This is a genomic window from Sediminibacter sp. Hel_I_10 (assembly GCF_000688335.1).
Taxonomy (GTDB): Bacteria; Bacteroidota; Bacteroidia; order Flavobacteriales; family Flavobacteriaceae; genus Psychroserpens.
In genome coordinates this window covers 576,717-807,402 of the sequence record NZ_JHZX01000001.1, presented here as the reverse complement: position 1 = coordinate 807,402, position 230,686 = coordinate 576,717, and the positions used below count along the sequence as shown (strand labels likewise).

Annotated in this window: 215 protein-coding genes, 1 tRNA gene and 1 pseudogene (1 of these 217 running past the window's edge); 105 read left to right on the top strand and 112 right to left on the bottom strand. The window is 36.9% G+C overall.

The window, feature by feature from the left end; all coding sequences use genetic code 11:
- Positions 1-220 precede the first annotated feature (220 nt).
- The 4 genes from P176_RS19935 (at position 221) to P176_RS0103620 (ending at position 3,666) form a co-directional block, all read left to right on the top strand.
- On the top strand, positions 221-1,180 hold the full coding sequence (locus P176_RS19935; RefSeq protein WP_197022136.1) for a T9SS type A sorting domain-containing protein: 960 nt from the start codon (positions 221-223) through the stop codon (positions 1,178-1,180).
- A 10-nt stretch (positions 1,181-1,190) separates the two neighbouring features.
- The gene (locus P176_RS0103630) at positions 1,191-1,754 is read left to right on the top strand and encodes a Crp/Fnr family transcriptional regulator (protein WP_026753425.1); all 564 of its coding nucleotides are present in this window, start codon (positions 1,191-1,193) and stop codon (positions 1,752-1,754) included.
- Positions 1,755-1,834: 80 nt separating this feature from the next.
- Positions 1,835-2,773 carry an alpha/beta fold hydrolase gene (locus P176_RS0103625; RefSeq protein WP_026753424.1) on the top strand — a complete coding sequence of 313 codons (939 nt, stop codon included), beginning with the start codon at positions 1,835-1,837 and terminating at the stop codon, positions 2,771-2,773.
- The gene (locus tag P176_RS0103620) at positions 2,770-3,666 is read left to right on the top strand and encodes an NmrA family NAD(P)-binding protein (RefSeq protein ID WP_026753423.1); all 897 of its coding nucleotides are present in this window, start codon (positions 2,770-2,772) and stop codon (positions 3,664-3,666) included. The genes P176_RS0103625 and P176_RS0103620 overlap by 4 nt, the downstream gene beginning before the upstream one ends.
- A gap of 232 nt (positions 3,667-3,898) precedes the next feature.
- On the opposite strand, the gene P176_RS0103615 is transcribed toward P176_RS0103620, so the two are convergent.
- Positions 3,899-5,497, bottom strand: coding sequence for a T9SS type A sorting domain-containing protein (locus P176_RS0103615; protein ID WP_026753422.1), 1,599 nt, complete (start codon positions 5,495-5,497; stop codon positions 3,899-3,901).
- 413 nt (positions 5,498-5,910) lie between these two features.
- On the opposite strand from P176_RS0103615, the gene P176_RS19930 reads away from it, so the two are divergent.
- Both P176_RS19930 and P176_RS19925 read left to right on the top strand, forming a co-directional pair.
- A complete protein-coding gene (locus P176_RS19930) occupies positions 5,911-6,795 on the top strand; it encodes a hypothetical protein (protein ID WP_051605386.1) in 885 nt (294 codons plus the stop codon).
- 166 nt (positions 6,796-6,961) lie between these two features.
- Positions 6,962-7,678, top strand: a complete 717-nt coding sequence (locus P176_RS19925) for a hypothetical protein (protein WP_051605385.1) — start codon at positions 6,962-6,964, stop codon at positions 7,676-7,678.
- A 117-nt stretch (positions 7,679-7,795) separates the two neighbouring features.
- Here P176_RS19925 and P176_RS0103600 read toward each other — a convergent pair whose 3' ends face one another.
- The 4 genes from P176_RS0103600 to P176_RS0103585 all read right to left on the bottom strand — a co-directional run bounded on the left by P176_RS0103600 (position 7,796) and on the right by P176_RS0103585 (position 12,852).
- Positions 7,796-8,203: a response regulator gene (locus P176_RS0103600; RefSeq protein WP_026753421.1), complete on the bottom strand. Its 408-nt coding sequence runs from the start codon at positions 8,201-8,203 to the stop codon at positions 7,796-7,798.
- 10 nt (positions 8,204-8,213) lie between these two features.
- Positions 8,214-11,195 carry a PAS domain-containing sensor histidine kinase gene (locus P176_RS0103595; RefSeq protein ID WP_026753420.1) on the bottom strand — a complete coding sequence of 994 codons (2,982 nt, stop codon included), beginning with the start codon at positions 11,193-11,195 and terminating at the stop codon, positions 8,214-8,216.
- Between the two features lie 481 nt (positions 11,196-11,676).
- Positions 11,677-12,237 (bottom strand): AraC family transcriptional regulator, encoded by a 561-nt coding sequence (locus P176_RS0103590; protein ID WP_026753419.1) that lies wholly within the window; start codon positions 12,235-12,237, stop codon positions 11,677-11,679.
- A 231-nt stretch (positions 12,238-12,468) separates the two neighbouring features.
- Complete coding sequence (locus P176_RS0103585) at positions 12,469-12,852, bottom strand: cupin domain-containing protein (protein ID WP_231481182.1); 384 nt, start codon at positions 12,850-12,852, stop codon at positions 12,469-12,471.
- 840 nt (positions 12,853-13,692) lie between these two features.
- Between P176_RS0103585 and P176_RS0103575 the strand changes: the two genes are divergently transcribed.
- From P176_RS0103575 to P176_RS0103525, 12 genes are all read left to right on the top strand, one after another.
- A complete protein-coding gene (locus tag P176_RS0103575) occupies positions 13,693-14,796 on the top strand; it encodes a zinc-dependent alcohol dehydrogenase family protein (protein ID WP_231481181.1) in 1,104 nt (367 codons plus the stop codon).
- Between the two features lie 30 nt (positions 14,797-14,826).
- Complete coding sequence (locus P176_RS0103570; protein WP_026753416.1) at positions 14,827-15,417, top strand: YceI family protein; 591 nt, start codon at positions 14,827-14,829, stop codon at positions 15,415-15,417.
- Positions 15,418-15,457: 40 nt separating this feature from the next.
- On the top strand, positions 15,458-15,688 hold the full coding sequence (locus P176_RS20655) for a hypothetical protein (protein ID WP_231481179.1): 231 nt from the start codon (positions 15,458-15,460) through the stop codon (positions 15,686-15,688).
- On the top strand, positions 15,679-16,737 hold the full coding sequence (locus P176_RS18910; protein WP_231481177.1) for a hypothetical protein: 1,059 nt from the start codon (positions 15,679-15,681) through the stop codon (positions 16,735-16,737). The genes P176_RS20655 and P176_RS18910 overlap by 10 nt, the downstream gene beginning before the upstream one ends.
- 120 nt (positions 16,738-16,857) lie before the next feature.
- Positions 16,858-17,067: a DUF2892 domain-containing protein gene (locus tag P176_RS0103560; RefSeq protein ID WP_026753415.1), complete on the top strand. Its 210-nt coding sequence runs from the start codon at positions 16,858-16,860 to the stop codon at positions 17,065-17,067.
- Positions 17,057-17,545, top strand: a complete 489-nt coding sequence (locus tag P176_RS0103555; protein WP_231481175.1) for an OsmC family protein — start codon at positions 17,057-17,059, stop codon at positions 17,543-17,545. Before P176_RS0103560 ends, P176_RS0103555 begins: the two co-directional genes overlap by 11 nt.
- A 109-nt stretch (positions 17,546-17,654) precedes the next feature.
- Positions 17,655-18,035: a hypothetical protein gene (locus tag P176_RS0103550; protein ID WP_026753413.1), complete on the top strand. Its 381-nt coding sequence runs from the start codon at positions 17,655-17,657 to the stop codon at positions 18,033-18,035.
- Positions 18,036-18,078: 43 nt separating this feature from the next.
- Positions 18,079-18,534 (top strand): DUF2231 domain-containing protein, encoded by a 456-nt coding sequence (locus P176_RS19920; RefSeq protein WP_081820664.1) that lies wholly within the window; start codon positions 18,079-18,081, stop codon positions 18,532-18,534.
- A gap of 81 nt (positions 18,535-18,615) precedes the next feature.
- The gene (locus P176_RS0103540) at positions 18,616-19,326 is read left to right on the top strand and encodes a rubrerythrin family protein (RefSeq protein WP_051605384.1); all 711 of its coding nucleotides are present in this window, start codon (positions 18,616-18,618) and stop codon (positions 19,324-19,326) included.
- A gap of 51 nt (positions 19,327-19,377) precedes the next feature.
- Positions 19,378-20,277: a bestrophin family ion channel gene (locus P176_RS0103535; protein ID WP_026753410.1), complete on the top strand. Its 900-nt coding sequence runs from the start codon at positions 19,378-19,380 to the stop codon at positions 20,275-20,277.
- Positions 20,278-20,365: 88 nt separating this feature from the next.
- Positions 20,366-21,079, top strand: coding sequence for a ZIP family metal transporter (locus P176_RS0103530; protein ID WP_026753409.1), 714 nt, complete (start codon positions 20,366-20,368; stop codon positions 21,077-21,079).
- Positions 21,080-21,158: 79 nt separating this feature from the next.
- A complete protein-coding gene (locus P176_RS0103525) occupies positions 21,159-21,863 on the top strand; it encodes a VIT family protein (RefSeq protein ID WP_026753408.1) in 705 nt (234 codons plus the stop codon).
- Between the two features lie 36 nt (positions 21,864-21,899).
- Here P176_RS0103525 and P176_RS0103520 read toward each other — a convergent pair whose 3' ends face one another.
- The 4 genes from P176_RS0103520 to P176_RS0103505 form a co-directional block, all read right to left on the bottom strand.
- Positions 21,900-23,687: an APC family permease gene (locus P176_RS0103520; protein ID WP_231481173.1), complete on the bottom strand. Its 1,788-nt coding sequence runs from the start codon at positions 23,685-23,687 to the stop codon at positions 21,900-21,902.
- A gap of 302 nt (positions 23,688-23,989) precedes the next feature.
- On the bottom strand, positions 23,990-24,568 hold the full coding sequence (locus tag P176_RS20650) for a hypothetical protein (protein ID WP_231481171.1): 579 nt from the start codon (positions 24,566-24,568) through the stop codon (positions 23,990-23,992).
- A 36-nt stretch (positions 24,569-24,604) separates the two neighbouring features.
- Positions 24,605-24,856 (bottom strand): hypothetical protein, encoded by a 252-nt coding sequence (locus P176_RS0103510; protein ID WP_026753405.1) that lies wholly within the window; start codon positions 24,854-24,856, stop codon positions 24,605-24,607.
- A 24-nt stretch (positions 24,857-24,880) separates the two neighbouring features.
- Entirely contained in the window at positions 24,881-25,549 is a 669-nt protein-coding gene (locus tag P176_RS0103505) for a BON domain-containing protein (protein ID WP_026753404.1), read from the bottom strand.
- Positions 25,550-25,842: 293 nt separating this feature from the next.
- On the opposite strand from P176_RS0103505, the gene P176_RS0103500 reads away from it, so the two are divergent.
- From P176_RS0103500 to P176_RS0103490, 3 genes are read left to right on the top strand one after another with little or no spacing between them, the layout of a single operon-like run.
- The gene (locus P176_RS0103500; RefSeq protein WP_026753403.1) at positions 25,843-26,841 is read left to right on the top strand and encodes a GntR family transcriptional regulator; all 999 of its coding nucleotides are present in this window, start codon (positions 25,843-25,845) and stop codon (positions 26,839-26,841) included.
- A gap of 29 nt (positions 26,842-26,870) precedes the next feature.
- Positions 26,871-28,019: a galactokinase gene (galK, locus tag P176_RS0103495; RefSeq protein WP_026753402.1), complete on the top strand. Its 1,149-nt coding sequence runs from the start codon at positions 26,871-26,873 to the stop codon at positions 28,017-28,019.
- An 11-nt stretch (positions 28,020-28,030) separates the two neighbouring features.
- The gene (locus tag P176_RS0103490) at positions 28,031-29,056 is read left to right on the top strand and encodes a UDP-glucose--hexose-1-phosphate uridylyltransferase (protein WP_026753401.1); all 1,026 of its coding nucleotides are present in this window, start codon (positions 28,031-28,033) and stop codon (positions 29,054-29,056) included.
- A 67-nt stretch (positions 29,057-29,123) separates the two neighbouring features.
- Here P176_RS0103490 and P176_RS0103485 read toward each other — a convergent pair whose 3' ends face one another.
- From P176_RS0103485 to P176_RS0103375, 23 genes are all read right to left on the bottom strand, one after another.
- Entirely contained in the window at positions 29,124-30,428 is a 1,305-nt protein-coding gene (locus P176_RS0103485; RefSeq protein WP_026753400.1) for a deoxyribodipyrimidine photo-lyase, read from the bottom strand.
- Between the two features lie 71 nt (positions 30,429-30,499).
- A complete protein-coding gene (locus P176_RS0103480) occupies positions 30,500-30,982 on the bottom strand; it encodes an SRPBCC family protein (RefSeq protein ID WP_026753399.1) in 483 nt (160 codons plus the stop codon).
- Between the two features lie 25 nt (positions 30,983-31,007).
- Positions 31,008-31,469: a TspO/MBR family protein gene (locus P176_RS0103475; RefSeq protein WP_026753398.1), complete on the bottom strand. Its 462-nt coding sequence runs from the start codon at positions 31,467-31,469 to the stop codon at positions 31,008-31,010.
- Positions 31,470-31,472: 3 nt separating this feature from the next.
- On the bottom strand, positions 31,473-31,646 hold the full coding sequence (locus P176_RS20335; RefSeq protein WP_037348699.1) for a Lacal_2735 family protein: 174 nt from the start codon (positions 31,644-31,646) through the stop codon (positions 31,473-31,475).
- Between the two features lie 6 nt (positions 31,647-31,652).
- Positions 31,653-32,192, bottom strand: coding sequence for a glutathione peroxidase (locus P176_RS0103465; protein ID WP_026753397.1), 540 nt, complete (start codon positions 32,190-32,192; stop codon positions 31,653-31,655).
- A gap of 50 nt (positions 32,193-32,242) precedes the next feature.
- Positions 32,243-32,926, bottom strand: coding sequence for an SDR family NAD(P)-dependent oxidoreductase (locus tag P176_RS0103460; protein ID WP_026753396.1), 684 nt, complete (start codon positions 32,924-32,926; stop codon positions 32,243-32,245).
- Positions 32,926-33,858, bottom strand: a complete 933-nt coding sequence (locus tag P176_RS18895) for a mechanosensitive ion channel family protein (RefSeq protein ID WP_037348696.1) — start codon at positions 33,856-33,858, stop codon at positions 32,926-32,928. The genes P176_RS0103460 and P176_RS18895 overlap by 1 nt, the downstream gene beginning before the upstream one ends.
- A 78-nt stretch (positions 33,859-33,936) precedes the next feature.
- Positions 33,937-34,164 (bottom strand): hypothetical protein, encoded by a 228-nt coding sequence (locus P176_RS0103450; protein WP_026753395.1) that lies wholly within the window; start codon positions 34,162-34,164, stop codon positions 33,937-33,939.
- A 4-nt stretch (positions 34,165-34,168) separates the two neighbouring features.
- On the bottom strand, positions 34,169-34,867 hold the full coding sequence (gene folE, locus P176_RS0103445) for a GTP cyclohydrolase I FolE (protein WP_026753394.1): 699 nt from the start codon (positions 34,865-34,867) through the stop codon (positions 34,169-34,171).
- Between the two features lie 54 nt (positions 34,868-34,921).
- On the bottom strand, positions 34,922-35,197 hold the full coding sequence (locus P176_RS0103440; protein ID WP_026753393.1) for a TIGR03643 family protein: 276 nt from the start codon (positions 35,195-35,197) through the stop codon (positions 34,922-34,924).
- Positions 35,194-35,622 (bottom strand): hypothetical protein, encoded by a 429-nt coding sequence (locus tag P176_RS0103435; protein WP_026753392.1) that lies wholly within the window; start codon positions 35,620-35,622, stop codon positions 35,194-35,196. Before P176_RS0103435 ends, P176_RS0103440 begins: the two co-directional genes overlap by 4 nt.
- A gap of 136 nt (positions 35,623-35,758) precedes the next feature.
- Positions 35,759-37,228 (bottom strand): cryptochrome/deoxyribodipyrimidine photo-lyase family protein, encoded by a 1,470-nt coding sequence (locus P176_RS0103430; RefSeq protein WP_026753391.1) that lies wholly within the window; start codon positions 37,226-37,228, stop codon positions 35,759-35,761.
- Positions 37,218-38,750: a cryptochrome/photolyase family protein gene (locus P176_RS0103425; protein WP_026753390.1), complete on the bottom strand. Its 1,533-nt coding sequence runs from the start codon at positions 38,748-38,750 to the stop codon at positions 37,218-37,220. The genes P176_RS0103430 and P176_RS0103425 overlap by 11 nt, the downstream gene beginning before the upstream one ends.
- Positions 38,751-38,824: 74 nt before the next feature.
- On the bottom strand, positions 38,825-40,135 hold the full coding sequence (locus tag P176_RS0103420; RefSeq protein ID WP_026753389.1) for a DASH family cryptochrome: 1,311 nt from the start codon (positions 40,133-40,135) through the stop codon (positions 38,825-38,827).
- Complete coding sequence (locus tag P176_RS20225) at positions 40,105-40,254, bottom strand: DUF2256 domain-containing protein (protein WP_081820663.1); 150 nt, start codon at positions 40,252-40,254, stop codon at positions 40,105-40,107. The genes P176_RS0103420 and P176_RS20225 overlap by 31 nt, the downstream gene beginning before the upstream one ends.
- Positions 40,255-40,331: 77 nt before the next feature.
- Positions 40,332-41,756 carry an SDR family oxidoreductase gene (locus P176_RS0103410; protein WP_026753388.1) on the bottom strand — a complete coding sequence of 475 codons (1,425 nt, stop codon included), beginning with the start codon at positions 41,754-41,756 and terminating at the stop codon, positions 40,332-40,334.
- Between the two features lie 68 nt (positions 41,757-41,824).
- Positions 41,825-42,448, bottom strand: a complete 624-nt coding sequence (locus P176_RS0103405; protein ID WP_026753387.1) for a flavin reductase family protein — start codon at positions 42,446-42,448, stop codon at positions 41,825-41,827.
- On the bottom strand, positions 42,448-43,758 hold the full coding sequence (locus tag P176_RS0103400) for an AarF/ABC1/UbiB kinase family protein (protein ID WP_026753386.1): 1,311 nt from the start codon (positions 43,756-43,758) through the stop codon (positions 42,448-42,450). Before P176_RS0103400 ends, P176_RS0103405 begins: the two co-directional genes overlap by 1 nt.
- 8 nt (positions 43,759-43,766) lie before the next feature.
- A complete protein-coding gene (locus P176_RS0103395) occupies positions 43,767-44,423 on the bottom strand; it encodes a TetR family transcriptional regulator C-terminal domain-containing protein (protein WP_026753385.1) in 657 nt (218 codons plus the stop codon).
- Between the two features lie 105 nt (positions 44,424-44,528).
- Positions 44,529-45,179, bottom strand: a complete 651-nt coding sequence (locus P176_RS0103390; RefSeq protein WP_026753384.1) for an MIP/aquaporin family protein — start codon at positions 45,177-45,179, stop codon at positions 44,529-44,531.
- The gene (locus tag P176_RS0103385; protein ID WP_026753383.1) at positions 45,176-45,814 is read right to left on the bottom strand and encodes a low molecular weight phosphatase family protein; all 639 of its coding nucleotides are present in this window, start codon (positions 45,812-45,814) and stop codon (positions 45,176-45,178) included. Before P176_RS0103385 ends, P176_RS0103390 begins: the two co-directional genes overlap by 4 nt.
- Positions 45,815-45,834: 20 nt before the next feature.
- The gene (locus P176_RS0103380; protein ID WP_026753382.1) at positions 45,835-46,299 is read right to left on the bottom strand and encodes a DUF6428 family protein; all 465 of its coding nucleotides are present in this window, start codon (positions 46,297-46,299) and stop codon (positions 45,835-45,837) included.
- Between the two features lie 39 nt (positions 46,300-46,338).
- A complete protein-coding gene (locus tag P176_RS0103375) occupies positions 46,339-46,671 on the bottom strand; it encodes a helix-turn-helix transcriptional regulator (protein WP_026753381.1) in 333 nt (110 codons plus the stop codon).
- Positions 46,672-46,808: 137 nt separating this feature from the next.
- On the opposite strand from P176_RS0103375, the gene P176_RS0103370 reads away from it, so the two are divergent.
- Positions 46,809-47,654, top strand: a complete 846-nt coding sequence (locus P176_RS0103370) for a DUF2911 domain-containing protein (protein WP_026753380.1) — start codon at positions 46,809-46,811, stop codon at positions 47,652-47,654.
- A 108-nt stretch (positions 47,655-47,762) separates the two neighbouring features.
- Here the strand turns inward: P176_RS0103370 and P176_RS0103365 are convergent, their stop codons facing one another.
- The gene (locus P176_RS0103365; RefSeq protein WP_026753379.1) at positions 47,763-48,635 is read right to left on the bottom strand and encodes an S-adenosyl-l-methionine hydroxide adenosyltransferase family protein; all 873 of its coding nucleotides are present in this window, start codon (positions 48,633-48,635) and stop codon (positions 47,763-47,765) included.
- A 207-nt stretch (positions 48,636-48,842) separates the two neighbouring features.
- Between P176_RS0103365 and P176_RS0103360 the strand changes: the two genes are divergently transcribed.
- On the top strand, positions 48,843-49,796 hold the full coding sequence (locus P176_RS0103360) for a PhoH family protein (RefSeq protein WP_026753378.1): 954 nt from the start codon (positions 48,843-48,845) through the stop codon (positions 49,794-49,796).
- 35 nt (positions 49,797-49,831) lie between these two features.
- Positions 49,832-50,785: a phosphoribosylaminoimidazolesuccinocarboxamide synthase gene (locus P176_RS0103355; RefSeq protein ID WP_037349132.1), complete on the top strand. Its 954-nt coding sequence runs from the start codon at positions 49,832-49,834 to the stop codon at positions 50,783-50,785.
- A 9-nt stretch (positions 50,786-50,794) separates the two neighbouring features.
- Here P176_RS0103355 and P176_RS0103350 read toward each other — a convergent pair whose 3' ends face one another.
- From P176_RS0103350 to dnaA, 4 genes are all read right to left on the bottom strand, one after another.
- On the bottom strand, positions 50,795-51,511 hold the full coding sequence (locus tag P176_RS0103350) for an SAM-dependent methyltransferase (protein WP_026753376.1): 717 nt from the start codon (positions 51,509-51,511) through the stop codon (positions 50,795-50,797).
- 14 nt (positions 51,512-51,525) lie between these two features.
- Positions 51,526-52,917, bottom strand: coding sequence for a PQQ-dependent sugar dehydrogenase (locus tag P176_RS18890; protein WP_037348693.1), 1,392 nt, complete (start codon positions 52,915-52,917; stop codon positions 51,526-51,528).
- A 63-nt stretch (positions 52,918-52,980) separates the two neighbouring features.
- Positions 52,981-53,439, bottom strand: a complete 459-nt coding sequence (locus P176_RS0103340) for a low molecular weight protein-tyrosine-phosphatase (protein WP_026753375.1) — start codon at positions 53,437-53,439, stop codon at positions 52,981-52,983.
- An 11-nt stretch (positions 53,440-53,450) separates the two neighbouring features.
- The gene (dnaA, locus tag P176_RS0103335) at positions 53,451-54,878 is read right to left on the bottom strand and encodes a chromosomal replication initiator protein DnaA (protein WP_026753374.1); all 1,428 of its coding nucleotides are present in this window, start codon (positions 54,876-54,878) and stop codon (positions 53,451-53,453) included.
- A 195-nt stretch (positions 54,879-55,073) separates the two neighbouring features.
- Between dnaA and P176_RS0103330 the strand changes: the two genes are divergently transcribed.
- Positions 55,074-55,484, top strand: a complete 411-nt coding sequence (locus P176_RS0103330) for a thioesterase family protein (protein WP_037349131.1) — start codon at positions 55,074-55,076, stop codon at positions 55,482-55,484.
- Here the strand turns inward: P176_RS0103330 and P176_RS0103325 are convergent.
- The 4 genes from P176_RS0103325 to ribD are packed head-to-tail and all read right to left on the bottom strand — an operon-like array spanning position 55,481 to position 58,663.
- The gene (locus P176_RS0103325) at positions 55,481-56,095 is read right to left on the bottom strand and encodes a YigZ family protein (RefSeq protein ID WP_026753372.1); all 615 of its coding nucleotides are present in this window, start codon (positions 56,093-56,095) and stop codon (positions 55,481-55,483) included. The two genes, P176_RS0103330 and P176_RS0103325, sit on opposite strands and share 4 nt — an antisense overlap.
- Positions 56,096-57,001, bottom strand: a complete 906-nt coding sequence (locus tag P176_RS0103320) for a membrane protein (protein ID WP_026753371.1) — start codon at positions 56,999-57,001, stop codon at positions 56,096-56,098. It abuts the gene before it with no gap.
- On the bottom strand, positions 56,998-57,609 hold the full coding sequence (locus P176_RS0103315) for an HAD family phosphatase (protein ID WP_026753370.1): 612 nt from the start codon (positions 57,607-57,609) through the stop codon (positions 56,998-57,000). The genes P176_RS0103320 and P176_RS0103315 overlap by 4 nt, the downstream gene beginning before the upstream one ends.
- On the bottom strand, positions 57,602-58,663 hold the full coding sequence (ribD, locus tag P176_RS0103310) for a bifunctional diaminohydroxyphosphoribosylaminopyrimidine deaminase/5-amino-6-(5-phosphoribosylamino)uracil reductase RibD (protein ID WP_026753369.1): 1,062 nt from the start codon (positions 58,661-58,663) through the stop codon (positions 57,602-57,604). Before ribD ends, P176_RS0103315 begins: the two co-directional genes overlap by 8 nt.
- 35 nt (positions 58,664-58,698) lie before the next feature.
- Here ribD and P176_RS0103305 point away from each other — a divergent pair, with 35 nt between their 5' ends.
- The 4 genes from P176_RS0103305 to P176_RS0103290 all read left to right on the top strand — a co-directional run bounded on the left by P176_RS0103305 (position 58,699) and on the right by P176_RS0103290 (position 62,965).
- On the top strand, positions 58,699-59,190 hold the full coding sequence (locus P176_RS0103305; RefSeq protein ID WP_026753368.1) for a GNAT family N-acetyltransferase: 492 nt from the start codon (positions 58,699-58,701) through the stop codon (positions 59,188-59,190).
- 28 nt (positions 59,191-59,218) lie between these two features.
- Positions 59,219-60,091, top strand: coding sequence for a peptide chain release factor N(5)-glutamine methyltransferase (gene prmC, locus P176_RS0103300; protein WP_026753367.1), 873 nt, complete (start codon positions 59,219-59,221; stop codon positions 60,089-60,091).
- Positions 60,092-60,138: 47 nt separating this feature from the next.
- Positions 60,139-62,133 (top strand): NAD-dependent DNA ligase LigA, encoded by a 1,995-nt coding sequence (ligA, locus tag P176_RS0103295; protein ID WP_026753366.1) that lies wholly within the window; start codon positions 60,139-60,141, stop codon positions 62,131-62,133.
- 97 nt (positions 62,134-62,230) lie between these two features.
- Positions 62,231-62,965: a hypothetical protein gene (locus P176_RS0103290; protein WP_026753365.1), complete on the top strand. Its 735-nt coding sequence runs from the start codon at positions 62,231-62,233 to the stop codon at positions 62,963-62,965.
- Between the two features lie 171 nt (positions 62,966-63,136).
- Here P176_RS0103290 and P176_RS0103285 read toward each other — a convergent pair whose 3' ends face one another.
- Positions 63,137-64,045 carry a bifunctional UDP-sugar hydrolase/5'-nucleotidase gene (locus P176_RS0103285; protein ID WP_026753364.1) on the bottom strand — a complete coding sequence of 303 codons (909 nt, stop codon included), beginning with the start codon at positions 64,043-64,045 and terminating at the stop codon, positions 63,137-63,139.
- Between the two features lie 2 nt (positions 64,046-64,047).
- Complete coding sequence (locus P176_RS0103280; protein WP_026753363.1) at positions 64,048-64,800, bottom strand: 5'-nucleotidase C-terminal domain-containing protein; 753 nt, start codon at positions 64,798-64,800, stop codon at positions 64,048-64,050.
- 70 nt (positions 64,801-64,870) lie between these two features.
- Between P176_RS0103280 and P176_RS0103275 the strand changes: the two genes are divergently transcribed.
- The 15 genes from P176_RS0103275 (at position 64,871) to P176_RS0103205 (ending at position 82,882) form a co-directional block, all read left to right on the top strand.
- Positions 64,871-65,389 carry a hypothetical protein gene (locus tag P176_RS0103275; RefSeq protein ID WP_026753362.1) on the top strand — a complete coding sequence of 173 codons (519 nt, stop codon included), beginning with the start codon at positions 64,871-64,873 and terminating at the stop codon, positions 65,387-65,389.
- A complete protein-coding gene (gene dapA / locus P176_RS0103270; protein ID WP_026753361.1) occupies positions 65,389-66,270 on the top strand; it encodes a 4-hydroxy-tetrahydrodipicolinate synthase in 882 nt (293 codons plus the stop codon). Before P176_RS0103275 ends, dapA begins: the two co-directional genes overlap by 1 nt.
- Positions 66,271-66,389: 119 nt before the next feature.
- Positions 66,390-67,205 carry an outer membrane protein assembly factor BamD gene (locus P176_RS0103265; RefSeq protein ID WP_026753360.1) on the top strand — a complete coding sequence of 272 codons (816 nt, stop codon included), beginning with the start codon at positions 66,390-66,392 and terminating at the stop codon, positions 67,203-67,205.
- Positions 67,206-67,217: 12 nt separating this feature from the next.
- A complete protein-coding gene (locus tag P176_RS0103260; protein ID WP_026753359.1) occupies positions 67,218-67,550 on the top strand; it encodes a DNA-directed RNA polymerase subunit omega in 333 nt (110 codons plus the stop codon).
- Positions 67,551-67,557: 7 nt separating this feature from the next.
- On the top strand, positions 67,558-68,769 hold the full coding sequence (coaBC, locus tag P176_RS0103255) for a bifunctional phosphopantothenoylcysteine decarboxylase/phosphopantothenate--cysteine ligase CoaBC (RefSeq protein ID WP_026753358.1): 1,212 nt from the start codon (positions 67,558-67,560) through the stop codon (positions 68,767-68,769).
- Positions 68,762-69,649 carry a DUF4835 family protein gene (locus P176_RS0103250; protein ID WP_026753357.1) on the top strand — a complete coding sequence of 296 codons (888 nt, stop codon included), beginning with the start codon at positions 68,762-68,764 and terminating at the stop codon, positions 69,647-69,649. The genes coaBC and P176_RS0103250 overlap by 8 nt, the downstream gene beginning before the upstream one ends.
- Positions 69,650-69,730: 81 nt before the next feature.
- The gene (gene recN / locus P176_RS0103245; RefSeq protein ID WP_026753356.1) at positions 69,731-71,383 is read left to right on the top strand and encodes a DNA repair protein RecN; all 1,653 of its coding nucleotides are present in this window, start codon (positions 69,731-69,733) and stop codon (positions 71,381-71,383) included.
- Between the two features lie 120 nt (positions 71,384-71,503).
- Positions 71,504-72,322, top strand: a complete 819-nt coding sequence (locus tag P176_RS0103240) for an enoyl-ACP reductase (RefSeq protein WP_026753355.1) — start codon at positions 71,504-71,506, stop codon at positions 72,320-72,322.
- Positions 72,323-72,527: 205 nt separating this feature from the next.
- Positions 72,528-74,231 carry an FG-GAP-like repeat-containing protein gene (locus tag P176_RS0103235; protein WP_026753354.1) on the top strand — a complete coding sequence of 568 codons (1,704 nt, stop codon included), beginning with the start codon at positions 72,528-72,530 and terminating at the stop codon, positions 74,229-74,231.
- Between the two features lie 130 nt (positions 74,232-74,361).
- Positions 74,362-77,784 (top strand): GEVED domain-containing protein, encoded by a 3,423-nt coding sequence (locus P176_RS0103230; protein WP_037348689.1) that lies wholly within the window; start codon positions 74,362-74,364, stop codon positions 77,782-77,784.
- A 178-nt stretch (positions 77,785-77,962) separates the two neighbouring features.
- Positions 77,963-78,982 carry a glycosyltransferase family 2 protein gene (locus P176_RS0103225; protein ID WP_026753352.1) on the top strand — a complete coding sequence of 340 codons (1,020 nt, stop codon included), beginning with the start codon at positions 77,963-77,965 and terminating at the stop codon, positions 78,980-78,982.
- Positions 78,966-79,934 carry a CdaR family protein gene (locus P176_RS0103220; protein WP_037348688.1) on the top strand — a complete coding sequence of 323 codons (969 nt, stop codon included), beginning with the start codon at positions 78,966-78,968 and terminating at the stop codon, positions 79,932-79,934. Before P176_RS0103225 ends, P176_RS0103220 begins: the two co-directional genes overlap by 17 nt.
- Positions 79,931-80,527: a dephospho-CoA kinase gene (gene coaE / locus P176_RS0103215; protein ID WP_026753350.1), complete on the top strand. Its 597-nt coding sequence runs from the start codon at positions 79,931-79,933 to the stop codon at positions 80,525-80,527. The genes P176_RS0103220 and coaE overlap by 4 nt, the downstream gene beginning before the upstream one ends.
- 63 nt (positions 80,528-80,590) lie before the next feature.
- Positions 80,591-82,162, top strand: coding sequence for a sensor histidine kinase KdpD (locus P176_RS0103210; protein ID WP_026753349.1), 1,572 nt, complete (start codon positions 80,591-80,593; stop codon positions 82,160-82,162).
- A 3-nt stretch (positions 82,163-82,165) separates the two neighbouring features.
- Positions 82,166-82,882 carry a response regulator transcription factor gene (locus P176_RS0103205; protein ID WP_026753348.1) on the top strand — a complete coding sequence of 239 codons (717 nt, stop codon included), beginning with the start codon at positions 82,166-82,168 and terminating at the stop codon, positions 82,880-82,882.
- Positions 82,883-83,006: 124 nt separating this feature from the next.
- Here the strand turns inward: P176_RS0103205 and P176_RS0103200 are convergent, their stop codons facing one another.
- From P176_RS0103200 to P176_RS0103160, 9 genes are all read right to left on the bottom strand, one after another.
- A complete protein-coding gene (locus P176_RS0103200) occupies positions 83,007-83,198 on the bottom strand; it encodes a cold-shock protein (protein ID WP_026753347.1) in 192 nt (63 codons plus the stop codon).
- A 90-nt stretch (positions 83,199-83,288) separates the two neighbouring features.
- Positions 83,289-84,239: a tRNA (adenosine(37)-N6)-dimethylallyltransferase MiaA gene (gene miaA, locus P176_RS0103195; protein ID WP_231481169.1), complete on the bottom strand. Its 951-nt coding sequence runs from the start codon at positions 84,237-84,239 to the stop codon at positions 83,289-83,291.
- Positions 84,190-85,059, bottom strand: a complete 870-nt coding sequence (locus tag P176_RS0103190) for an ion transporter (RefSeq protein ID WP_026753345.1) — start codon at positions 85,057-85,059, stop codon at positions 84,190-84,192. The genes miaA and P176_RS0103190 overlap by 50 nt, the downstream gene beginning before the upstream one ends.
- A gap of 21 nt (positions 85,060-85,080) precedes the next feature.
- Entirely contained in the window at positions 85,081-87,045 is a 1,965-nt protein-coding gene (locus P176_RS0103185; protein WP_026753344.1) for a DUF3857 domain-containing protein, read from the bottom strand.
- Positions 87,042-88,412, bottom strand: a complete 1,371-nt coding sequence (locus tag P176_RS0103180; RefSeq protein WP_026753343.1) for an exonuclease domain-containing protein — start codon at positions 88,410-88,412, stop codon at positions 87,042-87,044. The genes P176_RS0103185 and P176_RS0103180 overlap by 4 nt, the downstream gene beginning before the upstream one ends.
- Positions 88,413-88,498: 86 nt before the next feature.
- Positions 88,499-89,152: a YggS family pyridoxal phosphate-dependent enzyme gene (locus P176_RS0103175; RefSeq protein WP_026753342.1), complete on the bottom strand. Its 654-nt coding sequence runs from the start codon at positions 89,150-89,152 to the stop codon at positions 88,499-88,501.
- Positions 89,153-89,180: 28 nt separating this feature from the next.
- The gene (locus tag P176_RS0103170) at positions 89,181-90,419 is read right to left on the bottom strand and encodes a DUF1015 domain-containing protein (RefSeq protein ID WP_026753341.1); all 1,239 of its coding nucleotides are present in this window, start codon (positions 90,417-90,419) and stop codon (positions 89,181-89,183) included.
- A 52-nt stretch (positions 90,420-90,471) separates the two neighbouring features.
- Positions 90,472-91,362: a 3-hydroxybutyryl-CoA dehydrogenase gene (locus tag P176_RS0103165; RefSeq protein WP_026753340.1), complete on the bottom strand. Its 891-nt coding sequence runs from the start codon at positions 91,360-91,362 to the stop codon at positions 90,472-90,474.
- Positions 91,363-91,454: 92 nt separating this feature from the next.
- On the bottom strand, positions 91,455-92,414 hold the full coding sequence (locus tag P176_RS0103160) for a Gfo/Idh/MocA family protein (protein ID WP_026753339.1): 960 nt from the start codon (positions 92,412-92,414) through the stop codon (positions 91,455-91,457).
- A gap of 216 nt (positions 92,415-92,630) precedes the next feature.
- On the opposite strand from P176_RS0103160, the gene P176_RS0103155 reads away from it, so the two are divergent.
- Positions 92,631-93,272 (top strand): protein-L-isoaspartate(D-aspartate) O-methyltransferase, encoded by a 642-nt coding sequence (locus tag P176_RS0103155; RefSeq protein ID WP_026753338.1) that lies wholly within the window; start codon positions 92,631-92,633, stop codon positions 93,270-93,272.
- Between the two features lie 21 nt (positions 93,273-93,293).
- Here the strand turns inward: P176_RS0103155 and P176_RS0103150 are convergent, their stop codons facing one another.
- Positions 93,294-95,759, bottom strand: a complete 2,466-nt coding sequence (locus P176_RS0103150; protein ID WP_026753337.1) for a DUF5686 and carboxypeptidase regulatory-like domain-containing protein — start codon at positions 95,757-95,759, stop codon at positions 93,294-93,296.
- 140 nt (positions 95,760-95,899) lie between these two features.
- The gene (gene smpB, locus P176_RS0103145) at positions 95,900-96,358 is read right to left on the bottom strand and encodes an SsrA-binding protein SmpB (protein ID WP_026753336.1); all 459 of its coding nucleotides are present in this window, start codon (positions 96,356-96,358) and stop codon (positions 95,900-95,902) included.
- Between the two features lie 104 nt (positions 96,359-96,462).
- On the opposite strand from smpB, the gene P176_RS0103140 reads away from it, so the two are divergent.
- Positions 96,463-97,209 carry a DUF6503 family protein gene (locus tag P176_RS0103140; protein WP_026753335.1) on the top strand — a complete coding sequence of 249 codons (747 nt, stop codon included), beginning with the start codon at positions 96,463-96,465 and terminating at the stop codon, positions 97,207-97,209.
- Here the strand turns inward: P176_RS0103140 and P176_RS0103135 are convergent.
- From P176_RS0103135 to clpB, 6 genes are all read right to left on the bottom strand, one after another.
- Entirely contained in the window at positions 97,196-97,702 is a 507-nt protein-coding gene (locus P176_RS0103135; protein ID WP_026753334.1) for a histidine phosphatase family protein, read from the bottom strand. The two genes, P176_RS0103140 and P176_RS0103135, sit on opposite strands and share 14 nt — an antisense overlap.
- Positions 97,703-97,719: 17 nt before the next feature.
- Positions 97,720-98,019 (bottom strand): hypothetical protein, encoded by a 300-nt coding sequence (locus tag P176_RS0103130; RefSeq protein WP_026753333.1) that lies wholly within the window; start codon positions 98,017-98,019, stop codon positions 97,720-97,722.
- Positions 98,020-98,115: 96 nt separating this feature from the next.
- Positions 98,116-98,772, bottom strand: coding sequence for a deoxyribose-phosphate aldolase (gene deoC / locus P176_RS0103125; protein ID WP_026753332.1), 657 nt, complete (start codon positions 98,770-98,772; stop codon positions 98,116-98,118).
- Between the two features lie 201 nt (positions 98,773-98,973).
- A complete protein-coding gene (locus P176_RS0103120; RefSeq protein ID WP_026753331.1) occupies positions 98,974-99,381 on the bottom strand; it encodes a hypothetical protein in 408 nt (135 codons plus the stop codon).
- Between the two features lie 39 nt (positions 99,382-99,420).
- Positions 99,421-99,825, bottom strand: a complete 405-nt coding sequence (locus P176_RS0103115; protein WP_026753330.1) for a hypothetical protein — start codon at positions 99,823-99,825, stop codon at positions 99,421-99,423.
- Positions 99,826-99,941: 116 nt separating this feature from the next.
- Positions 99,942-102,551 (bottom strand): ATP-dependent chaperone ClpB, encoded by a 2,610-nt coding sequence (clpB, locus tag P176_RS0103110; protein ID WP_026753329.1) that lies wholly within the window; start codon positions 102,549-102,551, stop codon positions 99,942-99,944.
- 246 nt (positions 102,552-102,797) lie between these two features.
- Between clpB and ytxJ the strand changes: the two genes are divergently transcribed.
- Together ytxJ and P176_RS0103100 are read left to right on the top strand one after the other, a co-directional pair.
- Entirely contained in the window at positions 102,798-103,181 is a 384-nt protein-coding gene (gene ytxJ / locus P176_RS0103105) for a bacillithiol system redox-active protein YtxJ (RefSeq protein WP_026753328.1), read from the top strand.
- A gap of 73 nt (positions 103,182-103,254) precedes the next feature.
- Positions 103,255-103,929: a class I SAM-dependent methyltransferase gene (locus P176_RS0103100; protein ID WP_051605578.1), complete on the top strand. Its 675-nt coding sequence runs from the start codon at positions 103,255-103,257 to the stop codon at positions 103,927-103,929.
- A 51-nt stretch (positions 103,930-103,980) separates the two neighbouring features.
- On the opposite strand, the gene P176_RS0103095 is transcribed toward P176_RS0103100, so the two are convergent.
- Both P176_RS0103095 and P176_RS0103090 read right to left on the bottom strand, forming a co-directional pair.
- Positions 103,981-105,165 carry a hypothetical protein gene (locus tag P176_RS0103095; RefSeq protein ID WP_026753326.1) on the bottom strand — a complete coding sequence of 395 codons (1,185 nt, stop codon included), beginning with the start codon at positions 105,163-105,165 and terminating at the stop codon, positions 103,981-103,983.
- Between the two features lie 141 nt (positions 105,166-105,306).
- Positions 105,307-105,852, bottom strand: a complete 546-nt coding sequence (locus tag P176_RS0103090) for a DUF2911 domain-containing protein (RefSeq protein WP_026753325.1) — start codon at positions 105,850-105,852, stop codon at positions 105,307-105,309.
- Positions 105,853-106,111: 259 nt separating this feature from the next.
- Between P176_RS0103090 and asnB the strand changes: the two genes are divergently transcribed.
- The 7 genes and pseudogenes from asnB to P176_RS0103050 all read left to right on the top strand — a co-directional run bounded on the left by asnB (position 106,112) and on the right by P176_RS0103050 (position 116,055).
- The gene (gene asnB / locus P176_RS0103085; protein WP_026753324.1) at positions 106,112-107,773 is read left to right on the top strand and encodes an asparagine synthase B; all 1,662 of its coding nucleotides are present in this window, start codon (positions 106,112-106,114) and stop codon (positions 107,771-107,773) included.
- 408 nt (positions 107,774-108,181) lie between these two features.
- A complete protein-coding gene (gene gyrB / locus P176_RS0103080) occupies positions 108,182-110,131 on the top strand; it encodes a DNA topoisomerase (ATP-hydrolyzing) subunit B (RefSeq protein ID WP_026753323.1) in 1,950 nt (649 codons plus the stop codon).
- A 259-nt stretch (positions 110,132-110,390) separates the two neighbouring features.
- A complete protein-coding gene (locus P176_RS0103070; protein ID WP_026753322.1) occupies positions 110,391-111,317 on the top strand; it encodes a malate dehydrogenase in 927 nt (308 codons plus the stop codon).
- A gap of 74 nt (positions 111,318-111,391) precedes the next feature.
- Positions 111,392-112,000 carry a hypothetical protein gene (locus tag P176_RS0103065; RefSeq protein ID WP_026753321.1) on the top strand — a complete coding sequence of 203 codons (609 nt, stop codon included), beginning with the start codon at positions 111,392-111,394 and terminating at the stop codon, positions 111,998-112,000.
- A gap of 181 nt (positions 112,001-112,181) precedes the next feature.
- Complete coding sequence (gene secDF / locus P176_RS0103060; protein WP_026753320.1) at positions 112,182-115,154, top strand: protein translocase subunit SecDF; 2,973 nt, start codon at positions 112,182-112,184, stop codon at positions 115,152-115,154.
- A gap of 248 nt (positions 115,155-115,402) precedes the next feature.
- A pseudogene (locus P176_RS20220) lies at positions 115,403-115,696 on the top strand (type II toxin-antitoxin system HigB family toxin).
- 2 nt (positions 115,697-115,698) lie between these two features.
- Entirely contained in the window at positions 115,699-116,055 is a 357-nt protein-coding gene (locus tag P176_RS0103050; RefSeq protein WP_026753318.1) for a type II toxin-antitoxin system HigA family antitoxin, read from the top strand.
- A 282-nt stretch (positions 116,056-116,337) separates the two neighbouring features.
- On the opposite strand, the gene P176_RS0103045 is transcribed toward P176_RS0103050, so the two are convergent.
- From P176_RS0103045 to P176_RS0103030, 4 genes are all read right to left on the bottom strand, one after another.
- Complete coding sequence (locus tag P176_RS0103045; RefSeq protein WP_026753317.1) at positions 116,338-116,841, bottom strand: DUF192 domain-containing protein; 504 nt, start codon at positions 116,839-116,841, stop codon at positions 116,338-116,340.
- Positions 116,838-117,665, bottom strand: a complete 828-nt coding sequence (lgt, locus tag P176_RS0103040; RefSeq protein ID WP_026753316.1) for a prolipoprotein diacylglyceryl transferase — start codon at positions 117,663-117,665, stop codon at positions 116,838-116,840. The genes P176_RS0103045 and lgt overlap by 4 nt, the downstream gene beginning before the upstream one ends.
- Before the next feature lie 113 nt (positions 117,666-117,778).
- The gene (yidD, locus tag P176_RS0103035; protein ID WP_026753315.1) at positions 117,779-118,015 is read right to left on the bottom strand and encodes a membrane protein insertion efficiency factor YidD; all 237 of its coding nucleotides are present in this window, start codon (positions 118,013-118,015) and stop codon (positions 117,779-117,781) included.
- A gap of 181 nt (positions 118,016-118,196) precedes the next feature.
- Entirely contained in the window at positions 118,197-118,925 is a 729-nt protein-coding gene (locus P176_RS0103030) for a phosphatase PAP2 family protein (protein ID WP_026753314.1), read from the bottom strand.
- A 153-nt stretch (positions 118,926-119,078) separates the two neighbouring features.
- On the opposite strand from P176_RS0103030, the gene P176_RS0103025 reads away from it, so the two are divergent.
- The 6 genes from P176_RS0103025 (at position 119,079) to P176_RS18885 (ending at position 125,414) form a co-directional block, all read left to right on the top strand.
- The gene (locus P176_RS0103025) at positions 119,079-119,753 is read left to right on the top strand and encodes a response regulator transcription factor (protein ID WP_026753313.1); all 675 of its coding nucleotides are present in this window, start codon (positions 119,079-119,081) and stop codon (positions 119,751-119,753) included.
- 3 nt (positions 119,754-119,756) lie between these two features.
- Entirely contained in the window at positions 119,757-121,016 is a 1,260-nt protein-coding gene (locus tag P176_RS0103020; RefSeq protein WP_037348683.1) for a HAMP domain-containing sensor histidine kinase, read from the top strand.
- A gap of 255 nt (positions 121,017-121,271) precedes the next feature.
- A complete protein-coding gene (locus P176_RS0103015) occupies positions 121,272-123,248 on the top strand; it encodes an LTA synthase family protein (protein ID WP_026753311.1) in 1,977 nt (658 codons plus the stop codon).
- 1 nt (position 123,249) lies between these two features.
- Positions 123,250-124,131: a diacylglycerol kinase family protein gene (locus P176_RS0103010; protein ID WP_026753310.1), complete on the top strand. Its 882-nt coding sequence runs from the start codon at positions 123,250-123,252 to the stop codon at positions 124,129-124,131.
- A gap of 129 nt (positions 124,132-124,260) precedes the next feature.
- Positions 124,261-124,809, top strand: a complete 549-nt coding sequence (locus P176_RS0103005; RefSeq protein WP_051605383.1) for a phosphatase PAP2 family protein — start codon at positions 124,261-124,263, stop codon at positions 124,807-124,809.
- A gap of 5 nt (positions 124,810-124,814) precedes the next feature.
- Positions 124,815-125,414: an HD domain-containing protein gene (locus tag P176_RS18885; RefSeq protein WP_037348668.1), complete on the top strand. Its 600-nt coding sequence runs from the start codon at positions 124,815-124,817 to the stop codon at positions 125,412-125,414.
- Between the two features lie 124 nt (positions 125,415-125,538).
- Here P176_RS18885 and P176_RS0102995 read toward each other — a convergent pair.
- A tRNA-Met gene (locus P176_RS0102995) sits at positions 125,539-125,612 on the bottom strand.
- 131 nt (positions 125,613-125,743) lie between these two features.
- On the opposite strand from P176_RS0102995, the gene P176_RS0102990 reads away from it, so the two are divergent.
- Positions 125,744-126,136, top strand: coding sequence for an START-like domain-containing protein (locus tag P176_RS0102990; RefSeq protein ID WP_026753308.1), 393 nt, complete (start codon positions 125,744-125,746; stop codon positions 126,134-126,136).
- A gap of 54 nt (positions 126,137-126,190) precedes the next feature.
- Positions 126,191-127,036 (top strand): aminotransferase class IV, encoded by an 846-nt coding sequence (locus P176_RS0102985; protein ID WP_026753307.1) that lies wholly within the window; start codon positions 126,191-126,193, stop codon positions 127,034-127,036.
- 3 nt (positions 127,037-127,039) lie between these two features.
- Here P176_RS0102985 and P176_RS0102980 read toward each other — a convergent pair whose 3' ends face one another.
- From P176_RS0102980 to P176_RS0102960, 5 genes are all read right to left on the bottom strand, one after another.
- Positions 127,040-127,600 (bottom strand): YqgE/AlgH family protein, encoded by a 561-nt coding sequence (locus P176_RS0102980; RefSeq protein WP_026753306.1) that lies wholly within the window; start codon positions 127,598-127,600, stop codon positions 127,040-127,042.
- A gap of 171 nt (positions 127,601-127,771) precedes the next feature.
- Positions 127,772-128,044 (bottom strand): HU family DNA-binding protein, encoded by a 273-nt coding sequence (locus tag P176_RS0102975; protein WP_026753305.1) that lies wholly within the window; start codon positions 128,042-128,044, stop codon positions 127,772-127,774.
- 192 nt (positions 128,045-128,236) lie between these two features.
- Positions 128,237-129,190 (bottom strand): methionyl-tRNA formyltransferase, encoded by a 954-nt coding sequence (gene fmt, locus P176_RS0102970; protein WP_037348665.1) that lies wholly within the window; start codon positions 129,188-129,190, stop codon positions 128,237-128,239.
- The gene (locus P176_RS0102965) at positions 129,187-131,088 is read right to left on the bottom strand and encodes an ATP-dependent DNA helicase RecQ (RefSeq protein WP_026753303.1); all 1,902 of its coding nucleotides are present in this window, start codon (positions 131,086-131,088) and stop codon (positions 129,187-129,189) included. The genes fmt and P176_RS0102965 overlap by 4 nt, the downstream gene beginning before the upstream one ends.
- Positions 131,088-131,627, bottom strand: a complete 540-nt coding sequence (locus tag P176_RS0102960; RefSeq protein WP_026753302.1) for an AAA family ATPase — start codon at positions 131,625-131,627, stop codon at positions 131,088-131,090. Before P176_RS0102960 ends, P176_RS0102965 begins: the two co-directional genes overlap by 1 nt.
- A gap of 78 nt (positions 131,628-131,705) precedes the next feature.
- Here P176_RS0102960 and P176_RS0102955 point away from each other — a divergent pair, with 78 nt between their 5' ends.
- From P176_RS0102955 to P176_RS0102940, 4 genes are all read left to right on the top strand, one after another.
- A complete protein-coding gene (locus tag P176_RS0102955) occupies positions 131,706-131,999 on the top strand; it encodes a DUF493 family protein (RefSeq protein WP_026753301.1) in 294 nt (97 codons plus the stop codon).
- A 90-nt stretch (positions 132,000-132,089) separates the two neighbouring features.
- On the top strand, positions 132,090-132,737 hold the full coding sequence (locus tag P176_RS0102950) for a DUF4290 domain-containing protein (RefSeq protein ID WP_026753300.1): 648 nt from the start codon (positions 132,090-132,092) through the stop codon (positions 132,735-132,737).
- Between the two features lie 9 nt (positions 132,738-132,746).
- Positions 132,747-134,057 carry a UDP-N-acetylglucosamine 1-carboxyvinyltransferase gene (gene murA, locus P176_RS0102945; protein ID WP_026753299.1) on the top strand — a complete coding sequence of 437 codons (1,311 nt, stop codon included), beginning with the start codon at positions 132,747-132,749 and terminating at the stop codon, positions 134,055-134,057.
- A 178-nt stretch (positions 134,058-134,235) separates the two neighbouring features.
- Positions 134,236-134,664 (top strand): peptidylprolyl isomerase, encoded by a 429-nt coding sequence (locus P176_RS0102940; protein WP_026753298.1) that lies wholly within the window; start codon positions 134,236-134,238, stop codon positions 134,662-134,664.
- A 75-nt stretch (positions 134,665-134,739) separates the two neighbouring features.
- Here P176_RS0102940 and P176_RS0102935 read toward each other — a convergent pair whose 3' ends face one another.
- Positions 134,740-135,219: a hypothetical protein gene (locus P176_RS0102935; RefSeq protein WP_026753297.1), complete on the bottom strand. Its 480-nt coding sequence runs from the start codon at positions 135,217-135,219 to the stop codon at positions 134,740-134,742.
- A gap of 208 nt (positions 135,220-135,427) precedes the next feature.
- The gene (locus tag P176_RS0102930) at positions 135,428-136,027 is read right to left on the bottom strand and encodes an alpha-ketoglutarate-dependent dioxygenase AlkB (protein ID WP_026753296.1); all 600 of its coding nucleotides are present in this window, start codon (positions 136,025-136,027) and stop codon (positions 135,428-135,430) included.
- Between the two features lie 30 nt (positions 136,028-136,057).
- On the opposite strand from P176_RS0102930, the gene P176_RS0102925 reads away from it, so the two are divergent.
- From P176_RS0102925 to P176_RS0102905, 5 genes are all read left to right on the top strand, one after another.
- Entirely contained in the window at positions 136,058-136,741 is a 684-nt protein-coding gene (locus tag P176_RS0102925; protein WP_026753295.1) for a M15 family metallopeptidase, read from the top strand.
- Positions 136,742-136,900: 159 nt separating this feature from the next.
- Positions 136,901-137,350 (top strand): KTSC domain-containing protein, encoded by a 450-nt coding sequence (locus tag P176_RS0102920; RefSeq protein WP_026753294.1) that lies wholly within the window; start codon positions 136,901-136,903, stop codon positions 137,348-137,350.
- A 134-nt stretch (positions 137,351-137,484) separates the two neighbouring features.
- Complete coding sequence (locus P176_RS0102915; RefSeq protein ID WP_026753293.1) at positions 137,485-138,162, top strand: bifunctional 2-polyprenyl-6-hydroxyphenol methylase/3-demethylubiquinol 3-O-methyltransferase UbiG; 678 nt, start codon at positions 137,485-137,487, stop codon at positions 138,160-138,162.
- Between the two features lie 174 nt (positions 138,163-138,336).
- Positions 138,337-138,606 (top strand): helix-turn-helix transcriptional regulator, encoded by a 270-nt coding sequence (locus P176_RS0102910; RefSeq protein ID WP_026753292.1) that lies wholly within the window; start codon positions 138,337-138,339, stop codon positions 138,604-138,606.
- Positions 138,607-138,659: 53 nt separating this feature from the next.
- Entirely contained in the window at positions 138,660-139,667 is a 1,008-nt protein-coding gene (locus tag P176_RS0102905; RefSeq protein ID WP_026753291.1) for an LLM class flavin-dependent oxidoreductase, read from the top strand.
- 19 nt (positions 139,668-139,686) lie between these two features.
- On the opposite strand, the gene P176_RS0102900 is transcribed toward P176_RS0102905, so the two are convergent.
- Together P176_RS0102900 and P176_RS0102895 are read right to left on the bottom strand one after the other, a co-directional pair.
- Positions 139,687-140,682 (bottom strand): DNA topoisomerase IB, encoded by a 996-nt coding sequence (locus P176_RS0102900; RefSeq protein WP_037348663.1) that lies wholly within the window; start codon positions 140,680-140,682, stop codon positions 139,687-139,689.
- Between the two features lie 180 nt (positions 140,683-140,862).
- Positions 140,863-142,599, bottom strand: a complete 1,737-nt coding sequence (locus P176_RS0102895) for a M14 family metallopeptidase (RefSeq protein ID WP_026753289.1) — start codon at positions 142,597-142,599, stop codon at positions 140,863-140,865.
- 99 nt (positions 142,600-142,698) lie between these two features.
- Between P176_RS0102895 and ctlX the strand changes: the two genes are divergently transcribed.
- Positions 142,699-143,631 carry a citrulline utilization hydrolase CtlX gene (ctlX, locus tag P176_RS0102890; protein WP_026753288.1) on the top strand — a complete coding sequence of 311 codons (933 nt, stop codon included), beginning with the start codon at positions 142,699-142,701 and terminating at the stop codon, positions 143,629-143,631.
- 39 nt (positions 143,632-143,670) lie between these two features.
- On the opposite strand, the gene P176_RS0102885 is transcribed toward ctlX, so the two are convergent.
- Positions 143,671-145,743 carry a tetratricopeptide repeat-containing sensor histidine kinase gene (locus P176_RS0102885; RefSeq protein ID WP_026753287.1) on the bottom strand — a complete coding sequence of 691 codons (2,073 nt, stop codon included), beginning with the start codon at positions 145,741-145,743 and terminating at the stop codon, positions 143,671-143,673.
- A 634-nt stretch (positions 145,744-146,377) separates the two neighbouring features.
- Between P176_RS0102885 and argS the strand changes: the two genes are divergently transcribed.
- The 3 genes from argS (at position 146,378) to P176_RS0102870 (ending at position 154,653) form a co-directional block, all read left to right on the top strand.
- Positions 146,378-148,162, top strand: a complete 1,785-nt coding sequence (gene argS / locus P176_RS0102880; RefSeq protein WP_026753286.1) for an arginine--tRNA ligase — start codon at positions 146,378-146,380, stop codon at positions 148,160-148,162.
- Positions 148,163-148,361: 199 nt separating this feature from the next.
- Entirely contained in the window at positions 148,362-153,563 is a 5,202-nt protein-coding gene (locus P176_RS0102875) for a T9SS type A sorting domain-containing protein (protein ID WP_051605381.1), read from the top strand.
- Positions 153,564-153,690: 127 nt separating this feature from the next.
- Complete coding sequence (locus P176_RS0102870; protein ID WP_026753284.1) at positions 153,691-154,653, top strand: lipid A deacylase LpxR family protein; 963 nt, start codon at positions 153,691-153,693, stop codon at positions 154,651-154,653.
- Here P176_RS0102870 and P176_RS0102865 read toward each other — a convergent pair.
- From P176_RS0102865 to P176_RS0102855, 3 genes are all read right to left on the bottom strand, one after another.
- The gene (locus P176_RS0102865; protein ID WP_197022134.1) at positions 154,650-155,918 is read right to left on the bottom strand and encodes an acyloxyacyl hydrolase; all 1,269 of its coding nucleotides are present in this window, start codon (positions 155,916-155,918) and stop codon (positions 154,650-154,652) included. The genes P176_RS0102870 and P176_RS0102865 overlap by 4 nt on opposite strands.
- Before the next feature lie 117 nt (positions 155,919-156,035).
- The gene (locus tag P176_RS0102860; protein WP_026753282.1) at positions 156,036-157,862 is read right to left on the bottom strand and encodes a cytochrome c peroxidase; all 1,827 of its coding nucleotides are present in this window, start codon (positions 157,860-157,862) and stop codon (positions 156,036-156,038) included.
- A gap of 116 nt (positions 157,863-157,978) precedes the next feature.
- The gene (locus tag P176_RS0102855) at positions 157,979-159,538 is read right to left on the bottom strand and encodes a hypothetical protein (protein ID WP_026753281.1); all 1,560 of its coding nucleotides are present in this window, start codon (positions 159,536-159,538) and stop codon (positions 157,979-157,981) included.
- A gap of 265 nt (positions 159,539-159,803) precedes the next feature.
- Between P176_RS0102855 and bshC the strand changes: the two genes are divergently transcribed.
- The 7 genes from bshC (at position 159,804) to P176_RS0102820 (ending at position 169,885) form a co-directional block, all read left to right on the top strand.
- Positions 159,804-161,405 carry a bacillithiol biosynthesis cysteine-adding enzyme BshC gene (gene bshC / locus P176_RS0102850; RefSeq protein WP_026753280.1) on the top strand — a complete coding sequence of 534 codons (1,602 nt, stop codon included), beginning with the start codon at positions 159,804-159,806 and terminating at the stop codon, positions 161,403-161,405.
- 536 nt (positions 161,406-161,941) lie between these two features.
- Positions 161,942-164,839, top strand: coding sequence for a thrombospondin type 3 repeat-containing protein (locus P176_RS20645; protein ID WP_231481167.1), 2,898 nt, complete (start codon positions 161,942-161,944; stop codon positions 164,837-164,839).
- A gap of 213 nt (positions 164,840-165,052) precedes the next feature.
- Positions 165,053-166,588 carry a glutamine-hydrolyzing GMP synthase gene (guaA, locus tag P176_RS0102840; RefSeq protein WP_026753278.1) on the top strand — a complete coding sequence of 512 codons (1,536 nt, stop codon included), beginning with the start codon at positions 165,053-165,055 and terminating at the stop codon, positions 166,586-166,588.
- 211 nt (positions 166,589-166,799) lie between these two features.
- The gene (locus tag P176_RS0102835; RefSeq protein ID WP_026753277.1) at positions 166,800-168,713 is read left to right on the top strand and encodes a LysM peptidoglycan-binding domain-containing protein; all 1,914 of its coding nucleotides are present in this window, start codon (positions 166,800-166,802) and stop codon (positions 168,711-168,713) included.
- Positions 168,710-169,111: an OsmC family protein gene (locus P176_RS0102830; RefSeq protein WP_026753276.1), complete on the top strand. Its 402-nt coding sequence runs from the start codon at positions 168,710-168,712 to the stop codon at positions 169,109-169,111. Before P176_RS0102835 ends, P176_RS0102830 begins: the two co-directional genes overlap by 4 nt.
- Positions 169,111-169,650 carry a hypothetical protein gene (locus P176_RS0102825; protein ID WP_026753275.1) on the top strand — a complete coding sequence of 180 codons (540 nt, stop codon included), beginning with the start codon at positions 169,111-169,113 and terminating at the stop codon, positions 169,648-169,650. The genes P176_RS0102830 and P176_RS0102825 overlap by 1 nt, the downstream gene beginning before the upstream one ends.
- Position 169,651: 1 nt before the next feature.
- Positions 169,652-169,885, top strand: coding sequence for a DUF3820 family protein (locus tag P176_RS0102820; RefSeq protein ID WP_026753274.1), 234 nt, complete (start codon positions 169,652-169,654; stop codon positions 169,883-169,885).
- Positions 169,886-169,889: 4 nt separating this feature from the next.
- Here P176_RS0102820 and P176_RS0102815 read toward each other — a convergent pair whose 3' ends face one another.
- The 4 genes from P176_RS0102815 to P176_RS0102800 all read right to left on the bottom strand — a co-directional run bounded on the left by P176_RS0102815 (position 169,890) and on the right by P176_RS0102800 (position 173,468).
- On the bottom strand, positions 169,890-170,243 hold the full coding sequence (locus tag P176_RS0102815; protein ID WP_026753273.1) for a MauE/DoxX family redox-associated membrane protein: 354 nt from the start codon (positions 170,241-170,243) through the stop codon (positions 169,890-169,892).
- A complete protein-coding gene (locus tag P176_RS0102810; RefSeq protein ID WP_026753272.1) occupies positions 170,236-171,216 on the bottom strand; it encodes a hypothetical protein in 981 nt (326 codons plus the stop codon). The genes P176_RS0102815 and P176_RS0102810 overlap by 8 nt, the downstream gene beginning before the upstream one ends.
- A 2-nt stretch (positions 171,217-171,218) precedes the next feature.
- Positions 171,219-173,012 carry a DUF885 family protein gene (locus P176_RS0102805; protein WP_026753271.1) on the bottom strand — a complete coding sequence of 598 codons (1,794 nt, stop codon included), beginning with the start codon at positions 173,010-173,012 and terminating at the stop codon, positions 171,219-171,221.
- 111 nt (positions 173,013-173,123) lie between these two features.
- Complete coding sequence (locus tag P176_RS0102800; protein ID WP_037348658.1) at positions 173,124-173,468, bottom strand: DUF6249 domain-containing protein; 345 nt, start codon at positions 173,466-173,468, stop codon at positions 173,124-173,126.
- A gap of 155 nt (positions 173,469-173,623) precedes the next feature.
- Here P176_RS0102800 and P176_RS0102795 point away from each other — a divergent pair, with 155 nt between their 5' ends.
- Together P176_RS0102795 and P176_RS0102790 are read left to right on the top strand one after the other, a co-directional pair.
- Complete coding sequence (locus P176_RS0102795) at positions 173,624-174,214, top strand: RNA polymerase sigma factor (RefSeq protein ID WP_026753269.1); 591 nt, start codon at positions 173,624-173,626, stop codon at positions 174,212-174,214.
- A complete protein-coding gene (locus tag P176_RS0102790) occupies positions 174,195-174,611 on the top strand; it encodes a hypothetical protein (RefSeq protein WP_026753268.1) in 417 nt (138 codons plus the stop codon). Before P176_RS0102795 ends, P176_RS0102790 begins: the two co-directional genes overlap by 20 nt.
- A 14-nt stretch (positions 174,612-174,625) precedes the next feature.
- On the opposite strand, the gene P176_RS18880 is transcribed toward P176_RS0102790, so the two are convergent.
- The 3 genes from P176_RS18880 to rimO all read right to left on the bottom strand — a co-directional run bounded on the left by P176_RS18880 (position 174,626) and on the right by rimO (position 178,495).
- Positions 174,626-175,618, bottom strand: a complete 993-nt coding sequence (locus tag P176_RS18880; protein WP_051605380.1) for a sterol desaturase family protein — start codon at positions 175,616-175,618, stop codon at positions 174,626-174,628.
- 212 nt (positions 175,619-175,830) lie between these two features.
- Positions 175,831-177,066: a DEAD/DEAH box helicase gene (locus tag P176_RS0102780; protein ID WP_026753267.1), complete on the bottom strand. Its 1,236-nt coding sequence runs from the start codon at positions 177,064-177,066 to the stop codon at positions 175,831-175,833.
- 121 nt (positions 177,067-177,187) lie between these two features.
- Entirely contained in the window at positions 177,188-178,495 is a 1,308-nt protein-coding gene (rimO, locus tag P176_RS0102775) for a 30S ribosomal protein S12 methylthiotransferase RimO (protein ID WP_026753266.1), read from the bottom strand.
- A 145-nt stretch (positions 178,496-178,640) separates the two neighbouring features.
- On the opposite strand from rimO, the gene P176_RS0102770 reads away from it, so the two are divergent.
- Positions 178,641-179,723: a serine hydrolase gene (locus P176_RS0102770; protein WP_026753265.1), complete on the top strand. Its 1,083-nt coding sequence runs from the start codon at positions 178,641-178,643 to the stop codon at positions 179,721-179,723.
- On the opposite strand, the gene P176_RS0102765 is transcribed toward P176_RS0102770, so the two are convergent.
- The 9 genes from P176_RS0102765 to P176_RS0102725 form a co-directional block, all read right to left on the bottom strand.
- A complete protein-coding gene (locus P176_RS0102765) occupies positions 179,720-181,360 on the bottom strand; it encodes an amidase family protein (RefSeq protein WP_026753264.1) in 1,641 nt (546 codons plus the stop codon). The genes P176_RS0102770 and P176_RS0102765 overlap by 4 nt on opposite strands.
- Positions 181,361-181,453: 93 nt before the next feature.
- Positions 181,454-182,431, bottom strand: a complete 978-nt coding sequence (ftsY, locus tag P176_RS0102760) for a signal recognition particle-docking protein FtsY (RefSeq protein WP_026753263.1) — start codon at positions 182,429-182,431, stop codon at positions 181,454-181,456.
- Between the two features lie 183 nt (positions 182,432-182,614).
- A complete protein-coding gene (locus P176_RS20195) occupies positions 182,615-182,767 on the bottom strand; it encodes a DUF4295 domain-containing protein (RefSeq protein ID WP_081820662.1) in 153 nt (50 codons plus the stop codon).
- Positions 182,768-182,791: 24 nt separating this feature from the next.
- Entirely contained in the window at positions 182,792-182,974 is a 183-nt protein-coding gene (rpmG, locus tag P176_RS0102750; RefSeq protein WP_026753262.1) for a 50S ribosomal protein L33, read from the bottom strand.
- A 70-nt stretch (positions 182,975-183,044) separates the two neighbouring features.
- Positions 183,045-183,281 carry a 50S ribosomal protein L28 gene (gene rpmB, locus P176_RS0102745; RefSeq protein ID WP_026753261.1) on the bottom strand — a complete coding sequence of 79 codons (237 nt, stop codon included), beginning with the start codon at positions 183,279-183,281 and terminating at the stop codon, positions 183,045-183,047.
- Between the two features lie 168 nt (positions 183,282-183,449).
- Positions 183,450-184,697 (bottom strand): competence/damage-inducible protein A, encoded by a 1,248-nt coding sequence (locus P176_RS0102740; RefSeq protein WP_026753260.1) that lies wholly within the window; start codon positions 184,695-184,697, stop codon positions 183,450-183,452.
- Between the two features lie 3 nt (positions 184,698-184,700).
- Positions 184,701-185,042 carry a hypothetical protein gene (locus tag P176_RS0102735; RefSeq protein ID WP_026753259.1) on the bottom strand — a complete coding sequence of 114 codons (342 nt, stop codon included), beginning with the start codon at positions 185,040-185,042 and terminating at the stop codon, positions 184,701-184,703.
- A complete protein-coding gene (locus P176_RS0102730) occupies positions 185,043-185,654 on the bottom strand; it encodes a fumarylacetoacetate hydrolase family protein (RefSeq protein WP_026753258.1) in 612 nt (203 codons plus the stop codon). It lies immediately after the preceding gene.
- A 69-nt stretch (positions 185,655-185,723) separates the two neighbouring features.
- Positions 185,724-186,500 (bottom strand): 3'-5' exonuclease, encoded by a 777-nt coding sequence (locus P176_RS0102725; RefSeq protein ID WP_026753257.1) that lies wholly within the window; start codon positions 186,498-186,500, stop codon positions 185,724-185,726.
- A gap of 232 nt (positions 186,501-186,732) precedes the next feature.
- Between P176_RS0102725 and P176_RS0102720 the strand changes: the two genes are divergently transcribed.
- The gene (locus tag P176_RS0102720) at positions 186,733-187,422 is read left to right on the top strand and encodes a ZIP family metal transporter (RefSeq protein ID WP_026753256.1); all 690 of its coding nucleotides are present in this window, start codon (positions 186,733-186,735) and stop codon (positions 187,420-187,422) included.
- 158 nt (positions 187,423-187,580) lie between these two features.
- Here P176_RS0102720 and P176_RS0102715 read toward each other — a convergent pair whose 3' ends face one another.
- The 4 genes from P176_RS0102715 to P176_RS0102700 form a co-directional block, all read right to left on the bottom strand.
- On the bottom strand, positions 187,581-188,921 hold the full coding sequence (locus tag P176_RS0102715; protein WP_026753255.1) for a dihydrolipoamide acetyltransferase family protein: 1,341 nt from the start codon (positions 188,919-188,921) through the stop codon (positions 187,581-187,583).
- Between the two features lie 90 nt (positions 188,922-189,011).
- A complete protein-coding gene (locus tag P176_RS0102710) occupies positions 189,012-190,109 on the bottom strand; it encodes a glycosyltransferase family 2 protein (RefSeq protein ID WP_026753254.1) in 1,098 nt (365 codons plus the stop codon).
- A gap of 3 nt (positions 190,110-190,112) precedes the next feature.
- Complete coding sequence (recR, locus tag P176_RS0102705; RefSeq protein WP_026753253.1) at positions 190,113-190,730, bottom strand: recombination mediator RecR; 618 nt, start codon at positions 190,728-190,730, stop codon at positions 190,113-190,115.
- Between the two features lie 122 nt (positions 190,731-190,852).
- Complete coding sequence (locus P176_RS0102700) at positions 190,853-193,831, bottom strand: T9SS type A sorting domain-containing protein (protein WP_026753252.1); 2,979 nt, start codon at positions 193,829-193,831, stop codon at positions 190,853-190,855.
- Between the two features lie 74 nt (positions 193,832-193,905).
- On the opposite strand from P176_RS0102700, the gene P176_RS0102695 reads away from it, so the two are divergent.
- The gene (locus P176_RS0102695; protein WP_026753251.1) at positions 193,906-195,342 is read left to right on the top strand and encodes a sodium:solute symporter; all 1,437 of its coding nucleotides are present in this window, start codon (positions 193,906-193,908) and stop codon (positions 195,340-195,342) included.
- On the opposite strand, the gene P176_RS0102690 is transcribed toward P176_RS0102695, so the two are convergent.
- Positions 195,319-195,681 (bottom strand): CoA-binding protein, encoded by a 363-nt coding sequence (locus P176_RS0102690; RefSeq protein WP_026753250.1) that lies wholly within the window; start codon positions 195,679-195,681, stop codon positions 195,319-195,321. The two genes, P176_RS0102695 and P176_RS0102690, sit on opposite strands and share 24 nt — an antisense overlap.
- Positions 195,682-195,986: 305 nt before the next feature.
- Positions 195,987-196,997 (bottom strand): 3-oxoacyl-ACP synthase III family protein, encoded by a 1,011-nt coding sequence (locus P176_RS0102685; RefSeq protein ID WP_026753249.1) that lies wholly within the window; start codon positions 196,995-196,997, stop codon positions 195,987-195,989.
- Between the two features lie 354 nt (positions 196,998-197,351).
- Between P176_RS0102685 and htpG the strand changes: the two genes are divergently transcribed.
- Positions 197,352-199,265, top strand: a complete 1,914-nt coding sequence (gene htpG, locus P176_RS0102680; protein WP_026753248.1) for a molecular chaperone HtpG — start codon at positions 197,352-197,354, stop codon at positions 199,263-199,265.
- A 171-nt stretch (positions 199,266-199,436) separates the two neighbouring features.
- Here htpG and P176_RS0102675 read toward each other — a convergent pair whose 3' ends face one another.
- Positions 199,437-199,754, bottom strand: a complete 318-nt coding sequence (locus tag P176_RS0102675) for a hypothetical protein (protein ID WP_026753247.1) — start codon at positions 199,752-199,754, stop codon at positions 199,437-199,439.
- A 188-nt stretch (positions 199,755-199,942) separates the two neighbouring features.
- Between P176_RS0102675 and P176_RS0102670 the strand changes: the two genes are divergently transcribed.
- Positions 199,943-201,598 carry a serine hydrolase gene (locus P176_RS0102670; protein WP_026753246.1) on the top strand — a complete coding sequence of 552 codons (1,656 nt, stop codon included), beginning with the start codon at positions 199,943-199,945 and terminating at the stop codon, positions 201,596-201,598.
- A gap of 39 nt (positions 201,599-201,637) precedes the next feature.
- Here P176_RS0102670 and P176_RS0102665 read toward each other — a convergent pair whose 3' ends face one another.
- The 9 genes from P176_RS0102665 to P176_RS0102620 all read right to left on the bottom strand — a co-directional run bounded on the left by P176_RS0102665 (position 201,638) and on the right by P176_RS0102620 (position 214,662).
- Positions 201,638-203,947 (bottom strand): FecR domain-containing protein, encoded by a 2,310-nt coding sequence (locus P176_RS0102665; protein ID WP_026753245.1) that lies wholly within the window; start codon positions 203,945-203,947, stop codon positions 201,638-201,640.
- Positions 203,940-204,836, bottom strand: coding sequence for a FecR family protein (locus tag P176_RS0102660; RefSeq protein WP_026753244.1), 897 nt, complete (start codon positions 204,834-204,836; stop codon positions 203,940-203,942). Before P176_RS0102660 ends, P176_RS0102665 begins: the two co-directional genes overlap by 8 nt.
- 66 nt (positions 204,837-204,902) lie before the next feature.
- A complete protein-coding gene (locus tag P176_RS0102655) occupies positions 204,903-205,865 on the bottom strand; it encodes an SMP-30/gluconolactonase/LRE family protein (RefSeq protein WP_051605379.1) in 963 nt (320 codons plus the stop codon).
- A 344-nt stretch (positions 205,866-206,209) separates the two neighbouring features.
- Positions 206,210-209,566: a preprotein translocase subunit SecA gene (gene secA, locus P176_RS0102650; protein WP_026753242.1), complete on the bottom strand. Its 3,357-nt coding sequence runs from the start codon at positions 209,564-209,566 to the stop codon at positions 206,210-206,212.
- Between the two features lie 356 nt (positions 209,567-209,922).
- The gene (locus tag P176_RS0102645; RefSeq protein ID WP_010177336.1) at positions 209,923-210,144 is read right to left on the bottom strand and encodes a DUF2795 domain-containing protein; all 222 of its coding nucleotides are present in this window, start codon (positions 210,142-210,144) and stop codon (positions 209,923-209,925) included.
- Positions 210,145-210,292: 148 nt separating this feature from the next.
- Complete coding sequence (locus P176_RS0102640) at positions 210,293-210,868, bottom strand: cob(I)yrinic acid a,c-diamide adenosyltransferase (RefSeq protein ID WP_026753241.1); 576 nt, start codon at positions 210,866-210,868, stop codon at positions 210,293-210,295.
- Between the two features lie 329 nt (positions 210,869-211,197).
- Positions 211,198-211,881 (bottom strand): ABC transporter ATP-binding protein, encoded by a 684-nt coding sequence (locus P176_RS0102630; RefSeq protein ID WP_026753240.1) that lies wholly within the window; start codon positions 211,879-211,881, stop codon positions 211,198-211,200.
- Positions 211,882-211,970: 89 nt separating this feature from the next.
- Positions 211,971-212,741: an O-methyltransferase gene (locus P176_RS0102625; protein WP_026753239.1), complete on the bottom strand. Its 771-nt coding sequence runs from the start codon at positions 212,739-212,741 to the stop codon at positions 211,971-211,973.
- Positions 212,742-212,793: 52 nt separating this feature from the next.
- Positions 212,794-214,662 (bottom strand): ABC-F family ATP-binding cassette domain-containing protein, encoded by a 1,869-nt coding sequence (locus P176_RS0102620; protein WP_026753238.1) that lies wholly within the window; start codon positions 214,660-214,662, stop codon positions 212,794-212,796.
- A gap of 466 nt (positions 214,663-215,128) precedes the next feature.
- Here P176_RS0102620 and P176_RS0102615 point away from each other — a divergent pair, with 466 nt between their 5' ends.
- The 15 genes from P176_RS0102615 to P176_RS0102545 all read left to right on the top strand — a co-directional run.
- A complete protein-coding gene (locus P176_RS0102615; RefSeq protein WP_026753237.1) occupies positions 215,129-215,923 on the top strand; it encodes a polysaccharide biosynthesis/export family protein in 795 nt (264 codons plus the stop codon).
- Positions 215,924-215,934: 11 nt separating this feature from the next.
- Positions 215,935-218,424, top strand: coding sequence for a polysaccharide biosynthesis tyrosine autokinase (locus P176_RS0102610; RefSeq protein ID WP_026753236.1), 2,490 nt, complete (start codon positions 215,935-215,937; stop codon positions 218,422-218,424).
- Positions 218,425-218,432: 8 nt separating this feature from the next.
- Positions 218,433-219,023, top strand: coding sequence for a sugar transferase (locus P176_RS0102605; protein ID WP_026753235.1), 591 nt, complete (start codon positions 218,433-218,435; stop codon positions 219,021-219,023).
- A 5-nt stretch (positions 219,024-219,028) separates the two neighbouring features.
- A complete protein-coding gene (locus P176_RS0102600; RefSeq protein ID WP_026753234.1) occupies positions 219,029-220,318 on the top strand; it encodes a nucleotide sugar dehydrogenase in 1,290 nt (429 codons plus the stop codon).
- The gene (locus P176_RS0102595; protein ID WP_026753233.1) at positions 220,318-221,307 is read left to right on the top strand and encodes an SDR family oxidoreductase; all 990 of its coding nucleotides are present in this window, start codon (positions 220,318-220,320) and stop codon (positions 221,305-221,307) included. Before P176_RS0102600 ends, P176_RS0102595 begins: the two co-directional genes overlap by 1 nt.
- Positions 221,308-221,505: 198 nt before the next feature.
- The gene (locus tag P176_RS0102590; RefSeq protein ID WP_026753232.1) at positions 221,506-222,372 is read left to right on the top strand and encodes an ABC transporter permease; all 867 of its coding nucleotides are present in this window, start codon (positions 221,506-221,508) and stop codon (positions 222,370-222,372) included.
- A gap of 81 nt (positions 222,373-222,453) precedes the next feature.
- A complete protein-coding gene (locus tag P176_RS0102585; protein WP_026753231.1) occupies positions 222,454-223,749 on the top strand; it encodes a polysaccharide ABC transporter ATP-binding protein in 1,296 nt (431 codons plus the stop codon).
- The gene (locus P176_RS0102580) at positions 223,736-224,551 is read left to right on the top strand and encodes a sulfotransferase domain-containing protein (RefSeq protein ID WP_026753230.1); all 816 of its coding nucleotides are present in this window, start codon (positions 223,736-223,738) and stop codon (positions 224,549-224,551) included. The genes P176_RS0102585 and P176_RS0102580 overlap by 14 nt, the downstream gene beginning before the upstream one ends.
- 4 nt (positions 224,552-224,555) lie before the next feature.
- A complete protein-coding gene (locus P176_RS0102575; RefSeq protein ID WP_197022133.1) occupies positions 224,556-225,461 on the top strand; it encodes a bifunctional 2-polyprenyl-6-hydroxyphenol methylase/3-demethylubiquinol 3-O-methyltransferase UbiG in 906 nt (301 codons plus the stop codon).
- Entirely contained in the window at positions 225,458-226,732 is a 1,275-nt protein-coding gene (locus tag P176_RS0102570; RefSeq protein ID WP_026753228.1) for a glycosyltransferase, read from the top strand. The genes P176_RS0102575 and P176_RS0102570 overlap by 4 nt, the downstream gene beginning before the upstream one ends.
- A 4-nt stretch (positions 226,733-226,736) precedes the next feature.
- Positions 226,737-227,540, top strand: a complete 804-nt coding sequence (locus P176_RS0102565; protein ID WP_037348652.1) for a glycosyltransferase family 2 protein — start codon at positions 226,737-226,739, stop codon at positions 227,538-227,540.
- Positions 227,512-228,330, top strand: a complete 819-nt coding sequence (locus tag P176_RS18875; protein WP_051605378.1) for a glycosyltransferase — start codon at positions 227,512-227,514, stop codon at positions 228,328-228,330. Before P176_RS0102565 ends, P176_RS18875 begins: the two co-directional genes overlap by 29 nt.
- A gap of 223 nt (positions 228,331-228,553) precedes the next feature.
- Positions 228,554-229,438 carry a glycosyltransferase gene (locus tag P176_RS19915; RefSeq protein ID WP_051605377.1) on the top strand — a complete coding sequence of 295 codons (885 nt, stop codon included), beginning with the start codon at positions 228,554-228,556 and terminating at the stop codon, positions 229,436-229,438.
- Between the two features lie 172 nt (positions 229,439-229,610).
- Entirely contained in the window at positions 229,611-230,555 is a 945-nt protein-coding gene (locus P176_RS0102550) for a glycosyltransferase family 2 protein (RefSeq protein ID WP_037348651.1), read from the top strand.
- Between the two features lie 23 nt (positions 230,556-230,578).
- Positions 230,579-230,686, top strand: partial view of a glycosyltransferase family 2 protein gene (locus P176_RS0102545; RefSeq protein WP_026753225.1) — the 5' end (the start) only. Its footprint extends 894 nt past the window's final position; 108 of the gene's 1,002 nt are visible here — the first part of the coding sequence; it begins with the start codon at positions 230,579-230,581; its stop codon lies beyond the right edge, outside the window.

Here is a 230,686-nt window from a genome sequence, read left to right as displayed (position 1 = left end):
TACAAAGAGCTTATTATGGCCTCACACAGTCTTATGCGTCGATTTGTTAATAAATGAATGGTGTTTCAGATCATAAAATTATGGCCTAAACGTTTATATTTGAGGAAGTATAACAAGTTAGTTAACCAGAAAGAACATGAAACAAATTTACAGTGTTATAATAGTTCTATTTTATTGTTTATTTAATCTCAATGCACAAACAGTAGAAATTGTTACGGGATTGTCAGGTCCAAGAGGAATGGTAATCGTTGGCAATGAATTATACTTTTGTGAGTTGTTTAAAATTTCTAAAATTGACCTTAACGAAACAATACCAACTCCTACGAGTGTTGTTACGGATGTAATTACACCGGAGTCAATAGCGCAATCTGGTAATGAATTCTATTTTACAGAATACGGTGGAAATAAGATTTCTAAAGTAGATATTACGGCCGCTACGCCAACTGCCACGACTGTTTTGTCGGGATTGAATGGTCCTACCGGAATACTTTTTAATGGAAACGACCTCTATTTTGCTCAATCGCTTGCGGGTAAAGTTTCCAAAATTGATATTACGGCAACAACGCCAACTGTTGTAGATGTAGTAACAGGTCTAAATGGGCCTACCGGAATACTACTAATAGGAAACCACCTCTATATTACTGAAGTTTATGGCGGTAAAATTTCTAAAATTGATATTACGGACACTACGCCAACAGCCACAGATGTGGTTACTGGTTTGGTTGCACCACGTGGAATAGCATTTATCGGAAATGATCTATATATCGCTGAGTTTGGTGCAAATCAAATATCTAAGATTGACATTACAGCAACCACACCAATTCCTACAGATGTTGTAACAGATTTGAATGGTCCTCAAGGATTAACAATAAATGGAAGCGATTTGTACATGAGTACTTCAGGAGGAGGTAAAATCCTTAAGCTAGACGTAACAACACTTTCCACCGGCAATCCACAATTAATGAGTTCAATACATTTATATCCAAATCCCTCAAAGAGTGTTATTCAAATTACAGGACTAACTCAAACAGAGAATTACGAGATTTATAATATACTAGGCGAGAGAGTGATGAGCGGCAGTATCTCCAACACTGAAAAGCTATTTATTAATACACTAGAGAATGGTTTATATGTCTTAAAGCTTGAGAAAGGCGATACAATGAAGTTCATAAAAAAATAAAAACTTACTATTGGAAGAGTTTATAGCATTTATAAGAACGTTTGTTGGGATTGATGAAATTGATTTAAACCTAGTGTTGTCAAAGTTCAGAGAGCGGTCTGTTTCAAAAGGAAAAACAGTTCTAAAAAAAGGTCAAATTGCAAATCAATACTATTTCATAATTTCAGGCGGACTGCGCTTTTTTTATGAGACCTCCGATAAAGAAAACACAACTTGGGTTGTTTTCAAAAATGAATTCTTTTCAGAAATATCAAGCCTGAATCCTCAAATACCGTCAAGATTTAACATTGAAGCGATAGAAGATACCAAGCTATTGGTAATTGATAAATCTGACATGGATTTTTTGTATGGACATATCCCTGTATGGCAAGAGTTTGGAAGAAAAATCTGGGAGGGAACATCTGTGAGGATGATTGACCAAATTTTAAATTTTCAAACCTTATCGGCTGAAGAACGCTATATGCAATTGATACGCAATTCTGAATTATCACAAAAAATACCCGTTAAAACCTTGGCAGCAGTTTTGGGCATTACCCCAAATGCCTTGAGTAGAATTAGAAAAAATATCAAGTAACATCATTTACTACCAATTGGTAGATTCACCAATACATATCCGCTTTACTTTTGTGTCATACTAAATTTTAAAAAAATGATATGAGCGTAAATATAGAAACAAACAAGTTTTCAGACGCGGAGCTAATCAAGAATCTACCGGGCTTTAAAAACAAATACATCACGACTAATGGTGTCCAACTTCATTATGTAGAAGGCGGAAGTGGTGCGCCTCTAATTTGTTTACCTGGATGGCCACAAACCTGGTATTCATACCAACCCGTTGCCCAGCAATTGGCAAAAAAATACCGAGTAATCATAATTGACATACGTGGTATGGGGAGTTCTGAAAAACCGCAAGCGGGTTATGATAAAAAAACAATGGCCGAAGACATTTTAGGCCTTATAGTGCAGTTAAATTTGGGGAAGGTTTCCATCATGGGGCATGACATTGGTGGTATGGTGGCCATGAGTTTAGCCTTTAATCATCCTGAAGTCGTGGAGAAACTAGTGATTCTAGATGGTGCACATCCAAGTGAAGGGATGATGCAAATGCCTTTGATGCCAGCTCCTGGAACATTTAAAGAAAAAATGGATGCCAACATGCCCTACGCCTGGTGGATGGGTTTCAATCAAGTGAAGGGACTGCCCGAGCAACTGCTGGAAGGTCGCTTTCATTATCTGCAAGATTGGCTTTTTAACTATGTGATGGTAGACGCCTCTAAAATGACCAAACTGGAAAGAGATGTTTATGCTCAGGCATACAACGACACAGAGAGTATCAGGGCGTCCAACGCTTGGTATCAAACATTCAATCAAGACATTGAAGACACTAAAAACTATCAGCAACTTACCATGCCCGTTTTGGGAATAGGCAGCTATATCAGCTACAACTATATGAATATGGGCTTACCGCATGTCGCAACAGATGTTAAAGTCGTTGGGATATTGGAAAGCGGTCATTATTTGTTTGAAGAGGCACCAGAACAAGTACTTGAGGCAGTAGTGCCCTTTTTAGCTAAAAAAAATAAATCGAAATGAAAAAGACAATTTTAGTTGCTGGAGCAACAGGTAATTTGGGAAAAAGAATTTCCAAGGCATTAATTGAAAAAGGAGCAAATGTGAAGGCGATTGTACGTCATTCTACGGATTCAGAAAAAATAGAAGCCCTTGAAAAAACAGGTGTAACCGTTTTACAAATTGACATGAACGATTGTGATGCGATTGCTAATGCTTGCGAAGGTGTTACATGCGTGATATCTGCAGTGGCAGGCTTGGATAGCGTAATCATTGATTTGCAAAAACAAATTTTAGAGGGCGCACTAAAAGCTGGTGTGCCTAGATTTATTCCCTCTGACTTTTGCACAGATTACAATAATCTAATAACCGGAGAAAATAGAAATTTTGATTTACGTAGAGAGTTCAAAACGCAAATTGATGTCACACCCATTAAAGTAACGTCTATTTTTAATGGCTGCTTTGCCGATATTTTGATGTACAATACGCCCATTTTAAATATGAAGGAAAAAAGTATTGGCTATTGGGGAGACAAAGCTAACTGGAAATTAGATTTCACTACTATGGATGATACTGCTGCATTTACTGCCGAAGCTGCACTAGATGATACCGCACCAAGAAATCTGCAAATTGCTAGTTTTCAAGTGAGTCCAAATATGATTTTTGAACAAGTAAAGCAGGCAAATGGGAAAGACTTTAAAATTCATAAAATTTCTAGTCTCGAGGATTTTGCTGTATACATTAAAAGACAACGAGCAGAGAACCCAGCAGGTGAAAACGAATTGTACGCAAACTTTCAACAAGGTCAATACATGTACTCCATGTTCATGGCACAACATACCGAATTAGCGAACAGCCGCTACAAGGATCTTTCTTGGACTTCGAGTTTGGATTATATTAAGACCTTTGTAAAGTAGGTCATAATGTATAAACTCAAATCGCTATTTGAGTTTTATTCAATAAATTAATTATCAAAAAGTAGGGGCGTTTATTCTTCTTTTACGCTTATACCAACCGTAAGCAATATGATATAGTAATTGACCGGAAATCAATAACTTAAAACCATAAATCAAAACTTGAGATTTTTTGTAAAGGACAAAAAAAGACCGCCCAAGGCGGTCTTTAATAATATGGTAATCAGTAATGTTTTTATTTAAGGATCACTTTTTTTGTTTGATCCTGCTTGTTGTTGGTCAATTTAACAACGTAGATCCCACTGTTCAGATTAGAGGCTTCAATTTGGTTGTTTGCTGAACCTTCTTCTAAATAAGAAGTGAGTACTAATCGTCCTTGAATATCAAAGACAGAAACTTCAGTGTTAGGTAAAATACGTCCGTTTACAAAGATTGTTTTTTCACTTGCAAACAACTCCAAACTATTTGCCTCTTGATTAATTGTAGATAGTGTGCTGTTTCCAATCCTTAAGAAAAAACGTCCTGTTCCAGATATCGCTGTATTAGCGGTAAAGCTGTAATCCCCAGAATTTAATAAGGTAAAGGTGTTTGTCAAGTTATCCTCAAGATATACTTCAACATCTTCTGGTAAGGTAGAATTTTCAATGCTAAAAGTAACTTGTTGTCCTTGTACTGTTTTTAGGCCTAATGGAATGGTAACATCGGTTAATTGAGAGTTGCCAAAACTTTGGATGGCCATGCTTTTTCCAATATTATCTTCAACGAGGTGAGAATAAAGTAAGAAATTTGAAGTAGTACCATTATATAAAGCAGCATCATAGCCAGGATCTAAGCCCAAGGTAGATGTAGAATTAAAATAAAATTCTGTAGCAAAATCAGCGGAGTCGTGTTGCGCTTTTAATCGCAACATTTGACTTTGATTTTCAGTTCTTCCTAAAATAAAATCATCAGTACCTTCAATGGTTCTCATGTTTTGAGTAAAAGTTAGAGTGTTTACAGCATCATCTGGACTGTTTGGAATTAAAAACCCTTGACCAGGAGCAATATTTAAATTAGTATTAACTGAGCTATTGATATACGTAAAGTTTCCAATAGTGCCAAGCCCTGAATTTGTAGTGCTATTGTAGCCATAAAGCGTAACCCCGTATGGGTCTAAGACAGATGCATTTTCCGTCAAAAAAGCTTGAGCATTTAAATAGGTAGGATAAGGATTTCCTATGGTATTCCAATAATTACCATCAACAGTAGTGATTTCTACAGTTTCAGAAGTTGTAGAAACAGTTCCAGAGAATCTAACCGTTTGGCCAGAATAGGATGCTGCTCTATAGCCAAGTCCTCTTTCCAATAAAATTGGTGCATTATCAGTGTCATAATTTGTGTAAGATCCTAAAGCGTTATTGTAAGGGCCAAAAGCATATATGGACACATCTGTTGTACTGCTTACAATGATGTCTGAATTTGGCGTCGTGCCTTCATCTGCACTGTAACCCAAAAAATCAGTAAACGTCACATCTCCCGTTGCCTTAACCGGCATAGAGATTAAATCGTTACCGCCTGGAACTCCTGTTTCTCCAACAACATTAACATAGCGATCATAATTAACTAAAGTTGCTGGTTCCAAAGATGATTGTGACACAGCTAAATCTCCATTCAGCATTAAGCTGGAAAAGCGGTCTGATGTTGATTTTAAATTGACTTGATCTGCGTAAATTGTAGTTCCTGCTTCAACGTAAACTGCGGTCCCTCCGTTAACAGTTATCGTTTTATCTAATTCCTGAGCACTAGAAATACAAGCAGCAGTAACTAATAAACATGTAAAATAAATTTTTCTCATTGTAAAATAGGTTTTAAACACAACTGTGCAATAAACGGCATAATTTTTTTAAAAGCTCAAATATAGGAAAGATAATTTGTTTATTTGAAAAAAAATACACTTTATCGGATTTATTTGTGCTTTGTCTAAATATAATTCATTCGGTTTAAATTTTAGCAAAAAAGCATTTAAAATTCACAGAATTAACTAAAAAGTGAGAGAGTTAGTTGTTTTTTATATCGTCTTCGTATAAGATAAATATGTATATTTCTGATTATTAGTAAGTTGAATTTTTTTGTTTCAGAGGAAACATCTCAAAATCCGACGTTTAGTTGGTCTACATAAGAAAAAACTGATGAATTATTTTAGGAAAGTTTGATTTTTAACCATTTTTACTGTTATTTCGTGGCTTATTAATAAATTTTTTTAAAGCTATGAAATCAATTACAATTTTTTTAGGGCTTATGCTCTTGTTTTCAGTTAGTTCTTACGGCCAAGTAGGGATTGGTACAGATAGTCCTGACGCATCTAGTGTATTGCATTTAAGTGGGAATGGCGGTTTGATACTTCCAAATTTAGATACGGATACGCGTAATCTTATAACTTTACCAGTAAATGGTTTGGTGATTTATAATACAGATACTGAGGTCGCAGAAATAAATACTGGTACACCAGCTAGTCCTGTATGGCGTGCATTGGATACTGTGGATGATACTGCACCTGTGGTTGCACCAAGTGTAGATAACGCTGGTATGGCTGCTCTTGCGCCCGCCACTCTCGGGGCTATAGTTTATAATACAGAGCAAGATTGTCTTTTTCAATATAAATCTGCTGGATGGCAAAGTGTTTGTGAAGCTGAGTCTTCTAAAGTTGTTACATTATACAGAGATCTTGCAGGAGCTAATAATACGATTACATCTTCTGGTAGTTCATCTACTTTTTACAATTTTCCTTTAGGTTTAGCGCAAGTTACAGAGATTGATACTGATTATTTTACAGTTGCATCTGGACCTAGTAATAATGGTAAGGTTACAGTATTGAAAGATGGGAGCTATTCTATTAGTGCTAGTCTCTCTGTGCAAAATTTGAGTCAAGGTACTAGAAAGTATATTTTAGGAGTATTTAGAAATGGAACCCGCATTGGTTATCTCGCAAGAGGTTTTGCAACAGCACCTGGTACTTCGGAATATTTTGGTGCTTCTGGTACTTTTCAATTTAAGTTTAACGCTAATGATGTTGTTGAGATCAAATATCTTATTGATAATGGAGCAAATAATTTACAAGGTGATCTACTTCATATAGGGATAGTCAAACTATAATTTTTTATTTAAAACTCGCGGGAGGGACTCGAGTTTATTATTTCATAGGAATAAAATTTACATTTTAGCCCTATATAATGCCATAAAGCGTAAAGTTTTGATATTTGATTCTTTTTCGCTTTAATTGCCTGATTATTAAATTAAATTAAATTAAATACAAATTATTATGAGATTAATTACATGCCTTGCAGCAATTTTATTGATTACCACAACTAGCAGTTTTGCCCAAGTGGGTATTAACACTGATGCTCCAGATCCATCAAGTGCTCTGGATATTAGCAGTACTACTGGAGGTTTGTTGCCACCTAGAATGACTGCAACAGAACGAGATGCTATAACAGATCCAGCTAATGGGTTAATTGTATTTAACACTGATGTCAATAGCTTAGAAATTAACACAGGAACAACAGCTGTCCCTGTTTGGAGTACCGTATCCATAAATATGCCTTTAAAATCTTTGACCATGTATAGAAATGGAGGAACTAGTTTAACAACAGCTCAGGATAATAACTATTATAATTTACCTTTGGGAATTGGTCAAATTGTACAGAATAATGCTGAAATTTTTAATGTAACGGGTAACGGTACAATAGAAATACTGCAAGAGGGAATTTACATTATCAATGGCAGTTTTTCTACTTCAGGTTTACAAAATGGAACAAGAAAATTTATTTTGGCACTTTGGGTTAACGATGAAGTAAGAGGTTATTTATCTAGAGGTTTTGTGTCTATCCCAGGAACTGGGACTGAGTATTGGGGAACCTCAGGAACCTATCAATATCAATTTCAAGCAGGTGATATAGTAGAAATTAAATATGTGTTGAATACGCCTCAAGGTTCGGTTAGTGCTGGTCCAGCTCATATCGGGATATTAAAATTATAATGTCAACGTTTCTTTAAGTTCTAGTGTTGAGATGATTTATTAAAATCTCATCCAGTATTACAGTAAAACGGCTCCATACTATTTAGATAGTACGGCGCCGTTTTTTATTGGTCATTTTTAAGCAATTTTCGTATCGATGATTGTAGATTTGAGTTCATTCAAATCAATAGGCTTCGTCAAATATGACACGATCTCTTTGTTCTCGATAGCTTTTTTTATATCTACATCATCAACGGAAGAAGAGACCATATAAATTTTCACTTGCTTAGCTAATCGAGATTTTAATTTTGAAAATTCTTCTAGAAATTCAAATCCATTCATAATAGGCATATTGATATCCAAATAGATAATATCTGGAAGATACTTTTTGTTTTCAGTTTGGGTCTTTAAAAAAGTAATGGCTTCTTCGCCATTTCGAAATTTTGTGACATGATTGCTAAGACCTAACATGCTTAGTAATTTCTTCATGGTGAATTGATGTATTTCATCATCATCAATTACATAAATATTACTTGTAAAGTTCATAAGATTTAAGTTAAAAAATTATACAAAATTCTGTTCCGATATTTACATTACTATTCACCGATATCTCTCCTCCCATAGCCTCTATCTGTGTTTTGGTCATAAACAATCCTACGCCTTTTGCATCTGAATGATCATGAAAGGTTTTGTTAAGCCCAAATATTTTTTCACTATGCCGTTCCATATTAATGCCCAACCCATTATCACGAATCTTAAGCAATATCTTATTTTCTTCATCTTTGTAAGTGCTAATATGTACCTCAGGAACTCTATCATTAGACCTATACTTAATGGCATTTTCAATTAAATTCAAAAAAATGCTTTCTAAATAAGCTTCATTGTAATTAACAATTTCAGCTTCATTAAAGTCATAATTTATGATTGCATTTGAAGCAATGATTTCTCCTGCTAAAATATCTTTTGTTTTTTCTAAGATGGATTTGAAGCTTAAATGTTTGGTATTGGTGGCGTGGTCGTTTTTAGTCTTAATAGCTTCTACTAGATTATTTAAGGTTGTAGTTAAGTGGCCAATAACCGACTCGAATTTTTCAAATAGAATCATTTTCTCATCATCTGTATCAGATAATTTATAAATGTAGAGCAGCGAATTGAGGTTACTCACTGGAGCTCTGAGATTGTGAGATGCTATTTGAGCAAAGTCGGCTAATTGTACATTTTGTTTGGTAAGTTTTGTAGCTATAACTTCTAAATTGTTCTTTGCCTGTATTATTTTTTCTTTTGCAGCATTTTGCTCTGTGATATCTTGTAGTGTGCCTATAATTTCTATTAATTCACCTTGATCATTTAGTATCATTTCGCCTAGCAGTAGCACCGTTTTAATTGTATTATTGGTTGATCTGATGCGATGGGTATTTGGTAAATACCTCCTTTGGTCTATCATTTGCTCGAGTAAATTAATTTGATCTTCTCTATCCTCTTCATGAACAAAGTCGAAGTAGGTGGCTTTGGTAACATCGAGTATATCCTTGTCATATCCAAGAATATCATGGAGGTTGTCTGACCATTTCACCTTATCATTTACAGCATCCCATTGCCAGTGTCCCATCTTTGTAATTTTCTCTGCACGCACCAGCAATTTGTTTTTATTGACCAATTCATTTTCAATATTTTTTAATTTAGAAATATCAACGGCCACGCTCAAAAAACCAACGGGCTTTCCATGTTCATTTTTTATGCTGGTAAGTGTAACATATACGGGGATTACTGTCCCGTCCTTTTTAACATAAGTCCATTCTCTTGAGTCAACATCATTTCTATTGGAGATTTCTGTTATTGGGTCGAAATCTAACGTACCTATATTGTATTTTTTAGCAAGATTTTTTTTAAAGTTGTCTAATTCATTTTCTAAAAGATAGATTTCAGGTTTCTCTAAGCCTACAACTTCGTTAGATGTATAACCTAGTAATAGCTGAGCTCCTTTGTTGAAGTGTTGGATAAAACCTTCATTATCTATTGATATAATGGCCATAGGACCAGCATCCAAAATGGTGTTCAATTCATTGTTTACTTTTGAAAGCTCGAAATTGAGCTCATAGAGTTTTCTTTCGTATAGTTTTTTAGGGGTAATATCTTGTAAAATACCAAAGACTTTTTTGCATCTTCCGTTAATAAATTCTGCCTGCGCAATTTCTCTAACCCAAATATTTTTACCGTTGTTAGTTATAAGTTCTAATTCAAGATCAAAGGGAGTTCCGTTTTCAATGCAGGTTTTCATTGATTCTGTTATTTGCGTTCTGCTTTTTCCTTCTTTGTAGAGACTTTTGATTTTTTTACGATTCATTTTAGAATCTATTGGCACATTAAATAGCTCACTAGCGATGTCACTAAGCAAATATTCATCTTTCTCTATATCTAATTCCCAAGTCCCGATTCTAGCTACTTTATTGGTTTTTTCTAATATTTTCTCCGTTCTTAACGTTTCCTTTTCTCTTTGCTTTTGAGATGTGATATCTCCGGTATGCATCAACAGACCTCCAATTTTTCCTTCGGAAACGTACCATGGTCTAACGTCCCAATAAATCCATTGAACAGTGCCGTCACTTCTTTTAAACGGTGCTTCATCACATATATCTATGGCACCATTTAAACAATCCTGATGCTTTTTTTTCCAATCATGTCCAATTTCTGGAAAAACATCATAATGTGACCTACCAATAATTTGATGACCCTCCATTTTGTAGTCCTTTGTCCAACGTTGGGAAACTGCCAAATAACGCATGTTATTATCTAACATTGCTATTGCTGTAGGTGCTTGGTCTATAAATATTTTATTGAGCTTTTGCTGAGTTTCTAAATTTGTTTTCAATCGGTTTACCTCATCCATCTTTAACGAAATATCGGTTCTAGAGGCTAATAATTGGTTATTTATTCGGTACAACTCTCTGTTTTTTGCTAATGATTTTTTATAAATAGGCAACAACACAAATAAAAATTCTAGAATTAAAATTGACGTTGAAATAAGAAGGAGTATATAAAGTAGATATTGTAATTCATTTTGGTGATTTTTTGTAATGCTTTCATTTTGATTAAGAAATAGAGAGATGTCGTCGATATATTTGATCTCAAAATCATTTATAGCTTGCAAATGGTTTTCTGTCTTATTAGGATCCTCTATTATGAGATGTATTTTTTTTAATATGTTTTGAAATGTGTTATCTATAGAATTCAACAAGGCGTTTAAATTGGGATTCTCTTTTTTGGTTAGCGAATTTGTAAACAAAGCGGTGTGTGCTCTTTCCCATTCAAGACTCTGAGATCGTAAATCATCAACTGTAATAGTATCTAAACTATTTAGTGTTCTATTCATTTTTTGAAATGAAACCAATATTTCACCAGTCTTTTTAACGACTTCCACATTAGAATATTGATCATTTATGCCACGTTGTATGGCTACGGTAAAAAGTACAATTATGAAAAAGGCGGTAGTTATGAAAACTAAATATCGGGTCTTTATGGATTTTTGTAATTGTTTCATGATTTTAAATTGTAAGCTTTATCAGAAGATTTTTTGAGATTTTCTACGCTGGTTTTATAATGAAGGTCATTATATGAATGCTCAACAAAAAGGAGACTTTTAGCAACGTGTGAATGTGATAAATAGAAAATGTAGAGAATCGAATTGAACACATGATATTTTAATTTATATCACAAAGTTAAAATCAGATCGCAAAACGTTTTTTGAATATCGGTAGATGTAATATTACTGTAGTTGAATGGAAAATAGATTGAGTTGAAATGACTCTTTTCAATTTTTAAAAAATAAATTTAGGGTGGGAATTCCAAAAATAGCTGAAGACATTATTAAAGAAATTTCACAGCAGATAAGCTGTAATATAAAGCTTAGAAACATATTAAGATTTATAGATTCTAATCTATGATCAAGATTTCTTAATAAGACTACTTTTGAACTCAACAATCATAAGAAACGTGACTTGCAGAATCTATAATTACTGTAACTACAGATTCTCTAAATTTCCTTTTCTTTTTTTGCCTATTTTTTTATAAAAAGAAGGCGTATGTCCAGTGACTTTTTTAAATTGATTAGATAAATGGGCAACACTACTATAGTGCAGCATATACGATATTTGGGTAAGGTTGAGTTCATTATACAGAATTAGCTCTTTGGCGCGTTCTATTTTATGATTGATGATAAAATGCTGAATGGTGATGCCTTTTACTTCAGAGAAGAGATTGGACAAATAGGTGTAATCATAGCCTAGTTTGTCACTTATATAGTCCGAGTAGTTCACCTTTGGGATTTCATCAGAATAGTGGATGACCTCGATGATGACATTTTTTATTTTATCTACTAAAATACTTTTTTCGTCATCTAATAATTCTAATCCCGAGACTGCTAAATTGGCTTTTAGTGCAGCAACTTGTTTTGGGTTCAACGTTTCTTTGGTTTCTACCAGACCCAACTCAATATTAATATAATGAAGGCCTAATTTTTCCAATTCAGATTTTACCATGAGCTTACACCTTAGACTGACCATATACTTGATGTATAACTTCATATATGTTTTATTAATGAAGACGCTAAAATATTTAGGTTCATGATCTAATGTCTAATTGGTAATATGTTATGGGATTTGATTTTTTTCTTGACGCTTTAAATTGGGAATAGAGGATGCGACCTTAAAAAAAAAGGTCTTGATAATCTTTTGAAGTTACGCCATTAATTCAACAAAGCCCTTATGATGGTTTTTATAAGTCTGTTTTTTTGTAGAATTTGATTTGAACGTCATTCAAATAGAGACCTCTTCATAACCGCTTTTGATAACTGTTGAAATGATTTTGAATCTTGTAGTTGCTTTGATGATATTACTGGAATGTGCAGGAATAATTATTGCTGCTCCTGTATCTAATACGTTTGACCTACCATCAATAACAACCTCTGCTTTACCGTCAATTACCTGAATAAATGTATCAAAAGGTGAGGTCCTTTCTGCCAACGCTTCTCCAGAATCAAAAGAGGAAACAGTGACGTTGCCCGTGGTTTTTTTGATAATGGTTTTTATGACTACTGCATTAGGAATGTATTCAATGATTTCCAAAATGATAAAGGTTTTACTTTTTTCTTGTTCTAAATATTCCATCGGTTTAATTTTTGAAGCTAGTCTCGTTTTCATTGATATAAGGTCTTTTGTTCGATCGGCATATTTTTAATTTGATTGTTAACTATATCGATTGTGATCTAAAAGTTATAGATCCTTGTTGTATTACAAATTCTCATCAGGATGTCATAGTTTAAAAGAAAAGCAGACTTGTAAGTCTGCTTTTTTTTACCAAAAACAAAATGTGTCTGGATTTCTCCCAAGAATGAACTGACTAATAGCAAAAGCGAATCTCATGAAATTGTAATAGATAACGTTACATAAGTTCAGTTTGCATTTACATAAATCACAGATTTGAATGATATAGTTATGATCATATGATTAATTATTTCTATGGTTTATGAAAAAAATAAAAAGGACTGAGAGCGTGTTTAATTTTTAGTTTTAAATGAATGTCCCTTTTTGTTCTCTGAATTTTTATTGCTGAAGCCATCTTTCTTCTTGAGATCGTTCCCTCTAGATTCATGACTTTTTTTATGATTGTTTGTTTTTTTCTTCAGGTCCATCGCACATCTATTATTTGCTACTTAATGATAGCATCACAAAGTTGATTTTTATAATACCTATGACCTTACATAACTAGCATATATGTTTACACAACTTACAGATGGCTCATCTATTCTTCAATAGAGATGGTATGCGTTTTATGTTTTCTTCTTTAGAAACCTTAACTACGATTTGATCATCAACGCTCAAAAAAATGCGTCCTAGTTCAATGGGCAATTAGCAAAATCATTGCTGAGAATTTTGAATCTGTGATATATGTAAACCTGCTCCCTCAATGTGTAATGCTTTTACTGCATTACTAAGTCACCTTTACAATAGTAATATTCACAGTCTAAAATATCAAAACAGATGGCAACTACAACCACTCCTATTAAAAAAGAACAGTCAAACGGTATTTCTAAAAAGCATCAAAAAAGCATGAAAGGTCTTGTGTATGATGGTCCAGGTAAAATTGCCTTTAAGGAGGTGCCCATGCCTGAGATTAAAAAGTCAACCGATGCTTTGGTTAAAATAATCAAGACGACCATTTGTGGAACAGACTTAGGTATTCTACACGGCAAAACGCCTAGTGTAAAACCAGGAACTACTCTTGGTCATGAAGGTGTAGGGGTTGTAGAAGAAGTAGGTGAGGGCGTTCATAATTTTAAAAAAGGAGATCGTGTTATCATTTCTTGCATTACTGCTTGTGGCACTTGTGAGTATTGTAAAAAACAAATGTATGGCCATTGTAAAGATGGCGGTTGGATCCTTGGTAATCTTATAAATGGCACACAAGCAGAGTATGTATGTATTCCACATGCAGATAATAGCCTTTACGCTGCTCCAAAAGAAATGGATGATGAAGCTTTAGTAATGTTAAGCGATATTTTGCCAACAGGTCATGAAATCGGGGTTATCAATGGCTGCGTAAAACCAGGAGATACCATAGCAATTGTAGGAGCGGGTCCAATAGGGATGTCTGCTTTGCTAACAGCGCAGTTTTACTCTCCAGCCAAAATCTATATGATAGATCTGGATGAAAATCGGCTAAAATTGGCCAAAAAATGGGGAGCGACAGATACCATAAATTCAGGAACTGAAGATGCCATTCAAAAGATCCTTTCAGAATCGGCAGATGGTGTTGATGTCGCCATAGAAGCGGCAGGAGCCTCTGCTACTTTTGATATCTGTCAACAAATTGTACGCCCTGGAGGTCATGTGGCAAATATTGGTGTCCACGGAAAAAGTGTTGATTTGAAAATTCAGGATCTCTGGATTAAAAACATCACCATCACCATGGGTCTGGTGAATACCAACACCACCCCAATGCTCTTAAAAACGGTGACTTCAGGAAAAATCAATCCAGAAAAATTAATAACCCACCACTTTAAGTTAGATGAAATCATCAAAGCTTATGAAGTGTTTGGTAATGCGGCAAAAGAGAAAGCCTTGAAAATAATCCTTACTAATTAATACCAACACTAAAATTAAAAAATTTCAAAAATGAAAACAACAATCGCAGGTTTTTTGCTTATCAGCATGATTACATACAGCAATATCGGTAATGCACAGAGTTTATACAAAATTCAAAAGAATGAAACTATCGATATGAAACTCAATGGTACATCAACATTTCACGATTGGGAGATGGATGCTGTTACCGCTACAGGAGAGGCACAATTTACATTTAAGTCGGGAGATGAAAGTGAATTAGAGTCTTTGAAATCACTAACCTTCAATTTGATAGTTACAGATTTAAAAAGTGATAATAAGGGGCTTGACAAAAATGCGTACAAGGCCTTAAAAACAGATGAGTTTAAATCGATTCATTACGTAATGTCCAATTCTAACGTTTCTCCAGAAAGTGGAGGTTATCTTCTTGAAACAAATGGCTTGTTGACTGTAGCTGGCGTTACAAAAAACGTAGATATAGATATTCATCTCGTTGTTAATAATAATCATACGGTGACTTGCAAAGGCGCTTATGAATTAAAGATGACAGATTATAATGTGGAGCCACCGTCTTTTATGATGGGGCTTATGAAAACAGGAGACGCGACTACACTGAATTTTGCGGTAACCTACATCAACTAATAGTATAAAAATTTTATCCAAACCAATTAATAAATTCATCATGAAAAAAGTTCTGATTATTACAGTGTGTCTGTTTACTTTAGGGATAACGGCACAACAACAAAAGCTACAGTATTTTAGACCTAATGACCAAAACGGTTTAAATGTATTCGAAACGTCCAAAAACGACACGATTCCATTTGAAGGTGTTAAAGTTAGAGTGGGGGGGATTTTGCCATGCAGTTTCAAGGTATTAATCAAAGTAATGACGCTAAAAACCTTGTGGACTTAGGTTCAGATTTTAACCTTCCGTCGGCTAACCTAAATCTTGATGTACAGCTTATAGATGGTGTGAGAATGCACTTAAGAGCCTATCTCTCATCACAACACCACGAAGAGACTTGGGTAAAAGGAGGTCATATCCAAATGGATAAACTCGATTTTATAAAACCAGGGTTTTTAGAAGGGATCATGCAATACACTACAATTACTATTGGTCTAGACGAATTTAATTATGGGGATTCACATTTCCGAAGAACCGATAATGCTAGAGCTATTTTTAATCCGTTTGTAGGAAACTATATTATGGACGCCTTTTCTACAGAAGCATTTGGTGAAGTCACGCTTCAAAACAATGGATGGTTAGCCGTTGTAGGGCTTACTAATGGTAAACTCAATCAAAAAGTCGTGGTTACCGATCAAACCGATAATAAGCCTTCTTTCTACGGAAAATTGGGGTTTGATAAACAATTAAAAGAAGATCTAAGGGTAAGATTAACAGGATCGGTATACACCAATCAAGGTACAACCTCAGGAACTTGGCTTTATGGAGGTGATCGTGCAGGCTCAAGATACTATAATGTGATGCACACACAACCTGACGTTGATGGAAACACACAAGGCGGGGAGTTTGAGGGCAGATACAACCCTCGTTTCAAAAAATTGACCGCTATCCAAATCAATCCTTTTGTAAAGTTTAAAGGGCTAGAGTTCTTCGGGATTTATGAATTGGCTTCAGGAAATAATGAAACCCAAGCTCCTACAGCAGATACAGAAGGTTCTTTTACGCAATTAGCAGCAGAACTGGTTTATCGTTTTGGCGAAAGTGAACGTTTTTATGTCGTAGGAAGATATAATACAGTCACAGGAAAAACGGTTGAAAGTGCTAGTGATGATCTAGAAATCAATCGATTTAATATTGGAGGAGGCTGGTTCCTCTCTAAAAATATTGTGATGAAGTTAGAATACGTCAATCAAGAATATACAGGAAATGCTTGGGGAGGACGATTTGCAGGAGCACAGTTTGATGGCTTTAATGTAGAAGCAGCAATTAGCTTTTAAATTATAAAATCAGAAAGAGCAATAGGTAAGATGGTATTTCAATTACTAGTTGTTCTTTCTGTTTTAATAGAGTCGGTGGAGAGTAAGCTAAAATTCCTTTAAGAATAAAATCACAAGCACATGAAAAAAAATATGGGATTACCAGACCGAATTATTAGAGTGGTGATAGCCACAATCGCTCCGGTTTTATACGTCACAAATGTAATTACGGGTGTTTTTGCTATCCTATTATTAGCAATTTCGGGAGTACTTCTTTTAACCAGTCTCGTTCGTATTTGCCCACTTTACCTCCCTTTTGGAATCAATACAGACAAAACAAATGAACACTAAAGCTATGGAATCACACAAGTATAATGTAGACATTAATTGGGAAAGCAAGCGTAAAGGCATTTTGTGCTCTCCAGAACTAAATAAAAAGAACGGCATCTGTATTGAAGTGGCCACACCACCAGAATTTCCTCAGGGAATGGAAGGTATTTGGTCTCCAGAGCATTTGTTTGTGGCAGCCGTTAGTGGTTGTTTAATGACGACATTTTTGGCCATTGCAGAAAACTCCAGCCTAGAATTCTCGAGTTTTAGCTGTAAAGCCGTAGGAGTTTTGGAGAAGGTTGACGGTAGATTTATGATGAGTGAGGTGCTTCTCAAACCTACTGTTGTTATCTCTAATATGACTTATACAGATAAGGCCATGCGCATTTTGAAAAAAGCAGAGCATGCCTGTTTAATTACCAATTCAATTAAGGCGAAAATTACGATGGAAATCACAATAGAGGTCGCACCTCTTTTAATTGAAAACAAATCTACTTAATGCTTGGAGTCAAAATTCCACATTAGGATATGGCAGTAAGTGAGGTGGTGGGAGATCATACAGTAATATAATTCTAAAAAAATACGCTTACATAAAAACTAAAAATACAATGGAAACACAAAAACAATTAGGCATTTGGATGGATCATTCTTCAGCCAATTTAATTGACTTGAACTCTAAAAAAAAGAGTCATTCTATAACTTCAAAATTTACGTTTGATACCAAAGAAGAAGCGCTCAATAGAAGTGAAAAAGGCATGCACAATAAAAGACAGCAGCTGCAGGAAGCTTATTATAAAGACATAGCAGACCAAATTTTAAATTATAATCAAGTGCTGTTATTCGGTCCAACAAATGCCAATGTAGAGCTAAACAACTATTTAAATAAAGATTCACATTTTAAGGATATCAATGTTGTTGTTCAATCTGCTGATAAGATGACGGACAACCAGCAGGTTGCCTTTGTAAAAAATCATTTCGGGCAATCATAGGTCACGTAATGCTCTATAATAATATCCATAAAACCATATCATTATGATCACAGCACCACACCTTCATGCCATGCTTATTCACTTTCCGATAGCTTTATTGTTTGTGGGGTTTCTATCAGAACTTATGGCGCTACTCACTAAAAAATCATTTTTCAAGAACGTTGCATTATATCTGCTACTTATTGGTGCGGTTGGTGCTATAGCGGCGTTTATAAGTGGTAGCTATGCTGGTGACGGAATGACCGATGGTATGCTGCAAGCTCCTCTAGAAACACATGAAGAAGCTGCTCTTATAACACTATGGCTTGCAATACTAACAGCGATTTTAAGAGTTGCAATGTATTATTTTAATTATCAAAAAAAATGGCTGCAATGGGCAAGTTTTTTATTGTTTGCAGGCTTGGTCATCTCTGTAGCTAGAACAGGCTACTTGGGAGGAGAATTAGTTTTTAAACATGGTGCTGGGATAGAATTGACTCTGCCAGATTTTGAAGAATAACTTTAGAATGAGATCAATAAAATAATAAGAGAAATCGGGAATCTTAAACATGAATTCCTAAATAATTTTAAAATACATAAAATGAAAAAATCACTATTAGCATTTGTTTTAGGCGTAGCCTCATTGGGGACGCTATTTCAATCCTGTAATGAGAATTCAGAAAAGAAAACTGACATTAATGCATCAAGTCAAACGGAAATGGAGGGGGCAACTTCGGAAACTTCCGAAAATCAAGATCCGCAAAAGTTGACCATTAAAAACATGCATGATGCTTACAAAGGAGAGACCACTGCACATTTTAAATATGCTGCTTACAGTAAAAAAGCGGATGAAGAAGGACACCCAGAAATAGCATTACTATTTAAAGCAGCGTCTGGAGCTGAGCTGATTCATGCTAATAACCACAAAGTCGTCTTGCTTAGGATGGGAGAAGCTATACCTGAAATTGCACCTGAGTTTACTGTCAATTCCACCCTAGAAAACTTAAAGGAAAGTATTAAAGGAGAGAGTTATGAGTTCAATACCATGTATCCCAACTTTATAAAAGATGCTAACGCCGCAGGAAATTACATGGCTCAAATTAGTTTAACCTATGCCTATAAGGTAGAACAAAAACATCGTGATTTTTATATCGAAGCTTTAGCAGAATTAGAAGCAGGAACAGATAATACGCTAGCAAAAATTTATTATCTGTGTCCTACTTGTGGCAATACCTATGCAACTACTGCGCCAGCACGTTGCGAAATTTCTATGACAGACTCTAAACTCTTTATTAAAGTAACGGGTTTGTAATTTGAATATTAATAAAGTTCATGGAAGTGTGATTCAAAATACAATCTCTTTATGATAAGAACAGAGAAACAAGGGTTCAGGGAGCTTCTCATAATCGTATTACCATACTTCGTTTTATGCGCTGCTTATGCAACTATGGTCGTATTTTTAGAGGAGTACTTCGGGGATCATATTTTAAAACTTTCCGCACAAATTGGTTCCGTATTTGGATTGGCCGTAGCGTTCTTTTTAGGATTTAGAATGAATTCGGCCTATGATAGGTGGTGGGAAGCACGAAAAATTTTTGGTGAATTGACCAATACGACCAGGAGCTTCAGTGCAAAAATATACACGTATATTCAAACACCTTCTAATCTAGTTGCAGATGCAGATAACTCTAAATCGGTTGTTGCTTCTGAACTAATGGATTTAACCTGTTGTTTTATTAACCAATTGAAGAATGAGATTCACGAAAAACCACATCCTAGTTATACTGAAGAGGCAAAATTGCTTTTCGAGATCTATAATATAGACCTAAACAATAAGGTTAGCAATGAGATTTTGATGGCCTTATCTTTAAAAATTGAACAGATTTTTAGTGATAAGGCCAATTTTGAAAAAAGTGATTTGATGCAGCACATTAATCAATTTTATAATATTCAAGGTAAAGCAGAACGCATTAATAATACGCCTTTTTTGAAAATCTATAGCGCCTTTACTAGAGTTACCGTTACTATTTATGTTCTTATGATTCCTTTTATCATTGGCGATATTGATATTGGAGGAGAAGAAAGTTATTTAGAGTTATTGGCAATACCTCTTTTTGCAATTGTAAGTACACTTTTTTTGACGATTAATAAACTGGCAAACTTATATGGAGATCCTTTAGAGGAAAATAAGACTTCTGTGCCTATTGAAAAAATTTGTCAAAACATCATTGCAAATTGTCAAGAGGTCAAAAGAAAATGGTGAAGACACCCGCATAACAAAGTTGCTAAAATGTACAGCTTCGGAAACATTAAAAACAGACTAATCGAGATTTAATCAACTGGCTTTTGGTATGACAGAATTAGAACTAATTGTGGTATTCGCTTTGCTCTCTGGATCAACTGTCTTTTTTGGAGGATTGCTTTCGCATTATTTTGGATCACATGTGACATCAGGATTAATTAAAGCAGAGATCATCCATAGTTCAACGGCCTTTGGAGGAGGGATTTTAATGGCGGCAGTCGCTTTGGTCTTAATTCCTGAGGGAATGATCGCCTTGTCAATAGTGCCAATGGCCCTATTTTTTTTAATAGGTGCGATCACGTTCTTTTTTATAGATCGCTATATGCAACGAAAAGGTGGTGCCATGTCACAGTTATTAGGAATGCTCTCCGATTTCGTACCCGAGGCCATCGCCATGGGCGCTGTGTTTTCCCAAAATCCTCAGTTGGGCATGCTACTGGCAATAATAATCGCTATTCAAAATTTCCCTGAGGCGTTTAACGCCTATTTAGAATTGAGTGCACATTATTCGGCAAAAAAATGTTTGATAATTTTATTCGTTTTAAGCTTTTCCGGACTAGGATCGGCGCTTGCAGGATACTATTTTCTATCAGGGATGCCAAGAACGGTTGGGGCACTTATGCTTTTTTCCTCTGGAGGTATTATTTATTTGATTTTTCAGGACATCGCCCCGTTGTCAAAAATAAGTAAGAACTGGATTCCAGCACTTGGAGCTTGTATCGGTTTTTTGGTGGGAATGGTTGGTCTAGAGCTCTTAGGTTGATGGCTAAAATTTCAGCTTAAATAGTAAATTACCATACCTATAAATAAAGTAACTTCATATAACACCAAAACCTTTAAAAATGAACGACATTTCAAATGATTATTTAGACAATCATTACATCCATAAAAGTAATTGGTTAAGAGCAGCAGTACTGGGCGCCAATGATGGTATTTTATCAACTGCTAGTATTGCGATTGGAGTTTCTGCTGCACGTACATTAAGAGAGCCCGTAATCTTGGCTACCTTGGCAGGATTAGTAGCGGGTGCATTATCTATGGCTGCAGGAGAGTATGTGTCTGTGAGTTCACAAACCGATGTAGAAAAAGCAGATATTGAACGTGAGAAAATAGAACTAAAGGAAATGCCTGATATAGAATTGCAGCGTTTGGCAGAAATTTATGAGCAAAGAGGTTTAAAAAAAGAAACAGCCCTAATCGTGGCTCAAGAATTAACTGAACACGATGTTCTGGCGGCCCATGTGAGGGACGAATTGGGAATAAATGATATTAGTCAAGCAAAACCGATACAGGCGGCAGTTGCCTCTGGGGCTTCGTTTACCGTGGGTGGTTTGCTTCCTTTTTTGGTAACACTCTTTCTGCCTCTAAATGGTATGGAGTACGCTCTCTATGGTTTTGCCTTGTTTTTTCTTATTATTTTAGGAGCATTGGCGGCTAAAACAGGAGGTTCTAGTATTGGCAAAGCCGTATTGAGAATCACATTTTGGGGCACGGTAGCCATGGGATTAACTGCTTTAGTAGGTTATGTTTTTGGAGTTAATTTATAGTTGGAATAGAAAAAGGAGATCATTGTAAAAACCTGATCAAATAATTAACCGAACCCCTCCAAGATCTTCAATTTTATAAGGAAAATGGTCTCCAGGAGAACCAATAAACATAAAGTTGATTGGTATGCGCCATTCTTTAGAGAGCTTTGTGATAAGGTCTGGGCCAAAATTTTCATCGAGCTCTATAAATTCAATCTTTATAAGCGGGTATTCTCGATCTACCACATTGATGTCGTTTCTAAATTGATCGGTTATAGCCGTTCCGTTCTTGGTTGCGGTAACAATTTTTAATTTTTTGGTGTGTTCATTTTTTTGAATGTACAAGAGTACTTTATTGATGGTTTCTACGGTATCATTTTCAGTAAAATAGATAAACTCCTGAGAGTTAATATTATTGATTACAGATAATATTTTCTTGTCTGTTTTTAATACTAAACTTCTAAAAGGATCAAAAACAGAGTGTATCACTTTCAGCAGAACTTTTAATAATAACGTTCTGTTGAGCATGATTAATATAAAAATCAATGCAGAAATAAAGTACTCTAGGAAGACCGCTAAATTACTGGGCATGCCTTCTTTTGGTTCTATCATTATATTGCCCGCTAGAGCAATCAAAACAGCTAGAATTGCAAAAATGATTGCAAACCAACTCGCTTTTTCTGGTCTAGGCAATCGGTTTCGTTTCACTTTGAGCAGAATGTTGCCAATCCCGAAAAGAGCCATAACCGATAGAAAGGAGATGGTATAGACGCCTGCTAAAACTTGAACATCGCCTTTGGTGATAAGTAGAACAGATATGGTTAAGCATAAAAAAATAAGAATAATTCTATACGAACTTCCTTTACTGTTTTTCTTTAAAAAAAATTGGGGTAAAATACGGTCTAAAGCCATGCGCTCCAATAGTCCTGCAACACCCACAAAACTGGTGAGTACAGCACCGCTCAATACTAAAAACGCGTCAATACCAATTAAAATAGCTAGCCAATTACCTCCTACATAAGATGCCATTTCAATTAAAAGTGTATTTTGATAGGCATCGGTTTGTAATACTGGTAATGCAAATAATGCAAGTGCAAAAACAGCAGTTAGCGGGTTAATAATGCTCACTACAATCCACATATTTCTCAAGGTTTTTGGGAACACGCCTTTTTGCTGTTCTTCAACAAAGTTGGCAGAACTTTCAAACCCTGAGACGCCTAGCATGGATACAGCAAACCCCAAAAATATGGCTTTAATAACACTGCCGTCTTTTGTTGGGACGTGCCAATTCTCAACGAGTAAACCGATACCGTTATTGAATAGAAAATATAGAATAAAGCCACTGAGCACGACAAAAGAAGCCAAATGAAATATAAAAATGGCAATAGCTACTTTTGCTGATTCTGAAACACCTCCAATAGTCAGTGCGCTAAACAGAACGAGCAAAACAATCGTGGCAATGATAACAGGGAACACAGGAAGCAGATGGTGTAAATAATGAACAGCCTCATTTGCAGAAATAACAGCAGTGGCCATGTAGGATAATAACGTGAGGGTAGCCGCAAATGAGGCAACAGATTTACTTGTGGTGTTTAATAAACCATTATAGGCACCGCCATTAAGCGGTAAGGCCCCCACAACTTCACCGTATATTTTTCTAAAAAGAAAAAGGACTAGAGAGACAATGAGTAAGGTAATCCAAGCGTATTGTCCGGCAAATGCTATGGCCAAAGCCGATACATATAAAACGGAGGAGCTAATATCGTTTCCGCAAATGGCAGTTGAGGCTAAAACCGAAAGTTTTTTATGGTCCTTAATGACATGAGGAGCTTCTGTTGTTTCCAAATCTATTTTGAATATTAAATGGGGTTATAGCATTGATTTTTAAGGTTGAAACAATCTGCTTTTAAATAAAAAAGAGCAGCAACACGTTATTTTGTTTTGCTGCTCTTTAAGTAGTACTTTTCTCTATCTAAGGTACGCTTTTTTAGGGACTGGTTTAATTTTGAATACCTTTTTTTTTATCCCGAAACGCTTCTTTTCGATCTCACTTGAGGCAAAAAATTAGTTAGAGTTTCAAGAGATCTGTTTTTCTGTGAGTTGATTTTTATTCTTTTAAACGCCTATTTACAGTTGGAACCATTTGATCATCCGTTATCTTCATCTAGTTTACGGTTTTCATCACCTCCTAAGCTATAGTAATTGTTTTCTTCGTCTTCACTGCCTATGCGTTCTTGTTGATCATCTAATTCTGAACCAGGTACATCTAAGTCGCTCCCAGACACATCGTCCTCAAAACCTTTTTCATTTTTTGTTCCACTGGTCTCGTTAGGCGATTTTATTTTTGAAAGATCTTCGGGATCCATATCGGTCTCTTCCTTGTCTTGATTGTAAATGTCTTCACTTTCAGGGTATGTTGGATATCCTGGGAACTTAATTTTCAAGATGTCTTCTGTTTCTTTTTTGGAGTCTTGGGTGCTCATGTCTTTTTGTTTCATAGAATTTTGATGAGGTAGATTGGCGTCATGTACTTTGGCGTAGGTTTTTAATAGATCTTTTAAGGACTCTAGATAATCAACCAAACCTTTGTTGCTGATGTCTCCATTGGCTTGGAATAAGGCATGTTCAGGGATTTCATCTAAGTATTTAGTGAGTTCAGGATATTCTTCTTGAATTTTCAAGGTGGTTAAAAAGATGGTGTTGCTGATGTCTTTTTTTGATTTCATTTTAGTGCTTTTAAATGATTCTAGAGCAAACTAATCCTAGTTATTATGCTTTTTTAAATCGGCCTTTTGGGCTTTAATGGCAAGATTGAAATGGTTCTGAGCGGTAGTCGTACTTTTTGCAGCTTTTAGATGGTTTCCTGCTTCATAATGTTCTCTAGCTTCGAGATTGCTCTTTTCCGCAGCATATAAATGGATGACCGCTTTCTTTTTGCTCTTAAATCCCTTCAGATTTTTATAAACAGAACCACGACGTGTCTCTGTTTGATGAGATGTTTTTGAAGTGCGCATTATGGTAGTGTTGTTTCGTTTATATCATTCAACCAACTCGTAATAATAGTCTATGGTTAATTCGTTTTTTACGTGCCAAATGCCGTTTGTTTTCCAAGCAATACGTTCTGCTTCTTCTTTTTGATACCATGAATTCACCGTTCCAAAAAGGGTGATAGTGGTACCAGAAACTCTTACCTTAATATCAGAGTCTTCTAAGGCACTTCTTCTTAGGGCTTTTTCAACATCTTTTTGCTCAATGGCATCTTGCGATACAGATCGGATGCTAATATCGTTGGTCACACCCTTGACTCCCTCAAGAAAGTTAATAGCATACTCGGCATTTTCCCGTTGATAGTTCCAAGGCAGCTCTCCAGATAATGTAATCCAGCCATTTTCTACCTTAATCTTTAATTTATCTTTTGGTACAGAATAGCTTGCATCGAGGGCCTTTAAGACGTCATCCGTGATTTGTGTATCTGTTTTTTTCCATGAATTGGAAAACTTGACTTTGATTTTTTCAATCAAACCTTTAACGCCAATCACGCTTTTTGCTGCGTTTTCGGCTTCTATTTTTTTAGCATAACTATCTACTTCCCCGCTTAAGGAAACCACTCCATCTTTTGTTGTTACTCCTATTTCAGCAGCTTGCAATAACGGTTCCCATTTGATGGCGTTTTGCACGTCTGTCTGTAATTCTACATTAGTTTTCATTATATGTCTTTTTTCAATAGTAATTTCTATTGACATACAAAGGTGACACCTTATTTCTCTAATAAGTTATATAACTACAGATTAAGATTACATATGTTACAGTTATGCAGATAACAGCATATTTTTAGCGTGTTTATGTTATTATAGAAGATGTAAAGCGATGTATAACTGTAATTTAGAAAAACCCAAGCTTTAACGACTTAATGATATGGGGTAATTAATGAAAGCCTACTATTTTAAATTTTCTTCATAAAAACGACTAGTACCTACCGGTTTTAAATTATCTTTGTTTTATGGGAATCATTGTGCTTCAGGAAAAATCAAGTCAGCCAAAATACAAGCAAATTGTGGCTTCTATTGAAGCAGCTGTCACCAATGGAGAGTTGAAAAAAGGAGATAAACTACCGTCACTTAATAGTATCAAGATGCGGTATGCACTCTCTAGAGACACGGTGTTAATGGCTTACAATGAATTGAAAACTCGAGGTATCGTACAATCTGTTGTTGGAAAAGGCTATTACTTAGCCAGTGAAAGCATCACGATTAAACAAAGTGTGTTCTTGTTGTTTGATGAGTTCAATTCCTTTAAAGAAGATTTGTATAATTCCTTCATTGAGAATTTAGGAAATGATATTCAGGTGGATATTTTCTTTCATCATTTTGACGAAGCTATTTTTAGCAAGCTAATTTATGGAAGTATGGGGCGATACAGTCACTACGTTATCATGCCCGCAAATATTGAGAAGGCGCACCTTGTTATTGATAAATTACCTAAGGATAGCGTTTATGTCCTAGACCAAACCTATCCGGAGTTGAGTACATATGCTTCGATTTATCAAAATTTTGAGAGGGATATCGTAAAAGGGCTTTCAGAGCTTTTAAATTACATAAACGCTTACAAAAAGATGGTTTTGGTGTATTCCGAAGATGTTCAGCCAAAAGGTATTCTTTCGGGATTTAAGGCCTTTTGTAAAACTCATAATTTAAGTTATGAAGTCGTGAATTCCATAAAAGACAGAACACCGGTTGACGGTGAGGTTTATGTGCTTTTGGATGATCGTAGTTTGATTAGGATCATTAAGAAAATGAAAGAACAACACTTGGTTTTGGCCAAAAATATTGGGATTGTGTCTTATAACGAGACCATGCTTAAGGAAATCGTAGAAGGAGGGATCACAACCATTTCTACCAACTTTAATCATATGGGTGGTCGTTTGGCAGAAATGATCATCAATAAGGAATATCAACAAATTGAAAACCCAAGTAATGTGATTGTTAGAGCATCAATCTGACCATTTTAAAATTAATTATAATATCAAAAATGAATCAAGGTTTATTAGATAAAGTGAGTGAAAGCTTTACTGAGAAGTATCATACAGACCCGCTGTTGGTGTTTTCACCAGGAAGAATTAATCTCATTGGGGAGCATACCGACTATAATGAAGGGTTTGTGTTTCCTGCCGCCATTGATAAAGGAATTATGCTGGCAATTCAAAAGAGTGATGCCCACACCTGCCAAGTTTTGGCTTTAGATAAAAAGGAACACTATGCATTTGATACAACAGCGATTGTTCCCGTTGCCAACGGGGGGTGGAGAAATTATATATTAGGGGTTGTTGCTGAGATTCACAATTTAGGACTCAAAGTAAAACCTTTTAATAGTGTATTTGCTGGAGATATTCCGGCAGGTGCAGGATTGTCTTCTTCGGCTGCTTTAGAAAATAGCTTTGTTTTTGGTTTAAATATACTTTTTGGTTTAGGGTTGTCTAAAAGGCAGATGATCACCATTTCGCAAAAAGCAGAGCATCACTTTGCGGGCGTAAAATGCGGGATTATGGATCAATATGCCAGTATGTTTGGCGTTGAAGATAGTGCGCTATTATTAGACTGTCGCTCTATAGCATCTAAGACCTTTCAAATTGATTTTAAGGATTACGAATTGTTACTCGTTAACTCCAACGTCAAACATGACTTGGTTGAAAGTGCCTATAATGATAGGAGAGTGGTTTGTGAACAGGTGTCTGCTCAATTAAACGTTCCATTTTTAAGAGATGTTACTAAAACTGCGCTACGAGGTATACGTAAAGATCTTTCTACGGAAGATTATGATAAAGCCCTGTACATTGTAGAAGAAAATGAACGGGTCTTGGCATTTTCAAAAGCCATTTTAGATGAAGATTTACAGACCTTAGGAACGCTATTATATCAATCTCACGAGGGTATGCGCGACAAATTTAAAATCAGTTGTAAAGAGCTGGATTTTTTGGTAGATATTACCGTATCTAATCCTCATATTCTTGGCGCTCGCATGATGGGCGGTGGTTTTGGTGGTTGTACCATAAACTTGATTTTATCAACTGCAGTAGAAGACTTTAAAAAGCAAATATCTGAGCAATACGTACAGCAATTTGGCTGGGAATGTTCAATTTATAGTGTCAAACTTTCAAAAGGAACGCACTTAACAAAATAACATCACGAATTATGGATTCAAACTTACAGGATTATTCACACAAGCGACTTAATATTCTTACTGGAGAATGGGTATTGGTTTCACCACATAGAGCCAAAAGGCCATGGCAGGGGCAAAATGAAAAGGTCTCTAATGAAAATCGACCAACTCATGATCCTAATTGTTATTTATGTGCTGGAAATACTAGGATTAACGGAGAGAAGAATCCAGAGTATAAGGATGTGTTCGTGTTTACCAATGATTTCGCAGCACTACAATCTGATTCTCCAGAATTTTCGGTAGCTAAAGGATTGTTTAAGGCAGAAAGTGAACAAGGCATTTGTAAGGTGATCTGTTTTAGTCCAGACCATTCTAAAAGTTTGGCGGATATGGAGATAGCAGACATCGAAAAGGTTGTTGCCGTTTGGCAGAATGAGTACGTGTCTTTGAGCAAAGATAAGGTGATTAATTACGTTCAGATTTTTGAGAACAAGGGTGCTGTAATGGGCTGTAGCAATCCGCATCCACACGGTCAAATTTGGAGTCAATCTACCTTGCCCAATGAGGTCGAAAAAAAAGACCATCAACAAAAAGTGTACTTTGATAAGGCACACTCCAGTTTGTTAGGAGATTATTTGGCTCAAGAATTGGAAGCTAAAGAACGAGTGATTTATGAAAATGAATCTTTTGTGGTGCTCACCCCTTTTTGGGCAGTTTGGCCATTTGAGACCATGATTATACCAAAACAAAAACAACCCGATATTTCTAAGCTTACAAGTAAAGAACGTTTGTCTTTTGCCGATGCTATTTCAAAAATAACGAAGTCTTATGATTTGTTGTTTCAAACCTCATTTCCATATTCTAGTGGAATCCATCAAGCACCAACCAATACTGCTTTAAATGAACATTGGCATTGGCATATGAGTTTTTATCCGCCATTATTGCGAAGCGCAACCGTTAAAAAATTTATGGTCGGTTATGAAATGTTTGGTTCTCCACAAAGGGATATTACAGCAGAGCAAGCTGCAGAAAGACTTCGGGATTTGGTGGTTTTATAGCTTGTTGTTTTACACTGAAAAGAGACCACTCGTTATTCAGTTTGATTTAATGACTTTTTGTTCAAATTTAGCTTACCGCTTCTTTGTAGACTTTTAGGCAACGTTCACGAGCTTCTTTATGGTCGACCATTTTTTCGGGATATGCATCGGTTTCAAACTCGGGAACGTATGTTTTGATGAACTTTCGGTCTTTATCAAATTTGTCAATTTGGGTGGTAGGATTGAATATTCTAAAATATGGAGTTGCATCTACGCCAGAACCGGCTACCCATTGCCAATTGCCCACGTTGCTAGACATTTCGTAATCGTGTAACTTTTCAGCAAAATAAGCTTCGCCCCAACGCCAATCTATCAGTAAGTGTTTGCATAAGAAACTGCCAACTAGCATGCGTACACGATTGTGCATAAAACCAGTTTCGTTTAGCTGGCGCATCGCTGCGTCTACTAAAGGATAGCCCGTCTTGCCTTCGCACCAAAGTTTAAATTCGTCTTCGTTATTGCGCCATTCAATTCTATCATATTTGGCTTTAAAAGCATCTTTGGGCGTCTCTGGGAAATGCCAAAGAATTTGCATAAAAAATTCTCTCCAGATGAGTTCTTGCCAGAAAATTTCATTCTTCTCGGCAATGGCTTTTTTCATCATTTTACGAATGCTCACGGTACCAAATCTAAGATGAGGACCTAATTTTGACGTCGCATCTTTTGCGGGATAATTTCTTTTATCTTCATATTCCTGAATAAGTGTGGGCGTCACTTCATAATCTTCAACTTGCTGTTGTGATCTTTCAAAGCCAATATCAGATAAACTCAAATTGGGAAGTCTAGAGTTTTGAACTAGATTTTTTAAATAATCATTGGTATAATAAATGGTGAGGTCATAGTCTTTAAAGTGCTCTTTCCATATTTTCATGTATGGTGTATACACCAAATAGGGGTCACCATCTTTTTTGACCACCTCGTCTTTCTCAAAAATCACTTGATCTTTAAAGGTGTGAAACGCAATGTCATTTTCTTCTAAAAAATCACCTAAAGCTTGATCACGAGTTGTTGCATAAGGCTCATAATCGTGATTTGTATAGACCGAACTGACGTCGTAATCTTTAGTTAATTGTTTAAAAACGTCTAGGGGTTTACCATGATACATGGCTATGCTACTACCATAATCCTCTTGAAGTTGCTTTCTCATGTTCTGCAACGTATCATAAATAAAAGACAAACGTGCATCGGTTTTTGGCAGTTTATCTAATATTTCAGAATCGAAAATAAATATTGGTAATACGGGACGGTCAGCCTTTAAGGCATTGTAAAAGCCAACATTGTCGTCAAGTCTTAAATCGCGTCTAAACCAAAATATACTGAGTGGCTGTTTCATGAGGTAAAAGAAAATTTGAAATCAAAAAAAATTAACGCTGGTGAGCGTTTTCTATGTAATTGACTATAAAGTTACGATTTTGATTGTTTTTGAGTATAAACACCAAATAATTCTTCTAGTTTTTTGGTTCGGTAGGTAAAGATTTCTTCCAATTTTGGTTTGACCAGAAATGGGTGTACCAACTGGCCTAAAATTCCTAATGGTACTTTATAGTCGACGATATCTTCCATTTCGACACCACCTTCAATTTCTTTTATAAAATGTTTATGATGCCAAAGCGCATAAGGGCCAAAACGTTGTTCGTCGACAAAATAGTGGAGGTGTTTTGCATGTGTGATTTCTGTAACCCATTTGGTTTTAATACCGAGAATAGGCGTTACAATATATTGAATAAGTTGACCTTCATACATTGGCCGATCTGCTCCAGATAAAATTTCGAAACCCATATAATCTGGAGTAATGTTTTTTAAATTTTTGGGATCTGACAAAAAATCCCAAGCTGTTTCCATAGAAATGGGTAATTTCTGCGTTTTATGTAAGGTGTATATTTTCATAGGGTTTTATTGATAGAGGACGCTCTTAGTTGTAAATAAAGATATATAAGTTGAGGGATGTTGCTATACAAAGCCAAATAAGATAAGGCAGTATTAAGATGGATTTCATTTTGAGATCATTAAGATAAGTAACAAAGAGAGCCGCGACAATTAGGGTTAAAAGGCCAATGACGCCCAAACCTACATCAATGAGGTGTTGATTAAAAAAGACTAAATTCCAACAGATGTTTAGAATCCATTGAACAACAAAAAGCACCATAACTTTTTTGGTGCTTCGCTTTAAAATCAAAAAGCTCATGTAAACGGAAAAACAGCACATTATAAACGTCCAAGCTGCGCCAAATACCAATCCAGCTGGCGTCCAAGGTGCTTTTTGAAGATTTAAATACCATTCAGATAAAGCGCCATCTCCCATAAGCCAAACGCCAATGCCCAAGGCCCCGAAGTTTAACAGTAAAAATAAAATGAGCGCTTTTGCAAATTTCACGTGTTACTGTTTTTTTTGGATAGCGGCAATTCGATCTTGTAAAGCTTGTGCTTCGGCATATTTCTTATCGCTTTCTGAGCGATTGGTTTTTGACAAAGCGTGCCATTCTTTCATCAATTTTTCATATTGATCTTGAAGCTTTTCAACTTCTGATTTTTTCTTGAATAATCCGAACATAGAAACTTATTTTAAGTGCTTGATTAATTTTGAACTTGTTGGCGAGGTGGCCGATAGATAATAGTCTACAAAATGCCCTTCAGCATCAATTAAGTACTTTTGAAAATTCCATTTTACAGAAGTGTCTTTCTCACCATTATTTATTTTTTGAGTCAGCCATTGGTAGAGCGGGTGTTGGTCACTACCTTTTACGTCTATTTTTTCTGTAATTGGAAAAGTGACCCCATAATTTACTTTGCAAAAAGAGGCAATATCATCAGCTTTTCCTGGTTCTTGATTTCCAAATTGATTACAAGGAACACCAATAACTACGAGTTCTTCTTTATAAGCATCTTGTAGTTCTTGTAATTTGGTGTACTGCGATGTAAAACCGCACTTAGAAGCAACGTTTACAAACAATAGCGATTTTCCTTTAAATTGCCTCAAGTCTAATGCCTCTCCATTAAGCTTGTTGATTTTAATATCATATAAGGTATCGACTTCCATTTTTTTTCCTGATTTTGAATTGCTGTGAAGCGTTTGAAAGAATAATTTGATGGGATTCATGGTATAGCTTCTTGGGTAAATAATATATTAAAGAAATCTCAACATAGATTCTAAATCTTGAAACTTACGATGCCGTAGTCCATTTCAAACACTTGACCAGAGATTGACTGTGCTTTCTCAGATAACAAGAACTCCGCCATACCAGCGATATCGGCAGGTTTTAAATAGTTCTTCATAGGATGACGATCCTTAATATTTTCAATCATTTTATCATTACGAAGTAGCTTAGAAGCCAAATCGGTATCTGTTACTGTAGGGGCAATGGCATTAATTCTCAAAGTAGTTGCCATTTCAGCACCAAGAGATTTTACCAGACCTTCAACTCCAGATTTGGCTGCAGCAATACTCGCATGAAAAGGCATACCTAATTTTGCGGCAACAGTACTAAACAAAACAATAGAAGGGTCTTGGCCATTTTTAAGTGTCTTGAGGTATTTTTGGATGGCCTTAACGGCACCAATAACATTGATCTCATAATCTTCACGAAACTCATCTAAACTAAAACGCCCAATTGGTTTTAGGTTGATACTTCCTGGGCAATAGACCAAACCATCAGCAGCATCAATATCTGGCAATTCTTCATTTAGAACGTCACAGTTGTGGTGCGTAAGATTATCATGTTCAATATCGGGTTGAGAACGGCTAAGATTAATCACTTTGTTGTTTTCTAATAGGGTATGAACAATAGCGTTGCCTATGCCTTTACTTCCTCCTATGACGATATATGTTTTCATTATTCTGGTGTTTTAGTGTTTATGTGATCTTGTAATTTGATTCTTGTTTTTGGGAAACTATCTGGATAATTTTTTTGGATAAAGGTGATGAGCTGTTCTCTAACATCAACTCTTAGATCCCAAGCTTTTGGAGAATTTTCAGCACTCATCAAAGCTCTGATTTCCACATAATTTTCCTTTGAGTCTGTTACTTGCAAGACATTCACTTTTTTGTCCCAAAGGTAATGGCCTTCTAAAATGCGAGTTAATTCTTGCCTTAGCGCGTCAAACGGAAGGTTGTAATCTGTGTAAATAAACACAGTTCCTAAAATTTCCGAAGTGCTTCGCGTCCAGTTTTGAAAAGGCTTTTCAATAAAATAAGTCGTAGGGAGCACGAGTCTGCGTTTGTCCCAAATACGAACAACAACAAAGGTTAGGGTAATTTCTTCAACCCATCCCCATTCTCCTTCAACAACCAAGACATCATCCAATCTTATGGGTTGTGAAATGGCAATTTGTAAACCGGCCAAGATCGTTCCTAGTACTTTTTGAGCGGCCAAACCGACGATGATACCTGCAATACCTGCTGATGCAAAGAGGCTTACTCCAAATTTTCTAACTCCGTCAAAGAGCATTAATGATACGCCAATTGCTAATATGATAATCACAAAGGTGACAATGCGCTCAAGCACATTAAATTGGGTATAGAGTTTTCTTGCCTTTAAGTTATCTTCTCTGTTGAGATCATAATTTAAAAGATAGCGCCGTTTAGCAGATTTTAAAGAAATGATCAATAGCCAAGTAAAGCCTACAATAGCTAGGATAGAACTTATTTTTTTTATAATAAAAACAAGTTGTACCGTTTCAGAAGAAAAGAACGTAACAATTTCTCTCAAGAAAATAGCCACAATAAATATGAGTAGTGGCGTGATAAAGCGTTTTAGATATTTCATATTCTGAATTTTAGAATTCTAAAGTTAAAAACGCTGAATCTATTTCTTGACTGATTTAGATAATATTTTTGTGGAAACCTACGCTCTTAGCGGTTTTCCTTTTAGTCTTTTCTCTACTTTTTGCTTAATTTTAGTAAGACGTTTCATCAAATCCATGATTTTTTCGTCTTTTTTCTCTTTATAGATTTTATTAAGCGCGAGAATTAACCTCTTGGCCTCTCGAGATATTTTTACACGATCACTTGTGGATAGTGATTTCATTTTTTGTTCTTCAAACTTTAAAGCTTGGTCTATGATTTTATCCATGACTTTATTGGTTTATATAATTCTGTAATTCAGTTATTTTAGAGTTTGTATTAAATTGTCCTCCATAATATGCTGTTACTGTTGTAGACGTATCGTCTTTTATACCTCTTGATGAGACACAAAGGTGTTTAGCGTCAATGATCACGGCAACATCCTCTGTTTCTAGAATGGCTTTTAACTCATTCGCGATTTGATTGGTCAAACGCTCTTGTACTTGAGGACGTTTTGCAAAATATTGTACAATCCTATTAAGCTTTGAAAGACCAATCACTTTTCCAGAGGAAATATAAGCCACATGTGCTTTTCCTATGATGGGAACAAAATGGTGTTCACAATTGGAATAGAATGTAATATTTTTTTCTACCAACATCTGATTATATTGGTATTTATTTTCAAATAATGCCACTTTTGGCTTATTTTCTGGGTTGAGACCAGAAAAAATCTCATCTATGTACATTTTTGCAACACGTTGAGGGGTTCCTTTTAAAGAATCATCAGTTAAATCTAAACCCATTACGTCCATAATTTCTTCAAAAAGAATGGCAATACGCTCTTTTTTATCTGAATCGGTCATTTTAAAAGCATCTGGTTTCATTGGAGTTTCTAAACCAGTGGATATGTGGTCATCGCCGATATCTTCTGCGGAAAAACCATTTAATTTTTGACCGTTCTTGCTCGTGTTTTTTAAAATTTCAGTTTTCATAATTGTCTTTTTAGTGTGCTGTCCTTAAGTACTCAACTCTTATGGCAAAGCACGTTAGCGTTTTGAAATTGAGTTATGTGTAATTTGTTTTTGTCTTGTGCATTTAAAACGCCCTTTTTCAAAGCTGCGTAGTTTTTCGTGTTTGGTTTTTCGACCTTGAACCCGTTTACGCCACATTCTAAAACTGCTAGGCTTCATTTCGCGCCTCATTAATTCTATAACCTCCTGTTCATTGAGGTTAAACTGAAATTCTATAGCTTCAAAAGTGGTTCTGTCTTCCCAAGCCATTTCTATAATTCGGTCGGTTTGTCTCGTGGTTAATTCTATCATACATTTTGGAACTTATACTGTTGGTCGTGTTTTACCTTCTCATCTAACAGTTTTTCAAAGAACGGTTTGTTTTCTTTGAAGGTTCTATTATTCTTAAAGTGTATAAATTTGCCTTGCGCATGTATGCTTGTTCCATTGGTTTTATAAATGACCAATTGGTAATAGGGAATAATCCACGTGTAATTTTTAAGCCCTTTATTGATGTAAATGAGAATGCCATGTGAACGCATCTCAATATTTGCATAGTTTAAATCATCTACAACATTGAGATATTGCTGCATATTTGGGCTTACGTTCTCAACAATCATGCGTTTCGACCCAACACCTTTTCTCTTAAAAGATTGCAAAAATGAAAATGGCTTACCAACCAAATCTTCAATTATTTGCTTGTGCTCTTTATTAGGATGTGTGGAATCTAAAATCACGGTTTCTTTTTACTTTATATCAAATTTACGAAATGTTTAATGTTTATTAAAATTTGTTAGACAAAATTAACACTATTCAAAACAGCCTTGATATTCGGTTTTAAATATTTGAAAATAAGAATATTAGAGATTATATTTATTTCTTAAGCGTGTGTTTTTTTAGAATTCTAGCGCTTTCCTCTCTTACTTTTTTATTTTTTCTAAGGTTCCAAAGCGTATCACTTGCTTTTTTTCGTGTAAGTTCTATATCAACAATAGGTTGCGGATAATTTTCGCCCAATCTAAAATTGTAAAGTTGTTGTTCCATCTCGGTTATTAAGTAGGGCTCATGAGCAAATGGCGTTTCTAAATCTTTTAACTCTGGCACCCATTTTTTAATAAACTGCGCATCAGGATCGTGTTCTAAGCTATTTTTTACGGGATTGTAAATGCGTAACATGTTAGTCCCTGTTTCACCGGCCTGCATTTGCAATTGCGGAAAATGAATACCGGGTTCAAAATCTAAAAACATTCGAGATAAGTGTCGAGATGCATCTTGCCAAGGTTGCCAAAGGTTATGCGTAAAAAACGATACAACCAATGCCCGCATTCTAAAATTAAGGTATCCCGTTTCATTAAGGCAGCGCATACAAGCATCTACTAAAGGAAATCCTGTTTGTCCAGTTTTCCATGCGATTTGATAGTCTTCTGAGATGTCTTTTTTTAACTTTTGAAACCCTTTATTAACACTCTCTTTTTCCATGGTATGTTCCATTTCAAATTTCTGTACGAAATGTGACTGCCAACGAAGTCGCGACATAAACGCATCCAAAGCTTGTTTGTTTTTTGCGGTTTGCTTTAAATGATACGCTTTATGATAGACTTCTCTTATCGATAAATTTCCCCATGCGATATAAGGTGAAATTCTACTACAGCCTGTTCGGGCTTGTTCTGGTTTTGAAATGTGGGACATGTAATTGACATACCTACTTTCTAAAAAAGAGTTGAGGTATTTTAACCCCATGGTTCTGCCTCCTTTTTGAAAGGGCGCGTCTTCCGGAGTTTCCAAAGATGGAATTACGAATAAAAAGTGGAGGGCCTCAATTTCTAAAATGGATACTAATTGATGTTCTTTTGGTTTAAATGCTAAAGGTTCAATCTCAAAAAAAGCATTGCATTTTTGCATCCATTCTTCTCGATCTTTTAGCCCACGTTGCACCCCATTATTAATGTTTTCATGCCAAGTGATGAGATTGTTTTTACAAAAACGCTTAAAGGCTTTATCTCGGTTGTAGGTTACAAGAATTCCTGTTTCTTGATGACTGTAGATATCGGTAATATGAAATTTGGTTAAGAGCTGGTTGATCACATTGATAATATCTGCTTCAACCGTCAATAGTTTGGAGTTGTAAGGTTTCAGCCTAGAGTTTAAGTCAGTAAGAGATTCTTTGATAAAATTCCAATGTCTTTGACTGTAGTGCTCGTCTTCAAGAAGCATGGTTTCAAATGTATACACAAGTAGCGTACGTCTTTTTGATTTTAGCGCATTAACAATAGCCTCGTTGTCTTCTAAACGAAGATCACGTTTTAGCCATACAATAGTAATGTGCTCTTTATCAGTATTCATCTTGATGTTCTATGATGTGTTGCGCTCTTTTTTTCATCGCTCTTAAATCTTTGGGATCCATTTTGTCCAGTAAACTGTACATCATGCCCATTCTAAAGTTATTTCCAAGCATGTCTCTTTTTTCATCTAGAAAATTCCAATACAAACTATTGAACGGACAAGCATCGTCTCCCACTTTTTTGGTTTTTTTATAATGACAATCTTGGCAGTAATTACTCATTTTATTGATGTACGATCCTGAGGATACGTAAGGTTTTGTAGCAATTTTACCACCATCAGCAAACTGACTCATGCCTCTCGTATTAGTTAATTGTACCCACTCAATGGCATCAACATATATGCCAAGATACCAGGCATCAACCTCGTCAGGGTCAGTCATTGTAAGAAGTGCATAATTACCCGTAATCATTAAACGCTGAATGTGGTGTGCGTATCCATTTTCCAAAGAATTAGTGATGGCGTGCTTTAGGCAATTCATTTTCGTGTCTCCAGTCCAGAAGAAATCGGCTAGAGCATTGTTGTTTTTAAGCTGGTTTTCGGTCTTGTAGTCTGGCATAAAAGCCCAATACATGCCGCGCATATATTCTCTCCAGCCTATAATTTGTCTAATAAAGCCTTCTACTTGAGAGATATCTATAGCGTCACTATGCTGTCTGTAATAATTTAAAACCGTGGTTACAACATCTTTGGGACCTACCAATTTTAGATTCATGGCGAATGAAATTCTAGAGTGAAATAGAAACTCTTCATCGGTATGTAAAGCATCTTGATAATCACCAAAATGGATCAAGAGGTGCTCGCAGAAAAATTTAAGTTGGTCTAAAGCTTGGGCACGTGTAATAGGGTAGGGGAATGTTTTGGTGTTGAGACTTCCCATAGTCTTTATCTCCGCAGTATTGATATCCTCAATCACATCGGCAACATCGTTTTTAAAGTATTTGTAAGTGGGAATTTCTGGTTCACCTTTCCATTTATTACGGTTGCTTTTATCATAATTCCATTTTCCACCTTCGGGCTGTCCAGCATTCATAAGGATGTCATGTTTTTCACGCATGTCTCGATAAAATTTCTCCATCACCCATTGTTTTTTACCTTCATAGAATTTGGCCAGATCATCGCGCTCTGTATAAAAATGTTCTGCGGAAATGTTCTGGGTTTCAATATCTATAGTTTTACAGAAATCGCGCAACTGTTTGTCTAAACGAAACTCTTCTGGGAATAGGTATTCAAAACGTTTAATCTTATGGTCCTCAATAAGTGTTTTTAGATTTTTGGTGAGATCTTGTGTATTGCTCTCGTCATTGATGTTATAATAAATGATGTTGTGACCTTCACTTTTTAAATCTTCGGAAAATTGGCGCATGGCAACAAAAAAACCAATGACCTTTTGAATGTGATGCTTGACATAATCTGTTTCCTGACGCATTTCAAACATACAATAGGTGACATTCTTGTCAACAGTTTTAAACCAAGAATGCTTAATGTTAAGTTGATCTCCTAAAATGAGTCTGAGTGTTTTCATGAGGTCGTTTTTAATTTTTTTGAGTGTATCCTTTTATTGAAAGTTAGGATTCTTCTGCAAGACGTTTACTTATATTAAAATAAGCTCTCTTGAAGCCAGATTCTACGATATTTTCCATTCTCGTCATAACGATCTGCTTGAGAATCAACATTGAATTTACGATCTCTCGGGTCATTGCCAACGCCAGAAACATACATCCAATTTCCGTAGTTACTGTGTACATCATAATCAATGAGCATAGCTTCAAAATAAGCAGCCCCAATACGCCAATCTAATAACAATTCTTTAGCAAAAAAGGAGGCCACATTTTGCCGTCCACGATTACTCATAAATCCGGTTTTCTTTATCTCAATCATGTTTGCATTAACAAAATCTGATCGGGTCTCGCCATTGATCCATTGTTGAATTTGTTTCTTATTGGTTTTCCAATCGTAGTTTTTGTTGAGAATGCCATCAATTTTGAAGATAGCGTCGCCATGCTTAAGTGAGATGAACTTAAAATAATCTCTCCAAATCAATTCAAAAATGAGCCAATAGGTAGATTGATTGCTAAAGTGTTGGTCTTCAAATTTTTTTATAGTCCAGTAAATGGTTCTTGAAGAAATACTTCCGTTGGCTAACCATATGGAGAATTTGGAACTGAAATCTTTACCAATTAAACCGTTTCTTGTCTTTTTATAAACCCCAAGTTTTTTGCTTTTAAAAGTGTAATCTTCTAACCGACTTAAGGCAGCATGTTCTCCACCAGAGAAAGGTACAGCGGTATGTGTATGTTGCTCAAATTGTTCTAAACCCAAATCGCTTAAAGAGGGAATCTTGCTCTTATTTTCAAGTTCTATTGGTTCAGGTTTACTATCTATTGAAACGCAAGGTCTTACCTCACTGTACTTTTCTACTTTCTTTCTGAAATTTGTAAATACCTGAGGAATGTTTTCAATAGGCATATTGATATCATCAGGGTGAAATAGAAATTGATCGTAATGGGATTGCAACTTAATATGTGAAGATAAAGCGTCTTTTAAACGGATTTCAACATCCTTTTCCTCTTTGGTCCATTCTTCTTGAAAGTAAACCGCTTCTATGTTGAATTGGTGTACAAGTTTGGGGATACTTACCTCTGGATGCTCGTGATAAATAAATAGCTCAATATTATAGTTGGAGAGGTTTGCTTTTAAATTTGTTACTGTTTCAATGAGAAATTGAGCCCGGTATTTTTCTGTTTTTTTAAATCCGAAAGGGCCTACTTCATAATGTCGAGGGTCAAAACAATATATGGCGATCACTTTTTTGTGATTCTCAATAGCACTTTTTAAAACAGTATTATCTTGAACTCTTAGGTCGTTTCTAAACCAAACTAATCCGATGCGGTTTTCTGTCTCCTGCATTTTTCGCTACAATATTTTACATGGTCCCAATTCTTTTCCCATTTTTTACGCCAAGTAAATGGCAAACCACAAACGGGACATGTTTTTTGTGGTAAATGTTGTTTTTTGGTATGTTTCATAACTGGTTGTTGAAACCTGTAGATGGGTTTTCGGGTTGAGATGTTTGGATGCTTTTATAGGCATTCAAAATACATGCTTAAACGTCTACTAGCTTATTGATCATCCCGTTGAAAATAAAACCATGAAACGGAAATACGGCATACCAATATAATCTTCCGGCAAGTCCTCTCGGTCTAAACGTGGCAGTTTGTTTAAAGAGTCCATCTTCAATTTTAAATTCTAACCAAGCTTCGCCAGGAAGGCGCATTTCGGCATAAAGCAATAATTTTTTCTGTGTTTTATCTGCAAATATCACGCGCCAAAAATCTAGTGCATCTCCAGCATCCAGTTGAGACACGTGCGTTCTACCGCGTCTTAAACCAATACCGCCAACCAGTTTGTCCATATAACCTCTAATCTTCCAAAGTATGGTACCGTAATACCAGCCTGTAGAACCACCAATTCGCCATAATTTATCTAAAGTTTTATCGGTGTCCTTGACCTCACGTTCTTTATAGTCTTTAAAACAGCCGTATTTGGGCACATTGACATATTTGTGAAAGCTGTTACTCAATCGGCCGCTACTTACCATAGAATCCTTCCAGCTGGACACAATGCTATTCTGCTCAATTTTTTCAAATGCCAGTTTTACTGCGGTTTTATAAGATAGTGGCTCAACATCTAGCATGGTATTGATATCACTCGGTTTACCTATAATTTGTACGCCCATACTATCTACCAAAGAAGAGGCGAGCTTGTAAGACGTTGATGTCACAAAGTAGAGCCAATAGGAGGAGAGTTTAGGCGTCATTACTGGCACCGTCAAAATGTAACGTTTGAGTTCTCTTACTTCTGCAAATTGAAGCAACATTTGCTTATAGGTCAAAATTTCGGGCCCAAAAACATCAAAAGATGTATTATATAAGCGTTCATCTCCAGCGCCTCTACTCAAAAAGAACAAGACATCACGTACCGATAAAGGTTGAGTCTTTGTGTCTAGCCACTTGGGAGCAATCATTATCGGTAGTTTTTCTACCAAGTCTCTAATGATCTCAAAAGACGAACTCCCTGAGCCCACAATAATTCCAGCTTTAAATATGGTTAAACCATAATGTGGGGATTTTAGAATTTTTTCAACATTTTTGCGACTTCTTAAGTGCTTGGATAGTTTTTTTTCATTCGTGATACCACTGAGATAAATGACTTGTTTAACATTTGTCTTCTCTAAATAGGTTTTGAAATGTTTTGCACACTGTTCTTCAAGAGATTCAAAATCTTTTGAAGAATTAGACATAGAATGAATAAGATAGTAAGCAATGTCGATGTCTTCAGGGATACTGGAAAGCGTCTCTGGTTTTAAGAAATCGGCTTCAATAATCTCTATATGCTCTTCTTCTTTATAGGCTTTATCTGCACGAAGTTTATCTCTTATAGCGCAAACCACTTGATGATCATCATTGATGAGCAACGGAATTAACCGTTTACCAATATATCCTGTTGCACCTGTAACGAGTATTTTCATCTATGTGTTTCGATTTCCTTGAAGGAAGTTAAGCCTACTTTCTCTAAAATGAAAGCAATGCTCTAAAATTACGACTCGTTTTTAGGTCTTTGATAACCAAAACGGGCATTAGAAGTTGGCACAGCATATCCGTCTAAACCATTAATGGCTGCGGTTTTGCCTTCTGCTAAATCTATAAAGCCATCAGCTTTTAAAAGATGGTCTTCTAGATAAAGACCTTTAATTTCTCCAATAACCAATATGGTGTCATTTGCCTTGATGTCATATTCTTCAACAAACTCCATAGCTAATTGTAAAGGACAGCCTTTCACAAATGGCGCATGGAAGTCTTTTTTGTATTCTGAAATGAGCTTTGTTTTATCAAATTCTGAAATGGTCTTGTTATATTTAGCTGAAGTGTGGTGTGCGTCAGCTAAAATTTCAGAATGAATGTGATTGATGGTATAAAACTTTGTCGCTTTGATATTATCATAAGTATGTCTCGTGACCGTGGTAGGTCTGCAAAAAAAACCTAAAAGCGGCGGATTAGATCCAATATGTGTTACCGAACTGAAAACCGCGACATTTTCTTGTCCCTCGGCACTTTTTGTGCCAATAAGGTTAGCCGATTTGTAGCCCGAACAGCTATTAATGAGATTAATGCGATAAATATGGTCAAAACTGTCAAAATCATCATAAGAAATAAATGTCATTATAGGTTGTGGAAATTATTGATTTGGATATGATTCGCTTTTAGATCAAACATCAAATTGTAAAGGCCGAAGAATGTGCGGTTCATATAAATAAAATGTTTAGAACCTCGATTCGCGTTCATTTTTCTCAACTCTGTATTATTGGAATATTTTTGTCCTAACTCTGCAATTTTGCCAAAAAACTCAGGATTTGAGAAATCAAAAGTTTCAGCATGCAGTGGTTGTGTGAATAGACTGAGCATTTCATGAAACATTTCAGTAAAGAAAATCACTTCATCTGCTGTATCGTCCGTTCTTAATATTTCCAATTCATATAATTTATTTTGAAAATATTCAGGATCAGCCATGTGTAATGGATTTGCTAGATCAAAATACGGGGTGTAAAATTCATCTGGAATGATTTTCATACATCCAAAATCCAATGCTATCAATTTGGCGTCTTTTGAAATCAAGAAATTACCTGGGTGAGGATCAGCATGTACCTTTTTCAAGTTATGAATTTGATACATATAAAAATCCCAAAGCGCTTGACCCAAAATATTCGCAGTTTCCTCATCGGTGTTATGGGCTACAAATTCTGAAAGGTGCTCGCCTTCCATATAATCCATAGTAATGATACGATCTGAAGATAACTCTTCGTAATATTTTGGAAATTTTAGATTCGGAATGTGTAAACAGGCTTCAGAAATTTGCTTGCTTTGTTCTACCTCTAAAATATAATTGGTTTCTTCTACCAATTTGTCTTCAACTTCTTTAAAATATTTATCCGAACCTTTTCCTTTGATATTGAACATACTCATTGCAATTGGCTTAACCATTGCAAGGTCTGAAGCAATACTTTCAGCAACGCCTGGATATTGGATTTTCACAGCAAGTTTTTTCCCATCCTTTTCTGCAATATGGACTTGGCCAATACTGGCAGCATTTACAGACGTTGCATTAAAAGTATCGTATAGTTCGTTTGGTGTTTTTCCGAAGTATTTTTTAAATGTTTTTATCACTAACGGCGGCGATAAAGGCGGTACCGAAAATTGAGCCAAAGAAAACTTTTCTACATATGCCTGAGGCATAATGCTTTTTTCCATGCTCAACATTTGAGCCACTTTGAGTGCGCTTCCTTTAAGTTGTTTTAAACCATCGTAAATGTCAGAAGCATTGTTTGTGTTTAATCTATCTTTTGCCTCTAACTCTGTTTTGGTTAATTTATCGCCGTAATATTTTAAATAGTTGACACCAACTTTAGCTCCGGTCGAAACCATCTTTGAAGCACGTTGTATCTTTGATACAGGTATTTTATCTATTGTTTTCATTCAAGGCTTTATTTCGTTTGAACTCTTTCCTTGAAAATGAATTTTCCAAAGTCAATCAAGCTCCGTACAGGGGCAACATCTAGCACATCAAAACTAGTATTCACCGATTTTTCTATGTAGATATCTGTTTTTTCAAAACTGGCAGAAGTATCATCCATCCAAAATTTCATGGTCAATAATAGTTGCAACCACGCGGTCTCTTTTAGGCCTCGCATTTGAATTTTATCCAATTGTTCTTGTTTAATATCGATAAGATCGATCCCAAGATGCTCAATATAATGTGTAAAGGCATGCTTTAATTTAGAGAGTACCTTTAAACGTTTCATGTTATCTTTTTGATCATTCAAAGCGTACACCACATAACTTCTATTGGCCGTTAAATTCTCAAAAAATGTAAAGTAGAAACTTAGTAATTTATTTCTAGGATCAAAATTGAGATAATCTTCGTTTTTTTCTAAAGCATTAATGCTGTTCTCAAAGAATGCTTTGAAAACATGCTCTTCAACCGCTTGAAAGGATCCAAAATGCTCGTAAAATTTCGACTCTTCAAAATTATTTGCTTTTGCAAAAGCGTAAACTGTTTTGGGTTGCTTGTTATGTTCGAGAACATAATCCATGTAAAAGGAGATGATGTCGTTAGTCGAGATTGTTTTCTTTTTAGCCATACTTCGTTGAATGAGGAGTAAATATAAGAAATGTTTAAGGATAAATAATTAATGTTAAACAAAAATTAACACCGAAACTTGTGTTTTCATCAATATGAGATGAAATTAGTGATTCGGTCTCATGAGCTTGAAACTTGCCACAGCTAAAAAAGCGCCTATAAAAGGTGCCGTAATATATAGCCATAAATGCTGAAGATTTCCAGAGACCAAGGCCGGAGCTAAGGATCTTATGGGGTTCATAGAGGCCTTGGTCATAGGCCCTGCAAACATGGCTTCTAACAAGATAAGGCCACCCACAGCAATGGCTGCCATGGTTCCAATTTCTTTACTTCCTGTAGATACATTGATAATGGTTACCATCAAGAAAAAGGTTAATATCAGCTCTAGTACGAATGCGCGATACGGGGCAAAACCTTCTGCCGGTATCGTGGCGCCTAAAGTTTCACTCTGTGGAAATAGGAACCATAAGAGCAAACAAGCTAAAATAGCACCAATAGCCTGAGCGACAATGTATTTGGGAACCTCTTTCCATGGAAATTTTTTAGCATAAGCAAAACCAATTGTGACAGCTGGATTAAAATGCGCTCCGGAGATTTCACCGAAAGCATAGATCATGCTCATTACTATCAACCCCCAAGTGATGGCCACGCCAACATGAGTAATAGCGCCATTGGTGACTTCGTTAACCGTCATGGCGCCGCAGCCACAGAAAATCATGGCAAAGGTACCAATGGCTTCTCCTATGTAGCGTTTCATAAGGACTGTTTTACGGTTTTAAAAATGTAATACATTTCATTGGCGATTAACTCTGAGCATTCCATATACTTTTGAGATTGTATAGGCAAGTTATCAAAAGCTTTTGGATCTTGATAGGTTATCGGGATTCTTTTGTTGGCACCAGAAACGATAGGGCAGTTTACATCTGCATGTCCGCAGGTCATGATGGCCGCAAACTGAGATTGTGGATTAAACGGCGCATCGTATCGTTTAGAAAACCCGATAATCGGATGCTGGTTCGCTGCATATTTTATGCTATAAACGGAATTATCACCAGCAGATAAAGGAGATATTGCTAAACCGCACTTTTCTAGTGTCTTTATGACCATAGGAAATACGGCGGTCATTTCAGTACCGCCAGAATAGCAAGTAACGTGATCTATTTCAAAAGCAAATGCCATGACCTGAGCCCAAACTTGAGACAGATGACTGCGTCTAGAATTATGGGTGCAAATAAAATTTAATAAAATAGGATTCTTGCTTTTAGATGTAGTCGAAACATAATCAACTAAAATCTGTAGTTCCGCTTTTCTCGCGTTTGTAATGGCCGCTTCCGTTCTAAGACTTAAAAATGTTTTTAAAGTTTCAGAAATATAGTTTTGATCGGTAATCATATTATAGGCATTGAAACGATTTAACAACAGTTGGAGGCAGGATCACATTTTGCTTTCTGAGATTCACGTTGAGGTAGTTGCTCTGGAGAGATACCGCAAGCATCTGCTGCAAGACAATTTGTTGTTAGCGAAAGTAATTGAAAGCCATTTTTGGTAACTTCTAGTCCATAGGTTTCTATGGTAGATACTCCTTGGTAAGTCACTTCTACGTCAAGATCACCAAGATGTAAGGTTTTTTCGGCCATCTCTATAATTGTAACTAATTTTTCAGGCTGTAATCTATGGTCAAAATCATTGGCGCTCCAAAGTTGAAGGTTTGCTCTTTTTTCTCTACGTAATACGCCGCCACAGTCAATAAAATGTTTCGAAATCTTTCCAATTTCGGTAAGATGAAAATGTGCCGGAACGGTTTCTCCATTGGGTAAAACAAAAGTCATGGGATGATCTAATGTTAAGGCTTGTTTTTTTAGTTCTAAAAGTGTCATGGTTATATGTTTTAAAATGATTTTTATGTAATCTAATTTTCAGCAACAGTTACTTTCCATTAAAGCGTGCTTGTCAAAAAAAGTATGAGCTATGTTTTTGATGTTTTGCCATTGCTCTTGATTGATGCAATAGCAAACACTAGTACCGTTTATGGTCCCTTTTATAATTCCGAGCGTTTTGAGCTCTTTTAAATGTTGAGAAATCGTTGGTTGTGCTAAGCCTATTTCTTCAACGAGATCACCACAGATACAGGTTTTAGATTTAAATAGATGCTCTAAAATAGCAATACGGGCGGGGTGAGCTAGTGCTTTAAACAGACGTGCGATCTCATTTTGTTCTGTTGAAAATATTTCTGTTTTGATCAATCCCATAGCGGTATATTTGTTTATTGCAATATTACGATTAAATGAGCAATCGATGCCTATATTCTATTTATTTAAGGTTTTGTTAACAACCAAGGCGTGGCTAAGTTGTAATTTTACAGGAATCAAAAACTAAATATAAAACAATGAAAAAATTAATACTTGCTTTTGCAGCCATGGCAATGACTTTTGGTATGAGTGCACAAATTGAAACACCGCAACCAAGTCCATTTACAAAAATTGAACAAAAGGTTGGTCTTACTGATGTCACCCTAGAGTATTCTAGACCAAACATGAGAGGACGTGATATTTTTGGTGATTTAGTGCCTTTTGATAAAATGTGGAGACTTGGAGCAAATGCCAATACAAAAATTACCTTTAGTGATGATGTCATGATTGGTGGTGAAACTGTAAAAGCTGGAACCTACGCGGTTTATGCAACACCAGGAAAACAATCTTGGGAAGTGATCTTTTATTCGGATGCTTCAAACTGGGGCTTACCTGAAAATTGGGATGACAGTAAAGTTGCCGCTAAAGTAACATCTGAAGTGTATCCTTTACCAATGAAAATTGAAACGTTATCTCTTGGTTTTGATGATTTAACGAGCAATTCTGCTGTTTTAGGAATTATGTGGGCAGACGCTTACGTTCCTGTGAAATTTGAGGTACCTACAGATGCTAAAGTTTCAACAGCTATAGAAAGAGCAATGGGTGGCCCAACTGCTGGTGACTATTATGCTTCTGCCGTTTACTATTCTCAAGAAGGAAAAGATATTGAAAAGGCTAAAATGTGGATGGAGAAAGCGATGGAAATGACTAAAGAACCACGTTTTTACCAATTACGTCAACAATCTTTGATCTACGCTAAAGCTGGTGATAAGAAGAAGGCTATTGAAACTGCTAAGAAATCTTTAGCGGGTGCAAAAGAAGCAAAGAATGCTGATTATGTAAAGATGAATGAAGATTCTTTAAAAGAGTGGGACGCAATGTAATCCACTTTTAAACACTATAGAAAAGACCTTTTGATACGCTCAAAGGGTCTTTTTTTGTTAATAACGGTTTTATAAAGGTTTGAAAAATCTTTGTTAGGTGGATATTCGCTAACGTTCAAGCAACTCCTTGCCTTGAGGTTTTACTCTTGCGGCAATAAAATTTACGGTTACGGTATCCCTTAATTTTAGACCGAGTAGGCTAGAAGCACTCCCCACAGAACCAAGATCACTTTTATAAACGGCAATCTCCAAGTATCCAGAAGAATTAAATACCACCAAGCGTTTGCCTTCATCGTACCGTTTTTCTGCAGGAATCTCAAAGTTGACCACATCGCTATACTTTTCAAAAACGGTTTTGAACTTGTAATGCCTCGCCGAAATTTCAAATTTTCGTGTTCTTTGTACGGTTTCAAAAAAGTTACGTTTAATATTGGTAATCACATTTCCGTAGTTATCTATATAGATGACGCTACCAATAATTTGAGTTTTATCATCATTTACAAAAGGAATAAGATTTTTAATAGGTTTAATAGTCTCTATGAGTTTACCTATGACTTCTAAAGTGCCTCCTCTAGCGATGTGGCATGCGACGTTAACAAAAACATCCAAAACAGGAAAGCTTGTGGCTACCCGGTCATGAATATTAATTTCTACAATTTTTTCTGGCGCAATTTCAGCACATATCATGCTCATAATGCCATTATTTGCGCAGATAAAATAGTGGTCGTCTAGTTTAACGGCAATGTGTTTGTTTTCTGGATTGAGTTCAGAATCAATACCAATAACATGTATGGTTCCCTTTGGAAAACTGTTATAAGCATTCTGTATGATGTAAGCTGCTTCGGGAACATTAAACGGAGAAACCAGGTGAGAGATATCAACAATATTTACATCGGGTAGCTCACTGTATATCGCCCCTTTTATGGCCGCTACAAAATGGTCTTTCTCACCAAAATCTGTGGTTAATGTAATAATTGCCATGGGCGAAATTCAAGATAAATTAGTGGGCATTTGAGACGAAAATCGTTTTGACCTCTGTTAAAAACTATATGGAATTTTTACCATCTGGAAATAGCCTTAATAGAAAATTTCAACTATTTTTGAGTAAGATGAAGTCAAATTGATTCACTCTTTGCCTCTTCACAAAACTAAGAAATAAAACACATTAATTTATAAATATCATAGCTTTTGAATGAACTAATACTAGAGCTCGAAGAAATTACTCCTAAGGAGTTTTTTGGGGCGCAGAATGCCAACATAGAACTTCTTAAAAAATATTTTCCAAAACTAAAAATTGTAGCCAGGGGCAACAAGATCAAAGCTTATGGTGATGAAGATTTACTTGGGGAATTTGATCTCAGGATGAACATGCTTATGGCGCATTTTGGCAAGTATAACAAACTCGACGAGAATAGTATTGAACGCATCTTGACTAGCGTAAGCAGCGAAGATTATAAGACTACCGATGTTAGTGGTGAAGCTTTAGTTCATGGTGTTGGAGGAAAAATAATCAAAGCGCAAACGGTTAACCAACGCCGATTGGTAGAAAGTATGCGCAACAATGATATGGTCTTTGCCATAGGTCCTGCCGGTACTGGGAAAACCTATACTGGGGTTGCACTTGCTGTAAGAGCACTTAAGAATAAAGAGGTCAAGCGTATCATTTTAACACGTCCTGCAGTAGAGGCTGGAGAGAATCTAGGGTTTTTGCCTGGTGATCTTAAGGAAAAATTAGATCCATACATGCAGCCATTGTATGATGCCTTACGCGATATGATTCCCGCAGAACGATTGGCGAGTTTTATAGAAAATGGAACCATTCAAATTGCGCCTTTAGCATTTATGCGTGGTCGAACCTTAGATAATGCTTTTGTTATTCTTGATGAGGGACAAAATACGACGCACGCCCAAATGAAAATGTTCTTGACGCGTATGGGTAAAAATGCCAAATTCTTACTTACAGGAGATCCTGGACAAGTAGATTTGCCACGCCGTACAATTTCTGGTTTAAAGGAAGCCTTATTGGTACTTCAAAATGTGGAAGGCATCGGGATGATCTATCTAGATGATAAAGATGTTATTCGTCACAAACTTGTTAAAAAGGTGATTGAGGCGTATAAGAGCATTGAGAACAGAGACTAAGAACATCTTATAACTTTTAAATTGAAACATTCGTGATTAAGCATAATAACACCATAACTGATACCAACTTTACATTCCCTAATCAAAAATCTGTTTATAAAGGAAAAGTTAGGGAAGTCTATAATATAAACGACGAACAATTGATCATGATCGCTACAGATCGTTTGAGTGCCTTTGATGTGGTCATGCCTAAAGGCATTCCGTTTAAAGGGCAAATACTCAACCAGATTGCCACTAGCATGATGAAAGCTACTGAAGATTTGGTGCCAAATTGGTTGACTGCTACTCCAGATCCAAATGTTGCTGCGGGTCATTTATGCGAACCTTTTAAAGTGGAAATGGTTATTAGGGGGTATTTGTCAGGTCATGCTGCTAGAGAATATAAAGCAGGTAAACGTGAACTTTGTGGTGTAGAAATGCCTAATGGTTTGAAAGAGAATGATTCGTTTCCAGAGCCCATTATTACACCAGCTACCAAAGCAGAAATGGGGGATCATGATGAGGATATTTCTCGAGAGGATATTATTAAAAGAGGCATTGTTTCCGAAGAAGATTATCTCATTCTAGAAGATTACACGAGAAAACTTTTTCAAAGAGGGAGTGAGATTGCTGATATGCGTGGATTGATTTTAGTGGATACGAAATATGAATTCGGAAAAACGAAAGCTGGTAAAATCGTTCTCATTGATGAAATCCATACACCAGATTCCTCTAGATATTTCTACAAAGATGGATATCAAGATCGTCAAGATTTAGATGAGCCTCAAAAGCAACTTTCTAAAGAGTTTGTGAGACAGTGGCTTATTTCTAATAATTTTCAGGGTTTAGAAGGACAAGCTGTACCCGAAATGAGCGATGACTATATTCAAACAGTAAGCGAACGTTACATTGAGCTTTATGAAAAGATCATGGGTGAAGACTTTGTAAAAGCAGATGTTTCTAATATTCAAGAGCGAATAGAAGCTAATGTTTTAGAGTATCTAAAATAAAGATATTAATCAATCTTTATGGATCACAAAAATAGCGGGTCGCTTATGTAAATCGACTTTGGTGTGTTTCCACTCTTTGACAGTTTGGGTTTTGATATACTCTGTAGGTAACGTAATATCGCAAGCCACGCAAACCCTAGTTTGGTCATGTAATGACTTACAGATATCCTCAAGAATTTTGTCGTTCCTGTAAGGCGTCTCTATGAAAAGTTGCGTTTGATTTTGTTCAAAAGATAGACGCTCGAAACGTTTTAAAGTGGCCTTTCTTTCGGACTTGTCAATAGGGATGTAACCATTAAAGGCAAAACTTTGGCCGTTCATTCCAGAGCTCATGAGGGCTAATAAAATTGATGATGGTCCAACTAAGGGAATGACCCTAACATTATATTCGTGAGCAAGTTTTACGATGTCTGCCCCAGGATCGGCTATGCCAGGGCAGCCAGCCTCCGAAAGTAATCCCATATCTTTTCCTGCTTTACATGCATCAAGAAAATGATTGAGCTCATTTACTTCAGTATACTTATTAAGTACCAATAAGTTTAAAGAGGATTGCGATTTTTGCGGACTTATACGCTTAATAAAACGTCTTGCCGTCTTTTCATTTTCTACAATGTAGTCATTAACCAGTTCGATGGTTTTTTTTACAGATAAGGGTAATACTTCTAATGGAGGATTGTCTCCCAATCGCGTTGGGATTAGGTATAATTTGCCGAATTCTGAATTCATAAATGTAGAAAAGTCTAGTTGATGATGAGTTTTTTAATAAGCCTGTTACCTTCGGTGTCTTCTATCTCAGCGAGGTAAAATCCGCTCTTCAGTTGCGTTGTGGAAATTGTTTTCTTGTCACTTATAACCTCGGAAACTGACATTGCCAATTTTCCTTGAAGGTCATAAATTGAAATAGATGCCAGGCTCAAGTTGCCGTTTTGATTATCAAATGTCACTGTAGCATTTGATGGATTGGGATATATTTTAAGTGTTGAAAAGGATTGATCATTTAAGCTCAAATTGGTTTCAACAATTTTAAAAATGTTACCGTCATTCACCCCTGCGATATACAATTGTCCATTAATGTCTTCTCCAAATGCCGATGGTCCGGAGATAGAAAGGTTGCTGAAAAAAGTAGTTTCAAAAGTATCAGTTATTAGTTCTTGAACAAATCCAATCTCATTGGTGCAGAAATCGGCAAAGAAATAGGAGCCTTGAAGGTTAGGGAATGCTGTACCTCGATACACATAACCACCCGTAATAGAGCATCTACCATTAGAATGGATGTATTCAGCAACTGGCGGTGTTTGCGTAATGATGTCGCATCCATTTTCTGTGGAGAACACTGAAGTCCCTTCAAAGCATTTCCAACCGTAATTTTCTCCGCCAGCGGTAGATGTGACTCTATTGATCTCTTCGATTTGATTTTGGCCTACATCGGCAATCCAAAGGTTTCCGTTGGCACTGTCAAAAGAAAATTTAAATGGGTTTCGAAGTCCGTAGGCCCAGATTTCTTCTAAAGCGTTGCTGTTTCCAACAAAAGGATTATCGGCTGGTATGGCGTAGTTATTACCATTACTGGTATTATCCACATCAATTCTAAGCATTTTGCCCAAATAAGTGGTTAAGGTTTGCGCTCTGTTTCCAGGATCTCCACCAGACCCGCCGTCTCCAAGGGAAATGTAAAGGTAACCATCTGCTCCAAAGTGTAAATCGCCACCATTATGATTTGAAAAAGGCTGTGAAATACTTAAAAGAACGAGTTCAGAATTTACGTCTGCAATATCATCTGTATTTCTTGTGAATCTTGAGATGACCGTGTCTCCAGCATTGTCAATGTAATTTACGTAGAAGAAACCATTGTTGGTATAGTCTGGATGAAAGGCCATGGCCAATAGACCTCGTTCTCCTCCAGCATTGCTAACACTGGCGTCAATATCTAAAAAAGGCGCGGTGTTAATGGTACCATCGGTATTGATTATTTGAATAAGTCCCCCTTGCTCAACAACAAACAGTCGGTCATCTCCAGCATGTTTAATGTTAACGGGACTTGATAGGCCAGTAGCAAATTCCTCTAAACCAATATTTTGGGCATAGCCAAAGCAAGCAGTAACTAATAATAAGAGTGAAGTTATTGTTTTCATTTTGATAACATTTGGATAACAAATTACGAAAAAGCAAGAACTTCTAAGGGTAAAAAATAGGGATTAAGAATTTTGAAGCTGATCAGCTAAGATTTGGCAAGGCTTTTCTAAGAGTTGATAGACCTGTTCAAAATCTGAAATATCGCCATGATACGGATCTGGAACGATGCTGGTTGTAGATGATGTATCTAAATCTAGAATGCGTTTCACCTTTGCTTTATCTTCGGGATTTCTGGCCAGTTTTATAATGTTATCGTAATTGGACTGGTCCATGGCGAAAATATGATCAAACGTATCAAAATCAGAGGTTTTAAATTGTCTAACTACTTGATTTGAAATGTCAATGCCGTGTTTTTTTGCAACCGAAATGGAGCGTTGGTCTGGTGACTCACCTACATGATAATTACCTGTACCAGCGGAATCTACATAAAATGAATTAGGATCTAATTTGGATGCTAAGATGCCATGTGCCAAAGGTGATCGACAAATGTTGCCTAAGCATACCATCAAAATTGAGGTCATGTAAAATGAGTTTAAACAGATAGTTTTTTAGACAAATCTTCCACGTACTTTCTAAATTGCTTATCAGTAGAAGACAAGTTATCTACAGTTTTGCAGGCATGTAATACAGTGGCATGATCACGCTTTCCTATTTGAGAACCAATACTTGCCAAAGAGGCTTTAGTATATTTTTTCGCAAAGAACATGGCCAGTTGTCTCGCCTGAACAATGTGTCTCTTTCTTGTTTTAGATTGTAGTGTGCTTACATCCATTTGGAAATAATCTGAAACCACTTTTTGTATGTAGTCTATAGAAACTTCCCGTTTGGTGTTTTTGACAAATTTCTCAACAATATCCTTAGCCAAGCTAACTGTAATCTCTTTTTTGTTAAAAGAGGATTGTGCAATTAAGCTAATGATGGCGCCTTCTAATTCCCTTACATTCGTTTTAATATGTTTTGCAACATACTCTACAATGTCATCGGCCATTTCTACACCGTCACGGTATAGTTTATTTTTCAATATAGACACTCGTGTTTCAAAATCTGGGCTTTGCAATTCTGCAGAGAGTCCCCATTTAAATCTTGATAGTAAGCGTTGTTCTATATCCTGCATATCAACAGGGGCTTTGTCACTTGTTAAAATGACTTGCTTTCCGTTTTGATGCAAATGGTTGAAAATATGAAAGAATACATCTTGAGTTCCAGACTTACCAGATAAAAACTGAACGTCATCAATGATAAGAACATCAATAATTTGATAGAAATGGATAAAGTCATTTCTATTATTCTTTTTAACAGAATCAATATACTGTTGGGTAAACTTTTCCGCAGAAATATAGAGTACCGTTTTTTCTGGATATTTATCTTTGATATCAACACCTATAGCATGCGCTAAGTGTGTTTTACCTAAGCCAACACCACCAAAAATCAACAAGGGATTAAAAGAGGTGCCTCCAGGTTTGTTAGCGACAGCTAATCCAGCATTTCTGGCCAATCTGTTAGAATCGCCCTCAAGGAAATTCTCGAAACTGTAATTAGGGTTGAGTTGGGATTCAATTTTTACATTGCGAATACCAGGAATCACAAATGGATTCTTGAGCTCAGGATTTTTATTATTTAAAGGAACATCAACATCTTGAGATTTTAATGCACTTCTATTTGAACTAGGGATTTTCTCTGTAAAAGGTTGCTTGTTGCCATAAGTGTTTTCCATCTTGATGACGTACACTAATTTTGCAGTTTCACCTAACTCTTTAGTTAAGGACACCTTTAAAATTTTAACGTAGTGCTCTTCTAGCCATTCGTAGAAAAATTTGCTCGGCACTTGGATGCTAAGAGCATTATCGGTGAGCTTAACTGCAACTATGGGTTCGAACCATGTTTTGTATGCTTGGGGTTGTATGTTATCCTTTATAAATGACAGACAATTATTCCAAACCGATTGCGCAGTTACCTCCATTGTTTAACTTAAATTTTGATGTATTGAATTTGTTAGTTGGCAAAAAAAAGAGAAATCTGAGTTTCTCTTGTGTCACTTTCACATGGCAAATATGTGAACAAATTTCTTAATAAAAAAATTGAAAAATATTGAATTTGCCGAAAATTTTCCCCATGTTTAAAACTTGTTGAATTTACAAAAAAAATGACAAACAAGATGTCAAATCTCACGAAACACGATGAAATACAATTTAGGGTAAGATACGGAGAAACTGACCAAATGGGCATTGTGTATCACGGTAATTACGCGCAATATTTTGAAATGGGCCGAACGGAGTGGCTTCGTAAATCAGGATGCTCTTACAAACAAATGGAAGCTGAAGGAATCATGCTTCCTGTAGTTTCGTTATCTATAAATTACAAAAAATCAGCGCGTTATGACGACTTGATTAAAGTAAAAACCGAGGTGGTCAAAAAACCCACGGCAAAAATTGAATTTCACTACGAAATCACGAATGAAGAAGGTGAAATTTTAACAACTGGAAATTCTATTTTGGTTTTTTTAGACGTCGCTAAGAATCGGCCTACAAGATGTCCGGATTATATTTTAGACAAACTACAGTTTTAATCGTTTAAATTTTTGATGGTCACTTCATAAATACGATCAAAAGCTTCAAAAGCAGAATTTGCTTCTTTTTGTCTTACCGAAAAAATGAGATTGCAACTCAATTCAAATTTTTGTTCAATCACTTTCAGGTTTTTTTCTTTGACCACCCGCATCACATTATTCATGTTTTTATAATCAAAAGAAACCTTATAAATGATATTAATGGTGCGTTTAACAATTTTAGAATTTTCTAAGGCTAATTGAGCCGTCGTTTTATAAGCATTGATCAAACCACTAACGCCTAATTTTGTGCCGCCAAAATAGCGCACAACAACTATAAGTATGTTGGTGACGTCAAAGGACTGCAGTTGCCCATAAATTGGCATGCCGGCACTGTTGTTGGGTTCGCCATCATCATTAGCTCTATATATCAAATCATCCTCAGATTTTCCAATTTGGTAGGCATAGCAAAAATGTCCCGCTTGGTGGTGTTGCTTTTTTAAATCTTCGAGATGTGATTTTGTGCCTTCCTCAGATTTTACAGGAAAGGCATAGCCAAAAAATTTTGAGTTTTTGTCTTTAAATAACACTTCGCTCGACGCTTTTGCGATGGTTCTATAAGTATCCTTCATCTATGCGAAAGTAACCAAAGCTATTGAAACAATAGCTAATGCAATACCTATCCAGTTGGTTTTTGAGATGTATTCCTTAAACACAAAAAGCCCCAAAAGGGTTGTTAGCATTACTATAGCCACATTATTTACGGTAAAAATTGTCGAGCTCTCAAGAGTGTCATGGTCCAACGCTTTAAGAATGTAGTAGATTGATAGATAGTTGACAATACCCAGGAAACTTCCACCAACAATCACTTTTGAAAGTGAAGTAAGGTTATTTTGAGGGTGACTTTCTTTTTCTTCGGAAATGGGAGCTGTCTTTGAGAATCTGTTATAGCAGATAACACTAATGCCAATAATAAGGGCAATGAAAAATATAGTGGCTGAAAAAATCGGGATTCCGTTATCAGGAAGGTAAGTGGTCTCAATGTATTTAATGGAGGTGTCAATGATGCCCGATCCAAAAAACAAAATGATTGGAAGAGCTAGGCCTTTAGCGAGGTTTTCTGCTGTTTTAGAGCGTACTGAGGTCAGGTAAACAGCAACCAGTGCTAAGACGATCCCTAAAATTTTTTGAAGCCCAACACCTTCGTTATAAGCGTAAACCCCAAATATTACAGGGATAATAACACTCATTTTTGAGGCGACTGAGGCCACTGAGAGCCCGTTTTTTTGAGCAGTTAGTGCCATCACATTAAAAATGGCAATAAATAGAAAGCCTAAAACCACGGCGCCCCAAAACCAATTAGAACCTATAATTTCCTTTATGCTGATTGTGCCCTCATAACGAATCAATCCACAAATACAGGCCACCGAGTAGTTGATTACAATAGCATGAAGCGTATTGATACGGTACGTGTCAAAAAGTTTAAAAATGATAAAGATCAGCGTTGATGCTGCAATACTTAAGAGAAGATATATCAAAAGAGTTTGGATTTTAAGTCAAACAATTGCGTAATATCTTGTGTGGTTTCATCTAAATTCCAAACATGGATTCCCAAAGCAGCCGCGGCATCAGTATTTGCTTTAGTGTCATCAATAAAGAGACAGTGTTCTGCTTTAGTCTGATGCTGCTTTAATACATATTGATAAATATCGGCGTTTGGTTTTCTTAATTCTATTTCGTGGGATAGATAAAAGCCGTCAAATTGAGATTTGAACTCTTCGTAAAAAGGAACCTGTTCTTTTATGTGATCAATGTGTAATGCGTTGGTATTGCTTAACAAAATAAGTTCATAGGTTTTGTCTTGAGCCAAGGTTTTCAAAAATTCTAATCGTTCTTTGGGGAATTCTAACAAGATACTGTTCCAGGTATCCCTAATTTCTGTTTGTGATACTTCAGGAAAATTGTCGGTGTAGAACTGTAAAAATTCTTCAGTAGACAGTAAACCCTGTTCGTAAAGTGTGTTTACAGAAATAGCAGCTTCCGGCAATGCGTCGGCACCGATCATGTCAAGCAGTTTTTTCGTAGCACCCGCTTTATCTAGGTTTATAAATATAGCTCCAAAGTCAAATATAAGCGTTTTAATCATTGTTGTAAATACTTAGGTTGTCTGTTAAAATATTGGCTTCGGAAATGAGACGGCCTGAAAATTTAGGAGCTAAAATACCATCATTGAAAGTATTGGAGCCTGTAAAAACTCGGGCTTCGTCCCACAGGTTTTCGTCTATAAAGGTTTGAAGGGTTTTAGAGCCGCCTTCTATGATTACTGAATTGATGTGATGTTGGTAAAGCGTATCGCAAATCTGCTGCGCGATATGGTTGTGGTCTTGCCAATCAATCGACTCCAAAATGGTATTTTCTAAAAATGAATCATTGCTTTTTGTAACGTTTTCTTTCGAGCTTATAACAATGACTTTCTCAATGCCTCTATACACTGCTGCGTCTTTGGGTAATTTTAGGGAGTGGTCTAAAACTATTTTTAAAGGCTGCTTGCCCGTCCAATCCCTAACTGTTAAACTGGGATCATCATCTAAAACAGTATTTGTACCCACTAATATCGCTTGTTCCTCAGCGCGCCATTTATGCACTAATTGTCTAGAATACCTATTGGTGATCCAAACAGGTTCTTGTTTTTCCTTTTGGTCAGGTGCGATATAGCCGTTCTTGGTCTCTGCCCATTTTAAAATAATATAAGGTCTTTTCTTATTATGAAAGGTAAAAAAACGCTTGTGATGGGCTTTACATTCCGCTTCCAAAACACCAACCATAACCTCGCACCCTGCGGCTTCGAGTTTAGCGATGCCTTTTTTGGCTACCAAAGGATTGTCATCTACACAGCCAATAACGACTTTGGGGATTTGCTTCTCAATAATAAGGTTGCTACAAGGTGGGGTTTTTCCGTAATGAGAACAAGGCTCCAAGGTGACGTATAATGTTGCCGATTTTAAGACAGACAGATCCTTTATTTTGGAGATGGCATTTACCTCGGCGTGATTGCCCCCAAAGGCGCTGGTATACCCTTCACTAATAATTTGATTTTTGTATACAATCACACAGCCTACCATTGGGTTTGGTGCCGTTGCGCCCAGCCCGTTTTTGGCAATTTCTATGCAGCGTTTTATGTATTTTTCGTGTATCTTCATGCCCTGAAAAACTAATGCAAAAATAGCATAATTTAGTGAGTGAAAACGAGATAATCATTAGGGAAATTGAAGCGGGTGACAACGCCAAATTAGAGGCCGTTATTAAATCCTGCTTTCCAGAATTTCAAATTCCGTTAAAAGGTACTGCCTATGAAGATTCTGAAACTCCAATCATGTATGAGTCTTACCGAGGCGATCGAGAAGTCTACTTTGTGGTGGCAAAAGGGGATGAGATTTTTGGCGGTGCTGGTATAAAAGCCTTGAAGGATTTTAAAGGCAATGTGTGCGAGTTACAAAAAATGTATTTTGCTCCCGAAGTGAGAGGTCTGGGTCTGGGGAAAAAGTTGATTTCAAAATGTCTTGAAGCAGCCAAAACTTTTGGTTTTGATAGCTGTTACTTAGAAACGGCACCACAATTAAAAGCGGCCATTCATATTTATGAGATGTTTGGTTTTAAACATAGAACAGCACCACTAGGAGACACGGGCCATTATAGCTGTGGTGTTTGGATGACTAAAGAGTTATGATTGACTTAGATTTTAAAACGACCTCCATTTGCAACTAAAACAACTTTTAAATACCTACCATGCGCAACTGGATGCCATTTTTGGGAAGGAAGAGGTAGATTCCTTTTTCAATATTGCAATAGGTCATTATTTGGATATGGCCCGTATAGCATTGGTTTTAGAGCCCGATCTCAGAATTACTGAGGAAGACGCTAAGCCATTATTAAAGGTATTATCTGATTTAAATTCCCAGAAACCCATACAATATAGTATTGGGGTTACTGAGTTTTTCGGACTTCCATTTCAAGTGAATTCCCATACACTTATCCCCAGACCAGAAACCGAAGAATTGGTCGCTCTTGCTCTAGAAGATTTAAAGACAATATCTTCAGTTCTTGATGCGCCCATCCAAATTTTGGATATAGGTACAGGTTCAGGTTGTATTGCGATAGCTATTGCCAAACATTTTGAGAATGCGAAGGTTTCTGCAGTTGATATTTCCGAAGAGGCACTAAAAGTGGCGGGGCAAAATGCTTTAGTCAATGACGTTAATGTTGATTTTAGTAAGCTTGATATTTTGAGTTTTAAAGAAGGAGGAGCGCTTAAATTCGATGGTTTTGACCTGATCATATCCAATCCGCCCTATGTGAGAGAGCAGGAAAAATCACAGATGCAGGCTAATGTGCTTGACAATGAACCGCACTTGGCCTTATTTGTAAAAGATGAAAGTCCGTTAGTGTTTTATCAGACTATTTGTGAATTTGCACAAAACTATCTAAAACCAGGAGGAAGGCTTTATTTTGAAATTAACGAGTATTTGGGTAAGGAGATGGTACAGCTTTTAAATGATCATAATTTTACTGAGATTGAATTGAATACAGATATTTTTGGAAAAGATAGGATGATCAAAGGGGTTCTTTAAAAACTGGTTTGAAGTCGTCATATTTCCGAATAAAAATTTATAATAAGATGAATACCAAGGCAATTATTGAGTCTCTTAGAACAGAATTACGAGAGCACAACTATAATTATTATGTGTTAGATCAGCCAAGTATAGATGATTTTGAGTTTGATATGAAGTTGAAGCAACTGCAGGACTTAGAAGAAAAACATCCTGAGTTTTACGATGCCAACTCGCCAACCTTACGCGTTGGTGGTGAGATTACTAAGAATTTTGACACCATCGCGCACCGCTACCGTATGTATTCATTAGACAATTCTTACTCTAAAGAAGATCTTTTAGATTGGGAAAAACGTATTGAAAAAGTTATTGACGGCGCGGTTGAATTTGTTTGCGAGCTCAAATATGATGGTGCTTCTATTAGCTTAACTTACGAAAATGGCAACTTATTAAGGGCAGTAACACGTGGAGACGGGTCTCAGGGCGATGATGTTACGGCAAACATCAAGACCATTAGATCTGTGCCGTTACAGTTGCAAGGTGATTTTCCCAAGAGTTTTGATATTAGGGGCGAGATTGTTTTACCTTATGAAGGGTTTCGTAAAATGAATGAGGAGCGATTGGCCGCTGGAGAAGAGCTGTATCGTAACCCTAGAAATACGGCGTCTGGAAGTTTGAAACTTCAGGATAGTGCCGAAGTTGCTAAGCGACCTTTAGAATGTTTACTTTATAATATCACCGGCGATAGACTGGGGTTTGAGACGCAGTTTGAAAGCCTTGAGAAAGCAAGACGAATGGGCTTTAAAGTCCCGGAAGCTTCAAAGTTGGCTAAATCTGTTGATGAGGTTTTAGCTTTTGTAGATTATTGGGATGAGCATCGACATGATCTACCATACGAAACGGATGGGGTTGTGATTAAGGTGAACAATTTACAGCAGCAAGAAGAATTGGGGTATACCTCAAAAGCACCACGCTGGGCCATGGCCTATAAGTTTAAGGCAGAGCAGGTGTCTACAAGATTAAACGAAATTACCTATCAAGTTGGGCGAACAGGAGCCATAACACCTGTAGCTAATTTAGAACCTGTTGAGTTGGCAGGAACTACCGTAAAGCGCGCATCACTGCATAATGCCGACCAGATTGAAAAATTGGATATTAGGGAAGGTGATGAGGTGTTTGTTGAAAAAGGAGGAGAGATTATTCCTAAGATCATTTCTGTGGACTTGTCAAAACGCCCAGAAGACTCAGAGCCTACCCAGTACATTACGCATTGTCCCGAATGCGGATCAAAATTGGTGAGACAAGAGGGCGATGCTAAGCATTACTGTATGAATTATAATGGCTGTAAGCCTCAAATCATAGGCCGTATCCAGCATTTTATTTCCCGTAAAGCGATGGATATTGAAGGTTTGGGAGGAGAGACAGTGGCGCTTCTGGTTAATGAAGGATTGATTTCCAATTATTCTGATTTATATGATTTAAAAAAAGAGGATGTGTTGCCTTTGGAACGGATGGCTGAAAAAAGTGCCGAAAACTTGATTAAAGGTATTGAGTCTTCAAAGGAGATTCCGTTTGAACGCGTCCTGTTTGCAATAGGTATTCGTTTTGTCGGGGAGACTGTAGCAAAAAAACTGGCAAAACATTATAAAACTATAGATGCTTTAGCAGCAGCTTCGGTAGAAGAATTGATCTCAGTAGATGAAATTGGAGAACGCATTGCGCAAAGCGTGGTCGACTTTTTTGAATCTACAGAGAATCGAGTTTATATTGAGAAGTTAAAAAAACACGGACTACAATTAGAAATCTCTGCTGAAAAATTAGCCAACCAGACCAATAGGTTAGATGGTGGTACCTTTGTTATTTCTGGGGTATTTGAGACACTTTCAAGAACGGAGCTTAAGAAATTAATTGAGGATAATGGGGGCAAAGTATCAAGTTCTATATCTTCTAAAACAAATTATTTGGTTGCAGGGGCAAACATGGGGCCGAGTAAGAGGGCGAAGGCTGAGACCCTCAATGTGCCTATTATTTCAGAACAGGATGTGTTGGATATTTTAAAGTAGAATCCTACAAAATGGTAGTTTTAAACGATTAAAAGCATAAAAGTTCGATTAATTGCATTTTATATGTATATTTGACTGCTATTAAATTTTACAAGTTATGAAATTGACGAAGATTTTAGGAGCTAGCCTCATTGGGATGAGCGTTATGTTTTTAGCTTTTCAAACTGCAGATCACGAAAAGTGGGCTGCAGGTATAAGGGCTTTGGCTATGGTTTTGCTCACCACATTATATTTGATAGGTAATAGACAAAAAAGTATTTTGTTTTCTTCCTTTTTGGTGGTTTTTACAATAGCGGATATTTTTAATTTTATATCCTTCAATGAGGGAACGTCCTTAAGTGATGCGCAGTATAAAGTGTTTTATTTTTTTATTAATATCCTTTATATTTTTGCTTATAGCCTACTAATTCTTCGAATCTTTTCGACTCTTAATGTAAAGGCGGTATTCAAAAAATTTCCATTACAAATTTTTCTTTTAATTGTTCTCGGTATATTCTGTGTGCATTATGTTTCAGTTACCGTAAAGGGTGCAGACTTGTTGAGCGGAAGTGAATATGCTTTAGAAATGGCGTATAACGCTATTATCGTATTCTTAATGTGTTTGGCTCTAATCAATTATATGTATAGGGACGATCAAAAAGCCATTCACATTCTTATTGGCTCTATTTTTATTGTGTTTTCAGAAGTATTACAATTGGCCTATTTTTATGTGGCTCCTTTTAATATTGTAAACGTGATGTGTTCCGTGTTTTTTGTCTTGGCATTTTTATTCTTGTACATGCAGTCACGTTTAAAACATCAAATTCCAATACAATATACTTACGATCGCTAATTTAGTGTCATTAAAAGCGACTGAGATGATGCTATTGCATTGTTTCAATGCAGTTAAGCGAGCCTTCAGATGAAAAAAACATCACTATTTAGATGTAGACTGTTTAAATTCAATGGACAAAAAGGTATTAGTATTTCACAAGCATTTTGGACGCCAATAACCTCTAAGTAATTATACGGTAATAGATACGCCTTCTGCAGATTTGTTTTTATTAGCGTCAAAGTAGAAATCGATCTTGCCTAAATTAATTCCGTAGCAACCTACTTGATTTACCAACACGTTTTTTCCGTCTTTATTTTTTACAACGGTAGGTTTCTTAAGAAATGTATGTGTATGCCCACCAATTATAAGATCAATATTGGTGCTGTTTTCAGCAATTTTTAGATCACTCGGTTTTTCAGCACGGCTGTATTCGTAGCCTAAATGTGATAAGCATATGATAAGATCACATTTTTCATCTTCCTTAAGGATGCGGGACATCTCTTGAGTGGTTTCTAAAGGATCTAAATATTTAGTTTCCTTATACATGCGCTTATCCACTAAGCCATCAAGCTCAATTCCTAATCCAAAAACACCAATCTTAATCCCGTCTTTGGTAAATGTACGATAAGGTTCAACATGGGTATCCATCACTGTATTTGAGAAATCGTAATTGGCAGAGACAAAATCAAATTTGGCGTGAGGGAGTTGAGCGTAAAGTCCGTCAATACTGTTATCAAAATCATGATTTCCAATAGTTGCGAGATCATATTTAAGCATACTCATAAGCTTAAATTCCAGCTCACCACCATAATAATTAAAATAAGGGGTGCCTTGAAAAATATCCCCAGCATCTAATAAAAGTGTATGTGGATTATCTTTTCTAATGGCATCTAACAATGTAGCGCGTCTGGCAACTCCTCCTTGGTTTGGATTTCTACCGTCATCTGGACCAAAAGGATCAATATGGCTGTGCACGTCGTTGGTATGGAGTATGGTTATCTTTTTTGTTGATGACGCAAAAGATGTGAGTCCTGCACCGCCCAATGCAATTAATGCAGAAGCTGCAGAGGTTCTTTGAATAAATGCTCTTCTCTTCATAATTAGTTAAGCTGAATAAAACGGTTGTCTATCTTCGGTTTAAGCGTGTCTATCTTTGTAAAATAATCGATAAGAACATTCCTTATTTTATAATCTAAAACATAAAGACTGTCATTGGTTTTAAAAAAGTCCATATGGTCGCCACCATTGTATAAATAATCATTGGTCGCCACAAAATAGGTTTTCTCTAAATCAAGTGGAGCACCATTGATACTTGAAGATTTTACATGGTCATCAGCATCTAATGTGATTTGAAGCCCCGAGATTGGGTGTGCTCGCTTCGATTTTGATAAATAATCAATGAGTTCTTTTACTTGCGGACCTTTCAGTTGTACCACCACGACCTCATTATCAAAGGGCATGACTTCATAAGCAGTTCTTGCCGTTATATTTCCTTGAGAAATAATGGAGCGGATTCCACCGTGATTTAAAAGCACGATGTCTATATTTTTTCCTGTTCTACTATTAAAAACGGGGTTGGATTCTTCATAAACAGCATCTGCCATCATGTTACCTATAGCGGTATTATAATCCCCATCAGATTTTGAATAGGTGTCTACAGCATAAGCTAAAACACTGTCAAGATTTTTTTTGACATTTTCCCTATACGGTTTAATAAAATCATCAATATTTTGATCAATGGCAATCGTATCAGAGATATTGATTTGCTTGCCTTCAATTCTATTGAGGTAAGATTTTTGTTGGCACGCCATTAAGGTGAGCATGCCCAAGCCAAGGATCAAGTATTTATTCATGTTTTATTGTGAATCTTAGAGCGTGTCTTGAAATGAGTTTTTACTACATTTGTGCAAACGTCAAAGGTAAATGTTTTTTAAGCGATTTAAGGAAAAATCGAATCAAAAGTATATCAACAAATTGTTAAGCGAGCGCTCTGGCTCAGTAAAACAAGGTGATATTCAAACAGTTGGTGTGCTTCTCAATACAGATGAATATTATGATGTAGAAGCCATTCATACTTTTTTTAAAAGTCTTGATATTCAGCAAGCTAGAACACGTATTGTAGCCTTTGTGGCCGATGAAAAAGCATCACGTGAATTGTGGGGAGCCTACTACAGCCCAAAACATATTGGGTGGAACGGGAAAATAAACCATCCAGAACTGCAGCTGTTTGTAGATACCAATTATGATATGCTGTTATGTTTTTATAGGGAGCCACATTTGGAGTTAGATGTTATTGCAGCCCAATCTAAGGCCGAATTTAAAGTGGGAATTTCACCTAGGGATTTACGGTTTTTTGATTTAACCATTGATGTTGAAACCAATCAATTCAAGCTTTTTACGAGCGAGTTGACTAAATATTTAAACGTACTAAACAAATTATAATGACTAAGTTCAACGGCACCGGTATTGCTATTATTACACCATTTAAAGACGATCAAACAGTTGACCATGAGGCGTTAGCCAATTTGGTGGATTTCAATATTAAAAACGGTACCAATTATATTGTGATCAGTGGGACCACAGGCGAAAGCGTAACCATTACAAAGCAAGAAAAAATAGAAATCACTAAAACAATTGTAAAGGCTACAGATAAGCGTGTCCCTTTGGTATTGGGAATTGGAGGTAATAATACAGCTGCAGTCATCGAGGAGATCAATAGTACCGATTTGTCTGAGATCGATGCTATTCTATCAGTCTCACCTTATTATAGTAAACCCACACAAGAAGGTATTTATCAACATTTCAAGGCAATTTCTGCAGTTTGTCCTGTAGATATTATCTTATACAATGTACCAGGGAGAACGGCTTCAAACATGACGCCAGAAACCACTATAAGATTAGCAAACGATTTTAAAAACATCATTGCCGTAAAAGAAGCAGGAAATAATGTTGCTCAATATTTAAAATTACTTAGAGATAAACCTCAAGATTTTCTAATTATATCAGGAGATGATGATCTGGTTTTGGGGATTGTTTTAGCCGGAGGCGCTGGTGTGATCTCTGTTATCGGTCAGGCTTTACCAAAGCAGTTCTCAAAAATGATTCGATTGGGTCTTGAAGGAAAAGCGAAAGAAGCTTACAACATCCATTTTGATCTTATGGATATGACCTCCTTAATTTTTTCTGAAAACAATCCTGCGGGGATCAAGGCAGTTTTAACGGCATTAGGTTTAGCGAAACCAACTGTGAGATTGCCATTGGTTGAGGCTAGCGCTGAACTTCAGGAAAAAATCAAAACAGCACTTCAAAAATTAGATTCTTAATTTTAGCGTTAAATATAACTTAAATAGGATTTTAGGCTAATCACAACCCTTATTTTCGTCCCTAACTTTTGTTTTTTTAATACGTTATTAATACGTACTTTTGCAACCTGTTTTTTAATATGAAGAATTTTTTTTATGTAATGACGGCTGTTTTGGTATTGTCCTCTTGTAGTGAATACCAAAAAGCATTGAAGTCTGAGGATGTAGCCACCAAGTTTAAGTTCGGTACAGAACTTTATGATGCTGGTAAGTATAATAAAGCCAACCGATTGTTTGAGCAGATTGTGCCTAAATTCCGGGGTAAGCCACAGGCCGAAAAGTTGATGTTTATGCATGCCAATGCATTTTATCAAATGAAAGATTATTATATTTCTGGATATCAATTTGAGAATTTTGAGCGCTCATATCCACAGAGTGAAAAGGTAGAAGAAGCATCGTTTTTATCTGCAAAGAGTTATTATCAGCTCTCTCCAGTATATTCTAAAGAACAAAAAGAAACCATTGAGGCTCTTGAGAAGTTACAATTGTTTGTCAATAAATATCCAAACTCTCAGTATTTGGCAGAAGCTAATATCCTTATTAAGGAGTTGGATTATAAATTAGAGAAAAAGGCATTTGAAATTGCAAAACAGTATAACAAGATTGCCTATTTTGAATCCTCAGATTATGAAGCGGCTATTAAGGCGTTTGATAATTTTTTAATAGAATACCCTGGAACTAGTTTTAGGGAAGATGCTATGTTTTACCGATTAGATTCGGCTTACAGATTGGGCATCAATAGTGTAGATCGAAGAAAAGAGGAGCGATTAAATATTGCAAAGGGATACTATGATTCCTTTAAGAAATTTTATCCAAGCTCTCAATTTATGCCTGAGGCAGATAGAATGAATGCTGAAATGACCAGCGCGTTACAACAATTTGATACAAAAAGCTAATATACGATACCAATGACAGATTTAAAAAAAACCACGGCTCCAGTTAGTTCTGTAACTTATGACAGAAACATTATCGACGCCCCAACCGATAATATCTATGAAGCTATTTCTGTGATTTCAAAACGCGCAGAACAAATCAACACAGATATTAGACGTGAGTTAGTTGACAAGCTTGAAGAATTTGCAACTTATAACGATAGTCTTGAGGAGATTTTTGAAAACAAAGAGCAAATTGAGGTATCTAAATTTTACGAAAAATTACCAAAACCTCACGCATTGGCTGTACAAGAGTGGTTAGATGATAAAATCTACTACAGAAATACAGACGACGATATCCAGGAATAAGATACCTATGTCTATATTAAGCGGGAAAAACATACTCTTGGGCATTACTGCCGGTATCGCCGCTTATAAAACTGCGAGCCTTACACGGCTTTTTATAAAAGCAGGTGCCACCGTGAAAATCGTGATGACACCTGCTTCTAAAGATTTTATTACCCCCTTAACACTTTCTACTTTATCTAAAAACCCCGTGTTTTCCTCTTTTGTGAATGAAGAGGATGACAATGCGGTTTGGAATAATCATGTTGAGCTTGGACTGTGGGCAGATCTATTTATTATTGCCCCTGCCACGGCTAATACCTTGTCTAAAATGGCTAATGGTGCTTGTGATAACCTTTTGTTAGCTACGTATCTATCTGCTAAATGTCCTGTTTACTTTGCGCCTGCGATGGACTTGGATATGTACAAACACCAGTCTACATTAACATCCTTAAAATCACTTCAAGGCTTCGGAAATATTATGATTCCAGCAACTAGCGGAGAATTGGCAAGTGGTCTTGTTGGCGAAGGTCGAATGGCAGAGCCTGAAGACATCGTTCAATTTATAGAAGATGATATTTTAGGAAAATTACCGTTACGTGGTAAAAAGATACTCATTACCGCAGGACCAACTTATGAGTCTATTGACCCAGTTCGGTTTATTGGAAATCACTCAAGTGGGAAAATGGGATTTGAGATCGCAAAATCGGCGGCTAAGATGGGAGCTGAGGTGATATTAGTATCTGGACCTTCGCACGAAAATGTAGATAGTCATTTGATTCAGCTTAAGAAAGTCACCAGCGCAAAAGAGATGTATGATGAAGTTCATTTACATTTTGAAACGGCAGATGTCGCTATTTTATCAGCAGCCGTAGCAGACTATCGTCCAAAAAATGTAGCCACTCAAAAAATAAAAAAGAAGGATACAACGTTAACTTTAGAGCTAGAAAAAACTCAGGATATTCTAAAATCTCTTGGAGAGATCAAGACCAAACAGTTTTTGGTGGGTTTTGCCCTTGAAACCAATAATGAGATGGCCAATGCCATTTCAAAATTGAAGTCTAAAAACCTGAACATGATTGTGCTAAATTCTTTAAACGATAAAGGTGCAGGTTTTGGTAGTTCAACAAATAAAGTTACTTTTATAACAGGTGATCATGAGGCCAAGGAGTTTCCTTTAAAATCGAAATCAGAGGTGGCTAATGATCTCATCCAATTTATTATAAAGACAATAGATGCGTAACATAATTTTATCATTAATAGGAGTGTTGAGTATGGCGTCTTCGGCCCAAGAGCTCAATTGTGAGGTAGTGGTAAATGCTCAAAATACGGGTAATGAAAATGTTCAAGTATTTAAAACCTTGGAGCGCCAATTAACCGAATTTGTAAACAATACCGAGTGGACAGACGGTAATTATAAAACCCAAGAACGCATTACGTGCAGCATGGTGATTACCATAAATGACTACAATTCAGATTCATTTCAAGGCACCATTCAAGTACAATCCTCAAGGCCTGTGTATGGTTCAAGTTATTCTACACCAGTTTATAATTTTAATGATAAGAACTTCAATTTTCAATACTTAGAATTTCAGAATTTAATCTTTAATCCTAATCAATTCGAATCTAATCTCGTGTCTGTGCTTACTTTTCATATCTACATGTTGTTAGGCTTAGATGCAGATACGTTTGCGCTTAAAGGCGGTGATGAGCATTTTAAACAAGCGCAAACCATTTTAAATTATTCACAACAATTAAATACCAAAGGCTGGAAGCTAGAAGACGGACAGCAAACACGGTTTACCTTAATAGACAATCTGCTTTCTCCTACATTTAAAGAATTTAGAAATGTAATGTACGATTATCATAGAAACGGTTTGGATGTTATGAGTGAAGATCCTAAAACGGGGAAAGAGCAAATAGCATCTGGTATCCAAAACTTGAAAACGATGAACAGTCGTAGGCCTAATTCATTTTTACTGCGTGTGTTTTTTGATGCTAAAGCAGATGAAATTCAACAGATTTTTAGCGGCGGACCTACAGTAAATGTCGCCGAATTGAAAGAAGTACTTACTAAGATTGCGCCAACACGTTCATCCCAATGGCGTAGTATTAGCTTTTAGCCAGAATTACCTATTCAAATGAAACATTCATTTGATATCAAAGATCTCATAACCAACAACTATAGAACTCCAACATAGCCTGTGCTCACACAACTTTCCATAAAAAATTACGCGTTAATAGATGATCTATCTGTTAAATTTAATAATGGTTTATCCATTATTACAGGAGAAACGGGAGCGGGAAAATCGATACTATTAGGAGGTTTGTCACTTATTTTAGGAAAACGTGCAGATTTGAGCAGTGTCAAAGACGACTCAAAAAAATGTGTGATTGAAGCCACGTTTGACATTACAAAATACAATCTCAAATCCTTATTTAAATCTGAAGATTTAGATTATGAGCCTTTGACCATTATTAGGCGTGAGATATTGCCATCGGGAAAATCGAGAGCTTTTATCAATGATACGCCTGTAAATTTAGATAGTCTCCAAGTTTTGGGTGTGCGTTTGCTAGACATTCATTCACAACATCAAACGTTGCAGTTGACCAATGATGATTTTCAGTTTCAAGTTATCGATGCTTTGGCTGATAATGCCAAGCTTTTAGAAACTTATTCGGGTCAACTAAAGCAATTTAAGCAACTTAAAAAAGCGCTTAAGGCCTTGCAAGAACAAAAAGCCGAGGCAATTAAAGAGCTGGATTATAATAGCTTTTTGTTAAAAGAATTAGATGATGCTAAACTGATTAAAGGGGAGCTTGAGGTTTTAGAAGCTGAGTACGAAACGCTCAATAACGTAGAGGAAATCAAAGAAAAATTGAATGCATCTCATGAGCTTATGAGTAATGATGATATTGGTGTAACGGCTTCTTTGACCGAAATTAAAAGTCAGCTTTCCAAACTCTCTAATTATTCGTCAAGTTATAAATCCATTTATGAGCGGGTGGCGAGTAGTTTGATAGAACTGGATGATATTTTTTCTGAAATAGAACAGCTACAAGACCAGTTAGAAGCAGACCCAGATCAATTAGACAAGGTCAACGCGAAGCTGCAAATCATTAATAACCTTTTGCAAAAGCACAGTGTTTCAGATATTGATGAATTAATTGCCATACGGGAAGATCTAAGATCAAAAATAGAGGTGACAGAACATCTGGATGACGATATTTTAGAAACCCAAAAGCAATTAGAGACTTGCGAGTTGGAATTACAAAAGTTATCAGATGCTATACACGATAAGCGATCAACCATTCTACCTAAATTAACGCAGCAATTAGAAACCATTTTAGAAACTCTGGGGATGCCAAACGCTAAGTTTGATATCAAGCTCAACCCTTCCGAAGTATTCTTGGATAACGGAAAAGATGATCTTCAATTTCTTTTTTCAGCAAATAAAGGAGGTCAGTTTAACGAGTTGAAAAAGGCCGCTTCAGGAGGGGAGCTGTCTCGTATTATGCTTGCTATTAAATCGGTTCTTACAAAATACACACAATTACCAACCATTATGTTTGATGAGATTGATACCGGAGTTTCTGGTGAAATTTCTAATAAAATGGGAGTAATCATGCAACAAATGAGTAAGAAGATGCAGGTGTTTTCAATAACACACTTACCCCAAATTGCAGCTAAAGGCGATACACATTATAAAGTATTTAAAGAAGATATTGATAATGTCACATTCAGCCAGATTAAACAATTAACTCAAGAAGAACGTATTGTTGAAATTGCACAAATGCTAGGAGGGTCAGACCTATCTTCATCTGCTTTGGCTCATGCTAAAGAACTACTCAATTAATAGTTAGCATTTCAGTTTTAAGTATAAAGTTTTTTTAACTTTGACTTTAAAATATTAACCATTGTAAATAAAACGATTTCTATTTTTGAAAGGTTTTAAAAACTGCTAATTACTCAAACTATGTCATACAATTTACTAAAAGGAAAAAAGGGAATTATTTTTGGGGCACTAGATGAAAATTCTATTGCTTGGAAAACAGCAGAGCGCGTACACGAAGAAGGTGGAACTTTTGTGTTGACCAATGCACCCGTTGCCATGAGAATGGGACAGATTAATGAATTGGCGGAAAAAACTGGCTCTCAAATTATTCCTGCAGATGCAACCTCAGAAGAAGATTTGCAAAATTTAGTAGCACAAGCCATGGAGATTTTGGGTGGTAAAATAGATTTTGTACTCCATTCTATCGGGATGTCTATAAACGTGAGAAAAGGCAAACACTACACCGATCAAAATTATGCTTGGACGCAAAAAGGAACAGATGTTTCTGCAATGTCTTTTCATAAGGTCATGCAAACACTTTATAAGGCAGATGCTATGAATGAGTGGGGCAGCATTGTAGCCTTAACTTATATGGCAGCGCAACGTGTGTTTCCAGATTACAATGATATGGCAGATAATAAGGCCTATTTAGAAAGTATTGCACGTAGTTTTGGTTATTTCTTCGGAAAAGATAAAAAAGTACGAGTCAATACCATCTCACAATCACCAACGCCTACTACAGCAGGAAGCGGTGTAAAAGGATTTGACGGCTTTATTGCTTATGCTGAGAAAATGTCACCTTTAGGAAACGCCACGGCTTTAGATTGTGCTAATTATACAGTGACCTTGTTTAGTGACCTTACTAAGAGAGTGACACTTCAAAACCTTTATAATGATGGCGGTTTTAGTAATATGGGGGTAAGTGATGCTGTAATGGAGACCTTTGTAGAGAATAAATAAAAATTACTCTAAATACATACTAGAAAAACCGATGGCTCAACCATCGGTTTTTCTGTTTTAAAAAAGAAGGTATTAGATGGCATGTAAAAACATGACATCTTCAATCTTATCTTATTCGGTTAATAACGATGCCTCTGTATTTTAAGAAAGTGACTATTTATTTGTTTACTTTTAGATTAAATTATCGTTAAATAATCTGATTATTTTGAAAAACTACTTTTCTTGTTTCTTCGTACTTCTTTTATTTGGTGTTTCAAACGCTCAAATTAGTTTCGTAAATGAAGCTCCAGTATTGGGGCTTGATATTTCTTCAGGAACCACCTTCTTAGGCAACGGAATCACATTTCATGACTATGACGGAGACGGTTGGGATGACATTACTTTAACATCAGGCAGTAATCAAGATGTGCATTATTTTAAGAATAACAATGGTGCTTTTGTAGAAGACGATTTTACGGTTCCTACGTTTCTCTATCAAACCCGACAGGTTAATTGGGTAGATATTGATAACGATGGTGATAAAGATCTTTTTGTGACGAGTGATACTAATGGAAATCGCTTACTGGTAAATAACGGGGATATGGTGATGCAAGATATAACTAATAGTTCGGGAATATCCCCCACTAATTTTGAGACTTATGGTGCATCTTGGGGAGATTATGATAATGATGGTTTTTTAGATGTGTTTTTAAGTAACCGTTCGATTACGTATCCTAATAAGCTCTATAGAAATAATGGAGATCAAACCTTTACCGAAGTAAGTGTTTCTGCGGGAATTGATCAGACTCTAATGTATTCATTTTGTTCTGCATTTTTAGATATCAATAATGATGGATTTCAAGATTTATATGTTTCTAATGATAAGTATGAGTTTCCGAATAAACTCTACAAAAACAATGGAGATGGCACGTTTACTGATATTAGTGAGTCGTCAGGAGCAGGAGTTATTATTGACGCCATGACGGTTACAGTAGGAGATTTTAATAATGACGGCTGGTTTGATATTTACCTCACCAACACCCAAAACGGTAACGTGTTTCTGAAAAATAATGGAGACGAAACCTTTACCGATATTGCCTCATCGTCAAATACTTTAATGAACAGTATAAGTTGGGGCGCTGCTTTTTTTGATGCGGATAATGACACAAATCTTGATTTATATGTTTGCAGCCAATACAATACGGCAACTGGTCCTTATTTACCTGCTGCATTTTACGTAAATGATGGTGATGAAAGCTTTACTTTGAATAACAGTTGTTTTTCAGGGGATCTGGGGTTTAGCCACTCTAACGCTATTGGAGATGTTGACAATGATGGTTTTCCTGATATGGCGGTGAGTAACAATATGAATCAAAATATGTATTTGTGGCACAATAATACCACTACAGCTAATAATTGGCTTAAGATAAAACTACAGGGTGCAGAGAGCAACAGAGATGCTGTAGGAGCAAGATTGGAAATGACGATTAATGGCGAACACCAGTTTCGTTATACGCACTGTGGGGAAGGATACTTGAGTCAAAATTCAAGTTCTATATATTTTGGTTTGGGCGCTACAGAGATTATAGATGAGTTAACTATTACTTGGCCCAATGGTTTAATAGAGAGCTATACAGATATTGAGGGCAATGAGACCGTAGAGTTTATAGAGGGTGCTACTTTAAATCTAGATCCAGTTGATGCGGAGGATATTTTGATTTATCCTAATCCTGTAAAGGAAATTCTTTACGTAAGAGCCAATATCGCTGTTAGTCAATGTGTTGTTTATGATGTCTCAGGAAGAATTGTGAGCGTGCCCTTTGATTCTTTGTTAAAACAGGCAGATGTCTCCAATTTAACTTCTGGAATGTACCTAATCAAAATCAGCAGTGATGATTTTACAAAGAGCTATTCATTTATCAAGAAATAGCCCAAATTTTTTTCAAAAAACAGTTCTTTTAACGAATAAAAAACCGTTTTATCGATTAGATTAATTGGCAGGCTGATAGGTGGTTTAAACTTTATATCTTAACCTTCTATTAACTAAAAATTAACAAACAATGAGAAAAATTACCATTCTGCTAACGGCAGTTTTATCAGTCATGTTTTCGTATGCTCAGGTCGGGATTTTCGAGAATTTCAATTCGGGAACTCCCTCAGGTTGGACTGACAATTACTCCAATACCGGTTCACAATCATGTGAGGGCAATTCTGAAAGAGTTAATTTGTATGGAGGGAATTTTGGAGTTCTTTCGGCAAATTTGACCTCACCAAATTTAGTAGGTGCTTCCAATGCTACAGATCTTACAGTAAGTTTCGAATACAAAGTGGTCAACTGGTCTGCGGCTACCGTTGCAACTCCGGCGGGTTGGGGAACTGCAGAATTACAATATTCCAACGATGATGGAGCAACTTGGACAACTGCGTTTACAATAGATGATAGCAATCACATTGTAGACAACGAATGTGCTGTTGCTAGTACCACAATTGCAGGTACAGATTTGCCAATGGATAGTGATGTGAAATTAAGAATACTTAACACTTGGGCTGGCGGTGACTATTTTTTTTATGTGGATAATTTTATTGCTTCACAGGTAGCAGAAAATCCACCAAACTGTGACGCGGTTCTAGCTGAAGAGACAGATGTGGAGATTGATGGCAACATATCTTGGAGTGCAGCTACAGGAGTACCAACATTTTATGAGTTAACAGTTGGAACGACTAGTGGAGGATCTGAAGTTTTGGCTACAACGAACGTTGGTAATGTCACCTCTTATGACCTTGGCACATTAGCGTTTGAAACAATTTATTATGTTACTATCACGCCATACAATGACAACGGTAGTGCAACTGGATGTACAGAGCAAACGTTTACAACTATTGATACTCCCATTACTGGGTCAGTTTGCAGTGATCCTATTGTTGTAAGTGAGTTACCATATACCACTTCAGACAATACGAATCTTTATGGAGATGATTATGAAAATAATTCAAGTTCATGCAGTGCATTCTATATGAGCGGAGATGATGTTGTATATGCATTTACACCAGCTAGTGATGGTAATTTTGTATTTACGTTATCAAATATTGGTTCCACATACTCTGGATTACATGTTTTAGATGGATGTGTAGATGCAGAGCCGACTTGCGTTGGTTTTGTAGGAAATAGCGGTACAGAAGATAGAGTTGTTGAAGCTGCCTTAACATCAGGGATAACATATTATATCGTGATTTCTACTTGGGCTACTCCACAAAGTACAGCATATACTTTAGATATAGAAGAGGGTTGTAATGCAGCAGCAGGTACCTTAACTGCAGATGAAGCGTCAGTAGTTTTATCTGGAACTACTGTAACTATTAGTGCGACCGAAGATGCAGCGCCAACGGTGCCTGCTGATTACGACGTAACGTATGTGTTAACTTCAGGAGCAGATTTAGTAATCGAGCAAGTGTCTGCAACACCAAGTTTTGATGTAACTGAATTAGGTGATTACACAATCCATACACTCGTAGCTCTTACAGATTCAGCTTTTGAAACAGATCCTAACTTTTTAGATTTAAGCGTGGTTACTTTTGGTACGACGACAGCAGCAGAAGTTTTGGATATTGTGAGTGAGAATGATATTTGTGCAGCATTAGACGCAGTGGGTGCGCCAGTTAATGTCAATGATGGTTCAGTGCTCGATTTTTATAATGTGCAATATGTGCAGGAAACAGGAAGTGACCCGGAAAATGGAAGTTCAGAATCATTAACAGTAGAGGTTGGTACTTCAGTAACTGTTTATGCAAAAGCCTACGAAGATGGACTGACTAACCCCGAAGGACAAGGAGCTGGTATTGAGTGTTGGATTGCAATAAATGATGAAAATACAGACCCTGCAACATGGGATACCACATTATGGCAAGAGGCTACTTATTTAGGAGATAATGGGAATGATGATGAGTACTTTTATGAAACTGCAACAGCACCTATTGGTTCAAATTATGTAGCAGCAAGATGGCGTCTGGATAACTCAGGTTTTACTTATGGCGGATTTAATGGTGCTTGGGACGGTACAGATAACGTTAATATTGAACTCATTGTTGAGCCTTTGGCAAATGATGATTGTTCTGGAGCTATAGCTTTAACTGTTAATCCAGACTATTCTTGTAATGAGGTAACTAACGCTACTATCGCTGGAGCTACTGATTCAGGTGTTGGCAATAGCACCTGTTTTGGTACCGAAGATGATGATATTTGGTTCACTTTTGAAGCAACATCAGAGGAGCATAGACTGTCACTTACCAATTTCACAAGCGGTACCAGTGATATGTATATAACGTTTTACGAAGGTACTTGCGGTGATCTAGGAGAAAGCATAGAATGCAGTGACCCACAAACTGTGAATTTAGAAGGGTTAACACCTGGTAATACGTATTATGTTCAAGTATATACCTGGACTTCTAATCCTGGACAAACATCAACCTTTGATGTTTGCGTAGGTACTCCGCCTACTTGCTATGTTCCAGATGGTCTTGCCGCTAGTTTTGTAGCACCTGATTCAGCAGATTTGTCATGGGAAGCACCAACTGATGGAACTACTCCAATAGAATATAACTGGGAAATTGTGCCTCAAGGTAATGATCAAGGTGTTGGTGTTATAGATAGTGGCTCTACTGCAGATATATTTGCTACGGCTACAGGTTTAACCTTGGATACGCTTTATGATCTACGTGTTCAAAGTAACTGCGACGGTGGTGATCTGAGTGCATGGTCTGCCGTTTTTACATTTAATGCTGGCTATTGTGTGCCACCAAGTACAAGTAGTGCAACATATATTGATAGCTTTTCAACTTTAGGGGAGTACGAAAATATCTCAAACCTATCTTCAGGATTTGCACCTAATGGTTTTCAAAATAACACAGAGTCTTTAGCGGTAAGTGGGGCATCTAATGACGAATTAGATTTTGAAATAGTAATTGTTGGAGGTACCGTAGGAAGTGCAGTTTGGATAGATTGGAATAACGACTATACATTTGATACATCTGAGGTAGCCTTTACCACAACAAGTTATGGTAGCGGACCATTTACAGGAACTATTACAATTCCTGATGGTACTCCAAATGGAGATTATAGAATGCGTGTAATGATAGATTACAATGATTCCAACCCTGGAGATGATGCTCCTTGTTCATATGGGAATGGAAGAGGTGAGACCGAAGATTATATAGTGACGGTAGACTCGACATTATCTACAAGCATAATTGAAAATCAATCTAATTTCACATATTTCCCTAACCCAATCAACAATCAATTGCACCTTAAAGCGCAATCACAAATTGATCATGTTGTAATTTATAACATGTTGGGTCAAGAAGTATTAAATGTATCGCCAAGAGCTTTAGAAGCAGACTTAGAAACTGGATCTTTTGAGCAAGGTGCTTATTTTGCTAAAGTGACTATTGGAAATACGTCTAGAACAATAAAATTGATTAAAGAGTAACTAATAGCTAACTAACCTTAATTAATTTGAAAAGTCCCGCGAGAGCGGGACTTTTTTTGTTTGCCTCTTATAGGATTGATATTTTAGTTTTTGCAATTAGGATATTCATTCTCTAAAAACTTAAATTCGCTGCGCTGTTCTCCAGTTATTTTAAGAACACAATACTTACCTTTACCTCATGGAAAGATTATCTTTTTCTTTTGTAATCCCAGTTTATAATAGACCCGATGAGGTGGATGAGCTCTTAGAAAGTTTCAAAAACTTAGATGGGAATCACGCATTTGAAATTGTGATTGTAGAAGATGGTTCTACCTTAGACTGTAAAGCCGTTGTAGAGCGCTATCAACAGCAGTTAAACCTATCCTACTATTCTAAAGCGAACTCTGGTCCTGGAGACTCCAGAAACTTTGGTATGCTTAAATCAAAAGGTAATTATTTTATCATTTTAGATTCAGACTGTATCTTGCCAAAGACCTATTTAACTTTTGTAAAAAAGTATTTAGAATCCAATTTTGTAGATTGTTTTGGAGGTCCAGATGCAGCACATCCATCATTTACAAATCTTCAAAAAGCCATCAGTTTCGCAATGACTTCAATAATCACCACTGGAGGTATTAGAGGTGGAAATGCTGAAATTAAAGATTTTCAGCCTAGAAGTTTCAATATGGGCATTTCTAAAAAAGCATTTTTAGCTTCAGGGGGATTTGGTACCATACATCCAGGAGAAGATCCAGATCTTTCAATAAGACTTAATAACATGGGATTTAGAACTGTAATTTTTCCGAAGGCATTCGTCTATCACAAACGTCGTATTTCATGGAAAAGTTTCTATAAGCAAGTCTCTAAATTTGGTTTAGTAAGACCCATACTTAATAAATGGCATCCAGAAACCGAGAAAATCACCTATTGGCTTCCAACTTGTTTTAGTGTCGGTTTATTAATGTCTTTAGTTTTACTGATATTGGGATTCTTGTTGCCAATATTAATGTATTTAGTTTATGTGCTCTTGGTTTTTGTCTTATCACTGATAAATTCCAAAAACATAAGCGTGGCATTTCAATCGGTATTGGCTATATTTATTCAGTTTTTTGGTTATGGTATTGGTTTTGCAAAATCTCATATTGCCATACATATTTTAAAACAAGACCCAAAATCAAGATTTCCGAACTTATTCTTTGACAATGATCAAATACATTAAACAAAAACTTGCCAAGTCTGTTAAGAGTAAAAAAATAAATGTTTTCGGACTGTTTTTGTTACTATCATTTTCCATATTGGTCTTTACGAAATTGTCACAGGTTTATACTGAGACGGTAACGTTGCAATTAGACTATACAAATGTTCCAGAAAGTAGAGTCATTACATTTGATACGGTCCCAGAAGTGAAATTAACCATATCAGATTATGGCTTTAAGCTGTTTTATTATAGTCTTATTAGCCATAGTATTGGGGTAGACCTAGAGCAAAATGCTACTATTGAAAATGATACTTACATTTGGTTGGCAGATGATAACCGAGAACAAATAAAAGATCAATTAGGTGGGTCTACCGAAATCATCTCAATTGCTCCAAATCTTGTTGAATTTCCGTTTGATACATTAAGCGTGAAGAAAATTCCCGTAAAGATAAAATCTGAAATATCTTTTGCCTCTGGCTATGACGCTATAGATTCTATAAGGGTCATCCCGGATTCAATTGAAATTATTGGGCCACAAGCCAAGATTTCAGAACTTGAGGAGATTTATACAAAAACTGTTGTTTTAAATGAGGTTAAAAATCCTGTGGACCAATCTATAAATCTAGAGTTACCCGAAAATGCGAGTCAGCTTAAATTTTCTTCGGAAAGCGTTAAGGTCAGCATACCTGTCGCTAAATTTACAGAAGGCACACTTGATGTTCCTGTATTGTTGAATAATTTACCTGCTAACAAACAGATTAATTATTTTCCAAAGACTATAAAGGTCTCCTACTATGTGAGTCTCACAGATTATAAATCCATCAAACCGAATGATTTTAAAATAGAATGTGATTATAATGAGGTCGAACAACAAAACCAATCCTTTTTCACGCCAAAATTAACCATTAACAATCCCCAAGTAAAAACTGCTAAAATGAAACAGGATAAGGTTGAATTTGTAATTACACAATGATGATCGTTGGCCTAACTGGAGGTATAGGTAGTGGCAAAACCACTGTTGCAAATTATTTCAAAAAACTTGGGGTCCCAATCTATGTGGCTGATGTTGAAGCTAAATTGATCATGGGGCGCTCAAAAGTAGTGCGACGGGAACTTGTTGCTCTTTTTGGTGAGAAGGTTTATCACGAGAATATATTAGACCGAAAGTTAATCGCAGAGGCCATTTTTAATAATCGGGATTTACTTGCAAAAATGAATGCCATCGTTCATCCTAAGGTAGCAGCGCATTTTAAAAAATGGTGTAAAAAACAGGACGCTCCATACGCTATAAAGGAAGCCGCCATCATTTTTGAACACGATATGCAGCACCAATATGATCAAATCATTACTGTAGTTGCAGAGAAAGAAGCGCGCATAGAGCGGGTTCTATCTAGAGATGACCGCTCAAGGGCGTCTATAGAAAAGATCATGGAAAATCAATGGTCTGATAAAGACAAGGCAGATAAATCGGATTTTATTATAGAAAATCACGATTTAGATTCTACAGAAAAACAAGTTGAGAACATTCATGCTAAACTTTTAAGGAATGCTCATAAATACATCTGAAATGATGTGTTAATGTAAGGTTAAAGGCAGTTTTTGTAAATGTTAAAATGTTAAATTTGGTCGATGGGCAAAAAGCTTTTCGTTTTATTGGTGGTGTTGATGAGTTTATCCCTCATAGGGATTATTTTTGTTCAGGCGCTCTTTATTAATAATTCTCTTGAAAATGAAGAAAAGCAGTTTACACTAAACGCAAAGCGCTCTCTTAGTTTTGTTTCTAAAGCCATAGAGGATAATGAGTTTAGATTATACTCTAGTAAGATTCAGGATTTAATAAATAATGGCGTAAACCCAGATTCTTCAGCAATGCGGCAAATTATCATTCTAGAACAGGATGATGCTTCCCGAGAAACAAGAGTTTATGGTAATGCCATTTCAGAAGAAAGTTATAAAGTACCATCATTGTTCTTTGAAATTGGATTGGATAGTATCAATTTAAGCCGTTTTAAAAGCAATAGATCAACCTCTATTTTTAAAACAGATGATGTTGACGGTAATGCGAGTTTGAGTCTTCAAAAGTCTATCAAGAGCATCAATGATATGACGTATCTTGACAAGGCACAATTTGAAACCATAACTAGGGATCAATTTCAAAACTTACCGGTGTATAAAAGAGTATCTACCGAAGAAGTAGATAGCTTAATCAATACTCAGCTTAAAAATAACGGTATTAGTACAGATTATGAGTTTGCTATATATGATAATGACTTATCAACTAAGGTACATTCTGAAAATTTTGAATTGAACACGCAGTCTACTATTGGCGTGCCTGTTTTTTTAGATAATAATAATCAGAGTGATTTTAGCCTTTATGTTGATTTTCCAGAAAGAAGGCGTTATTTATTGTCTTCCATTTATGGAATGATTGCCTTATCTATCATCTTTACTTCGGTAATTATACTAGCATACTCTAGTGCCATTTATCAATTGATTAAGCAGCGTCAGATCTCACAGATCAAGTCAGATTTTATTAATAATATGACGCATGAGTTCAAGACGCCTATTGCAACAATAAACTTGGCCTTAGATTCTATTCGAAACCCAAAAATCATTGGAGATCAAGAAAAGGTAATGCGTTACTTAAAAATGATCAAAGATGAAAATAAGCGCATGCATGCACAAGTTGAGAATGTTCTAAGAATTTCAAAACTTGAGAAAAATGAGTTGAATATTAGTAAGGAACGTTTTCTATTACACGATCTTATTGAAGATGCCATTACGCACGTAGAGCTTATTGTTGAAGACAGACAAGGCTATGTTAAAACACATTTAAACGCAGAAGAATCGTCGGTTCTTGCTAATGAAACACATTTTACAAACGTTATTGTAAATGTGTTGGATAATGCGATTAAGTATAGTGACGAACCTCCCAAAATTGATGTCTATACAGAGAATGTTGGAAACAGCATTTTGCTGAAAATTTCAGATCAAGGTAATGGGATGTCAAAACAAGTACAAAAGCGTGTGTTTGAGAAGTTTTATAGAGAACACACTGGTAATGTACACAATGTAAAAGGACACGGCTTAGGTTTAGCCTATGTCAAACGAATTATAGATGACCATCAAGGTCATATTTCAGTAGAAAGCGAAAAAGGAAAAGGTAGTACGTTTATAATTAAGCTACCATTAATATCTTAAATTATGGAAGAACAAAATAAAAAAATACTCTTAGTTGAGGACGATCCAAATTTCGGTACGGTATTAAAGGATTACCTGCAGATGAATGATTATGATGTAGTTCATGCCAAGAACGGAATGGAAGGTTTTGAGAAATTCAAAAAAGATGATTATGATCTATGTATTTTAGATGTCATGATGCCTTACAAGGATGGCTTTACCTTAGCTAAAGAGATTAGAGAGAAGAATGAAGATGTGCCCATTATTTTTTTAACGGCAAAAGCCATGAAAGAAGATGTCTTAAAGGGGTATAAGGTAGGTGCAGATGATTATTTGAACAAACCTTTTGATAGTGAAGTCTTGTTGATGAAAATCAAGGCAATCATGCAAAGAAAAGCAACCGATAGTGTTGCAGATAGCAAGCAGTTTGAATTTAAGATTGGAAGATTTGATCTTAATTCTAAACTTCGTTTCTTGAAATTTGATGGTAAAGATCCTATTAAATTATCTCCAAAGGAAAACGAGCTACTCCGCATGTTGGCACTTCATGAAAATGATTTAATGCCAAGAGAACTGGCTTTAACTAAGATTTGGAGAGATGATAATTACTTTACGTCTAGAAGTATGGACGTATATATTGCTAAGCTGCGTAAATATTTAAAACTAGATGAAGAGGTTGAAATTTTAAATATTCATGGAGAAGGCTTTAGATTAGTGGTTAACAGTAAAGATTCTGAATAAATATTACTTTATAATACTAAAAAAATCCAATCTTAATCGATTGGATTTTTTTATATCATGACTTTTTATGCCATAAAAAAAGCCCATCGTAAGATGGGCTTTTAACTTTAAAAAAATATCGAAATTATATAACTCTTACGTTAATTGCGTTCAATCCTTTTTTTCCTTCTGTTAATTCGAATTCTACTTCATCTCCTTCACGAACTTCGTCGATTAAACCAGAAATGTGTACAAAATGTTCTTTGTTGTTTCCTTCTTCTGTGATAAATCCGAAACCTTTAGTATCGTTGAAGAATTTTACTGTACCTTTACTCATAATATTAATTAAATTATTTAAGCCACAAATGTAAGGTTAAATAATTGAAAGCAAGAGTTTTTATATATTATTTCAAGAATATTTTAAATTTTATGCTTTTATCGCTAATTCAATGGCCTCAATAACTTGATTTATATCCGTTTCTGTGTCAAACCAAAGCGTGTCTTTATTTCGTTTAAACCAGGTTAACTGTCGTTTTGCAAAGCGTCTAGTATTCTTTTTTATTTCAGAAATCGCAAATTCCAAATCCCACTCACCTTCTAGTACATTAAATAGCTCCTTATAGGCAACCGTATTTAGAGCATTCAATTGTTTCTTTGGCAGCAGCGCTTCAACTTCATCTACCAGTCCATCTTTTATCATGACGTCAACTCGATTATTGATTCTGTCATAAATAAGTTCTCGATCTGCTGTAACCCCTATGGTAATGGTCTCAAAGGTTCTCTGCTTTGTTTCAGAAGTCAAAAAAGAAGAATAAGGCTTACCACTAGAAATAGAAACTTCCAAAGCCCTGATCACACGATGTGGATTATCTATGGCGATAGTTTCATAAGCTTTAGTGTCTAATTGCTTAAGCTGAAATTGTAATGCTTCAAGTCCTTCAGATTGAAGTTTTTCATTCAAATCGGGTCTTATTTTTGGATTGACTTCTGGAAACTCATCTAAACCTTTTGTCACGGCATCAACATATAACCCAGATCCCCCGACCATAATGACCACTGGACGTGTTTTAAAAAGTTGATCGAGTTGAGCTATCGCATCGCGCTCAAAGGCTCCAACACTATAGTTGTCTTCAATAGATTTGTGGTGGATAAAATGATGTGGTGCAGATGCTAGCTCTGTTTTGGTTGGAGCGGCGGTTCCTATAGACATCTCTCTATAGAACTGTCTTGAGTCTGCAGAAATGATTTCTGTATTAAAATAGTTGGCCAGTTTGATGCTTAAAGCCGTTTTTCCTATGGCAGTTGGGCCAACAATAGCAATGAGATATTTAGACATCATGGTGCAATCTATAGCCACAATTATAGCAAAACTCAGCATTATCTTTATGCTTGTCTGCGTGACAATTATGGCAGGATTGAGAATTTAAGTGTGTATTTGGATATGGTTTTTTAGGAGCTTTTGGTGCTCCTTTATTGACTTGTGAAGTATATTCCGCAGAAACAATTCCAGTTGGTACGGCAATAATACCGTAACCCATGATCATAATAAATGTAGCGATCAATTGGCCTAAAGGTGTTACCGGGGCAATATCTCCAAATCCTACTGTCGTTAAAGTCACAATACACCAATAGACACTTATGGGGATACTGGTAAATCCGCTTTCGGCACCTTCAATAAGATACATTAATGTTCCAAATATCACCGATAGGATCAACACGGCAAACAGAAATACCGAAATTTTAGCGCGACTCGCCTTCAAGGCAGAAGATAACATGTCTGAAGCACCCAAGTAACGTGCTAATTTTAGAACCCTAAATACTCGTAGCAATCTTAAGGCTCTAAAAGCAACTAGGGCATGACCACCGCCTATAAAAAAAGAAATATACATGGGTATTGTAGAAAGAAAATCAACTATACCGTAAAAACTAAAAATGTATTTAAATGGTTTTCTAACGGTGATGATCCTTGCGATGTATTCTAAACTGAATAAGATCGTAACTACCCATTCGGCAATATTGAGGACCTCACCGTATGCTCTGTCAATGCTTCTGATGCTTTCTAGCATTACAAAAGCAATGCTTAATAAAATAACAATAAGAAGAACGACGTCAAATGCTTTACCTGCACGGGTATCGGCTTCATAAATGATTTCATGAAGTCTACTTCTCCAAGTGCTTTTAGAATTTTGGTTGCTCATACAATCAAAAATACTAAAAGATTATGGTTTCTTTTCTAAAACAATCAGTGCGTTTGTCTGTACATCGACTACAGTAGACATTAGCTCTTTCAGCGCGTCGTAAAATACGGGTTCATAAATAGCGTCATTAAACGCTAGTTTAAAATAAATTTGAATGGTATTTCCACTTTGTTTGAATTGAGAAGTTAAAGTGGCTTTATTATCGGGTAGCCCTATATTAACAGGTTTTGGAAGTTCCAAAATCTTATAGCTTTCGTCTAAAGTGAGGGTAGAGGTAAAAATATAAGTATCCTCATAACCAAAGTCTACTGGATAACTACGCTCTTGAAGTTTAAATGGATTTTTGGAAAAGAATTTTAAGATGTAAGGATTTAAAAATATTTTGTTACCCACGGCACTAATCTCTGAAGAAATTTCAAAGTTGATGCTAAAGTTCTTATCATCAACATTTGTAGTAACGACTTCTAAATTATCAAAATTAATGTCGCTATTTTCTTTTTCAAAAGTTTTAAGATAGGATGATTTATAGTCATTATATGACTTTTTTGCATTTAAACCGTGGTATCCTGAACTAACGCTTCTTACTTTACCTGTTAGATTAAGTTGGTCATCAAGATTCATTCCTGATATGTATTGGATCTTACTGCTCTTTTCAGGTTTAATATCAACCCAAGTACTTTCTTTGTCAAAATCAATCAAGCGACCGTTTTGATTAAGACATCTAAATGGTATCTGACCGAATGTTAGAAATTTGTCAGTAGCATCTAAAAGATAGTTGGTCCCATCTATTTTAACCTGAATTAATAAATAATTAAAGTCTGATAGCACAGGATATATTTGTGTCGCAAACCCGTTTTGCCTAGTAGATAATAATACCGGTTTTGCTTCTATATGTTCTTCAAGTAGAAGATTATGCAAAAGTGCATTTATTTCTCCAATGCTTCCAGAATTTTCTTTTGTCAAATCTTTTATCGATATATTATACAATACTTTAAACTCTTCATTCCAATTATAATTACGCTGAACAAACTTAAATATCGCTTTCGATTTCTCAAGAGTGTTTTTAACGCTCGCTATTGAATCTGGTAACAGATTTTTAACTACAGCAGATTTTCTCAACTCTCTACCCAAATCTGTTTCTTTTTTGATTTCTTTATCGGTATCCTCCCAACTTGCTGTGATATGGTCTATTCGCCCATCAAATGCCCTAAATGTTTTTAATTCATATTCAATTCTCGCCAGATAATTATTTTTGGTAGTCATATAATCCTCTTCTATAAAAGCAGGGATATCTTTCATGGCATATTTATACTCTGCACAATTTGCACTAGAACCATTAGACGTGTTTAAACAGTGTTTTTTTAATTTTGAAGACTTGGTTGTTAATCTTTTTCCTCCAACTAATTTAATATTGTATTCCCAGTTTCCGGGAATACTTGCATTGTATTCGCTGTAAATTTTTGGAATATTACCCTGAAAATTCCAACCTTTATATTTAAACATAAAGGGCGATTCTGTTTTATAGCTATAATCTATTACTGAGCCTTCTTTTAAATTTGGAAAAGTGAATTTAACTATAGTATAATTTTCGTCATAAGCCTCTTCAAATATATCAGCTTCATTAAGCTTGGTTGAAGTAATCTCATCATTTTCAATATTATAAATAGTGGCTTTGATATCCTCAATTTTTTCCTTCTTCCCCTTTCCGTTGTCATATAAAACAACACCAATAGTGCCTTCATTAAATCCATCCCTGTTGAGTATCTTAAGCTTTCGGCGTACTATTGTGTTTAACTCAAAGTCGTTCCTGTCAACCCAACTTTTACCTACCTCATATAGTATAAGTGCATTTGCAGTTGAGTCTTTTGGATAAACTTTTTGCTCAAGATCGGATTTGGTTACAATGAAATTTTCAGAATCTTCGATGTCCTGGCAAAAAACAGAATTAGTGAAGGCTAGAAAAATTAGGAGTAGGTAGGTTCTCATGTAGTTTGAATTGGGACGATTTTTACACGTCTGTTTTTACGTAAATAACTTTGTATGATGTGCTGAGTATCTCTATTATTTTCCATGGGGGTTATAATAGACTCAAGTATTGAGGTTTTATTGATTTGATAATTAAGATCAGCAAATCCCAAACCTTTAAAAACGCCATCTTTTACATAAATAACACTACGTTCATCAATATCACGACCTTTATCTATTATGGCCATATCCTGATTACTATATGAATTTTTCTGAATTAATTCTGAAACACGATGGTTGTAAACATCTACAGGTTCTTTTTGGATACAGGCGCCATTACATTTGTTAATGCTTTGGTTAAAACAGGCCGTTTTAGAGAGTTCTAACCCCGTTAATTTGAGACAAAGCTCATGAACTTCAACCATTTTGAACAAAAATGATTTAGCGCTTTGTAAATTACCAAATGTCGTTATTGGATTCGAATTTTTACTGATTTGTTCAACCTTTAAATTGAGGTAGCCATCTTGATCTATAAAGCTATAGAGTCCGTGAGAAAACCGCTTTTGACGCAGAGCTCTATTTAATTTGGGTGATTTTCGTTTAATCTCTTCGCTCTCTTTTAGTAGGGCGACCAACTCGCTGCCTGTTGCTTCGTAAGTGACTGATTTTACCAGTAATTGTATTTTTTTCGACTTACGATCTGTCTTGGTTAAGTGTTGGTTGACGCGATGCTTAATGTTTTTACTCTTACCGATATAAATGATCTGTCCGCTTTCATCATGAATATAATAGACCCCTGTAATTGATGGAAGACTCTCAACAATTTCAATATGGTTGTCTTTCATACGTTTAGACACATCCTCTTTTACGCTATCGATAATGATGGTTTTATCTGAATCTTTAGACAAAAGCATCTTAAATAATTTTACAGTAGCAAGGGCATCCCCATTGGCTCTATGTCTATCACTTACCGGGATACCAAGAGCACGTGTCAGTTTTCCTAAACTATAAGACTCTTGATCTGGCATAAGCTGTTGAGACAATTGTACCGTACACAGGGTTTTTCTTTTAAATGGAAACCCTAAGCGTTTGAACTCTGTCCGTAATATCCGATAATCAAATTCTGCATTATGGGCTACAATAATGCAATCTTCAGTGATTTCAACAATACGTTTAGCTACCTCATAAAACTTGGGGGCTGTTCTTAGCATCTTGCTATTGATGCCTGTGAGATTCACCACGAAGGGTTGTATTTCTCGTTCTGGATTTACCAAGCTTACGAAGGTGTCAACAACCTTATGGCCGTCAAATTTATGGATGGCAATTTCTGTAATGCCTTCTTCGTTGTATTTACCGCCCGTAGTTTCTATGTCTAATATTGCGTAGATAATGATCTTGCCTTTATGTCGTTAAGACTGAGGAGTCTCTTACGATGAGTTTTGAATTTATGTTTTTTAATCGACTTTAAGATAGCTTAGTCTCTTGCTCCAAATATACTACTTCCAACTCTAATCATGGTGCTGCCAGACTCAATCGCAATTTTGTAATCACCACTCATTCCCATACTAATGGTCTTTAGGTCTGGATTTAATGTTGCTAAATGCTCAAATATGGACTGTAACCTATCAAATTCTTTTTTAATCTGGGTGTCATCATCTGTAAAGGTGGCCATTCCCATAACGCCTGCAACTTTAACATTCTTGAGTTTAGAAAAAGCATCTGAGGTTAAGATGTTTTCGGCATCTTTAGCATCCATCCCAAACTTGCTATCTTCTTCAGCTATTTTTATTTGAAGTAGGCAGGATATCGTTCGATCGTAATTTTCTGCTTGTTTGTTAATTTCTTTCAATAGCTTCAAACTGTCTACTCCATGAATGAGACTCACAAACTCTGCCATGTACTTGACTTTATTACGCTGTACATGTCCAATAGCATGCCATTGAATGTCTTTAGGCATCTCTTCATATTTCTCCGCCATTTCTTGAATTCTGTTCTCTCCAAAAATACGCTGGCCTGCATCGTAAGCTTCCATAAGGTCGCTCACGGGTTTGGTTTTAGAAACGGCTACCAAGGTAACCTGTTCAGGTAGTTGCGATTGAATATGTTTTAAGTTCTCTTTTATAGACATAACTGTTTTTTTTGAGCGGTCGTGATTTTTAAAATTCATAAATAGTCACGCCACTTCGTAATTTTGGTTCAATAAATGTGCTTTTTGGTGGCATTTTTAAACCATCATCGGCAATATGTTTCATTTCGTTGATATCTACAGGAAGCATGCCAAAGCCTACGGCATAAGCACCGGAGTCGATACTACTTTTAAGGTTTACGACATCTTTTTTGCCGTTGATGTATGCAATTCGGGTGTCATCCCTCAAATCATCAATTCCTAAAATTGGTTTTAGGATGGTTTGATATAATATTTGTGCATCCAAAGCATCTAGTGAGTTGTGAATCTTATAACCTGTTTTCCGAAGAAATAAAGAATAGAACTCACCATCTAAATACATGCTAAAATGATGTTTTTCAGAAGGCTTAAAAGGCATAATGCCTCTATTCTCAATTCGGAAAATAGTATCTAATTTAATTAAAAATTCTTCTTTCGAAAGTCCGTTAAGATCTTTGACCACACGATGAAATTCATGAATTCTCAAATCAGATTCTGGAATGAGATAAGACATAAAAAAGTTATAGTTCTCCGCTCCATCATGCGAAGTATTCTGCTCTTTTTCTTCTTTATATAATAAATAAGAGGAGGCCGAACGGTGATGCCCATCTGCAATATAGATGGTTTTCATGGCAGCAAATTCAGCCTTTATTTTTGCTATGGTGCTTTCATCGGTAACATTCCAAAGATAATGGGTGTCTCTATAGGTAGTGGTAAACTCAAACTCAGCACGTTCCTTTTGCGTTTCAGAAATGATAGCTGCAATAATAGCATTGTCTGGATAGGTCAATAATACGGGCTCTGCATTAAAACCAACGGTTTTGAGATAGTCCTTGAATACTATTTCCCTGTGTTCAATGGTGTCTTCATGGCGTCTTATATAATCGTTTTCATAATCTTCACAGCTTGCTGCCGCCACGATACCATTAAACTCCTGATGTTCTCTATCTACAATTTTGTAGATATAATAACTTGGTGTTTGATCTTGAATAAAGATATCATCCTCCCTAAACTCCAAATACCGGTTTCTCACGAGCTGATAACGTTCTTTACCAGATATTTCCTTGTCATAGCGATAACCAGGATTTACAATATGTAAAAAAGAAAACGGATTGTCACGAAGCCTAGCTTCACGTTGTTCGAGCGTATAACTTTGATAAGAACGCGCTGCCACAAGGCTTACTTTGTCTCGGGTAGGTCTTACAGCTTTAAATGGAATGATTTTAGACAACGGAGATTGATTTTGTAACTTTTTATTTTCAGATTTAAAACGTTATGAGATCTTATTTAGCGAACTGTTTCGCCACTTTTTCGGCTTTTCTACTTTCAGAATAATCATAAAAACCTTCACCAGATTTTACACCTAATTTTTGAGCTCTCACCATATTTACCAACAGAGGGCAAGGTGCATATTTCGGATTTTTAAAACCATCATGCATGACCTGAAGAATAGAATGACAAACATCTAAACCAATAAAATCGGCCAGTTGCAAAGGTCCCATAGGATGTGCCATGCCCAATTTCATTACGGTATCAATCTCTTCAACTCCTGCAACACCGTTGTAAAGTGTTTCAATAGATTCATTGATCATTGGCATTAAAATACGATTGGCCACAAAACCTGGATAATCATTAACCTCTGTAGGTGTTTTTCCTAATGTTTTTGATAATTCCATTATGGTATTGGTCACAGCATCACTAGTATTATAACCGCGAATAATCTCAACCAATTTCATGATGGGTACGGGATTCATAAAATGCATTCCGATAACTTGGCTAGGCCTAGACGTTACAGATGCAATGTGCGTTATGGAGATAGAGGAGGTGTTGCTCGCTAAAATTGTTTCTGGGCTACACGCTTCATCCAGCTGCTTAAAGATTTTTAGTTTTAGGTCAATATTTTCTGTGGCTGCCTCTACTACTAGATCTGCGTTTTTCACACCCTCTTCAATGCTGGTAAAGGTAGAAATATGATCTAATGTTGTTTTTTTATCTGCTTCGGAAATTTTCTCTTTGCTGACCATTCTGTCCAAATTATTAGAGATTGTGGCCAAGCCTTTTTTTAAGGATGCGTCACTGATATCTATCAATTGAACTTTGAATCCGCTTTGTGCAAAAGTATGGGCAATACCATTACCCATGGTTCCTGCACCTATTACTGCAATATGTTTCATGACATTATTTTTTATTTCGAGAAGACTGATGGTCTCGCGAAACGGTTTTTTAATTAAAATTTATTATGATGCTTTTTTGTGTCAAATTGTTACTAAAACTGATCGATGATCATGGTGGCCACACGCAATGCCTCAGTACCGTCATGTAATGTTACAATCGGGGTAGAGTTGGTGTTAATGGCGTGAGCAAAGGTTTCTAATTCATCAAGGATGGCATTATTGTTTGAGATCTCTGGATTGTCAAAGTAGATTTGCTTTTTGATGCCTTCCGCATTTTGTAAAATCATATCAAAATCACCAGGTTCTTTGGGAGCATCTTTCATTTTTACTACTTCACATTTCTTCTCAAGAAAATCAACTGAGATGTAGGCGTCTTTCTGAAAAAACCGTGTTTTACGCATATTTTTAAGTGAAATACGACTTGCGGTTAAGTTTGCAACGCAGCCATTTTCAAACTCTATACGAGCATTGGCAATATCTGGTGTGTCACTGATTACTGATACGCCACTTGCCGATACATTTTTGACTTTTGATTTCACCACACTAAGAATAATATCAATGTCATGAATCATTAAATCTAAAACTACAGGAACATCTGTACCTCTAGGGTTAAATTCAGCCAAACGGTGGGTTTCTATAAACATAGGGTTTATGATATGGTCCTTGATGGCGATAAATGCGGGATTAAATCGTTCCACATGCCCAACTTGGCCACGAATGTTGTGCTCTGCCAAAAGTGCTCTAATGTGCTCTGCTTCTGCAACCGTATTTGTTATTGGTTTTTCAATAAAGATGTGTTTGCCTTTGGCAATGGCTTTTTTTGCACAATCGTAATGTGAAAGTGTTGGTGTGACAATATCTACCATATCCACCGCATCAATAAGTCCTTCGATGGTGGGAAAGAATTTATAGCCTAGCTCGGCTTCTACCTTTTTACCGTTTTCTGCATCTGCATCGTGAAAACCGATGAGTTCATATGTATTTGATTGATTGAGCAGCCTCAAATGGATTTTACCCAAATGTCCGGCCCCAAGTACCCCAGCTTTTAGCATTGTTTGTGGTTTTTAACAAAAATAAGATTTCAAGTAGGAAAGTTACGAATAAGTAAACGAATATTTTGGATGAGTGTCCTTGAAATCATTAACGGTAGTAGTTAGTTGATTAAAGCTCATGAACGAGTTCTTAAGGCTTTTAAAATTTCTCTGAGATGGCATTACATTTTGAACTTAAAAGCGATTCAATTAACTTGCGCTTAAAATAGATTTCCATTGAAAGACACGTTCAAACACCAGGGTATGCGGCAACAATTGGTTGCTACAGTTAAGAAAAAAGGGATTACTGAGGTTAAGGTGCTGGATGCCATTGGTAAAATACCACGGCACTTGTTTATGGATTCTGGGTTTTTAGATCATGCATATCAAGACAAGGCATTCCCTATTGCTGCAGATCAAACCATTTCGCAACCTTATACGGTAGCATTTCAAACTGAATTATTAAAATTACAGCCCTGTCATAAAATACTTGAAATAGGTACGGGTAGTGGCTACCAAACAGCAGTGTTGTGCTTATTAGGTGCTCAAGTTTACTCTATAGAGCGTCAACATGAGCTTTATAAAAAAACCAGTAAATTTTTGCCTAAGTTAGGCTATCGCGCTAAAAAGTTCATCTTTGGTGATGGCTATATCGGTTTAAAAGATGAAGCGCCTTTTGACGGCATTATCGTCACTGCTGGAGCGCCATTTGTGCCAAAGCCGTTATTGGGTCAATTAAAAATAGGCGGACGTCTCGTAATTCCTGTGGGTGATGATGTACAAATAATGACCCTAATCATAAGAAAAGGGCCAAAAGAATTTGAACAGCACGAGTTTGGAGAATTTAGGTTTGTTCCGCTGTTAGAAGATAAGAATTAGTTCTTATCGTTACATTTCAGATTAGAAAAACTTTAGACCAAATACAATAGCATCGCTTTGAAAACCGCCTTGGTACGAACGTAAATAATCCAATCTCAAAAATCTAAATTTACCCCAGCCAATATTATCTAAACCAATGGTGTACTCTTGATAAGGTTTGTTATCTGGTGTTGCCAAAGCATGAGCGCCAATTATAAGATTGAAATTTAGCTTTCTCAACAAGGGGAGTTTACCCAATAAAAATCCATTAAAATCATGCTCGGCGTGCATCTCTAAATACGAATCGTTGGTACTGGCTGCATAATAGGGTAAATTATTAAATACATTGAGATAACTTCCAGCACCAATGTTGGTTTGGTTGCCATTAAAATGCTGAAAATCTACAAACGAAATGTCATCTGCTCCAAAGAATTTTCCTGCTTTTAGATTGTACTGAAATTTTCCTTTATCAGCAATATCAACGCCTTGGCTCACTCTCATTCTAACTTGGTCAAAATTATATCCGTCTATAGAGGCCGCAAGACCTTTTTCATAACCCACAAATAGTGTAGGGTACTTCTCATTACCAATATTGAATTTGCCATCAGGATAGCTTAAGTAATTTTGAGCGAAGTTGATTCTTGCATCTATGCTTAGCTTAAGGATGTTATGGGTAGCAAAAGGAGCAATGCCATAAGCGGTAGGATCTATAGGGTTATTACTTGTATAATCACGATCATCCTGTGGATACCAAACCTGATCTGTAGTGTTGAAAAGTGCTTTTCTTCTTTCGTAACTCAAATTGGCATAAAGCCTAAAGCCATTAAATAGCTCATTACTATATCCTATTTGAGCGAAGCTCTTATCATAGAGTTTCATGTAATTCTTTTCGGCTAATAAAGAATAGCCTGTGTTTAAAAGTTTCGATATGGGTTCTGAAGCATTAAACTGCTGCGTAGTCACTCCACCAGAAACGGTGAGGTAAGGTCTACTTGTATTGTTGAATTTATAAGTGGCAGATAAGGTACCGCGAAGGCGGTCATCGCTAAACCCATAATTAGCGTTACCGTTAATGGATAAGTAGCGGTTGTAATCATCATAACTTTTACGGTAAAAGGCACCCACGTTGGCATTCCAACCTTGAACGGTATTAAAAGTAATGGTTTGTATTGGAGAGGTGATTCCTGCGCTCCACTCTTTATAAGTATTTTGATAGGTATAGCCTCCCAAGATATCGCCCAATTTAAATGTATTGTTCGCGGTGTCTACAGAGTCTTTGTAGACCTTGGAGTCTTTTACAATCTGGATGCTGTCTTTTTTAATATAATCTGTAATTTCCTCATCAGTAAGTGGTACAGGTCTTACACGTTGCCAAAACAAGCTGTCTTTTTTATTAGCTTCATCTGCAAAGGAGACGATTTCTCTACTAAAATCTCTTTTGGTCAAACCTGGATTAAACTCATAGTTACTGTAAACCGCTGTAAACCTACCATCTCCTTTGATACCGAAGAGACCATATTTAAAATCGATATTCTGCGAAATTTTTGCCCAAATGTTGTCGTTTTTAGAATAAGAGAAGTTTTGTGTGATTTTTATAGAGTCGGCCACTGGGATTCTTGCTTGTGTCCCTGAAATACTGAGTTCGGTGGCATAAATGGTCCATTGATCTTCCACAATGTAAATGTAACCTTCAAACACGGGGTCATTTTGTCGTTTTGGGGTGACTTTGATTTTGTTGATTAAATTACCACGGTCATCATAAAATATACCTTCTAATTTAAAACGGTAGTATCCGAAGGCATTATTGGCTATAGGGGAGATGATATTATTGCCCAGTTCAATGGTTTTGTTGTAAAAATCGTAATCCACATCAATGGCATTGTTAAAACTAAAGCCATTATCATCACCGCTTACTTTAGAAGCTAATATTTTTTCTTTAAGCTTATCGGGTCTAAGATATTCTAATTTTGAGATGGTTTCAGAAAGGTAAATCACGCCACTACGGGTAGAATCCAATCCGCCACCCAAATCACCAACCTCTTGGCCTAAGATTTTTTCTGGGGCATCTTTGATTCGTATCAATCCGCGAGAATAGAAATCGGCCTTATAAGAGTTGATCTTTTCTAAATTTTCTTCGCGTTTGTCAATGGCCTGTCTCATGATGGCGTTGGCAGGATTATCTTCAGAATTGATAACGACTTCATTTAAACTAATTTGCTCATCCAGTAAAGTAGCATTAAGCTCAAACGGAAAGCTTTTAATCTCAACCGTTTTCTTTACGGTTTTATAACCCAAAAATTGAAAGACGACAGTATAGGTGTCCGGTTTCGAGATATTTAACTCATAAATGCCTTGTTCATTACTGGTGGTCCCTTTATAGGTGTTTTCAATAAAAATATTGACAAAAGGCAGTGGATCTTTATTTTGATCGGAGATAACGCCCTTAATTTGAGATTGCGCGCAGGTAAAACTGAAAACAGTAAAAAGCAGAAGTAGTTTTAATTTCATAGTATCTGGTTGTTGGTTATATTCTATAGACGCACCAAATGATCAAATGGTTGCCTAAGAAAACCAAACATAACTATAAAATTTTCTCGTGGTTGTTAAAGATTTATGAATTGTTATTTTCTTTAGAAAAAAATAACGGCCTAATTATAGATTTTTTTAATGCGGTCTAGATTGCGTTTATTATCACGATCTTTGATGGTATCACGCTTATCATATAGCTTTTTACCTTTTCCAAGAGCAATTTGAAGCTTAGCTAAACCTCTATCATTTATAAATAATCGCAAAGGGATTATGGAGTTTCCTTTAATGTTAACTTCCTTTTCGAGCTTTTTAAGCTCACGACGGTTTAATAATAATTTTCGTTCGGCCTTAGGTTTGTGGTTGTAATGATTTCCGAAGGCATATTCTTGTATGGTCATATTGATTGCAAATAGCTCGCTACGATCATTAAATTCGCAAAAACCTTCAGCAATGGACGCCTTGCCCTCTCTAATGCTTTTGATTTCTGTTCCCGTCAAAACAATACCAGCCACGTATTTATCGAGAATCTCGTATTCAAATTTTGCTTTTTTGTTTTTTATGTTGACCTTGTTCTCCATAGTATACAAAGTTAAGGTTTTTAAGTAATTTATAAAGACCACACATCATTTAAGCCAAAAGGATTTCCTTTTGTTGCCATCTTTAATTCTGAAATGATCCAAATATGAAATATATTCCCTTTTTATTGTTAGTGTTTTTGTTTTGTAATTGTAAAGAAGAGTCAAAACAAAAGCGCACTGCAAGTAATATTATAGAGCAATCGATTTCTGTTTGTGGCGGCGATCTTGTTGGCGACGCTGAGATTGCGTTCGCATTTAGAGATAAACACTATACGGCAAAACGCTCTAATGGCATTTTTGAATTAACTCGTAACTTTCAAGATACCACAGGAACCGTCACAGATGTTTTAACCAATGACGGATTCTCGAGACAATTAAATGACAAGCGGGTGGCCGTTTCAGATTCTATGGCGTCTCTTTATTCGGCTTCGGTCAATTCGGTACACTATTTTTCGGTGCTTCCCTATGGGCTCAACGCAGATGCCGTTCAAAAGAAACTACTTAATGAAACCATCATAAATGGGAAAAACTACCATGTTGTAGAAATCACCTTTAAACAAGATGGAGGAGGAGAAGATTTTGAAGACGTCTTTATGTACTGGATCAATACCAAAACCTTTACACCAGACTATTTAGCATACTCGTACGAAGAGCAAGATGGTAAAGGATTTCGGTTTCGTGAAGCTTATAATGAACGTTATATTAAAGGCATTCGTTTTGTTGACTATAATAATTACAAAACGACATCAACATTAAAATCTCTTCAAAATTTCCCAGATGTATTTGAAAAAAAACAATTGGAGCTGCTCTCAAAAATCGAGTTAACGAACGTAACCGTTAGTTTACAGTAATAAGATCATGGGTAACTGTTTCTTCGGAAATTTTAACCACATAGAGATTGCTGTTTGTTTTATCGTCTATGGCTTCATATTGTTCTTCACCAATAATAGCATTTACAAAGGACGGCGTTGTGTTGCTATGACCAACAATTAAAACCGTTTTGCCTTTTGTGTCTTGTTGAAACTCCTTAGAATATAATGAATTAGGATTGTAATATTGCAATTGTAAGTTGTTGGCTTTTGCTGTAGGAAGCGCCGTTTGTTTGGTACGATTATAATCTGTAGAATACACCGCATCAAATTTAATATCCTTGAGATAATCTCGCCATTGTTCAGCACGTTGTTGACCAATTTCTAAAAGATCGGGATCAGCATTAGTTTGATCACTACGATCTTTTTCTGCATGTCTTATAAGATAATAGCAAGTGGTTTCTGAGCGGCTTTCTTGCGAAAATGATAAAATGCTAAATAAACAAATAACAATAATTGATACGAGGGTTCTCATAGACATATCAATTTAGACTATTTCTTTTTGGGCTTAAGATCATCACTTAAAACGTAAAGTGCTATGGCACGATCGGCTCTCGTTTTAGAATCTGTTGCAAGCGTATTTATTGTTTTTAGTTCTGCCTTTTTATTGACAGCATGATTTAAAGTTATTTTATTTTCAGGCTTCAATACACTAGAAAACAAGGTCTCTTTGATCAATAAATTTTTAGAGGAAGGTGGTGTCGTTATATTACTTTTTTGTTGCGTATCATCTTGGGAATAACCGTAAAAAGGTAGCGTCAATAAGCAAATGGAAAGTAATGATAGTTTCATATTATTGTATTTGAAGTTCTATCAAATATAACATCTCAATCCCATAGATTTCGAAAAAGTGTGTTAAATCAATCTATTAAGATCAATTTCTTTTAATTATGCTTCAGTAAACTCTCCTTCTGCAATATGAACGCCCATAGAGGTACCAATACGCTCTACACCAATATCTACATATTTTCTAGCGGTTTCGTAGTCGTGTATCCCACCAGAAGCTTTAATCTTACAGTGATCTTTAACTGTTTTTCTAATGATTTTGGCTGCAGTAAGTGTCGCACCGTTCTTTGTATATCCAGTTGAGGTTTTAACGAAATCAACTTTGGCATCTACGCAAATTTCAGAGGCTTTTACCACTCCGTTTTTAGATAATTCGCTAATCTCTATGATGACTTTTAAGGGCGTTTCACCAATAGCTAATTTCACATCGCTAATATCCTTTAACACCTCAACGTAGTTTTTACTTTTGAAAAAACCAAGGTTCATGACCATGTCAATCTCATCGGCACCTTCAGACAAGGCATGTTTTGCTTCAAAAACTTTGGTTTCAGTAGAAACAGCCCCCAGAGGAAAGCCTACTACGGTACAAATTTTTACATCAGTATCTTTGAGAAGTTGTTTTGCCAAAGGCACGTAACAACTGTTGATGCAAACAGAATAAAATTTATGTTTTTTAGCTTCGTTACAATGCTCGATAATATCACGTTCAGTTGCACAAGCATCTAGAAGTGTGTGGTCAATATGTGAATTAATATTCATTTAAATAAGTCTATTAAGCGTTATCAACCGAGATCTATTGGAATATAGATCTGATCTCTAAATGTAAATTTGGGGATTAATAGCACTGCAAAGTTAAAAACTTATACGGAAGTATAATAACGTATTTCTTAAAGTTTTGTTGTATTTATCGAAAAGTCGCGTGTCGCATTTTAATGTTTAAGCTCTCTTGCATGGACGACACTAATTGCTTTTCGTTAATTTGATCTTTTCATTCTCATTGGTAATCAACTTGTGAACCCAAGCGATGGCCTCGCTAAGATTGTCAAATATTTCGTAAGGTTTGCCAAAAAACTGTCGCTCATATTCTGCATTTTTACGCATGGCCTCTGTTTTTGGAATAATGGCCATAGCCACGAGATTTGGGATTTTCTCGGTCTCTTTATATACTAATGGATCTACAGCGTAAGACATGACGCGGTTAGAGATATAGGCAATAGGTCTATTTTTAAAATGTTCTGATAGAACCACCTTTAGGTCTTCATTGTGATGAGACTGGATTTTTACTCCTTCCTTGATTTGGTTGATGAGGAAATCGTCAAAGACAAAGACTTCAGAATCTTCAAGGTCATAATGATAAAACATACCCATAGTTATTGCCTTTTTTTACTAAGCTCAAATGCTAAGCTTCTATTTCTGTTCTAAATATTCTTTTGACTTTTGTTGATCAATCATGTTGCCTACCCAGTGAATCGCATCTGTGAGACGGTCGAAAATTTCATAGGGTTTATTGAAAAATTCTTTTTCAAACTCAGCGTTCTTTCGCATCAACTCTGTTTTTGGAATCATAGCAATGGCTAATAAGTTAGGGATTTTTTCGGTTTCAGGATAGATTAAGGGGTTTACGGCATAAGATTTTGCGCGGTTAGACACATAAACCATATTTTTTCCGCTGAAATGTTCTTTAATAATTTCATTCAGAATATCATTGTGTTCTGGTTGAATCACCACGCCTTGATTGACTTGGTTGATGATGAAATCGTCAAAGATAAATACTTCGGAATCTTCGAAACTATAATATTTAATGATGCCCATACTGCGTAATTTACACTGTAAGTTAGGGAAATTTTAATAAAAATGACGCCACTGTATAAGAGTGACGTCGCTTTTATTAATAGATGCTTTTTTAATTTAAATATTGTACAACTGAATTAGATGTTTTCTGAAACGCTATGTTCTTCGTTTCGAAACACCAATTGATTGTCGAAAGCATCCAGCAATATGATACTATCGGTAGTTACTTTTCCAGAAAGAATCTCTTTACTTAACTCATTAAGCACTTCTTTTTGGATCACTCGTTTTACCGGTCTGGCGCCATATTCTGGATGATACCCTTTGTCTGATAAATAGGTGATGGCTTCAGGAGTAGCATCAAAAGTAATGCCTTGTTTAGCAATCATTTTTTTGACGCCTTTAAGCTGTAAACCTACAATCTGTTTGATGTCTTTTTTAGTTAAAGGTGTAAACATAATGGTGTCATCAATTCGGTTTAAAAACTCTGGACGCACGCTTTGCTTCAACAATCCAAGAACATCAACCTTCGCTAATTCCATAGCCGATTCTACATCTTTAGTGGCTTCAAATCGCTCTTGAATAATATTAGCACCCATGTTGGAGGTCATAATAATGATGGTGTTTTTAAAATCTGCGATACGACCTTTATTGTCCGTTAATCGGCCTTCATCCAAAACCTGTAATAAAATATTAAAGGTATCTGGATGTGCTTTTTCAATTTCGTCGAGTAACACTACAGAATAGGGTCTGCGTCTTACGGCCTCAGTTAATTGACCACCTTCATCATAACCAACGTAACCAGGAGGCGCTCCTACCAAACGGCTTACACTATGACGTTCTTGGTATTCACTCATATCTATTCTGGTCATGGCATTTTCATCGTCAAAGAGATACTCAGCCAAAGCTTTAGCTAACTCCGTTTTACCAACGCCGGTTGTTCCTAAAAATAAGAAGGTGCCAACGGGTTTTTGCGGGTTTTGCAACCCTGCTCTTGAACGTCTCACGGCATCACTTACCGCTTCAATTGCTTCTTCTTGGCCAACAACGCGCTTATGAAGTTCGTCTTCTAGTCTCAATAGTTTATCTCGATCACTTTGTAGCATTTTGGTAACAGGAATTCCTGTCCATTTTGCAACTACTTCAGCAATATCTTCATAAGTAACTTCTTCTTTTATGAGTGAACTGCCGCTTTGGTTCTTTTGTAATTCCTTTTGGAGCACTTCAAGTTTTTCTTGAGATTCTTTTATTTTTCCGTAGCGAATTTCAGCAACCTTACCGTAATCTCCCTCGCGTTCTGCGCGTTCTGCTTCTAGCTTAAATTCTTCAATATTAGATTTTGTACTCTGAATGTAGTCAACAACATCTTTCTCGCTTTTCCACTTCGCATAGATTTCATTACGCTCTTCCTTAAAGTTTGCCAAATCTGAACGTAGTGATTTTAACTTCGTTTCATCCTTCTCGCGTTTTATGGCTTCTAGCTCAATTTCTAATTGCATGATCTTTCTGTCTAAAACATCAAGTTCTTCTGGTTTGGAATTAATTTCCATTCTTAATTTTGAAGCCGCTTCATCCATAAGGTCAATGGCCTTGTCTGGAAGAAAACGATTGGTGATGTAACGCTCAGAAAGTTCTACAGCGCCGATAATCGCTTCATCTTTAATGCGAACCTTATGATGTGCTTCGTATTTTTCTTTAATTCCTCGCAATATGGAAATGGCGCTTTCGGTATCTGGTTCATCTACCATTACTTTTTGAAAACGGCGTTCAAGCGCTTTATCTTTCTCAAAATACTTTTGATACTCATCAAGAGTAGTGGCGCCAATGGCTCTTAGCTCGCCACGAGCAAGCGCTGGTTTTAAAATATTGGCCGCATCCATGGCACCTTGTCCGCCACCAGCGCCTACTAACGTATGGATTTCGTCTATAAATAATACGATGTCACCCTCACTTGTAGTCACTTCGTTGATGACGGCTTTAAGACGTTCTTCAAACTCTCCCTTAAATTTGGCGCCAGCAATCAAAGCGCCCATATCTAAAGCATAAATTTGCTTGTCGACTAAATTTTCTGGAACATCTCCATCTACAATTCTATGAGCCAAACCTTCTGCTATCGCTGTTTTACCTGTACCAGGCTCTCCAACAAGAATCGGATTGTTTTTGGTTCTTCTCGATAGAATTTGTAAAATTCGTCTTATTTCTTCGTCTCGACCTATTACAGGATCTAATTTTCCGTCTTTTGCTAATTGGTTGAGGTTTTTAGCGTATTTATTTAGAGAGTTGTACGTGTCTTCTTGACTTTGTGAAGTCACACGATCACCCTTTCTCAACTCGTCAATAGCAGATTGTAAGCCCTTTTCAGTGACGCCTTGGTCTTTTAGCATTTGAGCAATCTTACTGTTCGATTTAAAAATGGCTAAGATTAAATGTTCTATAGACACATAATCATCATTCATTTTTTTGGCGATGATCGATGCTTCATTTAAAGATTTGCTAGCTTCTCTAGAAATGGATAAATCTCCACCAGTAACCTTAGGGAAGCTCTCTAATTGTTTGTCTAACGTCAGTTTAAGTACGTTAAGATTAACGTTTAATTTTTTAAGTAAAAAAGGCAAGACATTCTCATCAACCTCAAAAATGGATTTGAAAATGTGCTCATTTTCAATTTGCTGATGAGCCAAACTTTGCGCCAGCTGCTGAGCCTGCTGAATCGCCTCTTGGGATTTTATGGTATAATTATTAAAATTCATGTTAAATATTGTTTATAGGTTCCTTTGAAATAGGAATCTCTTTTTTATTTGTTATATTACAATCTAGCCATTTCAATAATCTTACCGTTATTAAAAACAGGAGAGCTTAAGACAAAATGTCTCTATTTCTTAGTGATAGCGTGACTTTTAGTCAGTTAAGGGTGCTTTTGAAAGGTACAATTAAACCATGAGACTATAGGTTATTAAAAAAGTAATTGGCTACAGTAATAAACTTAAAATGAAATTATGGGATTTTTAAAAAATATATTTGGCAGTTCAGAATCCAAAGAGGAAAAAGTATTGCCTTGGCAAGAATTAAGTTCAACTTCTCAGCTTAGCGAGATTGTAGAAAAGTCTAAAACGAAGGCTCAAGTGATATTCAAGCATTCTACAAGATGCGGTATTAGTAGAATGGCCATGAATCAGTTTGTTTCAAGTTATAATGAGGATGCTCATCTTGATTTATATTATTTGGATTTACTTAATCATCGCGATATCTCAAATGAGATTGCAAGTCAATTTCAAGTGATGCATGAGTCTCCGCAGCTCTTGGTTGTTCAAAATGGAGTAGTGGTTGCTAACGGGAGTCATGGTGCCGTTAATGATATTGATTTAGCTAGGTTTGAATAAATCTTTTTATAATTTTAAATTTTACAGAAAATCAGTTATAGGAACACTATACAGTTTCACATTCGCTGTTTTGATGTTCAACATTAGTTGTGCGCAAAAGCAAAACGCTTCTGTGGTCTACACGTTTAAAAAGGGCGATGCAAATGGTATTGGTAAATGGTATATGGGCAGAGAAATTGCTCATGTGATGGGGTTTCAAGGCATTAATTGGCTAGAACGAACCGACCGCGAGGAGGAGGAAAACACCTCTAAGCTTATTGCGAATATGAACATTCAAAAGGACGATGTTATTGCAGATATTGGCGCAGGTTCTGGATATCACGTTTTTAAAATGGCGCCGTTGGCTATCAATGGTCTAGTGTATGCCGTTGATATTCAAGACGAAATGTTAAACGCTATGAAAAGGCGAAAAGACACGTCTGCGACGCAGAATATTAAGATTACAAAAGGCAGTGAAAAAAGCGTTAATCTTCCTGAAAAAGCGATCGATAAAGTTTTAATGGTAGATGTTTATCATGAGTTTAATTTTCCGAAGGAAATATTAGCTTCTATGAAAACAAGCCTTAAGGAGGATGGGGAAATTTATCTTATAGAATATCGCGGTGAAGATCCTGACGTGCCTATAAAAAGACTTCATAAAATGACCGAAGCTCAAGCTGTAAAGGAAATGGCTGCCGCTGGTTTCGTTCTAAAAAAGAATATTGAAAACTTGCCGTGGCAGCACTGTATGGTGTTTGTCAAAAAGTAAAAACTCCCCAAGAAAATGTCTTAGGGAGTCATTATTTGAACTTACAAGATATTATGCGCGTCGTATTCTATAAGAGCTAATGATCGCTTTTAATTTCAGTTTTAAATCTTCTCCAGTATCAAAAACCATCTGAGCATCTGTAGGAAAATTAAGCCTTCTGTTTTTGGTCAAATCATATTCACTACGGCTTAAGGCTCTCTGGTCTCCTCTTAGGGTTGCATAAAAATTCTCAAAAACAAAAGCGCTATTAATAGGAAATGCATCTAATGTTTGCTGGGTTCTTAAATCGGTGTAAACAACATCTGCAACCAGTTGAGTCGATTTAAATTGACTCACTTCAAAATAGCGGGCTCTCACGTTTACAATCTTATCTACTTTAATTTTATTACCTAGGCTATCTGTTAAAATGGCTCCGTCAGCATCGGTTTGATATTCCCAACCATCAACAATACGCTTTTGCTTTAATTCTTGTTTTTGGTTGACCTGTTCTGGTGAGATTTGAATGTCCTTCAATTGAAGTTGCATCGCATAGTCGTAATTAAGATCTAAAGAGGCATTGGCATGATAAACCGTCCAAAATTGATCGAGACCATAAGTGTCAAAATTCAACAAGTCTGCTTCCAATTGCTTCGGAAGGATGTGTTGGGTCTGATTTTCTATAGAGACCATGACATAATCGGTACCTTTTTCATGAGCTTCTGTTAATAACCCTCTAGTGTTCTCAAAATTAGGGTTTATGCTTTCAATATATTCGAATATATTATAAGCAGCTCTTGCGCTATATTTGTCTTCAGAATCCAATAGTGCAATACCTTCATCTATAAGATAGTCTGAGGTTTTAAAACGATATGTAACGATTTCCGAAGTGTAATCGTTAAACTTAAGCTTGAGGGGTTTTCCATTAATGCTAAGGGGTAATACCCGTTTGATGGCATTTTGTCTCGCTTCTAAGTCCAGATAGGTCTCAAAAATTAATTTGTACTGCTCAGGATTGCCATCTTTTTTTAAGTGGTTGATCGAATTTAAATCTTCGGCTAAAACCTTGTCATAAGCATCTTTAAGCATGACGATGAAATCTTGCTTTCTGGCTTTGTCTTTATTGGTCTCTAGTTTATCCAAGGCATCATTAATAGCTTGGTCATAGTTGCCATGACTGATCGCTCTTTCAATTTGTTTTCTTCCGCTACAAGAGCTCAGTATCAAAAGAAGTGCTGTAGAAAGTAAAAATTGTTTCATGATCTTGGATTTTAAATTAAACGTTTCGTTCTATTTTATTTAAATCCAAAACTTATGCCAAAACGAATAAAGCTCAAAACCAAATGTTTAAACAATTGATTTTGAGCTTTATAAAATATAGCTTATTTAGTAAGCCGCGAGTTAAGATTTTGTAAACGGTACCGCTACTCGTGTTTTATCCCAACCAAGGTGCATGTGTACGCCATTGTCAGCTTCTTTAAAAGCAATAGAAAAAGCCTCTAGGGGTGCGTTGTCTTCTGAGACAGGAACTGCTAATCGAGCAACATCATTTTCCTCTTTATAAAAGTAGCTTCCCCAAACATTTATATCTTTATTAATGATAACTGTCCATTCCTTTTCTCCTGGAATCATGTAAAGTGTGTAAGTTCCTGTAGGAACTTTAGTGTTGCCTAACATCATAGGGGTGTATAATGTTAGTTCTGCCGCTTCATTGGCACCTGTGCGCCAAACTTCGCCATTAGGTGCTAATTTTGATAATTCTCTTCCGTTAAGTTGAGGTCTGCTGTAAGTAACTTTGATTAATTTGTTTGAATCTTTGTAATCTGAAGGGTAAGCAGCTACGTCCATAGGACTTTTGTCTAAGTCCTTGAAATCTTGCGCGTTGCTGTTTACTGAAAATAGCACGATACATGCTAAAGCAAAAATTGATGTCATTGTAGTTTTCATGTGTATTGGTTTTTTTAAATAAGGTTATAATTTAAGATTCTTATGCGTTATGTTTAGACTCTAAAGTCGTAAACTCCTGTTAAAGTTTACAACTGTCATAGTTTGTAAACCAAAACTGTCTTTTGGTTGTGATTTAAACTTAATGAATAATAAAAAGTATTAAATTGAAATCATTTATTGGTTTTAGGTTTTATAATTGTAAGGTTATTTACATATTTGCCTATAGATAATAAAATTAACGATATTAAAATATAAAGTTATGTGTGGAATTGTATGTGCTTTTGATCTAAAGCAATCTTCAGAGCAATTAAGACCTAAAGTTTTAGAAATGGCCAAAACAGTAAGGCACCGAGGTCCAGATTGGAGTGGTATTTATAGTGATGAAAAAGCTATTATGGCCCATGAACGTTTAGCTATTGTAGATCCGGCATCGGGTAAGCAGCCGTTGGTAAGTGCGGATAAAAGGCTGATTTTAGCAGCAAATGGCGAAATATACAACCATCGTGAACTACGGAAGCAGTTTCCAGATTACGACTTTCAAACCGAAAGTGATTGTGAGGTAATTTTAGCATTATACGAAAAAAAGGGAGTTGACTTTATAGATGAGATGAACGGTATTTTTGGTTTTGCTATCTATGATGCCGAAAAAGACGAGTACTTCGTAGCTCGAGATCACATGGGTATTATTCCCTTATACATCGGTTGGGATCAAAATGGGACATTCTATGTGGCATCAGAGTTAAAAGCCTTGGAAGGCGTATGTTCTAAAATAGAACTGTTTCCTCCTGGTCATTACCTCTCCAGTAAGGATGGCAAATTTGTGCAATGGTATAAACGCGATTGGACAGACTATGATGCCGTTAAAGACAATGAAACCAGTATCTCAAAAATCAAAGAGGCCTTAGAAGCGGCCGTACATAGACAGTTAATGAGTGACGTGCCATATGGCGTTTTATTATCGGGTGGTTTAGATTCTTCGGTAACTTCTGCTATTGCCAAGAAATATGCCCAAAAGCGAATAGAAAGTGATGATACTTCTGACGCTTGGTGGCCTCAATTACATAGTTTTTCAGTAGGTTTAGAAGGCTCTCCAGATTTAGCAGCAGCTAAAAAAGTAGCCGCTCACATTGGTACCGTACACCATGAAATTAAGTTTACCATTCAAGAAGGTTTAGATGCCATTCGTGACGTTATTTATAACCTCGAAACTTATGATATTACGACCATTCGTGCAAGTACGCCTATGTACCTTATGGCACGTGTTATAAAATCTATGGGTATAAAAATGGTGCTGTCTGGTGAGGGTGCAGATGAATTGTTTGGAGGATACCTCTATTTTCACAAGGCTCCGAATGCTAAGGAATTTCATGAAGAAACCGTTAGGAAATTAAGCAAATTACATCAATATGATTGTTTAAGAGCCAATAAGAGTCTCGCGGCTTGGGGTATTGAAGGTCGTGTGCCATTTTTAGACAAAGAATTTATGGATGTGGCCATGAGCATCAATCCGCAAGATAAGATGATCAATGGCGAGCGTATGGAGAAATGGGTAGTGAGAAAGGCTTTTGAAGACATGTTGCCAGAAAGTGTGGCTTGGAGACAAAAAGAACAGTTTAGTGATGGGGTGGGTTACAGTTGGATAGATACCTTAAAAGAGATGGTAAACACCTCTGTCACCGATGAGCAAATGGCAAACGCTCATTTTAGATTTCCATTACAAACGCCTCAAAATAAGGAAGAGTTTTATTACCGCTCTATTTTTGAAGAGCATTTTCCGAGTGATGCGGCAGCATTGTGCGTACCGCAAGAGCCTAGTGTGGCTTGTAGTACCAAAATAGCATTAGAATGGGATGAAGCATTTAAAAACATGAACGATCCTTCTGGTAGGGCTGTTTCAAAAGTGCATTCTGATGCTTATTAATACCATACGAACGTTTTGAGCATTATGACAGATTGTTCTAAGTTTTATGATTATTAAACAAAAAAAATCCTCTGTTGAGGATTTTTTTTGTTGATATCAGAGAAAATCACTTCTGAAATCTTCTAAATTTCAGATTTTTAATTTTCAAATTATAACCTGTAATGGATTTTTGCTTTTTAGCGCCTTTACTAAGATGTTAAAAAAGGTCAAAATCCATTTTAAGACCATTTTAAGCTCATTTAAGATGGTTTTAAATAATTAACAAATGTTGATAATTATTGAATTCAATCGATGATATGCTTTCAGAATGGGTCATAATTTCTTATATTTGTTTGTACCGAAAGAAAGGCGCATTAGCGTCTTTTTTCATGTTGTGGAAAATCAATCGAGATTACAAATACTATAAATATGAGCGAAAAAAGAGAAGAGTTTAATAAGGATAATTATTCCGCAGATAGTATTCAGGCCCTAGAAGGCATGGAGCACGTGCGTATGCGTCCTTCCATGTATATTGGGGATGTTGGTACACGCGGTTTGCACCACTTGGTTTATGAGGTGGTAGATAACTCCATTGATGAGGCACTCGCAGGACATTGCGATAATATAAGCGTTACCATTAACGAAGATAATTCTATTACCACTGAAGATGACGGACGTGGAATTCCAGTAGATCTTCATAAAAAAGAAGGTGTTTCTGCGCTTGAGGTTGTAATGACTAAAATTGGTGCCGGTGGTAAATTTGATAAGGATTCTTATAAAGTTTCTGGAGGGTTACACGGAGTTGGTGTGAGCTGCGTAAACGCTTTATCTGAGCATTTAAAAGCTACGGTTTACAGAAAAGGTGAAATTTGGGAGCAAGAATATGAGCGCGGAAAAGCCATGTATCCCGTAAAAAAGGTAGGCGAAACCGATAAACGTGGAACGATTGTTACGTTTAAACCCGACCCAACAATTTTTACCCAAACCTTAGAATATAGCTACGATACACTTGCGAGTCGTTTACGTGAATTGGCTTACCTAAATAAAGGAATTACCATTCATTTAATTGATAAGCGATTCAAAAAAGAGGATGGCGAATATGAAGGTGAAACATTTCATTCTGAAGAAGGTCTTAAGGAATTTATCAAGTTTTTAGATGGAAACCGTGAGCCTTTAATGAAAGATGTGATCGCTTTTGAAGGTGAAAAGAATGGCGTGCCTGTTGAGGTTGCCATGATTTACAATACCTCTTATGCTGAAAATTTACACTCCTACGTTAATAATATCAACACCCATGAAGGTGGTACCCACCTTTCTGGATTTAGAAGAGGGTTAACGCATACCCTTAAAAAGTATGCCGATACTTCCGGAATGTTGGATAAGCTGAAATTTGATATACAGGGCGACGATTTCCGTGAGGGATTAACCGCTATTATTTCAGTAAAAGTTCAAGAGCCACAATTTGAAGGTCAAACCAAGACCAAACTTGGTAATAGAGAGGTTTCTGCCTCTGTAAGCCAAGCGGTTTCAGAAATGTTGACCGACTATTTAGAAGAACATCCAGACGACGCTAAAATCATTGTACAAAAAGTGATTCTTGCCGCGCAAGCCCGTCATGCAGCTCAAAAGGCGCGTGATATGGTACAGCGAAAAACGGTAATGAGTATTGGTGGTCTTCCTGGGAAACTAAGTGACTGCTCAGAACAAGATCCAGCCCAATGCGAAGTATTCTTGGTAGAGGGTGACTCGGCAGGTGGAACGGCCAAACAAGGTCGTGACCGTAAATTTCAGGCGATTTTGCCATTAAGAGGTAAAATTCTTAATGTTGAAAAAGCCATGACACACAAGGTTTTTGAAAACGAAGAAATCAAGAATATTTATACAGCACTAGGAGTTACTATTGGAACCGAAGAGGATAGTAAAGCTTTAAACCTTTCAAAACTGCGTTATCATAAAGTTGTGATTATGTGTGATGCTGATATTGATGGTAGCCACATTGCCACCTTAATTTTGACATTCTTTTTTAGATATATGAAAGAGCTTATTGAAGCCGGACATATTTACATTGCAACACCGCCTTTATACTTGATTAAGAAAGGTGCTAAGAAAACCTATGCTTGGAGTGAGAAAGAGCGTGATGCCGTACTAAAGGATTTTGGTGAAAATGCTAAAATACAACGATACAAAGGTCTTGGTGAGATGAATGCAGAACAGTTATGGGACACGACCATGAATCCAGAATTTAGAACCATGCGTTTGGTTCAAATAGACAATGGAGGTGAAGCAGATCGCATCTTTTCTATGTTGATGGGCGATGAAGTACCACCACGTAGAGAGTTTATTGAGAAAAATGCGATTTATGCTAATATCGATGCTTAATAGCATATCTTTTTTTAAAGATTTAAAAGCGGCCAATGTGGTCGCTTTTTTTTATACGGAAATTTTAGTTCATAATATCTTTTGGAATACAATAGGACTTTATTAGAAATGATTTGTTCTATACAGTCTATTCGTGCATATTTTAAGCATTTTTCAAAAAAGTGATCAATTAAATGGGGTGCATTTTTTCGTTATAATTCTTAAAAGTCGTAATTTTAGAGTCTTAAAATTATCAACATAAAACATTAAAAATAAACAGATGAAAGTAACAGTAGTTGGAGCAGGAGCCGTAGGTGCCAGTTGTGCAGAATACATTGCCATTAAAAATTTTGCAAGTGAAGTCGTATTGTTGGATATCAAAGAAGGTTTTGCTGAAGGTAAGGCGATGGATTTGATGCAAACAGCATCCTTAAACGCATTTGATACCAAAATCACGGGAGTTACCAATGATTATTCAAAAACGGCAGAGAGCGATATTTGTGTCATTACTTCAGGAATTCCTCGTAAACCAGGGATGACTCGTGAAGAATTGATAGGCATCAACGCGGGTATTGTAAAAACAGTATCTTCTAACCTTATTGAGCATTCTCCAAATACCATTATTATTGTGGTGAGTAATCCTATGGATACCATGACCTATTTGGTACACAAAACTACTGATCTTCCAAAAAATAGAATTATTGGGATGGGCGGCGCTTTAGATTCTGCACGTTTCAAATACAGATTAGCAGAAGCATTAAATGCTCCTATTAGCGATGTTGACGGCATGGTGATTGGAGGTCATAGCGATACAGGTATGGTGCCTCTAACGGCTCACGCCACTAGAAACAGTGTTAAGGTTTCTGAGTTTTTATCAGAAGAGCGTTTAGAGCAAGTTAAAGAAGATACTAAAGTAGGTGGAGCAACTTTAACCAAATTGTTAGGGACTTCTGCTTGGTATGCCCCAGGTGCAGCGGTAAGTGGTTTGGTACAAGCTATTGCTTGTGATCAAAAGAAACTATTCCCATGTTCTGCACTAGTAGAAGGAGAGTATGGTTTAAATGATCTTTGTATTGGTGTTCCGGTTATTTTAGGCCGTAACGGAATCGAGGAAATCGTTACCATAAAATTGAGTGATGCTGAACAAGCTCATATGGAAGAAAGCGCTGCAGGTGTTCAAAAAACAAACGGACTGTTAGAATTATAATAAGACCTATTTTTTAAAAAATACAGATAAAGACCGCAGCATTGCGGTCTTTATTTTTTTGCTATATTTGGCGCATGAATTTTAAAAAGTGCATCGGTACTTTAGTAGTGATTTTAAGCTTATTGGGTATTTCCAGTCAGCAAAACGCTATCGATCCCAATCAGGAGATTGTCCTTCAGTTTTCTAATGATGCTACTAAGTCTGCTAAATCTTTAGATGTAATTTCCGCAGTAAAACAGCAATTGTTATCTGTTGGGATAGAACAAGTTCATATTCAAGAGTCACAGGACGGTCAAATCAAAATCACATATTATAGCGATGCTGATGTTGCAGATATCAAACGCTTATTTTCCGAAGATCAAACTGTTGTTATTGATTTTTCAGGATCAAACAAAACTCACGAACCTTCCGAAGATCAAAAAAACGCTTACGATCTTAAAGTTTTTGAAATTCAAAATGCTCCAGACAGCCATCTTGGCTTAGCAGGGGAGTGGGCTTTGATTCAAAAATCAGATTTTGACCGGTTTGTAAATCCTTCAGATGGTTATGCTACAGCACCAGAAACAAAGTATCCGCATCTTTTAGTCATATGTGAAATTTCTAAATTTCCCAAGTATTTTGGATGCGTAAGAACACATCTTTCCTATAAAATTCCTGAGGTTAGGGCAGGACCCATCGCCTAAATTGTATGGACTGGCTAGAAACTGAGACATTGAAAGCTGGCCAAATTCTAACCACTATCATCTTAAAATATTGATTTCTAGGGTGGTGTTTCAAAATAGATCTATTCACATAAATAAATTGTCAATTCTTAAACGAAGGCCTATATTTGCGCGTTTTTAAACTGACACAAAACCAATTATAATGCAAAACAAAGGATTAGTTATACTGTTTGCTCTACTGTTTGGTTTGGTAAGTATTTACCAACTATCATTCACATTTAAGAGTAACCAGTTAGAAAATGAGGCGGAAACTTACGCCACAAGCAATTATGATAACGCAGAAGCGATAAACGAAGCTGAAGTGCGTTACATTGACTCTATTTCTAATAAGGAGGTTTACGATATCGGAATCGCTTCTTTTACAGGAAATGAAGTTAAGGAAAAAGCCATGAACCTTGGTTTGGACCTTAAAGGGGGATTAAATGTTATATTACAGATTTCTGTACGTGACATTCTTTATGGACTTTCTAATAACAGTAAAGACCCTGCATTCAACAAAGCGCTAACAGATGCTGAAGAATTGCAAAAGGATTCACAAGACACTTACATTCAATCGTTTTTTCAAGCTTGGGAAAACGTAAAAGGAGATCAGAAATTAGCCTCTCCAGATATTTTTGCAAACAGAAATTTAGATGATGTTATCGATATTTCTATGAGCGATGCTGATGTGAGAAGCAAATTAGAAGAAAAGGTAGATGAGTCTATTATCTCTGCTTTTGAAGTATTAAGAAAGCGTATTGACCAATTTGGTGTGACTTCACCAAACATTCAACGTTTAGGTAATTCTGGTCGTGTATTGGTAGAGTTGCCAGGTGTTAAAGACATCAAGCGTGCTACAGAGTTAATTACAACTACGGCACAATTGCAGTTTTGGGATGTAGAAACTCCCCAAAATTTAGGAGATTTCTTCGCTAATACCAATGAAACTTTAAAATCAGTTTTAGGAACTAAGCAAGAAACGGCAGTTGTTGAGCAAGATTCAACAGAAACAAACGACAGTACTATTGATGATTTGTTGGGAGAGACGTCAACAGATAGTACCGATGTTACTACGGGTGTCAATCCATTATTTGAAATGGTAAGTGGTCCAAGAACTGGAGGCATACTTGCTATAAAATTAGAGGATAGAGATAAATTTAAGTCGTATCTAGAAATGGATGAGGTTAAAGCTAACCTTCCAGCAGATGCGCGTTACACTAAATTTGCTTTTGGTTTACCATCTATTGATACTGAAACAGGAGAGGAGTACGTTGATTTATATGCCCTAAAGGGAAATAGAGACAACGAGCCAGAATTAAGTGGAGGTGTTGTTACAGAAGCACGCCAATCTTATAGCCAAACCAACAAGCCAACAGTATCTATGCAAATGAATGCTAAAGGGGCTAAGATTTGGGAAGAAATGACCGGTAGAGCTGCCGCTCAAGGGAGCCAAATTGCGATTGTATTAGATGATATTGTGTATTCTGCTCCAACAGCATCAAATGGTGCTATTTCAGGTGGTAATACAGAAATCTCTGGAAACTTTACGGTTTTAGAAGCAACAGATTTAGCGAATGTTTTAAGAGCAGGTAAGTTACCGGCTAGAGCAGAAATTATTCAGGCAGATCAAGTTGGTCCATCTTTAGGGCAAGAAGCTATTGATAGTGGTACATTATCATTTTTGATTGCTTTATCCTTAGTATTACTTTGGATGGTTTTATACTACGGCAAGGCAGGTATATTTGCTGATATTGCTTTAATATTGAACATTTTATTGATTTTCGGTGTTCTTTCAGGATTAGGTGCAGTATTGACGCTTCCTGGATTAGCTGGTATTGTATTGACCATTGGTATGTCTGTAGATGCGAACGTTCTTATTTTTGAACGTATTCGAGAAGAGTTAGGTAATGGTAAATCACAAAAAGAAGCTGTTAAAGATGGTTTCTCAAATGCTTTGTCTTCTATCTTAGATGCTAACATTACTACAGGTTTAACTGCAATTATCTTGTTTGTATTTGGTACAGGACCAATTAAAGGTTTTGCTACAACCTTATTGATTGGTATTGTAACTTCATTATTTACAGCCATCTTTATTACACGTCTGTTTGTAGACTGGTATGTAAATCGTAATAAGTCTTTAGATTTCTCTACAGGAATCACTAAAAACTTATTTAAGAATAATAACGTTAATTTTATTGGTAAACGTAAGATCGCTTACATCATTTCTGGTGTTATGATCTTAATTAGTTTAGCATCTTTATTTACTAATAAATTAGATCAAGGTATTGATTTTGTTGGAGGTCGTACGTATCAAGTCCGTTTTCCAGAAGCAGTAAGTTCTGCTACTGTAGCAGCAGATTTGGAAGATGTGTTTAATAGCGTTGAGGTTAAAACTATTGGTGCAGACAATCAACTAAAAATATCTACTAAGTATAAGGTTGACGAAAACTCAGTAGAAGTTGATGAAGAGGTGCAAACCATGCTTTATAACGGACTTAAAAAATACTTGCCAGGTATTACTTATGAAGATTTTTCTCAAGGTAAAAACGGTGTTGGTAAAGTACTGTCAAGTAAAGTGAGCCCAACTATCGCAGATGATATTAAAACAGAATCATTCTGGGCTGTTTTAGGCTCGTTGATCGTTGTATTCTTGTACATCCTTATACGTTTCAAGAGATGGCAATTCTCATTGGGTGCGGTCGCGGCTGTTTTCCATGATGTTATTATCGTTTTAGGTATTTTCTCATTGTTGTATAAGTTCATGCCATTTTCTATGGAAATTGACCAAGCCTTTATCGCTGCAATTTTGACGGTAATTGGTTATTCATTGAATGATACCGTGGTTGTATTTGATAGAATTAGAGAAGTATTGGCAGAGCGCGCTGGGTTTAAAGGTGGCTACAATATCAACGCTGCAATCAATAGCACACTAAGTAGAACATTGAATACGTCTTTAACCACTTTAGTGGTATTGATAGCTATGTTTGCTTTTGGAGCAGAATCGTTAAGAGGCTTATTGTTTGCCCTTATCGTCGGTGTGGTTGTTGGTACCTATTCTTCGGTATTTATTGCAACTCCGTTAATGTATGATACGCTTAAGAATAAAGGCGTTAATCCAGATGGAGAGATTGAATAACTCAAATAGTTGTTATCATTAAAATCAAAGGCCATTTCTTCGGAAATGGCCTTTTTTTATAACATTTTGAAAGAAATAAATAAAATAATGAGCATCTCTATCTTGCTTTTCTTCGAAAATGAGATCCATTAATATTGGCTTTCCAAGTGAAAGACTGTTTTGAATATAACGAGTTGTCAACAAGCTAAAAAACGAAGAAATTACCAAATTGGTAACTTTTTAGTATATTTGCCTTAAAGAATCACGACGTGAGAGTAATCGCAAAGGGAACTTTACGAGATTTTTGGGAAAAACACGCTGATTGTGAAGAACAATTAAAGGCGTGATATAGAGAAACTGAAAAATCCGAATGGAACAATATTAACGAATTGAAAAGTGAATATCCTAGTGCAAGTATTTTAAAACACAATCGAATAGTTTACAACATCAAAGGCAATAATTATCATTTGATTGTAAAATTTAATTTTGATTATGGAATATGCTGGATAAGGTTTATTGGAACTCACGCAGAATATGATAAAATTGATGCAAATAACATCTAATTATGAAAATATCACCAATTAGAAATGAAAAAGACTATCAAAAAGCTCTCAACAGACTTGAGGACATTTTTGATGCAAAAAAAGAAACGGAAGAAGGAGACGAATTGGAAATTATTTCAATTTTGATTGATCGATATGAAAACGAGCAATTCCCAATCGGATTGCCTGACCCAATCGAGGCAATTAAGTTTCGAATGGAACAAATGGGGATGAAACAAAAGGACTTAGCAGAAATTGTCGGATTTAAAAGCAGAGTTAGTGAGATTTTGAATAAAAAACGAAAGCTGACTTTAGATATGATTAGAAAACTAAATACCACTCTTCATATTCCAACTGAAGTTTTAATTCAAGATTATTAATTGTAAAAAAAAAAGCCAGTTGGCAACATCTTTTATAATTAATTTTTTGGAGAGTGCTTAATGACTGTCATGGAAAGTCTGCCGAATTTCCTCTGTGCGGTCCCTTTTTGCTGTCTCAGTGCTCAAGCAACTAACCAAGCACAATTAGTTTAAAGATCTCTTATAGATCTATGTTTCTCGAGATGAGTTGATGGCACTCAATTTACAAATGCAATAATTAGAGATAGAGAATAGAAAGGACTTGTAATGGTTTACTATTTTATTTGAATCTAAATTTAGAGCTTAGTTGGTGTCAAAAGACATCACATCTCCTGCCTCTAAGCCCCAAGTATCAGTTAAGCCCGCATTTACCTCAAGCACATATTTTGCAGGTCCTCTAGAAGGTAAAGACGTCTCATTCATAGGCTGGGCGTTCTTTTGAATGTTGACGATGCTCTTGTCTTCCGCTATGTAGATGATGTCTAAGGGAAACTTAGTGTTCTTCATATAAAAAGATCTATAATCTTCATCTGGAAAAACAAACAGCATGCCTTGATCTGTTTTCATGCCATCGCGATACATCAATCCTGTTTGGGTTTGATAATCATCATCTGCTATTTCTATAGCAAGTGTCATTAATATAGAATCGGTGTCTGCTTTTTTTAACTGAAGTTCGCCCTCTTTCTCAAATCGTATGGCTTCAGTCTTAACTGAAGTTGGCTTTTTGTCTTCTTTACAAGCGGTAAGGTTTAAGAGCCCTATTCCGAAGCATAACATTAGAAAAGAACGTTGATAATTTAAATTCATTTCAACTGTGTTTTTGGCTTATAGAGAAACATAAAATAAAGACCTATGAGTATAAACGGGATACTTAGCATTTGACCAGTATTTAAACCAGCTAGTGTAAAGTATTCATCGCCTTGAGGTTCTTTTACAAATTCTACAAAGAAACGAACCGTCCATAGTAGCACTAAAAAGAGTCCGAATAAAAAGCCCTGTTGTTCGCTTTTTTTCGTTTTCCAATAGAAATAAAACAAAATTAGAAACACAAACACATAACTTCCTGCTTCATAGAGTTGCGCAGGATGCCTTGGGAAATCTTCACCTAATTTTTTAAACACAACCCCATAATCACTGTGAGTTGGTTTTCCGATAATTTCAGAATTGATAAAATTACCCAAACGAACAAACACAGCCCCAGAAGCTACAGGAATTACAACGCGATCCAGGATCCATAATACAGACTTGTGTAATATTTTTTTATTGTATAAATACATGGAAGCGATCATGGCAATGGCTGCGCCGTGACTTGCTAAGCCTTGAAAGCCGGTAAATTCAAAACCACCTTTAAATTTAAAGGGTAAAAAGATGCTGAAGAAATCTTCGGTAATCAATTCTGGTTGATAAAAGATCACATGTCCCAAACGCGCTCCAAGCATAATTCCTAATACGGAGTAGATAAAAAGAGAATCTAGGGATTCTTCTGTTTGGTTTTCATTTTTGTAAATGCGTTTCATGATCTGAAAACCCAATAAGAAGGCAATAATCCACATCACACTATAAAAGTGAAGTGTAAAAAAACCAAGATCGAGTCCTTTTGTAGGATCCCAGACAATTTCTAAAGCAAGCATACCATTAATTTTGATTGGGTAAAGATAGTATTTATGCCGAAAAAGGGGTAACCGTTATATAAGTTTTAGGAAGTCTATGCTCTAATTGCTGCTTATTCTTAAAAGCTAATATTTTATGGGTTTTCTTTTTTTGGCACAGGATCGTAGCCAGAGCCGCCCCAAGGATGACAACTAAAAATCCGTTTAATGGCCAGTCCGCCACCTTTAATAAGCCCATGCACCTCGAGTGCTTCTTTGGCATAACTAGAGCAGGTGGGAACAAACCTGCAGCTGGCAGGAGTCCACGAAGAAATCAATACTTGATAGAGTTTTATTAAAAGAACAAAAGGATATGTTAGGATTTTTTGCATGATTTTATATGAAGCACAAAATTAAGAAAAAGAGTGGCGGCTTTCTATATGGCCTTTAATTATAAGGCGGCGGTCAAGTGGATTTGTACTTTAGTGTAGAGCTTATCATCAATCTTTCTTTAGATATAACTTTATAAAAGCATATTGTTATTAAGTAAAAAGTCGCTTTAAAGACCTAGATTTAGGTACTGGGATCTCGTCTAAAGGCTCTAATAATATTAAAAATGAGCGCACAAAACACAACCCAAATAAAACCGGCAATAAAACCTCCAACAATATCTGAAGGGAAGTGTACGCCAAGATAAATACGGCTAAGGCCAATACTAAAGATGAGAATGGTTAACAGTACAATACCAATACATTTAGAGAATAAATTGATCCTAAAACGGTAGAAGAGATATATTAAAAACCCGTAAAAGGCCATGGCGGTCATGGCGTGCCCACTAGGATAGCTCAAGGTCTCTACAGTTACCAAATGTTCTAGCTCTGGTCTAGATCGGTTAATGACGTCTTTTAGAAGAATGTTAGAACTTAAGGCCAATACCATTACTAAACTTAATTGTAAAACGTAATTCCAGCTTTTGAAAATAAGGTAAAAGGCGAGTGAGCATAACGGAAAAACAATAAGATAGCCGTACACATCGCCTACATTAGTTACAAAAACTAAATATTGCGTTAGCGCTGGTGATCTGTGAGAGATGATATAGTCTGTAATATTGGTATCGTATTGAGCCAGGACGTCGGTCTTTAAATTTTCGGTAAGCTTTATAAAGAGTTTGATACCACCAACTACAATTAACAGTGCTATGGCTGAGGTGATAATGTAGGGCCATTGTTTATCGTACCTAACAAAAATACGGGATAGTAATTCTCTGCATTTATTAATTATAATTTTAAGTTCTTTTTGCATACTCTAAAGCTAGGGTCAATGATCAAGATTGTTTTGCTTTTCAAAAATAGGGTAGAATTCTTAATTAAATATAAATCTGTGATGAAACCACAAAGTTCACTTTAATATTACTTTAGAATCGAATACTATTTTTATTGCTTTAAATTTATAGGTATGAAAATGCTAATAGCCGAAGATGAATTAGATTTACAACAATCTATCGTAACCTACTTAAAGCGTGATGACCATGTTTGCGAGGTTGCCTCAGATTATCTCGAGGCTTCAGAGAAAGTAGCGCTTTATGATTATGATATCATTATTTTAGATATCAATTTGGTATCGGGTAGTGGTTTAGATGTTCTGAAGACTTTAAAGAAAGACAAGAAAAAGGCAGGGGTGATCATAATTTCGGCAAACAATTCGCTTACCGATAGGTTGGAGGGTTTAGATTTAGGTGCAGATGATTACATCACAAAACCTTTTCATTTGGCAGAACTGAGTTCTCGTATTAATGCCGTATTGCGACGCGGAAAGTACGGGGGAGATGAAATCATCGTGTTTAATGAAATACGAATTGACACAAAAGCGAGAACCGCTTATATTGAAGGGAACACCATGGCCCTAACCCGAAAAGAATATGATTTGTTGCTGTTTTTTATTTCAAATAAGGGGCGCGTGCTTTCTAAAGAGATTATTGCAGAGCACTTGTGGGGAGATGATAGTGATTTGCTGGATAATTTTGATTTTATTTATGTGCACATCAATAATCTTAGAAAAAAAATGACATCACAAGGCGCAAAGTATATTAAGACCGCTTACGGGAGCGGCTATAAATTTATAGAAGATTGACCATTGACAAAAAAAATAAATCTCGTAAAAAAAGCCTCTAAGACCTTTTTATTAACAGGAGTATTCTTGGTGATATTGAGTTCAATTGTGTTATATGTTTTTACAAGAGATCTCTTAGAAAATGAAATTGAAGAGGTCTTACGATCAACGGAATATAGGGTTGCGGGTGCTTTGAAAAAAAACAATACGGTGTATTCTTTGCCACCCGTTACAGAGGTTCATGAAGTAGAAGTTCTGGGAGAAGAAATCATTAAAGATACCATCATCTATGATCCTTCTGAAGATGAGATGGAATTGTTTAGAGAACTTTCTACCTATAAAACCATTAATGGTAAGATCTATAGAATCACCATTAGGGATATGGTCGTGGAGACAGAAAATTTTCTCTATGCCATCGTTATTTCTAACATTGCGATATTTATTCTAGCTTTTTTGCTGTTGTTCTATTTCAATACGACAAGAAACCTGAAATTGTGGAGACCGTTTTTTCAAAATTTGGATCAAATGAAGCGGTTTTCGTTAACCTCTAAAGCACCTTTGGCGCTAATGGATAGCGATGTGTTAGAATTTTCAGAATTAAAAAATGAAATTACGGTACTTACCAATAAAGTGAGGTCAGATTACGAAAGCTTAAAGCAATTTACTGAAGATGTATCCCATGAGATGCAAACCCCATTGGCAATCATTCAAGCTAAAATAGATAATATCATCAACGAGCATGATATCAATGAGAGGCAGTTTGAGCAAATCACTTCAATTCAAAAAGACATACAACGTCTTAAGCAACTCAATAAACGTATCACGACCCTTACCAAAATTGACAATAATCAGTTTGTAAATATTGAAGAGGTAAGTCTTACAGATTTAATTAACGAGAAAATTGAAAGCTTTAAAGAATTGCAATTTGCCAATCTCGTTTACGCTTCAAAACAGGAAGTTACTGTTTCTATGGATTCTTATCTTGCCGATATCCTGATAAATAATCTTGTTTCCAACGCTATTAGATACAGTAAGAAAATGGAAGAAATCCTGATTATCACTAAAGGTAATTTATTGATCATTTCTAATTTTGGCGAAAAAGCGCTTGAGCATCCAGAACATTTGTTTTTACGATTTTACCGAGAATCCAAAGACAAGCATTCAACTGGTCTTGGCTTAGCTATTGTAAAGAAAATATGTGATTTATATGGTTTTCAAATTTCTTATCAATTTGAAGTAGATCACCACATATTCTCAATAGATTTTACTAAAGAGCTTAAATAATAACGTCCCGCTTTAAACCATCTTTAGAATTGAGATTTACATTAGCGGTATCATCTTTTTAAAAATTGATATAAAACTTTTTTGAGAGAATTGGTTTTTTTAAATTGATTGATTAGTGTTATGTGATGAAAATGTCCAGATCTTCCTTAGGTCTAGACATTTTCTTTTTAAAGTCACCCGTACTTTCTAGACTTTAAGATGTCTTTAGAATCATAGTGTACTTTAGACATCAATTAACATTGAATTGATTAGTAAATGTCTAAAATTTTCCCTTCACGTTTTGCAGTATTAAAGGCTTACGTCTGCTTATTTTTAATACTATCTTTTCTAGTAAGATTGTGTTTTCTTATCTGGAATTTTTCCGAAGTAGATAAAGGCGGTTTTATATTAGGCAACACCTTCGTTATCGGGTTTTTATTTGATGTGGCAACCATTTCATTTTTTACGATACCGTATATCATCTATTTGCTGCTTTTTCCTAAGCGTTTTAATGGTTCAATTGTCGATAGATTTGTCACTTACTTAGGATTGTCTATAGGTGTATTGATCATGTTCTTTTCCTTTTTTGGAGAAATTACATTTTGGGATGAGTTTCAAAGACGGTTTAATTTTATTTCTGTAGATTATTTAATCTACACTTATGAAGTTGTAAAGAACATCAATGAGTCTTATCCACTTCCTATCCTTGTTGGAAGTATGCTATTGCTGGTTTTGGCTAGTATTGCTATGATTTACAGATTGGGATATTTTTCAGATACCTTTAAGAGTAAGACGGCATTTAAATCTAAATCTATAGCAGCCTTGCCTTGGTTTGCGATTGTGGTTATAAGTGCTTTGTTTGTTACAAACCAACAGGCCGATTTTTCTAAAAACAGGTATAATAATGAGCTCGCTAAATCGGGGATCTACTCCTTCTTTTCAGCTTTTAGAAATAATGAATTACCTTATATTGAATTTTATAAAACCATTCCTAAAGAAGAGGCTTTTGCCCGGGTCAAAGAGCGTTTTTCAGAATCAAAATCTACGTTTTTACATCCTAACGAAAATGCTATTTATAGAACCATCATAAATTCTGATAGTATTGAAAAGCCCATAACCCCCAATGTTATTTTTATTTGTGTAGAAAGTTTAAGCGCCGATTTTTTAGGAGTTTTAGGCGGTACACATAAGATAACACCAACCTTAGACTCTCTAGCCAATAACAGTCTGTTTTTTGAAAACCTTTATGCCACTGGGACAAGAACGGTAAGAGGTATGGAAGCTGTAACATTATCGATTCCTCCAACACCTGGACGAAGTATTGTGAAACGTAAAGACAATCAAGGCTTATTTACTATTGGAGAGGTTTTTAAACAACAAGGGTATGAGCGTAACTTTTTCTACGGAGGAGACGGTTATTTTGATAATATGAATACGTATTTTGGAGGTAATGGATTTAACATAATCGATAGAGGTCGTGGGTTCTTGTTAGATCAAAGCATTACTACTACTAGAACTAACATAGAGGATGAGGAGGTCACATTTGAGAATGCTTGGGGCGTTTGCGATATGGACATTTACAATAAATTGCTTAAGGAAGCTGATAAAGCCCACGCTACGGGACAACCGTTTTTTGACTTCGTTATGACCACTTCTAACCATAAGCCCTATACTTATCCTGAAGGTCAAATTGATGTGCCTTCGGGTACTGGACGCTATGGCGCGGTTAAATATACCGATCATGCCATCGGCGAATTCATAAAAAAAGCACAGCGTAAGCCTTGGTTTGACAACACCGTTTTTGTTATCATGAGTGATCATTGTGCAAAAAGTGCAGGACGTTGGGAACTAGACATTAATAATTATCATATTCCCGCAATAATTTTTAATTTACCTAATCACAAATCAGAAAAAATTAGTAAACTAGCGTCTCAAATAGACGTGTTTCCAACTTTGTTTTCAGCGTTACATTGGGACTATAAATCGAATCTTTTTGGAGAGGATATTTTAACAATGAAGCATCAAGACGAAAGAGCATTTATAGGAAATTATAGAAAATTAGGGTATTTAAAAGCGGGTAAGGTGATGATATTAGATGAACAGAAAAATGCCAATTTTTATTCTTGGAACCCTTCGGATAATAGCTTGAGCGCTATTCCTTCTGAAGATGATTTTGAGAAAAGAAGCATCTCTTTCTACGAGGTCGCAGATAATTTGTACCATAATGGCGGTTTAAAAATTAAGAGCGAATAAAGTGATAGACATACACTTTATCGTAAACCCGATTGCTGGATCTGGTAAAAACAGTTTCTCAGAGCTTTTTCTTCAAGATTATTTTGAAGCAGATCGGTACAACATTACCATTAAATCTTCAGGCTATAAAGGGCATGCCATTGATCTCACAAATGAGTCTATTCTTCAAAAGGCCGATGTTATTGTGGCTTGTGGAGGGGACGGTACCATTAATGAAGTGGCATCTACCATGGTGGGTAGTACCATTCCCTTGGGTATCATTCCTATTGGATCTGGTAATGGTTTAGCTGCCAACCTAAGTATTCCCAAGCCTATAAAAAAAGCACTGTACATCATCAAAAATCATCACATCACAACCATAGATGTGGGTTGTGTGAATCAGCGGTATTTTTTCAGTAATGCTGGGTTTGGTTTTACAGCAAACGTTATTGGAAATTATGAAGCGTTCCAGAAAAGAACCTTGATGTGCTATATTAAGGCATCTTTAAAATCGTTTCAGCAATTCTCAAAAAAAGATTCAATTTTAATAGCTATTGATGGTAAAACAGAAGTCTTAAATCCGTTTTTAATTTTTGTCTCCAACTCAAACGTCATGGGCTACCATATGAGTCTAACTCCAAAAGCATCTCTGCAAGATGGATTGTTGGATGTGGTAATAGTTCCTAAAATAAATAAACTGAAAATGCTCATTTTTGGAGGTCTCATGCTTTTTAAAAAGCCTGAACTTCTCAAAGAAGTCAAGTGCTACCAAACTAAATCGCTAACGTTAGTTAGACAGCAAGGAGAGGTCTTTGAGTCGCAAATGGATGGTGAATTATCAAATATTAAAGATGTTACGCTTTCCATATCCATCAAGAAGAATGCTTTAAATGTTTTGGTGTGATTGTTTTATATTCGAAATAGTCGCTTTAAATTTGCTTTAGATTTAGATATTATATTTACGCACTTTAAAATTAGTACGTATAGGAGCATAAATTACTTTAGATAAATAGAATCATTAAACGTTAGGTCTATGCGTAATCATTTGCTTTTGGTACCACTTCCGGTATTATTTTTAATTTTCAATGTTCAAAAAACTCAAGCTCAAAAATCTGGGATAGAAACTGCAGGCGATATTGGCCTTATTACAGTTCCAGCAGCAGCACTTACCATAACTTTATTTAAAGGAGATGGTGAGGGAACTTGGCAATTTACTAAGGGGTTTTTACTAAATCAAGCCGTAACATATGGTGTAAAGGTTGGTGTTAATAAACCAAGACCTTTTAATAATGGCGATAATGCTTTTCCTTCGGGTCATACGTCAACCTCTTTTCAAGGCGCTTCATTCATTCACAAGCGTTACGGTTTTAAATATAGTATTCCCGCTTATGCTATTGCTGGTTTTACTGCGTTTAGCCGTATTGACGCACAAAAGCATGATGGTTGGGATTTATTAGCAGGAGCCGTAGTAGGTATTGGTAGTACCTTGCTTTTTACTACGGAATACCAGCAAGAGCATATGGAGCTCACATTCAATACTACTCAAGGTAATTATTTGCTAGGGTTTAACTATAAGTTTTAATAATTATGGGTGCGATAATAAATGAAGTAAAAGAACATTGTCAGAAGTTATTGACACAGAGCAGGTGTAGTGTTTTACCATTTCATAGTGTGCAACATACCTTAGAGGTGTTTGAAAATGTGCAAACTATTGCTCATTATGAAAAACTAAGTGCAGAAGAAACAGAAGTCTTGGAAATAGCAGCACTGTTTCATGATACAGGAATTTCATCTACTTATAGCGGTCACGAAGAGATCAGTGCGAATAACGCGCATCTTTTTTTGAGTGAGTTGGGTTATGCTCCTAAATTAATTGCTGAGGTTATGAATTGTATCAAAGCCACTCAAATGCCACAAAGACCCAAAACCCAATTAGAACGTATCATCTGTGATGCAGATCTATTTCACTTATCAAGTAAAGAGTACATTCTTAAAAATGAGTTACTACGCTTAGAATGGAAAACACACATGAACTGCATATTTGCCGATCACGATTGGTACCGATTAAACTTTGACTTTTTATTAAATCACCATTACCATACGGAATATGGTCGATTAATGCTAGAGGAGGAAAAGCAGAAAAACATTGCGCTCATGCAAAAATTAAAAGACGAGAGCTGTGATTAGCTAGTTCTTGGAACATAACTGGCAATATTCCCAAAAGGCATCATTTTAAAAATTTTCAAAAAAAAGGCATAAAAAAACGGCTTAGTATTAACTAAACCGTTGATTTGTAATGAGTTCAATCTTGTAGCGAGACCGAGATTTGAACTCGGGACCTCTGGGTTATGAATCCAACGCTCTAACCAACTGAGCTACCTCGCCATTTTAGAGGGTGCAAATATAAAAACAATTATGTTGCAAGCAAACATAAAACATTCAAATTATTTTTTTGATTTTTTAGTTTAAAACTCAACAATTAATACATATATTGAGCATCACAATAACATTAATTTATGGAAGACAAGGTTAAGTTTGAGATGGAGTTTGTGGTGCATGCCTCTCCCCAGCTCTTATACCAATATATATCAACGCCATCTGGCTTATCAGAATGGTTTGCAGATAACGTAAACTCCAGAGGAGAATTTTTTACTTTTATTTGGGATGGCAGTGAAGAAAAAGCAAAATTACTCAGCAAAAAAAGTGGAGAACGCATCAAATTTAGATGGATGGTCGATGAGGAGGATGATTTATCCTGCTATTTTGAGATTAGAATACAAGTAGATGAAATCACAAAGGATGTCTCTATCATTATTACAGATTATGCAGAAGAGGACGAAATTGACGAAGCTAAGATGCTTTGGGAAAATCAAATTTCAGATCTGAAGCAAGTTCTTGGTTCTGCCTAGACAAAACAATCTATAAGTTTTATATTTGTCCCAATTTAATATTGGGACTTTTTTATGGTAAATTTTAACGGAAATCTTATCGACACGCCTAACTTTTTAACCGCGGAAAATAGAGGCTATAAGTATGGTGACGCTGTTTTTGAAACCATGAAAGTGGTTCATGGTAAAATTCTATTCTGGGAAGATCATTATTTCAGATTAATGGCATCTATGCGTATCATGCGCATGGAAATCCCAATGAATTTTACTATGGAATTTCTAGAATCTGAAATTTTAAAAACCATCAATGTTAACGGCTTAGCAACATCATCTGCAAGAGTACGTTTATCTGTAGATCGAGGAGAGGGCGGCAAGTATGCGCCCATCTCAAAGGATATTTCCTATAACATCGTCACAGAAAAAGCGGCCTCTGATTTTTATACCTTGCCTAAAAATGACACCTATGCTGTAGATTTATACAAAGACTTTTTTGTGGCTCCGGGCCTCTTGTCTACATTAAAAACCAATAACAAGGCCATCAATGTGATTGGGAGTATTTTTGCTCAAGAAAATCACTTGCAAAATTGTCTATTGCTCAATACGAACAAAATGGTGGTTGAAGCTTTAAACGGAAACCTGTTTTTAGTGTCGGGGGAATCTATTAAAACACCACCTTTAGATGATGGTTGTCTAAAAGGTGTGATGCGAAAACAAATTATTGAAGTGATTGTCAATTCTGGAGATTATGTGGTTGAAGAAGCTTCAATCTCTCCGTTTGAGCTCCAAAAGGCCGATGAATTATTTATCACAAACGTTATGGTGGGGATTCAGCCTATTTTAAAATACCGTAAGAAGGAATTTGCGACTAAAATTTCCGAAGATATTTTAAGACGCTTAACTGTAAAAATGAGATTGGGCTAATTATTAATTATAACTCGGATTTTCTGGAGCGTTAGACCAAAGGGAGTAATTGCCGCCGAGCTCTACCATTTTGTCTTTCCAAAATGATTCACAGCACTTGTCTATCAATTCACTTTTGTAAATGTTTTCAGAAACAATCCAAGCGTTAGATTCGAGTTCGTTATCAAGTTGTTTAGAATCCCATCCGGAATAGCCTAAGAAAAATCGAATATCGCCTTTTTTGAGTTTGTCTGCTTCCAATAATTTTAACACTGCTTCAAAATTTCCACCCCAAAAAACACCGTTCGAAATCTCAATGCTATCAGGAATTAACTCTGGAACTTGGTGTATAAAATAAAGATTATCCTGTTCCACAGGTCCACCGTTGTGTACTTTAAAATCTGAATTAGATTCAGGAATAAGATCTTTGAGTTTAAAACTCAAGGGCTTATTAAGAATAAATCCTATGGATCCTTCGGTATTATAGTCGGCTAAAAGAATAACCGCTCTATTAAAAGACATGTCACCTATAATAGATGGTTCTGCAATAAGAAGCGTGCCTTTTTTTGGTTGAGATATAATCATAAGCTATGATTTGCAAATTAAATCTAAAACATATTTTGTTAATTACCAATATTTTGAACTGTTAATCACTGTTTTTAGAGTTTTGTCTTTGTTTTAGAGCCGGTTTACTTAGTATTAAGCACAAAAAAAGCTCGCTAAAAGCGAGCTTTAATTATTTATTTTAAGGGAATACTAGTTTACAGCATTGCTTAAATCTGATCCTGCTTTAAACTTAACAACGTTTTTAGCTTTGATTTGGATAGTTTTTCCTGTTTGAGGGTTTCTTCCTTCTCTTGCAGATCTTTTAGAAACTGACCAAGAACCAAAACCAACTAAAGAAACTCTATTACCTTTTTGTAAAGCTCCTTCGATATCTACTAATAAAGAATCTAACGCTTTTTTAGCTGCTGCTTTTGTAATACCAGCATTTTCAGCCATTCCATTGATTAAATCTGTTTTGTTCATAAAATTTGTATTTAATAGTTAAAAAATAGTCGGGTTAACTTGTTTGTTAATACCTCTTACAAATTTATACGTAAAATCCACCTATACAAGTAATAGCGTGGGAAATGCAGTTTATTGTTAATAACTTCGAACATTTGTTAATAAAGATGTGTATTTCGTCGGATTTTTCAAAATATCAGTATTTATAAGGGTTTAGAGCATTTTTGCATCTGTTTTAAAATCATATCCATTCAAAAGAGATTTTGTATCCATTTTTCTTTTTCCTGGAAGTTGCATTTCATTTATTTGAATACTGCCATTTTTTGTAGCAACGAATAACTCATTATTTAGTACGGTGATATGTCCAGCATCCTTTTTTGGTGTGTCCATGTTTAGGTCTATATCGTATAGTTTTACCCTAATAGGCTCATCTCCGTTATCTAAATAGCACCACGCTGAAGGAAAGGGGTTGAGTCCACGTATTTTATTGTATATAGTTTGAACATCCTCGTTCCAATCTATTTTGCAATTGTCATTATCTAATTTATAGGCTGTTTTGAGATTATCATGCTTAGGCTGTATGGTAGTATTGACGTCTCCGTTTTCTATATGCTTTACAGTGTTTAGTACCAGCTTGCTCCCTAACTCCATGAGTCGGTCATGAAGGCTGCCAACAGTTTCGTTAGGAGCTATAGCTATTTGTTCTTGAAGGATCACAGCACCCGTGTCTATTTTTTCATCTATAAAAAAAGTGGTTACACCAGTTGTTGTTTCGCCATTGATAATTGCCCAATGAATAGGCGCTGCACCTCTATAATCTGGAAGTAAGGACGCGTGAAGGTTAAAAGTGCCATGTTTTGGCATTGACCAAACGGCCTCGGGTAACATTCTAAACGCAACCACAATTTGTAGATTGGCATTTAGCGATTTTAAGTCGGCTAAAAAATCTTCATTTTTAAGATTTGTAGGCTGTAATACGTTTAGATTTTGAGATTTGGCATAAACTTTCACAGCAGATTCATTGAGCTTTCTGCCTCTGCCAGCAGGTCTGTCTGGAGCTGTGATGACACCTACAATATGGTGTTGAGCCTCCACTAGTGTTTTTAAGGTGGCCACTGCAAAATCGGGCGTGCCCATAAATATAATCCGTAAATCTTCTTTTTTCATTTTTTTAGGGTATAGGTGTTTGCTGCTGTAAGCATGATTTTATGCTGTTCTAATAAGGACTTTAGTGTATTTAGAACGCTTGTTTTATCATAAGATAAGGTTTGGGTAAGCTGTCTAGAATTGAGCGGACCATAATCTAATAGGGTTAGTATTCTTTCCTGAAGTACTTTTTGATCGCCCATTACTTTTGGGGATTTTTGCGCCCGACAAAGAGAACAAATACCACAGGGTTTTGGGTAATCTTCGCCAAAATAGCTGAGTAACTGCATACTTTTGCATAGCGAATCATTTTTGATGTAGGCCATTACGGCTTGAACTTGCTCTCGCTTCTGCTCTTGTTGTTGCAATACAATGGTTGCAATTCTATTGATGGTTTTGTCATCCTCTCTTGGTTGAAGAAAAATGACTTCAGAATCAGTATTAGAATGCTGAAATGTTACCAAGCTATCTCGCTCTAGTTGCTGGAGTACTGAGATAACTTGCTTTTCAGAAGTAGCGGCTTTGTCTGCAATAAGATTGAGGTTAACAGAGAGTTCATGCTCAAAAACACCGCCATAGGTTCGTAAAATTGTTTTTACTATGGTCGATACATGTGCGTGACGTTCTAGGTAATTAAACAATACGTGATTACCTGCTACAAATTGCAATTTGGTTTTATATTGAAATTGCTGTAATAACTTAATGATACTATTACGATCTAATAACTGTAAAACAGCATAGGTGCTTACCGCTTTGAAATCATAGGTTTTACAAAAGGAATTAAAATTAAATTGATGGGCGCTCAGCTCACCTTCTCCATATGAAATCTGAAAATAATTACATAGTTTTCGATAGACCAGTTTAATGGTCTCTATTGAAGGCAGATTATTGATAAATTGGTTTTTAAGCAATAACTCATCAGAATTATTGCTTAATATAACCGCTATAGAGGCATTACCATCCCGACCTGCGCGTCCTGCTTCTTGATAATAGCTTTCTAGGCTTTCTGGTAAATTGAGATGAACAACAGATGATACGTCGGGTTTGTCTATCCCCATTCCAAAGGCGGTTGTGGCGACCATGATTTCTTTTCGATTCGACATCCAATGGTCCAAACGCTCTTGTTTTTCTTTATTGGGAATTCCGCCATGAAAAAATTGAGCGCTAAAGCCCAGTTTTTCCAATTGTTCTTTTAGTTCAACACACAAGCGTCTGCTTCTTACATAAATGATTGAAGCGCCTTTATGAGTTTTTAAAAGTTGCTCAAGATCATAAAGTTTGTCTTCACTATAGGTCACATTGTAGGAAATGCTTGGTCTTGCAAAGGAGGCTTTAAAGACTTTAGGAGCTATAAAATCTAACTCACTCATGGTCTCTTCAATCACGTTGGGTTTTGCTGTTGCGGTAAGGGCTATGACATTTACCGTAGGATGCAAACGCCTTAAAATCGTGATGTTTTTATAAGCAGGCCTAAAATCATTACCCCATTGACTGATGCAATGGGCTTCATCAACAGCAATAAGGTTGACGTTCATCTGCTCTATGCGTTGCTGTACAATATCTTGTTGTAAACGCTCTGGGGACAGGTACAGGAATTTAAAATTTCCGTAGATGCAATTATCCAGTAAGGTGTCCAATTCTTGATAGCTAATGCCACTGGTGAGGGCAATGGCCTTTATGCCTTTGTCTTTTAGGGTCTTTACTTGGTCTTTCATTAAGGCAATAAGTGGAGATACCACAATGCAAATGCCATCTTTAATAAGCGCAGGAATTTGAAAACAAACCGATTTGCCTCCTCCAGTTGGAAGCAGTGCAAAGGTGTCTTCGTTGTTTAAAACAGCATTAATGATCTCTTCTTGTAATGGTCTAAAAGAAGTATGTTGCCAATAACGCTCGAGTATGTTAATGGGATGCGCCATTATAGCTTGGTGTGATTCAAGATGAAATCTGTACGTTCTGAAACTGTTCCAAAGGGAATATCCAAGAGTTCGTACCCAAATCGCTTATAGGTTTTGATGAGTTGTTGGTGTATTTGTTCTGCTTGTTCAAAGTTTTCGTAACGCTCATTATCGCTAACAAAAATATCTTTCCATGGCGCAAGGATAAAAATGTGATCATACACATGCTGCTCACAAACGCTGGTGAAATTTTCGGGATATGCACTATTTACAAAATCCATATAAGCCAAAACGTCAGGTAAGCCTCTATCATAAAATATCTGGTTGACGGTTTCGGTCTTTGCATCTAAAAACTGGTCTGTTCTAGCTTTCAACAAGAGATTGCTAAATAAAAGCGGATCTGTTAAGAACAACTGTTCTACGCCACTTTTTCTGGCTTCTAGGGTTACTTGTCTAGAGACTTCTTCGTAACAGGTCTTGCCCCGTTGTAAAAGCGCGTTGATGATAGATGATTTTCCCGTACCGGGGCCGCCGGTAATAACAATGCGTTGGGTGTTCAATTTGGCAGGGTTTTGGTTGTAAAATTAATGATAATTAATACAAAGTAAAATGTATCTTTACAAATCAAGAAATTGCATATGAGTGACGACAAAAAAACAGAAGCTTTTTACAACAAATTAAGAACGCAGTTATACGAAACGGCAACTTGGCCATCAGAATACCTTTATAAGTTTATAGTGCCATCAGACCCTTCTAAAATCAGTCAAATTGAAAATCTTTTCAATAATATGGGTGCGGTAATAACCACTAAAGAATCCAAAAAAGGAACCTACACAAGCGTGTCTATAAACCTTACTATGGAAACACCAGAAGCAGTTATTGAAAAGTATAAAGAGGTTGCTGATGGGGTTGAGGGGGTGATTTCTTTATAGGGAATCCTTCATGCTTATTATTTTTTTGTATTTTGCAAGCGTGCAGAAATACTTCATGCATCATTTACTTATACTTTACCAAATTACATGTTGATAGACGATTTAGAATACAATACAGAGCGTGAGCATTTGATCATTCCCGAATATGGGAGACATCTTCAAAAAATGATCAACTACGCTAAAGAGCAGCCAACAAAAGAAGAGCGCAATAAAGTTTCAAAAGCAATCATATCTGTAATGGGCAACTTACAGCCGCATTTACGTGATGTGCCAGATTTTCAGCATAAGCTATGGGATCAATTGTTCATTATGGCCGATTTTAAATTGGATGTGGACTCACCTTACCCAGAACCTTCCGAAGAAGAATTGACTGAGCGCCCAGAACCTTTGGCTTACCCACAAAATTATCCTAAGTATCGTTTCTACGGAAACAATATCAAAACCATGATCGATGTGGCAAGAACTTGGGAAGATGGCGATTTGAAGGAAGCTTTGATTTTTACCATCGCTAATCACATGAAAAAGTGCTTTTTAAACTGGAATAAAGATACAGTTGAAGATGACGTGATTTTTCACCATTTATTTGAATTGTCTGACGGAGAAATCAACTTGAAGAAGAAGGATGAAGATTTGACCGATGCTACCAGTTTGTTGCGTAACAAGAAAAAATACGCCACAACCAATAAAAAGACATATCAAAAAAAGAGCAACACCAACCGAAATAGAAAACGCTACTAATTACGTTTCATGGCAACATTTATTATTGAAGGAGGTCACCAACTTAAAGGGAAAATCCAACCTCAAGGCGCAAAAAACGAAGCACTTCAAATATTGTGCGCAGTACTTCTCACTCCAGAAGAAGTAAAAATAGATAACATTCCAGACATTATAGATGTCAACAAATTGATGGCGTTGCTCAAGAAATTGGGCGTCAAGATCAATGAAGTCTCAAAAGGATGTTGCACGTTTAAGGCAGATGAACTGAATCTAGATTATCTCAAGTCAGCCGAATTTAAAGAAGACGGTAAAGGCTTGCGAGGTTCCATAATGATTGTTGGCCCGTTATTAGCGAGATTTGGTATTGGGTACATCCCAAAACCAGGAGGCGATAAAATTGGACGACGTCGTTTAGACACCCATTTCGAAGGTTTTATTAAACTAGGTGCCAAATTTAGATACAACAAAGAAGAGTATTTCTACGGTGTAGAGGCAGACCAGCTCAAAGGAACTTATATGTTGCTCGATGAAGCATCGGTTACGGGAACCGCCAACATTGTGATGGCAGCGGTTTTAGCAGAAGGGACTACCACAATTTATAACGCTGCTTGTGAACCGTATTTACAGCAACTCTGCAAAATGCTTAATCGCATGGGTGCAAAAATTAGCGGTGTTGGGTCTAACTTACTCTCTATAGAAGGTGTTAAAGAATTGGGAGGCACAGAGCACCGTATGCTTCCGGATATGATTGAAATAGGAAGCTGGATAGGTCTTGCGGCAATGACCAAGAGTGAATTGACCATCACCAATGTAAGTTGGGATGATTTAGGACAAATTCCTAGTGTTTTTAAAAAAATCGGGATAACAGTAGAGCGTCAAGGCGATGATATCCATATCCCAGCACATACCAATGGTTACGAGGTGCAAAATTATATTGATGGTTCCATTCTAACGGTTGCAGATGCACCGTGGCCAGGATTTACGCCAGATTTATTGAGTATTGTCTTAACGGTTTTAACCCAAGCTAGAGGAAGTGCGCTTGTACATCAAAAAATGTTTGAAAGCCGTTTGTTCTTTGTGGATAAATTGATTGATATGGGAGCAAAGATCATTCTTTGTGATCCGCACCGTGCTACAGTGATTGGTCACGATTTCAAGTCCACATTAAAAGCAACAACTATGACGTCGCCAGATATTAGAGCGGGAGTATCATTGTTAATTGCAGCACTTTCGGCTAAAGGAACATCTACCATTCATAATATCGAGCAAATTGATCGTGGCTATGAAAATATAGACACACGCTTAAGAGCAATTGGTGCTAAGATTACTCGTGTAGATTAATTTCGTTTGTTCTGAAAGCAGACCCTCAAGTGGTTGCGGGAAGAGATTTCTTAAATTCTTTTAGATTAAGCTTTTGGCTTGTTAAGATTGTCTTAAATCAACAAGATAAGTGGCTTATGCTATGGGTATTCCTCTCATTAGTCCTAGTTTTGTGACTCACAAAAAGATTTTTAAAATTATGAGTCAGGTAAAAGAAAACGATACCGTAAAAGTACATTACACAGGAAAATTAAAAAACGGGCAAGTCTTTGACAGTTCTAAAGATCGTGAGCCATTAGAGTTCACCTTAGGTCAAGGCATGTTGATTCCAGGTTTTGAAACTGCGGTTATTGATATGAAAGTAAATGATAAGAAAACTGTAGATGTTCCTGTAGAACAAGCTTACGGAGAAGTCAATAAAGAAATGTTCCATAAAGTAGAAAGAGAGCATTTGCCAGAAGATGTAAAACCAGAAATTGGTTTAGGTTTAGTATCTAAAGATGCTCAAGGTAATGAGCACCAATTTAGAATTGCAGAAGTAAAAGAAGATCATATTATAGTAGATGGAAATCATCCACTAGCTGGTCAAGAATTGGTTTTTGACCTAGAATTGGTTGAGATCAAATAAAAGACCATTTCTTATATATAGAAATTAGTTTGCAAAAAAAAGACCGTCTATTTCAGACGGTCTTTTTTTGATTTATCACTCAATACGTCTATAATTTTCTGCATACACCTTATTGCCGTCCTCGTCCATCTCAATTTGGCTAAAGGTGTCATCCTTCACCTGGAGTTCATAATTAAACGCTTTTTTATCGTCAATAATCTTGCTCATCATTTCAGAGCCGTAATCTAGAACTTCAATCAGTTCATCACCTTCTACTTTATAGTTTCCGTAGCCAAACCATTCCGAAGAATCCGAAGGAAATTTTTTGCTCCACATCACTTTAGTTGGAGTGTACATTTTTACTTGACGGTATCCTTCTTTCCTATAAAAAGAATCGGTAACTACGTTATCCACATAATTATAATAGCCCACCAACTCCCAGGCTCCTTCTAAATTAATTTTTGCAACCTCGGGCTCTGTATTTGCATTGGCGTTGTTTTGGGTTGGGTTTCTATCATCAGTTTTACAAGAAAGCGCCAAAAGACACATAAGGGATAACACTATAGAAGTTTTCATGATGATGAGGATTTAAGATGAAACTGCAATATAATTTACGAAAATTATAAAGATGATCTTGTTTTTTTGAATAAAGATTAGCTTGGATTTAGCGGTTGTCAACAGTTGACACTCTGCATTTCTTTTCTATCAAACTAAAAGATGTTGAGGTGAGTTATAGGTAAGTACTATTATTGAAGTAGTTAGCACATTTAGAATGAGCAGTAATTTACAAAAGTGTTCTAAAGGTGAGATTAATTCTACTCCCAATCTCTTTTTTGGTTTTTGCGATTTGATGAAGCCAATGGTGTTGCATTTCTCCTTTCATAATCAATAAACTTCCGTGTTCTAAGTTGAGCTTATAGCGCTCTTCTTTTAACGTTCTATGTTTAAAATGAAATGGTCTAACGGCTCCTAAACTTACCGATGCAATTACTGGATTCTTACCCAATTCCTTTTCGTTATCGGCATGCCAACCGTTACTATCACTTCCGTCTCTATAAAGATTGAGCAATACCGAGGTGAACCGATGGTCAATTTCTTGTTCTATGTTTTTTTTAATGTTTAGTAATTCTGGAGTAAGAGGCTGTGGATGCATGGTAATATTAGAGTATGTGTAAGGTGTGTTGTTCTCGGCAAATAGCGCCGTTAATCTTGGCTGCTTATAGGTTTTACCAAATATTGTAATATTGTCTTCTTGCCAATTGGTGATTTCTTTTAAATCTTCAAAATACTGCGTTGCACGGAAGGTGGATAAAAAATTTGGGATGTAAATTAATTCTGCATTTGGCAGTTTAAGAGTGGTTTTTTCTTCGGAAAATAAATCCATCGCTAAATTTTTATCTAAATTAGCGATATCATGAAGCGCATCAAAATTATCATACTTTTATTTATAATAACCAGCTTGGCATTTACGGTACAAGACCGAAAGCCACTTCCAGATGGTTTTGTTCATGTAAAGTCGCTCATTCCAGATCTCGATGTAGAGCTACGTTACTATACATCCCATAATTTTGTGGGAGATACTATAGACGGTTACCAAGCAAATGCGTTGATACTTAGTAAACCAGCTGCGGAAGCTTTGAAAAAAGTACAAGATGATCTTCAAGAACACAATCTTTGCCTTTTAGTGTACGATGGATACCGCCCTCAAACGGCGGTTAATCATTTTGTGCGTTGGGCCAAACAGATCAATGATACCATTAATAAACAGGAGTTTTATCCAAATGTCAATAAACGCAATTTATTTAGAGATGGTTATATCGCTTCAAAATCTGGACATAGCCGCGGTAGTACGGTAGATTTAACCATTATAGATGGCAACACCAATAAGCCTTTAGATATGGGGAGCCCTTATGATTTCTTCGGAAAATCCTCTTGGGTGGCACATGATGCGCTTACACCCGAACAAAAAGCGAACAGACAACGCTTACAAGACGTGATGAAAGCCCATAATTTTAGAAATTATCCTAAAGAGTGGTGGCATTTTACCTTGCGGTGGGAACCCTATCCAAAAACCTATTTTGACTTTATGGTCGAGTAGTGTACCATTAATGCCCCTTCTTCAAACAATATAGGGCATTTATATCTGCATAAAAATGAACTGGAGCCCTACTAAAACTTACATTTTCATCTAATTACAAGATCATGGTAATTCATGTCATATTAACACGTACTTTTGCGCGTTCAAATAAATTTTGATATGAAGCGCATAAACGAGTATAAAAAACTCTTTGGAGTTGAAAAAGGTCTTGAATTAAAGACGTTGAAAAAAACTTACAGAGATTTGGTGAAAGAGTGGCACCCTGATAAGTTTCAAGATGGAGACGTTTTGAAGGAAGAGGCCGAGCTACAGAGTCGTAAAATTATTGATGGCTACCACTTTTTAGTGAGTATTGCACCAGAGACCATAGCTGCAAATTTACCAGCCTACACAGAGACCATTAACAATTCTGGGATTGCAGATTATGTTCATAAAGGGCTGTTGTTGGAAATTACATTTCAAGATGGATCTACTTACGAATATTTTGGTGTTAGTAAACAAGTGTACATCAAAATGATCAATACAGACAAGCTAAATCGATTTGCGAAGCGTAACATTTTTCCAAAGTACACCTATAGAAAGACCAAAAGAACTTTAGAGCAGGCGTAACACCAAAGTGTATTTTCTTTTTTGAATACAGCTAGTGATTTCAATTTAAGGCTTCCTTTTTGCGGAGCTCTGGGGCTGGAAATGTAAGCGGGCTTCGGTTTTTATCATAATTTTGTAAACCAAAGGTCCTGTTTATGAATAAAAACGATCAGGAAAACAATATATCAAAAAAGCCCTGGCCAACCAAAGCCGCCATGCAACAAGTGTATGATATGCATCTTTGGGGTGGCCATGATAGCGATTTTTACTCGGGGGAAGGTTCTCACCGCCCAGAAATTATAAAGCCCTATATAGATGTCGTTAGCACATTTTTAAAATCCTTTGCAAATCCCATTACGGTTTGCGATTTGGGCTGTGGAGATTTTAATGTGGGGAAAGAGCTAGTGCCACATACCAAGCGTTATGTGGCAGTAGACATTGTAGAAAATCTTATTGCTCGCAATAAAAGAGCGTTTAAAGGGGTTCAGCTAGAATTTCAATGTTTGGATCTTGCAATTGATGATCTACCCCCTGCAGACTGTGCCTTGCTAAGGCAAGTATTACAGCATCTTTCTAATGCCGAAATACAACACATCGCCAATAAGTTATCCAATTACAAATATGTCATCATTACTGAGCACCTTCCTAAAGGTGATTTTGAACCCAATAGGGATATAATTTCAGGTCAAGGCACGCGACTCAAAAAGCAAAGCGGTGTAGATGTATTGGCTGCACCTTTTCATTTTAAAATGTCAGAGGCAACAGAGTTGCTATCCCTCAGTTCAGACATCTTTAAAGGACGTATTGTCACGATGCTTTACAAGATGTTTTAAAACAATAAGGTATTGAGCCACAGAAAATCCTCTCATTAATTACCATTCATTAATATGTCCTTCGGAATCATAATGATCCTTCCAAGCACTCTTTTGTCAATACATTAACAGTGCATTAGATTACAGCTTAAATATAATCGATACATTTGCATTTATCAATGTATTTATAAGCTTATGGAGTTAAAACAAGTTGAGAAAATATCAAAGGCTTTAAGTGATGTAAATCGCTTAAAGATTTTACAATACATGCAAAACAATCAAGGAAAAATGGAGTGTACGCATGCTTGTAGTTTATTGTCTTTAGCCCAACCTTCCATTAGTCACCACATAAAAAAATTAGTGGAGGCTCAACTCATACATCAGCATAAAATTGGCCGTAATTATCACTACTCACTCAATCATGAGGTGTGGGATCATTATACGCTCGCGCTGAGAAATCTCTAATGTTTATTTTATAATACATTGAAAATTTTAAATATATAAATACATAATTCATATTGAATACACAAACAGCATATTCTATATTAGACCTTGCAATCGTATCACAAGGACAGTCTTTACCCGAAACTTTTGACCATTCTTTGGCGCTTGCACAAGCAGCAGATAGTGAAGGGTATAAGCGTTATTGGCTAGCAGAGCATCATAACTCTGATGCTATTGCCAGCAGTGCCACATCCATTTTAATTGGCAAAATTGCCGAGGGAACGAAACGGATTAAAGTAGGCTCAGGAGGTATCATGCTACCCAATCATTCTCCTTTAATAGTTGCAGAGCAGTTTGGAACTTTAGGAATCTTATATCCAGATAGAATAGACTTGGGACTAGGTCGTGCACCAGGTACAGACCGGGAAACAGCAAATGCCATTCGTTCTGATTTTTATCAGGCAGCAATGTCATTTCCAGACGAGGTTCAAAAGATCCAAAATTATTTCTCAAGTGATAATGCTACAGAAAAGGTGCGAGCAACAGTGGCTGAAGGTGTTTCTGTACCGCTTTATATTTTAGGGTCAAGTACAGACAGCGCTCATTTAGCTGCTAAAAAAGGATTGCCTTATGCCTTTGCAAGTCATTTTGCAACAGCACAATTGATGGAAGCCCTAGCAATTTATCGTAATGAGTTTAAAGCTTCTGAGGTTTTAGATCAGCCATATACCATGGCCGGTGTCAATATTATTATAGCAGATACCGATGAGGAGGCTGAACGTATTTCAACCTCACTCTACAGAATGATTATTGGTTTGTTGACCGGTAAAAGAGGATTTATGCAGGCCCCAACTGAAATGACAGAGGACTTGAGCGAACTGCGCCAACATCCTTCTGTACTTCAAATGCTGAAATATTCTTTTATAGGCAGCAAACAAACCGTGAAGCAAGAAATCGAAGCGTTTCTTGAAAAGACTCAAGTAGATGAGCTCATCGCGGTGACCAATATTTATGACGGTGAAGATCGTATTAAATCTTATCGTCTCTTCGCCGAAATTATGCGCGAACTAAATCAGGACTGATCCTAACCTAACATTGAACTTAGGACATGCTCTTGAGTTTTTTTCTTAGCATGCACAAAACCCCTAACTCTTGACGGGATAGATTGGCATTCTTTTTTAAAAGTCGATCCACTTCTTTCTGAAAATAATTAATGGTTTTGCCATTAGTGTACTCATCAATAACGCGAGGATCAATATAAGAACTGCGAGCTACGGACGGCGTATTGCCTAGGTGCTCGCTTACTTTTACCACGGCATCACGAATGTTTTTATCGAGTAGCTTTTGGTCTTGTTCGTCAGGTGCTCCAATTTCATCCAAAGTAATCGCTGCAATTACAGTGCCTGCCCAAGTTCTGAAGTCTTTAGCAGAAAATTCTTCGCCCATGATGTCTCTAATGTAGTCATTAAGATGATCGCTTTTGACATCTTGCTTCTGGCCATCTTCATCTATAAATTTGAAAATTTCATACCCTGGTAAATCGTCAATTTCTTTTACAATTTTAGCTAGCTTTTGATCAACAATATGTCGTTCTTGCTCTTTGCCAGATTTACCGATGTAATGAAATACCAGCTCATCACCATCTATTTGTAAATGTTTGCTGCGCATGGTGGTAAGTCCGTAGCTATGGTTTTCTTTAGAGTAACGATCACTTCCTGGTCTAAAATATGCGGCTTCTAAAAGCCGCACCATACAAGCCAAAACCTTTTCTTTTCCTAAGGTTCGTTTACGAAGATGCTGGCCAGTGACTCTGCGCATGTGCTCTAATTGATCTGCAAATTGTAGAATACGATCAAATTTTGCTTGATCTTGTTGTTTGCGGTATTTTGGGTTATAGATGTACTGTTTTCTATCCTTATCATCTCTACCGGTAACTAAGATTTTAGCTCCCCTTTTTCTGTCAATTTCAACATCGGTCCAAGCAGGAGGAATCACAAGAGATTTAAACCATTCTTTTAATTCTTTATCTTTTACGGTGGTGTCAGATTCATCAACATAGCGAAAGCCTTTGCCATGTTTTTTACGATAATACATCATTCAATTTTTTTGAATTAAATTTAAAAAAAAATTAAAATACTATCACTAAGATTATTGACTCATACGCACAGAAATCATCTTCTGAAAATTTGATCTCACTTGTTTCGAAGAGAAAAAAACGAATACCTTGAAAGATTACATACAAATTAAACGCTTATGCGGATCCCAAGTAAGTTCATGCTATTTCAAAATGCGATACACGGGATAGCGCAAATGTGCCTTCTCATAATTGCTACTTTGTTTATGCAGCCAATCTAACTGTGCGTACCAATTGTTTGCAAAATCAGGATCATAAGTTTTCTTCAAATTAAAATCAATCTTTAATTGCGGATTTTTTTCTAATAAATCAGCGGCCTTATCCTCCCAAACGTAGGGCGAAAACCCTTCTTTTTGTTGTAAAATCGTATCAAAGAAATTCCAACTAAAAAAAGAATCTGTTGCTTGTGGTTCTAAAGTTTCCAAAAGGTATCGAAAGGCTGGCTGATTGGTGCTTATATAATAATCACCTTTATAAAATTGTTGTTGGTTTTGAGAAGTTGTCACTTGGATATCGTAATGCGGGTAATGCCCCTCATAAGCTGCAGTTCGAGTTTTGTAATCCTTGATATGGTAGGTGCTCACGTTTAGGAGCGTATCCTTTTTAAAGACCGTCATTTCAACTTGATTCAGTTGCAACAGTCCTATAATTGACCACCAGCCTTGGGGGATTACATAGGCTTCTGGAACCGCTACTTCTAAACTGGGTTTAAAATAGTCTTGATAACTAATGTCTTTGGTAAATGGTTGATTGCGGTCATACTTTAACCTATTGGTACCTGTAATTTTACTTGGGATGCGTTCTCCCTCATAACCTTTAAACTGAAGCGTAGCGCTTTTAGTGGTATCGACTTCCCATTGTATGGGATAGCTCGTTTGAGCTTTATTTTGGGTTTGAACGTTATGTCTCAATTCTGAAATGTGAGCGCCTTCAAGCTCAACAATTGCAATCATACTTTTCATGAGTGCATAAGTGCCTTCTACCCGCTGCTTATAGGGTTTGAGCATATGGGTTTCTACCATCATCCCTAAGGTGTTCCAGAGTGTGGTGTAGCCTGTAGAATAGCGAGGTGAATCCATAAACTGTGAAAATCCTTTTTCTGGAACGCTATTAAATACATTGACGTAAGGTGTGATATCCCATGATTTTTCGGCAAGTTGTTGCTCTAATTGAGGCATCATCTCATTATGGAGATAGTTGCCTAGTTCTCCTCCTAATTTATTGTGCTGCGTAAACAAGTGGGTGAGCGTATATTGATAATCGGCGCCGTTGCTCACATGATTGTCAATAAAAACATCTGGCTGTACCAAATGGAAGATTTTAGCAAAGCTTTTGGCATTTTTAGTGTCATTTTTTATAAAATCACGGTTGAGGTCGTAGTTTCTAGCGTTTCCTCTAAATCCGTAAGCTTCGGGTCCATTCTGGTTGGTTCTGCTGGTCGAGTTTCGGTTAAGGGAGCCTCCAATATTATAAACGGGAATTGTGGCCAATACGGTAGATTTTGGCATCTCTAATTTGCCTTGTACCAAGTCACGAAATAAGAGCATCGTCGCATCTATGCCATCTGGCTCACCAGGATGAATCCCGTTATTGATGAGTAAGATGCGTTTGTTGTTTCTCAAATTTTCAAAATCGAAATTGGCATCGGCATTTAAGGTCACCAAATGAAGTGGTTTACCAGAATCTGTAGCGCCAATACTTTGGATATTGACTTCGGCATAGGCATCAGCCAAATGCTCATAAAAGGAAATGATCTCATCATAGGTTGCTGTTTCTTTTCCGTTAGAACGTTCAAAACGGGTTTCAAAATTGAATGGTTCTTGTTTGTTTTCCGAAGAACAAGAGCAAAGCAGCAGGATTAAAAGGCCAAGTTTTTTCATGCCTAAACTTAAGCAATTTGATTTAATAATTTAGTTGGATTTCTTTCATCTAACATTTCAAAAATATTAATTTCGCATTACTTAAAACTCGCATAATTTATGTCTCAAGTCACTAATTCTATTCTCATGATTCGTCCTGTCCACTTCAGAATGAATGAGCAAACTGCAATAAATAATTACTTTCAAGAAGATTTAGCTTTAAAGAATACCGAAATCAACCAAAAAGCACAAGCAGAGTTTGATGCTTTTGTTGAAGAATTACGTGCAGTAGGAGTACATGTGATTGTAGAGCATGATGATAAAAATTCAGACACTCCAGATTCTATTTTTCCTAACAATTGGGTGAGTTTTCACAATAACGGTGATCTCGCTATATACCCTATGTTTGCTGAAAACAGACGAAAAGAGCGCCGTGAGGAAGTCTTTGTAAGATTGGAGGAAGAGGGTTTTGTCATTAACAATATTATAGATTACACTAGTGCCGAAGAAGAAGGAGTGTATTTAGAAGGCACTGGAAGTTTGATTTTAGACCGTGTAAATAAAAAAGCCTATTGTGCGCTATCTCCTCGTGCAGATGAGGATTTGTTTATCGAATTTTGTGAAGATTTTGAGTACACGCCAATCATTTTTACGGCCAATCAAGACGTGAATGGAAAACGGATGCCGATTTACCATACGAATGTTATGATGTGCATTGCCGAACATTTTGCAGTGATTTGTTTAGATACCATCGATGATAAAAAGGAAAAGAAAGCCGTGGTCAGTAGTTTGAAGCAAGATGGTAAATCGGTGATTGCTATTACCGAAGCACAAATGCATCAATTTGCGGGTAATATGCTGCAGGTTCTTGGGAGTGAATCGCAGCGGTATTTAGTGATGAGCAAAACAGCACATGACAGCTTAACTAAGCAGCAAATAGAAGCGATTGAAAAGCATTGCCCTATTTTATCGAGCGATTTAAAAACCATTGAGACCTGTGGCGGAGGTAGTGCCAGATGTATGATGGCCGAGGTTTTTCTGCCAAAAGACTAAGGCTTTTAAAAACTGTTTTGGAGATGCTTAGGGGTAAATTTACTTAGGATCCATTTTAGGAAGCTCAACGTAAAATTTGGTGCCAATGCCTATTTTACTTTCAACCCAGATTCTCCCTTTGTTCAGTTCAACCAATTCTTTACAGATGGTTAAACCTAATCCGGTTCCTTTTTCATTGTTGGTACCGTTCGTGGTGAAATTTTCTTTTTGAAACAGTTTATTGATGTTCTCTTTTGAAATTCCCACACCAGTATCTTCAACACAAATTAAGGATTTACCGTTATGATCGTTGTTTGACACCGTGATCACGTCGCCGCGTTTTGTAAATTTAACAGCGTTGGTAATGAGGTTTTGAATCACAATTTCGGTCATGTTTTTATCGGCATAGATAAAATCACGGTGGCTTTCATCCACCAACCGAATGCCTTTCTGTTCCACTTTCTGTTCCACTAAGCTCATTTTATTGTGAAACACTTCTTGAATATTAAATATTTCGGGCTTAGGCTCAATGTTTTGCATTTGAGATTTAGACCAGTTCAATAGATTGAAAAGAAGTTCCATCGCGTTATCAGCATTCTCACTTAATTCTGGAATGAGATTTTGAAATTCTTCTGGAGAAATATTACCCTCCTTAATCAAATCGATAAACGCTTTTATAGAAGAAATCGAATCTTTAAGATCATGAGAGACGATAGAAAAAAGACGGTCCTTGACTTTATTGACTTCTTCAAGATTTTCGATACGTTCGGCATAAGCCTTATTTTTTAAACGCAATTGATCACGCTCAATGGTGGTGTTTTGATCTGTTACTTCTGCAGTAAGAGGTGTTCTCTTTTTATCATTTTTGAACAAAAGAAATACAATTGCAGCAACGGCGATAATCAAAAGAGCGGCAAGAACATAAGAAACAAGATTGTCCTGATTGGTTTTATCTTGATTTCTTTTGACGATGACGTCATCTGGAGTGGCAGGTGGGTTAGTGTTGATCACCACTTGTGGCTCAGATTTTATTTGCTCTGTATTCTCAGGAAGCTTCGCAATGGTCTCATGCTCTAATTCTGTTTTAAGGTCAAAATATTTCCCTTGCCAAAAGAAAGCATTCTGGTAGCTGCCTTTTGTAGAATCAATTTCCTTTTGCAGCCTGTAATTGGTAAGCAATTGATTTTTATCATCTATTTTAATAGCAATATTGTAAGCTTCGTTAACTTGAGTTCGCGCTAACTGCACATTACCTTGTACCAAATTAAGTTCTCCAATAGCATTTAAAGCTCGTATTAGCCCCTCATCATTATTTGCTCTTCTATTATATTTTAGGGCTTCAACCAAATAGTCTGCGGCTTTTTCGTAATTTTTATATTGAAGGTATTCATATCCAATTCTTGGAAGCACATCACTTTTTAAGGTATCTGCTTTTGAACTAGACATAAGCTGCATGAGTTTTTCATAATATTCAATTGCCTTACGGTGCTCTCTACGTTGAGAATACAGTTGTGCAATATTTTTATATGAAGATATAATAGCAGCATTATCTCGTAAACCTTCCCGTACGTTAAGCGCCTTAAGATTGTATTCTAAAGATTTATCAAATTGATTGGTGTTGAAATATGCTTCAGCAAGACTATTATAAGCCGTTGAAAGTTCTTGCCTTAAATTGTTGTCTTCAAATACAGCTATAGCAGATAAGGAGTGTTCTAAGCCTTTAGTATAGTTGCCACGCTTAATTTCTATTAGACCAACGCTATTGTTTACTTTGGCAACCCCTAGAGTATCTCCTAATTCTATGTAATAATTTTTAGATTTACTAAAACCATCTAGCGCATTGTAATAATCATTTTTAGTGGCATAGATGAGTGCCTTGTAGTAATGGACGTCGGCAATTCCCTTTTTGTAATTGAGTTGTTTGGCAAGGCTTTCGGTTTGATCGATGTAGAGCAATGCTGTTTTATAGCTTTCAGCATAGTACAATGCCTTCACCAATAGCACAGAGGTATCTACTTTCGCAGAGTCTTGCTTCTGGTAAGCTAAAGTCACGGTAAGGCTGTCTATTCTATTTGTTTGCGAAAAACAAAAGAATACAGTACACAAAGCAGCCAATGTGAATAACTGCTTCATACGTGAGTATGCAGATTTAAAATTGCAAAATTATTTCGGCAAAAATACCTTAAGAGGGATGGGTAAAAGTGACTCGAAAATAATAATGACAATCTCGTAAAAGATTGGTTATTATATATCATCAAGTTTGGGACTTAGATTAATAGCAATCCAAAAATGAGTAAATCAATCCTAATACCCTAATTTTTGGGTTTTAATACCGAAAAATTAGTTAAAAAGCCATCCGCGATTATTGAAAACATCGACGAATAGATAAAAGGCAAAAAAAACGGAGAAACGGCGCTTTCATCGATGAAATGCACATTTGCCTAAAATTTGTTCTAAAATTGCTAGATTTTAGAGCCAGTAAAATTTATAAAAACACAAGGATATATCGGGATTTAGTAACTTAAATCTATAGTACAATAACTAGACTTTTATGGATATATAAATAGTAAGTGTGAGCATTTTTTTATTTTAAGGTTAATATTGATTTCGAGGTTTTGGTGTTTGTGATAAGCCCAACAATTTAATGAACTGCATTTTTTAGCTGCAATTGAGCATAACTGCGGTTGAAGACTATTATTTTCAAGAGGACTAAACCATGAAAAAATAATAAAAAACCTATCTTTGGCATCTCAAAAATAAGACATTCATGAATCTCCAAAATACATTAGAACAACAGGTAAAGGCTGCAGTAAAAGACAGTTTTAGTGCTGACTTAGAAACGGTAGAATTTCAGGCAACCCGAAAAGAGTTTGCCGGAGATATTACGGTTGTGGTATTTCCTATGCTACGTGTTATAAAAGGCAACCCTGTTCAAATTGGAGAATCTATTGGCACTTATCTGTTAAAAAATGTCAAGGAAGTTAAGGGCTATAATGTGGTCAAAGGATTTTTAAATATAGAAATCAGTGATGCCTATTATCTCCATTTTTTTAAGACCATTAAAAGTGATGATCAATTTGGAAGCGCTAAGGTGCAGCCAAATGATAAAGCCATTATGGTAGAGTATAGTTCTCCAAATACGAACAAACCATTGCACTTAGGGCACATTCGTAATAATCTTTTGGGATATAGTGTTGCCGAAATTTTAAAGGCTTCAGGTAAGAAGGTCTATAAAACCCAGATTATCAATGACCGTGGGATTCATATCTGTAAAAGTATGTTGGCGTGGAAACGCTTCGGAAATGAAGAAACTCCAGAATCATCAGGTTTAAAGGGAGATAAGCTTGTAGGGAATTATTACGTCAAGTTTGATCAAGAATATAAGAAGGAAATTCAACAGCTCATTTCCGAAGGTAAAACCGAAGAGGAAGCCAAAAAAGAAGCGCCTTTACTTTTAGAAGCACAGCAAATGCTCCAAAAGTGGGAGTCTGGAGATTTAGAGACTGTGGCACTTTGGGAAAAGATGAATACCTGGGTTTATAAAGGGTTTGATATTACTTACAAAAATTTGGGAGTAGACTTTGATCAACTCTATTATGAAAGCCAAACCTATTTGTTAGGTAAAGAGTTTGTGGCAGAGGGTCTTAAGAAAGGGGTTTTCTTTAAAAAAGAGGACGGTTCTGTATGGTGTGATTTAACCGAAGATGGATTAGACGAAAAAATTGTTCTAAGAAGTGATGGTACCGCCGTTTACATGACGCAAGATATTGGTACAGCCATACAACGGGTTAAGGATTTTCCCGACGTTGGTGGGATGGTGTATACTGTAGGTAATGAGCAAGAGTATCATTTTCAGGTCTTATTTTTGATCATTAAAAAATTAGGTTTTGATTGGGCTGAAAACTTATATCATTTAAGTTATGGTATGGTGGACTTGCCTTCAGGAAAAATGAAAAGTCGAGAAGGAACCGTGGTAGATGCCGATGATCTTATTGATGATATGGCTCAAACCGCAGAGACCATTTCCGAAGAACTAGGAAAACTAGATGGCTATTCGCCCGAAGAGAAAAAAGAGCTTTACAAAACCATTGGTTTAGGGGCTCTAAAATATTACATTCTCAAAGTGGATCCTGCTAAGCGCATCTTGTTCAATCCAGAAGATTCTATCGATTTTCAAGGTAATACTGGTCCGTTTATACAATACACCTATGCCAGAATTCAATCCATTTTACGTAAAGCCAATCTCGATACTCATGCGATGTTGGACGAAACTGAATTGTCTTTGCATGACAAAGAAAAGGAACTGCTTAAACATTTAGAGTTATTTCCAGAGGTCATTCAAAATGCAGCGGCTAACCACAGTCCGGCATTAATAGCAAATTACACCTATGATTTGGTAAAAGGGTTTAACTCCTTTTATCAAAATGTTTCCATATTGGGGGCCGAGGGTCAATTAGAAAAACAGTTTAGAGTACAACTTTCGCACGTCGTAGCAAGAACTATCAAAGCTGCATTTAATCTATTGGGGATCGAAGTTCCTGAGCGCATGTAAATAGCTCTAATCATAGTGTGAATTGTAAAATACCAACATAATGTCTTCAGAAACAGGATAACAAGTCTTTGATTTTTAATTGTTAAAGACTTGTTAAAGTCAAAAAATATAAAACCGCTCCTTCTACTTTCTCGTAGGTATTAGTGTCTTCGCCCCAAGAGACGTTCAATCAAACGTTTAACACTAACACTCTTACCAAATGAAAAAAAGAATTACGCTGGTTATTGCATTTGCAGTAACACTTTTAACGTCAACAACCTCATTTGCACAGCTCGTGACGAGCGGTGCTGATGATGGATCGGACGGCACACTTCGAAATGAAATCGCAGATACACCATCAGGTGGAACCATTACGTTCGACGCTTCGGTGACCGTAGTTACCTTAACAGGTGAACTTGTAATAGATAAGGAATTAACTATTTCAGGAACGCCTGCAATTAATGTGTCTATTGATGCCAATACCAATGGAAGGGCATTTAATATCACTGCGGGACCTGTAGTATTTAATAATCTTACCATAGAAAACGGTACTGCTCCCGATGGTGGAGGTATCTACATGACCAATGCTATGGTGACCATAAACAATAGTGTCATCACAAACAACAGTGCCAATGCCACGGGTTCTCCTGCTGGTTCTGGTGGAGGCGTTTTTAATGATGTTGGTGGTGTTTTAACTATTAATGATTCTGAAATAACAGCAAACCTAGCAAATAGAGCAGGTGGAGGGATTGAAGACAATTCTGGTGCAGGACTCGGTGTTATTTTAAATAACGTCGATTTTGATGGTAATGATGCGGGCGCAGCCTCAGGAAATGCACTTCCTGGAAATGGAGGGGCCTTGCACGTTACCGGAGCAGGAGATGTCACAATGACTAATGGATCTGTTACCAATAATGTTGCTGCCAAAGAAGGTGGTGGTTTATGGAATGGCAGTGGTACAATGACCTTGTCTAATGTTACTCTAGAAGATAATATGGCCATTGGTGATGCCACTGGTGGTGGTGCGCTATTTAATAATGGTGGTACTTTAATGGTTGACGCCTTAACTACGCTTACGGGAAATATCGCCATGGGTGCGACTCCTGGAGGGCGAGGTGGTGCCATTTTTAATAATACAGGAGGTGTCTTAAGTTTAGCCTCTGGCTTAACCATTTCTGGTAACTACGCCAGTAGAGCAGGTGGTGCTATTGAAGATGCTTCGGAAGGCACACTTACTTTAGATGGTATTACTTTAACAGGAAATGCCGCTGGAGTTGATCTTGGTTTGGGCAATACAATTGTTGCAAATCCAGGTAATGGCGGTGCAATGCACCTTTCTGGTAACACAAATGCTGTTATCAACAATAGTACAATCAATTCAAATCTCGCAGCTTCTGAAGGTGGAGGCCTTTGGAATAATCAAGGTAGCATGACTATCGATAATACGCTTGTAGATGCAAATGATGCTCAAGGCGCAGATGCCGATACTGGTGGTGGTGGAGTTTACAATAATGGTGGGACGTTAATGGTTCAAAATGCCACCATCATTAGTAATAATATAGCATCTGGAGCATCAGGCTCTGGAGGAGGACTATTTAGCACAGCTGGTGCTGTCACCATCCAAGATGAAGATACCCAAATCATTAACAATCAAGCTAACCGAGCTGGGGGTGGAATCGAAATCATAGATGGCGCGTTAACAACAACAGATCTAGATTTAAATGGAAATAATGCTGGTGTCTCACCTGCGGTTGCCGCTCCTGGAAACGGAGGTGGTCTTCACGTATCTGGTGTTGCAATCATTGAGATGAATGGCGGAACGGTTAACAGTAACATCGCAGCATCTGAAGGTGGAGGCGTTTGGAACCAAACAGGAAGTACAATGACCTTGAGTTCTTTAGATATGAACTTGAACACAGCAAGCGGAAACGCTGCCGATAATGGTGGTGGTGCGATTTTCAACAATGGTGGAGACGTCATTGTAAGCGCTGCAATTATAGGAGAAAATATAGCCGATGGAACCTCGGGTTCTGGTGGTGGTGCCTTAAGCATTGGTGGTGAGATCACCTTTAACGGATCTTCAATTATTAACAACCAGGCCAATAGAGCTGGTGGAGGTATTGAATTATCTGGAGGTGTTTTAAATTTAACGAATACCATTTTGAATTTGAATAATGCTGGTGTTTCACCTGCAGTTGCCGCTCCAGGAAGTGGTGGAGGATTACATGTTACGGGATCTGCTACAACCAATATTAATGGAGGTAGTTCAAGTTTAAATGTTGCTGCTAATGAAGGTGGTGCACTTTGGAATGGATCAGGTATTATGACGATAATGAATCACACCATTGACGGAAACACGGCTTCAGGAAATGATGATATGGTAGCCGGCGCAGCTGGTGGCGGTGGTATTTATAATGAAGGCGGAACAGTCAATGTTTCTGATGGTACAACCATATCTAATAATAGTGCAGATGGCGCACAATCTACAGGAGGTGGCGTTCTAAATGCAGCAGGAACCCTTATGGCCAATGGTATTTCAATAGTAAACAATACGTCTAACCGAGCAGGTGGCGGTATCGAAACCAATGGAAGTGGTGCAATAATGCTTACTAATGTTACTTTAAACTCTAATACAACTGGAGTGGTTACTGGAGCAGGAGCACCTGGTAATGGTGGCGGACTTCATGTAAGTGGAGATAGCACTGTTGATATCACAGGCGGAACAACTAATAGTAATATTGCTGCTAATGAAGGTGGCGGATTATGGAACGGATCTGGAGTAATGACCTTAATAGACCATACGGTAAATAGTAATACAGCGTCAGGTAATGATGAAATGGTTGCTGGTGCTGCAGGTGGTGGAGGTATCTACAATGAAGGTGGTACGCTAGATCTGTCCGGAACAACTACAATTGCATCAAATAGTGCAGATGGTGCTCAATCTACCGGTGGTGGTATCTTAAATGCTGCGGGTACATTAATGGCTAATGGTATTACCATTGCTGATAACCAATCTAACCGAGCAGGTGGCGGTATCGAAACTAATGGAGGTGGCGCAGTGATGCTTACCAATGTGAGTTTGAATTCTAATGATACTGGTGTTGTGACGGGAACTGGTGCACCTGGTAATGGTGGCGGACTTCACGTAAGTGGAAACAGTACAGTAGATATTACTGGCGGAACCGTAAATGTAAACACTGCGGCTACAGAAGGTGGAGGTCTTTGGAACGGAATGGGAACACTCACTGTGAGTGGCACTACCATAGATGGAAACATTGCCAGTGGTAATGATGCTACCAATGGAGGTGGCGGTATCTATGCGTTAAATGGCGGTACGGTTGTTCTTTTGGATAACACAACAGTTTCAAACAATATAGCCGATGGAACTGCTGGTTCTGGTGGAGGTATTTTAGTGGACGTTGATGCTAGTTTAGCTGCAACTGACACATCCATACTATCTAACCAAGCCAATCGTGCAGGTGGTGGTATAGAGGTTGTTGCCGGAACAGGAACAATCACGATGACTAATGTTACTTTAAACTTAAATAATGCTGGTGTAGCACCTGCAATTGCTGCCCCAGGAAATGGTGGTGGATTACATATTACAGGAATGCAGGACATCCTAATTACAGGAGGAACCACAAATGGAAATAGTGCTGCTAATGAAGGTGGTGGTTTATGGAATGGTTCTGGTGTAATGACGGTTGTTGATCATCTTATAGATGCTAACACAGCTTCGGGAAATGATGCAATGACAGCTGGTGCAGCCGGTGGAGGTGGTATTTATAATGAAGGTGGAACACTAGATTTATCAGGTAGTACAGCAATTACAAACAATAGTGCAGATGGTGCACAATCTACTGGTGGTGGTATTTTAAATGCTGCTGGAACCTTAATGGCTAATGGAATTTCAATTACCAACAATCAAGCGAATAGAGCTGGTGGAGGTATTGAGACCAATGGCAGTGGGCCTGTGATGTTAACTAATGTGAATTTAGATGCTAATGAAGCAGGCGTGGTTACAGGAACTGGAGCACCTGGAAATGGTGGTGGACTTCACGTAAGTGGAGATAGTGACGTTAGCATTACAGCGGGAACCGTTAATAACAATACGGCCGCTAGTGAAGGTGGTGGTTTATGGAATGGAGCAGGAGTAATGACTGTTGATGCGGTCTTAATTGATGCAAATATGGCGAGTGGTGCCGATGCCAGCAATGGTGGCGGTGGAATTTACAACCTCGCAGGTACACTTAATATTCAAAATGATACCGTTATTAGTAACAATATGGCCAACGGAGCATCTGGTTCTGGTGGTGGATTGTTAAGTGAAGCTGGTGACGTTATGGTCACGGATTCTGCTTTTGATGCCAATGCAGCTAATAGAGCAGGTGGTGCTATTGAATTGATTGATGGCACATTGAATTTTTCAAATTCTATAATGTCAAATAATGATGTAGACGGCACTGCAGGTACAGCTGCTCCAGGTAATGGTGGCGGATTGCATATCACAGGCATGTCAAGCACCGTAACGATTGCCATGAGTACAATTACTTCAAATGCTGCGGCTAATGAAGGTGGCGGATTGTGGAATCAAGGTGGAACCACTATGAACGTTTCCATGTCTACAATTGATAATAACACCGCTGCAGAAGGTGGTGGTATCTACGGAAATGTGAATGCTATTACAACCGTTATGACCAGTACTATCACGGCGAATTCAGCTTCGGTTTCTGGTGGTGGAATTGCAAATAATGGGGCTAGTTTTGATATCAATGCAGCTACAATTGCAACAAACACCTCTGCTGGAAATGGTGGTGGAATTGATGCCGTAACTAACGTCTCTTTAAAAAATGCAATTGTTGCCTTAAACATGGCAAATTCGGGGACTGATGTTTCTGGAATATTCACATCCAACGATTATAATTTGATAGGTACAGATGACTTAAATGTTTTCACAGCTCAAACCAATGATATAGAAGAAGTGGATCCTCTTGTTGGACCATTGCAAGATAACGGCGGGGTTACCTTGACCCATATGTTATTCGATGGTTCTCCTGCATTTGATGCTGGTGCTGCTGATGATACGTTTGTAGATCAAATTGGTCAAAGTGTATTTGGTGCTTCCCGTGATATTGGGGCTTATGAATCTCAGGTGACTTTATCGATTGATAATTTCAATCAGACTCATATTGCCAGTCTTTATCCAAACCCTTCGAGTGGCTCTTTTAATATTGAAATAGGAAACACGGTTTCTGATGATATGCAATTAAAAGTAGTCTCTGTCAACGGTCGTGTGGTGAAGGAAGCTCATTTGTCTAACGGTTTAAATACGGTTGATATTTCTGGAATGGCTTCTGGAATGTATATTTTAAATATAACTTCTGGTAGCACAACAGTAACGCACAAATTAATTTTAGAATAGTGAATTTACCTACTAGATTATGTTTTGAAAAGGCCACCGAAAGGTGGTCTTTTTTTTATCATCAAGTTGAGGGTGAGCCATAGGGCTTTTATAAAACTAAAAGGGTTCTAATTACGTAACTATCTATATGAGCTATAGATTCTATTTTTGGATGATGATGCTGTTTTTTGTCGGAAAAATGTCTGCACAAAAAATCGATCATTTTTCATCTTTTCGAACTATTGGGAGTGAGCAGTATTTCAGGTTCCATTACGATAATGATTTTTTTGCAGCAACGGATGAAAATTATACGCAAGGCTATAATTTTGAAGTCGTGTCCCCAGTTTTTAAAAACAATCCCTTAAATCTTTTTTTAATTCAGCCAAAGCAATTTGAAACCAAATATGGTTTGGCGATTGAGCACGTTGGCTATACTCCAAATCATTATGAGCTGCCCGAAATTCAATATGGTGATCGTCCTTTTGCTGCGGCCATTATGCTCAAAAGTTTTACAATATCAAAACAGGCAGAAAAAAAGTTACGGGTGTATTCATCCTTGAGTTTAGGATGGATTGGTCCTGGTGCTTTTGGTGAGGAAATGCAAGTTTGTATTCATGAACTTACGGGGAATAAAGAACCTTTAGGGTGGCGGCATCAAATTAAGAATGATGTGGTGCTCAACTATAAGGTCGGCATAGAAAAACAACTCTTTCGCATTACGGATTATGCGTCTGTACAAGCCCAATCTCACCTTCAAATAGGGTCTTTATTCACAAATGTATCGGCAGGAGCAAATCTTATCATAGGTCAATTTACACCTCTTTTTGCTTCCGAAGCAACCAAAAAAAGCGTTCAGATTTATGCCTACACTCAGCCCGTATTTAGTATAATTGGTTATGACGCAACGCTTCAGGGCGGCGTATTCAATAGAGAGAGTCCATACACCATATCTTCAAATGCAGTGGAACGATTTACCGCACAATTCAATTTTGGTCTGGTCATTCAAACACAATCTCTCTATTTTGAATATACGCGTTCTAGTATTTCAAAAGAATTTGAAACAGGAGAAACCGCAAAATGGGGCGGATTTAGAGTAGGAATTACGTTTTAATTCTTTTTGTTTTTAAGCTGTAATCTAAAGTTGTAGCCTAGGCTCAGTTCAGAAAAGTCGGCCTGGCCTAAATTAGCATTGATATGTGCACCAATGTAAACATTATGTTGAGGTGCTTTGTCATTAGAGATGAGGTAATATTTAAGGCCCAATCTTGCTGGCACCGATTTTTTGAGTTTGTAATAATCGTCTAAAACACCAAGTACCACAACCGTCTCTCCATTTCCGTTTTGGTAATCGTATCCTTGGTTGAGCTGCCAATCAATTTTATAAAAGGGTTTATAGAAATTGTAACCAATATCAAATTCAAATCCTACGTGTCCCAAAAGTAATTCCGAAGATAGAAATACCCCATAATTTGTAGCATAACGATAAGGTTGGTCTATCCATCCAGGTTCTTGATCTGCCACAAGTGCTTCTCCATTTTTTACATAATCATAATAATGCTCGTAAAAACGGTAATGAAACCCAAGTCCAAATTTAAAGGTCTTGTTAATAATTTTTCCCGCGGAAATGGCTACAGAATAGACCTCTTTTTTAGAATTGAATGTTTCTGAAAGCACGTTTTGACCGAGGCCTGTCCGGAAACCGAAGTACGTTTGATGAGACGATTCAAATTCACGATGCTCAAGCGCTTTTTGGGATTTTTTCGGACTATTAAATTTAGCAGACACACTTGCCAAAAGAGAGTTGAGCCCTTGGTTAGGCAATTGGGTATGGCCGTTTGAGTGATGAAAGTAACCTAGACCAACTCTAAAATCCACATGGTTTAATCGATAGACATCATAATAAAAAAACGATCTGAATGACCAATTCAGTTGTGTTGTAATTGCGTTGTTAAAAGGGTTTGAGGTGCTATCATACTGCGTATCCATATAAGAGCCTCCCAGCCCTATGTGCAGATTTAGCCTATTGGTCTTTTTCTTAAGCACGCCAAACTCAATAAAAGGCATCAGCGTGTAGGCTTTTCCAATCTTTTCAGAATTGCCAAAATCAATCACCCCAAGTGTTAATCCCGTTCTTGGATGGTTCAATCTGTAGAGCCATTCACTCCTGTTGGTAAGATTATGCTTGCCGATACTGAATAAAAAGTCGGTCTGTAAATTGGTCTCTGGAAAATTGGAATTGGCCTCTAGTGTTTTTCCAATTAACAGCTCTGGAGCCATATAGGTTGAGGTCTCTTCAAGATCTTGCCCTTGAACGGTACAACATATACCTATAAAAGCGACACAAAATGCCACCTTGATTTTAACGTAATAACTCATCTTTAAGGTTGAGGTATTATAACATAATACCATTTTGGTTTTGGTTGGTGGCCCTAAAGATAGAATTTTATGCCTAAAAGCAAGGCGCATAGCGCTTTTGAACTGTTTTGGTTCTATTTAATAGGTGTCGTCACCTTCTATTTGATCATCGGTCAAGGTTTTTAAATAGGCAATAATGGCTTTTTGCTCTGGGGCTGTAAGATTAAGTTCATCAAAAGGAAGAGTTTGGTGCTCTAGGTCAAAGCCCATGCCGCCACCGCCGCCAAGGTTATAAAACTCCATGACTTGTTCTAGGGTTTCATAAACACCATTATGCATGTATGGGCCTGTAACGGCAACATTTCTAACGCTCGGGGTTTTGAACATGCCATAATGGAGAGGTTCATTATATTTCCAATAAAAACCAAGATCATCATCAAGTGCCTTGTTTTTATTGGTCTCTGGTACACCAATCACTTCCTTTTCATGCTCAGTAAAAAATGGCGGTACGGTACCGCTGGTTAATGGTACAAAATGGCAGGTGGCACAAAGGGCTTTACCCATAAAGAGGTTATAGCCTAATTTTTCTTCGGAAGTAAAACTGTCTTCTTCAGCTCTCATATTTCTATCAAACTTAGAGCTAAAGCCGTTAAGTGTAGAAATGTATGATGAGATGGCCTTAATGACCTCGATATTGTTAGTAGATACCTTTCCGTAAGCATTTTTAAAGGCCTTGATGTAGGTGGAATCTTTTAATATTTCCGAAGAAAACTCGTGCACATTGGTGTTAAACTCTTTACTATTTGTAAATACTGCAGAGATTTGTTCTAAAATATTTTCAGAACGACCATCCCAAAAGAAACTTTGCTGAAATGCGGTATTTATGAGCGTAGGGGTGTTGCGTTGTAAATTTTCACCTGTATTGTCTTTGTTTGTAACGAGCCCATCGCTGTATGCTTTTTCTGGAATATGACAAGTGGCACAGGCCATGCTGCCACTAGCAGAAAGATTTTGATCGAAAAAAAGTTGTTTACCCAAAGCTACCTGTGCTTTTGTAGGGTGTCTATTGACCGTAGGGGTAAAGAAATTAAGGTTAAAGCTATTGTCTTCAAAAAAGGTGGGTGCATCATAATTAAAGGGCTGGTTTTTTACCGGCTCCCAAAGCGCACTTGTTTTTCTAATGTCTACCCAGTTTCTCATAATGGGGTTCATGTAGTCTCGAGTAAAGGTGTACCGATCAAAGGTGTCAAAATTCATATTGCTCTTAATAAAGGCAATGGCTTGATCTATATTGTTCTGAAATTCTGCATCTAATTTTGCGTTTTTTTCTTTGATAATATGTTGAATGCTATTGTTGTAAACGGTTTGTAAACCTTCAATAGAAACGACGGTTTCAGCAATACCTAAATGGCTCACTGGTGTGTCAAAACCAGCAATCGCTAGACTCACAATTCGAAATAATTGTTGGTGAGTGGCAATAAAGAAACGCTGTGCGTTGATTTCTCTTTTTTCTATATTTTCTTTAAGATTGGTCAATAACCCCTTGGTAATAAAAAGTTCATTTTTAAAATCGGTAGGTGATGTTTCGCCTTCATAAATACTCTCTTCGATTTTTTGAAAACCCACAGGGCGTAATACTTTACCGTTGTCTTCTTTATAAACAGGTAAGGCTGGTCCATTGGCACGATGTCCAACTTCGGGATTAAGGTAGGAGGCATAAGGCTCTGCCATTTTAAAATGCTGCCTTGCTTTGGTAAAATAATGTTTTGAGTTTTTGCCATCAAAACCCTCGGTATCTAAGCTATCCAAATAGTTTATGGATTGGTTGATATTGCCGAGGTAATAGTTTTGGGCAAATTCCCAATGAGAGGAGGGAAGACTTATGGTTTTGGTTTCTTTGTCTTTGCAGGAAAAGAGCGTCAAAAGAATAGAAATGTAAACGAGGGTTATGGGTCTGTAGAACATTAGTATGTAAAAATTGGTTAATGTAGCAAATCAAAAAACTGTCCAAATAAGCAAAGCCAAAATCCTTTAGATTTTGACTTCGCTTAGGGACAGTTAAATAGAATGTATTATAGGGACTATCTAGGTAAGCCTTTTAAGATCACAATCTGAGAGGCTTGGTTATCTTCATAAGTACTATTGTTATGTCCATCAAGTTCTTGAAAACTTGAATCTCTCCAATAGTGAGGTTGTAAAGCTAAGATGAATGTACCAGGAATTCCAACTTTATCAGAAACATCAATTAGAGAACCAAATTCACCACTAAAACCAGTGCTATTTCCTTCGGCTAAATCTTGTCTAATAACCAATTCTAAAACTTTTGATGGATTATTTCCGTTGATATCGGTTTGGTAAATTTGTGCTGCATGACCTCTGCTAAATGAATTAGGATCTTCTTGAATGTAAACAAAGTTTTCGGTTACACATAAGTTATCAGGACTTTGTAGTTCACTTAAATTACCATCCATATTGTTCGTGTCTGTATTTCCACTTACAATTTGAGTTAAAACACCCTCTAAAGGATTACTCGCATCTAATTCTAATTTATACACAGTACCCCAATCGTTATAGGTGCCTTGACCAGGACCTCTACCGGTTACTGCAAAAAATACGTTTCTACCATTGGCGTCACTTCCTTTTTGATAATCTACGTCTTCAACTCTCATAAACTGGCTAGCAAATACATCGGTACAAGCAGTTTCCATTTCATTTTTAGATAAAGAACTTCCGTTTGGAATTTCAACAAACTCAACCTCGTAAGAGTTTCCGAAGTCTAAGCTACTTTCATTATATACTGTATTTGGAGCTACAGCAATAGCACCATCGGCACCATCTGAAACTTGCTTAAAGCGCAATACATAAATACTACCCCCTGTTAAATCAGCATCGCCATTTTGAGAGTAGTACATGGCTACCTGACCTTCAGAACCAGAAGAATCATCGTCACCACCAACGATTACTGTTTTGCCAGCATAGGCACCCTGAGGTAGAGGTACGGCATTTTCCCAAGAAAATTCTCCTAAAGCATCTAAGCCAAAATCAGCAGTTGGAGTAGGCGTTTCAATTCTAGGATTTATCCCTTTAACATCATAACTAATACTTTCTGAAGCAGATAAAAAGATGTCTTCAGACCCACCGTGGATGGCAGCTTCAAACATAGTTCCAGAGCATTGTCTTGCAAAATCAGCAACACCAGAATTTAATAAATAGTCGCCAGAAACGGGGATTAAATTTTCGTCTAAGCGAATACGGGCTACAGAATAACTGTCTTCACAATTTACCACATAGATGTAGCCATCGCCATCATTTAGAAAGCCAGCGCCATCGGCAGAACCTGCCAATTGAAAATCACCGTCGATCAAGTCGGGTGTACTAATTAAGGAGTAAGCAGAAACATAATTAAATTGAGGAGCAATTGCCACTAAGGGCGCGTATGAAGATTTGTTTGAGAATATGGTTGGTTCCGGTATAAAATCTTGACCGTCTGTGCCATCAATACCATTGGCGCCGTCAAGACCATTTTCACCATCAACACCGTTAATGCCATCACGGCCGTCTTCGCCTTCACAGGCAATAAGGCTTAAGCCTAATGCGGCTAAAACCATAAATTGAAATACTAATTTTGTAGTCGTTTTCATGTTTGATTTTGTTTGATTTATCAGTTTGCTACAAAATTAGATGAGCGAAGCGCTAATGGTGTTACCTAAATAAAGCGGTTGCATTAAATAAACTTTATGCTAAGGTTAAGGTGTTAAGAAAACGTGAATACTTAGAATGATTACAAATACTTATTTTTGCATTTGTGGTAAACTTTTTTGAATAGTGCCACAGAACTTTGAATTAACTAAAATTTAGGACTTCAAAAAAACAAGCACCTTATCTTTACCTTTCAATCGAATTGTTATGCCAACTGACTGTATCGCCTTTAAAGACACCAATTATTTTTCTTCATTAATTTGTGATTACCTAGATGAAAAGAGCGAATTAAAACCATTTTACCACCGCTTTCCGCATTTAGAAAATTTTAAGGCTCAAATAGAAGAAAAGTCTGCTGCTTTTCAAACAGAGTCAAGAACCGTTTTGGTTGATGCTTTAAAACGACAGTATCAAAATCTGGAGAGTTCTCATCTCACCAATGAGCATATCGAAGCATTGGGAGATGCCAAAACCTTTACCATTACTTCGGGACACCAACTTAATTTATTTACAGGGCCACTGTACTTTTTCTATAAAATTGTATCTACCATCAATCTTTGCAAACAACTGAAGGCCGAATATGCCGACTATGATTTTGTTCCTGTTTATTGGATGGCGAGTGAAGACCATGATTTTGAAGAGATTAACTTCTTTAATTTCGACGGAAAGAAAGTACAATGGAATCGAGAGTCTTCTGGTGCCGTAGGAGCATTGGATCTGAAGGGATTGGACGATGTTTTTGAAGTTTTTGGAAATCAACTCAATACTACCGATAACGCTGAAGCTCTAAAGACGCTGTTCCGAAAAGCCTATTTAGAGCAAGACAATTTAACCCAAGCGATGCAGTATTTGGTAAATGCGCTTTTTAAGGATTATGGTTTGGTTATTGTAGATGGGAATGATGGCGAATTAAAGCGCTTGTTTTTACCGCAAACAAAGGCAGAGCTATTAAAGCAGGTTTCTTTTAACAATGTTTCCGAAGCCAACGAACAACTCAATACCTTAGAAGGCAATTATAAGATACAAGTCAACCCAAGGGAAATCAACCTTTTTTATATTAAGGATGGCTTGCGGGAGCGCATTGTAAAAGTTGAAGATAGTTATCAAGTACTCAATTCAGCGATCTCTTGGAGCGAGAGTGAGTTGACGGCACATCTTAATGACAAACCAGAACGATTTTCGCCTAATGTCATCATGCGCCCGCTTTATCAAGAAGTGATTTTACCCAACCTCTGTTATATTGGAGGTGGTGGTGAGTTGGCTTACTGGATGCAACTCAAATCAAACTTTGAGTTTAATGACGTGGTATTCCCCATGCTTTTATTGCGTAATAGCGCTTTGCTCATTACCGCCAAGCAACAAGAAAAATTAGAGAAGCTAGACGTCTCTATTGGAGATTTGTTTTTAAAAACTTCAGCGTTAAGAACAAAAGTGACCAAACAGGTCTCAGAAGTGGATATTGATTTTTCGAAGCAAAAAGCGCATCTAGAACAACAGTTCAAAGACTTATATGCCTTAGCAGAAGAAACCGACAAATCGTTTAAAGGCGCCGTTGCCGCCCAAGAGACCAAACAAATCAAAGGTTTGGAACATTTGGAACAACGCCTGTTAAAAGCACAAAAACGTAAACTTGAAGATTACTTGGCTCGAGTTACAGAACTTCAAAACGCACTGTTTCCCAATGAAAGTTTGCAAGAGCGGCAAATGAACTTCTCCGAATTCTATTTGGAACATGGTGAACATTTGCTTCCGAAACTCATGGAAAAATTAGATCCATTGGCAGGTTGTTTTTCTATTATTGAAGTATAAAAATTCAATCTTTTGTTTTTAAATTATTACAGAAAAGCGCATAAATAGGGAGTTAGTGGTACGAGTAGCTAACTGTTAAATGTTTTCTTAAAATCTTCTTAAAGTATCGTATCAACTCCTTTGTAATTAGTGTTTTATAAAGAATGCCTTTTATCGATTTTTTTAACAGCTTATCTTTTTTTAGCTAGAAATATATACGCTTCGTCGAATATCATACCTGCCTTTTTAAAATTGTTTAGTTATTTGAACAGAGTTACCTCCCTAAAGCATATTTGCAACTGATTAATAGCATAATGCGTTGCTGTTTTGTAACAAATAAAGACCGCAGTTAGCGTGATCAACGGCTTGTGGTTAGATATTAGTTATGGAGCGCTTTAATGTATAACCTTTGCTATTGCAGTGTATTGCGTTAATAACTATCGATGAATAGGTGGTGCCTGTATCTGCTTTTTTAATTTCTTATTATGATTACAAAATTCACAATAAATTTATGTTGTTGTTTTATCAGCAACATTTCAAAATTCAAAAGACCATTATTGATTGGAATATTGAGTTTTAGTTGCTTCATGACCTCTGCTCAATCCCTAGAACAATGCGTAGCTGATATCATTTTATCAGACCCATTAGAACTAGATTCACAAATAAATACAACGGCTTACGGTATATTAGATGGAGTACCATTTACAGTGACATCCTCAACAAGTCTAAATTTTACAGAACTGAGCCCTGGCGATAAAAATAATATAATTAATGAGGGCGATGAAATAGTTGACAATAATGGTAATTCTGTATTTACAAATGATGAGATTAATTACTTATTTGGTACTAACTATGTGAGTAATACTTCACAAGCTACTCGAACAATTACTTTTGATGAACCAGTTATTGATCCTGCATTCTTTCTTTATTCAGTTGGTAAATATCAGCAACCAAGAACGGTGACATTCTTTAGTGATGAAGGAGACGCTACAGGCGGTTTAATATCATCCTTAGAGGTTGTAGCCAAAGATTCTGATATAAATAACGGAACACCAGTTACTTATGTGGTTGGCGAGAATTCAATCACTGCAAACGAAGGAAGGGTAATCGTAAAACTTCCCGGTAGTTATACCTCAATTAGCTTTGATTATGGTGAGTTAAATGGAGGTGTTGCATTCTTTTACTTTGGAAAAGTTATTGATAACTGTATTAGTGACTCAGACGGTGACGGCATCGCAGACGAAGATGACAATTGCCCCGAAACTGCCAACGCCGATCAAGCGGATACCGACGGTGATTTAATTGGAGATGTTTGCGACGACACGCCAAACGGTGATGACGATAACGATGGTGTAGATAATGCAGTAGACAACTGCCCGAACACCCCTAACCCAGATCAGGCAGATGCTGATAGTAATGGAGTAGGCGATGTTTGTGGCGACCAAGATGAATGTCTAAGTTTTAGCGGGGAAAATGATTTCGTTGATTTGGGTAATATTGAAGAAACGAATTTTGGAATAGGGGATTTTACAATTGAGTTTTCAGTAAAAACAGATCAAATGCCAATAGGTTTTCCAGCCGCATTAATTTCTAAGAGAGATGACTGTAATAGCGATAATTTCTGGAATATTAGATTAGCTTCTAATGGAACTTTTTATTATGAGGCTATAGAAGATACCAATTTTACAAATTTTTGCAGTATAAATTCTGTTGCGGCAATTAATGATAATCAATGGCATCATATCGCAGTCGTAAGGGAAGGTAGTAACATTACGCTCATCGTCGACGGAGGTGTCGATGCGGCCGCAAACTGCCAAATTACAAATCTCAATAACGATTATACAGTAAAACTGGGTAAGGACGCCTGCTCAGACACTCCGTTTGGTTACTATTTTGATGGTGAAATTGACAATATTCGGTTTTGGAATATTCCTAGAACTGTTGAAGAAATTTCATCAACACCAAATTTAATGATTGATTATAGCGAGGAAGGACTCATTACCGCTATTAATCAAGGAGATTCCGACAATGATGGAATAGGTAATGCTTGTGATGATGACGACGATAATGACGGAGTTGATGATAATTTAGATAATTGTCCAAATACAATTAACCCAGATCAAATAGATTCAAATAATAATGGAATTGGCGACGTCTGTGATGAGGTAGTATCTCCAGATGGCTGTTATGCTGCCGAGGTGATTGCCTTTGAGCAAGGCCAGAATTCTAACGGTAATGCAGTTGCAGCAAATAGAGGAGATGCTACAACGGCTTTAGGAGAGCCAGACAGATCAAATGCTGCTGGAGGTTTTGTATCCTTAGGGATTAACGGTTATTTGACCTTGCAATTTGCTGGAGCAGTTTACAATGCTGATGGCGATGACATCATGATCTACGAGACTTCATTTTCTGGAGATAATTGCTCAGGAGCTAATGATGAGCGTGCCATGGTAGAAGTGTCCCAAGATGGAACGACCTGGTTCAATGCCGGCGAGATTTGTCGTGATGGTGCTATTGATCTTCAAGGAATTCCTGTGGTATACGTGACTCAAGTTCGAATAACCGATATCACTACAGGTAGTGGAGATGGTTTTGACGTGGATGGTGTTGAGGCATTAAATGGTTGTGAAAACATGCCAAATGACGAGAACGATCTTTGTTATGGTGCTTTTGTTGTGGAAAATAGCTATACGCCAGGTCCTAAAAAGAATGGACAAGCCATTACTGATCCAACGCGTATAGACCCTTCTAAAGCTTTGGGTGAACCAGAGGGTGATGATTCGTTTAACTTTGTATCTCTAGGATACGGTGGTGAGATTACAATCGGGTTTGACGGTGCTGTTCTTAACCAGAGTGGAGCAGATCTAGAAGTGGTAGAGACCACATTCGGATCCCAGGATTTCGATTCTTATGCAGAATCTGCCGATGTGTATGTGTCACAGGATGGAATTAATTTTTTCATGATAGGCTCGGTGATGACAGATGAATCTTCTAGTCTTGACATTTCAAATGCGTCAGTATACCTATCTTACATAACACATGTGAAATTGTTAGATACTACGCCGGGGAACTCAGTCTCAACTGATGGTTTTGATCTTGATGGGATTGTGGCATTGCCAGGTTGTACACTATTGGAAATCACAGAGGGCTCAGCAACAAACCTTAATGAGTTTGCTGCGCTTAGCACAACCGACCAAACATTTGCTAATGTTGAGGTGAAGATGTATCCTGTACCAGCAAGAGATATATTGAACGTGAAACTTCAGAATTATGCTGGAGGTGCTGCATCTTATGAGGTTGTATCTCTAATGGGGCAGACTTTCATTAAAGGATCACTTAAAGCAGCATCTGAATTTAATGTAGATGTCTCTAACCTTTCTAATGGCGCTTACTTCTTGTTGATCCATGCTAATGGTAAGACCATTAATAATAAATTCATAAAGGCTACCAAATAATATTGTAGCAAGTCCATAAGCTTTTGAAAAGACCAACTCATTTGAGTTGGTCTTTTTTTTCAGAACCATCATTTGAAAAAAGTTAATCTCGACATAATAGACTAAAACGAATAATCACTAAGCTTTTAAAGCGGAAGGGATAACTGTTAATAATTCTGACAAAAAATTAAAGCCTTAAAAACGCCGTTCTAAAATCTATCCTTATTTTTGTGCATGCAACACAACAAAGTCCTTATTTTAGATTTTGGCTCGCAATACACCCAGCTTATTGCACGCCGAGTAAGAGAATTGAACATCTATTGTGAGATTCATCCATTCAATAAAATTCCAAAAGATTCAGATAGTTTCAAAGCCGTTATTCTTTCAGGAAGTCCAATTTCCGTAAGGGGAGAAGCGGTACTGCATCCAGATTTAGAAAACATAAGAGGCAAGAAACCTTTATTGGCAGTATGCTATGGTGCCCAGTATTTGGCGCACTTTTCGGGCGGATTGGTAGCAGAATCCAGCACAAGAGAATATGGTCGCGCAAATTTGGCCTATGTGATGGTTGAAGAACCGCTTTTTAAACATATCGATGCCGGCAGCCAAGTTTGGATGAGCCACAGCGATACCATTAAGAAACTTCCTGAAAATTGTAAGCTTATCGCTAGTACAAAAGATGTCGAAAATGCAGCTTATAGTATCGAAGGAGAGCAAACTTACGGTATACAATTTCATCCAGAAGTCTATCACTCTACAGATGGGAAGCAACTTTTGGAGAACTTTTTGGTGCATATTGCTAAAGTAGAACAAGACTGGACCCCACAATCTTTCGTAGAGGAGACGGTTGAAGAGCTACAACAAAAAATTGGTGATGATAAAGTTGTTCTCGGTCTTTCGGGAGGTGTAGACTCTTCAGTATCAGCCATGTTGTTGCATAAAGCAATAGGGAAAAACCTGTATTGTATTTTTGTAAATAATGGTTTACTTCGGAAAAATGAATACCAAGAGGTCTTAAAACAATATGAAGGTATGGGACTCAATGTAAAAGGTGTTGATGCTTCGGCACGCTTTTTGGATGCCTTAAAAGACTTAAGTGATCCTGAACTTAAACGTAAAGCCATTGGGAAAACCTTTATTGAGGTTTTTGATGATGAAGCGCATGATATTGATAATGTCATTTGGTTAGCACAAGGTACCATATATCCTGATGTTATAGAAAGTGTATCGGCAACAGGTGGTCCAAGTGCAACTATAAAGAGTCATCATAATGTTGGGGGATTGCCCGATTTTATGAAGCTGAAAATCGTTGAGCCATTAAAATCCCTATTTAAGGATGAGGTTCGTAGGGTGGGTGCATCTATGGATATGTATCCAGAAATTTTAGGACGCCATCCATTCCCTGGTCCAGGTTTGGCAATCCGGATTTTAGGAGACATTACCGCCGAGAAAGTACGCATCTTACAAGAAGTAGATGCAGTTTTTATTGATAATTTGAAATCTTGGAACCTCTACGATAAAGTCTGGCAGGCAGGAGCCATCCTATTACCAGTGAATAGTGTTGGTGTTATGGGAGATGAGCGTACCTACGAAAAATGCGTGGCTTTGAGAGCTGTTGAAAGTACAGATGGAATGACGGCAGATTGGGTGAATTTACCTTATGAGTTTTTGCAAAAAACATCTAACGAGATAATAAATAGAGTAAAAGGCGTTAATAGAGTAGTATATGACATTAGCTCAAAACCGCCAGCAACCATTGAGTGGGAGTAATTTTATAAAATGAGCAACCGCGGTGGTGCATTAGGCTTAAAGAAAATGATTTTGTTATAGATAAAAAAGTCTTCTCAATACTTGAGAAGTCTTTTTTATCTAAAATAAGTATCAATACCAACGTTTTATTGGAGTCAATTTTCATTAAGTTGATAAAATGAATACATTATAGAGTTTCCGAAAAAAAAGGAAACATCAAAATATATTTTGAATGAAAAAAATTATAGCGATCATCGTACTTTTATTTTTTGGCTTTGTGGCCTTTGCTCAAGAGTATAGAACTCATAAAGTCAAAAAAGAGGAAACTATTGAAAGTATTGCCAAGAAATATAAAGTCACTCCTTTTGATCTATACGCACTAAATCCAGATGCAAAAAAAGGATTAAAGCCAGATACGGTTTTGATCATTCCAAAAATAGGTAAGATTGATGTTGATGTTGAGCCCGAGGAAACTAAGGAATTGATTGGTTTTAAGAAGCACAGGGTAAGTCGTAAAGAGACTTTGTACAGTCTATCTAAAGAATATAATGTCACTATTGATGAAATTAAAAAACACAATAAACGCTTGTATTCTGAAAATCTTCGGAAAGGCGACAAAATTGAAATTCCTAGGTACAAGACCGTAGAAAGCGTTGTTTCTCTAGAAAATACTATCAAAAAATACAAAGTTCAACCTAAGGAAGGCAAGTGGCGCGTTGCTTATAAGTTTGGAATTACGGTACCAGAATTAGAAGCGCTTAATCCAAATATGGATGCTGTTTTGCAACCAGGTCAGCAACTTAACGTACCTAATATTGAACCCAGTAAAGAGAAATTGGTAGAAGAAAGCTTTAACTATTATACCGTTTTAAAGAGTGAAGGTTATATGGCACTCAATAGAAAATTAGGGGTTACTCAAGAGCAGCTTGAAGCCTTAAATCCAGAGCTTAAAGTAGACGGCTTAAAACTGGGAATGGTTATTAAAATACCTGGTGATGCGAGAACGACCTTGTTGGTCAATAATGTGCCAAGTACCGATTTAACCAAGAATCTTAAAAATTTAAAGCCTAAAAACATCGCCTTGATGTTGCCTTTTAAAACCAATAAGATTGATGTAGACTCTATAGAGGCTACAAAAAAAGCAATAAGAACCGATGGATTTCTTTCAGTCTCACTAGACTTTCATGCTGGTGTTCTTATGGCATTGGATTCTGCAAAACAGCTTGGTATTTCTACCAATCTTAAAGTGTTTGACACTAAGAACCAGTCTTCGGAAATTTCAAAGATATTACGTGAAAATGATTTTACGAGATACGATGCTGTCATCGGACCTTTATTAACCGAAAATTTCGATGCTGTGGCCTCGGCCTTAAAAACGGATAGCATCCCGGTGTTGTCCCCGTTGACCATGCCTAAAAACCTCTATGGCAATGTGTTTCAAACCATTCCTTCTAATGAGCTATTAGAGCAGACCATTATCAATTACGTAAAGTCTGATTCATTATCTCGACGTATGATTATTGTTTCAGATTCAAAAAACAAAGCCATTAGTGATCGTTTGAAAACCGAATTTCCAGAGGCGAAACAGGTCTTTTCTAGAAAAAACAAGGAGGGTCAAGAGGCTTATTTTATTTATCAAACAGATTTATTAAATGCGATTGGGAAAGGTCGAAACATTGTGTTTTTAGAAACCAAAAATGAAGGTTTTGCTTCAAACGTTATTAGTATGATCAATGGTATGACTACTGATAATAATGAGATTATTTTAATGACCACCAATAAAAACAAAGCATTTGAAGGAAAGGAAATTTCTAATTATCATTTGTCTAATTTAAAATTTCATTATCCATCTCCAAATAGAACTACAGATGTGTCGACGGCGAGCAATGCTTTTGTAAGGGCTTATAGAAGGATTTATAATGTGAGTCCTAATAAATATGGCGTAAGAGGTTTTGACTTAACGTTTGACCTGTTATTGCGTTTATCTTATGGAGAGAACCTTTACAAATCATCGCCCAACACCTTAGAGACCGAATATGTAGAGAATAAATTTCGATATAGTAAAAAACCATTTGGTGGCTATTATAATGAAGCGGTTTATATCGTGAAATATGATAATATGACCATTATTGAAGCAAAATTATGACCTCAAAAGTAACTTATCTCGGCAATCTAAGAACCGAAAGCACGCATTTGAAATCGGGTAACAGTTTTTTGACTGATGCACCAACAGACAATAACGGCAAAGGGGAAGCATTCTCACCCACAGATACGGTAGCTACAGGTTTAGCGAGTTGTATGTTGACCGTAATGGGGATCAAAGCTCAAGATTTGGGTCTTGACATGACGGGCACCAACGCAGAGGTGACCAAAACTATGGCTAGTAATCCAAGGCGGATCTCTAAGATAGAAGTTGTAGTGACATTTCCTTTTGAGGCCGATGCTAAGAGTAAAACAATTTTAGAAAGAACGGCAAATACCTGTCCTGTACATTACAGCCTTCATCCAGAAATTGAAAAAGTCATTGTATTTAACTGGAATTAATGTTCAGACATGTAGTAATTATTCTTTTAATGCTCATTGGCTTTCCAGAACAGGAAGTTACCATGTCTTGGAATCGCGATAAAAAACTAGCTTGGGATGATTTTCAAGGCGAAGTACCATCAGAAACAGATGAGGCGGCGCTTACGGCTTCAGGAATTACGTTTTCATTTGCTCTGCAACAATCTAACGATCGGTTTGTAAGCTTCGAGAGCACCGTAGACGCTCATTTTTATCCTAAAAAATCTTGGTACATTACCGGTAGGGCAGATGCCCATATTTTATCTCATGAGCAGTTACACTTTGATATTACAGAGTTACATGTAAGACGCTTACGTCATAAAATTTCTAAACTAAACGTATCTCAGAATATACGAGAGGAGTTGAGGAGTTTACATGAGGTGGCTAATAAGGAATTAGCTGAAATGCAACAACTTTACGATTCGCAAAGCGATCATTCTATAAACCACGACCAACAAAGCTTTTGGAACAAAAAGGTGGAAAACGACCTTAAAACCTATGAGGCTTTTGCTTCAAAATAAAATGCTACAACCCGATAAGAATTTCCTAATCAAATTGGCCCATACCAAAATGCCCTATGGTAAATTTGAGGGTCGTTATATCATAGATTTACCAGAGCACTATGTGGTTTGGTACCACAGCAAAGGTTTTCCAAAAGGGCAATTGGGAGATATGCTCAATCAGGTTTATGAGCTTAAATTAAATGGGCTTGAAAGTTTAATCTGGGATATCAAAAAGCGATACCCTAAACCTTAGGTTCTTATAAATACCACAACGCCCAATACATCAATCCAAATTGAAGGGGGAGGCGTAAGAGTAAAATCCATTTCGGGATTCCCGCAGCAGCTTTTTCACTAGAGAGCATGTAAACGTGTACCAACAAAAATACTGCAAGCATCGCTATAATGGCGTAAATTGAAAATGCTTTTAAAACCGGAATGCACAAAGCGATACCCAAAATAATTTCTGCAATACCACTTAATATCACTAAAAGTTTAGGGTTTGGTAAATACCTGGGCATGATGCGCAGGTACATTTTTGGTTTTATAAAATGCATGGCGCCAGCAAATATATACATTGCTGCCATGAGGTAAAGGTGCCAGGGATTATTCATCTTTGTATGCGTTATAGTTAATACCAACACCGTAATTATTAAGTCCTGATCTTAAAAGGCTAGACTCAATGCCATTGCCCTCTTTAAATTGCACCCAATTATTGCCGTTGATAAAGACACGTTTTATAAAGGTACGGTGCCCATTCATTTCATCTGTAAATGGGAGCAGAGGTCTAAAGTTAGTGGGTATTTTAATGATGCCTCCAGTTTTCGATTTAATTTCTTTATACTTTTTGTTGGGAAGCAGTTTTCCTTGATCATCAGTATAACCTAAAACTTGCAGCGATACAAAGAAACCGTCATCGGGTATAAAAAGGTCATGCTCATTGACATCCAGTTCAAACTCATCTCCGTTTTTTTCAGTAGCTACAAAAACAATGTTGCTATAGGTCAACACCTCTCCTGGATGGCCACTATCATTTTTATAAAACTTTACCTTAAATAATGTTGAAAATGGTCTTTTATCGGCATTAGATCTTTTACGCTTTTCCCAATCACGAGACTCCAGTGTAATAGGAAATAGAACGGATGTAATTTTCTTTAACTGTTCATTTCCGTTAGGAAAAAATACGGCAATTTCGCTTTCAATTGTGGGTAACCAACAGCTGTAATAATCATCATCTAAGTAGGGCTCTAAGGTTTCTTTTTTGAACTTTCTATCCATTTTGGCACTTACCACGATTTCATCTAACTTATCTGCCTCGGCACGTAATACAATGGTTTTCGGTAAATTTTCTGTTGAAATATTTAAATCCTTAAAGCCTAGGGCAGAAATATATAAAGAGTCAACATCCTTGTATAGTTTTTTCGTGAAATAAAATTTCCCATCATCATCTGCAAAAATACCTTGCCCATCACCAAAGGAAATGGTAGCGTAGCTTACTGGATATTTTGTTTCGCCATCAATAATTTGCGTTTGTGCAAATGAGATGCTGATGAATAGGTAAATGAATAAGGGGCATAATAATTTCATAACTAGGCTTTGTTTTTAGAAATCCAAGCGTTGATATTGTCTTCTAATACGGCTAATGGGAGGCAACCATTTTTTAATATTTCATTGTGAAATTGTGCGATGTTAAAGTTGTCTCCTAACGCTTTTTCGGCTTTGGCACGTAGCGCTATTATTTTTAATTGCCCTATTTTATAGGATAATGCTTGCCCGCCATTGGCCATGTAACGTTCAATTTCCGACGTAATACTTGCTACACTTTCGGCCTCATTTTTCATGGAGTATTTGATCGCTTCTTCTCTAGTCCAGCCTTTGCTATGCAAACCTGTATCTACAACCAATCGGATAGCTCGGTGCATCTCGGCACTCAACATACCAAAATATTGATATGGATCTGTATAAAGGCCAAGTTCTTTTCCAAGAGATTCACTATAAAGTGCCCAACCTTCACCATAGGCGCTATACCATAAGGTTTTTCTGAATTTTGGTAAAGATTTGTTTTCTTGCTGAAGGGATATTTGGTAATGATGTCCAGGGATGGCCTCATGTAAAAATAGGGATTCATCAGAAAAAATATTGTAAGATGATGGGTCTGGAACAGGAACATAAAAAATACCAGGACGCTTACCATCTACAGAACCTGGGTTGTACTCTGCACTTGCAGAGTTTTCTCTAAAAGCTTCCGTTTGGCGCACCTCAAAAGGCGTGTTCGGTTTTAAATCAAAAAGCCTATTGATTTGAGGCTTCATGATCTCATGGATTTTATTGAAATGATCAATAACTTCAGCAGCTGATTTAAAAGGCATTAATTTTTCGTTGTTACGAACATAGTCAAAAAAGGCGGTGATATCGCCTTCAAAGCCAACTTCGGTCTTTACCTTTTCCATTTCAGATAAAATACGTTTCACTTCTTTGAGTCCTAATTGATGAATCTCATCGGCACTCATATTGGTAGTGGTGTAAAGTTTAATTTGATGTTCATAAAAAGCTTTACCGTTTGGTGTGTCTGCAATACCGCTAGTGCTTCGGCCAGCGTCTAAATACTCGGTACTCATAAAATCGAGAAGTTTAGTATAGGCAGGAATAATGGCTTCTTTAATTTTCCTCTCGTAAGCTTCCTTTAATCGCTTTTGATCTTCTTGACTAAAGTCCTCAGGAAAATTTCGAACCGGGGCATAAAACAAATGCTCGTCTAAATTTGTGGTGGTCATGGCCTCCAATTGAGGGAGCACTTTAATAATTAGAGATTTAGGCAAGACATTTTGGGTAGCCATGCCTTCTTTCATTTTAGCTTCGGCAGAATCCATCCAATCCAAATAGCCATCTAATCTTTTAAGCCAGTTTTCATAGTCTGTAACTGTTTCAAACGGTTGGGAGCTTGCACCACTAGCCAATTGGCCAATATTGAGCTGCAAGGTCCACATTTGATTGATAGGGGTAAGATCTTGATCAAACTGAAGCCCCTCTAAGTTAATATCACATTCCCAATTTAAAATGGTCTTACTCATTTTTTGAGTGTTAGAAAGATTCTCGTCATCAAAAGCATTCACTTTCTCTTTGTAGTTTTTATAATAAGATTCTAAATCACTTTTGTACGCATTAGATAAAAAATTGGGCATATAATCATTATAGCGATTGTCTCCCTCCGCTGTTGCCATTAATGGATTGAGCTTTAAGCCTGCCTCGTAATAATTATTTAGTAACTCGTCAAATTCTGCATTGTTTTCGATATCTGCAGTTTCTGGAGTCTTTTCAGTTTTGTCATTTTTGCATGAAGTAATAGTGAGAAGGACTAAGGCAAGGATTAAGAATTGTTTCATGAGAAGATATGTTTTATTTCAAGTCCTTAAAGATACATATTCTATAAAATTTAGAACAAAAAAAGCTGCCAATGATGAGTTGGCAGCTTAGAGCATTATTTTTAAAAGAGACTATGCTTTATCCAAATTTTTGGTCATATGAAAGCCTACAAAAAGCCCCAAACCAGCCATAAAGAATATGGTTGCAGGATATACCGCCTCATTGTCTAAAGTGGTATAGGTATCTAATAAGCTTGCTAAAAAGACACCAATACCAATGCCCATTAATAATAGAGCGAGGTTAAGAATAATAACCTTCCAAATGGGAGCGGTGTGTTGCCTTCCTTTCATAAAGATACTGGCATCTGCACCTTTTTCAATTAGTGCTAGGCGTTCTTTGTTCCTTGTAGATAAATACAGGTAAAAGATACCGAAGATGGCTAAAAATAAGCTGATGGGTATTAAGATTCCTTCCATAATAGTGTGTTTTAAGTGTTCGCTTTTTAATTGATTACATTTATGTGTTCAAAGCTTATGACGCTGTGTTTCTGATTTAGGTTACAACTTTCGGTAAAAAAAAATAAATCTTATTTTCTGTAACCTTATGAAAGCAATGTTCGTCTTACTTTGAAATGACCATCAACCAAGATCAAATACGCATCCAAAAAATACAGCAAGGCGAGACACAAGTTTTTGCTGAACTTGTTGATGACTATAAAGATTTGGTCTTTACATTGGCCATTAGAATGTTGAAAAATAGGGAAGAGGCTGAGGAAGTTGCACAAGATACATTTATGAAAGCTTATAGCTCTTTAGACCGATTTAAAGGAGATTCAAAATTTTCAACTTGGCTCTATCGTATTGCCTATAATACGAGTTTAGATAGAATAAAGAAAAACAAGAAGTTTTTAAAAGAAGTTGCAATCAACGAATTCACAGAGCATGAAGTTAAAACAGTAGGCACTGTTTTAGATGACATGATAACGGAAGAAAAGAATGAGGTGATACAACAGAGTATCGCAAAATTACCTAGTGATGATAGCGCACTGATGACCTTATATTATTTTGATGATTTATCTTTGAATGAATTATCTGAAGTGTTAGATCTATCGACCAATACCATAAAAGTAAGATTATTTAGATGCCGAAAGAAGTTGGCTACTATTTTAAAAACAGCATTAGAACCAGAACTCATCACATATTATGAAAGAGAACGCAGATAAAAGCTTAGATGATTTGGCACGAAAAGTCATGGGAACCTCAAACTTAGAGCGGACTTCTTTTGATTTTACACAACAGGTCATGTCACACATTCAGTCTTTAAATACCTCAAAGGCCTTTGTGTACCAGCCGCTAATTTCAAAACGGGTTTGGGCAATCTTAGGGGTGCTATTGGTATTTGTTTTTGGTTACGTTTGGAAATCTTCTTCGGAAGGTATGATGGAGCCTAGCCATAATCTTACAGTAGATTATAACATCATAGAACGTGTAAGTGCATTGTTTACCCAGTTTCAAGTATCGTACATTACTATTTACGCCGTGCTCTTATTTTGCGGAATGCTCTATATCCAAATTCCGCTTTTAAAAGCCTATAGACATAAACAGGATACAAAATCCTAAACCATTAACCGAGTTTAGGCGGTTTTTTGTTCTAAAATGACATTTTCATCAGTTTGAGGGTCTTGATGCATTTGTTTAAGAGTTTTCTCCTCTTGCATTTTTTTACGCATTTGCTTTATGGTAAGCGTACTGCCGTCATGACTCCAACCTGGAGGGCCAAAAGCATACATGAACTTATGTCTCCAATCTGGAGATTTTTTCATGTCTTGCCATATATCCTTATACTCATGTGTCAATATCACTAAAGGGTTATAAGAGTTTGGCGGTTTAGTTACACCGTATTCGATATCGATGGATTCGTCTAAAGGTTTCCATGTTCCGAAAATCTTATCAAAGATGTTAAGAAATCCGCCATGATTTTTATCCATGTACTCAATGTTTTTGGCGTGATGTACTTGGTGCATGGTATGCGTATTGAACACTTTTTCTACGATGCCCAATTTAGGCACGTAAACCGAGTGCAATTGAAATTGCCATAAAGCCTCAATACCGAGACAGACCACAACCATTTCTGGTGGGAAACCAATAATTGGCAACCAAACATAAAAAAAAGGCTTGTAAAATATGGTAAACCATCCATTTCGAACAGCGGTACCGAGATTAAAATTATCAGAAGAGTGGTGAACGATATGTGCCGCCCATAAAAAACGCACCATGTGGTTTTGTCTATGGAACCAATAATACGTAAAATCATCTAAAAACTGGCAAGCTAGCCATACATACCAAGCATATCCAAAAGACTTCCAACCCATAATATTTGTTCTTATTCCGTCAACCTCTGGGTTAAAAACATCGTATAAGAAATTAAAAATGACAATAGCTGAAACGGTTTTTATAAGTGCCGCAATAATTGAAGAGCCTACGCCCATGGTAAGGCTAGATCCTAAATCTTTCCAATCGTATAGATTTTTCTTTTCGTGATCGTGCGCCTTGCTATAAGTAAGCTCTAATAAAATGAGTCCCAAAAAACAAGGAACACCATAAACCAGAGGGTTAGTGAAATCCATAAATTGATGTACTTGAAATCAGTTAAGTTCGTCAACTTTTGACGTGAAGTCTGGAAAGATAACTTTTTTGACCCAAATTATAGAATCTGTAGTGTTATTTGTGAGTTAACTAAAAGTTCTGGCTAATGATTTAGAACCGAAGTTTTGACGTAAATGAAAGAAGGATGCATGATTTTAGAGCTAAGATGCTCTTCAATCTATAGATCTTATAATCAATACCAACGCTTCTTTTTCTTTTTAGAAGCTTCGCTTTTTCGACCCTTTTTATATTTACTGCCCTGTCTTTTATGAACTATTGGTTTCTCTTTAGGATCAAGAGGGTAAGGATGCTCCTGTTCCACAGGAATTTGAACATTGATTAAATGCTCAATTTTTTTGATATACGACTTTTCATCTGCAGAGCAAAAAGAATAAGCCATTCCAAAAAAACCAGCTCGTCCAGTTCTACCAATACGGTGTACGTAAGTTTCGGGAACGCTAGGAAGATCAAAGTTAACCACTGCATCCAGTTGATCAATATCGATACCTCTTGCAGCAACGTCTGTAGCAATCAAAATCTTGACCATTCCGTTTTTAAATTTACCAAGTGCAGTTTGACGTTCGGCCTGTGTACGGTCACCATGGAGACGCTCTACGAGATATCCATTTTTGGTTAAGGTTTGTTCTAATTTATCAACACCAAATTTGGTACGTCTAAAAATCAGGATATTGCCCTTAATTGTATTACGGAGTAAGTGGAGGCAAAGTTCTATTTTATTTCTTTTAGGAACATAAAATAATAATTGCTCTACGTTTACCGCGGCTGATGACGTTGGGGTCACTTCAATACGTTCGGGAGCCTTTAAAATATCTTTTGCCAATTCTTCTACCTTGTAGGGCATTGTAGCAGAGAATAACAAGTTTTGTTTGGTTTCAGGGCACAGACGTTCAATTTTTTTAACATCATCTATAAATCCCATATCCAACATAAGATCTGCCTCGTCTAGTACTAAAATCTCAACGTGATCTAAGTTAATAGCGTCTTGTTTGTGTAAATCTAAAAGACGTCCTGGAGTAGCTACGACAATATCAACACCTTTAGTTAATATTTCAATTTGAGGTTCTATGCCTACACCTCCAAAAATCACGGTAGATCTTAGATTGGTATAAGCACCGTACGTTTTGAAGTTTTTACCAATTTGTAGAGCAAGTTCTCGAGTAGGGCTTATAACCAACGCCTTTACTGTCTTACCTTTTTTAGGGGCATCTTGCTTGTCATACAGTAACTGTAAAATGGGCAGAGCAAATGCAGCCGTCTTTCCTGTACCTGTTTGAGCAGAGGTGATCACATCCTTTCTATCTAAAACCATGGGGATGGTTAATTCTTGAACTAATGTAGGGTTATCATACCCAGCATCGGCTACAGCCTTTAATAAGGGTTTGTTGAGTTTTAGATCTTTGAATGACATGTAATACTAAGGCTTTCTAAATTAATGTTGTTCTCGTCAAGATAGCAATTATAAACATAAGGACGACTCATGTTAAGAAATGCCTATTATTTTTATGCAAAAAAAGCAATGTTATTCATCCTTATGAAGGGACCACATCTCCGTAGAGATCAAAATCCTCTGCTTCTGTAACTTTTATAGTCGTGAATTCTCCTGTTTTCAAATAGGTGTTTGAGGCATCAATCAACACTTCATTGTCTACATCTGGAGAGTCAAACTCGGTACGGCCCACAAAATAATTGCCTTCTTTTCTATCGATAACTACTTTAAACTCATGACCAATTTTGGCTTGATTGAGCTCCCAAGAGATTTGAGACTGTATTTCCATGATCTGGTTGGCGCGATCCATTTTAACAGCTTCAGGAACATCATCTTCTAAATTATAAGCATGGGTGTTTTCTTCATGAGAATAAGTGAAACAGCCCAAGCGCTCAAAACGCATATCTTTAACCCATTGTTTTAGGGTTTGAAAATCTTCCTCAGTTTCTCCAGGATATCCAACAATCAAGGTGGTTCTAATGGTCATTTCAGGAACTTTCGCTCTAAATTGCTCCAAAAGCTTTGTTGTTTTTTCCTTTGTGGTACCACGACGCATACTCTTTAAAATAGAGTCGGAAATATGCTGAAGTGGGATATCAATATAATTACAGACTTTTGGTTCGCGTTTCATAACATCTAACACATCCATAGGAAAGCCCGTTGGAAAGGCATAATGCAAACGAATCCATTCAATCCCGTCAACCTTAACCAAATGCTCTAATAATTCGGCTAGGTTTCTTTTTTTGTAGATATCTAACCCGTAATAGGTTAAATCCTGAGCAATTAAGATAAGTTCCTTGACGCCATTGGCCGCCAATTTTTCTGCTTCGGTCACTAAATCTTCAATTGGCGTACTCTTGTGTTTACCGCGCATTAAAGGAATAGCACAAAAACTGCAAGGTCGATCACAACCTTCCGCAATTTTCAAATACGCATAATTTTTTGGAGTGGTCGTTAAACGTTCTCCAATAAGCTCGTGTTTGTAATCTGCACCCAGTGCTTTTAGAAGTTGCGGTAATTCTGTAGTACCAAAATATTGATCTACGTTAGGGATTTCCTTTTGTAAGTCGGGTTTATAGCGCTCACTTAAACAGCCTGTAACAAACACCTTATCTACTTCGCCAGCTTCCTTCTTCTGCATGAATTCTAAAATAGTGTTCACACTTTCTTCCTTGGCATTGTTGATAAAACCACAAGTGTTTATCACAACAACATTACCATCCTGCTCATGCACAACGTCCTTGCCACTAGCTTTTAATTGGCCCATCAAGACTTCGCTATCATAGACGTTTTTGCTGCAACCAAGTGTGACAACGTTGATTCTATTCTTTTTAAGTGACTTTGTTCTCATATGCTCTCCTTTGTGAACCAGAATTTATAAGGTTGACACGCTTAATATTTAAAGCTTGCAAAGATACAGAATGCAATGTGATATATTTGTTTTCAAAGCGTTAAACCTTTTATAGCTGAAATGGTCTAATTCAAAACCACGTTTTATGAGAAATCTAACGTCTATCATTTGTTTGCTCAGTACGTTCTGCCTGTTAAATTGTTCTCCTGATGAGCCTAGTATCGCTCAGGAAACGCCACTTGAATTATATTATCCGCCACTTGATCCTAATTTGGAATGGGACACAAAACCCATAGCAGATCTGGATTGGAACCAAAACGAACTGCAGCCCCTACTAAATTTCTTAGAGGGAAAAAACACCAAAGGATTTTTAATGCTGCACCGTGGTAAAATCGTTGAAGGGACTGAAGTTTATATGAATGGACATACAGCAAATGCATTGTGGTATTGGGCAAGTGCAGGTAAAACATTGACCACAGCAGTTTCAGGAATTGCACAAGATGAAGGGTTTTTGGATATTAACTCTAAAGTGTCTGATTATTTAGGAACGGGATGGACAAGTGCGCCATTAGAAAAGGAAAATCTCATTACTTGCAAAAATTTATTGTCCATGAATTCTGGATTAGATGATGGGTTAGGAGACAATGTGTCTGCTCAAAACCTTCATTATCTTGCCGATCCCGGCTCGCGTTGGGCTTATCATAATGTTTATGTCAAATTACAGGATGTTATTGCAGAGGCTACTAACCAGTCTTTTGAAACTTATTTTACTGATAAATTAAAAAATAGAATTGGTATGAATGGCGCATGGATTCCAAGCAATGATTTTAGCGTCTATTTTAGTAATACTCGCAGTATGGCACGTTTCGGATTGCTTGTTTCTGCCAAGGGTGTTTGGGAAAATGATCAGATCATTTCCGAAGCATTTATGACCGATGCTACAAATACCTCCCAACAAATCAATAAGGCTTATGGCTATCTCTGGTGGCTTAATGGCAAAGCAACGTATCATTTACCTCAGAGTCAATTTGAGTTTCAAGGGGAGCTTATCCCTAATGCTCCTAGTGACATGTACTGTGCTTTAGGCAGAGATGATCAAAAACTATACATCGTGCCTAGTAAAAATCTTGTGATTGTTAGAATGGGGGAAGCAGCCGATGGTGCAAACTTTGCATTATCTAACTTTGATAATGAACTTTGGTCTTACATTAATGCCTTGACCAATTAATTGTAATTTTTAGGTAACTCTCTCATATTTGAAGCCTCTTCATAAGCATAACCCCACTGTAAGAGTGATTTTTCACTTTCTGGTGTTGTTATAAAAGTAAGTCCCTCGGGTACACCTTGGGAGTTATAGCCCATAGGCACGGTTAAGGCTGGATACTCCGCCACGGCAGCTTCAGCAGCATGATAGTTGTTAATAGAAATAATACCGTCAAGATTTTGAGCCTTGAACGGAACATCAAAAAAGCGTTTTCCGTTAGATTTTAAAACGTTCTTTATGGCATCAAATTCTTCTTTTGTGGCAGAATCCTCAGCAACACCTATAAAAAGATTTTGACCGTAGGGCATAATATTTAAACTATCTGTTTCATTATAGAGCATGATGTCTTCTAGCGAGTTGAACTTGAGTTCATCATCAGCATATTCTGAAAAGTAATTGGCCAGATCCACTTTCATGTCGAGATTCAATAATCTCAAAAAATCAGGCAAATCTACTTTTTCTTCGGAAATCACTATCACTTCGGCGCCTTGGGCTTTAAGCACATTCAGTGCATTAGCGTAAAGGGTATCTGTCATTAATTCTTTAAAGGCACCAAAACGTTTTCCTTTGAGGTCTCCTTTAGAGAGATCTTCATAATAGTTTTTAACGGTCAAATTCTGTTCAATAGACTTAAAATCTGCTGCATCGTAACCCTTCATTGCATCAAGCACGATGGCGTTATCAATGACTGTTCTTGTAATTGGGCCAGGGGTATCTAAGGTTGAAGAGATGGGAACAATGCCAGTTCGGCTTAAAAGCCCGATTGTTGGTTTGAGTCCCACTACAGAATTTTGACTAGCAGGAGAAAGTATAGAGCCCGCAGTTTCACTACCTACAGCTGCAGCACAAAAATTGGCTGCTACGGCCACACCGCTTCCTGAGCTAGAACCACCAGTATCTATTGTTTTTCGACCGTAAGGATTTAGGGTTTGTCCGCCAACAGCACTATAACCGCTAGGACAATCGCCACAGAAAAAATAGGCCCATTCACTCAAATTCGCTTTTCCTAGAATAAGAGCTCCGTTATTAACCAGCTGTTTAGTAATAAAAGCGTCATTTGTATTATTTTTTTGAAGTGCGACAGCACCAGCTGAAGTTGGCATTGCAGCAGTGTTGATATTATCTTTAAGCAAAATGGGCATTCCAAAAATAGGATGTTTGTCTTGTTTGTTTGGGGCCTCTTTGTCTTTTTGAATGGCCTCATTAATCACGTTAGGATTGACAGAAATCACAGAATTTAAGGACAATTCGTTGTTTCTATCGAAGGTTTTAATGCGATACAAATAAAATTTGGTCAAGACCTCATAGCTTAATTTCCCTTCGGAAATATGCTTTTGAAGAGTAGGGATGTCTTGCTCGAGGATTAGCGGTTTTAAGGATTCATATTTTTCTACAGAAAAATCACTCATCTCATCGTTAAGCGCTTCCCAAAGCTCATTGGGATTTATGTATTTTGAATCTAATATCTTGAATTCGCGAAAATCCTTAGTAGATACCGCACTAGTATCTGCGGTACTTTGATTTTTTGAAGTCTTGGTATTTTCTTCGGAATTCTTACAGCCAAGCAGCGTTAATACGGCCAAGAAAAATAACGTTCTCATAGTTTCATATTTCAATAAAAATAAGAAAAAGTAAGAGGACTGAAACCTTAGTAAGAAAGAAAAGCTATATTAAATTGAAGAGGATAGCATCTGCTATTTGAAAAAAGAATCTACAAACTCATATTTATTAAATACTTGTAAATCTTCAATGCCTTCGCCAACGCCAATGTATTTAACAGGAATTTTAAATTGATCACTAATTCCTATAACAACGCCACCTTTAGCGGTACCATCTAATTTTGTAACGGCCAAGGAGGTGACTTCGGTTGCGGCTGTAAATTGTTTGGCTTGTTCAAAAGCATTTTGACCTGTAGAACCGTCTAATACCAGGAGCACATCGTGTGGCGCATCGCCAACTACTTTTTGCATCACTCGTTTTACTTTGCTCAACTCGTTCATTAAATTGACCTTGTTGTGTAAACGTCCTGCCGTATCAATAATGATCACATCGGCTTCTAGTTTTACTCCAGATTTTAGAGCATCAAAGGCAACACTGGCTGGATCACTTCCCATATCTTGGCGAATCATTGGCACATCAACGCGGTCTGCCCAAACCTGTAATTGGTCAATTGCAGCAGCTCTAAAGGTGTCTGCAGCGCCTAGAACCACTTTAAGGCCTTTCTTTTTAAATTGATAGGCGAGTTTACCTATAGTCGTTGTTTTGCCAACACCATTAACGCCAACAACCATTAAAACGTAGGGCGTTTTAGTGCCATCGGCAGCATTATTTGCTAAGGTGGGTATAGAGAATTGAGTTTCTTCTCCAGAATTTGTCTCAGAAAGCAGACCGGCAATCTCCTCTCTTAAAATTTTATTAAGTTCTGACGTACCTAAGTATTTGTCCTTGGCAACACGATCTTCAATACGTGTGATAACTTTTAAAGTCGTGTTTACGCCAACGTCACTCGTGACTAAAATTTCTTCAAGATTATCCAGAACGTCATCATCAACTTTAGTTTTTCCGGCAACCGCTTTATTAAATTTAGTAAAGAAGGACGTTTTGGACTTTTCAAGTCCTTTGTCTAAGGTCTCTTTTTTTTCCGAAGAAAATATTTTTTTAAAAAAACTCATGGTGTTGTCTCAAGTTAATGCCGATTTTGCCAAGGCTAAAGGGCTTGATAGTATGTAAAGTCCATAGCAAGTATCAAACCGAAACCGAGGGTCTGCTACTTTGGCAGTAGCTTTATCAAATATAGACATAAAAAAACTGCTTTCAAATAATGAAAGCAGTCTGTAAATAGATTAAAAACCTATTTATTTTCTTTTTAAAAAATCATCGACAAACTCTGGTGCCATTACCGACTCAACAAACATGTAAGCACCAGTTTTAGGTGATTTTACCATTTTGATAGCTTTAGTAAGTCTTTTTGATCCTGTTTGTAATGATGCTACTGATTTCTTTGCCATGACGCTTTATTTTGTAATTGGGTATTATTTAATCTCTTTGTGAACAGTCATACGCTTTAAGATAGGATTAAATTTCTTAATCTCCATTCTTTCTGGCGTGTTCTTCTTGTTCTTTGTAGTAATGTAACGTGAAGTTCCTGGTTGTCCAGACTCTTTATGTTCGGTACACTCCAAAATTACCTGTATTCTATTTCCTCTTTTTGCCATTGTAAACTTATTTTATATTGTGTTTAACTCCTATAAGATTAGGAGAAAACCGCATCTTAATTAAAGCTAATTACTTAAAAAATCCTTTAGCTCTTGCTTCTTTTAGAGCGGCAGAGATGCCAATTTTGTTGATGGTTTTCAACGCAGAGGTTGATACCTTTAGCGTAATCCATTTATCTTCTTCAGGAATATAAAAACGTTTTTTGATTAAATTGGCATCAAATTTACGCTTTGTTTTATTCATTGCATGCGATACGTTGTTTCCAACCATCGCTTTCTTCCCTGTAAGTTCACAAACTCTTGACATGTCTCTATGACTTTATTATTGTTATTATTCTGTTCCTTTATGCTGTTTCCAAAGCCTCAACCGAATATTAAAATACAATTCAGTTCTGTAATTTAAAAAAACGACATGGATATTTTAAAACAGGCTGCAAATTTAGTAAAACTTTACTTTATCAACAAACTAAAAGACTCACTTTTTTAAAATTTCTTTATGGAGCATTTCAAAGGCCTTTGTCGCTGCTTTATTAATGACCTTAACTCTATGATTACCAAAGCTAAATCGTTCTGAAAAGACACCGTTGGGAGTGGCAATGGCAATAAAGACAATTCCTAAATCTTCTTCGGTCTCGTCTAATGTGGGTCCTGCATTGCCTGTGGTGGCGATGGCATAATCGGTATTGAATAGTTTAGCAGCATTAATGGCCATGGCTTCTGCAACCTCCTTGCTCACTACCGAATGGTCTTTTATAATTACTTCGGAAACTTGAAGGACGTTGACCTTGCTCTCTCTTGTGTACGCTACAACGCTACCCTTAAAATAGTTTGAGGCGCCTGGATTTGCTGTAAAACGCTCGGCAATCATGCCTCCTGTACAGCTTTCGGCAGTTGCTACAGTGTTGTTTAACTCGGTAAGCATCTTGCCTATAACGGCCTCAATGGATATATCTTCTTCAAATCCTGCAAAAATATCTTGTATTTGTGGCAGTAGGAGTTGTGTTTGATGTTGCATTTCGGCCTCAATTGCCTTTCGGTCCATACCTTTGGCAGATAGTCTTAAACGTACACGGCCTAAACTTGGTAAATATGCCAATTTGATAAACGCAGGAAGTTCGTTTTCAAAGTCTTCTATACGCTCAGCTAAGCTGCTTTCTCCCATACCGTAGGTCAAAAACGTTTTATGCTGAATAAAAGGAAACTGAAAGCGCTCTATTAATCTGGGGATCACTTCATCTGTAATCAGGGCCTTCATTTCGTAGGGGACTCCTGGTAACGAAATAAAGACATTTTTATCCTTTTCAAGCCACATCCCGGGAGCACTTCCAAACTTGTTCATCAAAACTTCGCACTTAGAAGGCACCAATGCTTGATCTATATTGACCTGCATCAATGGTTTTTTGACATGATGCTCCCAAAGATGTTCAATGTTTTGTCTTACAGAAACATTTTCTTCTAAGGTATCGTCAAAATAATGGGCAATGGTTTTTTTGGTGATATCGTCCTTCGTGGGTCCTAATCCACCTGTGATAATGATGATATTGGCATTGCTTTCGGCTTCTTTAAAAGCTTTAAGAATGTGATCTCTATCATCTTGTACCGAAGTAATTTGATATACGGAAACCCCAATTTTGCTGAGTTCCTTGGCTATAAAAGCCGAATTGGAATCTACAATCTGACCAATGAGAATTTCATCACCAATGGTAATAATTTCTGCAAGCATGGATTATAAATTGAAATCTTCCTTAAGTTCTGCGGAAGCATTTTGAACAGCATTGAGTACCAATTGTAATTCGTTACTACAATCTTCTTCTGTTTTTTTTAATTTACCCCAATCTTGAACGACAATGAGATGATCTAATACACCGAGTTCAAAAAGATCGATGGTAGGTTTCATTTTATGCGCCGCCTGATATGTGGTTTCATAGTCTTTATTTGCTACAGCATTTTTAAGTCGATCTGCATCTTCAGGAACTTCTTCTAGAAATGCCTCAGCAAGAGCCTTCACGAAATCTTCATCGTTATCTGCCAACTCGCGTACTCTAAATAATTTATAATTATTTTCCATTTATTTAACTCTAATTGAAAACATCTGTTTGTTTTCTATAAACCCCGTCAGGCTATCATTTATATTCACTTTGCCAACACCAGACGGCGTGCCCGTAAAGATAATGTCTCCAATCTTTAAAGTAAAATATTTTGAAACATATTCGATAATTTCATCAATCTTCCACAGCATTAGGCTAGTATTGCCTTGTTGAACAATAGTTCCGTTTCGTTCTAAACTAAAATCAATCTTGTTCATGTCAGTAAATTCAGACTTTGGAAGCCAATCGCCAATCACCGCAGCGCCATCAAAACCTTTAGCTTTTTCCCAAGGCAATCCTTTTGCTTTTAATTGCGCCTGTAAATCGCGTGCCGTAAAATCAATACCCAAACCAATTTCATCGTAATAGTTTTTTGCAAATTTTTTATCAATGTGCTTTCCTACTTTTTTGATCTTAACCAAAATTTCAACCTCATGGTGTACATCATCTGAAAAATCTGGAATAAAAAAAGGCTGCTTTTTAAGAAGTATGGCCGTATCTGGTTTGAGAAAAACCACCGGATCTGTTGGTCTTTCATTCTCGAGCTCTTTAATGTGATCTGTATAATTACGACCGATGCAAATGAGTTTCATAGATTTGATCAATCCTGCGGAAACAGGACTCTTTATTTAAATGTTATCTTTAATACGCTGTGTGAGTTATCAACTCAACTTATTGTTAAATGCTCTGAGTTTAATTGCCGTGAGTACTTTTTTGGTGTACAAAGGGAAATCTGCATTAAGCAACCAGCCAAAATAACCCGGTTCTTTATCCAGAATTTCTGTAACGAGCTTGCCTTTGTGTTTTCCGAAGGCAAAGCACTCTTCGTCTTTTTTATTGTATGCAATAAAGCCAGCAAAATCTGCAAACCGCTTTCTTGAACTAAACTCGGCCAAAAAGGAGGCGTCATTCTCAAGATCGTCATAGCGATCTAACTGTGACTTTAAGACCTCGTAAGTCGCTTTTGTATCTGCTTCGGCACTATGGGCATCATCCAGATTTTTATCGCAATAGAACTTATAGGCGGCGCTTAGGGTTCGTTGTTCCATTTTATGAAATATGGTTTGCACGTCAATGGATTTTGTGTTTTTCATATCAAAATCAATCTCAGCACGCAGCATTTCTTCGGCAAGCACTGGGATGTCAAACCGATTGGAGTTGAAGCCAGCGAGATCAGAATCCTTTACAATATGATATACTTCTTTTGAAATGTCCTTAAACGTCGGAGCGTCTGCAACATCTTCATCAGAAATACCATGCACCAAAGTGACTTCCGCAGGGATTTTCATTTCTGGATTCACCCGTTTTGTATAGGTCTCTTCTTTACCATTAGGGTGTACTTTTAAGATGGAAATTTCAACAATTCTATCTTTTGAAATATTAATGCCAGTAGTTTCTAAATCAAAAAAACAGATGGGCTTACTAAGGTTGAGTTGCATTTGTATTGGAGTTTTAGGCAAAGATAAAATAATATGGAGAATGGGATTTGTTTTTAAAAGGAACTCACTAAGAATATAAAAAACTTGTGCTTTAGAGTTTAAAATCTTTTAAAAGATGGGTTCGACTCGTTTTAGCGATACAATTGATTTTAAAAGAACACTGTCATAGTTTCAACATGAAGTAAATTGACAGTCTTTAGAAAAATTTTAATAACGTTATCATTTTAATTTTATGACACTAATTGTGATTTTGGCGGTTTCTTTTGCTCTTCTTTTGGGTGCATTATGGGGTATTTACGGTAATCTATCTAAAAAGACCGAAGGTTTTCTTGTGGCAGTCGCAGGAGGTGCCCTTATGGTTTCTGCAATATTAGAGCTTATAGAGCCTTCTATTGAAAAATCGTCAATAGTTTGGTCATTGGTATTTGTATTGCTGGGTGCCGCTATCTTTTGTGTGTTGGATTATTTTATAAAGAAAAAATGGGGCAGTGATAGTGGAGGAGGCCTCTTAGCAGCGATAACACTAGATGGAATACCAGAAAATCTCGCCTTAGGTGTGGCTCTTATTGGAGCAAATCCAATGGCAGCAGCAGCCCTATCAGGTTCTATTTTTTTGTCTAATCTTCCAGAAGCGGCCGGAGGTGCTAAGGAAATGGCAGAACAGGATATTTCGAAAAAAACTATTTTGCTATTATGGGGTGGCACTGCGGTATTGCTTTCAGCTTGTGCCTTCATTGGCAATCAACTGTTGTCTCATGTTTCAGAAGGTGTGTTGGCAGATATCCGATGCTTTGCCGCTGGTGCCGTGATTGCCTCGCTTGCTATTGAAGTATTTCCCAAAGCCTTTAAAAAAGATAGTTATTATTCTGGTATTGCTACAGCTCTTGGCGTAGTGCTTGCCATGTATTTAAACAGCTTATAACATCACAATCTCTTGATGATTTTATTGGATATATATTAAGGAGTGATCTATAGGTTTTGAAAAGCTCAATTTGAGCAATACATGATTCCCTAAAAAAAGTATTGCTCCTTATGATGATAAGAAGCAATACGTTTATGTTTAATAAGCTGAAGAGTTATTTATATCTCGCGATTAGCATCCCAAGCTTCTAAATAATCTTTGACCGCCTTTACAAATTGTCCTCCAAGAGCACCATTAACTACGCGGTGATCATAAGAATGCGAAAGGAACATGCGGTAACGTATGCCTATAAAATCGCCATCAGGAGTTTCTACAACCGCAGGGACTTTTCTAATAGCACCAAGTGCAAGAATACCCACTTGTGGTTGATTTATAATTGGTGTGCCCATGATGCTGCCAAAAGTGCCTACGTTGGTCACAGTATAGGTGCCTCCTTGGATATCGTCTGGTTTTAATTTGTTTTCTCTGGCACGTAAAGCAAGGTCATTTACTTTTTTGGTCATGCCCACAAGATTAAGCTGATCAGCATCCTTAATAACGGGAACAATTAGGTTACCGTCTGGTAATGCTGCTGCCATCCCTAAGTTGATGTGTTTTTTCTTAACAATGGTCTCTCCTTGTAGAGAGATGTTCATCATCGGGAAATCACGCAATGCTTTTGCTACAGCTTCCATAAAAATAGGAGTGAAGGTCAAATTCTCACCTTCTCGTTTGGCGAAATCTGATTTTACTTTTTTACGCCAGTTCCAAATATTGGTAACATCGGCTTCTATAAAGCTTTGTACGTGTGCAGAAGTTTGAACAGATTGTACCATGTGATGCGCTACAAGTTTGCCCATTCTGGTCATTTCAATAATCTCATCATCTCCAGAAGCAACTACAGGTGATGCTTGTTGTTTAGCTGGTGAACTTGTTTTTTGGGTAGCTAATTTAGGTGCAGATGTTGTGTCTTGAGCTTTAGAGGCTGGTTTTGAATTTCTACCTTCTACGTAATCTAAAATATCATTTTTGGTAACACGGTTGTCTTTACCGGTGCCTTCAATTGCATCAAGCTCGTCTTGAGAAATATTTTCTTTTTGAGCAATATTCTTAACTAATGGAGAATAAAAACGCTCATCAGAACTTGTTACTGGCGCGGTGCTTTCTTTTGCTTTTTCTACAGATTTTGAAACTTCTGCAACAGCTGCTGGCTCGTGTTCTTCCTCTTGATTCTCAGAAGCAGATCCAGTTTCACTTGAACCCTGATTAGAGCCTTCGCCTTCAATCTCAATAATGGCAATGGTTTCTCCTACTTTAACGACGTCGTCTACATTATAAAGTTTTTCGATAAGTACACCATCTACTTCACTTGGTACCTCGCTATCCACCTTGTCTGTAGCAATTTCAAAAACGGCTTCATCAGCTTCAATGGTATCGCCAACTTCTTTAAGCCATGAGGTTATCGTTGCTTCCGCAACACTTTCGCCCATTTTTGGGAGTTTGAGTTCAAATTTTGCCATATCTGTAATCTAAAGCCTTGTTTTTTATTAGTGGTTGCAAAATTACTTAAAAACCGACTATTTTATTGTGTTTTATTTAATTTTTTACATTTAGAAGCTTAGGACTTCGCCTTGATGCTTAGCGCTATTGCTTCCGAGGATAAAGTTAGAGCTTTTTGGTAGAATTTTAAATGTCACGTCGCTATTTTTGGGCGCATGCTCCAGTGTGGCGATCATCTGTTTAAAACTGAGGTGATTATTATCAAGAATATAGGTGGTGTGCTTTTGATAGTTTTCTAAGTTGGCACTTACTTTCAAATTAGTACCAAAAACCTTTTCTAGGGCGCTATGTTTGTCTTTTGAAATAAATACAGCATGCTTTTGCCTCTTATTGCTCGTCTTTTCTGGTTTTTGCATTAAGGTTGCCGCGCGAACGCCCAGCCAAACAAGCATATTGAATCCTAAATTGGACTTGAAATGCTTTTTATAAAATATTTGCATGGCGCCATAAAAACGTTGTGCATAGACTTTATCTTTTAAGGTACTTTCTCCCTTGTAATGAATGACCGTAGTTTGGCCATTATACATGTTTTGATATCCTAATTTTAGAATCTTATAAGAGAGGTCTATGTCATCACCGTACATAAAATAATCTTCATCAAAACCGCCAACACGATCATAAACTTCTTTTTTCAATACCATAAAAGCACCTACTAAAATATCTACGGTGCCTATAGCGTCATTAGCAAGTTCTGGCACGTAATAGCCATCTGTACGGCCTAACATTTTTTCTACGGAAACTTTAGGTGTTGGGATATGACGTTTGCTCTCCGGTAAAAATTGACCTTGACCATCAATCAATTTGCAACCTAAAATCCCCATATTAGGCTGATCTTCGGCAAAGTTCAAAAGAATTTTAAAGCTGTCTTCAGCAACTACAGTATCGGGATTAAGAATACAAATATATTCTCCTTTAGCTACAGCAACACCTTGATTGTTTCCTTTAGAAAAACCAAGATTCTCAGTGTTTTGTATCAACTTGACCTTAGGAAATTTACTTTCAACCATATCGCAGCTTTCATCTTTTGAAGCATTATCCACCACGATGATTTCAGCGGAAATACCAACCAATGCAGCTTCTACACTCTTAAGACAGAGTTCTAAAAAGTAGCGTACATTATAGTTGAGGATGACGACTGAAAGTTTCAAAATTTAAGATTTTAGGGAGCCTTCAAAAGGAATGCGATTGATAATGCTTCGGCCTAAAGTCACTTCGTCTGTGTATTCTAATTCATTACCTACAGAAATACCACGAGCAATAGTCGAGGTTTTTACTCCAAAGTCTTGAATTTGTCTGTAAATATAGAAGTTGGTAGTATCGCCTTCCATAGTAGATCCCAAGGCAAAAATGAGCTCTTTTACCGTCCCAGATTTCACTTTGTCTACTAAAGGTTGAATGTTCAAATCATTTGGGCCAATACCATCCATAGGAGAAATTTTTCCGCCAAGCACATGGTAAAGACCTCTAAAAGAACTGGTGTTCTCTATGGCCATCACGTCTCTAATGTCTTCCACAACGCAAACAATATCATCCAGCCGGTTGGGGTTTGCGCAAATATCACAAAGGTCATGGTCACTAATATTATAGCACTTTTTACAAAGTTTGATCTCTGTACGCATGGTACTCAAGGCACTTGTAAAACTGAGTGTTTGTTCTTTTGGTTGCCGCAATAGGTGAAGCACTAGTCTTAAAGCGGTACGCTTACCAATACCTGGTAATTGTGACATTTCGTTGACCGCATTTCCTAAAAGTTTTGAAGAAAATTCCATGCTGCGAATTTAGTGAAAAATATCACTTTTAAGCATGCATTAAACGATAGGATAAAAAAACTGCCAGCTCATAAACAAGCGTGGCAGTGCATTCTGGATTATGGTAATTTGAAGATCTGTTGTTATTCCACAATTATTTTTTTGGTCATTGAACCTTTGGTGGTGTTGACTTTTACAAAATAGAGTCCTGCAGCATAATTGGAAATATCTATTTTTAGTTCGTTCTGGATGTTTTGATCTTTTTCATAATACATCACTTTACCCAAAGCATTAAAGATGTTAATGGTGACCTTGTTGTTTTGATCCCATTTAAGATTCAGTGCATTGGTTGCTGGATTGGGGTACACGGTAAGTGAGTTCAATTGAAAAGTAGAGGCGCTTAGAGTCTCGTCATAGAGGTCGGAAGCCCATAAGCCACGACCATAGGTAGCAGCATAAATTTTATTGTTGACGTGATTGATTTCGAGTTCACTAATAGTGACGTTGGGCAGATTGTTGCTAAAGGGCTGCCATTCGGTTAAGGTATTATCAATATAGAATACACCGTAATTCATGCCTAAATAAAAGCCGTCTGTGTCATTGTTGTCCCAAATTAAAGCCTGAGCGCTAAAATCGGGTAAGTTAAGGGCATAAGATACCCAAGTGTTTCCAGCGTCTGAGGACACATATACTTTTTCAGAACCAGATGTAGCGATCGCGACCTTACTCGGATTTGTTGGATGTACTGCTATGGAGGTGATGTATCCGTCGAAACCGCTTAAGGTGGTCCAGTTTGTAGTAGTGCCAACATTGCTGTTTCTATATAAATTAATACCGCTAGCAGCGTATTGAAAATTACCATTTGACGGGGCAATTTTTAAATGATCAAGATTCGCTCCAAAATTTTGTGATACTGAAGTCCAACTAAACCCGCCATCTACAGACTTGTAAACTTCGTCGTAGCCTGTATAAACTGTATTCGCTGCAATAGGATCTTGTTCAAATGGTGTCAACCAATTTCCAGATTTTCCTTCAGGGGATGGAAGCCCAAAGGAGGTGTTTCCGCCGTCAAGAGATTTGTATAACAAGCCGTTGTAGATCTCTCCATAAATGATGTTGTTATTATTTTTATCGACAAAGCATTCAAATCCATCTGCACCTAGCCATTCTCTCCAGATGCCGTCTGTGCCTAAAATAGAGCTTCCATTATCTTGAGAACCTCCCGTAACGATAACGGGATCTGTTTGACTAATGCCAAGCTTATAAAATTGACGAATACCTAATCCAGTGGTCAAATCTGTGTAATATGAGGAGCTCACGTTGGTAGGAGCTTCGGCCACAAAAATACCGCCATCACTACAAACATATAATTCATTGCCAATAAACTCCAATAAATCAATGTCTGCATGACAATAACCAATGTTTCCATTGAGGGCACCGGAGGGCGTCCATTGAGACGTAATGGTGAAAGATAGACCGCCATCGGTGCTACGCCAAGAGTTGACACCAGCGATGTGCACATCATCAATATTGCTCTGGCTTATGGCAATATCCATATCTCGAGGTGCTTGGCCAGAAGTGGCATCACCAGGATCTTGAGCGTCTGAGCTGTAACCAAAATAGTTTTTGCCTGTATGATCTAATTTTGAGAAGCTTTCACCGCCGTCTGAGGACTTGTGCAAGCCTCCAAAGTAATTTCCTAAGGCTTCTAAAACAAAAACGGCTTCAGGATCGGCTGGGGAGACCGCAATCATTTTTGGTCCACCTCCAAAGGTGTTGGTGGCAGATTCAAATCCGTCCTCAAAAATAATTCCAGCAGTAGCATCTTCCACAGAAATGTCATCAAGAGTAATCCCCCTTCCGTAATTAGCAGTACCTTCAAAAGCAATATAGTAAGTTGCCGATGGGTTTGGGAGTGGGAGTGTAATGTCATTCCAAGCAGTTGATTCTTCAGTATAATTAGCCAATTCTATCCAAGCACCGTTCACCGAGGTTTTATAAAGAATTCGTAAACTATCGATATCTCCCTCCCAATTGACGTTGGTGAACGAAAAATGGAGTTGAGGTGTTGCCATGCCAGCAAGATTAAGCTCTGGGCTAATGAGTTGGGTAATTGGTATTGAAAAATCACCTACGTATAAAAACCCCATGGCATTACCCGTTCTTGGTGTTACCGAATTATTTTGATTAGTGCTAGCAGTAGACCAATTGTTTGAACCTGAGAGGTATGCTTGTGACCATTGGTTTAAGCCGTTTGGGGATACAAAGGTATTGCCACCATCTGTAGATTTATAAAACGTATTGCCAGAAGCGTATATGGTATTGTAGTCACCAGGTTTAAATTCTACATCATAGCCATTGGAAGGGTTGCCGTCAATTAAATCCCAAGTTGCACCACTATCTGTAGATTTAAAGATCCCGCCGTATTGTGCTGTACAGTACATTTTATTCGGGCTACTAGGGTCAATTATGATTTTATTAATGTTGCCATCGCCTAAATCTGATAAGAGATTCCACGTCGCACCAGCATCTTCAGATTTAAACAAGGTGCCTTCCGAAGATCCCCAGAAATAATTGGAGGGATTGGTAGGGTCAATGGCCAATGCAAATACGGTTAAGTTCGACATATTGTCAGTGAGAACCGTCCAAGAATTACCACCATCTAGAGTTTTCCAGACACCGCCTGTATTAGCCCCTATGATAAGGTGTTCGGAGTTTCCACTTTCCGAAGAAAGCGCAGTAATACGTCCAACACCAGGATTCCATCCGCTAGTTTGATTCCAATCTAAGGGACCTAACTGTTCCCAGCTGCCTACTGTTGTTCTTGCTGCGGAAAAATTAGTATTAAGATAGCTGTTATAATTTTCTAATACATTAAAGTAAAACTCTGGAGACTTGAGCATGCCATTCTCATCCATTCGTCTTAAGGCTTGATATTCCCACCGTTTGTAAGGCTTATAACCTTTGCCTCGTTCTCGTCCTACTTGATCAAAATACGCTTCAGCCACCACTTGAATGTCCTGAACACTGTAATCTCCTGAAGAAATCATACGCAGGTATTCCTGTGCAAATCCGGAAAAAGTGAAGGTAAAAACAATTAAGGTTGTGTAGAACTTTTTCATAATAATGGCTGTAAATGGTTGGGATTTTTGCTAAAAATACTACTTTTCGGGATATATTATTTAATTAATACTGTATGTCTTCAACGCTTATCATTTTATTAATAGCATCTTATTTTGGGGTATTGATTTTAATATCTTATCTCACCGGAAGACGATCTGGAAATGATGCCTTTTTTAAGGGAAATAAACAGTCCCCATGGTTTGTTGTGGCTTTTGGAATGATTGGCGCTTCACTTTCTGGGGTGACTTTTATTTCTGTTCCTGGCTGGATTGAGGCCTCTTCGTTTAGCTATATGCAAGTGGTTTTGGGCTATATCGTAGGCTATTTTGTTATTGGTGCAGTGCTTTTGCCCTTGTATTACAAGTTAAACCTGACTTCGATATACACCTATTTAGAAAATCGTTTTGGAGATTATTCATATAAAACAGGAGCCTCTTTCTTTTTACTATCTCGAGTAGTAGGGGCGAGTTTTAGACTGTACCTCGTTGCGAATGTCTTACAAATTATATTATTTGATGATCTTGGAATTTCATTTTGGCAAACCGTTACTATTACGGTGCTATTAATATGGCTGTATACATTTAAATCGGGAATTAAAACGATTGTTTGGACAGATACATTGCAAACGCTCTTTATGTTGATTTCTGTTGGCGTGGCTATCTATTTTGTGAGTGATGAGTTGGGATTGGCAGGTAATGAGATTTTAAGTTTTGTATTGGATAATGACATGTCGAAGACCTTTTTCTTTGATGACTATAAATCGGCAGATTGGTTTTGGAAACAGTTTATTTCTGGTGCATTTATCGCCATTGTAATGACAGGTTTAGACCAAGATATGATGCAAAAGAATTTGACCTGTAGAACCTTAAAGGATGCTCAAAAAAACATGTTTTGGTTTACGATTGTATTGACCATTGTCAATTTTTTCTTTTTGTGTCTCGGCTTGCTTCTTACGGTTTATGCTCAAGAAAATGGAATTGATGCCCATAAAGATGATTTGTTTCCGCTCTTGGCAAAAAACCATTTGGGGATAGGGGTGTTTGTGTTTTTTCTCTTGGGACTTATCGCTGCCGCCTATAGCAGTGCAGATAGCGCGTTGACATCACTTACCACATCGTTTAGTATTGATATTCTCGATATTGAAAAAAAATATTCAGAAGAAAAACAAGTACGAACAAGAAAGCAAATTCACATTGGCATCTCGTTGGTATTGATCTTGGTTATTGTGGCCTTTAAATATGTGATCAAAGATGACAGTGTGATCGCTAAACTCTTTGTGTTTGCAGGATATACTTACGGACCATTGTTGGGCCTTTACGCCTTTGGGCTTTTTACAAAATGGAAGGTCAAAGATCGCATCGTGCCAATTATTGCAGTCGCATCTCCAATAGTATCTTACATCATTAGCGTAAACAGTTTAAAATGGTTTGGCTTTGAGTTTGGTTTTTTTATTTTAATACTCAACGGACTTTTGACTTTCTTGGGGTTAGTATTGATTCGTAGAAAGTAAAACCAAGGTACAGGATTCTTCAAAAGCGATACCTTCTGTTTTTAGCATATTTTGAAATTCAGGGTTTTCTGTACCTGGATTAAAAATCACGCGCTTTGGATGTAGCGAAATGATATAATCGTAATACGATTTTTGGCGTTGTGGGTTTAAGTACAGGGTTACCGTATCAATATCTTTATAAGGCATGAGATTGGTGTCAATCTCTACACCTGCTACGGTTCCTTCCCGAAGTCCAAAAGCAACGGTTTCTTGATCATATTGTTTTAGTCTGTTTATGGCGATGTTAGAATATCTATTGGTATTGTTAGATGCTCCTATAACTAATGTTTTTTTCTGCATAAGATGTTGTTGAAATGATAAATAGATTTGCGCTTTTACTATAGACGTAAAAGCCACATCAAATTACAAATATTTGTGCAATCGCCGCTGTTAAAAGCCTGTTAAGACTTTAAAAGAGTGTAACAGATGTAAGGCATCATCGTCTTTACTTTGATTAGTAGCTTTTATAAACTCAAAATAAACACCATTTAATGACCTTCATAATAGTTGATGGTTAGTGTTACTGTAGCGTCATTAAATGAAAAAAGAGGCTGTTTTTAAAACAGCCTCTTTTGATTTTTTAAGATTATATACATAGTGGGTATTTACCACCTTATCACCACACTTCCCCAAGTAAATCCACTACCAAAGGCAGCAAGAACTACAACATCACCTTCCTTGATTTTGCCTTCTTCCCAAGCTTCGGTTAACGCGATTGGTATGGATGCGGCAGTGGTATTGCCATACTTTTGAATGTTATTAAAGACTTGATCGTCGTTTAAATTGAATTTCTTCTGAATAAATTGTGAAATACGCAAATTCGCTTGATGCGGAATCAACATATCAATAGCACTCACGTCCAAATTGTTTTTGGTCAACCCTTCCATAATAACCTCACTAAAACGAACCACGGCATTTTTAAATACAAATTGTCCGTTCATGTATGGAAAATAGCTTTCATCGTTGGGATCATTCTCTTCTAAAATATCCGTTACCCAACGCGTTCCCATTCCTGGCGCTTTTACCACTAATTCTTCTGCGTGTTCGCCTTGACTGTGTAAATGTGTAGATAAAATTCCTTTATTATGATCTTCTTCTCGGGTTAAAATTGCGGCACCTGCACCGTCTCCAAAAATAACAGACACGCTACGGCCTCTGGTTGTTTTGTCTAAGCCACGAGAATGCAATTCACTCCCAATAACCAGCACGTTTTTATACATTCCAGATTTGATAAAATTATCTGCTACGGAAATTGCATACACAAACCCAGAACATTGATTTCTTACGTCAAGCGCACCCACCGTCTTAATGTCTAATGCGTGTTGTACTTGAACTCCTGGTCCGGGAAAATACATGTCTGGACTCAAGGTGGCAAAGACAATAAAATCAATATCATCTTTATCAATGCCAGCACGTTCAATAGCAACTTTGGCGGCTTTTACACCCATAGTGGCCGTAGTATCATCGTCACCATCCTTTACCCAGCGTCTTTCTTTAATTCCAGTACGCTCCTGGATCCATTCGTCGTTGGTGTCCATCATCTTAGATAAATCTGAATTGGTCACCACATTATCAGGAACATAATGTCCCAGGCCTATTATTTTGGAATTATACATCTTATTTTTTTTATGTTGCTTCTCCTAAAAACCGGAAATAAATTGCGTTAAACTGTCTTGCAATTTAACCATTTCGAAGCTATCTGGTTTTAAACCCAAACCCAATCGTTATGCGCGCATAATAAACAAACGCGATGTCTTTGTCGCTTAAATTTAGATACATGCGTCATATTTTTGGATTACAGTTGTGCTGCTCGTCTCATTTCCGAAGAGAAATTTTTATGTCAGTTTGTCACTTTCGTTCTCTTGGTACTTTTTTTGAACTTTCAGAGTAGATTATAAATTCAATTTAAAATTGTTTTCGCTTAGGCTAATTGTTTTTAGTTCTGCGGAAAAACCAAATACAGAAATATTATGAGTAAAGGAAACATTAACGTATCGGTAGAGAATATTTTTCCGCTGATTAAGAAGTTTTTGTACAGCGATCACGAAATCTTTTTACGTGAGCTAATTAGTAATGCAACAGATGCTACTTTAAAATTAAAGCACCTTACCAGTATTGGTGAGGTTGATGTTGCGTATGGCAATCCCAAAATTGAGATTAAAATCGATAAGGAAGGGAAAAAATTGCATATTACAGATCAAGGCGTTGGTATGACTGCTGAAGAAGTAGAAAAGTATATCAACCAAATTGCGTTTTCTGGTGCTGAGGAGTTTTTAGACAAGTACAAAGAAGCAGGTAAGGACTCTGGAATTATAGGTCATTTTGGTCTTGGTTTCTATTCTGCTTTTATGGTCGCTAGTAAAGTGGAGATCATTACTAAATCTTATAAAGATGAGCCAGCAGCCCATTGGATATGTGACGGGTCACCTGAGTTTTCTTTAGAGAAAGCCGATAAAACCGAAAGAGGAACCGAAATCATTTTACACATTGCTGAAGATTCTACAGAGTTTTTAGAAGAGGGTAAAATACGTGAACTGTTGACCAAGTATAACAAGTTCATGCCTATCCCAATTAAATTTGGAACGAAGGAAATTAATGATCCTGAGTTTACTCCAAAGAAAATAAAGGATAAAGATGGTAAGGAAACTACTGAGCCACACAAAAAAATCAAGGTTGATGATATTATTAACAACCCTAATCCTGCCTGGACGAAGCAGCCTACAGATTTAAAGGAAGCCGATTATAATAGCTTCTACAGAGAGCTCTACCCAATGCAGTTTGAGGAGCCTTTATTCCACATTCATTTAAATGTGGATTACCCATTCAACTTGACGGGAATCTTGTATTTTCCAAAAATGAATAACGACTTGAACATCCAAAAGGATAAAATTCAGTTGTATCAAAACCAAGTATTTGTAACCGATAACGTTGAAGGTATTGTGCCAGAATTCTTGACCATGCTTCGTGGTGTAATTGATTCTCCAGACATCCCATTGAACGTTTCTCGTTCTTACTTGCAAGCAGATGGTGCCGTGAAGAAAATTTCGTCTTACATCACCCGTAAGGTGGCAGATAAGTTGAAATCGCTATTCAATAATAGTCGTGAGGATTTTGAGAAAAAATGGAATGATATTAAAATCGTGATCGAGTATGGTATGCTTTCCGAAGATAAATTCTTTGAAAAGGCAGATGCATTTGCATTATATCCAACGGTTGATGGTAGTTTTTATACCTACCAAGAATTGCATGATAAAATCAAGGCAAAACAGACTGATAAGGATGATAAGTTGGTGATTCTTTATGCTTCTAATATGGATGAGCAGTATTCTTACATTGAAGCTGCCAAAGACAAAGGTTATGAAGTTTTATTGCTAGATTCTCCAATTGTATCGCACTTGATCCAAAAGCTAGAGAGCAGTAAAGAACATATTTCTTTTGCAAGAGTCGATGGAGATCATATTGACAATTTGATCAAGAAAGAAGATACGGCTATTTCTAAACTTACCGAAGATGAGAAAAAATCTTTAGAAGACATTTTAAAGGAAGTGGTGCCTTCAGAAAAATTTATGGTACAGTTAGAAGCCATGGATAGCAGTGCGTCTCCATTTATCATCACGCAACCTGAGTTTATGCGTCGTATGAAAGAGATGCAGCAAACCGGCGGCGGTGGCGGTATGTTTGGTATGGGTAATATGCCAGAGATGTATAACTTGATCGTGAACACCAACTCAGAGTTGGTCAATGAAATTTTAACGACCAAGACCAAGAAAAAGCAAGAGCGCTTAATTACTCAAAGTTTAGATTTAGCACGTTTATCTCAAGGGTTGCTCAAAGGTAAAGAGCTTACCGAATTTGTGAAACGCAGTTACGAAATGATTAAGTAAGTACTGCAAACGCTCTTTTAACGAGGAGTGACATATAAATTCAATACAAAAAACCACTTTGCAAATGCAAGGTGGTTTTTTTATGTTCTTATTATTTAAATGCGAAATACTAAGAGCTCGATACGTTTTAAATAGTAACTAACTCTTTTTGATATTATACAGATAGTAATATTAAACTTTGGCCGTTCCAGATCTTAAGGTTTCAGTTTGTGTTTCTTCCATATAAACTATAGGCACGGCATATATTATTGGGATTTTATCTCCATATTTTTCCTTGAGTAATTCTACAATGGTTTTAAATAATAGGGCTTTAGTCGTTCCTACAATAAGTACTTCGTCCACGTTAGAAAGTTCTCCAGCATCGTTAGGTAGACGTCCTACCACTTCTTTTAAAATGTACTCATTTAAAACAAGCTTTTCTTGGTATAGCAAAGATGTAATTTCTTGAGCTTGCAATACATTTTTCGTAATGATGTTGATCTGTATCATCGTTATGATTTTACAGTTCAAGATAATTATTTCTGAAGTTTTAAAAGTTGATATTCTCAAATCTTTAACAGTTTATGGCATTTGTGATTAAACTGAAATATTATAAATTATATACAGTTTGTAACCAAATTGTAGTTTTTAAGTCTTACAAATAAACCATTGCTTAATAGGCATTAAAACCATTTTATATGAAAACCAAACCATTGTATGTATCCCTCGTCGTTTTTTTGACGTTCTGCTTTTTGAAGGTAAATGCACAATCACAAGATCTAAGCCAAGAGATTGACAACTATCTCAACGCCAACTTCAATTCTGAAATGCCAGGCATGAGTATTTTGGTTGCTAAAGATGGTAAGGCTATTTATAATAAAGGCTTTGGTATGGCTAACCTTGAATTGGAGGTTAAAGCAGAGCCTAAGCATGTTTTTGAAATTGGCTCTATCACCAAACAGTTTACAGCGGTGTGTATTTTGATGTTAGAAGAACAAGGAAAACTGAAAACATCTGATGAGATCACAACATACATTCCAGATTATCCTACAAAAGGTAAGGTCATTACCATTCATCACTTATTAAATCATACTTCGGGCATCAAGAGTTATACAAATATGCCTAGTTTCATTTCAAATGCACGAAAAGACATGACCCCAACAGAGCTTATCGATGTGTTTAAAAATGAGCCCATGGATTTTGATCCAGGCACTGCCTTTAATTATAATAACTCCGGTTATATTTTATTGGGTCATATTATAGAGGTCGTTTCTGGTAAAACCTATGCTGAATTTATAAAATCCAATATTTTTGACAGGTTGGGAATGAGCAATTCCTATTACGGCAGTATGTCTGCTATTATTTCCAATCGTGCCAGCGGATATTCTGAAACCGAAAACGGCTATGCTAATGCCGCTTACCTCAGTTTAACGCTGCCTTATGCTGCTGGCTCTATCATGTCTACCACAGAAGATCTTTTAAAATGGCAAAACGCAATTTCTGCAAATACGCTTATCAAAAGAAGCAGTTTAGAAAAGGCAATTAATGGCTCTCAACTTTCCAATGGGGACACCATAGACTATGGTTATGGCTGGACTACTGGTAGTATTAATGGCTCTAAAACGGTAGAACACTCTGGTGGTATTTTTGGATATAGCTCAAACGGTATATTTCTGCCAGATGAACAGGTGTATGTGATTGGACTTACCAATTGCGACTGTGGAAATGTTGGTGGTTTCACAACCAATATTGCCGCTATGGCTATCGGGAAACCCTTTCCAAAAATTGAGGATGCTATTGCGTTAGAGCCAGCAGAATTAGAAAAATGGGTGGGCGCCTATGCGTTTGATGAAGGGGTTATTCGCCACATCACTTTAAAAGATCAACAACTGTATAGTCAACGAGAAGGCAGTACTAATATGAAAATTTATCCTATGACCGAGACACATTTCATCTTTGAAGAAGGTACTATCGCTTATGATTTCTACATGGAAAACGGGAAGCGTATGGCAAAATTCACGGCCAACGGTAATACCATTACAGGGCAAGGTATTGAAAAAGCGGCTCCTGCTGAGCAGGTTTCAATTGATTTATCAGAAGATGTTTTAGAGGATTATGTAGGTACTTACGAGTTGATGCCCACCTTTCATATAAAAATTGAGGTGAGGGATGCTAAGGTCTATACCACCGCTACCGGACAATCAGAAATTGAGATTTATGCATCAGAACAAGATAAATTCTTTTTAAAGGTAGTTCCTGCGGAAATCGTCTTCAACAGAAATGAAGCAAACGAAATTGAAAGTTTGACCCTTTTTCAAGGAGGACAAGAACTGACGGGGAAGAAAATAAACTAGAGGAAACTAATGTCAGCCTAATGCCAATTGAAATACCTGTCAAAAGCTAAGTCTAAAACTTACGTTAGGCGTAATGCCAAGTGACAGGTTTTCTATGGCAATAAGCAAATTGTTCTCGTCTTCTACAAAATACCTATTGATTACATTTCGTCTGTCAAACACATTCCATATAGACGCGGCTACAGAAGCCTTGGTCTTAGTGCTTACTTTTAGTTGGTAAGATACCGAGAGGTCTGCTCTAATATAATCGTTAAGCCGGCTGCTATTTGGGGCCTCATACTCAATAGTATTGTTAGTGGTATTTTGGTTGGTCGTTGGGTTTGTAGCCGGTTTGCCGCTTCTCCAATTGAGACCGAATGCAAAATCGATAGCTTCCATAGAATAGGTTGTGGCAAAGGTCAGGGCATGTCTAATGTCAAGATTGTTAGGGAAGGTTTGTCCCTCATTTAAATCGGCAAACCGATAGTCGTTATTTGAAAAAGAATAACTTAACCAGGTGCTCAATTGTTGAAACTGTTTGTTAATTAAGAAATCAATCCCTTTGGTTTCATAAGCGCCTATGGCATTCTCAAATTGAAACTGGTTTTGAAAGCCTTGACTCTGTGCGGTAATGTTCTCAACAGATTTTACAAAAGCCTCTAAGCTAATCAAGAGCTTGTTTTTATTGTAATGAATGCCTACAGCACCTTGTTTGCTTTTAATGATGGGAATATCCTCATCATTAGACAGCATCCAACGTCGCTTTTCAATGCCTAAAAAATCATTTTGGAAATCGATCACTTGAGATGTGGTTTGACTTTTAAATTCCGCTAGAAATTCTAATCTAAAATCATTGCTCAGTTTATGACTTACTGAAATTCGAGGCTCGGTAAAGATTTCAGAAAATTTTTCAATATAGTTGGTTCGTAAACCAATGCGGGCATAGGTGTCTCTATTTAATGAGGTAAATTCTGCTTCACCATAAAAGGCATGAGATCTATTGATTTCTTTGGTGAAGCTTGTAAAATTGAGTTGGTCAACAATTTCAGCATTTTCAATGCTAATCTCGCTAAACTGGTAGCCGCCGTGCAATTTTAAGTTATTGTCAATATGATTGGTTGCATTAATTTTAATGCCAACATCGTTAACGGCATTGTCTTGTTGTAGTTGCTGTTCGTTGATGAGGTTGAAGTTACTCGCCTTTAAATCATAATTGCTCAAATAGAGTTGGGCGGTCGTAGTTAATTTATTGTTCCAATATTTAAGATAGGTAATGCCAGTTGCCAAGTTATTCTGGTTAAGCGTATTTTTAAGTGGCATAGCAGCGTCGCTGTTTAGCTTTTGATCATAATCTAAGCTGTTGTTAATGGTTGAGAAGTTAATCCGTAGTTGGTCTTTGTCTGAAATATCATATAAAAACTTAAGGGCGATGTCATAAAAATAAAAGCGCTCATTATTGGAGACCACGGCATTGTTTTGAGTGTTAGAAAAGTCGGAATCTTGAAATACACGTTGCAGATATTGGTCATATGTAGGCGTTAGCACCAAATCTGTAATAGACCGTCTTGCCGAAACCTGAAGTTCACTTTCTTTATTAAGCGGTAATTTAGCGAAACCATCGGCATGAATCAGATTGAACCCTGCCCCAGCTTTAAAATCTTGATCTAGGGTATTGGATTGTCTAATGTCAATAACGCTAGAAACGCCATCGCCATATTTGACACTTGTTCCGTTTTTGGAAACGTTAATATCTTTAGTTAAGTAGGGGTTGAACGCAGATACCAAACCAAAGAAATGTCCAGATTGATACATCTTGATGCCTTCCCACAGAATTAAATTTTGATCGTGGGTACCACCGCGAACATTGATGTTAGAAATACGTTCATCAACGCTTAAGATCCCAGGGAGCGCTTGAATGGTTTGTAAGATGTCAGGTTCAATGAGCCCTGGCAGAAGTTTAGAATCTTCGGTATTGATAACGATTTTTCCGTCACTCTTCTTAGAAATACCTTGGGTCAAATAATTGGTAATGACCACTTCTTCCAGTTTTTGGGTAATGAAATCACTAAGTGGATTGCGTCTTTTTGAGATGACAATATTGGTGTTGTCAACAACAATGAAATCTAAATTTGTGGAGGTACTCAAGAGTGAAATCACTTCCGCTAGCGACAAGTTTTCATCTGGAAAACTCATGGTCTTGTTAGCTATAGTAAGATCAACGTAAGAAAATGTAATCTCGTAGCGTTTTTCTAACACGTCCAATACGTCCGAAAGCGGCGCATTAGTGTTGGCAGTATTTTGGGCGTTTAAGCCCCAAAAAAAGCCTCCAATGATACTGATAAAAAGTAAAGTGATTATTTGTTTACACACCCGTTAATATAATGGTCTTGTCTTTTTTTACATACTTTAATTGTAATGGTAAAGTAATGGATTTTAAAGCAATTCCAATATCATTATGTGTGAAACTTCCAGTAAAAAGCTGGTTGGTATTAATTTGGTTTAATTGAATCTTAACGTCATACTGTCTTTCAAACTCTTCAATGACTTCTTTGTAAGGCACACTCTTAAAGGTGCTGGCGTGATTTAACCAAGACGGTTGTTTAAAACGTTCTTTGTCGGTGCTCACATAATTACCGTCACGAATCAAGAAGGTATCACCTGGTAGTAAAATTTGTTCTTTCTTTTCAGAAACCACAGCAACCTTACCTTCAAAACAAACCACTTCAAAAAGATCGCCGCGTTGTTTTACGTTAAACTGTGTTCCTAAAACCGTAACCGTTCCCAGTTGGGTTTGTACTTCAAATTTAGAACCTTTAGCGACTTTAAAATAAGCTTCGCCGTTGAGTTTAAGTACTCGGTGATTGTCCCAATCTTGTTCTTGGAACGTCAAGCTAGACATGGCGTTTAATTGAACAGAAGAGGCGTCGGGCAAAATAACGGTTTCTTGTTGAGCCACTAGTGTTTCATTGGTGCTGAGACTTAGGTCTTGCATAAAATAGTAAAGACCAAAACACATAAGGAGGACGGCAGCTATTTTTGATAGTACCGATACCCATGTTGTTTTCTTAGGTTTAGATGCGATACGCTGGGAGATGGTTTTATAGGCCAAATCATGATCGAACGCTCCTGCTTTAAAGCCTTGAAGGGCTTCATTCATTTGCAGCAACGCGTCATAATCTTCAAGCTGTTTGAAAGCTTCAAGCTCATGTGCGTTGAGGTCGTAATCCAACCATTTTTCTATAAGTTGTTCTCTTGTCATAACTTTAATTCATGCATAGAACAGCTTATAACTACTTATTCCTACCTAAGGCTAATTATTTTTAGATTATTTGGCTTTGTAGAAGTTGCTTTTAAGCCCACTAACGTCAAGATCCACCTTGAAAACTGAGCCTGCTTTTGGATATGTGTTTTGTTCTTCTTCAGTCATGTCAAGACTGGAGGTGGTGATATAAAGCGTTTTTAAATGTGCTCCGCCAAAAGCGCAAGAGGTCACATTATGCGCAGGAACGTTTACCTTAGAAAGTACCTTCCCGGTTTTAGGATCAAATTGAATTACGGCGTTACCATTCCACATCCCAACCCAAAGGTTATCGTTGCTGTCAATCGTCATGCCATCAGGATAGCCTAAAGCACTGTCAACTTTTACTACAACACGTTCATTAGATATGGCACCATTTGCATCGTTATAATCGTAAGCTTTAATTTCGGCGGTTGGCGTATCAATATAATACATTGTTTTTTTATCCTTGGTCCAAACAATACCATTTGAAATGGTGACACTATCTTTCTTAAGTGCGGCATGTCCTTTTTCATCTATCATATAAAGATTGGCTTCATGCATGTTTTGACTAAATGCCATAGAACCTACCCAAAAACGACCTGAAGGATCGCATTTGCCATCGTTAAAACGATTTGCAGGAATGTCTCGCTCTACGTCAGACAAGAGTTCAAGCCCTCCAGTGTTGGTATCCATCGTGTAGATCCCGTCTTGAAGTGCGACGACCGCTTTATTTTTTTCTTCGGAAGGCACAACCGTTCCAATGGTAGATGGCGTCGGGAGGCTACGATTCGATTTGGTCTCTGGATCGTAGAGGTTTAAGGATTTACCTTCGATGTCTACCCAATACAAGACTTCGGTTTCATAATTCCAAATGGCACCTTCGCCTAGTAAGGCGTTTGCCTCCAGTTCTAGTGTGGCGTCATAGTGTTTGGTGTCTATCTGTGATTGTCCTGTCATGCTATGGGTCATACTTAAGATAGTGATTATAGAGTAGAGTAGTGGTTTCATAATGTAGATCTGACTTATTAAAAAAAAGTATATATGGTCTTTAAGATGCAATCGCCTGATATCAAAATGCGCTGCCAGGATCTTACGGACCATTGTGAAGTACAAATTTACTATTCTTAGAAATGTATTCCTCTAAAAAAGAACTAAAGTATGTATTCAGATTAAGCTGAAAAATCTAGAGCTATTAGGACAGTTTAAATTTGATAATCTCTAAGTTATGAGAAGCCATTAAAATTAGTACGCGTTACTTTAACAGCAACAAAAAGTCCCGATAGAAAAACTATCGGGACTTTTTAATATCGGGATTTATGTCCCAAAGATGATATTCAACTCGCGTATGTCATTTAATCTTCAACCAACACCCATTCGCCTTTGGCTAATAAGGGTTCTGCTTGTTTAAATTTAACGCTCTTATTTTCGCCGCTCATGACGTGCTTAATCGTGACACGGTCATTACGCCCTATTTTTGGCTTATCTCTAACGATGGTTTCCACTGTTTCTGGACGACGTTGTGCGCTTTCACCAGCAGATCTGCTTTGAGCGGCACGCTCATCCATATTTGGGATTTCCTCTTTTTGAGTTTCTAGTTTTTCTTGTGTTCTAGCTTTAGCTTCTTGAATGGTATCTTGTGTTTCCGAAGGTAATTCGCCTTTAAACAAGAAAGAAATCACGTCCTTATTCACCTCGTCAATCATTTGCTTGAATAACTCAAAAGCCTCAAACTTATAGATTAATAACGGGTCTTTTTGCTCATGCACAGCCAATTGTACCGACTGCTTTAATTCGTCCATTTTACGTAAATGGGTTTTCCAGGCATCATCTACAATGGCTAAAGTGATGTTCTTTTCAAAGTCATTGATTAATTGTGTTCCCTTAGATTCATAAGCTTTTTCAAGGTCTGTAACCACTTGAAGGTTTTTAACGCCATCGGTAAATGGTACTACAATACGCTTAAATTTATCGCGCTGGTTCAAATAGACATTCTCAATCACAGGAAATGCCAAATCTGCATTGCGTTGCATTTTCTCACGATAGTGCGTAAAGGCAGCTTTGTAAACCTTACCAGCAATATCTTGAACAGAACCTTTATTAAATTCTGCTTCGGAAATAGGAGAACTCATAGAGAAGTAACGAATCAATTCAAATTCGAAGTTCTTATAATCTCCTGCACCTTTGTTGGTTTCTGTGATGCCTTCTGAAGTGTCATAAATCATATTGGCCAAATCTACACGGAGACGTTCGCCTTGTAATGCGTGACGGCGACGTTTGTAAACCACCTCACGTTGCGCATTCATCACATCATCATATTCTAGCAAACGCTTACGAACACCAAATTGATTTTCTTCTACTTTTTTCTGAGCGCGTTCAATAGATTTAGAAATCATGGAATGCTGAATCACTTCACCTTCCTTCAATCCCATTTTATCCATCATCTTGGCAATACGCTCGCTACCAAATAAACGCATCAAATTATCTTCTAATGATACGTAAAACTGAGAGCTACCAACATCTCCTTGACGACCAGCACGACCACGCAACTGTCTGTCTACACGACGGGAATCATGACGCTCTGTACCAACAATGGCCAAACCACCAACATCCTTAACTTCTTTTGGTAATTTAATATCTGTACCACGACCAGCCATATTGGTTGCAATGGTAACTTGTCCTGGCTTACCGGCTTGATCAACAATTTCAGCCTCTTTTTTATGTTGTTTTGCATTTAATACGTTGTGGGGTACTTTTCTAATGGAAAGCATTTTCCCTAACAGCTCTGAGATTTCTACAGATGTGGTACCAATTAATACCGGTCTACCCGATTGTGAAAGTTTGGTGACTTCATCAATCACGGCATTGTATTTTTCACGTTTGGTTTTATATACCAAATCTTCCTTATCATCTCTAGAGATAGGTTTGTTGGTAGGAATTTCAACCACATCCAACTTATAGATTTCCCAAAACTCACCTGCTTCTGTTACAGCAGTACCCGTCATACCAGACAACTTACGGTACATTCTAAAGTAATTTTGAAGTGTAACGGTTGCAAAAGTTTGGGTGGCATCTTCAATTTTTACATTTTCTTTGGCTTCAATAGCTTGGTGAAGTCCGTCACTGTAACGACGACCATCCATAATACGACCAGTTTGCTCATCAACAATCATCACCTTGTTTTCCATGACCACATATTGAATGTCTTTTTCAAACAAAGCATAAGCCTTCAATAATTGATTCAAAGTATGGATACGCTCAGATTTGATCCCGAATTCTCTAAACAGATCTTCTTTTTCGGCAGCTTCCTCTTCTTTTGAAAGGTTTTTACTTTCAATTTTTGAGATTTCCATGCCAATTTCTGGCATTACAAAAAAGTCAGGGTTATCACTTCCAGATAGGTAATCTACACCTTTATCTGTTAACTCTACTTGGTTGTTTTTTTCTTCAATAACATAGTACAATTCCGCATCTACCTTAGGCATTTCGCGGTTGTTATCTTGCATGTAAAAATTCTCGGTCTTTTGAAGCAGTTGTTTAACCCCTTCCTCACTTAAGAATTTAATTAAGGCCTTATTCTTAGGGATTCCGCGATACGCTCTCAACAATAGAAATCCACCTTCTTTGGTATCACCTTCTGTGATTAATTTTTTGGCTTCGGCTAAAACGCCAGTTAAATATTTACGTTGTACCGTAACAATATCATCTACTTTAGGTTTGAGTTCTGTAAACTCATGACGATCACCTTGTGGAATAGGACCAGAGATGATCAATGGTGTTCTGGCATCATCTACCAAAACAGAATCCACCTCATCTACGATGGCATAGTTGTGTGGGCGTTGTACCAAATCATCTGGCGAGTGCGCCATATTATCTCTTAGATAATCAAAACCAAATTCATTATTGGTTCCATAAGTAATATCGGCACGATATGCTTTACGACGCGCTTCACTATTGGGTCTATGGTAATCGATACAATCGACACTCATCCCGTGAAACTCAAAGATAGGAGCCATCCAAGCGCTATCTCGTTTCGCCAAATAATCATTTACGGTTACCAAATGCACACCTTTACCAGCAAGTGCATTAAGATATACAGGAAGTGTTGCTACCAGGGTTTTACCTTCACCTGTGTGCATCTCTGCAATTTTACCTTGGTGCATGGCCACACCACCTATCAATTGCACATCATAGTGAATCATATCCCAAGTGATGGGCTTACCAGCAGCATCCCAAGAGTTGGACCACACGGCCTGTTCATCATTTAAAGTAACATATGTTTTTTCACCGGAAATAAGTCGATCAAACTCATTGGCCTGAACACTGATTTCGGTATTGTTAACAAAACGCTTAGCGGTTTCCTTAACTACAGCAAAGGCTTCTGGTAGAATGTCGTTGAGCACTTCTTCGGTGGTGGTGTAGATCTCGTCTTGGATTTTGTCAATTTCCATGTAGTACTCTTCACGCTCATCGATATCTTCAGTAGCTTCAGCATCAACCATTAACTTTTCAATGCGCTCTTGAAGAGGCTGTTGTGCTTGTGCTATTTTAGATTTGAATTCGTTCGTCTTGGCTCTTAATCCATCATGGGATAATTGCTCTAAAGCTTTTTCAAAAGACTTAACCTGTTCTACGATAGGAGAGATGGACTTGACGTCCTGTTTTGATTTGTCTCCCACAAATACTTTTAATACGGAATCTAAAAAGCTCATTACTATGTTGTTTATGACGCCAATGGCGTGTTTTTATATCTATTTCTAAGGTATACTTGTATACCAATATGATTTGGCGGTATCTATCAATACCTTTTTTTATATACGGTGTAACCGTTGTTATGAGGTTACTTTGGCTATTGTGATGGCATCTTCAGTGCTATACGCAATTAGGGATCAAATATAATAGTTGTTGTCTTTTTACGATAGTTTCTCCTTAATAATTATTAGTCCAATACCCTTTTCTAACGGGGCTGATGTTGTGTTCCATTTCCGTAGAAAAAGGCACAAAAAAAGTCTCTAGAAGAGACTTTTTGATTGTACGTATGCTTAAAATAACTTGATCGTCAAGTTGTTTAATATTCATCTTCATTCCACAGATAGTCTTCATCTGTTGGATAATCGGACCAAATTTCCTCAATGGAATCGTAAGAATCGCCTTCATCTTCTATCGCCTGCAAGTTTTCAACCACCTCTAAAGGGGCACCTGTTCTAATAGCGTAGTCAATTAATTCGTCTTTAGTAGCCGGCCAAGGTGCATCGCTTAAATAAGATGCCAGTTCTAATGTCCAATACATGTGTTGTGTGTTTAATTTTTTGCAAAAATAAAATTATACTTGAAACTGTCAAGGAAAAAACGAATTAATTCACAATAATTTAAAAGAACTTATGATTTTTGCTGTTTTTGAGTCTCATTTCAAGTCATTCTATAAAAGAATGCCAATTTTAATCCTGCTTCTCAGGGATCCATTTTACCTCTTCAGCGTTTAACTCTTGGGTCAACATTCGTGCCAACACAAAGAGGTAGTCAGAAAGTCGGTTGAGATAGGTTAAACTTTCGGGTTGAAATGGCTCAAGATCATTAAGAGCACTTGCTAAACGTTCAGCACGTCTGCAGACACAGCGGGCGATGTGACAGAATGACACGGTTTGATGTCCGCCAGGCAATACAAAATGTGTCATCTGTGGAAGTTTGGCATCCATGGCATCCATTTCAGTTTCCAATTGGGTAATATCTTCTTCGGAAATTTTAGGGATGTTCAACCGTTCTTTACCGTTTTTAAGGGTTGACTTTTCAGGATCTGTCGCAAGAATGGCGCCCACAGTAAATAATTTGTTTTGAATATTCATCAAAACCTGTTTGTGGTGGTCGTTGATCTCTTGGTCTCTAATCAAACCCAGATGAGAGTTGAGCTCATCTACGGTGCCGTAACTTTCAATTCTTATATGGTGCTTAGGCACACGGGTTCCACCAAATAAAGCGGTGGTGCCTTTATCTCCTGTTCTTGTATAAATTTTCATGACTGCAATTTAAGGGTTTTCCGAAGATTTTAGAATAGGAATCTCTGATTTTGTATTTGAAATCATTACAGATTTAAGCCAAAAATAGAAGATGAGATTCTAGCAATAGTGCTTTTGAAGCTGAATGATTGTAAGCGAGGAATTGTAAGAGATCATGGCAAAGATGTTCTAAACCAGCCTATTTAAAACGGCGTCTGTTCTTTTTTTACGGTAAGCTTCTTTAAACAGATCCCGGTCTTTAGGGTTTCTGGTGCTACCAATAACAAAAGTAATGATCACAAAAGCAATGATAAAAATGACGAGCATGCTGTAAGGAAGGATCGTTTGGATTAGTTGTAGGTATCACTTTCAATAATGCCATCTCGCAATCTAATGACCCGCTTGGCATGTGCGGCAATGTCTTCTTCGTGTGTCACCATAATGACGGTGTTGCCTGCTTTATGAATCTCATCAAAGAGGTTCATGATTTCAAAGCCCGTTTTAGAATCGAGATTTCCTGTGGGCTCATCGGCCAAAATAATAGACGGTTTGTTAACTAAGGCTCTACCTACGGCAACACGCTGGCGTTGGCCACCAGAAAGTTGGTTGGGCTTATGGTCCATACGGTCTGCAAGACCCACATCGGTAAGCACTTCTTGGGCGCGTTTGACCCGTTCTGCTTTAGATTTTCCGGCATAGACCATCGGTAGGGCCACGTTGTCTAAAGCGGTAGTTCTTGGTAAGAGGTTAAAGGTTTGAAATACAAAACCAATATCGGTATTTCTAATATCGGCCAAATCATCATCGCCCATTTGGCTCACATCCTTACCGTTTAAAATATAAGAGCCAGAAGTTGGGGTGTCTAAGCAGCCCAGTAAGTTCATCAAGGTAGATTTTCCAGAGCCTGAAGGTCCCATAATGGCCACATATTCGCCGGTCTTGATATCGAGGTCTATCCCTTTTAAAACGTGCACGGTCTCTTGCCCGAGTTGAAAATTACGGATGATGTTTCTAATTTCTATGACGTTGCCCATATTGCCTTGCTTAAGTCTAAACTGCTACTGATTTATGGAAAGTAAAGTTACCCTTTTCCAATGAATATGACGCTTTAAGACGCCATCTGTTACACTCTAATTTTAAAATGTTCTTTGGCTTGCTCTTTTCTGAAGAAAACAAAACCCCAAAAAAACGTATCTAAGGTGACGCTAACCTTTGGATGGTTTTTGATGCGTTCCCAAGCATTGGTCATGTCTTTAGACCAATAAATATCGTCAAAAATAAAAAGGCTGTCATTATGAGCGGTTGTGAGGAGCTCTTCAAAATAGTGCAAGGTTGCTGCACCGTTGTGATGTCCGTCTATAAACATAAGATCAAAGCGCTTTTCTTTTAACTTCGGAAGGCTGGTTTCAAAAGTATCATTGATAAGCGTCACATTTTTAATTTGGAAGTTGTCAAGCTGTTGTTTGGCAACGGCATGTGTTTGTGGGCAGCCTTCAACAGAGGTGACCTTACTGGTATCATGACCTAAAGCTAGGGCATGAGTTGCAATCCCTAAGGAGGTGCCCAGCTCTAAAGTTTCCGAAGGCTTAAAATAACCAGCTAGTCTATAGGCTAATTTGGCACGTTTTAAGGACGTTCCCGCCGTTTTTGCCATTTTGGAAATGGACCTTTTAGAAGACTTGAAGACTTTGGAACCAGAACCAAAGTCTGTAATGTCTATGCTGGTCTTTGTTTGTAACAATGCCGCTCTATAAGCCTTGAGTTGTGGATAAGCCTTGTGTCTTTTACGGTCATAAAAGCACTTGGTGACCAAATTATACACAAAAGGGGAGTGCACCCCATGTTGATTGGTGGCAGCGCGCAAGAATTTTATGTATTGAATGATCTGGTACACGTTTTGGTTTTACATGCCTTAAAGAACGGTAATAGCGACATTCTATATGGGTTTATAAGCCCAACTTTTCTGCGAGTTCAAACCAGCGTGCTTCCTTCTCTGCAATGTCGTCAATAATAACTTGCAGTTTTTGGGAAAGCGCATTGATTTGGTCTTGAGACAATGAAGCATCTGTAAACTTGGCCTCCATGGCTTTTTTATCCAGTTCTAAAGACCTGATTTTGCTTTCAAGATTTTTGTATTCCTTTTGTTCGTTATAAGATAATTTTTCGGCTTGGTTTTTTTGTTCTTGGCTTTCGGTTGAAGACGTCTCGGTCTGGTTTGTTTCAGTTTCCGAAGGTAAATCTGCCGCATAATCCCTATAGTCGGAGTAATTTCCGGGGAAATCCTGTACTTCACCATCTCCTTTGAAAACGAATAGGTGATCTACAATTTTATCCATGAAATAACGATCGTGTGATACCACTAATAAACAACCTGGGAAGTCTAAAAGAAAATCCTCCAGAATGTTTAAGGTAATGATGTCTAAATCGTTTGTAGGCTCATCTAAAATCAAAAAGTTAGGGTTTTGAATCAAGACGGTACAGAGGTACAAACGCTTTTGTTCACCTCCACTCAATTTTTCTACAAAGTCATGCTGCTTTTTTCCGTCAAATAAAAAACGTTCCAAAAGTTGCTTGGCACTAATTTGTCGGCCTTTGGCCAATGGAATGAATTCACCATAAGCTTTGATCACATCAATCACCTTTTGTTGTGGCTTCACCTTGATGCCCCCTTGGGTATAATAACCAAACTTTACTGTTTCTCCGAGTACGATCTTGCCGCCATCAGGTTCCATGCTATTGGTTAACATATTGAGGAAGGTGGATTTTCCGGTGCCGTTTTTTCCAATGATACCGATCCGTTCGCCACGCTTAAAGTTGTAATTAAAGCCATCTAAGATCACTTTATCTTTAAAGGATTTAGAGACATTATGAAACTCCACAGTTTTACTGCCCAAACGTTCCATATTGATTTCTAGCTGAATGGTATGATCCTTTCGGCGTTGGTGTGCCCGTTTTTTAATGTCTGTAAAGTCATCAATACGAGACTTTGACTTGGTGGTACGCGCCTTTGGTTGGCGACGCATCCAGTCCAGCTCTTTTTTAAAGAGTTGTTTGGCTTTACCCGTCTCTACCTGTTCTTGGGAAATTCGGCTCTCTTTTTGTTCCAGATAGTAAGAGTAATTGCCTTTATAGGTATAAAGTTGGCCTTGGTCTAATTCTATAATTTCGTTGCACACGCGCTCTAAAAAATAACGGTCGTGTGTTACCATAAATAATGTGAATTGCGACTTGGCGAAGTATTGCTCTAGCCACTCAATCATTTCGAGATCTAAGTGGTTGGTAGGTTCATCAAGTACCAAGAGGTCGGGATTGCTAATGAGTGCTTGGGCCAGAGCGAGGCGTTTTATTTGTCCGCCAGACATGGTCTTGATCTTTTGATCGAGGTGTTCCAATTGCAACTGAAAGAGAATTTGCTTGAAGCGCACTTCAAATTCCCAAGCATTGTGCAGGTCCATAAGTTCAAAGGCCTTTTGGTAATTTTCGGTATCCTCAGGATTAAGGAGTGCTTTTTCATAGCTCTCAATGATCTTAAGAATGGGCATATCACCATCAAAAATGGCTTGCTCAATAGTTAACTCGGGGTTGAACTCTGGTGATTGTGACAAAAAGGAGACGCGAAGGCCGTTACGCATAACGATCTGTCCCGTATCTGGGGTGTCATCTCCAGAGAGTATGTTTAGGATTGAGGTTTTTCCGCTGCCATTTTTTGCAACAAAAGCAATCTTATCATCTTTGTGGATGCTAAAGGAAAGATCTTGAAAGAGTTCTAGCTCTCCATAAGATTTTGAGATGTTTTCGACGTTGACGTAGTTCAAAGCAATTTTTTTGCAAAGAAAACGATATTATTTGGTTGATGGGTATTTTTTTCCATAGAAGAGCGAATGGGTTTAAAAGTATTTGGAACAAAGAACAAAGAAACTAGTACTTAGAATCAAGAACTGAGTATTAAGTATTCAGTATCAAGACCTGTTCCATGAGAGGCGTGTTTTCTGGGTATTAGAGATTAGATAATATGGACGCGGTGCGTTTTAAGTTCATCTAAATGCATGGATTTGAATGGCGAGACTTGGCCTTGTCAATTGTGAGTAGAGCAATAGCTAAAGTTGAATGCTAACTATGGGATACTGGCAAGGCGGAGGTTGTATTCAAAACTGAAGACGGATCTTTAATAAGGATGGTAATGCATCAAATCTATTTATGGTTATGATTTCAAAAAAATGCCCTTTAGTTTTAATATTAAGGGCGAACACCTATATTTGTGACGCAACAAGCGACTTTGGCATGAATAGAATTTTACTGATTATAGGATTGATATTGTGTATGATATCAACCTCCTGTATTCCCCACAAAGACATTGTCTATCTTCAAGAAAAAAACACGACAACAGATTCTTTACAAGTTATGGTAGAGCAGCCAAAGCCCTACCGTGTACAAATTAATGATATTCTCAATATTAGAATCAAAGTCTTGGATCAAGATGATGTGACTATTTTTAATCCTATAGGTGAGGGTAATTTGAGCGCAAGTGCTGCTGAAAGGGCTTATTTTGACGGTTTTACGGTTGATTTGCATGGTATGATAAGAATCCCTGAACTTGGGGAGTTGAATGTGTTGGGATTTACTACTGAGGCTATAGAAAAAAGGATTAAAGCCAAGCTTTTAGAAGAGCAGTTTAAGGAAACGGCCAATATCTTTATCACCGTTAAATTGGCGGGTTTACGTTACACGGCTATGGGTGAAGTGGGCAGTCCTGGGAGTCAGGTTTTATTTCAAGACCGGGTGAATATCTTTCAAGCCATCGCCAATGTAGGAGAGATCCCCGTTACGGGAGATCGGAAGCAGGTCAAGATTATTAGGCAGTATCCCCAAGGACAACAAATTCATATGTTGGATTTAACCGATATTAACGTCATGCAATCCCCCTATTATTACATCCAGCCCAATGATATGATTTATGTAATGCCTTTAAAAGAAAAAACCTATGGTACAGGGATTACTGGTATCGATACGTTTAGAACTGCAGTTACTATTCTAAGTTTCTTGGGAACTACCATTTTGCTAATCGACCGTTTATAGTTAAAAGAGTTATGTCAGAATTTGAACATCAAGATCATGATCAGGCCGAACCAGGAGGAACGAGCTTCGATTTTAGAGGCTATCTCTTCAAAGTCTTAAATCTTTGGAAGTTTGTCTTGGTATGCATTGGTGTGGCCCTCATTGTTGCATATTTGATAAATGTGAGAAAACAGAGCGTTTACAGATTAAGCTCCCTGATTAATGTAGAAAGTGATCAAAATCCATTTTTTACCGCAAATACCAGTATTTCCTTTAATTGGGGTGGGGTATCTGGTAAAACGGGCAAGGTGATGACGACGGTAAAAACCCGTACCCATAATGAATTGGTGATGGACTCCTTAAAGTATTATATGGAATACTTAAGAGAAGGCAAATACCGCCTAGAGGACATCTATAAAAATGCCCCCTTTGAGCTGCAATTAGACAATAGCAAAGGTCAAATGCTGGGCACACCAATAGGTATTGAGTTCTTGAGTAATGATCGTTTCGAATTGTTTGTAGAGTTTGAGTCTGAGGGAATTCAAACTCAACGTTATGGTGACAAGTTAAAAGCTGCAGCAAAAGTGCCTCTTGGTTTGTTTAGGCAAGCGTTTTCCATCGGGGAGCCCATCAATCTGCCTTTTTTTAATGGGATGATTATACCACGTATTGGTAAATCTCCAAAAAAGGGAGATATCTACTTTTTTAGATTTCTTAATTTTGATTCGGTGGTTAATCAATATCAAAACGGGATGATTATCAATCCCTTTTCCGGTAATGCATCCTCAGTACTGCAGTTAAGTTTGTCTGGAAATAATAAATCCAAAATTGTAGATTATCTAAATGCTACCACGGCGATTTTAAGTAGTACAGAGTTAGAGCGTAAAAACTTGTACGCTACAAATACCATTAAATTTATTGACAGTAGCTTAAATGCTGTTAACGATGACTTAAAGGATGTTACGGACGAAATGAACAGTTTTAGAAAGGAAAACCAGCTGTTTGACGTCACTGCTGAAATGACCATGATCACCGAAAAGCTGAGAGGGTTTGATGTACGAAAGGAAGAAGAGGAGATGAAACTCAATTATCTTAATTTCCTAGAAAATTATCTTCGAACCAAAACCGACTACACCAAAATTGCAGCACCTACATCTGTAGGGATAGATGAAAATAATATCATCTCGAGCGTTGCTAAAATACAGGCTTTGGCTACTGAACGACAGGCAAAGGAATATACGGTACAAGAAGGAAATTTGATTTTTAAGGATATTGATCGCCAAATTGATGCTGAAAAAAATGTGCTGTTAGAAACCATCAATACCACTAAGCAAACTATTGGTCTTAATTTAAACTCGCTTAATAAAACCATTGCCCGATTAGAGGCTGATCTCAATGACCTTCCTGAAGATCAACAACAATATTTAAAGATTCAACGGAAGTTGAATATGAGTCAAGAAGCTTACAATGTCTATCTTACCAAACGTGGTGAGGCGGCTATTGTAAAGGCGGCAAACGTTTCGGATATTACCTCTATTGATGAGGCTAAGGATATTGGGGGTGGTCGCATAGGACCAAATCATAGTTTGAACTATATGATGGCTTTGATGATTGGTTTTTTTAGTCCCATGTTCTTAATTTTTGTGGTGTTTTTGTTAGATAATACCATTCATGGTTCTGACGAGGTGGAACGTTTGTCTAACATTCCCATCCTAGGTTTGATTGGAAAGTACAATTACAAAAACAACCTAGTGGTTTTTGAAAAGCCAAAGTCTGCCGTGGCGGAGTCTTTTAGGGCCATCCGATCTAGTTTACAGTTTTTGTATAAAAAACAGGGGGAAGGTAATCTCGGTAAAACTTTGATGATTACCTCTTCGGTGAGTGGGGAAGGGAAGACCTTTACCTCTATTAATATTGCTACAGTATATGCCCTAAGCGGTAAAAAAACCATTTTATTGGGTCTGGATTTAAGAAAACCAAAAATCTTTGGTGATTTTGAGATCACTAATGATTTGGGAATGGTCAATTATTTGATCGGGGAAAGCAGCTTGGAGGAGATTAGAACCAATACTCAAATAGCCAATCTCGATGTAATTCCATCAGGTCCTGTACCGCCAAATCCTTCAGAATTATTAATGTCTGATCAATTAAAAGAACTCATCACTCAATTACGTCAAACCTATGACATGATTGTTTTGGATACCCCACCTTTGGGCTTGGTGACCGATGCACTGGAATTAACCCAGTACGCAGACGCTACCATTTTTATGGTACGTTTGGATTATACCAAGAAGGGGATGCTCTCTTTAATTAACGCAAAACACCGTGTTGGTGAGGTCAAAAACATCAGTTTTGTTCTAAACTTTTACAAACACAAGACCAACCATAATTATGGCTATGGCTATGGCTACGGCTATGGTTACGGTTATGGTTATGGGGTCTATGGGAACGCCTATCATGAGGGTGACGGAAAACGATCCATCTTTAGGCGTTTGAAACGCTTCTTTAGAGAGCAGATTTAACTTTTTAAATGATCACTTCAAAACAGTTAGTTTTCAAGCGTGCCTTTGATCTCGTACTTAGCGTATTCTTGCTGCCCGTTTTGATAGTTCCTATAGTACTGCTTATCATTTTATCTATAGTAGAGACTAAAGCCTTTGGGATTTTTGTACAACAACGTGTGGGTCAATTTGGACGTCCCTTTCAAATTTATAAAATCAGAACGCTTAATAATGACGTGCATCAGCTCGGGCATCTTGAGAAAGCGGCGACGCCGTTGGGGCGGTTGATACGGCGGTATAAGCTGGATGAATTACCGCAATTGTTTAACGTTATCTTAGGGCAGATGAGTTTTGTGGGACCGAGACCCGATCTGTTTGGGTTTGCCGATCTGCTTGAAGGAGAAGATCGTATCATTCTAAAGGTCAAACCTGGGATTACGGGACCGGCCACACTTAAATACAGGCATGAGGAAAAGTTGTTATCTCAGCAAAAAGACCCAGAGCTATATAACCGTTTGGTAATTTGGAAAGATAAGGTGGAAATCAATAAACACTACGTGCAGAATTGGAGTTTTTCCTTAGATTTGAAACTTATTATAAAATCCATAAAAGCATCATGAGCCATATGCAACACAAGAAAATCACCATTATTGGTTTAGGCTATGTGGGGCTGCCCTTAGCCGTAGAATTTGCCAAGAAATACCAGGTGGTGGGGTTTGATATCAATAGCCAACGCGTTACCGAATTGAATGCGGGGCGCGATAAAACCTTGGAAGTTACTTCGGAAGACCTAAAATCGGTTCTAGTGACGGCACATGAAGCGGCACATGGTTTATTAGTTTCTGATGAGGTTGCGGCTATTGCCGATTCTGATATATACATTGTGACGGTGCCAACACCTACAGATGCCCTAAAGAAACCGGTGTTTACGCCGCTTATCAAATCTAGTGAAACCGTAGGGCGGGTATTGTCTCAAGGCAATATCGTTATTTATGAATCTACAGTATACCCAGGTGTTACCGAAGAACTTTGTGTGCCCATTTTAGAAGAACAGTCAGGCTTAAGCTTTAATACCGATTTCTTTGCAGGCTATTCGCCAGAACGCATCAACCCAGGCGATAAATTTCATACGGTCACTAAAATCCTTAAAGTGACCTCAGGCTCCACGCCAGAGATTGCCGAAGAGGTGGATCAATTGTATCAATCCATTATCACCGCAGGTACGTTTAAGGCGGCGTCTATAAAGGTAGCCGAAGCAGCCAAAGTGATTGAGAATTCCCAACGCGACATCAATATTGCTTTTGTAAATGAGCTGTCTAAAATCTTTAGATTGTTAGATATTGATACCAAAGCAGTATTGGAAGCTGCGGGCACTAAGTGGAACTTTATTAAGTTCTCACCAGGTTTGGTTGGCGGGCATTGTATTGGGGTAGATCCCTATTATTTAGCCCAAAAGGCCATTGAGTCTGGCTATGACCCTGAGATCATATTGGCAGGCCGTAAATTAAACGATAGTATGGGGCCTTACGTGGCTACCGAAACCATCAAGCTGATGATTAAGAAAGGCGCGCGTATTAAAGATGCGCGTGTATTGGTATTAGGGATTACTTTTAAAGAGAACTGTCCAGATATCAGAAACTCTCGAGTGATTGATATTATTGAAGAATTTAAAACCTACGATGTCGATGTGGACGTTTATGATCCTTGGGCATCTGCTGAAGAGGTACAGCACGAATATAAGCTAGATCTTATTACAGAAGCCAAACAGTTACGATCTGATTATGATGCCATTGTTCTAGCGGTTGCTCACAATGAATTTTTAAGTATGGACCTTCAAGCGTTGAAGTCGGACATTGGGGTTATCTTTGACGTCAAGTCCTTATTGCCTTATCACCTATCAGATGCCAGATTATAATGTATAACACTAATTATCACAACTGCGACCTTTCAAAACTTCAAATTTTAGTCACCGGTGGCGCAGGCTTTATCGGTTCTAACTTGGTGCGTTATTTATTAAAGCATGGCGTTAAAAAAGTACGTGTGCTTGATGATTTTTCTAACGGACATCGGCACAATCTGACTGATTTTAGCGATCTGCCTAATTTTGAATTGGTGGAAGGCGATATTCGCGATTTAGAAACCTGTAAAAGCGCGATGGAAGGGATGGATTATGTGTCTCACCAAGCGGCTTTGGGTTCGGTGCCACGTTCTATTCATGATCCTGCAACGACTAATGCGGTTAATATCAGTGGCTTTTTAAATATGCTGATTGCCTTAAAGGATAGCGATAGCGTGAAGCGTATGGTGTATGCTGCCTCTAGTTCTACTTATGGCGATAGCAAAAATTTACCTAAAGTTGAAGAGACCATTGGTAGCCCCTTATCACCTTATGCTGTTACCAAATACGTCAATGAACTCTATGCTGAGGTCTTCGGTAGCACCTATGATACCGATGTGATTGGGTTGCGGTATTTTAATGTGTTTGGCCCAAACCAAAGCTCAGAAGGGGCTTATGCGGCAGTGATTCCCTTGTTTATGCAAGCTTTAAAAGACGACACCTCTCCTCAAATCAATGGCGATGGTGAGCAAACTCGTGATTTTACATTCGTTGCCAATGCGGTTCAAGCCAATGTCAAAGCATTTTTTGCATCTAAGGATGCCAAAAATGAGGTGTTTAACGTGGCTTGCGGAGAACGCATTAGTGTTAATGGCCTATGGGCCTCTCTAAACACTGCCGCCAACAAGAAGATTTCTGCCCAATATGGTCCCGAACGTCAAGGCGATGTTCGCGATTCTTTGGCCAATATTTCTAAAGCCCAACGTTTATTGGGGTATGATCCCGAATATTCGGTAGGAGAAGGACTGAAAATCACTTGGGATTGGTGGATTGAGCATATGCGCTAAATTGCTAAGTTCATCTACTTTTAAGTGTCATAAAATATCATTAGAGTGCAATTGATCAAATCGAGTATGTCGATGAGTTTTTTATTACTTAATTCATTTTGTTATTTTCTTGATTTAGATCTACTTCAATAATTTTAAGACTCAAATTTCTATTTCTTTGGGTTATTGTTATCTTAGCCCTATCATAAACCTGCTATTTTGAACACTGCCCAAAACGACGATTGGCTTTATACAATATCCTCAAAACGAAAGTTAATAGACCTTAACTTTAAAGAAATCTGGCGGTATAGGGATCTGCTTTTACTCTTTGTAAAACGGGATATTGTTACCGTCTATAAGCAGACCATTTTGGGGCCGCTGTGGTATTTGATACAGCCCTTGTTTACCTCGGTGATCTTTACCTTGGTATTTAACAACCTTGGCAGTATCAGCACTGACGGAGTTCCGCCATTTTTGTTTAACCTTGCAGGAATTACAGCTTGGAATTACTTTAACAGCTGTTTATCTGGAACTAGTGATACTTTTAAACAGAACGCTGGGATTTTCGGGAAGGTTTATTTCCCAAGGGTCATCATGCCTATGTCGGTGACCATCTCCAACTTGTTAAAATTCTTTATACAGTTATTTATATTTACGGGTTTTTATATTTATTACTATAGCAATGGGGCCGAGGTGTCCCTTAGCAGTAATCTCTTGCTCTTTCCCGTGTATGTCATCATGATGGCCTTATTGGGTCTGGGTGCCGGGATGATCTTATCTTCCATGACCACAAAATATCGGGATATGAGCGTGGTCATTGGGTTTGCAGTATCCTTGTTAATGTACATGTCGGCAGTACCTTACCCTTTGTCAGAAGCGCGTAAAAAATTCCCAGAACTTGTCGCTAATTTTGTAGAATACAATCCCGTAAGTCAAATTATTGAGGGGTTTCGGTATATGCTATTGAGTACAGGCACATTTAGTTGGGCTGGTTTTTTATACACCCTGTTATGTAGTGTGGTCTTATTTTTAATAGGGATTGTGGTGTTCAATAAAACGGAGAAGACGTTTATTGATACTGTGTAATACCCTAAATCCCCGAAGGGGACTTTAAAAGAAGGCATTTGGATAGGCTTTATGTAAAGTTTTTGAATTTAGAAGAGGACAATGAAAGAAGATAGTAACGATATCATTTTAAAAGCAGAAAACATCAGCAAGCAGTACCGCTTGGGTTTGGTGGGCACTGGGACGCTCAGTCATGACCTGAACCGCTGGTGGCATCGGGTGCGTGGTAAGGAAGATCCTTTTTTAAAGGTGGGTTCTGTTAATGACCGTAGCGCCAAGGCCGATAGTGACTATGCTTGGGCGTTGCGAGATATTAATTTTGAAGTACAACGTGGTGAGATACTGGGTATTATCGGTAAAAATGGTGCTGGAAAATCAACCCTTTTAAAAATATTATCACGGGTTACTAGCCCAACCACAGGAGAAATTAAGACCAAAGGACGTATTGCGTCCTTATTGGAAGTAGGTACCGGTTTTCACCCAGAATTGACGGGACGTGAAAATATCTACCTGAATGGTGCCATTCTAGGCATGAGCAAAAGCGAAATTAAAGCCAAAGAAGAAGAAATTATTGAGTTCTCTGGTTGCCAACGTTATGTAGATACGCCTGTAAAACGCTATTCCTCTGGGATGCGGGTACGTTTGGCCTTTGCGGTAGCGGCCCATTTAGAGCCTGATATTTTGGTGATTGATGAGGTCTTGGCCGTAGGTGATGCCGAGTTTCAAAAAAAGGCCATCGGGAAGATGCAGGATATTAGTAAAGGCGATGGGAGAACGGTGTTGTTTGTGAGTCATAACATGGCAGCGGTAAAGAGTTTGTGTACTAGAGCAATTGTTTTAGAAAATGGGATTAGTGTTTTTGAAGGAGGAACGGATGAGGCTGTAGATTTTTATTTGAATAATGAGAATCAAAATACAAATTCAGGGAAAGTTAGTTTTACAGAGATCTATTCCAAAAACAAAATTTTAAAATTAGTTACTTGTGCAACAACAGACACAAAATTAAAAATACGGTCTACTTTTATGCAGTCTGAAGCAATACGGATTGAGTTGATTTTTGAATTATCTGATGTTTTAAAAGGTTTTCGATTTAATATTGCAGTAAAAAATCCAGCAGGAGTAGTTGCTTTTGCGACCAGTTCACACGAGTTAACTCAAAATGGACTCGGAAAAGGAAGACATTATTTAGAATTGATAATTCCTGGTTACTTGCTAAATAAGACAAGGTATACTTTGGCTCTCAATGCAGGTGTACCAGGACAAGAGGTTTTAATTGATCCTTTTGATGTTTTGTATGTAGATATTGAAGGTGAACATGCTAGTGGCTCTACCTTCGTAGAAAAATGGCCGGGTATAGTGTCGCCTAAATTAAATTGGATGCTAAATGAAGACCATTAGAAAAAAGATAAAAAGCATTATAAAGCTTGATAAGTACGTACAGCAAAACCTGAATAGGGTAATGGCTGCTAATCAGTTTATTCCAATCGAAAAAACAGAGCCTCAAGATATTTATATCGCTGGCTTTCCAAAATCTGGAAATACGTGGATGCAAAACCTTATAGCGGGTGTTGTTTTTGGAATAGACACAGCCCTGTTACCAGATAGTTTGACTCAAGAACTCGTTCCAGATGTTCATGGAAAATCTTTTTACAAGCGATTTCACAACATAACGTTCTTTAAAAGCCATGATTTGCCTAGGCCTCATATGAAAAGAGTCATTCATTTGGTGCGTGATGGTCGTGATGTTATGGTTTCCTATTATGCTATGCAAAGAGCCATGAAAAAGAGTGTAACCTTGGAGGAAATGGTAATTAATGGAAAAGAAGTCATCCCTTCAAAATGGTATGAACATACTAGGCAGTGGATCAGTAACCCGTATAATGCTGATATTTTAGCTTTAAAATATGAAGATTTAATTAATGATCCTTTAAGTGAGATGAAGCGTGTCATGTCGTTTTTAAAAATTGACCGAAGTGAAGAAACCCTTTTACGTTCCATAAATGGAAATTCATTTAATGAGATGAAACGAAAGGAACGTGAGCTTGGTTGGAACAATCAAGATTGGGATAAAAAGGAGGAGTTTATAAGAAAAGGTAAGGTTGGATCTTATAAGGAAGAAATGGCAATAGAACTAATCGCCTTTTTTGAAAATGAAGCTCAAGCTGAATTAAATTATTTTAATTATTTATATGTTAAATAATACTTTGAAATCTACCCTAGTTCCCGAAGCGAATGCTCAATTGATAAAAAAAATCAATATATCACACCTTATTTGGGAGTATGAGAAGTATTTGAAAATTGATGTTTCAGAATATTTTGAAGGGTTAGATGAAATTGGAATTTACCAATGTAATGAAACTCAATATCAATTTTTTTTCCCTTTTGACATTGACGGTAATAGTGAATTTTATGAGAGTTTACAAAATTTTGATTGGTATTATATGCCTTGGAAATGGGAACATGAAATTTCTAAAAATTTGTTCAGGCTTGATGAACATATTTTAGAAATTGGCAGTGGAGGCATGGGCTTTCTTGAAAAATTACAAAATGAAGATTATATGGTTACAGGTCTAGAACTGAATCAAAAGAGCATTAGTCAAGCTAGGAAAAAAAATCTTAATGTTATTGGAGAAACTATTCAACAACATGCCGAATTAAATCAAGAAACATACGATATTGTATGTTCGTATCAAGTTTTAGAACATATTAGTGATGTCAACTCTTTTCTAAAATCTTCTATTGATTGTTTGAAAACAGGTGGTAAAATGATTATTGCAGTCCCAAACAATGATTCTTTTATAAAACACACCGAAGGAGGTGTGCTCAATAAACCGCCGCATCACATGGGATTGTGGAATCCAAAGTCAATATCTCTTTTAGAAAAACATTTCAATGTTAAATTAAATAAAATATATTTTGAACCGCTTCAAGATTATCATGTTAAATGGTATTTTGACACTTTCTATGGAAAATGGATACAGAAAAATAGATTTTTTAAAGGACTACTTAAAAAACAAAAGATCAAAAATGCACTAAAAAAAATTATCGCAACAAATAGAAAGTATATTAAAGGTCATACTATGCTGGCGGTATTTACTAAAACAAAATGAAAATACTCATTGTAAATACATTTGATACCGGAGGAGCAGCTAATGCTTGCCTTCGTTTGCATGAAGGGCTTTTAGAGCAGAATGTCAATGTTAGTTTATTATTAAAGCACCGCATTAAATCATTACCTAGCACTTATAGCTTTAAGCCAATTTCTAAATCCAAAAATAAATGGCAAATTATAAGCTCTAAATTTATAAGTGCTTTAAGATTACTTGGGATATTTGAAAAAAAAGCCGTAATAGAGCAACATACATTTAGAAAAACTAGAAATCAGGGTTTAGAGTTCTTTAGTTTTCCAAACAGTTCTTTTGACATCACACAATCTGAGTTTTATCAAGAGGCTGACATTATCAATCTACATTGGGTTGCCAATTTTTTAGACTATAAAAGTTTTTTTGAGAAAAACACTAAGCCTGTAGTTTGGACTTTGCACGATATGAATCCTTTTACAGGAGGTGAACATTACAATGAAACTATTTTAGGTATGAAAGATGATGGATTTCCGATTACTCGAAAACTGACTACAAGTGAACGCAATGTTTTTCAAAAGAATTTAGATATCAAGGAAAAAGCCCTAGCTATGGTGAGTAATTTGACCATTGTGACGCCATCACGATGGTTAGCTAAAGAAGCTAGAAAAAGTGCGCTTTTTAAAAACAGACCAATCCATTGTATACCCTATGGTATCAATCCCGATATTTTTCAGCCGAGGGATAGCGTTTTTTCTAGGTTAATGTTCCAAATACCGAGCGATAAAAAGGTTATTCTTTTTGTGGCAGACTCCATTAGTAACCATCGTAAAGGATACGTATTTTTGAAAAGAGCTTTTAATATGCTTAATCGAAGTGATGTGGTTTTATGTGCTATTGGATCCAAAAAGAATGATTTGGAAACTACGAGTAACGTGATTGAATTAGGTGCTATTGTTGATGAACGGTTGATGAGTTTAGCTTTTTCTGCAGCCGATGTTTTTGTGATCCCCTCATTGATGGATAACTTACCGAATACAGTATTAGAATCTTTAATGTGTGGCACACCGGTGATTGGTTTTCCAATAGGAGGTATGCCAGATATGATTGAGCATGGAGTAAATGGATTGTTAACCAAAACTGTTGACGCTCCATCCCTTTCTGAAACTTTAAATGAATTTTTGGAATCAATTGAAGCTTTTGATAAGACTGATATAAGATCTAGAGCGTTATTAAAATATAGTTTGAATATTCAGGCTACAAATTATATGAACTTATTTCATGACATTATAAACAACTAATTTGATGCTTATTTCAATAGTTACCATCAATTATAATAATCTAGAGGGTTTAAAAAAAACAATGACAAGTGTTTTGGAGCAGTCCTACCAAGATTTGGAGTATATCGTCATTGATGGTGGCAGTGATGATGGTAGTGCGGCATATATTGAAAAGCATCAAGAAAAGTTAAGCTTCTGGATAAGTGAAGCTGATGCCGGTATATATAATGCAATGAATAAAGGCATAGCAAAAACTTCAGGTGATTACATATTTTTCCTAAATAGTGGTGATTTACTATACGATGGATCAGTAATACAAACTTTTGTGAGTAGTAACCCTGTAGAAGATATCGTTTATGGCCATTTAGAAATTCAAAAAGAACATCGTAGTTGGATCAAAACTTATCCTAAAGTATTGATGTTCTCATATTTTATTAAAGATAGTTTACCACATTCAGGAGCAGGATTTTTTAAAAAAAGTTGTTTTGTTGAAGAATTGTCTTTTTATGATATTAATTTAAAGATTATGGCCGATTGGAAATGGAGTGTTATAGCTCTATTCAAGAAAGGTTATAGTTATAGACTTATTGATTATGTTATAGGGATATTTGAATATGGCCATGGTATAAGCAGTTTACCCGAAAATAGAAAATTACTTAAAAACGAAAGGATGCTTACACTAAATAGTGAATTTAAATACATTTATCCTGAAATAGCATCTCTGCTTGATTTTAAAAAAAATCAAACAAGACTAATGAATTCTAGGTTTTTTAAAATTGCGGCTATCATGAAAAACATATTTGAAAAATATCGAAAATTTGAAAGATGAAATTTTAATATCGGTAATCATCCCCTGTTACAACTCTGAACACACTCTTGAGGACACCTTGAGTTCTTTAAAAGTCCAAGATTTTGACTCTTGGGAAGCTATTATTGTAAATGATGGCTCAACGGATAACTCAGAAGCCATAGCTCTAAAATTTGTAAAACATGATGCCCACTTTAAATATTTTAAAAAGCCGAATGGCGGTTTAGGCTCTGCAAGAAATTTTGGTATTGCAAAGGCTTTAGGTCAATATATTCTACCATTAGATGCAGACAACACGATTAGGCCTCAATTTGCCAAACAGGCATTACTTGTTTTTCAAAAGGATAGTGGACTAGGTGTTGTGTATGGTGATGCAATGTATTTTGGCGAGAAACAGGGGATATGGAAGGTTGGTGGTTTCGATAAATTTAGATTGTTGAGAAAAAATTATATTGACGCTTGTGCCATAATTAAAAAGGAAGTGTTTGATAATTTAGGAGGATATGACGTAAACATGCCTCACCAAGGCAATGAGGATTGGGATTTATGGCTTAGGGTACTGAATTCTAAATATAAATTTCATTATTTGGATGAAATAACTTTTGATTATCGAGTGGTCAAAAATTCAATGATTCGATCATTTGACAAAAAGATGTTTGAGGATAATAGGTTTTACATAAAAAATAAAAATAAAGAACTTTACTTCGAAACGTATAATGATCTTTATAATGAGTTTAATAAACTTCGAATTCGTAAAAATGCTTCTATTTTTCGAAAATTTTTAAGACAAATAAAATTTTTAACTAAATAAATGTTTCTGGAATGATTCATATTTATGAACACTAAACCTTTATTTCATAATTGTCAGACTTTGCTAATAATTAGGATGATTAATAATGCTAATTGGTTTAATTAAAATCAATTACGATTCATTTATATTTTGAATTTTTTTTCAAGAAATTAACCATTAAAAAAATCTAATTTAATTTGTTCAATTTATAATGATTAATACCCCACCAGTAGTAAGCGTCTGTATGATTACCTATAATCATGAAGATTATATTTATGAATCAGTTATAAGTATTTTAAATCAGCAAGTGTCGTTTTCTTATAATTTGATTATTGCAAACGATTGTTCTCCAGATAATACAGATAAAATTATTGATGATATCAAAGCATCTCATGATAAAGGATATTTAATTAATTATTATTCTCACGCTAAAAATATTGGAGTCCATGCAAACTTTGAATTTGCATTAAACAAATGTAAGGGACAGTATGTAGCTGTTTGTGAGGGTGATGATTATTGGATAGATAACCTTAAATTACAAAAACAAGTTGATTTTCTTAACAAAAACCCCAATTATAATTTAATCACAGGTTACGCACGCCAATATTTTCAAAATGATAATTTGTTTAAAGACCCTCTTGTTTACGAAAAGTTATCTTTTGATTTTCGTGATATGATTTATCAAAATCATTGTTCTACATGTTCTACAATGTTTAGAAATATTTTTAATGACACTGAGCCGTTTAAATTATTAAAGAATTTAGGAGCAGATAGACAGTTGTGGATAAGGGTTTTGGGTAAAAATGCTAAAGGAATGAAAATGGATGAAATTAATGTGGTATATAGACGACATGATAGCAGTTTAACTGGTAAAAGACGTGCTTTGAATCCAAATTTCCTCGAAAAGATAGGTTATATAAAATCAAAAATAAGAAAAGCAAACTATTGGAATGATTACTTTGACGGAGAAGCAACAGCTTCTGTTATAAGTTTAAAGAGTAAATTATATAAAAAAATAGTGAGATTATCTAAAGATGAAAAGCAATGGAGCTATTTTATACTATACGTATTTAAATTTTATATATCCAAAGTACTCATTCAATATAATAATATAATTCATTCCAAATAATAGTTGAAAATTTTCTAGTTTTAATAATTTATGTTTTGCATTAGACACATTAAAAAATCATAAGAGACTAATTGATTTAAGTGAAAAGCATTGTGATTAATTTATAAAATAGGTCTAATGTCGATCTGTACGAGGTGTAAAAACAATTAGTACTGTTAAAGATCTTATCAAAATGGATTCAAAAAAAAGAAATGAAAATCTTTTTATCATCATTGTATCTTATAACGGCACGTTATGGATAGAACGCTGTTTAAGCAGTTGTGCTCATCATAACATCATTGTTGTTGATAATGGCTCTACAGATGCTACCGTGGCAACAATAAAACGAAAGTTTCCAGAAGTGATCATGTTCGAGATGGAGGAGAATCTCGGTTTTGGTCAAGCCAATAACGTCGGTATGGCACACGCTCTAAAAAATGGTGCTGAACATGTATTTCTGCTTAATCAAGATGCCTATCTGGTAGATGATGTGATAGAACGATTGAAAGCTTTCCAAAAAAATAACCAAGAATATGGTATTTTGAGTCCCATTCATATTAATGGCGAACAAAACAAATTAGATCGAGGTTTTTTTAAATATGCCCTAAAAGCTGAAAAAGATAACTTTATATCAGACAGCGTGATGGATAAGTTGCTGAAACCGGTTTATGATGTGCCATTTATTAACGCGGCTGCCTGGCTTATTTCTAAAAGATGTCTTGAAACTGTGGGAGGGTTTGACCCCATCTTCTTTCATTATGGAGAAGACGTCAACTATTGCCAACGCGTGTTATTTCATAAATTCAAAATAGGGATTATACCAAACACATATGTCATACATGATAGAGAAGCGCGGACCAAGGAAATACCAAAACCTTTTTCAAGAGCGTACTACACAAAGTATGAGCGCCACCAAAAATTAGTTCTGGCAAATATAAATCGTAATGACATCTCTAAGCAATTGAAATTTAGATTCCGATTTTTAAACGGTCTTTTATTAAAGGGGATTTTAAAATGTAACAGACATGAAGTTTCAGAATCAGTTTTAAAACGACGTATTTTAAAAACAATAGAGCGCGAAATCTTACAAAGTCGAAATTTAAATACCCAAGAAAAAGCCAATTATTTAAAGCTATAATTTATATACCTTAAACTTGCAATATGAAAGTGGGCCTAGTGATTACAATAAAGAATGAAGAACGTATTTTACGTGATAATTTGTTGTATCATAGCGCTATTGGTGTGTCAAATATCTTCATTTATTTTGAC

Excerpts from the sequence above, each read along its gene's own strand:
- P176_RS0102795 (WP_026753269.1), top strand. The coding sequence starts at position 173,624 with ATGACCATCAACCAAGATCAAATACGCATCCAAAAAATACAGCAAGGC.
- P176_RS0103540 (WP_051605384.1), top strand. The coding sequence starts at position 18,616 with ATGAAAAAATCACTATTAGCATTTGTTTTAGGCGTAGCCTCATTGGGG.
- P176_RS0102865 (WP_197022134.1), bottom strand. The coding sequence starts at position 155,918 with ATGAGTTATTACGTTAAAATCAAGGTGGCATTTTGTGTCGCTTTTATA.
- P176_RS0103590 (WP_026753419.1), bottom strand. The coding sequence starts at position 12,237 with ATGAAGTTATACATCAAGTATATGGTCAGTCTAAGGTGTAAGCTCATG.
- P176_RS0103430 (WP_026753391.1), bottom strand. The coding sequence starts at position 37,228 with ATGAATACTGATAAAGAGCACATTACTATTGTATGGCTAAAACGTGAT.
- P176_RS0102645 (WP_010177336.1), bottom strand. The coding sequence starts at position 210,144 with ATGTATTGGACATTAGAACTGGCATCTTATTTAAGCGATGCACCTTGG.
- P176_RS0102860 (WP_026753282.1), bottom strand. The coding sequence starts at position 157,862 with ATGTTCTACAGACCCATAACCCTCGTTTACATTTCTATTCTTTTGACG.
- P176_RS0103585 (WP_231481182.1), bottom strand. The coding sequence starts at position 12,852 with ATGAAAACGAGACTAGCTTCAAAAATTAAACCGATGGAATATTTAGAA.
- P176_RS0103450 (WP_026753395.1), bottom strand. The coding sequence starts at position 34,164 with ATGGATAAAATCATAGACCAAGCTTTAAAGTTTGAAGAACAAAAAATG.
- P176_RS0102595 (WP_026753233.1), top strand. The coding sequence starts at position 220,318 with ATGTATAACACTAATTATCACAACTGCGACCTTTCAAAACTTCAAATT.
- P176_RS0103115 (WP_026753330.1), bottom strand. The coding sequence starts at position 99,825 with ATGGGCATCATTAAATATTATAGTTTCGAAGATTCCGAAGTATTTATC.
- P176_RS19920 (WP_081820664.1), top strand. The coding sequence starts at position 18,079 with ATGATCACAGCACCACACCTTCATGCCATGCTTATTCACTTTCCGATA.
- P176_RS0103440 (WP_026753393.1), bottom strand. The coding sequence starts at position 35,197 with ATGATAGAATTAACCACGAGACAAACCGACCGAATTATAGAAATGGCT.
- P176_RS0102630 (WP_026753240.1), bottom strand. The coding sequence starts at position 211,881 with ATGGGCAACGTCATAGAAATTAGAAACATCATCCGTAATTTTCAACTC.
- ligA (WP_026753366.1), top strand. The coding sequence starts at position 60,139 with ATGAATACCAAGGCAATTATTGAGTCTCTTAGAACAGAATTACGAGAG.
- rpmB (WP_026753261.1), bottom strand. The coding sequence starts at position 183,281 with ATGTCAAGAGTTTGTGAACTTACAGGGAAGAAAGCGATGGTTGGAAAC.
- P176_RS0103505 (WP_026753404.1), bottom strand. The coding sequence starts at position 25,549 with ATGAAAACTAATGTAGAATTACAGACAGACGTGCAAAACGCCATCAAA.
- guaA (WP_026753278.1), top strand. The coding sequence starts at position 165,053 with ATGCAACACAACAAAGTCCTTATTTTAGATTTTGGCTCGCAATACACC.
- P176_RS0102875 (WP_051605381.1), top strand. The coding sequence starts at position 148,362 with ATGAAAAAAAGAATTACGCTGGTTATTGCATTTGCAGTAACACTTTTA.
- P176_RS0102990 (WP_026753308.1), top strand. The coding sequence starts at position 125,744 with ATGGAAGACAAGGTTAAGTTTGAGATGGAGTTTGTGGTGCATGCCTCT.
- htpG (WP_026753248.1), top strand. The coding sequence starts at position 197,352 with ATGAGTAAAGGAAACATTAACGTATCGGTAGAGAATATTTTTCCGCTG.
- P176_RS0103250 (WP_026753357.1), top strand. The coding sequence starts at position 68,762 with ATGCGTAACATAATTTTATCATTAATAGGAGTGTTGAGTATGGCGTCT.
- P176_RS0102940 (WP_026753298.1), top strand. The coding sequence starts at position 134,236 with ATGAGTCAGGTAAAAGAAAACGATACCGTAAAAGTACATTACACAGGA.
- P176_RS0103190 (WP_026753345.1), bottom strand. The coding sequence starts at position 85,059 with ATGAGCAACCAAAATTCTAAAAGCACTTGGAGAAGTAGACTTCATGAA.
- P176_RS0103510 (WP_026753405.1), bottom strand. The coding sequence starts at position 24,856 with ATGCGCACTTCAAAAACATCTCATCAAACAGAGACACGTCGTGGTTCT.
- P176_RS0103045 (WP_026753317.1), bottom strand. The coding sequence starts at position 116,841 with ATGAATTTAAATTATCAACGTTCTTTTCTAATGTTATGCTTCGGAATA.
- P176_RS0102700 (WP_026753252.1), bottom strand. The coding sequence starts at position 193,831 with ATGAAAAAGTTCTACACAACCTTAATTGTTTTTACCTTCACTTTTTCC.
- P176_RS0103175 (WP_026753342.1), bottom strand. The coding sequence starts at position 89,152 with ATGTCTATAAAAGAGAACTTAAAACATATTCAATCGCAACTACCTGAA.
- P176_RS0103330 (WP_037349131.1), top strand. The coding sequence starts at position 55,074 with ATGTCAAATCTCACGAAACACGATGAAATACAATTTAGGGTAAGATAC.
- P176_RS0102965 (WP_026753303.1), bottom strand. The coding sequence starts at position 131,088 with ATGGCGCATCCCATTAACATACTCGAGCGTTATTGGCAACATACTTCT.
- P176_RS0103395 (WP_026753385.1), bottom strand. The coding sequence starts at position 44,423 with ATGGCTAAAAAGAAAACAATCTCGACTAACGACATCATCTCCTTTTAC.
- P176_RS0102835 (WP_026753277.1), top strand. The coding sequence starts at position 166,800 with ATGAAAAAAATTATAGCGATCATCGTACTTTTATTTTTTGGCTTTGTG.
- P176_RS0102825 (WP_026753275.1), top strand. The coding sequence starts at position 169,111 with ATGTTCAGACATGTAGTAATTATTCTTTTAATGCTCATTGGCTTTCCA.
- P176_RS0102935 (WP_026753297.1), bottom strand. The coding sequence starts at position 135,219 with ATGAAAACTTCTATAGTGTTATCCCTTATGTGTCTTTTGGCGCTTTCT.
- P176_RS0103405 (WP_026753387.1), bottom strand. The coding sequence starts at position 42,448 with ATGACATTTATTTCTTATGATGATTTTGACAGTTTTGACCATATTTAT.
- ribD (WP_026753369.1), bottom strand. The coding sequence starts at position 58,663 with ATGAAGATACACGAAAAATACATAAAACGCTGCATAGAAATTGCCAAA.
- P176_RS18880 (WP_051605380.1), bottom strand. The coding sequence starts at position 175,618 with ATGGATTTCACTAACCCTCTGGTTTATGGTGTTCCTTGTTTTTTGGGA.
- P176_RS0102955 (WP_026753301.1), top strand. The coding sequence starts at position 131,706 with ATGAGTGACGACAAAAAAACAGAAGCTTTTTACAACAAATTAAGAACG.
- deoC (WP_026753332.1), bottom strand. The coding sequence starts at position 98,772 with ATGAATATTAATTCACATATTGACCACACACTTCTAGATGCTTGTGCA.
- argS (WP_026753286.1), top strand. The coding sequence starts at position 146,378 with ATGAATCTCCAAAATACATTAGAACAACAGGTAAAGGCTGCAGTAAAA.
- P176_RS19925 (WP_051605385.1), top strand. The coding sequence starts at position 6,962 with ATGAGATTAATTACATGCCTTGCAGCAATTTTATTGATTACCACAACT.
- P176_RS0103315 (WP_026753370.1), bottom strand. The coding sequence starts at position 57,609 with ATGATTAAAACGCTTATATTTGACTTTGGAGCTATATTTATAAACCTA.
- P176_RS0103120 (WP_026753331.1), bottom strand. The coding sequence starts at position 99,381 with ATGGGTATGTTTTATCATTATGACCTTGAAGATTCTGAAGTCTTTGTC.
- P176_RS0102980 (WP_026753306.1), bottom strand. The coding sequence starts at position 127,600 with ATGATTATATCTCAACCAAAAAAAGGCACGCTTCTTATTGCAGAACCA.
- P176_RS0102925 (WP_026753295.1), top strand. The coding sequence starts at position 136,058 with ATGAAGCGCATCAAAATTATCATACTTTTATTTATAATAACCAGCTTG.
- P176_RS0103165 (WP_026753340.1), bottom strand. The coding sequence starts at position 91,362 with ATGAAACATATTGCAGTAATAGGTGCAGGAACCATGGGTAATGGTATT.
- P176_RS0103325 (WP_026753372.1), bottom strand. The coding sequence starts at position 56,095 with ATGAAGGATACTTATAGAACCATCGCAAAAGCGTCGAGCGAAGTGTTA.
- P176_RS0102800 (WP_037348658.1), bottom strand. The coding sequence starts at position 173,468 with ATGGAAGGAATCTTAATACCCATCAGCTTATTTTTAGCCATCTTCGGT.
- P176_RS0102900 (WP_037348663.1), bottom strand. The coding sequence starts at position 140,682 with ATGATGTATTATCGTAAAAAACATGGCAAAGGCTTTCGCTATGTTGAT.
- P176_RS19930 (WP_051605386.1), top strand. The coding sequence starts at position 5,911 with ATGAAATCAATTACAATTTTTTTAGGGCTTATGCTCTTGTTTTCAGTT.
- P176_RS0103240 (WP_026753355.1), top strand. The coding sequence starts at position 71,504 with ATGTCATACAATTTACTAAAAGGAAAAAAGGGAATTATTTTTGGGGCA.
- recR (WP_026753253.1), bottom strand. The coding sequence starts at position 190,730 with ATGGAATTTTCTTCAAAACTTTTAGGAAATGCGGTCAACGAAATGTCA.
- P176_RS0103560 (WP_026753415.1), top strand. The coding sequence starts at position 16,858 with ATGAAAAAAAATATGGGATTACCAGACCGAATTATTAGAGTGGTGATA.
- P176_RS0102640 (WP_026753241.1), bottom strand. The coding sequence starts at position 210,868 with ATGAAAATTTATACAAGAACAGGAGATAAAGGCACCACCGCTTTATTT.
- fmt (WP_037348665.1), bottom strand. The coding sequence starts at position 129,190 with ATGAAAAAAGAAGATTTACGGATTATATTTATGGGCACGCCCGATTTT.
- P176_RS0103025 (WP_026753313.1), top strand. The coding sequence starts at position 119,079 with ATGAAAATGCTAATAGCCGAAGATGAATTAGATTTACAACAATCTATC.
- murA (WP_026753299.1), top strand. The coding sequence starts at position 132,747 with ATGGCAACATTTATTATTGAAGGAGGTCACCAACTTAAAGGGAAAATC.
- P176_RS0103555 (WP_231481175.1), top strand. The coding sequence starts at position 17,057 with ATGAACACTAAAGCTATGGAATCACACAAGTATAATGTAGACATTAAT.
- P176_RS0102580 (WP_026753230.1), top strand. The coding sequence starts at position 223,736 with ATGAAGACCATTAGAAAAAAGATAAAAAGCATTATAAAGCTTGATAAG.
- smpB (WP_026753336.1), bottom strand. The coding sequence starts at position 96,358 with ATGGAGAACAAGGTCAACATAAAAAACAAAAAAGCAAAATTTGAATAC.
- P176_RS18895 (WP_037348696.1), bottom strand. The coding sequence starts at position 33,858 with ATGAAATATCTAAAACGCTTTATCACGCCACTACTCATATTTATTGTG.
- P176_RS0103550 (WP_026753413.1), top strand. The coding sequence starts at position 17,655 with ATGGAAACACAAAAACAATTAGGCATTTGGATGGATCATTCTTCAGCC.
- P176_RS0103065 (WP_026753321.1), top strand. The coding sequence starts at position 111,392 with ATGAATTTTAAAAAGTGCATCGGTACTTTAGTAGTGATTTTAAGCTTA.
- P176_RS0102790 (WP_026753268.1), top strand. The coding sequence starts at position 174,195 with ATGAAAGAGAACGCAGATAAAAGCTTAGATGATTTGGCACGAAAAGTC.
- ytxJ (WP_026753328.1), top strand. The coding sequence starts at position 102,798 with ATGGGATTTTTAAAAAATATATTTGGCAGTTCAGAATCCAAAGAGGAA.
- P176_RS0103380 (WP_026753382.1), bottom strand. The coding sequence starts at position 46,299 with ATGACACTTTTAGAACTAAAAAAACAAGCCTTAACATTAGATCATCCC.
- P176_RS0102725 (WP_026753257.1), bottom strand. The coding sequence starts at position 186,500 with ATGCAACTCAACCTTAGTAAGCCCATCTGTTTTTTTGATTTAGAAACT.
- P176_RS0102570 (WP_026753228.1), top strand. The coding sequence starts at position 225,458 with ATGAAAATACTCATTGTAAATACATTTGATACCGGAGGAGCAGCTAAT.
- P176_RS20650 (WP_231481171.1), bottom strand. The coding sequence starts at position 24,568 with ATGAAATCAAAAAAAGACATCAGCAACACCATCTTTTTAACCACCTTG.
- P176_RS0103070 (WP_026753322.1), top strand. The coding sequence starts at position 110,391 with ATGAAAGTAACAGTAGTTGGAGCAGGAGCCGTAGGTGCCAGTTGTGCA.
- P176_RS0102600 (WP_026753234.1), top strand. The coding sequence starts at position 219,029 with ATGCAACACAAGAAAATCACCATTATTGGTTTAGGCTATGTGGGGCTG.
- P176_RS0102910 (WP_026753292.1), top strand. The coding sequence starts at position 138,337 with ATGGAGTTAAAACAAGTTGAGAAAATATCAAAGGCTTTAAGTGATGTA.
- P176_RS0102805 (WP_026753271.1), bottom strand. The coding sequence starts at position 173,012 with ATGAAACAATTCTTAATCCTTGCCTTAGTCCTTCTCACTATTACTTCA.
- P176_RS0102655 (WP_051605379.1), bottom strand. The coding sequence starts at position 205,865 with ATGAAACCACTACTCTACTCTATAATCACTATCTTAAGTATGACCCAT.
- dnaA (WP_026753374.1), bottom strand. The coding sequence starts at position 54,878 with ATGGAGGTAACTGCGCAATCGGTTTGGAATAATTGTCTGTCATTTATA.
- P176_RS0103620 (WP_026753423.1), top strand. The coding sequence starts at position 2,770 with ATGAAAAAGACAATTTTAGTTGCTGGAGCAACAGGTAATTTGGGAAAA.
- P176_RS0102735 (WP_026753259.1), bottom strand. The coding sequence starts at position 185,042 with ATGGAAAATAATTATAAATTATTTAGAGTACGCGAGTTGGCAGATAAC.
- P176_RS0103490 (WP_026753401.1), top strand. The coding sequence starts at position 28,031 with ATGGATTCAAACTTACAGGATTATTCACACAAGCGACTTAATATTCTT.
- P176_RS0103135 (WP_026753334.1), bottom strand. The coding sequence starts at position 97,702 with ATGAGAACCCTCGTATCAATTATTGTTATTTGTTTATTTAGCATTTTA.
- P176_RS0102605 (WP_026753235.1), top strand. The coding sequence starts at position 218,433 with ATGATCACTTCAAAACAGTTAGTTTTCAAGCGTGCCTTTGATCTCGTA.
- P176_RS0102695 (WP_026753251.1), top strand. The coding sequence starts at position 193,906 with ATGTCTTCAACGCTTATCATTTTATTAATAGCATCTTATTTTGGGGTA.
- P176_RS0103595 (WP_026753420.1), bottom strand. The coding sequence starts at position 11,195 with ATGAAACAATTACAAAAATCCATAAAGACCCGATATTTAGTTTTCATA.
- P176_RS0102565 (WP_037348652.1), top strand. The coding sequence starts at position 226,737 with ATGCTTATTTCAATAGTTACCATCAATTATAATAATCTAGAGGGTTTA.
- P176_RS0103205 (WP_026753348.1), top strand. The coding sequence starts at position 82,166 with ATGGAAGAACAAAATAAAAAAATACTCTTAGTTGAGGACGATCCAAAT.
- P176_RS0103460 (WP_026753396.1), bottom strand. The coding sequence starts at position 32,926 with ATGAAAACATATATCGTCATAGGAGGAAGTAAAGGCATAGGCAACGCT.
- P176_RS0103535 (WP_026753410.1), top strand. The coding sequence starts at position 19,378 with ATGATAAGAACAGAGAAACAAGGGTTCAGGGAGCTTCTCATAATCGTA.
- P176_RS0103340 (WP_026753375.1), bottom strand. The coding sequence starts at position 53,439 with ATGACCTCAATTTTGATGGTATGCTTAGGCAACATTTGTCGATCACCT.
- P176_RS0102780 (WP_026753267.1), bottom strand. The coding sequence starts at position 177,066 with ATGTCATTCAAAGATCTAAAACTCAACAAACCCTTATTAAAGGCTGTA.
- P176_RS0103375 (WP_026753381.1), bottom strand. The coding sequence starts at position 46,671 with ATGGGATTGATCAAAACAGAAATATTTTCAACAGAACAAAATGAGATC.
- P176_RS0103500 (WP_026753403.1), top strand. The coding sequence starts at position 25,843 with ATGGGAATCATTGTGCTTCAGGAAAAATCAAGTCAGCCAAAATACAAG.
- P176_RS0102720 (WP_026753256.1), top strand. The coding sequence starts at position 186,733 with ATGACACTAATTGTGATTTTGGCGGTTTCTTTTGCTCTTCTTTTGGGT.
- bshC (WP_026753280.1), top strand. The coding sequence starts at position 159,804 with ATGCCAACTGACTGTATCGCCTTTAAAGACACCAATTATTTTTCTTCA.
- P176_RS0103130 (WP_026753333.1), bottom strand. The coding sequence starts at position 98,019 with ATGAAACTATCATTACTTTCCATTTGCTTATTGACGCTACCTTTTTAC.
- P176_RS0102885 (WP_026753287.1), bottom strand. The coding sequence starts at position 145,743 with ATGAAGCAGTTATTCACATTGGCTGCTTTGTGTACTGTATTCTTTTGT.
- P176_RS0103005 (WP_051605383.1), top strand. The coding sequence starts at position 124,261 with ATGCGTAATCATTTGCTTTTGGTACCACTTCCGGTATTATTTTTAATT.
- P176_RS0102770 (WP_026753265.1), top strand. The coding sequence starts at position 178,641 with ATGAGAAATCTAACGTCTATCATTTGTTTGCTCAGTACGTTCTGCCTG.
- secDF (WP_026753320.1), top strand. The coding sequence starts at position 112,182 with ATGCAAAACAAAGGATTAGTTATACTGTTTGCTCTACTGTTTGGTTTG.
- galK (WP_026753402.1), top strand. The coding sequence starts at position 26,871 with ATGAATCAAGGTTTATTAGATAAAGTGAGTGAAAGCTTTACTGAGAAG.
- P176_RS0102715 (WP_026753255.1), bottom strand. The coding sequence starts at position 188,921 with ATGGCAAAATTTGAACTCAAACTCCCAAAAATGGGCGAAAGTGTTGCG.
- P176_RS0102740 (WP_026753260.1), bottom strand. The coding sequence starts at position 184,697 with ATGCTTGCAGAAATTATTACCATTGGTGATGAAATTCTCATTGGTCAG.
- P176_RS20225 (WP_081820663.1), bottom strand. The coding sequence starts at position 40,254 with ATGAAACATACCAAAAAACAACATTTACCACAAAAAACATGTCCCGTT.
- coaE (WP_026753350.1), top strand. The coding sequence starts at position 79,931 with ATGATGATCGTTGGCCTAACTGGAGGTATAGGTAGTGGCAAAACCACT.
- P176_RS0103420 (WP_026753389.1), bottom strand. The coding sequence starts at position 40,135 with ATGCAGGAGACAGAAAACCGCATCGGATTAGTTTGGTTTAGAAACGAC.
- P176_RS0102915 (WP_026753293.1), top strand. The coding sequence starts at position 137,485 with ATGAATAAAAACGATCAGGAAAACAATATATCAAAAAAGCCCTGGCCA.
- P176_RS0103265 (WP_026753360.1), top strand. The coding sequence starts at position 66,390 with ATGAAGAATTTTTTTTATGTAATGACGGCTGTTTTGGTATTGTCCTCT.
- ftsY (WP_026753263.1), bottom strand. The coding sequence starts at position 182,431 with ATGAGTTTTTTTAAAAAAATATTTTCTTCGGAAAAAAAAGAGACCTTA.
- P176_RS0102830 (WP_026753276.1), top strand. The coding sequence starts at position 168,710 with ATGACCTCAAAAGTAACTTATCTCGGCAATCTAAGAACCGAAAGCACG.
- P176_RS0103100 (WP_051605578.1), top strand. The coding sequence starts at position 103,255 with ATGTTCAACATTAGTTGTGCGCAAAAGCAAAACGCTTCTGTGGTCTAC.
- miaA (WP_231481169.1), bottom strand. The coding sequence starts at position 84,239 with ATGCTGAGTTTTGCTATAATTGTGGCTATAGATTGCACCATGATGTCT.
- P176_RS0102810 (WP_026753272.1), bottom strand. The coding sequence starts at position 171,216 with ATGAAATTATTATGCCCCTTATTCATTTACCTATTCATCAGCATCTCA.
- ctlX (WP_026753288.1), top strand. The coding sequence starts at position 142,699 with ATGTCTCAAGTCACTAATTCTATTCTCATGATTCGTCCTGTCCACTTC.
- P176_RS0102550 (WP_037348651.1), top strand. The coding sequence starts at position 229,611 with ATGGATTCAAAAAAAAGAAATGAAAATCTTTTTATCATCATTGTATCT.
- P176_RS0103625 (WP_026753424.1), top strand. The coding sequence starts at position 1,835 with ATGAGCGTAAATATAGAAACAAACAAGTTTTCAGACGCGGAGCTAATC.
- coaBC (WP_026753358.1), top strand. The coding sequence starts at position 67,558 with ATGTCTATATTAAGCGGGAAAAACATACTCTTGGGCATTACTGCCGGT.
- P176_RS0103485 (WP_026753400.1), bottom strand. The coding sequence starts at position 30,428 with ATGAAACAGCCACTCAGTATATTTTGGTTTAGACGCGATTTAAGACTT.
- P176_RS18890 (WP_037348693.1), bottom strand. The coding sequence starts at position 52,917 with ATGAAAACAATAACTTCACTCTTATTATTAGTTACTGCTTGCTTTGGC.
- P176_RS19915 (WP_051605377.1), top strand. The coding sequence starts at position 228,554 with ATGATTACCTATAATCATGAAGATTATATTTATGAATCAGTTATAAGT.
- P176_RS0102685 (WP_026753249.1), bottom strand. The coding sequence starts at position 196,997 with ATGTATAATTCCAAAATAATAGGCCTGGGACATTATGTTCCTGATAAT.
- P176_RS0103140 (WP_026753335.1), top strand. The coding sequence starts at position 96,463 with ATGAAATATATTCCCTTTTTATTGTTAGTGTTTTTGTTTTGTAATTGT.
- P176_RS0103275 (WP_026753362.1), top strand. The coding sequence starts at position 64,871 with ATGTTTTTTAAGCGATTTAAGGAAAAATCGAATCAAAAGTATATCAAC.
- P176_RS0103425 (WP_026753390.1), bottom strand. The coding sequence starts at position 38,750 with ATGAAAACACTCAGACTCATTTTAGGAGATCAACTTAACATTAAGCAT.
- yidD (WP_026753315.1), bottom strand. The coding sequence starts at position 118,015 with ATGCAAAAAATCCTAACATATCCTTTTGTTCTTTTAATAAAACTCTAT.
- P176_RS0103050 (WP_026753318.1), top strand. The coding sequence starts at position 115,699 with ATGAAAATATCACCAATTAGAAATGAAAAAGACTATCAAAAAGCTCTC.
- P176_RS0102895 (WP_026753289.1), bottom strand. The coding sequence starts at position 142,599 with ATGAAAAAACTTGGCCTTTTAATCCTGCTGCTTTGCTCTTGTTCTTCG.
- P176_RS0102930 (WP_026753296.1), bottom strand. The coding sequence starts at position 136,027 with ATGGATTTATTTTCCGAAGAAAAAACCACTCTTAAACTGCCAAATGCA.
- P176_RS0103090 (WP_026753325.1), bottom strand. The coding sequence starts at position 105,852 with ATGAAAACTACAATGACATCAATTTTTGCTTTAGCATGTATCGTGCTA.
- P176_RS0103385 (WP_026753383.1), bottom strand. The coding sequence starts at position 45,814 with ATGATTACCGATCAAAACTATATTTCTGAAACTTTAAAAACATTTTTA.
- P176_RS0102765 (WP_026753264.1), bottom strand. The coding sequence starts at position 181,360 with ATGAGAACGTTATTTTTCTTGGCCGTATTAACGCTGCTTGGCTGTAAG.
- secA (WP_026753242.1), bottom strand. The coding sequence starts at position 209,566 with ATGAGCTTTTTAGATTCCGTATTAAAAGTATTTGTGGGAGACAAATCA.
- P176_RS0102585 (WP_026753231.1), top strand. The coding sequence starts at position 222,454 with ATGAAAGAAGATAGTAACGATATCATTTTAAAAGCAGAAAACATCAGC.
- P176_RS0102675 (WP_026753247.1), bottom strand. The coding sequence starts at position 199,754 with ATGATACAGATCAACATCATTACGAAAAATGTATTGCAAGCTCAAGAA.
- P176_RS0103280 (WP_026753363.1), bottom strand. The coding sequence starts at position 64,800 with ATGAATAAATACTTGATCCTTGGCTTGGGCATGCTCACCTTAATGGCG.
- P176_RS0103185 (WP_026753344.1), bottom strand. The coding sequence starts at position 87,045 with ATGAGAACCTACCTACTCCTAATTTTTCTAGCCTTCACTAATTCTGTT.
- dapA (WP_026753361.1), top strand. The coding sequence starts at position 65,389 with ATGACTAAGTTCAACGGCACCGGTATTGCTATTATTACACCATTTAAA.
- P176_RS0103095 (WP_026753326.1), bottom strand. The coding sequence starts at position 105,165 with ATGAAACAATTTTTACTTTCTACAGCACTTCTTTTGATACTGAGCTCT.
- P176_RS0103465 (WP_026753397.1), bottom strand. The coding sequence starts at position 32,192 with ATGAATCCCATCAAATTATTCTTTCAAACGCTTCACAGCAATTCAAAA.
- P176_RS0103150 (WP_026753337.1), bottom strand. The coding sequence starts at position 95,759 with ATGAAATTAAAACTACTTCTGCTTTTTACTGTTTTCAGTTTTACCTGC.
- P176_RS0103525 (WP_026753408.1), top strand. The coding sequence starts at position 21,159 with ATGAACGACATTTCAAATGATTATTTAGACAATCATTACATCCATAAA.
- gyrB (WP_026753323.1), top strand. The coding sequence starts at position 108,182 with ATGAGCGAAAAAAGAGAAGAGTTTAATAAGGATAATTATTCCGCAGAT.
- P176_RS0102610 (WP_026753236.1), top strand. The coding sequence starts at position 215,935 with ATGTCAGAATTTGAACATCAAGATCATGATCAGGCCGAACCAGGAGGA.
- P176_RS0103200 (WP_026753347.1), bottom strand. The coding sequence starts at position 83,198 with ATGAGTAAAGGTACAGTAAAATTCTTCAACGATACTAAAGGTTTCGGA.
- P176_RS0103225 (WP_026753352.1), top strand. The coding sequence starts at position 77,963 with ATGGAAAGATTATCTTTTTCTTTTGTAATCCCAGTTTATAATAGACCC.
- P176_RS0103400 (WP_026753386.1), bottom strand. The coding sequence starts at position 43,758 with ATGAAAACAATAGATAAAATACCTGTATCAAAGATACAACGTGCTTCA.
- P176_RS0103390 (WP_026753384.1), bottom strand. The coding sequence starts at position 45,179 with ATGAAACGCTACATAGGAGAAGCCATTGGTACCTTTGCCATGATTTTC.
- P176_RS20335 (WP_037348699.1), bottom strand. The coding sequence starts at position 31,646 with ATGTTCGGATTATTCAAGAAAAAATCAGAAGTTGAAAAGCTTCAAGAT.
- P176_RS0103570 (WP_026753416.1), top strand. The coding sequence starts at position 14,827 with ATGAAAACAACAATCGCAGGTTTTTTGCTTATCAGCATGATTACATAC.
- P176_RS0103480 (WP_026753399.1), bottom strand. The coding sequence starts at position 30,982 with ATGAAAATATACACCTTACATAAAACGCAGAAATTACCCATTTCTATG.
- P176_RS0102690 (WP_026753250.1), bottom strand. The coding sequence starts at position 195,681 with ATGCAGAAAAAAACATTAGTTATAGGAGCATCTAACAATACCAATAGA.
- P176_RS0102615 (WP_026753237.1), top strand. The coding sequence starts at position 215,129 with ATGAATAGAATTTTACTGATTATAGGATTGATATTGTGTATGATATCA.
- P176_RS0102985 (WP_026753307.1), top strand. The coding sequence starts at position 126,191 with ATGGTAAATTTTAACGGAAATCTTATCGACACGCCTAACTTTTTAACC.
- clpB (WP_026753329.1), bottom strand. The coding sequence starts at position 102,551 with ATGAATTTTAATAATTATACCATAAAATCCCAAGAGGCGATTCAGCAG.
- lgt (WP_026753316.1), bottom strand. The coding sequence starts at position 117,665 with ATGCTTGCTTTAGAAATTGTCTGGGATCCTACAAAAGGACTCGATCTT.
- P176_RS0102815 (WP_026753273.1), bottom strand. The coding sequence starts at position 170,243 with ATGAATAATCCCTGGCACCTTTACCTCATGGCAGCAATGTATATATTT.
- P176_RS0103615 (WP_026753422.1), bottom strand. The coding sequence starts at position 5,497 with ATGAGAAAAATTTATTTTACATGTTTATTAGTTACTGCTGCTTGTATT.
- P176_RS0103350 (WP_026753376.1), bottom strand. The coding sequence starts at position 51,511 with ATGAATTCAGAATTCGGCAAATTATACCTAATCCCAACGCGATTGGGA.
- rimO (WP_026753266.1), bottom strand. The coding sequence starts at position 178,495 with ATGAGAACAAAGTCACTTAAAAAGAATAGAATCAACGTTGTCACACTT.
- asnB (WP_026753324.1), top strand. The coding sequence starts at position 106,112 with ATGTGTGGAATTGTATGTGCTTTTGATCTAAAGCAATCTTCAGAGCAA.
- P176_RS0103260 (WP_026753359.1), top strand. The coding sequence starts at position 67,218 with ATGACAGATTTAAAAAAAACCACGGCTCCAGTTAGTTCTGTAACTTAT.
- P176_RS0102820 (WP_026753274.1), top strand. The coding sequence starts at position 169,652 with ATGCTACAACCCGATAAGAATTTCCTAATCAAATTGGCCCATACCAAA.
- P176_RS0103370 (WP_026753380.1), top strand. The coding sequence starts at position 46,809 with ATGAAAAAATTAATACTTGCTTTTGCAGCCATGGCAATGACTTTTGGT.
- P176_RS0102660 (WP_026753244.1), bottom strand. The coding sequence starts at position 204,836 with ATGACAAGAGAACAACTTATAGAAAAATGGTTGGATTACGACCTCAAC.
- P176_RS0103575 (WP_231481181.1), top strand. The coding sequence starts at position 13,693 with ATGGCAACTACAACCACTCCTATTAAAAAAGAACAGTCAAACGGTATT.
- P176_RS0103220 (WP_037348688.1), top strand. The coding sequence starts at position 78,966 with ATGATCAAATACATTAAACAAAAACTTGCCAAGTCTGTTAAGAGTAAA.
- P176_RS18885 (WP_037348668.1), top strand. The coding sequence starts at position 124,815 with ATGGGTGCGATAATAAATGAAGTAAAAGAACATTGTCAGAAGTTATTG.
- P176_RS0103290 (WP_026753365.1), top strand. The coding sequence starts at position 62,231 with ATGAAATTGACGAAGATTTTAGGAGCTAGCCTCATTGGGATGAGCGTT.
- P176_RS0103365 (WP_026753379.1), bottom strand. The coding sequence starts at position 48,635 with ATGGCAATTATTACATTAACCACAGATTTTGGTGAGAAAGACCATTTT.
- P176_RS0102855 (WP_026753281.1), bottom strand. The coding sequence starts at position 159,538 with ATGAAAACGACTACAAAATTAGTATTTCAATTTATGGTTTTAGCCGCA.
- folE (WP_026753394.1), bottom strand. The coding sequence starts at position 34,867 with ATGAAAACTGAAATTTTAAAAAACACGAGCAAGAACGGTCAAAAATTA.
- P176_RS0103285 (WP_026753364.1), bottom strand. The coding sequence starts at position 64,045 with ATGAAGAGAAGAGCATTTATTCAAAGAACCTCTGCAGCTTCTGCATTA.
- P176_RS0102870 (WP_026753284.1), top strand. The coding sequence starts at position 153,691 with ATGAGCTATAGATTCTATTTTTGGATGATGATGCTGTTTTTTGTCGGA.
- P176_RS0103030 (WP_026753314.1), bottom strand. The coding sequence starts at position 118,925 with ATGCAAAAAGAACTTAAAATTATAATTAATAAATGCAGAGAATTACTA.
- P176_RS20655 (WP_231481179.1), top strand. The coding sequence starts at position 15,458 with ATGAAAAAAGTTCTGATTATTACAGTGTGTCTGTTTACTTTAGGGATA.
- P176_RS0103160 (WP_026753339.1), bottom strand. The coding sequence starts at position 92,414 with ATGCTAAAAGCTGGGGTACTTGGGGCCGGACATTTGGGTAAAATCCAT.
- rpmG (WP_026753262.1), bottom strand. The coding sequence starts at position 182,974 with ATGGCAAAAAGAGGAAATAGAATACAGGTAATTTTGGAGTGTACCGAA.
- P176_RS20195 (WP_081820662.1), bottom strand. The coding sequence starts at position 182,767 with ATGGCAAAGAAATCAGTAGCATCATTACAAACAGGATCAAAAAGACTT.
- P176_RS0102975 (WP_026753305.1), bottom strand. The coding sequence starts at position 128,044 with ATGAACAAAACAGATTTAATCAATGGAATGGCTGAAAATGCTGGTATT.
- P176_RS0102730 (WP_026753258.1), bottom strand. The coding sequence starts at position 185,654 with ATGAAACTCATTTGCATCGGTCGTAATTATACAGATCACATTAAAGAG.
- P176_RS0102920 (WP_026753294.1), top strand. The coding sequence starts at position 136,901 with ATGAAGCGCATAAACGAGTATAAAAAACTCTTTGGAGTTGAAAAAGGT.
- P176_RS0103600 (WP_026753421.1), bottom strand. The coding sequence starts at position 8,203 with ATGAACTTTACAAGTAATATTTATGTAATTGATGATGATGAAATACAT.
- P176_RS0103230 (WP_037348689.1), top strand. The coding sequence starts at position 74,362 with ATGAGAAAAATTACCATTCTGCTAACGGCAGTTTTATCAGTCATGTTT.
- P176_RS0102670 (WP_026753246.1), top strand. The coding sequence starts at position 199,943 with ATGAAAACCAAACCATTGTATGTATCCCTCGTCGTTTTTTTGACGTTC.
- P176_RS0103530 (WP_026753409.1), top strand. The coding sequence starts at position 20,366 with ATGACAGAATTAGAACTAATTGTGGTATTCGCTTTGCTCTCTGGATCA.
- P176_RS0103410 (WP_026753388.1), bottom strand. The coding sequence starts at position 41,756 with ATGAAAATACTCGTTACAGGTGCAACAGGATATATTGGTAAACGGTTA.
- P176_RS0103210 (WP_026753349.1), top strand. The coding sequence starts at position 80,591 with ATGGGCAAAAAGCTTTTCGTTTTATTGGTGGTGTTGATGAGTTTATCC.
- P176_RS0103015 (WP_026753311.1), top strand. The coding sequence starts at position 121,272 with ATGTCTAAAATTTTCCCTTCACGTTTTGCAGTATTAAAGGCTTACGTC.